The sequence below is a fragment of the Actinoplanes sp. M2I2 genome (assembly GCF_023544445.1).
Lineage (GTDB): Bacteria > Actinomycetota > Actinomycetes > Mycobacteriales > Micromonosporaceae > Actinoplanes.
The window spans coordinates 168,473-392,720 of sequence record NZ_JALPVJ010000002.1 but is presented as its reverse complement, the minus strand read 5'-3'; the positions used below and the strand labels follow the sequence as shown (position 1 = coordinate 392,720).

The 224,248-nt window shown below is 71.5% G+C and carries 223 protein-coding genes and 3 pseudogenes (2 of these 226 cut by a window edge); 102 read left to right on the top strand and 124 right to left on the bottom strand.

What is annotated here, in order from left to right; translation table 11 throughout:
• The 3 genes in view from HJC40_RS05645 to HJC40_RS05635 are tightly spaced (at most 9 nt apart) and all read right to left on the bottom strand, a layout consistent with a single transcriptional unit that may run on beyond the window.
• Positions 1-194, bottom strand: partial view of an LLM class F420-dependent oxidoreductase gene (locus HJC40_RS05645; protein ID WP_249998665.1) — the start only. Its footprint begins 589 nt before the window's first position; the window shows 194 of its 783 coding nt (coding positions 1-194); it begins with the start codon at positions 192-194; the stop codon falls past the left edge of the window.
• A gap of 9 nt (positions 195-203) precedes the next feature.
• Positions 204-815 (bottom strand): polysaccharide deacetylase family protein, encoded by a 612-nt coding sequence (locus tag HJC40_RS05640; RefSeq protein ID WP_249998662.1) that lies wholly within the window; start codon positions 813-815, stop codon positions 204-206.
• Positions 812-1,075: a hypothetical protein gene (locus HJC40_RS05635; RefSeq protein WP_249998659.1), complete on the bottom strand. Its 264-nt coding sequence runs from the start codon at positions 1,073-1,075 to the stop codon at positions 812-814. Before HJC40_RS05635 ends, HJC40_RS05640 begins: the two co-directional genes overlap by 4 nt.
• 33 nt (positions 1,076-1,108) lie before the next feature.
• Here HJC40_RS05635 and HJC40_RS05630 point away from each other — a divergent pair, with 33 nt between their 5' ends.
• From HJC40_RS05630 to HJC40_RS05615, 4 genes are all read left to right on the top strand, one after another.
• Positions 1,109-2,545 (top strand): YcaO-like family protein, encoded by a 1,437-nt coding sequence (locus HJC40_RS05630; protein WP_249998656.1) that lies wholly within the window; start codon positions 1,109-1,111, stop codon positions 2,543-2,545.
• A gap of 100 nt (positions 2,546-2,645) precedes the next feature.
• Complete coding sequence (locus tag HJC40_RS05625) at positions 2,646-3,968, top strand: sugar ABC transporter substrate-binding protein (RefSeq protein WP_249998655.1); 1,323 nt, start codon at positions 2,646-2,648, stop codon at positions 3,966-3,968.
• On the top strand, positions 3,968-4,861 hold the full coding sequence (locus HJC40_RS05620) for a carbohydrate ABC transporter permease (RefSeq protein ID WP_249998654.1): 894 nt from the start codon (positions 3,968-3,970) through the stop codon (positions 4,859-4,861). The genes HJC40_RS05625 and HJC40_RS05620 overlap by 1 nt, the downstream gene beginning before the upstream one ends.
• Positions 4,858-5,733, top strand: coding sequence for a carbohydrate ABC transporter permease (locus HJC40_RS05615; RefSeq protein WP_249998653.1), 876 nt, complete (start codon positions 4,858-4,860; stop codon positions 5,731-5,733). Before HJC40_RS05620 ends, HJC40_RS05615 begins: the two co-directional genes overlap by 4 nt.
• Positions 5,734-5,746: 13 nt before the next feature.
• Here HJC40_RS05615 and HJC40_RS05610 read toward each other — a convergent pair whose 3' ends face one another.
• A complete protein-coding gene (locus HJC40_RS05610) occupies positions 5,747-6,451 on the bottom strand; it encodes a GAF and ANTAR domain-containing protein (RefSeq protein WP_308200843.1) in 705 nt (234 codons plus the stop codon).
• Between the two features lie 575 nt (positions 6,452-7,026).
• On the opposite strand from HJC40_RS05610, the gene HJC40_RS05605 reads away from it, so the two are divergent.
• From HJC40_RS05605 to HJC40_RS05595, 3 genes are all read left to right on the top strand, one after another.
• Positions 7,027-7,758, top strand: coding sequence for a GAF and ANTAR domain-containing protein (locus HJC40_RS05605; RefSeq protein WP_249998651.1), 732 nt, complete (start codon positions 7,027-7,029; stop codon positions 7,756-7,758).
• 109 nt (positions 7,759-7,867) lie between these two features.
• Positions 7,868-8,266 carry an STAS domain-containing protein gene (locus tag HJC40_RS05600; protein ID WP_249998650.1) on the top strand — a complete coding sequence of 133 codons (399 nt, stop codon included), beginning with the start codon at positions 7,868-7,870 and terminating at the stop codon, positions 8,264-8,266.
• 55 nt (positions 8,267-8,321) lie between these two features.
• Positions 8,322-9,242 (top strand): AraC family transcriptional regulator, encoded by a 921-nt coding sequence (locus HJC40_RS05595; protein ID WP_249998649.1) that lies wholly within the window; start codon positions 8,322-8,324, stop codon positions 9,240-9,242.
• 13 nt (positions 9,243-9,255) lie between these two features.
• Here the strand turns inward: HJC40_RS05595 and HJC40_RS05590 are convergent, their stop codons facing one another.
• The 4 genes from HJC40_RS05590 to HJC40_RS05575 all read right to left on the bottom strand — a co-directional run bounded on the left by HJC40_RS05590 (position 9,256) and on the right by HJC40_RS05575 (position 12,485).
• On the bottom strand, positions 9,256-10,041 hold the full coding sequence (locus tag HJC40_RS05590; protein ID WP_249998648.1) for a hypothetical protein: 786 nt from the start codon (positions 10,039-10,041) through the stop codon (positions 9,256-9,258).
• Entirely contained in the window at positions 10,038-10,607 is a 570-nt protein-coding gene (locus tag HJC40_RS05585; protein WP_249998647.1) for an RNA polymerase sigma factor, read from the bottom strand. Before HJC40_RS05585 ends, HJC40_RS05590 begins: the two co-directional genes overlap by 4 nt.
• Positions 10,604-11,749, bottom strand: a complete 1,146-nt coding sequence (locus HJC40_RS05580; RefSeq protein ID WP_249998646.1) for an acyltransferase — start codon at positions 11,747-11,749, stop codon at positions 10,604-10,606. Before HJC40_RS05580 ends, HJC40_RS05585 begins: the two co-directional genes overlap by 4 nt.
• Positions 11,750-11,813: 64 nt before the next feature.
• Positions 11,814-12,485, bottom strand: coding sequence for a TetR/AcrR family transcriptional regulator (locus HJC40_RS05575; protein WP_249998645.1), 672 nt, complete (start codon positions 12,483-12,485; stop codon positions 11,814-11,816).
• Between the two features lie 72 nt (positions 12,486-12,557).
• On the opposite strand from HJC40_RS05575, the gene HJC40_RS05570 reads away from it, so the two are divergent.
• Positions 12,558-14,204: a TIGR03086 family metal-binding protein gene (locus HJC40_RS05570; protein ID WP_249998644.1), complete on the top strand. Its 1,647-nt coding sequence runs from the start codon at positions 12,558-12,560 to the stop codon at positions 14,202-14,204.
• A 33-nt stretch (positions 14,205-14,237) separates the two neighbouring features.
• Here HJC40_RS05570 and HJC40_RS05565 read toward each other — a convergent pair whose 3' ends face one another.
• A complete protein-coding gene (locus HJC40_RS05565) occupies positions 14,238-15,155 on the bottom strand; it encodes a LysR family transcriptional regulator (protein WP_249998643.1) in 918 nt (305 codons plus the stop codon).
• Between the two features lie 129 nt (positions 15,156-15,284).
• Between HJC40_RS05565 and HJC40_RS05560 the strand changes: the two genes are divergently transcribed.
• A complete protein-coding gene (locus HJC40_RS05560; RefSeq protein WP_249998642.1) occupies positions 15,285-16,433 on the top strand; it encodes an epoxide hydrolase family protein in 1,149 nt (382 codons plus the stop codon).
• An 18-nt stretch (positions 16,434-16,451) separates the two neighbouring features.
• Here HJC40_RS05560 and HJC40_RS05555 read toward each other — a convergent pair whose 3' ends face one another.
• Positions 16,452-16,811 (bottom strand): hypothetical protein, encoded by a 360-nt coding sequence (locus tag HJC40_RS05555; protein WP_249998641.1) that lies wholly within the window; start codon positions 16,809-16,811, stop codon positions 16,452-16,454.
• Positions 16,812-17,153: 342 nt separating this feature from the next.
• Here HJC40_RS05555 and HJC40_RS05550 point away from each other — a divergent pair, with 342 nt between their 5' ends.
• On the top strand, positions 17,154-18,461 hold the full coding sequence (locus HJC40_RS05550) for an amidohydrolase family protein (protein ID WP_249998640.1): 1,308 nt from the start codon (positions 17,154-17,156) through the stop codon (positions 18,459-18,461).
• 73 nt (positions 18,462-18,534) lie between these two features.
• Here HJC40_RS05550 and HJC40_RS05545 read toward each other — a convergent pair whose 3' ends face one another.
• The 6 genes and pseudogenes from HJC40_RS05545 to HJC40_RS05520 all read right to left on the bottom strand — a co-directional run bounded on the left by HJC40_RS05545 (position 18,535) and on the right by HJC40_RS05520 (position 22,749).
• Positions 18,535-19,599 carry a hypothetical protein gene (locus tag HJC40_RS05545; RefSeq protein WP_249998639.1) on the bottom strand — a complete coding sequence of 355 codons (1,065 nt, stop codon included), beginning with the start codon at positions 19,597-19,599 and terminating at the stop codon, positions 18,535-18,537.
• A 98-nt stretch (positions 19,600-19,697) separates the two neighbouring features.
• Positions 19,698-19,853, bottom strand: a complete 156-nt coding sequence (locus tag HJC40_RS05540) for a hypothetical protein (RefSeq protein ID WP_249998638.1) — start codon at positions 19,851-19,853, stop codon at positions 19,698-19,700.
• Positions 19,850-20,461, bottom strand: a complete 612-nt coding sequence (locus HJC40_RS05535) for a glycosyltransferase (RefSeq protein WP_308200857.1) — start codon at positions 20,459-20,461, stop codon at positions 19,850-19,852. Before HJC40_RS05535 ends, HJC40_RS05540 begins: the two co-directional genes overlap by 4 nt.
• A 155-nt stretch (positions 20,462-20,616) precedes the next feature.
• Positions 20,617-20,934, bottom strand: a pseudogene (locus HJC40_RS05530) (D-alanine--(R)-lactate ligase); the annotation flags it as partial.
• 12 nt (positions 20,935-20,946) lie between these two features.
• Positions 20,947-22,020 (bottom strand): magnesium and cobalt transport protein CorA, encoded by a 1,074-nt coding sequence (locus tag HJC40_RS05525; RefSeq protein ID WP_249998637.1) that lies wholly within the window; start codon positions 22,018-22,020, stop codon positions 20,947-20,949.
• A gap of 60 nt (positions 22,021-22,080) precedes the next feature.
• Complete coding sequence (locus HJC40_RS05520; protein ID WP_249998636.1) at positions 22,081-22,749, bottom strand: alcohol dehydrogenase catalytic domain-containing protein; 669 nt, start codon at positions 22,747-22,749, stop codon at positions 22,081-22,083.
• 101 nt (positions 22,750-22,850) lie between these two features.
• Between HJC40_RS05520 and HJC40_RS05515 the strand changes: the two genes are divergently transcribed.
• Positions 22,851-23,462, top strand: a complete 612-nt coding sequence (locus HJC40_RS05515) for a TetR/AcrR family transcriptional regulator (RefSeq protein WP_249998635.1) — start codon at positions 22,851-22,853, stop codon at positions 23,460-23,462.
• Between the two features lie 16 nt (positions 23,463-23,478).
• Here HJC40_RS05515 and HJC40_RS05510 read toward each other — a convergent pair whose 3' ends face one another.
• Positions 23,479-23,877: an Atu4866 domain-containing protein gene (locus HJC40_RS05510; protein ID WP_249998634.1), complete on the bottom strand. Its 399-nt coding sequence runs from the start codon at positions 23,875-23,877 to the stop codon at positions 23,479-23,481.
• Between the two features lie 195 nt (positions 23,878-24,072).
• Here HJC40_RS05510 and HJC40_RS05505 point away from each other — a divergent pair, with 195 nt between their 5' ends.
• Positions 24,073-24,924 carry a helix-turn-helix transcriptional regulator gene (locus HJC40_RS05505; protein ID WP_249998633.1) on the top strand — a complete coding sequence of 284 codons (852 nt, stop codon included), beginning with the start codon at positions 24,073-24,075 and terminating at the stop codon, positions 24,922-24,924.
• 28 nt (positions 24,925-24,952) lie between these two features.
• Here HJC40_RS05505 and HJC40_RS05500 read toward each other — a convergent pair whose 3' ends face one another.
• Entirely contained in the window at positions 24,953-25,351 is a 399-nt protein-coding gene (locus HJC40_RS05500) for a ChaB family protein (RefSeq protein ID WP_249998632.1), read from the bottom strand.
• A gap of 206 nt (positions 25,352-25,557) precedes the next feature.
• Here HJC40_RS05500 and HJC40_RS05495 point away from each other — a divergent pair, with 206 nt between their 5' ends.
• From HJC40_RS05495 to HJC40_RS05480, 4 genes are read left to right on the top strand one after another with little or no spacing between them, the layout of a single operon-like run.
• Positions 25,558-26,763 carry a zinc-dependent alcohol dehydrogenase gene (locus HJC40_RS05495; protein WP_249998631.1) on the top strand — a complete coding sequence of 402 codons (1,206 nt, stop codon included), beginning with the start codon at positions 25,558-25,560 and terminating at the stop codon, positions 26,761-26,763.
• Between the two features lie 27 nt (positions 26,764-26,790).
• The gene (locus HJC40_RS05490; protein WP_249998630.1) at positions 26,791-28,251 is read left to right on the top strand and encodes an aldehyde dehydrogenase family protein; all 1,461 of its coding nucleotides are present in this window, start codon (positions 26,791-26,793) and stop codon (positions 28,249-28,251) included.
• A gap of 12 nt (positions 28,252-28,263) precedes the next feature.
• On the top strand, positions 28,264-28,896 hold the full coding sequence (locus tag HJC40_RS05485) for an NADPH-dependent F420 reductase (RefSeq protein ID WP_249998629.1): 633 nt from the start codon (positions 28,264-28,266) through the stop codon (positions 28,894-28,896).
• Positions 28,897-28,922: 26 nt separating this feature from the next.
• Complete coding sequence (locus HJC40_RS05480) at positions 28,923-29,330, top strand: four-helix bundle copper-binding protein (protein ID WP_249998628.1); 408 nt, start codon at positions 28,923-28,925, stop codon at positions 29,328-29,330.
• A gap of 19 nt (positions 29,331-29,349) precedes the next feature.
• On the opposite strand, the gene HJC40_RS05475 is transcribed toward HJC40_RS05480, so the two are convergent.
• On the bottom strand, positions 29,350-30,402 hold the full coding sequence (locus tag HJC40_RS05475; RefSeq protein ID WP_249998627.1) for a glucose 1-dehydrogenase: 1,053 nt from the start codon (positions 30,400-30,402) through the stop codon (positions 29,350-29,352).
• A gap of 154 nt (positions 30,403-30,556) precedes the next feature.
• Between HJC40_RS05475 and HJC40_RS46555 the strand changes: the two genes are divergently transcribed.
• The 4 genes and pseudogenes from HJC40_RS46555 (at position 30,557) to HJC40_RS05460 (ending at position 33,746) form a co-directional block, all read left to right on the top strand.
• Complete coding sequence (locus tag HJC40_RS46555; RefSeq protein ID WP_374271082.1) at positions 30,557-30,724, top strand: hypothetical protein; 168 nt, start codon at positions 30,557-30,559, stop codon at positions 30,722-30,724.
• A pseudogene (locus HJC40_RS05470) lies at positions 30,643-31,689 on the top strand (aldehyde dehydrogenase family protein); the annotation flags it as partial. The gene HJC40_RS46555 and the pseudogene HJC40_RS05470, both read left to right, overlap by 82 nt.
• Before the next feature lie 49 nt (positions 31,690-31,738).
• Positions 31,739-32,221, top strand: a complete 483-nt coding sequence (locus HJC40_RS05465) for a nucleoside deaminase (RefSeq protein WP_249998626.1) — start codon at positions 31,739-31,741, stop codon at positions 32,219-32,221.
• Between the two features lie 52 nt (positions 32,222-32,273).
• Positions 32,274-33,746 carry a sulfatase gene (locus HJC40_RS05460; RefSeq protein WP_249998625.1) on the top strand — a complete coding sequence of 491 codons (1,473 nt, stop codon included), beginning with the start codon at positions 32,274-32,276 and terminating at the stop codon, positions 33,744-33,746.
• A 52-nt stretch (positions 33,747-33,798) separates the two neighbouring features.
• On the opposite strand, the gene HJC40_RS05455 is transcribed toward HJC40_RS05460, so the two are convergent.
• A complete protein-coding gene (locus tag HJC40_RS05455) occupies positions 33,799-34,551 on the bottom strand; it encodes a ZIP family metal transporter (protein WP_249998624.1) in 753 nt (250 codons plus the stop codon).
• A 247-nt stretch (positions 34,552-34,798) separates the two neighbouring features.
• Here HJC40_RS05455 and HJC40_RS05450 point away from each other — a divergent pair, with 247 nt between their 5' ends.
• From HJC40_RS05450 to HJC40_RS05440, 3 genes are all read left to right on the top strand, one after another.
• Positions 34,799-36,190 carry a glycoside hydrolase family 76 protein gene (locus HJC40_RS05450; protein ID WP_249998623.1) on the top strand — a complete coding sequence of 464 codons (1,392 nt, stop codon included), beginning with the start codon at positions 34,799-34,801 and terminating at the stop codon, positions 36,188-36,190.
• A gap of 63 nt (positions 36,191-36,253) precedes the next feature.
• Complete coding sequence (locus HJC40_RS05445; RefSeq protein ID WP_249998622.1) at positions 36,254-36,823, top strand: pyridoxamine 5'-phosphate oxidase family protein; 570 nt, start codon at positions 36,254-36,256, stop codon at positions 36,821-36,823.
• Positions 36,824-36,978: 155 nt separating this feature from the next.
• On the top strand, positions 36,979-37,497 hold the full coding sequence (locus HJC40_RS05440) for a hypothetical protein (protein WP_249998621.1): 519 nt from the start codon (positions 36,979-36,981) through the stop codon (positions 37,495-37,497).
• Between the two features lie 53 nt (positions 37,498-37,550).
• On the opposite strand, the gene HJC40_RS05435 is transcribed toward HJC40_RS05440, so the two are convergent.
• On the bottom strand, positions 37,551-37,937 hold the full coding sequence (locus HJC40_RS05435) for a helix-turn-helix domain-containing protein (protein WP_249998620.1): 387 nt from the start codon (positions 37,935-37,937) through the stop codon (positions 37,551-37,553).
• A 144-nt stretch (positions 37,938-38,081) separates the two neighbouring features.
• Here HJC40_RS05435 and HJC40_RS05430 point away from each other — a divergent pair, with 144 nt between their 5' ends.
• Entirely contained in the window at positions 38,082-38,558 is a 477-nt protein-coding gene (locus HJC40_RS05430; RefSeq protein WP_249998619.1) for a nuclear transport factor 2 family protein, read from the top strand.
• A 40-nt stretch (positions 38,559-38,598) separates the two neighbouring features.
• Here the strand turns inward: HJC40_RS05430 and HJC40_RS05425 are convergent, their stop codons facing one another.
• Both HJC40_RS05425 and HJC40_RS05420 read right to left on the bottom strand, forming a co-directional pair.
• A complete protein-coding gene (locus HJC40_RS05425; protein WP_249998618.1) occupies positions 38,599-38,769 on the bottom strand; it encodes a hypothetical protein in 171 nt (56 codons plus the stop codon).
• A gap of 98 nt (positions 38,770-38,867) precedes the next feature.
• On the bottom strand, positions 38,868-39,338 hold the full coding sequence (locus HJC40_RS05420) for a DUF6098 family protein (protein ID WP_249998617.1): 471 nt from the start codon (positions 39,336-39,338) through the stop codon (positions 38,868-38,870).
• A 163-nt stretch (positions 39,339-39,501) separates the two neighbouring features.
• Here HJC40_RS05420 and HJC40_RS05415 point away from each other — a divergent pair, with 163 nt between their 5' ends.
• A complete protein-coding gene (locus HJC40_RS05415) occupies positions 39,502-40,965 on the top strand; it encodes an aminotransferase class I/II-fold pyridoxal phosphate-dependent enzyme (protein WP_249998616.1) in 1,464 nt (487 codons plus the stop codon).
• A gap of 121 nt (positions 40,966-41,086) precedes the next feature.
• Complete coding sequence (locus tag HJC40_RS05410) at positions 41,087-42,226, top strand: glutamate--cysteine ligase (RefSeq protein WP_249998615.1); 1,140 nt, start codon at positions 41,087-41,089, stop codon at positions 42,224-42,226.
• 14 nt (positions 42,227-42,240) lie between these two features.
• On the opposite strand, the gene hflX is transcribed toward HJC40_RS05410, so the two are convergent.
• The 3 genes from hflX to HJC40_RS05395 all read right to left on the bottom strand — a co-directional run bounded on the left by hflX (position 42,241) and on the right by HJC40_RS05395 (position 44,894).
• A complete protein-coding gene (gene hflX, locus HJC40_RS05405; protein WP_249998614.1) occupies positions 42,241-43,422 on the bottom strand; it encodes a GTPase HflX in 1,182 nt (393 codons plus the stop codon).
• A gap of 53 nt (positions 43,423-43,475) precedes the next feature.
• Positions 43,476-44,435, bottom strand: coding sequence for a YhjD/YihY/BrkB family envelope integrity protein (locus HJC40_RS05400; protein ID WP_249998613.1), 960 nt, complete (start codon positions 44,433-44,435; stop codon positions 43,476-43,478).
• A gap of 75 nt (positions 44,436-44,510) precedes the next feature.
• A complete protein-coding gene (locus HJC40_RS05395; RefSeq protein ID WP_249998612.1) occupies positions 44,511-44,894 on the bottom strand; it encodes a PPOX class F420-dependent oxidoreductase in 384 nt (127 codons plus the stop codon).
• A gap of 102 nt (positions 44,895-44,996) precedes the next feature.
• Between HJC40_RS05395 and HJC40_RS05390 the strand changes: the two genes are divergently transcribed.
• Both HJC40_RS05390 and HJC40_RS05385 read left to right on the top strand, forming a co-directional pair.
• On the top strand, positions 44,997-45,449 hold the full coding sequence (locus HJC40_RS05390) for a helix-turn-helix domain-containing protein (protein WP_249998611.1): 453 nt from the start codon (positions 44,997-44,999) through the stop codon (positions 45,447-45,449).
• Between the two features lie 62 nt (positions 45,450-45,511).
• Positions 45,512-47,026, top strand: a complete 1,515-nt coding sequence (locus HJC40_RS05385; protein ID WP_284042709.1) for an FAD-dependent oxidoreductase — start codon at positions 45,512-45,514, stop codon at positions 47,024-47,026.
• A gap of 37 nt (positions 47,027-47,063) precedes the next feature.
• Here the strand turns inward: HJC40_RS05385 and HJC40_RS05380 are convergent, their stop codons facing one another.
• Positions 47,064-48,110, bottom strand: a complete 1,047-nt coding sequence (locus tag HJC40_RS05380; RefSeq protein WP_249998610.1) for an acyl-CoA dehydrogenase family protein — start codon at positions 48,108-48,110, stop codon at positions 47,064-47,066.
• A gap of 34 nt (positions 48,111-48,144) precedes the next feature.
• Here HJC40_RS05380 and HJC40_RS05375 point away from each other — a divergent pair, with 34 nt between their 5' ends.
• Together HJC40_RS05375 and HJC40_RS05370 are read left to right on the top strand one after the other, a co-directional pair.
• On the top strand, positions 48,145-49,122 hold the full coding sequence (locus tag HJC40_RS05375) for an AraC family transcriptional regulator (RefSeq protein ID WP_284042708.1): 978 nt from the start codon (positions 48,145-48,147) through the stop codon (positions 49,120-49,122).
• A gap of 21 nt (positions 49,123-49,143) precedes the next feature.
• Complete coding sequence (locus tag HJC40_RS05370) at positions 49,144-50,100, top strand: LysR family transcriptional regulator (RefSeq protein WP_249998608.1); 957 nt, start codon at positions 49,144-49,146, stop codon at positions 50,098-50,100.
• Here the strand turns inward: HJC40_RS05370 and HJC40_RS05365 are convergent.
• Both HJC40_RS05365 and HJC40_RS05360 read right to left on the bottom strand, forming a co-directional pair.
• Complete coding sequence (locus HJC40_RS05365) at positions 50,046-50,393, bottom strand: putative quinol monooxygenase (RefSeq protein WP_249998607.1); 348 nt, start codon at positions 50,391-50,393, stop codon at positions 50,046-50,048. The genes HJC40_RS05370 and HJC40_RS05365 overlap by 55 nt on opposite strands.
• A gap of 112 nt (positions 50,394-50,505) precedes the next feature.
• Complete coding sequence (locus HJC40_RS05360) at positions 50,506-51,321, bottom strand: SDR family NAD(P)-dependent oxidoreductase (RefSeq protein WP_249998606.1); 816 nt, start codon at positions 51,319-51,321, stop codon at positions 50,506-50,508.
• A gap of 62 nt (positions 51,322-51,383) precedes the next feature.
• Here HJC40_RS05360 and HJC40_RS05355 point away from each other — a divergent pair, with 62 nt between their 5' ends.
• The 3 genes from HJC40_RS05355 to HJC40_RS05345 all read left to right on the top strand — a co-directional run bounded on the left by HJC40_RS05355 (position 51,384) and on the right by HJC40_RS05345 (position 54,099).
• A complete protein-coding gene (locus HJC40_RS05355) occupies positions 51,384-52,163 on the top strand; it encodes a helix-turn-helix transcriptional regulator (RefSeq protein WP_249998605.1) in 780 nt (259 codons plus the stop codon).
• A 181-nt stretch (positions 52,164-52,344) separates the two neighbouring features.
• On the top strand, positions 52,345-53,223 hold the full coding sequence (locus tag HJC40_RS05350; protein ID WP_249998604.1) for an alpha/beta fold hydrolase: 879 nt from the start codon (positions 52,345-52,347) through the stop codon (positions 53,221-53,223).
• 54 nt (positions 53,224-53,277) lie between these two features.
• Positions 53,278-54,099, top strand: a complete 822-nt coding sequence (locus tag HJC40_RS05345) for a helix-turn-helix domain-containing protein (RefSeq protein WP_249998603.1) — start codon at positions 53,278-53,280, stop codon at positions 54,097-54,099.
• 1 nt (position 54,100) lies between these two features.
• On the opposite strand, the gene HJC40_RS05340 is transcribed toward HJC40_RS05345, so the two are convergent.
• Complete coding sequence (locus tag HJC40_RS05340) at positions 54,101-54,484, bottom strand: antibiotic biosynthesis monooxygenase (RefSeq protein ID WP_249998602.1); 384 nt, start codon at positions 54,482-54,484, stop codon at positions 54,101-54,103.
• 80 nt (positions 54,485-54,564) lie between these two features.
• Between HJC40_RS05340 and HJC40_RS05335 the strand changes: the two genes are divergently transcribed.
• Positions 54,565-55,449 (top strand): AraC family transcriptional regulator, encoded by an 885-nt coding sequence (locus tag HJC40_RS05335; protein ID WP_249998601.1) that lies wholly within the window; start codon positions 54,565-54,567, stop codon positions 55,447-55,449.
• A 66-nt stretch (positions 55,450-55,515) separates the two neighbouring features.
• A pseudogene (locus tag HJC40_RS05330) lies at positions 55,516-56,621 on the top strand (M20/M25/M40 family metallo-hydrolase).
• A 26-nt stretch (positions 56,622-56,647) separates the two neighbouring features.
• Here the strand turns inward: HJC40_RS05330 and HJC40_RS05325 are convergent.
• Positions 56,648-57,025: a DUF2795 domain-containing protein gene (locus HJC40_RS05325; RefSeq protein ID WP_249998600.1), complete on the bottom strand. Its 378-nt coding sequence runs from the start codon at positions 57,023-57,025 to the stop codon at positions 56,648-56,650.
• Positions 57,026-57,130: 105 nt separating this feature from the next.
• Between HJC40_RS05325 and HJC40_RS05320 the strand changes: the two genes are divergently transcribed.
• Positions 57,131-57,577 carry a hypothetical protein gene (locus HJC40_RS05320; RefSeq protein WP_249998599.1) on the top strand — a complete coding sequence of 149 codons (447 nt, stop codon included), beginning with the start codon at positions 57,131-57,133 and terminating at the stop codon, positions 57,575-57,577.
• 33 nt (positions 57,578-57,610) lie between these two features.
• Here HJC40_RS05320 and HJC40_RS05315 read toward each other — a convergent pair whose 3' ends face one another.
• The gene (locus tag HJC40_RS05315) at positions 57,611-58,111 is read right to left on the bottom strand and encodes a MarR family winged helix-turn-helix transcriptional regulator (RefSeq protein ID WP_249998598.1); all 501 of its coding nucleotides are present in this window, start codon (positions 58,109-58,111) and stop codon (positions 57,611-57,613) included.
• Positions 58,112-58,205: 94 nt separating this feature from the next.
• On the opposite strand from HJC40_RS05315, the gene HJC40_RS05310 reads away from it, so the two are divergent.
• Both HJC40_RS05310 and HJC40_RS05305 read left to right on the top strand, forming a co-directional pair.
• A complete protein-coding gene (locus HJC40_RS05310; RefSeq protein WP_249998597.1) occupies positions 58,206-58,619 on the top strand; it encodes a Rid family hydrolase in 414 nt (137 codons plus the stop codon).
• Between the two features lie 242 nt (positions 58,620-58,861).
• On the top strand, positions 58,862-59,728 hold the full coding sequence (locus tag HJC40_RS05305; protein ID WP_249998596.1) for an alpha/beta fold hydrolase: 867 nt from the start codon (positions 58,862-58,864) through the stop codon (positions 59,726-59,728).
• A gap of 16 nt (positions 59,729-59,744) precedes the next feature.
• On the opposite strand, the gene HJC40_RS05300 is transcribed toward HJC40_RS05305, so the two are convergent.
• From HJC40_RS05300 to HJC40_RS05275, 6 genes are all read right to left on the bottom strand, one after another.
• Entirely contained in the window at positions 59,745-60,614 is an 870-nt protein-coding gene (locus tag HJC40_RS05300) for a helix-turn-helix transcriptional regulator (protein WP_249998595.1), read from the bottom strand.
• A 219-nt stretch (positions 60,615-60,833) separates the two neighbouring features.
• Complete coding sequence (locus HJC40_RS05295; RefSeq protein ID WP_249998594.1) at positions 60,834-61,544, bottom strand: helix-turn-helix transcriptional regulator; 711 nt, start codon at positions 61,542-61,544, stop codon at positions 60,834-60,836.
• A 136-nt stretch (positions 61,545-61,680) separates the two neighbouring features.
• Positions 61,681-62,346: a response regulator transcription factor gene (locus tag HJC40_RS05290; protein WP_249998593.1), complete on the bottom strand. Its 666-nt coding sequence runs from the start codon at positions 62,344-62,346 to the stop codon at positions 61,681-61,683.
• Positions 62,333-63,838, bottom strand: coding sequence for a sensor histidine kinase (locus HJC40_RS05285; protein WP_249998592.1), 1,506 nt, complete (start codon positions 63,836-63,838; stop codon positions 62,333-62,335). Before HJC40_RS05285 ends, HJC40_RS05290 begins: the two co-directional genes overlap by 14 nt.
• Positions 63,839-63,843: 5 nt before the next feature.
• The gene (locus tag HJC40_RS05280) at positions 63,844-64,218 is read right to left on the bottom strand and encodes a hypothetical protein (RefSeq protein ID WP_249998591.1); all 375 of its coding nucleotides are present in this window, start codon (positions 64,216-64,218) and stop codon (positions 63,844-63,846) included.
• 123 nt (positions 64,219-64,341) lie between these two features.
• Positions 64,342-64,902 carry a hypothetical protein gene (locus tag HJC40_RS05275; RefSeq protein WP_249998590.1) on the bottom strand — a complete coding sequence of 187 codons (561 nt, stop codon included), beginning with the start codon at positions 64,900-64,902 and terminating at the stop codon, positions 64,342-64,344.
• A 102-nt stretch (positions 64,903-65,004) separates the two neighbouring features.
• Here HJC40_RS05275 and HJC40_RS05270 point away from each other — a divergent pair, with 102 nt between their 5' ends.
• From HJC40_RS05270 to HJC40_RS05245, 6 genes are all read left to right on the top strand, one after another.
• Positions 65,005-65,685, top strand: coding sequence for a response regulator transcription factor (locus HJC40_RS05270; protein ID WP_249998589.1), 681 nt, complete (start codon positions 65,005-65,007; stop codon positions 65,683-65,685).
• Positions 65,685-67,460, top strand: a complete 1,776-nt coding sequence (locus HJC40_RS05265; protein WP_249998588.1) for a cell wall metabolism sensor histidine kinase WalK — start codon at positions 65,685-65,687, stop codon at positions 67,458-67,460. Before HJC40_RS05270 ends, HJC40_RS05265 begins: the two co-directional genes overlap by 1 nt.
• Positions 67,461-67,898: 438 nt before the next feature.
• Positions 67,899-69,098 carry an efflux RND transporter periplasmic adaptor subunit gene (locus HJC40_RS05260; RefSeq protein WP_249998587.1) on the top strand — a complete coding sequence of 400 codons (1,200 nt, stop codon included), beginning with the start codon at positions 67,899-67,901 and terminating at the stop codon, positions 69,096-69,098.
• Positions 69,095-69,778 carry an ABC transporter ATP-binding protein gene (locus HJC40_RS05255; RefSeq protein WP_249998586.1) on the top strand — a complete coding sequence of 228 codons (684 nt, stop codon included), beginning with the start codon at positions 69,095-69,097 and terminating at the stop codon, positions 69,776-69,778. Before HJC40_RS05260 ends, HJC40_RS05255 begins: the two co-directional genes overlap by 4 nt.
• Positions 69,775-70,938, top strand: coding sequence for an ABC transporter permease (locus HJC40_RS05250; RefSeq protein WP_249998585.1), 1,164 nt, complete (start codon positions 69,775-69,777; stop codon positions 70,936-70,938). Before HJC40_RS05255 ends, HJC40_RS05250 begins: the two co-directional genes overlap by 4 nt.
• Positions 70,939-71,004: 66 nt before the next feature.
• Positions 71,005-71,553 (top strand): FxsA family protein, encoded by a 549-nt coding sequence (locus HJC40_RS05245; protein ID WP_249998584.1) that lies wholly within the window; start codon positions 71,005-71,007, stop codon positions 71,551-71,553.
• On the opposite strand, the gene HJC40_RS05240 is transcribed toward HJC40_RS05245, so the two are convergent.
• The 3 genes from HJC40_RS05240 to HJC40_RS05230 all read right to left on the bottom strand — a co-directional run bounded on the left by HJC40_RS05240 (position 71,531) and on the right by HJC40_RS05230 (position 73,352).
• Positions 71,531-72,103, bottom strand: coding sequence for a hypothetical protein (locus tag HJC40_RS05240; RefSeq protein ID WP_249998583.1), 573 nt, complete (start codon positions 72,101-72,103; stop codon positions 71,531-71,533). The two genes, HJC40_RS05245 and HJC40_RS05240, sit on opposite strands and share 23 nt — an antisense overlap.
• Positions 72,094-72,624, bottom strand: a complete 531-nt coding sequence (locus tag HJC40_RS05235) for a hypothetical protein (protein ID WP_249998582.1) — start codon at positions 72,622-72,624, stop codon at positions 72,094-72,096. The genes HJC40_RS05240 and HJC40_RS05235 overlap by 10 nt, the downstream gene beginning before the upstream one ends.
• Positions 72,625-72,728: 104 nt before the next feature.
• On the bottom strand, positions 72,729-73,352 hold the full coding sequence (locus HJC40_RS05230; RefSeq protein WP_249998581.1) for a response regulator transcription factor: 624 nt from the start codon (positions 73,350-73,352) through the stop codon (positions 72,729-72,731).
• Positions 73,353-73,819: 467 nt separating this feature from the next.
• On the opposite strand from HJC40_RS05230, the gene HJC40_RS05225 reads away from it, so the two are divergent.
• Both HJC40_RS05225 and HJC40_RS05220 read left to right on the top strand, forming a co-directional pair.
• Complete coding sequence (locus tag HJC40_RS05225) at positions 73,820-74,554, top strand: SDR family oxidoreductase (RefSeq protein ID WP_249998580.1); 735 nt, start codon at positions 73,820-73,822, stop codon at positions 74,552-74,554.
• Positions 74,554-75,444 carry an SDR family oxidoreductase gene (locus tag HJC40_RS05220; protein ID WP_249998579.1) on the top strand — a complete coding sequence of 297 codons (891 nt, stop codon included), beginning with the start codon at positions 74,554-74,556 and terminating at the stop codon, positions 75,442-75,444. Before HJC40_RS05225 ends, HJC40_RS05220 begins: the two co-directional genes overlap by 1 nt.
• On the opposite strand, the gene HJC40_RS05215 is transcribed toward HJC40_RS05220, so the two are convergent.
• Together HJC40_RS05215 and HJC40_RS05210 are read right to left on the bottom strand one after the other, a co-directional pair.
• Positions 75,414-76,358, bottom strand: coding sequence for a serine hydrolase (locus tag HJC40_RS05215; RefSeq protein ID WP_249998578.1), 945 nt, complete (start codon positions 76,356-76,358; stop codon positions 75,414-75,416). The two genes, HJC40_RS05220 and HJC40_RS05215, sit on opposite strands and share 31 nt — an antisense overlap.
• Positions 76,355-77,242: a LysR family transcriptional regulator gene (locus HJC40_RS05210; protein ID WP_249998577.1), complete on the bottom strand. Its 888-nt coding sequence runs from the start codon at positions 77,240-77,242 to the stop codon at positions 76,355-76,357. The genes HJC40_RS05215 and HJC40_RS05210 overlap by 4 nt, the downstream gene beginning before the upstream one ends.
• A 107-nt stretch (positions 77,243-77,349) precedes the next feature.
• On the opposite strand from HJC40_RS05210, the gene bla reads away from it, so the two are divergent.
• The 3 genes from bla (at position 77,350) to HJC40_RS05195 (ending at position 81,182) form a co-directional block, all read left to right on the top strand.
• Positions 77,350-78,264: a class A beta-lactamase gene (bla, locus tag HJC40_RS05205; RefSeq protein WP_249998576.1), complete on the top strand. Its 915-nt coding sequence runs from the start codon at positions 77,350-77,352 to the stop codon at positions 78,262-78,264.
• A gap of 77 nt (positions 78,265-78,341) precedes the next feature.
• Positions 78,342-80,327 (top strand): transglycosylase domain-containing protein, encoded by a 1,986-nt coding sequence (locus HJC40_RS05200; RefSeq protein WP_284042780.1) that lies wholly within the window; start codon positions 78,342-78,344, stop codon positions 80,325-80,327.
• A 192-nt stretch (positions 80,328-80,519) separates the two neighbouring features.
• Positions 80,520-81,182 carry an ester cyclase gene (locus HJC40_RS05195; RefSeq protein ID WP_249998574.1) on the top strand — a complete coding sequence of 221 codons (663 nt, stop codon included), beginning with the start codon at positions 80,520-80,522 and terminating at the stop codon, positions 81,180-81,182.
• 10 nt (positions 81,183-81,192) lie between these two features.
• Here the strand turns inward: HJC40_RS05195 and HJC40_RS05190 are convergent, their stop codons facing one another.
• A complete protein-coding gene (locus tag HJC40_RS05190) occupies positions 81,193-81,603 on the bottom strand; it encodes a nuclear transport factor 2 family protein (RefSeq protein WP_249998573.1) in 411 nt (136 codons plus the stop codon).
• A 422-nt stretch (positions 81,604-82,025) separates the two neighbouring features.
• Between HJC40_RS05190 and HJC40_RS05185 the strand changes: the two genes are divergently transcribed.
• Positions 82,026-83,894, top strand: coding sequence for a BTAD domain-containing putative transcriptional regulator (locus HJC40_RS05185; protein WP_249998572.1), 1,869 nt, complete (start codon positions 82,026-82,028; stop codon positions 83,892-83,894).
• Between the two features lie 25 nt (positions 83,895-83,919).
• Here the strand turns inward: HJC40_RS05185 and HJC40_RS05180 are convergent, their stop codons facing one another.
• The gene (locus tag HJC40_RS05180) at positions 83,920-85,341 is read right to left on the bottom strand and encodes an FAD-binding oxidoreductase (protein ID WP_249998571.1); all 1,422 of its coding nucleotides are present in this window, start codon (positions 85,339-85,341) and stop codon (positions 83,920-83,922) included.
• Between the two features lie 107 nt (positions 85,342-85,448).
• Here HJC40_RS05180 and HJC40_RS05175 point away from each other — a divergent pair, with 107 nt between their 5' ends.
• Positions 85,449-85,805, top strand: coding sequence for a helix-turn-helix transcriptional regulator (locus HJC40_RS05175; protein ID WP_249998570.1), 357 nt, complete (start codon positions 85,449-85,451; stop codon positions 85,803-85,805).
• Positions 85,802-86,692 (top strand): AraC family transcriptional regulator, encoded by an 891-nt coding sequence (locus tag HJC40_RS46050; RefSeq protein ID WP_249998569.1) that lies wholly within the window; start codon positions 85,802-85,804, stop codon positions 86,690-86,692. Before HJC40_RS05175 ends, HJC40_RS46050 begins: the two co-directional genes overlap by 4 nt.
• Positions 86,693-86,718: 26 nt before the next feature.
• Here the strand turns inward: HJC40_RS46050 and HJC40_RS05165 are convergent, their stop codons facing one another.
• The 6 genes from HJC40_RS05165 to HJC40_RS05140 form a co-directional block, all read right to left on the bottom strand.
• Positions 86,719-87,255: a GNAT family N-acetyltransferase gene (locus HJC40_RS05165; RefSeq protein WP_249998568.1), complete on the bottom strand. Its 537-nt coding sequence runs from the start codon at positions 87,253-87,255 to the stop codon at positions 86,719-86,721.
• Positions 87,256-87,282: 27 nt separating this feature from the next.
• Complete coding sequence (locus tag HJC40_RS05160; protein WP_249998567.1) at positions 87,283-88,209, bottom strand: LysR family transcriptional regulator; 927 nt, start codon at positions 88,207-88,209, stop codon at positions 87,283-87,285.
• 25 nt (positions 88,210-88,234) lie between these two features.
• Positions 88,235-89,068, bottom strand: coding sequence for an SDR family oxidoreductase (locus tag HJC40_RS05155; protein WP_249998566.1), 834 nt, complete (start codon positions 89,066-89,068; stop codon positions 88,235-88,237).
• A gap of 26 nt (positions 89,069-89,094) precedes the next feature.
• Entirely contained in the window at positions 89,095-89,847 is a 753-nt protein-coding gene (locus HJC40_RS05150; protein ID WP_249998565.1) for an SDR family oxidoreductase, read from the bottom strand.
• The gene (locus tag HJC40_RS05145; protein WP_249998564.1) at positions 89,844-90,185 is read right to left on the bottom strand and encodes a putative quinol monooxygenase; all 342 of its coding nucleotides are present in this window, start codon (positions 90,183-90,185) and stop codon (positions 89,844-89,846) included. The genes HJC40_RS05150 and HJC40_RS05145 overlap by 4 nt, the downstream gene beginning before the upstream one ends.
• A gap of 111 nt (positions 90,186-90,296) precedes the next feature.
• Positions 90,297-91,640 carry an FAD-dependent monooxygenase gene (locus tag HJC40_RS05140; protein WP_249998563.1) on the bottom strand — a complete coding sequence of 448 codons (1,344 nt, stop codon included), beginning with the start codon at positions 91,638-91,640 and terminating at the stop codon, positions 90,297-90,299.
• Between the two features lie 602 nt (positions 91,641-92,242).
• Here HJC40_RS05140 and HJC40_RS05135 point away from each other — a divergent pair.
• Complete coding sequence (locus HJC40_RS05135; protein WP_249998562.1) at positions 92,243-93,814, top strand: GMC family oxidoreductase; 1,572 nt, start codon at positions 92,243-92,245, stop codon at positions 93,812-93,814.
• A gap of 71 nt (positions 93,815-93,885) precedes the next feature.
• Here HJC40_RS05135 and HJC40_RS05130 read toward each other — a convergent pair whose 3' ends face one another.
• The 4 genes from HJC40_RS05130 to HJC40_RS05115 form a co-directional block, all read right to left on the bottom strand.
• A complete protein-coding gene (locus tag HJC40_RS05130; RefSeq protein ID WP_249998561.1) occupies positions 93,886-94,593 on the bottom strand; it encodes a trimeric intracellular cation channel family protein in 708 nt (235 codons plus the stop codon).
• 170 nt (positions 94,594-94,763) lie between these two features.
• Positions 94,764-95,849 (bottom strand): hypothetical protein, encoded by a 1,086-nt coding sequence (locus HJC40_RS05125; protein ID WP_249998560.1) that lies wholly within the window; start codon positions 95,847-95,849, stop codon positions 94,764-94,766.
• Positions 95,842-96,345, bottom strand: a complete 504-nt coding sequence (locus tag HJC40_RS05120) for a SigE family RNA polymerase sigma factor (protein WP_249998559.1) — start codon at positions 96,343-96,345, stop codon at positions 95,842-95,844. Before HJC40_RS05120 ends, HJC40_RS05125 begins: the two co-directional genes overlap by 8 nt.
• A 49-nt stretch (positions 96,346-96,394) precedes the next feature.
• Complete coding sequence (locus HJC40_RS05115; RefSeq protein ID WP_249998558.1) at positions 96,395-97,432, bottom strand: endo alpha-1,4 polygalactosaminidase; 1,038 nt, start codon at positions 97,430-97,432, stop codon at positions 96,395-96,397.
• Positions 97,433-97,616: 184 nt separating this feature from the next.
• Between HJC40_RS05115 and HJC40_RS05110 the strand changes: the two genes are divergently transcribed.
• Positions 97,617-98,375, top strand: coding sequence for an IclR family transcriptional regulator (locus HJC40_RS05110; RefSeq protein ID WP_249998557.1), 759 nt, complete (start codon positions 97,617-97,619; stop codon positions 98,373-98,375).
• Here HJC40_RS05110 and HJC40_RS05105 read toward each other — a convergent pair.
• From HJC40_RS05105 to HJC40_RS05080, 6 genes are read right to left on the bottom strand one after another with little or no spacing between them, the layout of a single operon-like run.
• Positions 98,359-99,240, bottom strand: a complete 882-nt coding sequence (locus HJC40_RS05105; protein WP_249998556.1) for an SMP-30/gluconolactonase/LRE family protein — start codon at positions 99,238-99,240, stop codon at positions 98,359-98,361. The two genes, HJC40_RS05110 and HJC40_RS05105, sit on opposite strands and share 17 nt — an antisense overlap.
• Positions 99,237-100,217: a zinc-binding dehydrogenase gene (locus HJC40_RS05100; RefSeq protein ID WP_249998555.1), complete on the bottom strand. Its 981-nt coding sequence runs from the start codon at positions 100,215-100,217 to the stop codon at positions 99,237-99,239. Before HJC40_RS05100 ends, HJC40_RS05105 begins: the two co-directional genes overlap by 4 nt.
• The gene (locus HJC40_RS05095) at positions 100,214-101,206 is read right to left on the bottom strand and encodes a zinc-binding dehydrogenase (protein WP_249998554.1); all 993 of its coding nucleotides are present in this window, start codon (positions 101,204-101,206) and stop codon (positions 100,214-100,216) included. The genes HJC40_RS05100 and HJC40_RS05095 overlap by 4 nt, the downstream gene beginning before the upstream one ends.
• A complete protein-coding gene (locus HJC40_RS05090) occupies positions 101,203-102,165 on the bottom strand; it encodes a C-terminal binding protein (protein ID WP_249998553.1) in 963 nt (320 codons plus the stop codon). The genes HJC40_RS05095 and HJC40_RS05090 overlap by 4 nt, the downstream gene beginning before the upstream one ends.
• Complete coding sequence (locus tag HJC40_RS05085; RefSeq protein ID WP_249998552.1) at positions 102,162-103,820, bottom strand: dihydroxy-acid dehydratase; 1,659 nt, start codon at positions 103,818-103,820, stop codon at positions 102,162-102,164. The genes HJC40_RS05090 and HJC40_RS05085 overlap by 4 nt, the downstream gene beginning before the upstream one ends.
• A complete protein-coding gene (locus tag HJC40_RS05080; RefSeq protein ID WP_284042775.1) occupies positions 103,817-104,833 on the bottom strand; it encodes a Gfo/Idh/MocA family protein in 1,017 nt (338 codons plus the stop codon). The genes HJC40_RS05085 and HJC40_RS05080 overlap by 4 nt, the downstream gene beginning before the upstream one ends.
• 88 nt (positions 104,834-104,921) lie before the next feature.
• Between HJC40_RS05080 and HJC40_RS05075 the strand changes: the two genes are divergently transcribed.
• Genes HJC40_RS05075 through HJC40_RS05055 form a run of 5 tightly spaced genes read left to right on the top strand, consistent with a single transcriptional unit; the run spans position 104,922 to position 112,936 of the window.
• Positions 104,922-106,052, top strand: coding sequence for a substrate-binding domain-containing protein (locus HJC40_RS05075; protein ID WP_249998550.1), 1,131 nt, complete (start codon positions 104,922-104,924; stop codon positions 106,050-106,052).
• Positions 106,049-107,557: a sugar ABC transporter ATP-binding protein gene (locus HJC40_RS05070; protein WP_249998549.1), complete on the top strand. Its 1,509-nt coding sequence runs from the start codon at positions 106,049-106,051 to the stop codon at positions 107,555-107,557. The genes HJC40_RS05075 and HJC40_RS05070 overlap by 4 nt, the downstream gene beginning before the upstream one ends.
• Positions 107,554-108,588 carry an ABC transporter permease gene (locus tag HJC40_RS05065; RefSeq protein ID WP_249998548.1) on the top strand — a complete coding sequence of 345 codons (1,035 nt, stop codon included), beginning with the start codon at positions 107,554-107,556 and terminating at the stop codon, positions 108,586-108,588. Before HJC40_RS05070 ends, HJC40_RS05065 begins: the two co-directional genes overlap by 4 nt.
• A complete protein-coding gene (locus HJC40_RS05060; RefSeq protein WP_249998547.1) occupies positions 108,585-111,392 on the top strand; it encodes an RICIN domain-containing protein in 2,808 nt (935 codons plus the stop codon). Before HJC40_RS05065 ends, HJC40_RS05060 begins: the two co-directional genes overlap by 4 nt.
• Positions 111,393-111,403: 11 nt before the next feature.
• A complete protein-coding gene (locus HJC40_RS05055; RefSeq protein WP_249998546.1) occupies positions 111,404-112,936 on the top strand; it encodes a hypothetical protein in 1,533 nt (510 codons plus the stop codon).
• 53 nt (positions 112,937-112,989) lie between these two features.
• Here HJC40_RS05055 and HJC40_RS05050 read toward each other — a convergent pair whose 3' ends face one another.
• Positions 112,990-113,946: a sugar kinase gene (locus HJC40_RS05050; RefSeq protein ID WP_249998545.1), complete on the bottom strand. Its 957-nt coding sequence runs from the start codon at positions 113,944-113,946 to the stop codon at positions 112,990-112,992.
• A 104-nt stretch (positions 113,947-114,050) separates the two neighbouring features.
• Here HJC40_RS05050 and HJC40_RS05045 point away from each other — a divergent pair, with 104 nt between their 5' ends.
• Positions 114,051-114,716, top strand: a complete 666-nt coding sequence (locus HJC40_RS05045; protein ID WP_249998544.1) for a bifunctional 4-hydroxy-2-oxoglutarate aldolase/2-dehydro-3-deoxy-phosphogluconate aldolase — start codon at positions 114,051-114,053, stop codon at positions 114,714-114,716.
• Positions 114,717-114,735: 19 nt separating this feature from the next.
• Positions 114,736-115,194 (top strand): Lrp/AsnC family transcriptional regulator, encoded by a 459-nt coding sequence (locus tag HJC40_RS05040; protein ID WP_249998543.1) that lies wholly within the window; start codon positions 114,736-114,738, stop codon positions 115,192-115,194.
• On the opposite strand, the gene HJC40_RS05035 is transcribed toward HJC40_RS05040, so the two are convergent.
• The 3 genes from HJC40_RS05035 to HJC40_RS05025 form a co-directional block, all read right to left on the bottom strand.
• Positions 115,172-116,488 (bottom strand): amino acid permease, encoded by a 1,317-nt coding sequence (locus tag HJC40_RS05035; RefSeq protein WP_249998542.1) that lies wholly within the window; start codon positions 116,486-116,488, stop codon positions 115,172-115,174. The two genes, HJC40_RS05040 and HJC40_RS05035, sit on opposite strands and share 23 nt — an antisense overlap.
• The gene (locus HJC40_RS05030) at positions 116,485-116,916 is read right to left on the bottom strand and encodes a DUF2000 domain-containing protein (RefSeq protein ID WP_249998541.1); all 432 of its coding nucleotides are present in this window, start codon (positions 116,914-116,916) and stop codon (positions 116,485-116,487) included. The genes HJC40_RS05035 and HJC40_RS05030 overlap by 4 nt, the downstream gene beginning before the upstream one ends.
• Positions 116,917-117,054: 138 nt before the next feature.
• Positions 117,055-118,308 carry a nucleotide disphospho-sugar-binding domain-containing protein gene (locus HJC40_RS05025; RefSeq protein ID WP_249998540.1) on the bottom strand — a complete coding sequence of 418 codons (1,254 nt, stop codon included), beginning with the start codon at positions 118,306-118,308 and terminating at the stop codon, positions 117,055-117,057.
• A 251-nt stretch (positions 118,309-118,559) separates the two neighbouring features.
• On the opposite strand from HJC40_RS05025, the gene HJC40_RS05020 reads away from it, so the two are divergent.
• On the top strand, positions 118,560-118,883 hold the full coding sequence (locus HJC40_RS05020; protein WP_249998539.1) for a nuclear transport factor 2 family protein: 324 nt from the start codon (positions 118,560-118,562) through the stop codon (positions 118,881-118,883).
• 55 nt (positions 118,884-118,938) lie between these two features.
• On the opposite strand, the gene HJC40_RS05015 is transcribed toward HJC40_RS05020, so the two are convergent.
• Positions 118,939-119,625 (bottom strand): SDR family NAD(P)-dependent oxidoreductase, encoded by a 687-nt coding sequence (locus tag HJC40_RS05015; RefSeq protein ID WP_249998538.1) that lies wholly within the window; start codon positions 119,623-119,625, stop codon positions 118,939-118,941.
• An 86-nt stretch (positions 119,626-119,711) separates the two neighbouring features.
• Here HJC40_RS05015 and HJC40_RS05010 point away from each other — a divergent pair, with 86 nt between their 5' ends.
• A complete protein-coding gene (locus HJC40_RS05010; protein WP_249998537.1) occupies positions 119,712-120,605 on the top strand; it encodes a helix-turn-helix transcriptional regulator in 894 nt (297 codons plus the stop codon).
• Positions 120,606-120,714: 109 nt separating this feature from the next.
• Here HJC40_RS05010 and HJC40_RS05005 read toward each other — a convergent pair whose 3' ends face one another.
• The 4 genes from HJC40_RS05005 to HJC40_RS04990 form a co-directional block, all read right to left on the bottom strand.
• Positions 120,715-120,996 carry a hypothetical protein gene (locus HJC40_RS05005; protein ID WP_249998536.1) on the bottom strand — a complete coding sequence of 94 codons (282 nt, stop codon included), beginning with the start codon at positions 120,994-120,996 and terminating at the stop codon, positions 120,715-120,717.
• 1 nt (position 120,997) lies between these two features.
• On the bottom strand, positions 120,998-121,813 hold the full coding sequence (locus HJC40_RS05000; protein WP_249998535.1) for a GNAT family N-acetyltransferase: 816 nt from the start codon (positions 121,811-121,813) through the stop codon (positions 120,998-121,000).
• Between the two features lie 126 nt (positions 121,814-121,939).
• On the bottom strand, positions 121,940-122,368 hold the full coding sequence (locus HJC40_RS04995) for a nuclear transport factor 2 family protein (RefSeq protein WP_249998534.1): 429 nt from the start codon (positions 122,366-122,368) through the stop codon (positions 121,940-121,942).
• A gap of 55 nt (positions 122,369-122,423) precedes the next feature.
• Complete coding sequence (locus HJC40_RS04990) at positions 122,424-123,440, bottom strand: NADP-dependent oxidoreductase (RefSeq protein ID WP_249998533.1); 1,017 nt, start codon at positions 123,438-123,440, stop codon at positions 122,424-122,426.
• A gap of 122 nt (positions 123,441-123,562) precedes the next feature.
• Here HJC40_RS04990 and HJC40_RS04985 point away from each other — a divergent pair, with 122 nt between their 5' ends.
• The 6 genes from HJC40_RS04985 to HJC40_RS04960 all read left to right on the top strand — a co-directional run bounded on the left by HJC40_RS04985 (position 123,563) and on the right by HJC40_RS04960 (position 131,933).
• Entirely contained in the window at positions 123,563-124,135 is a 573-nt protein-coding gene (locus tag HJC40_RS04985) for a TetR/AcrR family transcriptional regulator (RefSeq protein WP_249998531.1), read from the top strand.
• Positions 124,136-124,458: 323 nt separating this feature from the next.
• Positions 124,459-124,884 (top strand): (2Fe-2S)-binding protein, encoded by a 426-nt coding sequence (locus tag HJC40_RS04980; protein WP_374271060.1) that lies wholly within the window; start codon positions 124,459-124,461, stop codon positions 124,882-124,884.
• Positions 124,881-125,876: a xanthine dehydrogenase family protein subunit M gene (locus HJC40_RS04975; RefSeq protein WP_249998529.1), complete on the top strand. Its 996-nt coding sequence runs from the start codon at positions 124,881-124,883 to the stop codon at positions 125,874-125,876. Before HJC40_RS04980 ends, HJC40_RS04975 begins: the two co-directional genes overlap by 4 nt.
• Positions 125,873-128,128 (top strand): xanthine dehydrogenase family protein molybdopterin-binding subunit, encoded by a 2,256-nt coding sequence (locus tag HJC40_RS04970; RefSeq protein WP_249998527.1) that lies wholly within the window; start codon positions 125,873-125,875, stop codon positions 128,126-128,128. The genes HJC40_RS04975 and HJC40_RS04970 overlap by 4 nt, the downstream gene beginning before the upstream one ends.
• A 639-nt stretch (positions 128,129-128,767) precedes the next feature.
• Positions 128,768-130,336: an alpha/beta hydrolase gene (locus HJC40_RS04965; RefSeq protein ID WP_249998525.1), complete on the top strand. Its 1,569-nt coding sequence runs from the start codon at positions 128,768-128,770 to the stop codon at positions 130,334-130,336.
• Between the two features lie 139 nt (positions 130,337-130,475).
• Positions 130,476-131,933, top strand: a complete 1,458-nt coding sequence (locus HJC40_RS04960) for a GGDEF domain-containing protein (protein ID WP_249998523.1) — start codon at positions 130,476-130,478, stop codon at positions 131,931-131,933.
• A 64-nt stretch (positions 131,934-131,997) separates the two neighbouring features.
• On the opposite strand, the gene HJC40_RS04955 is transcribed toward HJC40_RS04960, so the two are convergent.
• The gene (locus HJC40_RS04955) at positions 131,998-133,410 is read right to left on the bottom strand and encodes an MFS transporter (RefSeq protein ID WP_249998522.1); all 1,413 of its coding nucleotides are present in this window, start codon (positions 133,408-133,410) and stop codon (positions 131,998-132,000) included.
• Between the two features lie 101 nt (positions 133,411-133,511).
• Between HJC40_RS04955 and HJC40_RS04950 the strand changes: the two genes are divergently transcribed.
• Positions 133,512-133,907: a MarR family winged helix-turn-helix transcriptional regulator gene (locus tag HJC40_RS04950; protein ID WP_249998520.1), complete on the top strand. Its 396-nt coding sequence runs from the start codon at positions 133,512-133,514 to the stop codon at positions 133,905-133,907.
• Positions 133,908-133,957: 50 nt separating this feature from the next.
• Here the strand turns inward: HJC40_RS04950 and HJC40_RS04945 are convergent, their stop codons facing one another.
• From HJC40_RS04945 to HJC40_RS04905, 9 genes are all read right to left on the bottom strand, one after another.
• Positions 133,958-134,842: an AfsR/SARP family transcriptional regulator gene (locus HJC40_RS04945; RefSeq protein ID WP_249998518.1), complete on the bottom strand. Its 885-nt coding sequence runs from the start codon at positions 134,840-134,842 to the stop codon at positions 133,958-133,960.
• On the bottom strand, positions 134,773-135,075 hold the full coding sequence (locus HJC40_RS04940) for a winged helix-turn-helix domain-containing protein (RefSeq protein WP_249998517.1): 303 nt from the start codon (positions 135,073-135,075) through the stop codon (positions 134,773-134,775). Before HJC40_RS04940 ends, HJC40_RS04945 begins: the two co-directional genes overlap by 70 nt.
• A 40-nt stretch (positions 135,076-135,115) precedes the next feature.
• Positions 135,116-135,754 carry a DJ-1/PfpI family protein gene (locus HJC40_RS04935; RefSeq protein ID WP_249998515.1) on the bottom strand — a complete coding sequence of 213 codons (639 nt, stop codon included), beginning with the start codon at positions 135,752-135,754 and terminating at the stop codon, positions 135,116-135,118.
• Between the two features lie 50 nt (positions 135,755-135,804).
• Positions 135,805-137,328, bottom strand: a complete 1,524-nt coding sequence (locus HJC40_RS04930) for an amidohydrolase family protein (RefSeq protein WP_249998514.1) — start codon at positions 137,326-137,328, stop codon at positions 135,805-135,807.
• Positions 137,329-137,392: 64 nt separating this feature from the next.
• A complete protein-coding gene (locus HJC40_RS04925; RefSeq protein ID WP_249998513.1) occupies positions 137,393-138,343 on the bottom strand; it encodes an alpha/beta hydrolase in 951 nt (316 codons plus the stop codon).
• 104 nt (positions 138,344-138,447) lie between these two features.
• Positions 138,448-139,467: an ABC transporter permease gene (locus tag HJC40_RS04920; protein WP_249998512.1), complete on the bottom strand. Its 1,020-nt coding sequence runs from the start codon at positions 139,465-139,467 to the stop codon at positions 138,448-138,450.
• Positions 139,464-140,231, bottom strand: a complete 768-nt coding sequence (locus HJC40_RS04915) for an ATP-binding cassette domain-containing protein (RefSeq protein WP_249998510.1) — start codon at positions 140,229-140,231, stop codon at positions 139,464-139,466. Before HJC40_RS04915 ends, HJC40_RS04920 begins: the two co-directional genes overlap by 4 nt.
• Positions 140,231-141,229: a substrate-binding domain-containing protein gene (locus HJC40_RS04910; RefSeq protein ID WP_249998509.1), complete on the bottom strand. Its 999-nt coding sequence runs from the start codon at positions 141,227-141,229 to the stop codon at positions 140,231-140,233. The genes HJC40_RS04915 and HJC40_RS04910 overlap by 1 nt, the downstream gene beginning before the upstream one ends.
• Positions 141,230-141,438: 209 nt before the next feature.
• Positions 141,439-143,058 carry a CdaR family transcriptional regulator gene (locus HJC40_RS04905; RefSeq protein ID WP_249998508.1) on the bottom strand — a complete coding sequence of 540 codons (1,620 nt, stop codon included), beginning with the start codon at positions 143,056-143,058 and terminating at the stop codon, positions 141,439-141,441.
• A 300-nt stretch (positions 143,059-143,358) separates the two neighbouring features.
• Between HJC40_RS04905 and HJC40_RS04900 the strand changes: the two genes are divergently transcribed.
• Positions 143,359-144,621, top strand: coding sequence for an FAD-dependent oxidoreductase (locus HJC40_RS04900; protein WP_308200853.1), 1,263 nt, complete (start codon positions 143,359-143,361; stop codon positions 144,619-144,621).
• Between the two features lie 47 nt (positions 144,622-144,668).
• Here the strand turns inward: HJC40_RS04900 and HJC40_RS04895 are convergent, their stop codons facing one another.
• Both HJC40_RS04895 and HJC40_RS04890 read right to left on the bottom strand, forming a co-directional pair.
• Positions 144,669-145,502, bottom strand: coding sequence for a ThuA domain-containing protein (locus HJC40_RS04895; protein ID WP_308200841.1), 834 nt, complete (start codon positions 145,500-145,502; stop codon positions 144,669-144,671).
• 93 nt (positions 145,503-145,595) lie between these two features.
• Positions 145,596-146,294 (bottom strand): HAD family phosphatase, encoded by a 699-nt coding sequence (locus HJC40_RS04890; RefSeq protein WP_249998506.1) that lies wholly within the window; start codon positions 146,292-146,294, stop codon positions 145,596-145,598.
• A gap of 131 nt (positions 146,295-146,425) precedes the next feature.
• On the opposite strand from HJC40_RS04890, the gene HJC40_RS04885 reads away from it, so the two are divergent.
• Both HJC40_RS04885 and HJC40_RS04880 read left to right on the top strand, forming a co-directional pair.
• Positions 146,426-146,935 carry a SigE family RNA polymerase sigma factor gene (locus HJC40_RS04885; RefSeq protein ID WP_249998505.1) on the top strand — a complete coding sequence of 170 codons (510 nt, stop codon included), beginning with the start codon at positions 146,426-146,428 and terminating at the stop codon, positions 146,933-146,935.
• Complete coding sequence (locus HJC40_RS04880; protein ID WP_249998503.1) at positions 146,932-148,125, top strand: hypothetical protein; 1,194 nt, start codon at positions 146,932-146,934, stop codon at positions 148,123-148,125. The genes HJC40_RS04885 and HJC40_RS04880 overlap by 4 nt, the downstream gene beginning before the upstream one ends.
• Before the next feature lie 81 nt (positions 148,126-148,206).
• On the opposite strand, the gene HJC40_RS04875 is transcribed toward HJC40_RS04880, so the two are convergent.
• Positions 148,207-148,518, bottom strand: coding sequence for a hypothetical protein (locus HJC40_RS04875; RefSeq protein WP_249998501.1), 312 nt, complete (start codon positions 148,516-148,518; stop codon positions 148,207-148,209).
• Between the two features lie 561 nt (positions 148,519-149,079).
• On the opposite strand from HJC40_RS04875, the gene HJC40_RS04870 reads away from it, so the two are divergent.
• Both HJC40_RS04870 and HJC40_RS04865 read left to right on the top strand, forming a co-directional pair.
• Positions 149,080-149,283, top strand: a complete 204-nt coding sequence (locus HJC40_RS04870; RefSeq protein WP_249998500.1) for a cold-shock protein — start codon at positions 149,080-149,082, stop codon at positions 149,281-149,283.
• Between the two features lie 156 nt (positions 149,284-149,439).
• The gene (locus HJC40_RS04865; RefSeq protein WP_249998499.1) at positions 149,440-149,682 is read left to right on the top strand and encodes a hypothetical protein; all 243 of its coding nucleotides are present in this window, start codon (positions 149,440-149,442) and stop codon (positions 149,680-149,682) included.
• A 79-nt stretch (positions 149,683-149,761) separates the two neighbouring features.
• Here the strand turns inward: HJC40_RS04865 and HJC40_RS04860 are convergent, their stop codons facing one another.
• The 6 genes from HJC40_RS04860 to HJC40_RS04835 form a co-directional block, all read right to left on the bottom strand.
• Positions 149,762-150,424: a hypothetical protein gene (locus HJC40_RS04860; protein WP_249998498.1), complete on the bottom strand. Its 663-nt coding sequence runs from the start codon at positions 150,422-150,424 to the stop codon at positions 149,762-149,764.
• 70 nt (positions 150,425-150,494) lie between these two features.
• The gene (locus HJC40_RS46045; protein ID WP_249998496.1) at positions 150,495-151,289 is read right to left on the bottom strand and encodes a helix-turn-helix domain-containing protein; all 795 of its coding nucleotides are present in this window, start codon (positions 151,287-151,289) and stop codon (positions 150,495-150,497) included.
• Between the two features lie 7 nt (positions 151,290-151,296).
• Positions 151,297-151,938, bottom strand: coding sequence for a TetR/AcrR family transcriptional regulator (locus HJC40_RS04850; RefSeq protein ID WP_249998494.1), 642 nt, complete (start codon positions 151,936-151,938; stop codon positions 151,297-151,299).
• A 98-nt stretch (positions 151,939-152,036) separates the two neighbouring features.
• Positions 152,037-152,654, bottom strand: coding sequence for a DUF3455 domain-containing protein (locus HJC40_RS04845; protein ID WP_249998492.1), 618 nt, complete (start codon positions 152,652-152,654; stop codon positions 152,037-152,039).
• Positions 152,655-152,910: 256 nt separating this feature from the next.
• Positions 152,911-153,576: a response regulator transcription factor gene (locus tag HJC40_RS04840; protein WP_249998490.1), complete on the bottom strand. Its 666-nt coding sequence runs from the start codon at positions 153,574-153,576 to the stop codon at positions 152,911-152,913.
• Positions 153,564-154,754, bottom strand: a complete 1,191-nt coding sequence (locus HJC40_RS04835) for a sensor histidine kinase (RefSeq protein ID WP_249998488.1) — start codon at positions 154,752-154,754, stop codon at positions 153,564-153,566. Before HJC40_RS04835 ends, HJC40_RS04840 begins: the two co-directional genes overlap by 13 nt.
• Positions 154,755-154,862: 108 nt before the next feature.
• Here HJC40_RS04835 and HJC40_RS04830 point away from each other — a divergent pair, with 108 nt between their 5' ends.
• Entirely contained in the window at positions 154,863-155,600 is a 738-nt protein-coding gene (locus HJC40_RS04830; RefSeq protein ID WP_249998486.1) for a DUF4386 domain-containing protein, read from the top strand.
• Here the strand turns inward: HJC40_RS04830 and HJC40_RS04825 are convergent.
• From HJC40_RS04825 to HJC40_RS46040, 5 genes are all read right to left on the bottom strand, one after another.
• A complete protein-coding gene (locus tag HJC40_RS04825; RefSeq protein WP_249998485.1) occupies positions 155,587-157,869 on the bottom strand; it encodes an MMPL family transporter in 2,283 nt (760 codons plus the stop codon). The genes HJC40_RS04830 and HJC40_RS04825 overlap by 14 nt on opposite strands.
• 183 nt (positions 157,870-158,052) lie before the next feature.
• Positions 158,053-158,433, bottom strand: coding sequence for a nuclear transport factor 2 family protein (locus HJC40_RS04820; protein ID WP_249998483.1), 381 nt, complete (start codon positions 158,431-158,433; stop codon positions 158,053-158,055).
• Between the two features lie 81 nt (positions 158,434-158,514).
• On the bottom strand, positions 158,515-159,939 hold the full coding sequence (locus tag HJC40_RS04815) for a GGDEF domain-containing protein (RefSeq protein WP_249998482.1): 1,425 nt from the start codon (positions 159,937-159,939) through the stop codon (positions 158,515-158,517).
• A 54-nt stretch (positions 159,940-159,993) separates the two neighbouring features.
• Positions 159,994-160,677 (bottom strand): response regulator transcription factor, encoded by a 684-nt coding sequence (locus HJC40_RS04810; protein WP_249998481.1) that lies wholly within the window; start codon positions 160,675-160,677, stop codon positions 159,994-159,996.
• Positions 160,674-161,990, bottom strand: coding sequence for a histidine kinase (locus HJC40_RS46040; protein ID WP_249998480.1), 1,317 nt, complete (start codon positions 161,988-161,990; stop codon positions 160,674-160,676). The genes HJC40_RS04810 and HJC40_RS46040 overlap by 4 nt, the downstream gene beginning before the upstream one ends.
• A 132-nt stretch (positions 161,991-162,122) precedes the next feature.
• On the opposite strand from HJC40_RS46040, the gene HJC40_RS04800 reads away from it, so the two are divergent.
• Complete coding sequence (locus HJC40_RS04800) at positions 162,123-163,022, top strand: DedA family protein (RefSeq protein WP_249998477.1); 900 nt, start codon at positions 162,123-162,125, stop codon at positions 163,020-163,022.
• A 3-nt stretch (positions 163,023-163,025) separates the two neighbouring features.
• Positions 163,026-164,612 carry an acetolactate synthase large subunit gene (locus tag HJC40_RS04795; protein WP_249998476.1) on the top strand — a complete coding sequence of 529 codons (1,587 nt, stop codon included), beginning with the start codon at positions 163,026-163,028 and terminating at the stop codon, positions 164,610-164,612.
• A 24-nt stretch (positions 164,613-164,636) separates the two neighbouring features.
• Here the strand turns inward: HJC40_RS04795 and HJC40_RS04790 are convergent, their stop codons facing one another.
• Together HJC40_RS04790 and HJC40_RS04785 are read right to left on the bottom strand one after the other, a co-directional pair.
• Positions 164,637-165,437 carry an NAD(P)H-dependent oxidoreductase gene (locus tag HJC40_RS04790; RefSeq protein WP_249998474.1) on the bottom strand — a complete coding sequence of 267 codons (801 nt, stop codon included), beginning with the start codon at positions 165,435-165,437 and terminating at the stop codon, positions 164,637-164,639.
• Positions 165,434-166,051, bottom strand: coding sequence for a TetR/AcrR family transcriptional regulator (locus HJC40_RS04785; RefSeq protein WP_249998473.1), 618 nt, complete (start codon positions 166,049-166,051; stop codon positions 165,434-165,436). Before HJC40_RS04785 ends, HJC40_RS04790 begins: the two co-directional genes overlap by 4 nt.
• Before the next feature lie 124 nt (positions 166,052-166,175).
• On the opposite strand from HJC40_RS04785, the gene HJC40_RS04780 reads away from it, so the two are divergent.
• Positions 166,176-167,141, top strand: a complete 966-nt coding sequence (locus tag HJC40_RS04780; RefSeq protein ID WP_249998472.1) for a hypothetical protein — start codon at positions 166,176-166,178, stop codon at positions 167,139-167,141.
• 29 nt (positions 167,142-167,170) lie between these two features.
• On the opposite strand, the gene HJC40_RS04775 is transcribed toward HJC40_RS04780, so the two are convergent.
• On the bottom strand, positions 167,171-167,596 hold the full coding sequence (locus HJC40_RS04775; RefSeq protein ID WP_249998470.1) for a VOC family protein: 426 nt from the start codon (positions 167,594-167,596) through the stop codon (positions 167,171-167,173).
• A gap of 103 nt (positions 167,597-167,699) precedes the next feature.
• Here HJC40_RS04775 and HJC40_RS04770 point away from each other — a divergent pair, with 103 nt between their 5' ends.
• Both HJC40_RS04770 and HJC40_RS04765 read left to right on the top strand, forming a co-directional pair.
• Complete coding sequence (locus HJC40_RS04770) at positions 167,700-168,668, top strand: WYL domain-containing protein (protein ID WP_308200839.1); 969 nt, start codon at positions 167,700-167,702, stop codon at positions 168,666-168,668.
• 38 nt (positions 168,669-168,706) lie between these two features.
• A complete protein-coding gene (locus HJC40_RS04765) occupies positions 168,707-169,963 on the top strand; it encodes a right-handed parallel beta-helix repeat-containing protein (protein WP_249998465.1) in 1,257 nt (418 codons plus the stop codon).
• A gap of 28 nt (positions 169,964-169,991) precedes the next feature.
• On the opposite strand, the gene HJC40_RS04760 is transcribed toward HJC40_RS04765, so the two are convergent.
• From HJC40_RS04760 to HJC40_RS04745, 4 genes are all read right to left on the bottom strand, one after another.
• Positions 169,992-170,741 (bottom strand): hypothetical protein, encoded by a 750-nt coding sequence (locus HJC40_RS04760; RefSeq protein WP_249998464.1) that lies wholly within the window; start codon positions 170,739-170,741, stop codon positions 169,992-169,994.
• The gene (locus HJC40_RS04755) at positions 170,738-171,271 is read right to left on the bottom strand and encodes an RNA polymerase sigma factor (protein WP_249998463.1); all 534 of its coding nucleotides are present in this window, start codon (positions 171,269-171,271) and stop codon (positions 170,738-170,740) included. The genes HJC40_RS04760 and HJC40_RS04755 overlap by 4 nt, the downstream gene beginning before the upstream one ends.
• A 293-nt stretch (positions 171,272-171,564) precedes the next feature.
• Complete coding sequence (locus HJC40_RS04750; RefSeq protein ID WP_249998462.1) at positions 171,565-171,711, bottom strand: hypothetical protein; 147 nt, start codon at positions 171,709-171,711, stop codon at positions 171,565-171,567.
• A gap of 316 nt (positions 171,712-172,027) precedes the next feature.
• A complete protein-coding gene (locus HJC40_RS04745; RefSeq protein ID WP_249998460.1) occupies positions 172,028-174,088 on the bottom strand; it encodes a carbohydrate binding domain-containing protein in 2,061 nt (686 codons plus the stop codon).
• Positions 174,089-174,286: 198 nt separating this feature from the next.
• Between HJC40_RS04745 and HJC40_RS04740 the strand changes: the two genes are divergently transcribed.
• Entirely contained in the window at positions 174,287-175,468 is a 1,182-nt protein-coding gene (locus tag HJC40_RS04740; RefSeq protein ID WP_249998459.1) for a CynX/NimT family MFS transporter, read from the top strand.
• A gap of 9 nt (positions 175,469-175,477) precedes the next feature.
• The gene (locus tag HJC40_RS46035) at positions 175,478-176,155 is read left to right on the top strand and encodes an FCD domain-containing protein (protein ID WP_249998457.1); all 678 of its coding nucleotides are present in this window, start codon (positions 175,478-175,480) and stop codon (positions 176,153-176,155) included.
• Positions 176,156-176,167: 12 nt separating this feature from the next.
• Here the strand turns inward: HJC40_RS46035 and HJC40_RS04730 are convergent, their stop codons facing one another.
• Positions 176,168-176,422, bottom strand: a complete 255-nt coding sequence (locus tag HJC40_RS04730; RefSeq protein ID WP_249998455.1) for a hypothetical protein — start codon at positions 176,420-176,422, stop codon at positions 176,168-176,170.
• 108 nt (positions 176,423-176,530) lie between these two features.
• Between HJC40_RS04730 and HJC40_RS04725 the strand changes: the two genes are divergently transcribed.
• Positions 176,531-177,151, top strand: a complete 621-nt coding sequence (locus tag HJC40_RS04725; protein WP_249998454.1) for a hypothetical protein — start codon at positions 176,531-176,533, stop codon at positions 177,149-177,151.
• Positions 177,152-177,370: 219 nt separating this feature from the next.
• Here the strand turns inward: HJC40_RS04725 and HJC40_RS04720 are convergent, their stop codons facing one another.
• A complete protein-coding gene (locus HJC40_RS04720) occupies positions 177,371-178,174 on the bottom strand; it encodes an Fpg/Nei family DNA glycosylase (protein ID WP_249998452.1) in 804 nt (267 codons plus the stop codon).
• A gap of 100 nt (positions 178,175-178,274) precedes the next feature.
• Here HJC40_RS04720 and HJC40_RS04715 point away from each other — a divergent pair, with 100 nt between their 5' ends.
• The 3 genes from HJC40_RS04715 (at position 178,275) to HJC40_RS04705 (ending at position 181,767) form a co-directional block, all read left to right on the top strand.
• A complete protein-coding gene (locus HJC40_RS04715; RefSeq protein WP_249998450.1) occupies positions 178,275-179,894 on the top strand; it encodes a serine/threonine-protein kinase in 1,620 nt (539 codons plus the stop codon).
• A complete protein-coding gene (locus HJC40_RS04710; protein ID WP_249998449.1) occupies positions 179,891-180,478 on the top strand; it encodes a hypothetical protein in 588 nt (195 codons plus the stop codon). Before HJC40_RS04715 ends, HJC40_RS04710 begins: the two co-directional genes overlap by 4 nt.
• Positions 180,479-180,597: 119 nt before the next feature.
• Positions 180,598-181,767: a serine hydrolase gene (locus HJC40_RS04705; RefSeq protein WP_249998447.1), complete on the top strand. Its 1,170-nt coding sequence runs from the start codon at positions 180,598-180,600 to the stop codon at positions 181,765-181,767.
• 19 nt (positions 181,768-181,786) lie between these two features.
• Here HJC40_RS04705 and HJC40_RS04700 read toward each other — a convergent pair whose 3' ends face one another.
• The 3 genes from HJC40_RS04700 to HJC40_RS04690 are packed head-to-tail and all read right to left on the bottom strand — an operon-like array spanning position 181,787 to position 184,970.
• Complete coding sequence (locus HJC40_RS04700; protein WP_249998446.1) at positions 181,787-182,641, bottom strand: carbohydrate ABC transporter permease; 855 nt, start codon at positions 182,639-182,641, stop codon at positions 181,787-181,789.
• A gap of 3 nt (positions 182,642-182,644) precedes the next feature.
• Positions 182,645-183,661 carry a carbohydrate ABC transporter permease gene (locus HJC40_RS04695; RefSeq protein ID WP_249998445.1) on the bottom strand — a complete coding sequence of 339 codons (1,017 nt, stop codon included), beginning with the start codon at positions 183,659-183,661 and terminating at the stop codon, positions 182,645-182,647.
• Positions 183,662-183,674: 13 nt separating this feature from the next.
• Positions 183,675-184,970 carry an ABC transporter substrate-binding protein gene (locus tag HJC40_RS04690; protein ID WP_249998443.1) on the bottom strand — a complete coding sequence of 432 codons (1,296 nt, stop codon included), beginning with the start codon at positions 184,968-184,970 and terminating at the stop codon, positions 183,675-183,677.
• A gap of 284 nt (positions 184,971-185,254) precedes the next feature.
• Between HJC40_RS04690 and HJC40_RS04685 the strand changes: the two genes are divergently transcribed.
• From HJC40_RS04685 to HJC40_RS04665, 5 genes are all read left to right on the top strand, one after another.
• Positions 185,255-186,523, top strand: coding sequence for an endo-1,4-beta-xylanase (locus HJC40_RS04685; protein ID WP_249998442.1), 1,269 nt, complete (start codon positions 185,255-185,257; stop codon positions 186,521-186,523).
• A 164-nt stretch (positions 186,524-186,687) separates the two neighbouring features.
• Positions 186,688-188,040: an extracellular solute-binding protein gene (locus HJC40_RS04680; RefSeq protein WP_249998439.1), complete on the top strand. Its 1,353-nt coding sequence runs from the start codon at positions 186,688-186,690 to the stop codon at positions 188,038-188,040.
• A 36-nt stretch (positions 188,041-188,076) separates the two neighbouring features.
• Entirely contained in the window at positions 188,077-189,015 is a 939-nt protein-coding gene (locus tag HJC40_RS04675; protein ID WP_249998438.1) for a carbohydrate ABC transporter permease, read from the top strand.
• A gap of 2 nt (positions 189,016-189,017) precedes the next feature.
• A complete protein-coding gene (locus HJC40_RS04670; RefSeq protein WP_249998436.1) occupies positions 189,018-189,911 on the top strand; it encodes a carbohydrate ABC transporter permease in 894 nt (297 codons plus the stop codon).
• Positions 189,912-189,916: 5 nt separating this feature from the next.
• Positions 189,917-191,419, top strand: a complete 1,503-nt coding sequence (locus HJC40_RS04665; protein WP_249998435.1) for an alpha-N-arabinofuranosidase — start codon at positions 189,917-189,919, stop codon at positions 191,417-191,419.
• 231 nt (positions 191,420-191,650) lie between these two features.
• On the opposite strand, the gene HJC40_RS04660 is transcribed toward HJC40_RS04665, so the two are convergent.
• Positions 191,651-192,601, bottom strand: coding sequence for a LysR family transcriptional regulator (locus HJC40_RS04660; RefSeq protein WP_249998433.1), 951 nt, complete (start codon positions 192,599-192,601; stop codon positions 191,651-191,653).
• Between the two features lie 357 nt (positions 192,602-192,958).
• Here HJC40_RS04660 and HJC40_RS04655 point away from each other — a divergent pair, with 357 nt between their 5' ends.
• On the top strand, positions 192,959-195,283 hold the full coding sequence (locus tag HJC40_RS04655; RefSeq protein WP_249998432.1) for a beta-L-arabinofuranosidase domain-containing protein: 2,325 nt from the start codon (positions 192,959-192,961) through the stop codon (positions 195,281-195,283).
• Positions 195,284-195,647: 364 nt separating this feature from the next.
• Here the strand turns inward: HJC40_RS04655 and HJC40_RS04650 are convergent, their stop codons facing one another.
• Together HJC40_RS04650 and HJC40_RS04645 are read right to left on the bottom strand one after the other, a co-directional pair.
• Positions 195,648-195,794 carry a hypothetical protein gene (locus tag HJC40_RS04650; protein WP_249998430.1) on the bottom strand — a complete coding sequence of 49 codons (147 nt, stop codon included), beginning with the start codon at positions 195,792-195,794 and terminating at the stop codon, positions 195,648-195,650.
• A 296-nt stretch (positions 195,795-196,090) separates the two neighbouring features.
• A complete protein-coding gene (locus HJC40_RS04645) occupies positions 196,091-197,584 on the bottom strand; it encodes a serine/threonine protein kinase (RefSeq protein ID WP_249998429.1) in 1,494 nt (497 codons plus the stop codon).
• A gap of 235 nt (positions 197,585-197,819) precedes the next feature.
• Here HJC40_RS04645 and HJC40_RS04640 point away from each other — a divergent pair, with 235 nt between their 5' ends.
• Complete coding sequence (locus HJC40_RS04640; protein ID WP_249998428.1) at positions 197,820-198,689, top strand: hypothetical protein; 870 nt, start codon at positions 197,820-197,822, stop codon at positions 198,687-198,689.
• Between the two features lie 92 nt (positions 198,690-198,781).
• On the opposite strand, the gene HJC40_RS04635 is transcribed toward HJC40_RS04640, so the two are convergent.
• Entirely contained in the window at positions 198,782-200,068 is a 1,287-nt protein-coding gene (locus HJC40_RS04635) for a cellulose binding domain-containing protein (RefSeq protein ID WP_249998426.1), read from the bottom strand.
• Between the two features lie 666 nt (positions 200,069-200,734).
• Between HJC40_RS04635 and HJC40_RS04630 the strand changes: the two genes are divergently transcribed.
• Both HJC40_RS04630 and HJC40_RS04625 read left to right on the top strand, forming a co-directional pair.
• Positions 200,735-201,754: a glycoside hydrolase family 11 protein gene (locus HJC40_RS04630; RefSeq protein ID WP_249998425.1), complete on the top strand. Its 1,020-nt coding sequence runs from the start codon at positions 200,735-200,737 to the stop codon at positions 201,752-201,754.
• 55 nt (positions 201,755-201,809) lie between these two features.
• Positions 201,810-203,480 carry a glycoside hydrolase family 43 protein gene (locus HJC40_RS04625; RefSeq protein ID WP_249998423.1) on the top strand — a complete coding sequence of 557 codons (1,671 nt, stop codon included), beginning with the start codon at positions 201,810-201,812 and terminating at the stop codon, positions 203,478-203,480.
• 94 nt (positions 203,481-203,574) lie between these two features.
• Here HJC40_RS04625 and HJC40_RS04620 read toward each other — a convergent pair whose 3' ends face one another.
• Positions 203,575-204,495 (bottom strand): helix-turn-helix transcriptional regulator, encoded by a 921-nt coding sequence (locus tag HJC40_RS04620; protein ID WP_249998422.1) that lies wholly within the window; start codon positions 204,493-204,495, stop codon positions 203,575-203,577.
• A 168-nt stretch (positions 204,496-204,663) separates the two neighbouring features.
• Here HJC40_RS04620 and HJC40_RS04615 point away from each other — a divergent pair, with 168 nt between their 5' ends.
• Positions 204,664-205,524 (top strand): SDR family NAD(P)-dependent oxidoreductase, encoded by an 861-nt coding sequence (locus tag HJC40_RS04615; protein ID WP_249998419.1) that lies wholly within the window; start codon positions 204,664-204,666, stop codon positions 205,522-205,524.
• Between the two features lie 13 nt (positions 205,525-205,537).
• Here HJC40_RS04615 and HJC40_RS04610 read toward each other — a convergent pair whose 3' ends face one another.
• The 5 genes from HJC40_RS04610 to HJC40_RS04590 form a co-directional block, all read right to left on the bottom strand.
• The gene (locus HJC40_RS04610; protein ID WP_249998418.1) at positions 205,538-207,310 is read right to left on the bottom strand and encodes a BTAD domain-containing putative transcriptional regulator; all 1,773 of its coding nucleotides are present in this window, start codon (positions 207,308-207,310) and stop codon (positions 205,538-205,540) included.
• 26 nt (positions 207,311-207,336) lie between these two features.
• Positions 207,337-207,588: a DUF4242 domain-containing protein gene (locus tag HJC40_RS04605; protein ID WP_249998417.1), complete on the bottom strand. Its 252-nt coding sequence runs from the start codon at positions 207,586-207,588 to the stop codon at positions 207,337-207,339.
• Between the two features lie 148 nt (positions 207,589-207,736).
• Entirely contained in the window at positions 207,737-210,046 is a 2,310-nt protein-coding gene (gene lon / locus HJC40_RS04600) for an endopeptidase La (protein ID WP_249998416.1), read from the bottom strand.
• A gap of 144 nt (positions 210,047-210,190) precedes the next feature.
• Positions 210,191-210,490 (bottom strand): hypothetical protein, encoded by a 300-nt coding sequence (locus tag HJC40_RS04595; RefSeq protein WP_249998415.1) that lies wholly within the window; start codon positions 210,488-210,490, stop codon positions 210,191-210,193.
• A 118-nt stretch (positions 210,491-210,608) separates the two neighbouring features.
• Positions 210,609-211,148: a hypothetical protein gene (locus HJC40_RS04590; protein ID WP_249998413.1), complete on the bottom strand. Its 540-nt coding sequence runs from the start codon at positions 211,146-211,148 to the stop codon at positions 210,609-210,611.
• A gap of 126 nt (positions 211,149-211,274) precedes the next feature.
• On the opposite strand from HJC40_RS04590, the gene HJC40_RS04585 reads away from it, so the two are divergent.
• On the top strand, positions 211,275-211,949 hold the full coding sequence (locus HJC40_RS04585; RefSeq protein ID WP_249998411.1) for a LysE family translocator: 675 nt from the start codon (positions 211,275-211,277) through the stop codon (positions 211,947-211,949).
• Between the two features lie 45 nt (positions 211,950-211,994).
• Here the strand turns inward: HJC40_RS04585 and HJC40_RS04580 are convergent, their stop codons facing one another.
• Both HJC40_RS04580 and HJC40_RS04575 read right to left on the bottom strand, forming a co-directional pair.
• Positions 211,995-212,192 (bottom strand): hypothetical protein, encoded by a 198-nt coding sequence (locus HJC40_RS04580; protein WP_249998410.1) that lies wholly within the window; start codon positions 212,190-212,192, stop codon positions 211,995-211,997.
• A gap of 48 nt (positions 212,193-212,240) precedes the next feature.
• Complete coding sequence (locus HJC40_RS04575) at positions 212,241-213,041, bottom strand: alpha/beta fold hydrolase (protein WP_249998408.1); 801 nt, start codon at positions 213,039-213,041, stop codon at positions 212,241-212,243.
• Between the two features lie 100 nt (positions 213,042-213,141).
• Between HJC40_RS04575 and HJC40_RS04570 the strand changes: the two genes are divergently transcribed.
• On the top strand, positions 213,142-213,552 hold the full coding sequence (locus HJC40_RS04570) for a MarR family winged helix-turn-helix transcriptional regulator (protein WP_249998407.1): 411 nt from the start codon (positions 213,142-213,144) through the stop codon (positions 213,550-213,552).
• 25 nt (positions 213,553-213,577) lie between these two features.
• On the opposite strand, the gene HJC40_RS04565 is transcribed toward HJC40_RS04570, so the two are convergent.
• The 4 genes from HJC40_RS04565 to HJC40_RS04550 form a co-directional block, all read right to left on the bottom strand.
• Positions 213,578-214,096: a hypothetical protein gene (locus tag HJC40_RS04565; RefSeq protein WP_249998404.1), complete on the bottom strand. Its 519-nt coding sequence runs from the start codon at positions 214,094-214,096 to the stop codon at positions 213,578-213,580.
• Positions 214,097-214,285: 189 nt separating this feature from the next.
• The gene (locus HJC40_RS04560; RefSeq protein WP_249998403.1) at positions 214,286-215,710 is read right to left on the bottom strand and encodes an MFS transporter; all 1,425 of its coding nucleotides are present in this window, start codon (positions 215,708-215,710) and stop codon (positions 214,286-214,288) included.
• A 25-nt stretch (positions 215,711-215,735) separates the two neighbouring features.
• Positions 215,736-217,226, bottom strand: a complete 1,491-nt coding sequence (locus HJC40_RS04555; RefSeq protein ID WP_249998402.1) for an aldehyde dehydrogenase — start codon at positions 217,224-217,226, stop codon at positions 215,736-215,738.
• Between the two features lie 197 nt (positions 217,227-217,423).
• The gene (locus HJC40_RS04550; RefSeq protein WP_249998399.1) at positions 217,424-218,428 is read right to left on the bottom strand and encodes a magnesium and cobalt transport protein CorA; all 1,005 of its coding nucleotides are present in this window, start codon (positions 218,426-218,428) and stop codon (positions 217,424-217,426) included.
• Positions 218,429-218,650: 222 nt separating this feature from the next.
• Between HJC40_RS04550 and HJC40_RS04545 the strand changes: the two genes are divergently transcribed.
• Positions 218,651-219,670 carry an aldo/keto reductase gene (locus tag HJC40_RS04545; protein ID WP_249998398.1) on the top strand — a complete coding sequence of 340 codons (1,020 nt, stop codon included), beginning with the start codon at positions 218,651-218,653 and terminating at the stop codon, positions 219,668-219,670.
• A 101-nt stretch (positions 219,671-219,771) separates the two neighbouring features.
• Positions 219,772-221,604: an FG-GAP-like repeat-containing protein gene (locus HJC40_RS04540; RefSeq protein ID WP_249998396.1), complete on the top strand. Its 1,833-nt coding sequence runs from the start codon at positions 219,772-219,774 to the stop codon at positions 221,602-221,604.
• Between the two features lie 29 nt (positions 221,605-221,633).
• On the opposite strand, the gene HJC40_RS04535 is transcribed toward HJC40_RS04540, so the two are convergent.
• Together HJC40_RS04535 and HJC40_RS04530 are read right to left on the bottom strand one after the other, a co-directional pair.
• Complete coding sequence (locus HJC40_RS04535; protein ID WP_249998395.1) at positions 221,634-222,314, bottom strand: response regulator transcription factor; 681 nt, start codon at positions 222,312-222,314, stop codon at positions 221,634-221,636.
• Positions 222,311-223,738 (bottom strand): sensor histidine kinase, encoded by a 1,428-nt coding sequence (locus HJC40_RS04530; protein WP_249998394.1) that lies wholly within the window; start codon positions 223,736-223,738, stop codon positions 222,311-222,313. Before HJC40_RS04530 ends, HJC40_RS04535 begins: the two co-directional genes overlap by 4 nt.
• Before the next feature lie 172 nt (positions 223,739-223,910).
• Here HJC40_RS04530 and HJC40_RS04525 point away from each other — a divergent pair, with 172 nt between their 5' ends.
• Positions 223,911-224,248, top strand: partial view of an MMPL family transporter gene (locus HJC40_RS04525; protein WP_249998393.1) — the 5' portion only. The gene runs 1,861 nt beyond the window's last position; 338 of the gene's 2,199 nt are visible here — the first part of the coding sequence; it begins with the start codon at positions 223,911-223,913; the stop codon falls past the right edge of the window.

Here is a 224,248-nt window from a genome sequence, read left to right as displayed (position 1 = left end):
GCCCAGGCGGCCAGCATCGTCCAGCACTCGAAGTGCAGGCCGTCGGGCTCGCCGTGCAGCGGGTAGAAGTGGTCCCAGTTGAACAGGATGTCGACGCCGAGCTCTTCGGCCTCGGCGGCGACGCGGCGGATCGTCCGGTAGTCGGCGTGCTGGGGCTGGAGCTGAAAACCGATCCGCACAGGCCTCGAAGTCATGAGCTCAGCCTAGTCAGAACCCTCCGCACCCTGCTTGGTAACGACGGGCGGGATTCGCTCGATCGACCAGTTCGAGACCAGGTGACGGAGGCCGTACTCGCGGACGGTCCGGTCGCCCAGCAGGCTCGGGTCGAATCGGGACCCGCCCTTCCAGGCGCCGATCCGGGGCCGGTGGCCGGTGAGCGCCTCGATGCGGGTGATCGGCCCGATCACCTCGCGCTGCACGGTCACCGGCGTGACCTCGGCGACGGTCGCGTGGCCGGCGGTGTGGAAGCCGATCTCGTGGACGGCGGCGATCTGGCGCCACTCGTCGTCGGTCACGTTGGCCAGGTGCGGGTCGTAGTGCTCGAACAGCGGGAAGAAGTACGCCTTCAGCCCCAGGTTGGCGCATTCCTCGGCCCCGAACAGGGCGGCCTCGCGCATGCCGTCGTAGAAGGCCACGAACACCCGGGGCCCGTCCGGCGCCGGCTCGTCCGGGTCGTACCGCGGGCCGAGATCGGCCACCCGGCGCAGGCTCTCGAGCACCGACGCGCGGTTCTCGGCGGCGATCTCGTGGAAGTTCAGCGCCACGATCGGCGACCGGGCCAGCGCGGCGCTGTGACCGCTGGTCCAACGACTCAACGGACCGGCTCCTCTCCGAGGGTGGACTGCAGGCGGTACGCGTCGACGGAGAACAGGCGCAGCTCGTCCAGATCGACGCCCAGGCCGGCCGCGACCCGGGTCACGACCTCGGGCGGACCGGCGTCGGGATTCGCCTCCCCGGCGGCCAGGGTGTCGCTGCTGAACAGCATCATCGGGATCGCCGTCCCCTCCACCGACTGGCCGAGGATCAGGCGTCTGAGCGTGGTCGAGTTGGTCTCCGGATTGGGTTCGCTCGGCACGGACGGGTCTCCAGCCGTGAGTAGGGTGATCGGGTGTCTCTCACCGATGTGATCAGCCACTACCGTACGGTCCTGGCCCGCTTCGGTCAGATCGTCGACTTCGACATCTCCGGGCTCGACCGGCTCGGGATCCCGGTGACCAGCTGCTCGCTGGCCTCGGAGGGCCGGTTCCGCCATCACGGCAACGGTTACGGCGCGACCGGTGAGGCGGCCGAGGTCAGCGGGCTCGGCGAGCTGGCCGAGGGCGTGGTGGCCGCGGCCGGGCTGACCGAGCGGCACGCCGCCGGCCGCACCGGGTCGTACGCCGGCCTGGTGGCCGCCGAGGGTCGCGACCGGGTCGCCGACCCGCGCACGCTCGGGTTGCCCGCGGGCTCCCCGTACGACGACGCCCGGCCCCTGGTCTGGCTGCCGGTGACCCGCCTGGGGACGGGCGAGACCGTGTGGCTGCCCGAGGACTTCGTGGCCAGCGAGCCCGCCGAGGCCCGCGGCCCGGAGAGACTGATCACGCCGATCACCAACGGGCTCGGCGCCGGGCTCGACGACGATCGCGCGATCACCCACGGCCTGCTCGAGCTGCTGCAGCGGCACACCAACGGGTTGCGTTTCCGGGCGCTCGACCGGCGGTCCCCGGTGATCGCGCCGGAGACCCTGCCGGAGCCGGTCCGGGCGCTGGTGGACAGGCTGGCCGCGCACGGTCTGCGGCCGGTGCTCAAGCACGCGGCGACGGCCTTCGGCGTGACCTCGACGTACGCGATGGGGGTCGACCCCGCTCCGGGCGCCGGCATCCGGGTGACCGCCGGTGGCGAGGCGGCCCACCCGTCGGCCGAGGTCAGCCTGACCAAGGCACTGCTCGAGTACGCCAACTCGCGGTCGCGCAAGGCCTTCTGCTTCGGTGACCGGGCGGCCGCGCGGTCGATCGCCCCGGCGGCGTACTGGCAGAACCTGGGCGAGCCCGGGCGGGGCGAGCCCCGGGCGCACGCGGCGATGACGGCCTGGGCCGACCTGGGGCACGAGGATCTGCGGACCCTCACCGCTCCCGACGAAGCCCATAGCGTGACCTACGCCGACATCTCTGGCACGGCGGTCCCCGAGGGGGCGGCGCTCCGGGAGCACCTGCTGGCCACGCTGGCCGGCGGTGAGATCGGCCACGACGTGCTGGTGGCCCGCACAGCGGTCGACGGGGTCGTCGCGGCCAAGGTCGTCGTGACCGGCCTCGAGGTGGAGACGCTCTCGTACGGGCGGATCGGCGAGCTCGGGGTCCGCGACGCCCTAGCCGGCGACCTGGACCTGGTCCGGGTGCAGTCGCGCCCCTCGAGCACGCATCCGGCCCGGATCGCGCTGACCCCCGAGGCCGAGGAGCGGCTGGGCGGACCGGCCTGGTACTCGTACGCCGTGGCCGACCGGATCGTCGGCCCGCTCTACCCGCTCTACCGCGAACCGCCGCGCCATTCGGTGGCGGTTCCCGGCTGAATCGACGCACGCCACGAGTTGCGTCGTTTACTGCGTCGTTCCATGGTTATGGACAAGGACCGCGGCGCTACGCCGCGTCCGGGACAGCGGAGGTGGCAGCATGTCAGAGCTCAGACGGCGAACATTGCTCAAGGCGGTCGGCGCGGCGGGCGCGGCCGGATGGCTCGCGGCCTGCTCGTCCGGCGGCGACGACGACGCGAAGGGTGGCGCGGCCACCAGCGGCCCGCTGACCGGCAGCGCGCGGTTCACCACCTGGGCGAGCGACCAGGAGGCGGCGGCGTTCAAGAAGCTCGCGGCCGACTTCCAGGCCGCCCGCGGCGCCGAGATCAAGATCGAGATCCTGCCGTACGACCAGATCCGTACGGTCGTCGACCGGCAGTTGCAGGCGAATCAGGCACCCGACCTGTTCCGCGTCTCCTACACCGATGTCGGCAGCTATGCCCAGAACGGTGTGCTCGCCGACCTCAGCGACTACCTCGACGACTCGTTCGGCGACGTGTTCCTGCCGGCGCTGTGGTCGGCCGTGCAGTCCGACGGCAAGCCCTTCGGCGTCCCGCACCACACCGACACCTCCGCCCTGGTCTACAACAAGGCCCACTTCGCCAAGGCCGGGATCACCTCGGTGCCGGCCTCGCTGGATCAGGCGTGGACGTGGGAGCAGTTCACCGACGTGCTGCGCAAGCTCAAGGCGGCCAACCCGGGCGTCGCGCCGTTCGCCTTCAACTACCAGCTCTACGGCGCGTACCGCTGGTTCAACACCGTGTACCAGGCCGGCGGCGCCCTGCTCGACGACTCCCTGACCAAGCCGGCTCTGGACTCGGCGCAGACCCGCCGGGCCCTCGAGTTCACCCGCAGCCTGTACACCGAGGGGCTGCACGAGCGCAGCATCCTGGTCAAACGCCCGACCTACCCGGACAACATCTTCCCGACCCAGAAGATCTCCATGATCCAGGCCGGCGACTTCCTGATCCCGTCGATCGACGCCGCGGTCAAGGACAAGTTCGAGTGGGGCGTCACCTACCTGATGCGGGACGCCGGCGCGGCCACCGATCTGGGCGGCAACGCGGTCGTCGTGACCGACCAGGCCAAGAACCCGGACGTGGCCGCCGAGTTCGCCAAGTTCCTGGTGACCAAGGAGAACATGCAGACGTTCTGCGAGCAGACGACGGTGCTGCCGGTCCGCAAGGATCTGGCCGACGCCAAGCTGGCGTACGCCTCCCGGCCCGACCTGATGCCGGTCTTCCAGCAGCAGGCCACCACCATGCCCGAGGGCCTGGTCAAGGCGTCGACCTCGCCGGCCTTCGCGGGCATCAACCAGACCCTGGTCGACACCATGGACCAGTACCTGTCGAACCCCTCGGCCAACACCGACGATGTGGTGCGGCAGCTCACGGCCGGCGTCCAGAAGGCCCTGCAGGCCTGATGGCGGTCTCCACGGCGCGCCGCGCCGGGCGCCGGGCGGAGGCCTGGGCCGGCGTCGTGCTCACCAGCCCGGCGCTGCTGGTGTTCACCGTCTTCATGTTCGTCCCGATCGCCCTGACGTTCTGGTACAGCCTGCACCGGTACAGCGGTTTCGGCCGGATGCGCTGGCTGGGCCTGGACAACTACCGCACGATCGCCGACGATCCGACGTTCTGGATCGCGTTGCGCAACACCGTCGCCTTCACCGTCGTCTCCGTGCCGCTGAGCATCGCCCTCGGCCTGGGCGCGGCCATGCTGCTCAACCGGTGGATGCCGGCCCGGGGGCTGTTCCGCGCGCTGGTCTATCTGCCCGTGGTCATCTCCGGCGTGGCCGCCGGCGTCATCTTCCTGCGGCTGTTCGACCCGGTCACCGGCATCCTCAACCAGCTGCTGACGCAGATCGGTCTGCCCGCGGTGAACTGGCAGGGCGACGGGGTGGCCGCCATGGCGTCGGTCATCGCGGTGACCACCTGGCAGGGCATCGGCTTCGGCATGGTCGTCTATCTGGCCGGGCTGCAGTCGATACCGCGGGAGATCTACGAGGCCGCCGCCGTGGACGGGGCCGCCGGCTGGCGCCGGTTCCGCCGCATCACCTGGCCGCTGCTCGCGCCGACGACGTTCTTCCTCGTCGTCTACTCGATCATCACCAGCTTCCAGGTCTTCGACGTGGTCTACGTCCTGACCCGGGGCGGTCCGGGCACGTCGACGACCTTCCTGGTCCAGTACGCCTACGACCAGGGCTTCAACCAGCGGCGCCAGGGCTACGCCGCGGCCATCGGGGTGATCCTGTACGTCATCGTCCTGGCCCTCACCGTCGTCCAGTGGCGGCTGCAACGACGAAGGGACGAGGCATGACCACCGTCACCACCCCGCCGGCCCGGGTGGCCGACCAGGAGCAGGCCGAGCAGCGGCCGCCGTCCCGCAGTCGCCGCCTGCGGGTGGTCGTGGCCGTCGTGGGCGTCCTGATCCTGATGTTCCCGATCTACTGGATGCTGCGCGTGTCGGTGGCCGGCACCGACGAGCTCAGTTCGCTGCCGGTCTCGTTGTGGCCGAGCGACTGGCGCCTCGGCAACTACGTCGAGCCGTGGGCGCAGTACCCGTTCCTGCGCTGGCTGGGCAACTCGGTCGTCATCGCCGTGGTGTCCGTCGTGGCGACCGTCTTCATCAACCTGTGTGCCGGGTACGCCTTCGCCAAGCTGCGCTTCCCCGGCCGCGACCTGCTGTTCCTGCTCATCATCAGCACGCTCATGGTGCCCATCCAGGTCATCATGGTGCCGCAGTTCCAGCTGGTCATCGACCTCAACCTGGTCAACAGCCTGGGCGGGGTCATCCTGCCGCGCCTGGCCGAGGCGTTCGGTCTGTTCATGGCCCGCCAGTTCTTCCTGTCGATCCCCGACGAACTGCTCGAGGCGGCCCGGTGCGACGGCGCGGGACACCTGCGGACCTTCCGGTCGGTCGTACTGCCGTTGTCCGGCCCGCTCGTCGCGGTGCTGGTCATCTTCACGTTCATGTGGCGATGGAACGAATTCGTGTGGCCGCTGATCGTGCTGACCGACAGCGACTCGTACACCTTGCCGGTGGGCCTGCAGTTCCTGATCCAGCAGTTCAGCAACGACTTCGGGCCGCTGCTGGCCATGTCCTTCCTCTCGATCCTGCCGATGCTGGCGGTCTTCGCGATCTTCCAGCGCTACTTCGTCGAAGGGATCGCCCGCACCGGCATCCGCTGACCGCCGTTTCTCGTCAGGGCGCGGTTCCCTCCTCAGGGGACTGCGTCCGGGCGACGAGCGCGGTCGCGACGTCGCGCAGCTTGCGGTTCGAGTCCTGCGAGATCTTGGTGAGGAACGCGAACGCGTCGTCGGCGCCGCACCGGCGCTCGGCCATGACGATGCCCTTGGCCTGCTCGATGACGGCCCGGTTCTCCATGGCGTCACGCATCTGCCGGGCCAGCCTGACCGTCCGGTCGTACAGATGGGCGTTGGCCAGGAACACGGTGGCGTGGCCGGCGAAGGTCTGGGCGGCCTGGACCGCGTCGTCGTCGAACGCGCCGGATGGGCGGCCATAGATGTTGAGCGCGCCGCTGACGTCGCCGAGGATCGGCATCGGGACGGACAGGACACTGCCGGCGCCCGCCCTCGCCGCGTGCAGCGGCCACCGGTTCCACCGCGTGTCCTCGGCGGTGTCCGGGACCAGGACGGTCGACCGCTCGGCGGCGGCCTGCAGACACGGCCCGAGCTGCCCCTGGTATTGCAACTCGTCGAGACGCAACGCGGTCTCGTCGGTGTACGCCGCCGTGTACGGCCGGCGCCCGGTCATGACGGTCACCGACACGTAGTCGGCGCTGGGCAGACCCTCGTGGGCGAAGTCGCTGACGCGGCGAAAGACCGCCGGCAGCTCCGTCTCGTCGAATTTGATCAGCCCCAGCCGAGCCAGCAGACGGTCGGACACGGTGGGATGGTGCGACGGCATCGTCAATCTCCTGCAGCGGACCGCCACCGGTACGGCGGCCTGAGTGGACCGGATCGTGGCCCACCGGGCCGTGAACCCTTCGGGACCTGCGCCGCTGCTTGACGCCGACTGCCACCGGCCCGGAGACCGGCGGCAGATCCCGATGCTACCGGAGGGTTTCCGGCGGTTGTTCCCCGACACAACCGGTCGCGGCAGCGACGAAGCAACAGGTCTGCGGCTCCGGCCCGGCCGGGCACAAATGCGGACGGCGAATACCCAGGGTCACGCGTTCAAACCCCCGAGCCGGAGGACATTCACCCGCATCCCGGACGGTACTGAAGAAGCCGATGGGCACCTGACCTGTCTTCGTCCAATGGCGACCGGCCGTCGTCGCGCGACTCCGTCCCGACCACGTCATCACGGTGGTGTTCGGGTACCATGGGAACCTGTGGCGGGCGTCTTATGACGCCGGCGAGCCTGCGTGGATGACAGCGTGGACCCGAACCGCTGTACTGAGGGTTCTGCAGCAATCCGCGCATGGTCCGGCCGCCTCCCCGGCGCCGGCGGTGTGCCCTATGGCGAAGGACGACGTCGTGGCCGCCGGCAACCTGATGGACCCGGGTGACGCGTTCGCGCGACTGGGCCGGATCAAGCTCAGCGAGACAGATCTCCACGGTGTGCTCGACACGATCGCCGATCTGGCCAAGAACACCATTCCGGGCGCGAAAGAAGTCTCCGTGACCCTGATTCGCGGCGAGAACGCTTATACGGCCGCGTTCACCGGCGACCTGGCGCTCAAGCTCGACGAGTCACAGTACCGGGCAGGTCACGGACCCTGTCTCGACGCGGCCGCCGCAGCCGCGACGCTGTCGTTGCCGCGGATCGATCAGGAGAGCCGCTGGCCCGGCTGGACGCCCCAGGCGCTGGGCAGTGGGGTGCAGAGTTCCCTGTCGGTCGGGTTGCCGGTGCAGGAGGCCGTCACCGGCGCGATGAACATCTATGCCACCGAGCCGGAGGCGTTCGACGACGACGCGGTGGAACTGGCCGAGACCTTCGCCGGTTACGCCGCGGTCGTCCTGGCCAACGCCCACCTGTACGACGCCACCGCCACCCTGGCCGAGCAGATGCGCGCGGCGATGGCCAGCCGCGCCGTGATCGAGCAGGCCAAGGGCATCATCATGGCCGAGCGGCGCTGCACGGCCGACGAGGCTTTCCAAATCCTCACCCGCATGTCGCAGAACGCCAACCACAAGCTCCGCGACGTCGCCGTGATCCTGGTGGAGAAGGCAGAGAAGCGCCGGCCGTGATGCCCGACCGATAGTCCTCATCGCTGGCCGACGGGCCCGCCGAGGGATAGCCTGATCGACGAACCTTCAGCAGTGAGGGGCGGCTGAGTCCGCACAAGCTGGAGGACGCATGTCTACTGAACCGGTCAATTCGGCGGAAACCGCCAAGACCGTCACCCACCCCGATCGATTGTTGACCATCACTGTCGACTCCGACGACAACCGCGACGTCCAGTCGATGACCGCGGCGGGGGAAATCGACTCCCTCAACGCCACGCACCTTCGCGAAGCGGTGAACGACGTCGTACGCGGTCGTCGCCCCAGCCGGGTCGAGCTCGACCTGCACGGCGTGAGTTTCCTGGACTCCACCGGCATCCGGGTCCTGCTGGAGTGCCACGAGGACGCTCGCCTCATGAATTGCGGGTTCACGCTGGTCGACGCCCACCCCGTGGCCTACCGGGTGCTCCAGATCTCCGGACTGACCGATCACTTCGGGCTCTCCTCGGAGCAGACCTACGCGAACCGGTGACCGGCCCGCGGGCAGCGGCACCCCAGCGGCGGCCGGGCGCCCGACGGCCGGCTGCTTGACCGCGGGCACTCGCCGGACCCGGAGCGCCTTCGCCGATCTCGATCTGCGATTCGGAGCCGAGAACCCGGACGGCGCCGGCCTTCGATCCGCCGCCACCCGGCTGGGCGACACCGGCGTCCTGCGGCTGCACTACTCCGGCCGGACCCAGTTGCGGACGACGCCCAGCGGAGACGTCTACATCAGTCACCTGACCGCCGGTGAGATCACGCTGGCCAGCGGCAAGGACGAATATCGGGCCGGAGCCGGTGAGGTGCTGCTGGTTCTGCCGGATGACAGCCAGGACGTGGACTGGCAGGTGATGGGAGCATTCGCCGTACGGCTGCCCCGGGCGCTGCTCGAGGAGGCCGCCCAAGCCCGGACCGGCCTCGACGGCGGCGACCTCCGCTTCACCGGCTCCCGGCCGCTCTCCCCCGAGCTGGGCCGGCACTGGACCCAGACCATCAACTACCTCGGCGCCGGCGTGCTGGCCGACCCGGCGCTGGCCGCCAACCCGCTGATCGCCGGCAACGCCCAGCACCTCCTGGCCGCGACTGCTCTGGCCGTGTTCCCCACCAGCCTGCCGGGGGCTCCGCGGTCCGCCGGCACGGCGACCTCGCAGGTGGTACGCCGCGCGATGGCCTACATCGACGACAACGCCGACCGGGCGGTCACGATCACCGAGATGGCTGCGGCGGCCGGTGTTCAGCCCCGGGCGTTGCAACTGGCGTTCCGCCGCCACCGCGACACCACGCCGACCCGGTACGCCCGCACCGTCCGCCTCGAGCGGGCCCACCGCGACCTGCGGGCCGCCGATCCGACCACCGGGATCACCATCGCCACGATCGCGACCCGATGGGGCTTCACCCATCTCGGCCGGTTCAGCACCGATTACCGGGCCGCGTACGGGGTCAGCCCCAGCCACACGCTGCGCACCTGAATCCCGGAGGCGATCAGTCGAGCTTCGGCTGCTCGTAGAGCCGGCTCGCCGACAGATCGGGCACCACGCTGCCGTCCGCGAGCCGCAGGGTCAGGGTGGTGGTGTTGCTGCTCGACTCGTCGAGGCCTTCGGGATACCAGGCGCCGAAGTAGCCGTCCCGGACGGTCGCCCGGACGATGCGGGACGAGGCGCCGTCCGCGGTCCGCAGGGTGATGTCCACGCCGGTCACCTGGGAGCCGACGTGCCCGGCCATGAGCCGGACGTAGCCTTCGTCGGTGTGCAGCTGGCCCCAGCCGTACAACTCGGCACCCCGGGCGCCGAGCCGCTCGGTGCTGGTCAGCACGGCGAGGATGCTCGTCTCGCGCACAGCCCCGTCGTGGTCCCGGAAGCACGTCCGGCTCCCGGCGGGCGACACCGCGTTCACGTAGGCGTAGTCGCCGCGCTTCTCGCCGATCACCACCCGGGCGGTCGCCACTTCCTGTGCCGGTAGGCACCGGGCGACGATGTCGCGCCCCTCGACGGCGGAGATCGGGCCGGGCTCGGCCGTCCACGACGCGTACGCGGGACCGGTGCCGACCAGGGTCAGCGCGAAGGCGCCGACGGCGGCGAGCGTCGCGGCCACGCCGGCGATCGCCAGGCGGGGCCGGCGGCGGCGCGCGGGCGCCGGGACGCGGGTGGGTCGCCGGTCGGTGGCGACGATCCGCTCGAGCAGTTCGCGCGCGGGTTCCTGCCCTACTCGGGGCGGCACGGGGGTCGCGGCGGATCGGATCGCCCGGGCGAGGTCGTCGTCGGGGGTCATACGGAGCCTCCATGGGGCGAGCGGCCGGCGGGTGCGGGGCTGGTGGTGGGCTCGGGTCCGGGCTGTCGGCGCAGGTGCTCGCGCAGGCGGCGGCGGGCGCGCAGCAGCCGCAGACTGAACGCCGGTCGCGCGATGCCGAGGACGGCGGCGGCCTGCGGCCCGGTGAGGTCCTCGATCGCGGTCAGCGTCAGGATTTCCTGGTCGGCCGGGGACAGGTGCAGCCAGGCCCGGGCCAGGTCGACCCGGGTGGCCACCGCATCGTCCTCGGCGCCGCTCGCGGCATCCGGTTCCCGCAGGATGCGCAGCGCCAGGCTCTGCTGGCGCTGATCGCTGCGCTGCCGGTTGCGCAGGATGTTGCGGGCGACGGTGAACAACCAGGCGCGGGCGTCGTCCAGCGATGCCGGCACCTCGTCCCAGCGGCGCCACGCGGTCAGGAACGTCTCGGCGACGACGTCGTCGGCCACGGCCAGGTGCGTGCGCCGCTCGACGAAGAGCAGCAGGTCGTCGTACGCCGCTTCGAACAGCGCCCGGAAAGCGGAGTCGTCGTCCGCGGTCTCTCGATTCATACGTCCCTCTTGTTCGGCGCCAGCCCGGCCCGTTTCCGGCGCCGCCGGCCCAGCACACCATCGCGGATCAAGGGAGCGAGCGGCCGTTCGACGAAGCGATGAACGAGCCAGGCGGCGACCAGCAGCATGAGGACGGCTCCGCCGATCAGGATCGGCGCGGGCAGTCCGGTGTTCTCGTGGGCGGTGCGGATCAGGCTGTATCCGATCCGCGGGTGCAGGAGATAGAAGGGATAGGTGAGCGCGCCCGCGGTGGCCAGCCGGCGCAGGCGGACCCGATCGGTCCAGCCGAGCGCGATGACCAGCACGGCCACGTACGCCAGGGTGAGCAGGACCGGCGCCGGCCAGACGGCCACCTCGAAGCCGGGGTGCAGGTCCAGGGCCCGCACGTGGACGCGCTGCAGGCTGACCAGCCACGCGGCCAGCAACAGTACCCACAGCCACCGGTCGGCCCGGTTGCGGCGGAGCAGGAACATGGTCATCCCGGCGACGAAGTACGGCGCGAAGTCCGACATCACGACCTCGTCCAGCGCGGCGCCCGGGAACGCGGGCAGCACCACGGCCGCGGCCAGCCAGCCGGCGCCGAACAGCTTCGCGCGCCGGTCGGTCAGCCCGGCCGCCAGCAGGCACGCCGCGATCAGATAGAACCGGAACTCCGTCCAGAGGGTCCAGTACACGGTGTCGACCAGCGGCGTGTTGAGCGGCTCGGCCAGCATGGTCAGGTTGACCAGCACGTCCCCCGCGCCGGGCTGCTGCGTGAACGGCAGCCCGCCGCTGATCGGGAGCACCGCGGTCACCACGGTCGTGATCACGACGGCCGCCCAGAAGGCGGGGTAGAGCCGGGCGGCCCGGGAGGCGGCGAACTCGCGAACGGTCCGCCCCCAGCCGCTCATCAGGATCACGAACCCGCTGATCAGGAAGAAGGTCTCGACACCGAGGAAGCCATAGATCAGCACCGGCGCCGCGTCGGGCAGGAAGTAGGCGGGCGGGTGCACCCCGTCCAGCCGCCACGAGTCGCCGAAGTGGTATCCGGCCACGGCCAGGGCGCAGATCAACCGCAACCCGTCCAGCACGTAGAGCCGGGGCGCCCGCTGGACATCGCGGACAGGCGGCGTGGGAGCGCGGTCGAGCGTGGCGGTCGCCATGAAGTGCTCCTGTCCCGGACGGCTGACTGCGTCCGGACAGACATGTGCGGCACGGCCTCACCTGCTACAGGTGATCACCATCACGCCGCGCCCGGGCGTTCGGCCGGCCGGGCTGCCCGGCCGCCGCCGTTTGCGTGAGCGTCCCGCACAGGGCGTGGAGCAGCGCCTCGTTCAACCAGGCTTCGGAGTCGTCCAGCGACCACCCGAGATCGTCGGTGCGGATGAAATAGGCGGCGTTGCACAGGTGGATCCACAACAGGTCGGCCGCGCGGGCCTCGTCCACGTCGGGCCGGAGCGCGCCCAGGGCCGCCAGTCGCCGGCCGGCCAGACGGAACCCGCCTCGCATGCTCTGGTGGGCGATCTCCTGGGCTTCCCGGACGGAGGGCTCCTGGGGTGCGGCCGCGGCGACCTGGCGCATGAGGCCCGACCAGTGTTCGAACAGCACCCGCGTGGCGTGCACGAGGTAGCTGATCAACTCGCGGGGGTCCGGGATGGTGGCGAGGTCGTCCAGCACGACCGGGATGGCATCGTCCCGGGTGCCCTCCTCGATGAGCGTGCGGAGCAGACCACTCTTGCCCCGGCCGACCGCGTGCACGGTGGCCGTGGCGACCCGCGCCTCCCGGGCGATGTCCTCGACCTTCGTGCCGAAGTAGCCGCGCTCGACGAACAGCGTCCGGGCCGCGTCGAGGATGGCCTGTCGGGTCGCCTGGGCGTACTCGGCCCGTCGGCTTGTCATCTCGCTCACCTCCGGATCGTAGACGATCCACTCATCAGACCGCAGTCTGACGACTAGGCTACAGTCTGATCAATGCGCATCCTCTTCTCCTCGGTTCCCGCCTACGGTCATCTGCTCGCCCTGCTGCCGCTGGCCCGCGCGGCCGTCCGGGCCGGACACGAGGTGGCCCTGCTGACCCACCCCTCGATGGGGGCCGCCGCGCCCTCGCTCACCCTGCTGGCCGCCGGGCCGAGTCAGGCCGAGACCCTGGACGGCACCGCGGCCGAGGTCCTGGATCCGATCGAGTTCTTCGTGGAGCGCCGCATTCGCCCGGGGGCCGCCGACGCCGTCACGGCGGCCCGCCGCTTCGGACCCGACCTGGTCGTCGCCGACCACGTCGACTACCTCGGTCAGTACGCCGCCGCCGTGCTCGGTGTCCCCTGGGCCGCCCACGGTTCGACGCTGCCTCTGGTGGAACCGCTGGCCGCGGTGTTCGCCGAGCGGGCGGGCGCGAGCTTCCGCGAGCTCGGCGTCGAGCCGGCCCGGCCCGTCGCGTACCTGGACCCCTGGCCCGACAGCCTGCTGCGGTCCACCGACAGCTACCCGGCCGATCGGATCCCCGTACGCCCGGAGCCGCACACCGGTGACGGCCCGGCCTGGCTGCCACCCCGGTTCGACGCCGACCGGCCGCTCGTCCTGGTCAGCCTGGGCACCGTCGTCGACGATCCGGCGCTGCTCCGGACGGTCGTCGCGCAGATCGCCGCGTACGACGTGAACGTGCTGGTGGCGCCGCAGGCCGCCGGCGACCTGGACAGCGATCGGGTGCGGACGGCGGGCTTCGTGCCCATGCGCGACCTGCTCGCCGTCAGCGATCTGGTCGTCTCGGCCGGCGGAGCCGGAACGGTCCTGTCCACGCTGGGCGCGGGCCTGCCCTCGGTGCTGCTGCCGCTCGGCCTGGACAAGCCGGTCAACGCCGAGCGGGCGGCCGCGACCGGTGCGGCGTATGTCGTCTCCGGCCCCGACCAGATCGGCCCGGCCGTCGACAAGCTGCTGCGGGACGACGCCGCGCGCGCCGCGGCGCAGACCGTGGCGGCCGGGATCGCCGCGATGCCGTCGCCGGCCGACGCGCTGGAATCGTTGCTGCGCCGGGCCTTCGTCCCGGCCGCCGCGGCGGTCCTGGAGAGTGTGGCCGACCTCGTCGCGGGCACGACCGACGACCAGGCCGCGCTGGCCACGCCGTGCGACGGGATGGACGTCGGGGCCCTGCAGCGGCACCTGCTCGGCTGGCTCGCCATGTTCGGCGCGGCCTTCGCCGACCCGACCGGCCCGCAGCGGCCCGACCCGGCCGCGTATCCCGCCGGGCAGACGCCACGGGAGGCGGCCGCCGAGGTCCGCCGGATCGCTCGCACGGTCGCGACCGCCCTCACCGACGCACAAGAGGACCAGGACATCTCCTTGCCGGCGTTGGGCGGCACGTACCCGCTGCAGGCGGCCGTCGGCCTGCTTCTGGCCGAGGCCCTCGGGCACGGCTGGGATCTCGCCGTCGCCACCGGACGGCAGTGGCGGCCCGACCCGATGGCCGCCGAGCAGGCGCTGGCCGTGGCCCGAACGGTGGTGCAGCCGGCCTATCGGGGCGAGGGGATGCCGTTCGGCGCGGAAGTCGCGATCGACAGCGCGGCCCCGGCGCTCGACCGGCTGGTCGCCTTCCTGGGCCGCGATCCCGGCTCGGGCCGGCGGTAACGAGCTCGCACCGGCCACGGGCGAGTGGTCGGGTCAGAGGTTGCCGGTCAGCACACCCGGGCGTGGTGTCGGGAGCTCCTGCTCGGCGATCGTGAGGACCGCGCGCAGCGCCGCCGACGGGTTGTCGGTCCGCCACGCGAGCGCGGCCGGCAGCAGGACCGTACGGTCGGCCAGCGGGAGGTAGACCAGGCCGCCCTGGCAGATGTGCTCGACCGATTTGAGGGTCAAAGTCACGCCGACCCCGGCCGACACCAGAGCCAGGACGGTGTTCGAATCGGGAGCCTCCTGCACGACCTGGGGCGTGAAGCCGGCCTCCTCGCAGGTGCGGGTCATCGCGTCCCGCAGGGTCGACCCGGCGTTGGCCGGGAGGCCGACGAACGGCTCGTAGGCCAGGTCGCTCAGGTCGACCTCGTCCTTGCCGGCCAGCGGATGGTCGATCGGGAGCGCGCAGACCAGCTGGTCGTTCGCGATGACGCGGGCCCGCAGACCGGGCCGGTCGACCGGCATCCGGACGAAGCCCAGATCGACCGTGCCGTCGGCGACGCTCTCGAGCACCACGTTGGCGTACTTCTGCACCGTCATCACGAGCTCGAGCCCGGGGTGCGTGGCGCGGACCGCCCGGGCCAGCCGGGGCAGCGCCGCGTGGCTCGCCGCGCCGGCGAAACCGATGGTGACCCGCCCGTACTCGCCGGTGGCGGCGGTCGTCGCGGCGCGCTTGGCCACGTCGACGTCCTCGAGCACCCGGCGGGCCGGCTCCAGGAACGTCTCCCCCGCGCTGGTCAGCCGCACGCTGCGGGTGCTGCGCTCGAACAGCTGGACGCCGAGTTCCTTCTCCAGCTGCCGGATCAGCTGACTCAGGGGTGGCTGGGCCATCTGCAGGCGGCGGGCGGCCCGGCCGAAATGCAACTCCTCGGCGACAGCCACGAAGGCAGCCAGGTAACGCAATTCCATGATGATCCCCACTGACGTCGCCGGCGAGCGCCAAGCGTATCCCCGGGGTCCGAGATGCCCGCCGGCGCGCCGATTCCCCGGGCTCCACGCCGGGAAGCCGGTCGATCGGCACGGTCGTACGCTGTGATCATGCGCATCGAACCGTTCCGGGTGCGGGCGAGCCCGGCGGAGCTGGCGGACCTCCGCGCGCGGCTGCGCGCGACCCGCTGGCCGGACACCCCCGAGGACGCCGGTTGGTCGCTCGGCGCCGACCTGTCCTATCTGCGGGAGCTCGTCGGCTACTGGGCCGAGCACTTCGACTGGCCGGCGTACGAGGCCGAGCTCGCCCGGCTGCCCCGCTTCCGCACGGATCTCCGGGGTCTGGGCATCGCGTTCCTGCACGCCCCGGCGGTCACACCGGCCGCCCCCGCGCTTCCCCTGATCCTGTGTCACGGCTGGCCCGACTCGTCCTGGCGCTACGAGAAGGTGCTGCCGCTGCTCACCGACCCCGGGGCGCACGGCGCCGACCCGGCCGACGCCTTCGACGTGATCGTGCCGGACATGCCGGGATACGGGCACTCCGACCGCCCCACCGCGGCGCAGCCCGACTCCGTCGCGATCGCCGGCCTGTGGGCCGAGTTGATGACCGCGCTGAGCTACCCACGGTTCGGGGTGGCCGGCGGCGACATCGGCAGCTCGGTGAGCCGGTTCCTCGCCCTCGACCACGCCGAGCGGGTCGTCGCCGTCCACCGCATGGAGGCGAGCCTCCCCACTTTCACCCCCGACGACCCCGCGCCCGAGGAGCAGGACTGGCTCGACGCCGCGGCCGCCTGGAAGACAGCCGAGGGCGCGTACGCCGATCTGCACCGCACCAAGCCGCAGACGGCCGCCGTCGGCCTGACCGACTCACCGGCCGGGCTGGCCGCGTGGATCGTCGAGAAACTGCGGGCGTGGAGCGACTGCGCCGGTGACGTCGAGCGGAGCTTCACCCGGGACGAGATCTGCGGGCTGCTCACCCGCTACTGGCTGACCGGCACCATCGGCTCGTCGATGCGCCTGTACGCCGCCAACGCCGGCATTCCGGCCGGGCAGCACAAGCGCAGGGTGGAAGTGCCGTCCGGCTTCGCGCGGTTCCCCGGTGACACCCTGAAGCCGCCGCGGGCCTGGCTCGAGCGCACCGCGAACGTCGTCCGCGTCACCGACCCGCCGCGCGGCGGCCACTTCGCCCCCTTCGAAGAGCCCGAGCTGTACGCCCAGGAGCTCCGCGAGTTCTTCCGGCCCTACCGCCCGGCACCCTGAGTCCACACTGGATGACGGCTACGAGCTGTCGCGGACGTCACGCCGCTCTCCCAGGTCCTCGTCGCCGCCCGTCAGACCGGGGCGGGCCCGCCGCAGAGCCTCGATGTATTTCGGGATCTCCGTGGCCGCCCGTTCGAGCTGCCCGGGAGCCACCTGATCGGCGAACAGGACCTCGACCACCGACGGCGTGTCCTCCTCCGGCCATCCGCCGGCCGGCGGAACAGGATCCTGCCGCCAGGCCCGCAGGATCCGTAGCCGGGACTCGATCTCGACCAGGGTGCGCTCCAGTCCCGCTATCGCCTCGTCGGCCCGGGCCGCGTCGACGACCAATCGGCCCTCGTCGGCCAGACGCAGGAACAGCTCCCCGCGGAAGGTCATGTGTGCTCCTCGCCCCGGGGTCGTGTGCGCGCCCGGGCTTCGCCGACGGTCGGGGTCGAGTCCACCGGAGCGGACCGGGCCGGGGTAATCCCTGACCGGCCGGACTGCCCCCGCGACGGGTGATCTCTGCCCGGGCGGTCAGGCGCGACGGCTCGTGGCCGGAGACCACGGGACACGCCGGCCTCGGGTGGGCACCGGCCCGGAGCCGGGGTGTGGCGCACCCACGGGACAGTCCACCCTGGTTGGGGCCCCGCCTCGAGCCGACGATGGAGATCCACCACGGTTGCGCCGGTCACGACCGGCGATCGCGGTTCTTCACCGACCCTTCCCGGAGGCCTGACCATGCCCACGCTGTTCACCGGCGGCGCCGTCGTCACCATGGATCCCGAGCTGGGTGACCTGCCCCGCGGTGACGTCCTGATCTCGGGCGCCACCATCACCGCGGTCGGCCCGGACCTCCGGGACCACCCGGACGCCGCGGACGCCACCGTCGTCGACACGACCGGCCGGATCGTCGCCCCCGGCTTCGTCGACACCCACCGCCACGCCTGGCAGGCCCAGATGCGCCGGACCATCCCGGACGTCGGCGACCTGGGCGCCTACGTGTCGTCGACGCTCGGGCGGATCGCGCCGGCCTACACCGCGCACGACATGTACGTGGGCACGCGGCTGGCCGCCCTCACCGCTCTGGACGTCGGCATCACCACGATGCTCGACTTCTCGCACAATTCCCGCACCGCCGCACACTCCGACTCGGCGATCCGCGGTCTCGCCGAAACCGGCATCCGGGGGGTGCACGCCTCGATGGGGCCACACTTCGGAACCTGGGACCGCCAGTGGCCGGCCGACCTCGCCCGCCTGCGATCCGCCCTGCCCGGACTGGTCACGTTGCGTCTGGCCACCCTGGCCACCGCCGAGCTGGCCGGACCCGCACTGGCGTACGGACCGGACCTGGCGGCGGTGGCCCGCGACCTCGACATCGACGTCAGCGTCGACGCGGTCTTCGGCGAGGCCTCGTCGGCGGCGATCCTGGGATGGGAGCAGCGGGGTCTGCTCGGTCCCGGGCTGTCGCTGATCCACGCCACCGGGCTGACCCCGGACGCCTGGCGGGCGATCGGGGCCACCGGTACGGCGATCTCGCTGGCTCCGAGCTCCGACACCCAGATCGGACTCGAGACCGCGATCCCGGCGATCGACGAGGTCCTCGGCGCGGGGGTGCGCCCCGGGCTCAGCATCGACGTCGAGGTGGCGCTGGCCAGCGACATGTTCACCCAGATGCGGGTGCTGCTGGCGGTTCAGCGGATGCGCGCGGTCGGGTCGCCCACCTCCCGGATCACGACCCGCGACGTGCTCGGCTTCGCCACGCTGGACGGCGCCCGGTCGATCGGGCTGGGCTCGGTGACCGGCTCGCTGACGCCCGGCAAACAAGCCGACCTGCTGGTCGTCGAGGCGGAAGCGGTGAACACCATGCCGCTCAACGATCCGATCGGGACGCTCGTCCTGGGAGCCGACCCCCGCAACATCTCCACCGTGCTGGTCGCCGGCCGGACCCTGAAGTCGGACGGACACCTGAACGGCGTGGACCTCGACGAGCTGCGCCGCGAAGTGACGGCCTCGCGCGACGCGGTGCTGCGGGCCGCCGGCTCGTGACCGGCAGCCGGCGCCGCCGGCGGTCGTGCATCGCCGGCGTACGGCCGCTGTCGTGTCTCGGCCGCCCGGATGCTCAGGCGTTCGTGGTGGCGCGGAGGCGGCGCAGCCAGCCCTCAGCGGTGTGGCGGGGCACCTCGTAGTGCTTGGCGATGACGGAGGCGCTGTTGAGCCGCCGCGCGACCGCGGTGAAGTCGTCGGGCATGCGCCGGTAGACGCGCTCCTTCTGGCCGTCCTCCGGGGCGACGACAGCCTTGTCCCGCTTCGAGGACGCAGCGGTCTCCTTGCGGGCCGGGGCCGCGGCGGTCTCCTTGCGGGCCGGGGCCGCGGCGGTCTCCTTGCGGGCGGCGGTCTTCCGCGCGCGGGTCGTCGCCGGAGCCGCGGCCGTGTCGTCCTTCGGCGCCGGAGTCACCGTCGGCTCGACCGGCTGAGCCGGGACCGCGGCAGCCTGCTTGCGCGCCGCGGTCTTCCGCGAACGGGTCGCCGCCGGAGCCGCGGCCGTGTCGTCCTTCGGCGCCGGAGTCACCGTCGGCTCGACCGGCTGAGCCGGGACCGCAGCAGTCTGCTTGCGCGCCGCGGTCTTCCGCGAACGGGTCGCTGCCGGAGTCACGGCCGTGTCGTCCTTGGGCGCCGGGGTCTCGACCGGCTTGGCCGCGGACGCGGCGTCGTCGGAACGGTTGCGGCGGCGGGATTTCGGCGTCGCGGTCGTCGAAGGCTCGACAGCGGCGGGCTCCTGCGCGGCGCGCCGGCTCCGGCCGCGGGCGGCGGCGGGACGGCCGGCCTGCGTCTCGGCGACGGAGGTGGTGACGGACGCGGTGGCGGCCGGGGCCGAGTCGGTGGCCGTGACGGCGCTCTCGGCGTCGACGGTCGCGGGCTCAGCGGTTGTCGTGGGTGCGGCCGCCGGCGTTTCGGTGCGGGCCGGGACGACGGTGGTGGGACCCGCGGTCAGCTCGAGCTGCGGCGCGACGGCCTGCATCAGAAGGTTGACGTCGACGGCCGGAAGCTGGGTGCCGGTCAGTCCTGCGGACGCGTGCAGGTGCACGTCGGTGATGCGGACCGCGTCGGCACTCATGTCCACGATGATCGTGGTGGTGTTGCCGCTGTCGTCGGTCGGCGCGACGGTGATGGTGTAAGACGTCATCGAGATCCTCGATCTGTAGGGGGAATCGCCACACTCGCTTGTGGATGGTGTCGAGCATTGCCGGGGATGCCGACCGGCTATCCGGTCGTCACTGACGGCTATCTCGCGGCATGACGATATCCGCTGGCTGTGATCTCGGCGAATGCGGTGTCGGAATCACCATCCGCCACCGCGATTCCGGCTTCGCGTTCACGGCGTCGCACGATCATGAGTTGATGCTCGCCGAAGTACGTACCGGCGAGGGAAACGGTCATCCGCACACTGACGCGGTGATCGGCATACCGGGTCCGCCATCAGTGGTTACCGGAGTGACGATCCCCGGCCGTGAACGCCTTCGATCAATGGTTCCGGGCAGCGTCCAACAGCTCGCGGACGACGTGCCGGGCAGCGTCCGGGCGGCTGTATCGGCGGGCGTTCGCACCGAGCTGCCGACGGCGGCGTCGGCGCGCATCGCTTGCGGAATCGCGTCCTCGGCGGCGAGCATGCGCGCCGCGTCGTTCTCGGCGAGGTGCCAGGCGGTGTGGCGCTGCTCGTCGCCGCCGGTCGGAATGAGCGGCACGAGAATGCAGGCCTTGCCGAGCGCGGTCAGTTCGGCGCCGGCGCCGGCTCGAGCCACCATGACGTCGTCGACGGCATAGACGTCCGGCAGTCCGGCATTGAGGTATTCCACCGGGTGGTAGCGGGCCCGCAATTCCGGCGGCAGACCCGCGGCGGCCTCGGTGACCGCCGGCCGGTTCCTGGGGCCGCACTGGTGAATCACCTGGGCGTAAGGCAGAACGTCGCTGAGAACGGCGGCGATCGGATTGTTGACCTGCCGGGCGCCGAGCGCGCCACCGGAGCGGCGGAACTTTCCGGTGGTGATGGCCCGGAACGGGATCCCGTTCTCCTCGGCGATCCATGCCTACAGCCCGGTAGGGACGCCCACCCACAGAGCCGGGGTTCGGTGCCGTCGTTTGCCCGTGACGGTCCAGAAGTTGGTTGTGGCGGTCTCGGCGCTGCGCGCCACCCACGTAGGCGAGACTTGTCCATGCACACAGCCGAGCCCGGGCCGTCGCAGCCCACGTAGGGAACGCCGGACAGCTCCAGCAGGCCCTGCATCGCGCCGTCTTCGCCCAGCCGGCCGTGCAGGACGGACAGGATCACGTCGAGACTGATCGTCTCGTACCGTCCCTGCTCGGCGACCAGGAGCCCGTGCGCTTCCCGGTCCGGCGACAGAACGGCCGGACGGCAGTCGCCGTTCTCCCCATCCGCGCCCGGGCTGTCGCAGAGTTTCCAGGCCCCGGATTTCGTGATGCCGATGAAGAACGGCTCGTACTTCTCGGTGTCGAGGTTCCTGACGGGGCTCGCTCAGAGCCATCCGGCCCGGCGGAGCACCCGGTAGAGCACGGTCGCGCTGACCAGCAGGAGCAGCACGATGGTGGGATAGCCGTAACGCCATGTCAGCTCGGGCATGTGCGAGAAGTTCATGCCGTAGATGCCGGCCACCGCGGTCGGCAGCGCGGCGATGGCGGCCCAGGAGGCGATCTTGCGCATGTCGTTGTTCTGGTCGACGGTCAACTGGGCGAGACGGGCCTGCAGCAGAGCGTTGAGCACGTCGTCGAACGCCAGAACCTGTTCCACGGCGGCGTTGTGGTGGTCGGCGACGTCACCGAAATAGCGGCGGATCTCCTTGGGCAGATCGGCGAACTGCTTGCCGCCCAGCGCGGCCAGCGGGCGCTGCAGAGGCAGCACGGCCCCGCGGAACTTCATCAGCTGACGCTTGAGCTGGTAGATCTGCTCGATCGTGACCGGCGTCCCGGACGCGAACACAGCGGCCTCGGTCTGGTCGACGTCGGTCTGCACGGCGGTCGCGATGTCGACGTAGGCGTCGACGAGGCGGTCCAGGATCGCGTGCACCACCGACCAGGGGCCCTGAGCCAGCGTCGCCGGGTGGGAGCTCAGGTCGGCCCGCAGCGAGCTGAGCTCCATGACCGTGCCCTGCCGCACGGTGATGACGAAGTGCGGGCCGACGAACAGGCGGACGAAGCCGGTGCTGACGATCTCGCTGGTGGCGGTGACCCGCTCGTGCTCCACGTAGCGGGCGGCCCGGACGACGAGGAACACCACATCCTCGTACCGCTCGAGCTTCACCCGTTGCTCGCGGTGCAGAACGTCCTCGAGGGCGAGCGGGTGCAGACCGAACACCTCGGCGACCCGGCTGAGCGCGGCCTCGGTGGGCTCGTGCAACCCCAGCCAGACGAAGGCGCCGTCCTCGTTCCGGGCCTTCTCGTAGAGCTGGGCCAGATCGGCGGCCGGGCCCGGGCTTTCGACGGCGACCCCGTCGACGAACAGATCGCAGCCCACGATGGCGGTGTGGTCGGCGCGTCCCCGGCCCGCCGGCCGGGCCGGTTGCCAATCGCCTCGGACGTCCAAGACTCTCACCCCCGGTCGGAGCGTACTTGGCCACGACCGGGCGGCGGTCCCGGGCACGTCGGTGGGGCGTCAGCCGACCACCAGAACGAGCTTGGCTCGTACCCGGTTCTCGTCGACGGCCCGGTGCGCCGCGGCGACCTCGGCGAGCAGAAAGGTCCGTACGGCGGGGAGCGCGAAGCGCCCGGACTCGATCAGCGGGCCGATCTCGGTGAGAGCGTGGAGCGCCCGACCGGAATCACCCCGGCTGAACCGCACACCGTGCTTCTGCGCGCCCGGGAAATCCGCGACCGTCAGGACCCGCTCCGGGCCACCGGCGAGCGCGACGAGCTCCGGCAGGACGCCGCTGCCGGCGACGTCGAGCGCGAGATCCACGCCGCCGGGAGCGAGAGCCCGCACCCGCTCGACGAGACCGTCGCCGTACGGGATCGGCGCGTAGTGCGCCAGCACCGCACGTTCGGCCTGGGCCGCCCCGTCGGCGCAGAAGCCGAACACCCGATCGCCGACGGCCACGCCGGTGACTCCCTCACCCAGCTCGTCGACGACACCGGCCGCCTCGTAGCCCATGGTCTGCGGAAGCTCCTGGTCCATCAGACCCTGTCGTTTCTTCCCGTCACTCACACTGACACCGGCCGCGCGTACCGCGATCCGGACCTCGCCGGGGCCCGGATGCGGATCCGGAAGCTCCACGATCTCGAGGACCTCCGGGCCGCCGAAACGACTGAACCGAACTGCCTTCATCACGTTCCCCGCTCCGCCGGCGCGGCCCTGTCCAGCTGATCGTTGGAGCGTACTCGCAATGTGGTGTGCGCTCTAAGATTGTGGCCGGATAGACTGCGGTGATGGGGGAGATGGGGCTTCGCGACCTCAAGCGGGCGCGCACCCGCCGGCTCATCGCGGACACCGCGTCCCGGCTCTTCGCCGAGCGTGGCTACGAGCAGGTGACGGTCCGCGAGATCGCCCGGGCGGCCGAGGTGGCCGAACAGACCCTCTACAACTACTTTCCTACCAAGGAACAGCTCGTCACCGATCGTGAACAACAGATCCAGCAGCAGTTGGACGAGCTCATCCGCACCCGGCCGGCCGGCACGAGCCCGGCCGCCGCCATCCGGGACCTCGTCCTGCAGACCGTGTCGGCGAGCCGCGACCTGCCGCCGGAGAACGGCCTCGGCACGCTGGGCTCGCTCGCGGCGGTCAGCCCGGCGGTCCACCGGCTCGCCCTGGAGATGATCGACCGCCTGGCCACCACGCTCGCCGCGGCCATCGGCGGGACGACCCCGATCGCGCCCGAGGTCGCCCGCCTGCACGGGATAGCGCTGGCCGGCGTGTTCCACATCATCCTCGGCGAGTCCGGCCGCAGCCTCCGCGCGGGCCGCACCCCGGCCGAGACCGCCGACGCGCTCCTCCCCCGGATCGACGACGTCCTCGGCGAACTGGATCGCTGGCTGCGCTGAGGTCCGGCCCGGCGGGTCAGGACTGTGGCGAGCGGGCCCGCCGGTGGGCCTCGCTGTTCTCGCGATAGAACAGATAGCCGCCGTGGTGCAGCACATCGCCGTCGAACCGGCCGTCCGCTGTGAAGCCGCTGTCGTCCCAGTAATCGATGTGGTCGCCGCGTACTTCGTAACGGCCGGTGTAGGCGCTTCGCCGCTCCCCGCGGGCCTCGTCGTAGCGGCCGTCGGCCCGGAGCTCCTGCCGGATGTGGCCGTCCGCGGTCACCCACATCCCGACGTGCTGATGCGCTTCGGAAGGTGCGGACGACTGAGCCACCGGCCCGGCCACCTCGGGCGACGCCGACCGGCAGGCGGTCACCGTACCGGCGGAGAGAATCAGGGCGATGCCGGCCAGTGAGCGGCCCACGGACCTGCGCACCCCCGTCACTTCCCGTCCGGTTGCAGGACGTCGCGGTAGCAACGCCCGCCGGCCCATCGGGTTGCCACTGGTCAGGTCCATCGCTCCCCCTCAGGTCAGGTGGTGCCCTGTGGTCGAGCGTGACCGGCGATCCACGGGCCAACCAGGGTGTGGCACAACCTGGATGGCGGCCGGGGGCGCGCCTATCGTGGGCTCATGGACAGCGCCAATCAGCTGGGCGAATTCCTCCGGGCCCGGCGCGAGATGACCAGTCCGACGGCGATCGGGTTGCCGTCCGCGGGCCGGCGCCGGACCCCGGGCCTGCGGCGGGAGGAGCTGGCCGGGTCGGCCGGGGTGAGCACCGACTACTACGCCCGGCTCGAGCAGGGACGGGAACAGCGCCCGTCGGCTCAGGTGGTGGCCGCTCTCGCCCGTACCCTCGGGTTGAACGCGGAAGAGACGGCCCACCTGCATCACCTGGCGCAGACGGTCCCTCAACCGGCCCGGCGGGCGACCGCGACGGTCCGGCCGAGCCTGCTGCGTCTGATGGACGGCTGGCTGGACACCCCCGCGGTCATCATCGACCGGCGGCTGGACCTGCTCGCGGGCAACCGGCTCGGGCGCGCCCTGTTCGCCCCGATGCTGGACAAGGGCGAGATCAACCTCGTCCGCTTCGCGTTTCTGGACCCGGCCGCGCGCGAGTTCTACCCCGACTGGGAGCGCGTCGCGCGCAACACGCTCGGCACGCTGCGGGCCGGCAGCGGAGACCTGGTCGACGACTCACGGCTCACCGAGCTGGTCGGCGAGCTCTCCTTGAAAAGCCCGGACTTCCGCCGGCTGTGGGCCCGCCACGACGTACGAGGCAAGACCCACGAGGCCAAGCAGTTCCGCCACCATCAGGTCGGCGAGCTGACCCTCACCTACGACTCCCTCACCGTCGACGGCGCGACCGACCAGCAGCTTGTCGTCTACCAGGCCGAGCCGGGCAGCGTGTCCCGGCAGGCCCTCGCCCTGCTCGGCACGGTGGCCGCCGACCTGCCCGCCGCACCGGTGACCGCGGCCCGCTGAGGCCGGGCGGCAGCACAGACCGACGGCGTCACTTCCCGCGCGCCTTGCGGGTGCTCTTGGCGTTGGCCTTCTGGATCGCGTCGACCAGCTGATCCTTGGTCATCCGGCTGCGCCCGCTGATCTCGAGCTTCTTCGCCTGGTCCATCAGGTGCTGCTTGCTGGCGTTGGCGTCGACCCCACCGGCTGTCTTCGCCTTGGTCTTCCGGCCGCCGGCGGCCTTGGCGTCGCTCGGGCCCTTCTTCTCCTTGGGCTCCCAGTGGTCGCCGCTCTTCTCGAACGAGTGCTTCAGAGAGGCGAACGCCGTGCGGTGGGCCCGCTCCCCTTCGCCGTACTCCTCGACCGCGTGGTCGTGTGTCTTGGCGTACGTCTCCTGCGCCTTCTTGGGTGAGCGCTTGAGCGTGCTGGGCATGTCGTCCTCGGCCGGCATGGTGACCTCCTCGAAGTGTGTCCGACCGGCGATGCGTGCCCGTCCGGAGGCCGATCAAACAACACCGTGACGGCGCCGGGGTCAGGAGCGCGAGAAATCCTCCGATCTTTCGCGTACGAGGGAGGCAGCCGGGTAGGCAGCCGTCGCGAACCGTCCTGACGCGACATCCACCGAGGACGCCGCCAGGTCGCTGAAGGAGGACAAGCATGAAGGCAGTGGTGTGGCACGCGGTCGGTGACATCCAGCTCGAGGACGTGCCGGAACCGAAGATCCAGGCCCCGACCGACGCGATCGTGAAGATCACCACCAGTGCCATGTGCGGCACCGACCTGCACCTCATCCGCGGCACCATGCCGGGCATGAAGGACGGCACCATCATCGGCCACGAAGCCGTGGGTGAAGTCGTCGAGGCCGGCACCGGTGTGCGGAACTTCTCGACCGGCGACCGGGTCGTCATCCCGTCCACCATCTCCTGTGGTTACTGCTCCTACTGCCGGGCCGGCTACCAGGCGCAGTGCGACAACGCGAATCCCGGCGGCAAGCTGGCCGGCACGGCTTTCTTCGGTGGTCCGGAAGCCGCCGGCGCGTTCGACGGGCTGCAGGCCGAGTACGCCCGGGTGCCCTACGCCAGCACCAGCCTCGTGCCCATCCCGCCCGGGGTCTCCGACGCCCAGGCCATCATGGTCTCCGACATCTTCCCGACCGCGTGGTTCGGCGCCAAGCTCGCCGAGATCCGCACCGGCGACACCGTGGCGGTGTTCGGAGCCGGACCGGTGGGTCAGCTCGCCATCCTGTCGGCCTATCTGCAGGGGGCGGGCCGGGTCATCGCCGTCGACCACAACACCGACCGGCTCGCCCTGGCCCAGGCCCAGCACGCCGAGATCGTCGACTTCGACACCGAGGAACCCGTCGCCGCGATCCAGGACCTCACCGGCGGCATCGGCGTCGACCGGGTCATCGACGCGGTCGGCGTGGACGCCGAGCGACCCGCCACCGGCGTGCCGGCCGAGCAGGCTCAGCAGTTCGACACCGAACAGCAGCAGGCCGCACCCGAAGGCAACACCACCGGCGGCGGGCAGTGGGTGCCCGGCGACGCCCCCAGCCAGGTCTCGCAGTGGGCGGCCCAGGCCGTCGCCAAGGCCGGCAGCATCGGGATCATCGGCGTCTACCCGCAGACGATCAGCAGCTACCCGATCGGCGTGGTGATGAACAAGAACCTCACTGTCAAGGCCGGCAACTGCAACCACCGGCACTACATGCCCGGGCTGCTCCGGCTGATCGCCGAGGGCGGCGTCGACCCGGCCCTGCTGCTCACCGAGAACGAGCCGATGACCGACGTGATGGCCGCGTACCGCGAATTCGACCGCCGTGAACCCGGCTGGATCAAGGTCGCGCTCAACCCCGCGGCCTGAGGCCGCTCGATCAGATCGGAGGCAACCGTGGGACTTCTGGACGACCAGAGCCGGTGGCGCGGCAAGATCTTCACCGGCCGATGGACCTCGACCGGCGCCACGATGGAGGCGACGGAACCGGCCACCGGCGACGTGCTGGCCGAGGTCGGTACGGCGGACGCCGACACGCTCGGCCGCTGCGCGGGCCAGGCCGCCGAGGCGGGCCGGCGGTGGGCCGCCACCTCGTTCACCGAACGCGAAGCCGTGCTACGCCGTGCGGCCGAGCTCTTCGAGCAGCACCGCGACGAGATCACCACCTGGCTCGGGCGCGAGGCCGGCAAGGCCCGGACGGCCGCCGCCCTGGATTTCGACCTGGCCCTGACCGAGCTGCGGGCGGCCACCGCGCTCCCGGCCCAGCCGTGGGGAACCCTGCTGCCGACCACCCAGCCCGGCCGGATCAGCACCGCGCGGCGGATCCCGTACGGCGTGGTGGCGGTCATCGCCCCGTGGAACTTCCCTCTGATCCTGGCGATGCGCTCAGTGGCGCCGGCGCTGGCGACCGGGAACGCCGTCGTTCTCAAGCCCGCGAGTGAGGCGGTGGTCTGCTGCGGGGTGGTGATCGCCCGGCTGTTCGAGGAGGCCGGCCTGCCCCCAGGGGTCCTGCACATGCTGCCCGGCAAGGGCAGTGAGCTCGGCAACGCCGTCGCCGAGGACCCGAACATCGACCTGATCTCGTTCACCGGCTCCACCCCGGTCGGCCGGAACCTCTCCGAGGCGGCCGGGAAGCACTTCAAGAAGATGGTCTCCGAGCTCGGCGGCAACAACGCCTTCGTCGTCCTGGCCGATGCCGAGGTCGAGGCGGCCGCGGCCGCCGGGGCGTACGGCAGCTTCGCCCATCAGGGACAGGTCTGCATGGCCACCGGGCGGCACCTGGTCGCCGAGCCGATCGCGCCGCTGTACGAGAACGTCCTCGCCAAGATCGCCGACGGGCTGACCGTGGGCGACCCGCGCGGCGACGTCGATCTCGGCCCGATCATCAACCAGTCGCAGCTCGACCACATCACCGACATCGTGCGGCGGAGTGTCGACGCCGGCGCCCGGATCGTCACCGGCGGCACCGCCGACGGCCTGTTCCTGCGGCCGACCGTGCTCGCCGACGTCACTCCCGACATGCCGGCCTTCGCGGAGGAGATCTTCGGGCCGGTCGCCGTGATCACCACCTTCCGCGACGACGACGAAGCGGTCCGGCTGGCCAACGGCACACCGTACGGCCTGGTCGCCGGAGTCCACTCGGGCTCGGCGGCACACGCGCAGGCCATCGGCGACCGGCTGCGAGCCGGGATGATCCACATCAACGACCAGACCGTCAACGACGAGACGCCGGCGCCGTTCGGCGGCATGGGCGAATCCGGCGGCAGCAGCCGCTTCGGGTCGCTCACCAACCTCGACGAGTTCACCGTCTGGCAGTGGGTCACCGTCCGCGACACCCAGAGCCACCCCAGCCTGTAGGAGATACCCGGCATGCGCATCGGCATCATCGGCGCCGGCAAGATCGGCTCCACCCTGGCCCACCTGTTCGTCGACGCCGGCCACGACGTCGCCGTCGCCAATTCGCGCGGTCCCGACACCCTGCGCGACCTCGAGAGCGACCTGGGCGAGCACGGTCACGCGGCCACCGTCGAGGAGGCGGCCCGCTACGGCGAGATCGTGGTGGTCACCATTCCGTTCGGGCACTACCGCGACGTGCCCGCCGACGACCTGGCCGGCAAGACGGTGATCGACACCGCGAACTACTACCCCGAACTGGACGGTCACCTCGCGGAGCTCGACGAGGGCCGGACCACCTCGAGCGAGCTGATGCAGCAGCACCTGGGGGACGCGCACGTCGTCAAGGCGTTCAACGCCATGCGCTTCGACCACCTGCGCGAGTTCGGTCGCGAGGGCGGCGCCAACCACCGCTACGGCATTCCGGTCGCGGGTGACGACCCGGCCGCCAAGAGGCAGGTCTTCGACCTCGTCGAGCAGATCGGCTACGAGCCGGTCGACGCCGGGCGGCTGGCCGACGGGCGCAAGTTCCAGCCTCGCACCGCCGTCTACACCGCCGATCTGTGGGCCGGGGACCTGCGCGAACGGATCGGCATCGACGCCGCTTGATCAGACCCACCCGAGGGAGACGAGCCATGACGACCCCGACGATGCCGATGCTCGAGACGTACCCGAAGGCCATCAATCTCGACCGGGCCCGGCTGGCCGCGGCCATCGACGCGCTGAACGCCTGCGCCGAGGCGTGCACCGCCTGCGCCGACGCCTGCCTCAGCGAGGACTCGGTGGCCGACCTGACCAAGTGCATCCGGACCAACCTGGACTGCGCCGACATCTGCGCCACCACGGCGCGGGTGCTGTCGCGGCACACGGGCTATGACGCCAACGTCAGCCGCAGCCTCCTGGAAGCGTGCGTCACGGTGTGCAAGGCGTGTGGGGACGAGTGTGCCCGGCACCTGGGGATGCACGAGCACTGCCGCATCTGCGCCGAGGCCTGCCGGTCGTGCGAGCAGGCCTGCCGGGAGCTGCTCACCGCGATGAGCTGAGCGCCCTCACCGGGCGATGTCACTGGGGGATGTCGAGGACGACCTTGATGTCGTGCGGGCCCGCTTCGAGCGCCTCGGCGAAGCGGTCCAGCGGCAACCGCCGGGTGATCAGCCGGGACAGCCAGTCGTGGTCCGCCTCGGCCAGCGCGGCGGCCGCGGCGGCGTAGTGGCTCAGGTTCGCGTTGACCGAGCCCACGACGACGTCGTTCTCCAGCACCATGTCGCGGTTGGCCGCGCCGAGATCCACGGAGATCCGGCGGCCGGCCGCGGAGACCCCGGTGAGGCAGACGATCCCGTACGAGGCCGTGCCCGCCATCGCCTCGAAGACCAGGCTGGACACCCCGGTCGCCTCGACGATCACGTCGGGCTCGATCCGCGCCGTCACCTCGCGCATTCCGGACGAGTGGTATCGAGCGCCCAGCGCCTCGACAGCCTCCGGCTTCGGGCCCTCGGTGGCCAGATCGAGCACGTGCACCTCGAGGCCACGCTGCGCCCCGAGCAACGCGGCCAGCAGCCCGATCGGGCCGGCCCCGGTGACCAGCACCCGCTTCGGCTCGAACCAGGACCGGGCGCCCACCTTCTCGATCTGCTCCCAGGCCTTGGCGACCACGCTCATCGGCTCCATCAGCATGCCGACGTCGGCCAGCCGCGGGTCGAGCTTGACCGCGTACCCGGTCTCGACCGTCCACAGCTCGCTGCCGTAGCCGTCGATCTCCTTGATGCCGCGTTCGGTGTACCGGCCGTTGCGGCACATGTCGAACTCGCCGTGCGCGCACGCCCCGCAGGGCTCCGGGTCCGGGCGGCGCACCACCCCGACGACCAGGTCACCCGGCGCGAAGCTGCTGTCCGCCGGGGCTGTGCGCACACGGCCGAGCGACTCGTGACCCAGCACGAGCCGGTCCCGGCCGGGCGGCGCCCACCCGTACTCGCCGGCCGCGATCTCCCGGTCGGTGCCGCAGACCCCCAGGGCCAGCCCCTCCACCAGCATCTCGCCCGGACCGGCGACGGGGTCGGGCACGTCTTCGATCCGGGCCGTTCCGGGCTTGAGCGGTTCCACAGTCAGCGCACGCACCAGAGGCTCCTCACCGGGGCGTCGGCGCCCACCTGCACCGGCCAGTACCCGTGCGCCCGAAGCGGAAACAGCGCGCCGGCCGGACGGGGCCCTCGTGATTAGCGGCCACCGGAGCGGGTAGCGGCTGAGGCAGGCAGCCGAGAGGGAGGCAACGATGCCGATCGCCACGACCAACCCGGTTACGGGAGAAGTGCTCAAGACGTTCGAACCGCTGACCGACGAGCAGATCGACCAGGCGATCGGCCGATCGGCCGAGGGCTTCCGCGCGCTGCGGGACACTTCCCGCTGTGGCAGGCGATGCGCTTCGCCGCGCCGGCGCTGATGGCGGGCAACACCGGCCTGCTCAAGCACGCCTCCAACGTCCCGCAGACCGCGCTCTATCTGGGCGAGCTGTTCACCCGGGCCGGCTTCCCGGCCGGGGCGTTCCAGACACTGCTGGTCGGCTCGGACGCGGTCGAGACGATCCTCAGCGACCCCCGGGTACGCGCCGCGACGCTGACCGGAAGCGAGAATGCGGGCCGCTCGATCGCCGCGATCGCGGGCCGCGAACTGAAGAAGACCGTGCTGGAGCTGGGCGGGAGCGACCCGTTCGTGGTGCTGCCGACCGCCGACCTCGACCGCGCGGCCCAGGTGGCGGCCACCTCCCGCTGCCAGAACAACGGCCAGTCCTGCATCGCGGCGAAGCGCTTCATCGTGCACACCGACGTCTACGACCAGTTCGTCGACACGTTCGTCGCGCACATGTCGGCCCTGACGGTGGGCGACCCCATGATGGACACCACCGATGTCGGCCCGCTCGCCACCCGTCAGGGCCGCGAGGACGTCCAGGCGCAGGTCGCCGACGCGGCCGGCCGGGGCGCCACCGTCCGGTGCGGCGGGGAGGCGCCGGCCGGTGACGGCTGGTGGTATCCGCCGACCGTGATCACCGACCTCTCCCCCGGCATGCGGATGTTCACCGAGGAAGTGTTCGGGCCGGTCGCCGCGGTGTACCGCGCCGGGTCCCTCGATGAGGCCATCGATCTGGCCAACGCGACCTCGTACGGGCTGGGGGCGAACGCCTGGACCGCCGATGAGCAGGAACAACAGAGACTGGTCGACGAACTCGAGGCCGGCGCGGTCTTCGTCAACGGCATGGTCACCTCCTATCCGCAGTTGCCCTTCGGCGGCGTCAAGAACTCCGGCTACGGACGTGAGCTGTCGTCCGCCGGGATCCGTGAGTTCTGTAACCTCAAGGCCGTCTGGGTCGGCGACAGCGGCGAGGCCGACGTCGACTCGGCCACCGAGTGAGCCGGCGGACCTCCCGGGATCGCCGCTCGCCGGCCGATCGGAGGGCTGCGTGACAAGCGAACACCTGAGCCGGTGCGTCGAACTGGCGGCGGAGGCCCTGGCGGCCGGCGACCATCCCTTCGGGTCGGTGCTGGCCGGACCGGACGGCGCGGTGCTGGCCGAGGACCGCAACCGCGAGGTCACCGACGCCGACCCGACCGCGCATCCGGAGCTGGCGCTGGCCCGGTGGGCTGCCGCGAACCTGCCGGCCGACGTCCGCGCCGCGTGCACGGTCTACACCTCCGGGGAGCACTGCCCGATGTGCGCGGCCGCGCACGGCTGGGTCGGTCTGGGGCCGATCGTGTACGCCGGGTCGGCCGTCCAGCTGGCGGCCTGGCGCTCCGGATGGGGACAGCCGGCGTCGCCGGTGGCGGTGCTGCCGATCACGGCCGTGGTTCCCGGGCTGAGCGTCACCGGTCCGGTCGCGCCGTTCGACGAGCAGATGCGAGTGCTGCACGAGCAGGCGGCCCGCCGGGCGCCGGACTTTACGTGATCCGTACGGGCGGCTGACGTTCACCGATCCCGGCGCCTCTAGCGTCCGGGTCATGACTTCGCTCCGGCGTGCCACCGCAGTGCTTTCCGCCCTGACCGTCGTCGTCGGATCGTCCGCGTGCGATCCCAGCCCGTCCGGCCCCCGCTCCACCGGCTCCGGACCCGACCGGCCGAACGTGGTGTTCGTGCTGACCGACGACCTGTCGATGAACCTCGTGCCGTTCATGCCGCACGTCCAGGCACTGGCCAGGAAGGGCACCTCGTTCACCAACTACACAGTGACCGATTCGCTGTGCTGCCCGTCGCGGTCCTCCATCTTCACCGGCCGATACCCGCACAACACCGGGATCTTCACCAACGGCGGCAAGGACGGCGGGTTCACCACGTTCAAGGAACGCGGCGAGGAGAAGTCGACCTTCGCCACCTCGCTGCAGCAGGCCGGCTACCGGACGGCGATGATGGGCAAGTATCTCAACGAGTATCTGCCCAAGGACAAGTACGTGCCGCCCGGCTGGACCGAGTGGGACGTGGCCGGCAACGCCTACGGCCAGTACAACTACGACCTGCTGGAGAACGACCGGATCGAGCATTACGGCAAGGCGCCGGAGGACTACCTGACCACAGTCGTCGGCGGCAAGGCCTCGGCGTTCATCACAGACGCGGTGGCCGCCGAGAGCCCCTTCCTGATCGAGGTGGCCACGTTCACGCCGCACGGCCCGTTCACGCCGGCGCCGGTCGACAAGGACAAGTTCCCCGGGCTGACCGCACCCCGGGGGCCGGCCTTCGACAAGCTGCCCACCAACCCGCCGGCCTATCTGGCCGGACGCCAGCCGCTGACTGCGCAGGAGCAGAAGACGATCGACATGAACTTCCGCAAGCGGGCCCAGGCCGTGCAGTCGGTGGACCGGATGATCGGCTCGATCCAGGACACGCTCGAGAAGACCGGCGCCGCCGACGACACGGTCATCGTGTTCAGCTCGGACAACGGGTTCCACATGGGCGAATACCGGATGACTCCGGGTAAGCAGACGGCGTTCGACACCGACGTCAACGTGCCGCTCATCGTGGCCGGCCCCGGCGTCGGCGCCGGAAAGACGGTCACCGCGCCGGTCGAGAACGTCGATCTGCGGCCGACCTTCGAGGACCAGGCCGGCACGACGACGCCGTCCGAGGTGGACGGCCGCAGCCTGACGCCGCTGTTGCGCACCGGCTCCGGGGCGGGGTGGCGGACGACGTCGCTGATCGAGCACCACGGCCCCAACACCGATCGGAACGACCCCGATCGGCCGGGGAAGAACGGCGGCAATCCGGCGACCTACGAGGCGATCCGGACCGAGACGTACACCTACGTCGAATACGCGGACGGGACGAAGGAGTACTACAACCGGGCGGCCGACCCGGACATGCTGGACAGCGTCGCCGGAACGTTGTCGCCGGACACCCGTACGAAGCTGGCGTCGGTGGTGCGGGCCCTGAGTTCGTGCCAGGGCCAGGCCCAGTGCCGGACGGCGGCCGGCGGCCACTGACCACCTGCCCCCTTCCCGGTGGCCGAGCGCGGTGGCCGGGGCCGGGCTGTCGTCACTCGGCCTGCGAGAGGGCGAACGCGGTGAGGAAGCCGGCCACCGTGATCAGCCCGATGAGCAGGTGGGCGTTCTCGAACGCCTCCGGGATCATCGTGTCGGCGACCATGGCCAGGATCGCCCCGCCGGCCAGGGCCGTGATGCCGGCCAGGACGGCGGCCGGCACACCACCCAGCAGGGCGTATCCGGCCCAGGAGGCGATGCCGCTGAGCACGGCGATGCCGGTCCACAGGCCGAACACGTAAGCTTTGGACCGGCCCGCGTGGCGCATGCCGGCCGCGCTGGCCAGGCCCTCGGGCACGTTGCTGAGGAAGACGGCCGCCACGGTGACCACGCTGACCGTGCCGCCGCCGAGCAGGCTCGTGCCGATCACGATCGACTCGGGGACGCCGTCGAGCAGGGCGCCCAGCGCCAGCGCCAGCCCGGATCCCTGCTGCTCGCTCTCCGAGGGTTGCTGGTCGCCGGAGCGCTTGCGATGCCGGGCGCCGCGCCGGGCGAGCAGGACGTTGCAGCCGGTGTAGAGGGCGGCCCCGGCGACCGCGCCCAGGGCCGTCGGCCAGAGCCCGGCCTGGGCGTCGGCCTCGGCGAACAACTCGAAGGCGACCGCCGACAACAGCACCCCGGCGCCGAAGGCCATCACCGACGCGATCGCCTTGCCGGGGATCCGCGCGAGGTAGCCGAGCGCGGCCCCGACGAGCAACGCCGACCCGGCCAGCAGTCCCCAGCCACCCGCCTGCAGCCATCCCGCCATGGCGACGCGGTTGCCCCGGGCGCCGGACTCCAAACGGCCCGACGCTCCATCATCGACGGTGACGAGGGACGCGCGACCACCCCAGCAATTGATGGAAATAAATGGCTGACGCCTTCTCGGCCGACCCCGGAGGGCGCACAATCGCCTGACCGGCGGTGGGCCGGGTCAGCATTCTGGTGGGCGGGGGAAAGCCATGTCGGTTCGCCGGAGCGGCAGGGCGTTCGGTGCGGCCGGGACTGTCGCCGCGATGGCGGTCGCGATGCTGGTGCCGGCCGAGCCGGGTTCGGCCGCCGCCGCCGTGGTGTGCAACCGATACTGCGATGGGCGCGACGCCGGCCTGGCCGAGGGCGACCGCACGCCGGTCCGGAGCACGCTGTACGGGCGTACCTTCACGTTGCACGTCGACGACGCCGGCTCGATGGGCTGGGCCTCGGTCGCGGGCGGCCGGGCCGATGACGAGGTGTGGCTGGACAGGTCGTTCGACGGCGGGCGCACCTGGGCGGGCAGCCCGCTCGGCCGGACCGCCGTGCCGGCCGGCGCGAGCGACACCCGTACACCGATGGCCAACGTCGACGACTGGGCGAGCCGGGGCGTCGGCGCGCTGCGGGCGTGCGGCAAGGCCGGCGACCGGCCCGAGATCGCGTGCACGGCGTGGGCCCGCAGCACCTGGAACGCGGCGAGCCGGAGCACCGCGGCCGCCACCGCGCTGATGATGCGTTACGACCAGGGCACCGGACTGTTCGAGGGCGGCTGGTGGACCAGCGCCAACGCGCTCACCGCGCTGATCGACAATATCCGGGTCTCGAAGATGGCCAGCTACCAGTACGCGATCGCGAACACGTACGACAAGCAGATCGCCGGCCGGCAGGGGCAGTTCCGCAACGAATACCTGGACGACACCGGATGGTGGGGACTGGCCTGGGTCGCCGCCTACGACCTCACCGGCGACGCCCGCTATCTCGCCACCGCCCGGGCCGACGCCGAGCACATGCACGCCTACTGGGACAGCCGGTGCGGCGGCGGCATCTGGTGGAGGACCGACCGGCAGACCAAGGTGGCCATCGCCAACAGCCTCTACATCCAGCTGAACGCCGAGCTGGCCCGGCGCATCCCGGGGGACACCGTCCACCGCGACCGGGCCCGCGCCGGCTGGGCCTGGTTCGAGGGCACCGGCATGATCAGCGCAAGCGGCCTGGTGATCGACCGGATCGACCTGAACACCTGCCGCGGCGCCAGCGGACCGCTCACCTACAACTCCGGAGTCCTGATCAACGCGCTCGTCCAGCTGAACAGGGTCACCGGCGACACCGGGGCGCTCACCACGGCGCGGCGGATCGGTGACGCGTCGAGCACGCACTCCGCCCTGAACAGCGGCGGCATCCTGCGCGAGCCGGGCGAGGGCGAGAGCTGCCAGGGTGACCAGCCGTCGTGGAAGGGCGCCTACGCCCGCGGGCTGGGCGTGCTCAACAGCGTGGCCGGCGGGGCGTACGGCACGTACCTGAGACGCCAGGCCGACTCCGCGTACGCCGCCAACCGCAACAGCCTCGACGAGTACGGCATCCACTGGGCCGGGCCGTTCGTCGGCAGCGCCCACGCCTGTCAGCACGCCGCCCTGGACCTCCTGAACACCGTCGCCTGAGGCCGCGCCCGCGTGCTGGGAAACCGGTTTCCTGGCCTTGCGCCGGCCGGGCAGGATCGGGGCATGAAGCTGCATGAGCGGATCGACGGGCGGCTCCGGGACTTCATCGAGGCCCAGCCGATGTTCTTCGTGGCCACCGCGCCGAGCGGGCCGGACGGGCACGTGAACGTCTCGCCCAAGGGCATGGGCGGCACGTTCGCCGTCCTGGGCGAGCATCGGGTGGCCTACCTCGACTATCACGGCAGTGGGGCCGAGACGACGGCCCACCTGAGTGAGAACGGGCGGATCACCCTGATGTTCTGCGCCTTCCAGGGCCCGCCGAACATCGTCCGGTTGCACGGCCGGGGCCGGGCGGTGCCGGTCGACGCGCCCGAGCACGCCGAGCTGCGGCGCCTGTTCCCCACCCCGCCGGACACCCACGGCGTACGGTCGGTGATCGACGTCGCGGTCGAGCGGGTCAGCGACTCGTGCGGCTACGCGGTGCCGCTCATGTCCTACGAAGGAGATCGTGACCTGCTGATCCGGGCCCACGAGCGACGCAGCGACGCCGACCTGACGGAATACCGGCGGGTCAAGAACGGCGTCAGCATCGACGGCCGGCCGATCTTCGCCGACGCCGCGCCGGAGGGCTGACCTTCCACCCGTACGGGTGACAGGCGGCCCCACGGCCAGGCTCGTTACCGGTTCGTCGCGATCGCTCGGCTCCCACCAGCGGCGATCGGCCGGCGACCGATAGGATGGCCGGACCGTCCGAGACGAGACACATCGCACAGACCGGGGATGTCGCCATGAAGAAGTCCATCATCGCCTGGTCTGTCGCCATCGGTTTCTCGGCCATCACGGCGGCGGCCTCCGGTGGAGTGGCCTCGGCCGACGACCACGTGATCCCGGTGACGGCCCCGGCCGCAGCGCAGGCCCCGGCCCCCGTGAAGGCCCCGGCCGCTACCGCGATCGGCGCCCAGGACGCTCGGCTGAAGTACGAGCAGGCCGGGTCGGTCGTGACCATCACCCGGAACGCCGCGCCGGTGGCCACGGTCACGCTCACCTCGGCCGACTACTCCGCCCGGTCGGCCAAGGTCGTCCTGTCCGTCGCGGCCGCCCGCCCGTTCACCGTGGACCCCAGGATGTTCACCCTGTACGACGCCCAGGGCTGGGAGAACGACCCCGTGCAGGCCAAGCCCGTCCGGTTCGAGACCGGCAAGGGCACGCTCACCCTGACCTTCACCGGGACGCCCGCGCGCCCCGAGGCCCTGGGCTGGGTGCCCCTCGACGGCGAGGCCGCCGTCGCCGTCTGGGAACGCGCCTGACCGCAGCACAGAGCTCCTGACCCCGGTCCGCCGGGATCAGCCGGGCCGATCTCTCACCGGCCGGGTCGGCCGGCCTCGCCCAGGTGGTCCTGGGCCCAGCGCGTCAGCTCGGCCAGGGCCGGGCGGATGGCCGCGCCGCGCTCGGTCAGCTGGTAACGCACCCGGATGGGCCGGTCGTCGATCACCGTACGGGTGGCCAGACCGAGGTCGACCAGCTCGACGAGACGCTCGTTGAGGATCCGGTCGTTGATGCCGGGGATGCCGCGCTTGAGGTCGCTGAAATAGACCGGGCCCTGCATGAGCGTGCTCCACACCACCCCGGTCCAGCGCTTGCCGAGCAACGTCATGACCTGCGACAAGGGTTCGCTCAACGTCTCACACACGCCGTCGCCGGATTCCGGGCCGGGCTCGGCGAACAGTGACGGGGAAGCGCTTGACACGACGATCAACCCCACTTACTTTTTCTAAGTAGCAGACAGATTGTTTGCTACTGACGTTCGCTCACCATGATGCCACACCGGGCCGCCTCCGCCGCGCCACCCGGTGATGTCGTCGTGGGCGGACCACCCCGGAAGGCATCAACCATGAGCACCGACAGCCTTGCAGCCCGCATCCAGCGAATCGAGGACCGCAACGCCATCATCGACCTCGTCATCGCCTACGCCGTGGCCATCGACCAGGCCGATTGGCCGGCCTTCGCCTCGACCATGACCGACCCGGTCCACATCGACTTCTCCGAGGCCGGTCTGCCGGCGGCCGACTTCCCGCGCGACCAGTTCGTCGGGTTCGCGTCGGGCGCGCTGGAGACCTGGACCGCGCGACAGCACATCAGCCCGAACCATCGGGTGGTCTTCGACGAGACCGACCCGGACAAGGCGACCTGCTACTCGTACATGTACGCCCAGCACTACAAGAAAGACGCCCCGGGCGGCGACTTCTATCTGATGCGCGGCTCGTACGACCACCAGCTGGCGCGCACCGCGGACGGCTGGAAGATCACCAGCCTCACGCAGCACATCAGCTGGCTCGAGGGCAATCCGAACGCGTCGGTCCCGGCGTGAAGCAGTCCGGCGGCCCGGGGGAACCCGGGCCGCCGGCTCCTCAGGACTTGCCGCCCCTCGGCGTGTCCTCCTTGCTGCGCTCCTTGTGCGTGTGGTGATCGATCTGCTTGGAGGCCCCGGTCGACACCCCCGCCTCACTGGCGCTCTGTCCGTGCCGCTTGGCGTCGCGCACCGCGGCCCGGGCCTCGTCCTGGTTCACGTTCTTCGACATGGCGTCCTTCCTCGGCCGACCGGCGGCCCAGCGCCACCGGAGCATCTGCGCGTACCCACGGAAGCGCTCCTCATCCACCCGAAGGGAGACCGCGCGGGTCAGCGGTTGTTGAGATGGCGGGCCCGGTCGAGCGGGCCCCAGGCGTCGCCGTTCTGCTCCCGGACGAGCGCCTCGGCCATGACCGCGTCGGCGACCCACGCGACCGGCCGCCGGCACCGCACCAGCGGCTCGTTGTCCGGGCCGCGACCGCAGCTCTCCCCCACCAGCACCCAGGGACGGGCGCCGTTCTCGTACAGGTGGCGGTAGTCGTACAGACGACGGGCGGCCCAGAGCCGGCGCGACCGGTCACCCCACCAGCCCTCGACCGCCAGCGGGTTGGCCGACAAGCCGGGCAGCCGGATCCCGGTCAGCGTGTCCCGGCTCGAACCGCCGGGGTCCTGGGCCAGATCCACCGCCGGCCCCAGCGACCAGCGCAGGAACAGCTCGCCGTCGGCGGGCCGTTCGTCCACCAGACGGGTCAGCTCGGACAGGTCGGTGATCGTGGGAGGCGTGTCGGGCTGATCGGACATGACTGGGCGTGTTCCCACCGTCCGGGCTCTCATTCGCGGACCCGATGACCGGCACCGAAGGGGACGAAGCCCCGTCGGGACATGACGTGCCGGCCGCGGGGTACGCGGCCCGGCACGGGACCAAGGGGAATCGCGATCGGTGGCCGATCGGAAAGGACGACCGATGATGGACCACTCTCGGGCACCTGTGCTGGAGGCCTTGCAGGAGTTCCGGCGCCGCGGCGACGTCGTCTACGGCCCGCCCGGGCACAAACAGGGCCGCGGCGCCGACCCCCGGGTGGTCGACGTCGTCGGCGCGGGGGTGTTCGCCTCGGACGTGCTGTCGCTCAACGGCCTCGACGACCGGCGCCAGTCCCAGGGCGTGCTGGAGCAGGCACAGGAGCTGATGGCTGACGCGGTCAACGCGGATACGACGTTCTTCTCGACCTGTGGGAGCTCCCTTTCGGTCAAGACCGCGATGATCTCGGTGGCTGGGCCGGGCGAGAAGCTGCTGGTCTCGCGCAACGCCCACAAGTCGGTCGTCGCCGGACTGATCATCAGTGGTATCCGGCCGGTCTGGGTCCATCCGCACTTCGATCCGGACTGGCAGCTGGCACACCCGCCCGAGCCCGTTGACGTCGAGCAGGCCCTGCGCGCGAACCCGGACGCCAAGGGGATGCTGTTGATCAGTCCGACCGACTGGGGTTCCTGCGCCGACATCGCCGGCGTCGCCGAGGTCTGTCACCGCTACGACGTACCGCTGATCGTCGACGAGGCGTGGGGCGCGCATCTGCCCTTCCACTCCGGCCTGCCGGCCTGGGGCATGAACGCCGGGGCCGACCTGGTCGTCACCAGCGTGCACAAGATGGGTGGCGCGATCGAGCAGTCGTCGGTGTTCCACCTGCGCGGTGATCGGGTCGACCCGGCGGTGCTCAAGGACCGGGAGGACCTGCTCGGCACCACCAGCTCGTCGTCGCTGATCTACGCCACCCTGGACGGGTGGCGCCGGCACATGGTCGAGCGGGGTGAAGAGCTGCTGGGCGCGGCGCTGGCCCGGGCGGGACGGATCCGTACCGCCCTCGCCGAGGTGCCGGGCCTCAGGCTCATGGACGCGGACGTCATCGGCCCCGGCGGCGCCGCCGAGCTCGACCCGCTGCACCTGACCGTCGACGTGCGCGGCCTGGGCATCAGCGGTTATCAGGCCGCCGAGTGGCTGCGGGCCACGTGTCAGGTCGACATCGGCTCGGCCGACAGCTGTCACCTCGGCGCACAGCTCACCCACGCCGACGACGACGCCACCGAGAAGCGGCTGGTCGACGCCCTTCGCCGCCTGGTCGACGAGCACGACAGCATCGAACGGCCACCGCCCGTGGAGCTGCCCGAGCCGCGCGCGCTGGAGCTGGAGACCGCGATGCTGCCTCGTGACGCGTTCTTCGGCCGTACCGAGCAGGTGCCCGCCGAGCAGGCCGCCGGACGCATCGCCGCGGAGATGGCCAGCCCGTACCCGCCCGGCGTCCCGGTGTTCACGCCGGGCGAGGTCATCACCGCGGACACGATCGACTATCTGACCTCGGGAGTGCGGGCGGGGATGCTCGTGCCCGACGTCGCCGATCCGTCCCTGAAGACGATCCGCGTGGTCGCCACCTGAGACGGCTCGGGACGAGGAGGCAGTTAGCCCCGATTGCGAGGTTTTCGGGGTGGGTGCCGGGGTAAGCGTCGCCGTTTTGCCGGGACCGGCCCGCTGTCCCGCACGCAGAAGGAGACGCCCGATGACATCCGCGATTCTCGGCGCCGGCACCCCGATCGGCGCCGGCCCGGGCGCCCTGACGATCGGGGTCGAGGAGGAGTTCCTGCTGCTCGACCCCGACACCGGCGCCAACCGGCCCGTCGCCGGCGAGGTCGTGGCCGCGCTCCCGGACGGGATGCGGGCGCAGGGCCGGCTGGAGGTCCGGCGCAGCATGGTCGAGATGGTCACCGGAGTCTGCACCGAGCTTCCCGACCTGCGGAGTCAGCTGGTCAGCCTGCGCCGGGCCGCCGCCGGGGCCGCGGACGACCTCGGCGTACGGCTGGTCGCGCTCGGAGCCACCCCGGTCGGCGAAAGCGATCCCTCGGTGCCGGATCAGCCCCGGTACCGGGCCATCGCCGACCGGTTCGGGCCCGTCGCCGGCGACCCCGCCGTGTGCGGCCTGCATGTCCACGTCGGTATCCCCGACCGCGAGCTCGCCGTGCAGGTCAGCAACCACCTGCAGGTGTGGCTGCCGGTCATCCGGGCGCTCACCGGCAACTCACCGCTGTTCAACGGGGCCGACACGGGTCACGCCAGCTGGCGGTCGGTGCAACTGTTGCGCTGGCCCGGAGTCGCACCCACCCCGTGGTTCGACTCCGCCGCCGACTACGACCGCACGGTCGCCGATCTCGTCGTCTCCGGCGTGCTGCTCGATCCGGCGATGGTCTATTGGTACGCCCGGCTGTCACCCACCTATCCCACCGTCGAGATCCGGGTCAACGACGTCTGCACCGACGTCGACGACACCGTCCTGGCCGCCGCGCTGGTCCGCGCGGCCGTGGCCACCGCGCTCACCGACATCGCGGCCGGCCGCCCGGCCGCCCGGGTCCGCGACTGCGTGCTCGCCGGCGCCCACTGGCGCGCCGCCCGCGACGGTCTCACCCACACCCTGATCGACCTGCGCCTCGGCCAGGCCCGGCCCGCCTGGGACCTGGTCAACGAGTTCTTCGCCACGGTCAGCCCGGCCCTGCTGCACACCGGCGACCTCGACCTGGTCGTGAACGGGCTCGCCCGGCTCCGCGAACGCGGCGACGGCGCCACCCGGCAACGCGAGACCTACCGCCGCACCGGGCACCTGCGGGCCGTACTGGACGATGTGGCCGCCCGGACCACGCAGGGCTGATCGTCCGGGCCGGCTCACGACGCGTTGAGCTCGGCCCTCCCGGCGACCGCCCGCAGGTGGCCGGCCAAAGCCTCCCGCAGATCGCTGATCCCGGCGCCGGTCAGAGCCGAGACCTGCAACGCGTCCGGGTACGACCGCCGCAGCGCGGCCACCGTCTCGGGCGACGCCACATCGATCTTGTTCAGGACCAGCACCTCGGGCACCTGCTCCGCGCCGATCTCCCGCAGCACGCCGCGGACGGTGGTGATCTGGTCGAGCGCATCGGCCGCCGACGCGTCGACGACATGCAGCGCCAGGTCGGCCCGGGTGACCTCGTCCAGGGTCGCCCGGAACGCCTCGATGAGCTGGTGCGGCAGGTTGCGGACGAAGCCCACCGTGTCGGTGAGCGTGAAGGTCAGCCCGTCGACGGTCACCTTCCGGACGGTCGGGTCGAGCGTGGCGAACAGGACGTCCTCGGTCAGCACGCCGGCCCCGGAGAGCCGGTTCAGCAAGGCCGACTTGCCGGCGTTGGTGTAGCCGGTGATCGCCACCGAGGGAACCTGGTTGCGGGTACGACGACGCTGGGTGCGTTCGCGCCGCCGGCCCAGCTCGGCGGCCCGCTCGCGCAGCCCGGCCGCCCGCCGGCGCAACCGGCGGCGCTGAACCTCCAGGCGCATCTCACCGGGACCACGGACGCCCATGCCGGCCCCGCCGACCACCCGGCCACCACCGACCCGGGACATGGTGCGCCCGGCGCCCTGCAACCGCGGCAACTGGTACGCGATCTGGGCCAGCTCCACCTGCAGCCGACCCTCGCTGGTCCGGGCGTGCTCGGCGAAGATGTCGAGGATCAGCGCCGTACGGTCGACCACCGGCACCCCGACCTCGTCGCGCAGGTTCCGCGCCTGTCCCGGGCTGAGCTCGCCGTCGGCGATCACCACGTCGGCGTCGCACCGCTCGACCGTGGCGGCCAGTTCCCCGACCTTGCCCGAGCCGACGTAGGTGGCCGGGTCGGGCCGGTCACGGCCCTGCACCAGGGTGCCGGCCACGGTCAGTCCGTCCGTGTCGGCCAGCCGCTCCAGCTCCCGCAGCGAGGTCGGCGTACCGGGGGCGCCGTCGTCGGTGCGGTCGTCCTGGACGACGGCGAGCAACACCGCGCGCGGCGGTGCGTCCCGGGTGTGCCGGTCTTCCGATCCCAGCAGCCACGAGCCGGCCATGACGTCCTCCGTTCGTCGTCGTGTGCGCGCCCGCCTACCCCCGCCGGACGGGCCTATGCCGGATCGTTGCGGCTGTCATCGCCGGCCGCCGCGTGGAAGTGCTGATCGGGGCCGGCTGGGGTCACGTCCTTGCCGCCTTCGCCGGTGAGGTCGGCCGGACGGCCTGCGGTGCTCGTCGCGGTCAGGGCGGCGGCGAAGAGCACCAGCTGATTGATCGCGTTGAGGAACACCAGCAGCCCGGCCGACCCGGCGACCAGCTGGTAGGTGGGGTTGGCCTCGGTCGCGTGCACGTACCAGCGGCCGAGGGTCTTGAGCAGCTCCAGGCCGACACCGACCAGCAACGCCGGCGCCACGACCCGGCGCGCCGGCATCCGCAACCGGGGCAGGCCGGTCAGCATGCCGGCGGCCAGCACCGCGTTCACCCCGATGCCGAGCAGGAGCCCGACGGCCGACAGCAGCCACCGCGACGGGGTGGCGCCGGGGTGCGCGGCGTCGACGACCCGGTTGGCGATCTCGGTCGTGGCGTAGGCCACGGCCAGCGAGGCGGCCAGCACGGCCCCGAGCCCGGCCAGCACGAGCAGGTCGACCAGCACGCGCACGACGAGGCGGCCGGGGTATTCCGGCACCTCCCAGATCTTGCGGATCGAGGAGCGCACCGCGTCGATCCAGAACCACCCGGCGATCGGCAGGCCGAGGAAGGCGACGATGCCCGCGGTGTTCCGGGCGGTGCGCAGCGTCTGCACGTCGACGTTGGGCACGTTGTCCGCCGTGTAGCGCTGCACCGAACCCAGCACCGCCGGATTGTCCAGGACGGGGCCGAAGACGGCGAAGGCCAGCAGACCGACCGAGAAGGTGGCGAAGAACGCGTAGTACGTCACGGCGGCGGCGAGCCGGCCACCGTCGGCCTGGTCGTACCGCAGAGCCGCCCGGACAAGGTGGTCGAGCCAGCCGACCCGCTGCCGGAGCCGCCGCCAGGCGTCCGCCCACGACCGTACGAAACCCCGACCCGTCACGCCGGCGGAGTTACCCACCTCCGGGGCTCGCTACGCAGCCGACCGGTCATCGACGGCGATCGGGACGGGGTGGCTTCATCCCACGCCGACGGTCTGCCGTCCGGGCTCCACGACCGCGACGACGCGCTCCTCCCCGCGGGGATACGGCCGGCCGGTGTACTTGACCGCGATCCGGTCGATGATCGGCCACGCGGCGTCCCCTTCGAGCCACTCGACGACCCGGCCGCGGACGACGATCGGCTCGTACGGGTTGTCCTCGGCCACCAGAGAGAGCGCCACTCGCGGGTCCTGCCGCAGGTTGCGCGCCTTGCGCGATTGCGGACCGGTGAGGAAGACGATGTGCTCGTCCTGCGTGCCGATCCAGAGCGGGACGGTGTGCGGTGAACCGTCCGGACGGACGGTGGCGAGGTGGGCCAGCGCGGTGCTGTCGAGCACGCGGCGTACGTCGGGACGGATCATCGGTGGCTCCTCGAACGTCGGTCGGGTCCGGTGTCGCGCTTCTCGCCGGAACCGTAACAGCGTGAGTTCCCTGAGGGAACCCTGATTGGGTAGTCTTCCCCCATGCAACGCACTCAGTTCGGCGACATGGCGTGCTCGATCGCGCGCACGCTCGACGTCTTCGGCGAGCCGTGGACTCCCCTGGTCCTGCGCGACGTCTGGGCCGGGCTCACCCGGTTCGACCAGATCCAGGCCGACCTGGGCATCTCCCGCAAAGTCCTGACCGAGCGCCTGAACCACCTGGTCGGCCAGGGAGTGCTGGAGCGCCGGCCCTACGACCGGCGGCCGCGCTACGAGTACGTGCTGACCGGCAAGGGGACCGAACTCGCCGAGGTGCTGATGGTGATGGCCGCCTGGGGCGACAAGTGGCTGGCCGGCGAGGCGGGGCCGCCCGTCCTGCACCGCCACCACGCCTGCGGCCACGTCAGCCGGGCCGAGCTGCGGTGCGCCCACTGCGGCGAGGCGATGGGCCCCGGCGACATCGACCTGCTGACCGGCCCGGGAGCCGCGGCCTGACCTCGGAGAGCGCGGGGCGGGGGCGAAAGGATTGGATCTTCGGCGGGCGGGAAGATGAGGGCATGAACGCTTCTCGCCGAGCCGGCGCCACCAGCCGCCATGCCCACCGCCTGGTGCGCGTCGACCGATCGCTGCCGCCCACGGTCGACCAGCCCGTGCGGACGGTGGTGATCGGCGGTGGCATCGCCGGGATGTCGGCGGCGCTGCTGCTGGCCGAGCGGGGCGTCAAGGTGACCCTGCTGGAACGTGACGAGCGGCTGGGCGGCCGGCTCTCGGCCTGGCCCAAGAAACTGGCCGACGGGTCGACCCAGATGGTCGACCACGGCTTCCACGCCTTCTTCCGGCAGTACTACAACTGGCGCAACATCCTGCGCCGGGTCGACCCGTCGCTGGCCTTCCTGCGCCCCGCCCCGCACTATCCGGTGGTGTCGCGGGAGTGGCCGGACGAGGACTTCGGCGGTCTGCCCGGCGTCCCGCCGTGGAGCCTGCTCGCGCTGATGGCCCGCTCCCCCAGCCTGCGGACGCGCGAGATGCGCGACGTCGACGGGCCGACGTCGCTGGCCCTGCTGCGGTATTCGCGGGCCGAGACGTACCGGGAGTTCGACTCGATGCCGGCGGCGGAGTTCCTCGACCGGCTGGCCATGCCGGACAGGGCCCGGACGGTGATGTTCGACGTGTTCGCCCACTCGTTCTTCAACCGCGCGACCGAGATGTCGGCGGCTGAAATGATCATGCAGTTCCACTTCTACTTCCTGCGCAACCGCGAGGGCCTGGACTTCGACATACCCGATGACGACTACCAGTCGGCGATCTGGGCGCCGCTGAGCGAGCGTCTGCGGGCGCTCGGCGGCCAGATCCGGACCAGCGCCGGGGTCGACCACATCGAACCGGGCTGGACCGTCGCCCTCACCGGGGGCGAGCAGGTCCCGGCCGAGCACGTCGTCCTCGCGACCGACCCGGCGTCCGCGCGCGCCATCGTCGCCGCCTCCCCGAGCCTGCCGGCCCGGCTGAGGACGGAGATGGACACGGTCGGGACCACCGCGCCGTACGCGGTGAGCCGGGTCTGGACCGACCGGGACGTCGCCGCGGAACGCGCGGTCTTCAGCGGGGTGGCCCGGGAGCCGCTGCTCGACTCGGTGAGCCTGTTCCACCGCATCGAGCGCGGCTCGGCGCAATGGGCCCGGCGCACCGGCGGCGCCGTGGTGGAACTGCACGCGTACGCCGCCGACTCGGACATCGAGGCCGGACCGGCCGCCCGCGACATGTGGTCGGCGATCGCCGGGATCTGGCCCGAGATCCCCACGTTGCGGGCCGTCGACAGCGACAGCCGGATCGGCCGCGACGCCCCGGCGTTCCACGTGGGCAGCGACGCCACCCGCCCGCGCGTGGTCACCGAGGCCGACGGGTTGTTCCTGGCCGGCGACTGGGTCCGCATGCCGTTCCCGTGCGCGCTGATGGAACGCTCGGCCGCCTCGGGCGCCATGGCCGTCAACGCCATCCTGGGCCGGTACGGCGTACGCCCGGTCCAGGTGTATTCGATCCCGCCGCGCGGCCTGCTGGCCGGTCGCCGCCGGTGACACCGGGCCGGCCCGGCAACCGGACGCCTGAGCCGGCCTACTCCACGCCGGAGACCACGCGACCGTAGCCCTCCATCGCCAGGTAGCCGTTGAGGTGGGCGTGCCGGCTGCCCACCGCGACGTCCCGCCAGAAACGCTGCAGCGGGTTGCTCGTGCCGAAGCCGCTCGAGCCGTGCAGGTCGAGCAGGCGTTCCATTGCGGAGCGGCAGTCCCGGGCCGCCTCGGCCAGGTCGAGGTGGAGCCGGCTGTTGTCGGCGGCGGTGAGCTCGGCCCCCGAGTCGGCCTCCGCGGCCACCGCCAGCATCGTGCGTTCGGCCCGCCGGGCCAGCATGGTGGCCTCGGCCAGCCAGTGCCGGGCGCCGGGCGACTCGTTCATCCGGTTGTACGCGGTCATGAACGGCTTGCGGTCCGACGCGAACATCGTGTGGACGACATCCAGCGCCCCGAACGTCGCTCCGACCATCGGGGCCAGCACGCTCAGCCCGAAGAGCTGCATGATCGCACCGGGCGGGAACTGGAACGCGCCCACATTTCCGGCCGGAACCAGGACGTCCTCGGCCACCACGGTGTGACTGCCGGTGCCCCGCATGCCGGCCACCGACCACGTCTGCTCGATCCGCAGGCTGCCCGTGGGGATCTGCACCAGGGAGAAGTCGCCGTCCACCATCGCGGCGAGGCCGGCCCACTCCGCGTCCTCGCAACCCGACACGGTGGCCCAGCGACCGGACACGCGAACTCCGTCGCCCTCCCGCACGCCGGTGCCTCCCGGCTTGCCCGACCCGCAGAAGAGGGCGTCCGGATCGCCGAAGAACTCGGCCCGGGCAGTCTCGTCGAAGTCGACGACAACGGCGGAGAGAACCTTCGCGGTCAGACAGGTGCCCGCTATCCAGGACGTCGACGGACAGGCCCGGCCCATGTCGGTGAGCAGCCGCGAGACCTCCGTGGCACTCGCTCCGGCGCCCCCGTACTCCCGGGGCGTGCCGAGAGCGAACGCGCCCGCCTCACGCGCGGCTCGCAAGCTTTCGGTCGTGGGCCGGCTCTGGTGTTCGGTTCGGTCCGCGTTCGCGGTCAGGGTCTCGATCACGGCCCAACCGAAGCACGACCCCGGACCGGCGCCCATGTCCGGACGACCCGAGCACATACGCGTGCGTGCTAGCTTCGCCCCGGTGGACATGATCTCGGCGATGATCGACAGCCTTCGGGTCGGCCGGGCCAACGGACGCCGGGTCACCGAGACGGGGCCGCGCGGCCTGCGTTTCCCGGCGATGAGCCGGATGGGCTTTCACGTGCTGCTGACCGGTGACGGCTGGCTCCTCACCCACGACGCCGAGCCGGTCGCGCTGCGACCCGGTGATGTGGTGTTCACCGCCGCGGGCGCCGAGCACGGCATCTCCCGCTCCCCCGGCCGGCTCGCCGATCTGCCCGAGGTGGTGATGGCCGACCTGCCGCCCTCGCCCGTACCGGTCGACTTCGAGTTCCTCTGCGCCACCTATCCGATCGACCGCGGCGTGCCGGCCGCCCTGCGGCAGCTGCCCGACGTCGTGGCGTTCACGCCGGACTACCAGCGTCATCCTCAGCTGCCGGGGGTGGTGGAGATGCTGCGCCGGGACTACACCGATCCGGGCGCCGGCTCGGCGGCCCAGCAGGCCGGGCTGATCGACGTGGTGCTGGTCACCATCATGCGGCACCTGCAGGAGAGATACGACGCGTCCGACCGGCCGGTGACCACCGATCCGGGCGTCGCCGAGGCGTTGCGGGCGATGCACGACCGGCCGGACAGGTCGTGGACCGTGGAACAGCTGGGCGGTCTGGCCGGGATGTCCCGGACGACGTTCACCCGCCGGTTCACCGCGGCGACGGGCACGCCTCCGATGGCTTACCTGACCGACTGGCGGCTGCGGTCCGGCGCCCGCCTGCTGCGGCAGCCCGACACCACGGTGGCCTCCGTCGCGCGGCGGGTCGGGTACGCGAACGCCTTCGCTTTCGCGGCCGCTTTCCGCCGCCGGTTCGGCGTCCCGCCCGGCCGTTACCGCGCGGCGAACTCCCCGGCGCCGGCCGGTGGTGCGACGTCGATCACCCGGGCCGGAGGCCGGTGACCCCGTGGCAGACTTGATCGCATGCCGGACGTGGAGCTACGGCACCTGCGCTATTTCCTGGCCGTCGCCGACGAGCGTGGCTTCGGCGCGGCCGCGCAACGGCTGACCGTCACCCAGTCCGCGCTGTCGCGGGCCGTCGCCGGCCTGGGACGCGCCGTCGGGGTCACGCTGCTCGACCGCACACCACGCGGCGTCGCGCCGACCGCGGCGGGCAAGGTGCTGGCCGATCAGGCACGGGACATCCTCCGGCACGTCGAGACCGCTGTCGCCGAGACGCGGCGGGCCGAGCTCGACGAGCCGCCGCTGGCGATCAGTTGCCGCGGCTGCGATCTGGTGACCCTGCATCAGCTGATCCGGGCCCACCAGGCTCAGCACCCCGGCGACCACGCCGAAGCCGTCGAGACGGACTGGTTCCGCCAGCTGGACGATCTGCGCGCCGGGCGTACGCAGATCGCCCTGCTCAGTGGTGAGCTCGAGCACGACGGTCTCGAGTCCGAAGTGCTCGGCGCCTACGAACGTGTGGCGCTGGTGTCCCGCTCGCATCCGCTCGCCGCGCGGCAGGTCGTCGACCGGGCCGAGCTCCTGCCGTACCCGGTCGTGACCTGGGCCGGCAACAGCCCGACCGAACGGGCGTACTGGCTGGGCGCCGAAGGCGTCAGCGACCAGGTCGTCGCCGGGCCGGAGGTCAACGACGGGCAGAAACTGTTAGGTCAGGTCCGCCTGGGCACGGCGACAGCGTTCCTGCCCCGGCCGTACGTGGAACACAACGGGATCCCGTCGGATGTCGCCGTGCTCAGCGTCCGAGGGCTGGCTCCGGCCAGGGTGCGGCTCGTCTGGCGGGCGGACGAGACCTCGCTCGCGGTGGCCCGTTTCGTTGGCAGTGCGGCCACCACGCAGGCCGCCGCTCAGCTGTCCGCGGTGTCTCAGGACGAGACGTCGACCGGCCGCAGCAGTTCCACGACCCGCGGCACGGCGTAGGCGTCCTCGCTGATCTTCAGGTATTTCTGGAAGTAATCCTTGGCCAGGATCTCGTCGCGATACTCCACGAGGTCGCGCCAGCCCTCGGAGAGGATGAAGACGTTGGGGTCGCGGGTCAGCTCGCCGACCTCGAGATAGCTGCACCCGGCCTCGGCCCGGGCGTGCGGGAGGACGTCCCGCAGGGCGGCGACGAACTCGTCCCGGCGTTCCGGCCGGATCGTCAGCGTGTTGTTCATGTACAGCGGAATGCCGCGTTCCTGAATCGTCCAGAGTTCACTGGGGTCGGTAATCATGGATCAACCGTGCCGCCGGCAGAATCGCGCGACGAGTCGATTCGGTCATGGCCGCCATGCAGCGAACTCATGGGCCGGGCCCGGTCCCCGATGAGACGCCGGGCTGCCGGCCTCACGACTCCGCGGCCTGCTCGGCCAGCCAGCGCCACTCCGCCCAGGTGGCGAGCCGCTCGCGGTACAACTTCTCGGCGACCGGGTACGGATACGGGCCGACGAACAGGCGCAGCGGCGGGTTCCCGGCGTCCACCAGCTGGAGGATGACCGTGGCGGTGAGGGCGGGATCGGTCGGCGCGCGGACGGCGGCACCGGCCCGGCGCGCTTCGCGGACCGGCTCGTACGCCGCGATCGGCTCGGTGTGCCGCGCGGAGTCGCCGGACCAGTCGGTGCCGTAGGGGCCCGGCTCCACGATCGTCACCCGGGGCCCGAGCGGGGCGAGTTCCGCGGCCAGCGCCTCGCTCAACCCTTCCAGCGCCCACTTCGAGGCGTTGTACAACCCGAGCGTGGGGAAGGCGCCGATACCGCCGATGCTCGACACCTGGAGGAGGTGCCCGCTGCCCTGCCGGCGCAGGATCGGCAGGACGGCCTGGGTCACCCACAACGCGCCGAAGAAGTTCGTCTCCAGCTGCGCGCGGGCCTGCGCCTCGGTGGTCTCCTCGACCATGCCGAAAAGCCCGTACCCGGCGTTGTTGATCACGACGTCGAGCCGGCCGAACGTCTGCTCGGCCCGGGCCACCGCCGCGAACACGGCCGGGCGGTCGGTCACGTCGAGGACGAGCGGGAGAACCCGGTTCCCGTACGCCTCGGTCAGGTCTTCGAAGGTGTCGGGACGGCGCGCCGTCACGGCGACCCGGTCGCCCCGCTCGAGAGCGGCCTGAGCCCAGACGCGGCCGAAGCCGCGCGACGCACCGGTGATAAACCATGTCTTCATGACCCGACCGTCTCGCGCCGCGGGCCCGGCAACCAGCACCCTGCCAGGGCTACGCTGGCGCGGTGGGCGACAACCTGCTCGGTGACTTCCTCAAGGCCCGCCGGGCCCGGGTCCGGGCGGACGAGGCCGGGGTGACCTCGTACGGGCGACGCCGCGTGCCCGGTCTGCGCCGTGACGAGCTGGCCGGGCTGGCCGGGGTCAGCGTCCACTACCTGACCCGGCTCGAGCAGGGCATCGACCGGAACCCGTCCGGCCAGGTGGTGGCCGCGCTAGCCGCCGCGCTCCGGCTCGACCGGGACGAGACGGCTCACCTGCGCTCGCTGGCCTTCCCGGCCCCGTCCGGTGGCGGGCCGGGCGACGTCGGCGAGGATGTGCGGCAGCTCCTTGATTCGTGGAGCCATCCGGCGTACGTCCGGGACCGTCGTTTCGACGTGCTGGCGGCCAACAAGGCGGGCCAGATGTTGTCCGCCCTCTACCGGCCGGGCCAGAACCTGGTGCGCGGCATCTTCCGGACCGCCGAGGCCCGGACGCTCTTCCCGGACTGGGCCGACGTCGCCGGGCAGACCGCGTCCGCGCTGCGCGCCGAGGCCGACCAGCGCGACCCGGCGACCCGGGCGCTGATCGAGTCGATGCGGGCCGACAGCGGCTTCCGCGCCCTCTGGGACGACAACGACGTCCACCGGATGAGCAACGAGATCAAACACTTCGATCACCCGTCCGCCGGCCCGCTGTCGCTCCGCCGGCAGGCGCTGACCATCGCCGGCGCCGACGGCCTCGTGATCATCACCTATCAGGCCGAGCCCGGGTCCCCGTCCGCGCTCGCCCTCAGCCGTCTGGTGTGACGGACCGGACCGGACGGTGCCCTCCGGTCGGCTCCCGGGAAACCCGGGCATCACCGCCGGCTTGCAGGAGGTCGTCGTCGCCTACGCGAACGGTCCGGTGGTGCCGACCGGCGGCGCTGGCCGCCCGTCGTCACCGGCGCTGCTCATCGGATGCTCATCGGCGCTCGGCACAGTGGTCGTCATGAGCACAACGATCGACAATTTCCGGTACGAGTGGATCGAGGTCGCCGACGGCGTGCACCTCAACGTGGCCGTCGGCGGCACGGGCAGCCCCGTCGTCCTGCTGCACGGCTTCCCGGAGACCCACCTGATGTGGCGCCACGTCGCTGCCGCCCTGGCCGAGAACCACACCGTGATCTGCCCGGACCTGCGCGGCTACGGCGCCAGCTCCAAGCCGCCGGCGAGCGACGCGGCCACGTACGCGAAACGCACCATGGCCGACGACATCGTCGCGCTGGCCGCCCAGCTCGGCTTCGAACGCTTCGCCCTGGTGGGTCACGACCGGGGCGCGCTCGTGGCGTTCCGCGCCGGCCTCGACCACCCGGACGTGATCACCCACCTGGCCTGCCTGGACGTCGTTCCCACGCTGGACACCTGGAAGGTGCTCAACGGCGTCTCGGCCGCGGTCGCCTTCCACCTGTACCTGATGGCCCAGCCGCCGAACCTGCCCGAGACGATGATCAGCAACAGCGCGGACGCGTTCTTCGGCTACTTCCTGGACGCCTGGGGAACCGGCCCGGCCTCGATCCCGGCCGACGTGCGCGCGGAGTACCTGCGGGCCAGTGCCGCCGCCGTCCCCTCGATCGTGGCCGACTACCGCGCCTCGGCCGGTATCGACATCGACCATGACCAGGCCGACCTCGACGCCGGACGCCGGCTCACCATGCCGGTGACGGTCATCCAGCAGGACTGGGGCGCCCAGCTCGGCTACGACGCCTCGGCCGTCTGGCGTGCCTGGGCCCCCGACCTGGACCATCACCTGGTCACGGCCGGTCACTTCATGGCCGAGTCGGCGCCGAAGGAGATCACCGGCTTGCTGCGGGAGCTCCTCGCGCGCTGAGCCGCTCCGGTCGAGCCGGCCGTCCCCGTCCCGGGCCGTCGCTACCATCCACATATGGCCGACGATCTGCTCGCGGGATACCTCCGGGCCCGCCGGGCCCGGCTCCGCCCCGGCGACGTCGGACTGCCCGGGGGAGCCGGCCGGCGGCGGGTGACCGGGCTCCGGCGCGAGGAGGTCGCCCTGCTGGCCGGCATCAGCGCCGACTACTACCTGCGCCTGGAGCAGGGACGCGGCGGAACACCGTCGCACCAGGTCCTGCAGGCCCTGGCCCGGGCGCTGCGGCTGGACGACGCGGCCACCGCGTACCTGACCAGCCTGGCCGCCCCCGCGGCGAGCGAGGACACGGCGACGCCGGCGACCGGCGAACACGTGCCGCCCAGCGTCGAGAACCTGGTCCGGCTGCTGCCCCTGCCGGCCTTCGTGACCGGCCGGAACTTCGACGTCCTCACGGCCAACCGGGGCGCTTCGCTCATCTCGCCCGAGCTCAGCACCGGGAAGAACCGGCTGCGCTCGTTCTTCCTGGTCGGCTCCGAGAAGGACCTCTACCGTGACTGGCCGGCGACCGCCGCACGGTTCGTCGCGGTCGTGCGGGACACGGTCGGCCGGGGCGCGGCCCGCCCCGACTTCCTGGAGCTGGTCGCCGAGCTGTCGGAGCGCAGCGCGGTCTTCCGTCAGTTGTGGGACCGGCACGACGTCGTCACCCGGGACACCGAGCTGGCCCTGCTGCGGCATCCCGTCGCCGGGCCGCTGCGGTTGCACCTGGAACGGCTGACCATCGCCGGGATGCCCGAACAGGCCCTGGTGATCTATCACCCCACGGCCGGCTCGGACGACGCCCGGCGCCTCGCCGACCTCCTCGGCCCCGCGGGATCGTGACCTAGGTTCCGGCCGGTTCCGAGGCCGGGAAGGGCCGGGCGATCTCGCGGAAGCGGCGGTACCGGCTGACGACCGGACTGTCGTACGCGTCCCAGAACGCCTGGCTGAGCCGGCCGACCACCATGATGTCGAGCAGTTCGGTGGCCGCCGCCCAGTCCGCCTGGCCCTCCGCGGTGACGTGCAGGTGACGGTAGATGGCGTCCTCGTCGGCGTACCGTTCGTGCTGGAGAACGGTGCCGTCGGCCTGCATGTAGATGTGGTACTCGAGGACGTACGGCTCCTCCGCCTCGGTGACGCCGACCACCTTATCGAGGTATTGCTCGAAACGGTCCTGCTCGCCGTCCTTGATGCGGTACCGGAAAATGAGATCAACCTGCTGTGTCATTGCTGCACACCCTTCTGACGTGCTTGTTTCTCACGACGCTACGGCGGGACGACCTCACGATCATGGGGCAGACTGGTCGCATGATTGCCCGATCCGATCCCGCCGACGCGCTCGACGATCTGTGCGCCCTGGTCGAACGGCACGCGACCGGCTTCGGGACTCCGACCGGTGTGGCCCGGCAGGCGCTGGTGAGCGTGGACGACAACGCGGCGGCCCTGGACGTGCGCTACGTGCCGATGGTGTGTTTCGTCGCGCGCGGCGCCAAGAGCCTTCTGGCCGGTGACAAGGCCCTGAGCGTGCACCGGGGCGAGGTGTTCGTCGGTCTGGTCGACGCGCCGGTCTCGGCGGTGTTCGACGCCCCGTACCGGGCGGCCACGCTGGTGCTCGACGAGCAGATCGTGGCCGACCTGGTGCTGGAAGCGAGCGGTGGCCACCGACCGGCTCTGCCCGACCGCGGCGCGTTCACGACCGCGGTGATGGACCGGCGCCTCGTGGACGCCGTCTCGCGGTGGGTGGAGCTCAACGACGAGCCCGATCAGGCCGGCGTGCTGGCGCGACGGGCGGAGGAGGAGATCCTCTACCGGGTGCTCACCGGCCCGCTGGGCGGGTCGCTGGCGGCGGCGATGAGTTCCGGCAAGGTCGCCGCGGTACGCCGGGCGGCCGCCCACCTCGCCGGGAACCTGGCCGGGCCGGTCTCGCTGGCCGAGCTGGCCGCCGTCGCGCACTGCAGTCCGGTCACCCTGGGCAAGCACTTCCGGCGGGTCACCGGCACGAGCCCGATGCGCTTCCACAAACAGCTGAAGTTGCAGCGCGCCCGGCAACTGCTCGCCACCGGCAGCCACACGGCGGCTTCGGCCGCCGCCGCCGTCGGCTATGTGAGCGCCTCGCAGTTCAACCGGGACTACCACCGGCGGTACGGCGCTCCCCCGCTGCAGCACGCACGCATGCTCACGACCGCGGGCTGAAGATCGCCTTCAGGGTCCTGACCGTCCGCAGCAGTTGCCACCGTTCGATCGATCCGAGGGGACGCCATGAGGACGTGGTCCGACGACGAGCTGCGCGCGGCGGTCGAGCGGGAGATGCCCGGGGTCCGGGCCGACCTCGAACGCCTGATCCGGATCCCGGGAATTGCCTTCGACGGCTTCGACCACTCGCACGTCGAGCGGTCCGCCGCGGCCGTCGCCGGGCTGATGCGCGGCTGCGGGCTACAGACCACGGTCGTACGCTCCGGCGGTCAACCGGCCGTCCTCGGGCAGCGGGCGGCGCCGCCCGGCGCGCCCACCGTCCTGCTTTACGCGCACCACGACGTCCAGCCGGCCGGTGATCCGACGCTGTGGGACGGTGACCCGTTCGAGCCGGTCGAACGCGACGGGCGGCTCTACGGGCGGGGCGCGGCCGACGACAAGGCCGGCGTGCTCGCCCATGTCGCCGCGCTGCGGGCCCTGGGCGACGACGTCCCGGTCGGCATCGTCTGCTTCGTCGAGGGCGAGGAGGAGTACGGCTCGGCTTCCCTCGACCGGCTCCTGACCGAGCACGCCGACCGGCTGCGGGCCGACGTGATCGTCGTCGCCGACTCCGACAACTGGGACATCGGGCGACCCGCCCTGACGACGTCGCTACTCGGTCTGGTCAGCTGTTTCGTCGAGGTCCGCACGGTACGCGACGCCGCGCCCAGCCGCCTGCTCGGCCGCCCGGCGCCGGACGCGCTGACCGTGCTGGCCCGCCTGCTGAGCACCCTGCACGACGCCGGCGGCGAGGTCGCCGTGGACGGGCTCGCCGGCCGCGAGGACACCACGGTCGACTATCCGGAGGGCCCTGGGGAGCGCGCCTCGAGGTGACGCTGGAAAGCGCCGGCGCGCCATGCGTCCTGGACACGACGGGACCGGCGTACGACGCGGCCCGCGCCGCCTGCACCGCGGCCTGGGACGGCGTCGCCCCGGTCGAGGTCGGCATCGGCGGCTCGATACCGTGCGTCGCCACCTTCCAGCGGCGGTATCCCGAGGCGGCGATCCTGGTCACCGGCATCGAGGATCCGCACTGCGCCGCGCACGGACCGAACGAGAGCCTGCACCTCGGCGAGTTCACCCGAACCTGCCTCGCCGAGGCGCTGCTCCTGCGCAACCTGGCCGCGCGGTAGGCGTCACGCCTCGGCGGCGGCCGCGATCATCGGGGTGAACGCTCGGCCGAGCCCCGCCCGAGGGCGGCCCAGATCTCGGTGACGGTGTGGAAGACGACGCCGTCCGGCAGCCGATCCAGGTCGTCGAGCACGTCGTCCGGCGCCCCGAGGGTCTCGGCGCCCTGACGCAGGGCTTCGCGATCCCCGGGCATGCTGGACAGCCCGATGTACCGCCCGAACCGGCTGAGATCGTTGCGCTCGTCGACGTCCGGCACCCGGGTCACCTCGGGCTGATCCTCCCCGGCCGGCTCGGGTGTCTTCCAGTCCTCGACCCGGCTGCCGGCGATGCCCTGAACGTTGCCGCGCACCTCCTGCTTCATCTCTTCGTCGAGACGCGTGCCGTGTTTGCTGCTACCTCTCTCCATGCCCGCCGACTCCCCCCGCCGGGCCGGAATAAACCGGCCATGCCGGACAGCCTGGCCAGGAGGGGCGCCGGCGTGTAGCCGGGGAACCGCCGGGTACGCCGCGGCATGAACGAAACCCTGAAGGGCCTCGTGGCCGGCGCGGCCGGCGCGACCGCGCTCAACGCGGTCACCTACCTGGACATGGCGGTGCGGGCACGCCCGGCCAGCACGGCGGGCGAGGACAGCGTCGCCAAGCTCGCCGAACTGGCTCACGTGCCTCTGGGTGACGAGGATTCCGCCGGCAACCGCAAGAGCGGCCTGGGCCCGCTGCTGGGCTACGCGACCTCGACCGCCGCGGCCGTCGCCTACACCGTGGCGGGCGGGCACCGGCTCCCCACCGCGACCTCGACCGCCGCGCTGACCGTGCTGGGCATGCTGGCCTCGAGCGGGCCCATGACGGCCCTGCACGTCACCGACCCGCGCACCTGGAAGGCGGCGGACTGGGTCAGCGACCTGATCCCCCATCTGGCGTACGGCTGGGTCACCGCGGTCACCCTGCGGGCCCTGCGCTGATCGCCGGTTCAATCCTGGTCGACGGGCGCCGGTTCAATCCTGGTCGACGGGTCGTACCCGCAGCTTGGCCGCTATCCGGGCCAGCGCCCGCTGGTCGGTGACGCTGAGATGGTCGAGCACGACCTGCCGCACCGCGCGCACATGGGTCGGCGCGGCCGCGACGACCACGTCGTAGCCGGCGTCGGTGAGAGCGGCGAGAGTGCACCGGCCGTCGTCGGGGTCGGGTGAGCGCACCACCCAGCCGCGCTGCTCGAAGCGCCGGACGACGTTGGACAACCGGGAGAGCGAGCCGTTGGTCAGATAGGCCAGCTCGGTCATCCGCAGCCGGCGGCCGGGAGCGTCCGAGATGTGGCTGAGCGTCAGATACTCGTAGAGCGTGATGCCGGCCGCGTGCTGCAGCGGAGACTCCAGCCGCCCGGGCACGAGCAGGATCATCGAGATCAGCCCGGTCCAGGCTTCCTTTTCCGCGGGAGTCAGCCAGAGCGCCTCGCCAGGGTCGTCCACACCGTGGCCGGGGCTCTCGGTGGTCGTCATGACAATCACCATACTCGTCCCTCATTACTTCACGCGTGACGTATCCCGGTGTACGTTTCACTTCACACATGAAGCTTTGAGAGAGGGGATCGGGATGACCGAGCCGACGTTCCACGCCACTCCGGGGTACGGCGACACGCAACTGGCCAACCTGCACTACAACCAGGCGGTGCGGGTCGGCAACCGCGTCGAGACGTCCGGACAGGGTGGCTGGCACGACGACTTCACGTTCCCCGGCACCCTCGACGAGGAGATCACGCAGGCCTTCGACAATCTCGGGCGGACCCTGGCCCAGGCCGGCGCCACCTGGGGTGACGTCATCTCGGTGGACTCGTATCACGTTCTCGGCGCGGACGGCTTCGAAGCGCACAACCGCGTCATGGTGGAGCAGTTCCGCAAGCGCATGGGTGACCGCGCGCCGATCTGGACCGAGCTCGGCGTCGCGGCGCTCGGTCACCCGGCCATGCGGGTGGAGATCCGGGTCACCGCCATCGTCGACGCCGCCTGACCGCCGACGATCGTCAGGCTCCAGTGCCGCTCGCGCCGTCACGGCGACCAGTTTCCAACGCAGACGCATGAATCTCCTCTGAGGAACGTCGATTCACAGAGGTAGATGCGAGCCGCGATCCGTTTGTGGCCTCCGTAGCCGGGAAGACCGGCCTTCCGAGACGCGCGCGGCTCGCGGCGGCTCCTCAGCCTCGTACTGTTGATGCGTGGTTGGCGATCCGGCCGGGCTCTACGTTTCTGGCCATGACCGACCTCACTCCGATCGTCCTGGTTCACGGGTTGTGGCACGGAAGCTGGTGCTGGAGCCCGGTGACCGGGTCTCTGGCCGCTCGTGGCGTACCCTCTCTCGCTGTCGATCTCGAAGGGCACGGCCTGAACGGGCGTTCCCTCGCGGCCCGCTGGGCCCGGCCGTTCGACCCGGCGGCCTTCGCGACCGAGCCGTCGCCGTCGGCCGCTGTGACCGCCTCATCGGCCGCGGCCTTGCTGGTCGAGCAGATCCGCCAGGCCGGCGGTGGGCGGCCGTGTGTGGTCGTCGCGCACAGCATGGGCGGGATCGTCGCCACCGCGGCGGCCGAACTGGCCCCCGAACTCTTCGCCGAGCTCATCTATGTGACGGCCTATGTCCCGGTGGCCGGCCTGTCCACCGCGGAGTACTTCTCCACGCCGGAGGCGGCCGAGGGGCAGGTGGGCGGACTTCTGGCCGCCGACCCGGCTGCCGTCGGCGCCCTGCGTATCGACGTCGGCGACCGATCCCGGCACGCTGCGATGCGCGAAGTCTTCTATCACGACGTCGACGAGCAGGTCGCCGACGCGGCCATCGGCCTGCTGAGCCCCGACGCCCCGGCCGGCATCGCCGGCGAGACGCTCACCGTCACCGCTGAGCGGTACGGATCGGTGCCGCACACCTACGTGCTGTGCAGCGAGGATCGCGTCGTGCCGCGCGCGCTGCAGACCCGGTTCGTCCGCGAGATCGACGCGGTGTCGGCCCGGCCCACCACGGTGGTCGCCTTCGCCACCTCGCACTCGCCGTTGTTGTCGGCGCCGGACGCGCTGGCCGACGTGATCGGTGCGGCCTACCGTTCCCGCCGGCCGGAGCGTGCCTCCGCCTGAAAGATCGGTGGGACCCTCAGCGCCCGGCCGGGGTAAGGCCCAGCGAGGTCACGAGCCGCGCCAGCCGCTCCGCGGCCGGGGTGCCCGGCACCGGGTGCAGCAACAGCATCCGCTGCCGGGAGAGCGGGCTCAGCGTCACCGTGCAGTCCAGGTCGAGCCGCCCGACCTGCTCGTGCACGACGCGCTTGGTGGCGCAGTGCAGGACCGAGACCTGATGCTCGTCCCACAGCTCGGCGAACCGGCGGCTGACCGAGCGAAGCTCCGCCACCAGCGCGGCGGCCCGGGGTTCGGCGTCCCGGCGACCGGCGACGGCGCGCAGGTCGGCCACGTACGCCCGGCTGGTCTGGTCGTGCTGGTCCTCCGGATCGAGGGTGAGCCGCCACTCCGGCGAGGTGAACCACAGCCAGACGACGTTGCCCGCCCAGCCCGGCCGGGTCAGGAACTCGCCGAACAGGGCGACGTTCAGAGCGTTCTGCGCCACGACCGTGCCGAGCTCGTCGGCGATGAAGCCCGGCGCGGTGTACGCGGCCGCGTTGAGGACCGCGAAAAGCGAGGGATCGACGTACCCCGCGGGCTCGGGCGCCACCGGCGCGGTCTGCCCGGTCAGCCGGTACAGGTGGTCGCGCTCGTCGGTGCTGAGCCGCAACGCCTGGGCCAGACTGCTCAGCATGGTCGCCGACGGTTGCGGACCCCGGCCCTGCTCGAGGCGCTCGTAGTAGACCGCCGACATGTTGGCCAGCTCGGCGACCTCGTCCCGGCGCAGCCCCGGCGTCCGGCGCCGCCCACCCGGCGGCAACCCGACCTCGGCCGGCGCGATCGACTCCCGGCGGCGCCGGAGGAAGTCACCGAGTTCGTGCCGCCACGTGGCGTGAGTCGCGCTGGTCACCCGCGAACGTTACAACACCGGCGCGACAACTCGAGCTTGCGAGTTTCGAGGCAGACGGTTCCGGATCTGAGGCATTCGGGCACCGGCAGTAAGTCCGCTGATTCCTGCGATTCGGTCGTAGGACAGCGACACCCACGGGGAGAACCATGGAACTGCAGGGAAGCTCGGCGTGGCCAAGGCGGCACAGTGGAGCCTGTCTCACCGGGGTGACCGTCTGCCTCAATCGGGCTGCTCCTGCTCGGCCTGGGTGTGGGCGCGGATGTACTGCGTCGGGGTCTGGCCGTAGAGCTTGCGGCAGACCCGGATCAGGTGGCTGCTGTCGGAGAAACCCCATCGGGCGGCCACCTCGATGACGCTGGGTCGTGGCACTGTCCCGATCAGTTCGGCCAGCGCGCTTTCGATCCGCCTCCGCCGTACGTACGTCATCAGGGTCTCCCCCTCGGCGCGGAACGCCCGTTGCAACGTTCGCTCGGAGACGCTCAGTCTCCTGGCCACCCAGACGGACGACAGGTGCGGATCGGTGAGTGCGCTCTCTGCCACTTGTCGTGCCTCACCGGCCAGGCTGATCGCCGTCGACGCCTCGAACCCGGCCGCGTCCTCGGCCAGAACGCCCTTGACCAGCTCGACGGCGGCGTCCGAGGCGGCCAGCAGGGCGGCCGGCGGCAGGTCGATGAGGACCGCCGAAACGGTCTCCAGGTGGGCGACGAGCAGGCGATGCGCCGCCCGCGTCGTGCAGTCGGTCCGGGCTCCGGGCGGGTTCGGCGCCCGGTCGTCGGACAGGACGAATCGATCCGCCGGGCCCGTCGGAGCCGGACCGCGGCCGTCGTTGCGACGGAAGGAACGCCACCCTCGGACCTGGCACAGACGCTCCACCTCCGAGAGAAAACCGTTCACTTCCTGATCGCGTGCTCCGGGCTCTTTCGGCGGCATGGCCGGCTCCTCGCGTTGCTGAACGGAACTGATCCAGTCTCGCGAAACAGAGACTTCCGAACGACCGTCCATCGACGGATCCTGTCCGCCTGCTCGTGATACGAAAGTGCCATCGGCCCGGGCCGGGACGCCCCGGTCAGGCCAGCAGACCCAGACGGTGGGCCAGCAGCGCCGCCTGCACCCGGTTCTCGCATTCCAGCTTGAGCAGCACCCGGCTCACGTGCGTCTTCACCGTGCTCTCGGAGATGCTCAGGCGCTGGCTGATCACCGTGTTGGACAACCCCTGGGCGAGCAGCCGGAGCACGTCGAGCTCGCGCCCGCTGAGCTGGTCGAGCCGGGCCTGGACGCCCTCGCCGGGCGGCTCCGGGCGCAACTGTTCCAGCCGCCGCACGGTCTGCCGGGTGACCGGTGGGGACAGGAACATCTGACCCGCCGCGGCCGCGCGGATGGCCGGTTCCAGTTCCTCGGCGGCCGAGCTCTTCAGGACGAATCCGGCTGCCCCGCCGGCCAGCGCCTCGTCGATGTAGTCCTCCTCACCGAATGTGGTGAGCATGACGACCGGCACCGTGGTGGCCCGGCGGATCTCCCGCAGCGCGGCCAGCCCGCTCAGCACCGGCATCTTGATGTCCAGCAGCACGACGCTCGGGCGGTGGCGGATGGCCAGATCGCGGGCCTGCACACCGTCGGCCGCCTCGGCCACGACCTCGACACCGGGCAGGGCGGCCAGGATGAGGCGGATGCCGCCGCGGGTCAGATCGTCGTCGTCGGCGATCAGGATCCGCAGCGGTTCACTGTCCGGCATCGTCGATCGGCTCCTTCGAGACCAGCGCCCCGTCGCGGAAGCAGAAACGGTACCCGCTCGACGACCGATCGCTGGACAGGCCCAGCTCACCGTTGTAGGTGACACAGCCCGGAGCAGGATCGACAGTCACCTGCGCCCAGTCGGGGTCGGGCAGCTTCTCCCGTACGGCGGCCTCGCTGTCACCGACGCGCACGCTGTCATAGGTTTCCTGGTCGACGCTGATGTGCAGCCAGAACGTCATGGCTCCCCCGGCACACAGCACCCCTACGGCCACCACTCCGGCCACGATCCCGCCGATCCAGGCCCGCCGGCGACGGTCCGCGCGGCGCAGAGCCTCCCCGACATCGTCCACCACGGCCGGGGCGGCCACCGCCGGCCACGGTTCGCGCGTCGGTGGGGCCGAGGCAGTCAGCGGCAGGGTGGCGGCGATCCGGAAGCCGCCGTCCGGCTCCGGCCCGTGGTAAAGCACCCCACCGGCCAGGCGGACCCGTTCGGCCAGCCCGTACAACCCCTGACCACCGGTGGGCCCGTCGTGCGGACGACCCGGACCGTTGACGACCTCGGCGATCACCGTGCCGTCCTCGTACCGCAGGGCGAGCCGGATGCGGCCACCGCGCGCGTGCTTGAGCGCGTTGGTGACGCCTTCCTGCAGCGTGCGGTAGGCCGCGTGCTCGACCATCACGGGCAGCTCGACCGGTTCACCCTCGCGGGCCAGCTCGATGTCGGCCCCGGCCGAGCGGGCGTCGGCGACCAGGTCGTCGGTGTGCGCCAGGCCGGCCCGCTGCGGGTCGACCGGTGACTCGTCGCGCAGGACGTCGAGGATCAGCCGCAACTCGTCGATGGCCGACCGGGACGTGGTGTGCAACAGCCCGAGCGTCTCGCCGTCCGGCTTGCCCCCGGCTTCCAGCGCCCCGGCGTACAGGGTCAGGAGGGTCAGCCGGTGCCCGAGCGAGTCGTGCATCTCCCGGGCGATCCGGTGCGCCTCGCGGACCCGGGCCTGCTCGGCGATGACCCGCTGCTGACCGGCCAGGTGCACGGTCCGTTCGTGCAGCAGGACGAGGATCTCCTGACGCTGGGCCGACATCCGGGCGACGACGGCCGGCAGGATCGCGAAGACCACGAAGATCCCGGCCTGGAACGCGAGCCCGGTGATGCCTCCGGAGTTGTGCAGCCAGGAGCCGGTCACGTACAGGACCGCGGTGGCGGCGAGGACCGCGCTGAGCCGGCCCGGGCGCAACCGGTAGCCGGCCGACCAGCTCAGCACGACCAGGGCCAGTCCGTCCGGCCGGCCGGTGGCCAGCAGGACGGCGGCGAAGACGAGCAGCGCGGCGGCCGGGTACTTCCGCCGCGCTGCGACCAGCGCCAGGTCGAGGCCGGCGAGCGCGGCGACGGCAGCGGGCGGCAGACCGACCAGCAGACCGATGGCGGCGATGCTGCCGGCGACGAGCAGTGCCAGCGTCACCTCGTAGGCCTTGCGCGTCGTCGAACTCAACTCTCTCAGCCCTCGGCCATGATCTTCTTTTTCTCGGTGAGCTCGCCGCCGGTGAAGCAGAAACGGTACATCGGTCCGCCCTCGGCCTCGCTGAGCGAGCTCACCGGGTGGTAACTGCAGGCCGCGTCGGCCGGCCGGCCCTCCCGCGTGGTGTCTGTGCCGTAGAGATCCTTTTCCTCGACGTCGAGCGGCTTGGGCAGCGCGCGACGGACCTCATCCTCGGGCTGACCGATCCGCTGGGCCTCGAACTGCTCGGGGGTCACAGCGGAGCCGAGGTAGTCCTTCCCGGCGTCGACGGTCTGGTAGATGATCGCACCTCCGCCGCCGCACACCAACAGGGCAGCGATGCCGGTGACTGCAAGCACAGCCTTCTTGCTCATGACCAGTTCCTCCTCGCGTTGCTGAACCCAACACGTCCAGACTCGCGAAAACGAAGCCCCCGAACGACCGCCCATCGACGGATCTTCACAGCCCGCCACCGGTACGAAAGTGCCATCCCGGCCCTACTGCGCGAACGCCTCGCGCTCGCACGCCTTCCACTGGGGGGAACCCGCGTCACCGTTCGGGCCGATCGCGGTGAGGCCGAACTCGCCGGTCGTCGGGTCCGGATCAGTCAGCTTGTAACCCTCCCGCTTGGCACACTGGTAGAACTCACGCTGGTTGTCCTTGAACGCCGACAGGTCTGTGCGCTTGATGTTGTCCTGCAATGACTCGGGCATCTTGGACAGGCAGGCCTTGATGGCCGGATCGGTCTCGTCGGCGCCCTTGAAGAAGATCTGCCAGGTGCTCTCGTCCTTGAACCGGGAGCCGTCCTCCTTCCGCAGGCAGGCAACCCACGGTTGAGCCATCGCCTTGATGTCCTCGTCGGTGGCGTCGATCGGCACGATCGGACGCTCGCTCCTGGGTTTGGCGGGGGCCACGCTGGTCGGAGCGGCCGCGCTCTGCAGCGACGCCACCGCCGGAGCATCCGCCTCCTTCTCGGCGCCGGAACAACCGGCCAGCACGAACAGCAGACTCAAGGCCACAACACTTCCTCCGGTACGAAACATGCGGGGCACCATCACAGACGAATGTGAGGAGATGGTTAGCGGCCACCGCGGCCCCGCAATATGAGGAACCTGTTAGGTTTCGCGCCGGTACGGCGATCGGCTCCTATAGTCGTCGCCGTGGGCGCATATCTGCTGGTCGCCGAGGACGACTGGGGCCAGGCCGAGGTACTGCGCCGTTATCTGGTCGCCGAGGGTCACGAGACGGTGGTGGTGCACGACGGCCGCGCCGCGCTGGCCGAGGTCCGCCGGCGCGCCCCGGATCTGCTCGTGCTGGACGTGATGATGCCCGGTCTCGACGGCCTGAGCCTGTGCCGGATCCTGCGGCGGGAGTCCGACGTCCCGATCCTCATGCTCACCGCCCGATCGAGCGAGGACGACCTGCTGACCGGGCTGGACCTGGGGGCCGACGACTACCTCACCAAGCCGTACAGTCCCCGGGAGCTGCTGGCGCGCACCCGGGCGCTGCTGCGGCGCAGCCGGGGAGGCACCGGGTCGCTGACCGTCGGCCGGCTCACCGTCGACCCGGCCCGCCACGAGGTGACGGCCGACGGGAAGCCGGTGGACTGCACCCCCGGCGAGTTCGCCATCCTCGCGGCGATGGCGGCCCAGCCCGACCGGGTCTTCACCCGCGCCCAGCTGTTGCAGCACACCAACGGGGTGGAACGCGACTCGATCGAGCGCAGCATCGACGTGCACGTCCTCAACCTGCGGCGCAAGATCGAGCCGAACCCGCGCCGGCCGTCCCGGCTGGTCACCGTGTACGGCCTCGGCTACAAACTCACCGCCGCGACGGGCTGATGGACGGCGTCCCGCTGCACCGGAGCCTCATCTTCCGGCTGCTGATCGCCTCGCTGACCATCGCGGTGGTCGCGGTCGTGGCGACCTCGTGGATCGCCTCGCAGTCCACCTCCCGCAGCATCCAGCAGCAGCTCGGCCAGTCGTTGAGCGACGACAAGAGCGTCTACGACGAACTGCTCGGCTACGCCGCGACCCACCGCGACTGGTCCGGGGTGGGGCCGCTGGTCACCTCGCTGGCGACCAAGCTCAACCGCCGGATCACCCTGCTGACCGAGAGCCGGCAGATCATCGCCGACTCCCAGCCCGGGGCGGCGCTGCGGACCGCCCGGCCGGCCGCCACTGTCGATCCCCTCGCCGTCGACCTTTCGATCACCGGGGGCGCCGACCGCATCGATCCCCGCGTCGTCGGCCCGTACCGTCTGCCGGCGGCCGAACAGAAGAAGCTGCGCGACGGGCTGAACGAGTCTCTCGAATGCCTTCGCCGGACCGGATTCGAGCCGCAGGTCGTCATCGGGCCGCACAACCGCAACCGGCTGGTCGTCACCAGCGTCGGCAAGTCCACCTCTGTTTGCGGTCTCGTGCCGGCCCCCACCCCGTCCGAGGTCCGGCCGCTGACGGCGCTGCGCAAGCTGATCGCCTCGTGCGCCAAGGAGAAGGACGTCAACGAAGTGGTCCTTCAGCCGGACCTCAGGGTCGAAGTCCTGGAAATCAACTCGTACACGGGCCTGCCCGACCCGAAACGCAGCGCCCGGGCGGCGGCCTGCCTGGACAAGGCCCGCCGGGCACAACTCGAACCGTACGTCCCGCCGGCCGCCCTGCTGTTCGTCACCGACCCCGCCGATTCCACCGCACCGGACGTCCTGCCGTTCACCCGGGCGAACCTGATCCGGACCGGGGCTGCCACTGCCGTCGTGCTCATCCTCGCGGTCCTGGTCACCATCGTGGTCGGGCTCCGTCTCGTCCGGCCGCTGCGGGTTCTGACCGAGGCCGCCCGGCGGCCCTCCGGCAACCTTCGCGTCGCCATCACCGGCCGGGATGAGATCGGCTACCTGGCGACGGCCCTGAACGAGCTGTCCGAGCGGCGGGAGCAGGCCGAGTCGCAACGGCAGGCGATGGTCAGCGACGTGGCGCACGAGCTGCGCAACCCGCTGACCAACATCCGCAGCTGGCTGGAGGCTGTCCAGGACGGTCTGGCCACCGTGGACAGCCGGCTGCTGACCCTGTTGCACGACGAGACCATCCAGCTGCAGCACATCGTCGACGACCTGCGCGACCTCGCCGCGGCCGACGCCGGGACCCTCCGGATGCATCCGGAGCCGGTCTACGTCAACGACTCGGTCACGCAGGTCCTCGACGCCCACCGGCCGCACGCCGCGGCGGCCCAGGTGCGGCTCCGCGCCGAGCCGGCCGGCGATCCCGTCATCGGCGCGGATCCCCTGCGGCTGCGTCAGATGATCGGCAACCTGCTGTCCAACGCCATCCGGTACAGCCCGCCCGGCAGCTCGGTCACCGTCCGGACCGGGGTCACCGGCGACCGGCTCACCATCGCCGTCGCGGACACCGGCGTCGGCATCGCCCCGGATGATCTGGACCGGGTCTTCGACCGCTTCTGGCGGGCCGACAGCTCGCGTACCCGCGCCACCGGCGGCAGCGGCCTCGGTCTGCCCATCGCCCGCCAGATCGCCGAGGCCCACGGCGGCGACATCAGCGTCATCAGCACTCCCGGCGAGGGCACCACCTTCACCGTCACGCTGCCTACCGGACCACAGGTTTGAGGGGTGCGGCAGGCCCGCATCGCCTCGGCGACCTCGTTGTAGAGGCGGCGAGATCCGCCGTTCCGCCGGACCGGCCCCAGGAGTCGGTGGCGATGTTGAGACACGCGAGCGTCCCGGCCAGCTTGGCCCTGGGCCTGCAGCCGCCGCTTACCGGGATCGCGGACATCGCCGAGGTGCTGCTCGACGGGCTCGGTGAGGTCGAGGGGTGCGATGTCGACGCCCAACATGGCGGTCTACGGCGCGGCCAAGGCCTTCGTCCTCTCCTTCACCGAGGCGCTCTGGCAGGAGTCACTCGGCACCGGCGCCGCGTCGTCCTGATGCTGGGCGCCATGACGAAATCCAATCCGAGCGCGAAGGCGAACGCCAGGGCGAAGGCGAAGGCGAACTGACCGGACGGGTCTTAACAGGTTCCTGATCTCGACCCCTCATCATCGCCGCATGAAAAGCCGACGCCTTATCGTCTATGCCGCGGCGGTCCTGACGGTGGCCGGCGCGGCCGGTGCCGGGGCCTGGGCGTGGGGCCGTGACTCCGGCGGCGCCCCGGCCGCGCCGACGACGGCGACCGCAACCGCCGAGGTCGTTCGGCAGGACCTGTCGACCGGTGTGTCGCTGACCGGCAAGCTGGGTTACGGCACCGCCCGCCCGGTGAAGGGCAGCCGTCCGGGCATCGTCACCTGGCTCCCGTCCCCCGGCGCGACCGTGCGCCGGGGGGCCGCGCTCTACCGCGTCGACGACGAGCCGGTGCCGGTCTTCTACGGCAGCATCCCGCTCTTCCGGACGCTGGACCAGCCCAACACCGTCGGACGGGACGTCCGCGTGGTGGCCGACAACCTCAAGGCGATGGGCTACTCGGTGGGCCGCCGCTACCAGCCCGGCGACCGGGTCCGGCAGGTGTCGCCCGCGGCTGAGGAGGGCGCGCCGACTCCCGCGCCCACCGGCGATCAGGAAGCGGGCGCCACGCGGGCCCCGACCACGCCGGCCCCGACCGCGCCGGCCACGCGGACCACCTGGGTCGAGGTTCGCCGGGGCGACGACGTGCTCACTCCGGCGCTCGTCCGGGCGATCAAGCGGTGGCAGAAGGACGCCGGGCTGCCGGCCTCGGGGTCTCTCGGCATCGGCGAGGTCGCGGTGCTCGCGGGCGCGGTGCGGGTGGAGAGCACGGCCGTACAGGTGGGAGACAGCGCCGAGGCCGCGCTGCTGGCGGTCACCCCGACGACCAAGGTGATCACCGTCGAGGCCGAGCCGGCCGAGGCCGACGGTCTGCGGCGCGGGGACAAGGTCGAGGTCCGGCTGCCGGACGGGCAGACCGGGCCGGGGAAGGTCAGCGTGGTCTCGACCGCCGTGACCACCGACCCGAACGTTCCACCGAAACTCACCGTGACCGTCACCCTGGACGATGCCGCCAAGGCAGCCCGGCTGGACGCCGCGCCGGTCGAGGTGGTGTTCGCCGGCGACACCCGCAAGGACGTGCTGGCCGTACCGGTCGGGGCGCTGATCGCGCTGGCCGAGGGCGGTTATGCCGTCCAGATCGCCGGCGGCGGCCTGCTGGCGGTCGAGACCGGCCTGTTCGCCGGCGGGCTGGTCGAGGTCAGCGGCGAGGGCCTGGCCGAGGGCACCAGCGTGGTGACCACCTCATGACGATCGTCGGCGCCGTGCCGGTGCTGGCCGTACGGGACGTCAGCATGGTCTATCCGGGCGGCGTCACCGCCCTCGACCACGTCTCGCTGACCGTGCGCGAAGGCGACCTGCTGGGCATCGTCGGCCCGTCCGGATCTGGCAAGTCCACACTGCTCAACGTCATGGGCACCCTCGACCGCCCGACGTCGGGCACCGTGCTGGTCGGCGGGGACGACGTCGCCGCCCTCTCCGACCGGCAGCTGTCCGAGATGCGGGGCCGGCGGCTCGGCTTCGTGTTCCAGCAGTTCCACCTCAGCAACGCGCTGACCGCGGCCGAGAACGTCGCCACGGGCCTGCTCTACGCCGGTGTGCCGCGGCGGCAGCGACGGCCGATGGCGTTGGAGGCCCTGGCCCGGGTCGGTCTGGCCCACCGGGTCGACCACCGTCCCCAGCAGCTCTCGGGCGGTGAACGGCAACGCGTGGCGATCGCCCGCGCGGTCGTCAACGGCCCGGCGCTGGTGCTGGCCGACGAGCCCACCGGCGCGCTCGACACCCGTACCGGTCAGGCCGTTCTCGACCTTCTGCGCCGGTTGAACGCGGAGGGCGCCTCGATCGCGATCATCACCCACGACCGGGACATCGCCGCCGCCCTGCCGCGCCGGGTCGAGATCCGGGACGGGCGACTGGTGGCCGACCGATGAGACTCAAGCCGCTGGACCTGCTCGAACTGGGCCTGCTCGGCGTCCGCACCCGGCGCCTGCGGGCCGCCCTGTCGGCCCTGGGCATCGCGATCGGCATCGCCACGATGGTGGTGGTGACCGGCATCCCGGCGTCCAGCGGGGCCGCCCTGGAACGCGAGCTCGCGGCCCTCGGCGCCGACATGCTGCAGATCGTGCCCACCCAGCAGGACCCGCCGGCCGTCTTCCCGGCCGCGTCGGTGGGCATGGTCCGGCGGATCGGCCCGGTGACCGCGGTGAGCGCGGTGGCCGGCACCAGCGCCGTGGTGCGCCGCTCGGACCGGGTCGACGCGGCCGACGGCTCCGGCCTGACCGTACGGGCGACCCAGCCTGATCTGCTCGACGTGCTCAACGGCCGGGTCCGCCTCGGACACTGGCTCACCCCGGCCGAACAACACTTCCCGGCGGTGGTGCTGGGCTCGGTGGCCGCGACGCGGTTGGGCTTCGACGCCCCGGGCCAGCAGGTGATCATCGGCAAGCAGTGGTTCACGGTGGTCGGCATCCTGGACCCGATCCCGCTGTCCCCCGACATCGACCGGTCCGTGCTGATCGGCTGGGAAACGGCGCGGACGGTCCTGGGTTTCGCCGGCAACCCCACGATCATTTACGTACGGGTTCGCGAGTCCGCGGTGGAGGCGGTCCGCGAGGTGCTGCCGGCGACCGTCCACCCGGAACAGCCGAGCCAGGTCAGCGTCACCCGGCCCTCGGACGCCCTGGCCGCCAAGCGTGCCACCGAGTCGACCTTCTCCGTCCTCATGCTCGGCCTGGCCGCCGTGGCGCTGCTGGTCGGCGGGGTCGGCGTGGCCAACACCATGGTGATCTCGGTGCTCGAACGCCGTTCCGAGATAGGCCTGCGCCGGGCCCTGGGCAGCAGCCGCGGTCAGATCCGGGCCCAGTTCCTCACCGAGGCGATCGTCCTGTCGGCCCTGGGCGGGGCCGCCGGCACCGCGTTCGGGCTGGTCCTCACGGCCGCCTACGCCGCCCGTCAAGGGTGGCCGCTGGTCGTGCCGCTGCCGGCGTTGCTGGCCGGGCTGGCCGGATCGGTGGTCGTGGGCATCGTGGCCGGCGTCTATCCGTCGATTCACGCCTCCCGGCTGACGCCCACCGAGGCACTCGCATCGTGATCGGTACCGATACGGCGACGCGGCCGGCAGTAATCTGTCGGCCGGTACGGGACATCGGAGGTCGAGGTGCACGGTCGTGATGCGGCGTTGTTGCCCACGCTGCGGAGAAGAAGGTGGACACGACCGGCCGCGGTGACTCTGGCGGTGCTCACCGTGCTCGAGGTGGCGACCTTCATCGAGGTCGTCCGGACGATCGGCGCGGTCTGGGCGGTCCTGCTGCTGGTCTTGTGCAGCACGGCCGGGGCCTGGCTGCTACGCCGGGCGATCGCCCGCAACAGGGACCGGTTGCGCGCCCGGGCCGATCAGGATCAGCCTCTGGGCGCGGCGTTCAGTGACACCGTGGTGGGGCTGTTCGGCGCGGCGCTGCTGGCGCTGCCCGGCTTCTTCACCGCCGTGCTCGGCCTGGTGCTGCTGCTCCCGCCCAGCCGCCTGTTCATCCGGCGTCTGGTGGAACGCTCGGCCGAGCAGCAGGACGGGGAGCCGGCCGTCGACGACCTGTTCGGCCCGCGCCGCGTCCGGGTGCGCACCGGCAAGGCCGCCGACGTTCACTCGCCGCGCCGCGAGCTGGGCGATGCGGTCGAGGGCGAGGTCGTCAGCTCTTCGGGTACCGCTTGAGCCGGTCGGCGAACGCCTCGCGCAGGCACTCGTCCCGGTCGTCGATGGCGGCGGTCTCCTGACCCATGCTGGGGTAGGCGATGACAGCCGGGGTCTTCGACGTGTCCAGCCGCGCCTTGTGGCCCTTGCTCTTCAGACAGGTCACCGCGTCGCGCAGACGATCCGCGTACTCCGGGTTGGTCCGCGCCTCCCGATCGATCCAGAACTCCGGCTCCTTGATCGCGCAGGTCTTGTAGGCGGCCTGGTAACGCGGCTCCTTCCGCGCGGTCTTCGACTCTCCTATGGCCGTGTCGAGCGGCACGCCGTTGTCCCGGAGGCAATAGACCCAGGCCGTTTCCAGCCGGCCGATGGCATCCACGTTGTCGTCCACCGGGATGACCGGCCGCTCGGCCGCCGGCGTCGGCGCCGAACTGGGCGGTGCGGCCGCCGTCGACTGCAGGGTCGCCACGTCGGGCGCCCGGGTTGCCGGTTCCGGGGTGCTGCCGCAGGCTCCGAGCGCCAGGGTGCCGCAGATCGCCAGCACCGTACCGGTGTGAAGTGTCATTCGCATGCGGACACTATCGAGGGCGAATGTTTGTTCTGTTTTAGGACGACCGAGATCGACTCCATCACCCGGTGTAGACGGCACGACCGGTGAGCAGCGCGAGGATGTCGTGCTCCCGGGAGCCGGGCGACCAGGCCGGTCAGCGCGGCGTCGTGCGGGTGGCGCCCGACCTCGGTGCGGAGCACGGCCACGGCGTAGTCTGCGAAGCCGGGCCAGTCGGGCCAGAACCGCCGCGCCTCGGCTTCGCGCAGGAACGTGAAACGTGCGGAGTTGGGTGGCTCGGCCTGGTCGTCGAAGAGCGGGGAGTACAGAACACGGCCCAGCGGGTTCGCCGCGAGGATGTCCAGCCGGTTGTTGAAGACGTAGGCGGGCAGGTCGGTGAGGCCTTCGAGAAGGCGGTGGATCCCCGGGCGCACGGTGTCGTGCGAGGTCGGGGCCGGCTCCGCGCGGCGCCCGGGTTCCGTCGTCCGCACCAGCTGACGCAGGTGGGAGCGCTCGGCGTCGTCGAGACGCACGGCGGTGGCCACGGCGTCGAGGATGCCGGGCGAGACGCGTCCTATGTCACCGGGGTCGTCCTGCCGGTCGACGGCGGGATGAGCGCCTGAGCCACACCGACGCTGTCCGGCTGGGCTCAGATGATGCCCGTGCGGAGGGCGAACGCCACCGCATGAGCCCGGTTGCGCAGGTTGAGGCGCTTGGTCAAGCCGGCGACGACGCTCTTGACCGTCCGTTCCGAATAGGACAGCTTCCGGGCGATCTCGGCCGTGTCGAACCCGTCCGCCATCAGACGCAGCACGTCGATCTCGCGCGGGGTCAGGCCGGACGCGCTCAGCCCGTGCGGCCCGAGGACCTCCCGGTGCAGCCGGTCGACGTGCTTGACCAGGTCACCGATCAGGTTGGTGGGCATCATCCCACCGCCCTCGGCGGCGGCCTTGACGCTGTAGGCCAGCAGATCGGCGGTCACCGCCCGGCTGGGCAGGATGGCCACCACCCGGCACTCCACCGCGATGAGCATCCCGGCCTGGTCGATCTCGTCGACGACCAGGACGACCGGCACACCGAACGTGGTGGCCAGCTGACGCAGCCGGGCGGCGACGTCGACCCCGAGACGCTCGGCGCTCAGCACGATGACCTGCGCCTGTTCGAGACGCTTGCCGGACACGACCACGAAATCGGGCCGGCCCCGCAGGTAGCCGATCAGCCCGTCCTCGATCAGCGGCATGTGGCCGTGGACGACGACGTGAAGCGGTTCCACAGGCAACCCCTCCCAGTTTGCTCGGCCAGTGGCGGCAACGGAGCGGCTCGCCCCGCCGTCCGACGGAGTCACGCGGTCGTCGCTCGAGCCTTCATTGATGTGAAGGGGCGGGAACGGCTCGCCTCGCGGCGTTTGCCGGCACAGATATCCAGCAGTACCTCGAAAGGCTAGGGAGGCGTCGGAGGCAGGGCCTTGGACGCGAGCGCCGCATCACCGGGCAATTGGTGACGCTCTCGTCCAATTTGCCAGCTCATGGGCCATTTCAAACGGCACGGCGGCGGACGGCCGCGCAATTCCGGACCCGCTCGCCGCAATAACGGGCTCGGATGATTTCCCGGCGCGGGCAGATTTGATGCCGACGGCGGCACGATCTCGCCGATCAACCGACTTTCCCATCGCAGCTCCGCACCATCCCAGCCCCGCACCATCGCAGCCCCGCACCATCGCAGCCCCGCAAAGGAGAAGAAGTGTCTGACAACCCCCGGATCGCACTCGTCACCGGAGGTTCCGGTGGCATCGGTCGCGAGGTGGCGACCCGGCTCGCCGCGGACGGCATGAGCGTGGTCGTGCACTACGCCGGCAACCCGGTTCCGGCCCAGGAAACGGCCAAGAACATCATCGACGGCGGCGGCACCGCCGTGACCGTCCAGGCCGACATCGCCGAGCCGCAGCCGGTACAGGATCTGTTCGACGCGGTGGAACAGCAGTTCGGCGGCATCGACGTCGTGGTCAACACCGCCGGCATCATGCTGCTCAGCCCGCTGACCGAGCTGAGCATCGACGACTTCGACAAGATGCAGCGGATCAACGTGCGCGGCACCTTCCTCGTGAGCCAGCAGGCCGCCCGGCGGCTGCGCCCCGGCGGCGCGCTGATCAACTTCGCGACGACCGTCCGCAAGCTCGCCCTGCCGACCTACTCCGCGTACGCGGCCAGCAAGGCCGCGGTCGAGGCGCTGACCCCGATCCTGGCCAAGGAGCTGCGCGGCCGCGACGTGACGGTCAACGCGGTCGCTCCCGGGCCGACCGCCACGTCGTTCTTCCTCGAGGGCAAGCCCCAGCAGGTCATCGACCAGATGTCGAAGGCCGCGCCGCTGGAGCGGCTGGGCGAGCCGGGCGATGCCGTCGAAGTCGTCTCGTTCCTCGCCGGCCCGGCCCGCTGGGTCAACGGCCAGACCATCTTCGCCAACGGAGGCGTCATCTGATGAGCAGGACCATCATCGTCACGGGCGCGTCGAGCGGATTCGGCGCCATGATCACCCGGTCGCTGGCCGACGCGGGCAACGTCGTCTACGCCGGCATGCGTCACACGACCGACCGGAACGCCGAGGCCGTCGCCGACCTCGCCGGATACGCGAAAGAGCACGGCGTCCAGGCCCAGGCGATCGAGCTGGACGTCGCCGACCAGACGTCGGTCGACGCCGCTGTCGCTCAGATCGTCGGCGAGCGCGGCAGCATCGACGTCGTGGTGCACAACGCCGGGCACATGACCCTCGGCCCGGTCGAGGCGTTCACTGTCGAGCAGATCGCCAGCATCTACGACACCAATGTGCTGTCGACCCAGCGGGTCAACCGCGCTGTCCTGCCCCACATGCGCCGCCGGCGGGACGGCCTGCTCGTGTGGATCGGCTCGACCAGCGCCCGCGGCGGCACTCCCCCGTGGCTCGGCCCGTACTTCGCCGCCAAGGCGGCCGAGGACTCGCTCGCGGTGAGCATCGCGGCCGAGGTCTCCCGGTTCGGCATCGACTCGACGATCGTCGTGCCGGGCTCGTTCACCACCGGCACCAACCACTACGCCCACGCCGGGCACCCGGACGACGAAGTGGTCGCCAAGGAGTACGAGAACCTGTACGCGGGGGCCATGGACGACCTGCTGGCCAAGCAGGCCCAGCTGTCGCCGGCCGACGCCGACCCCGACGAGGTGGCCCGCCAGGTCGTCGCGCTGGTCGACCAGCCCAAGGGACAGCGGCCGTTCCGCGTGTTCATCGACCCGGCCCAGGACGGCGCCGAGGAGGTCTTCCGGGTCGGCGACCGCGTCCGCCGGGAGTTCTACCGCGAGGTCGGCTACGAGGACCTTCTCCGTCCGGCGACCTGATCGGCTTTTCCCGACGATCCCCGCAGCGAGTCCCGCAGGCTCCGCGCGACGCGACCCATCAGCGTCTCGGCAGCCGTCTGGGCCGCTGCGGGGATCTGCGATTCGGTCAGCGCCACCACGACGAAGGTCTGGCCGTCGGCGTGCTCGACCACGCCGGCCTCGTGGCGCAGGTTGAGCAGCGTGCCGGTCTTGGACGACCAGAGCGACGCGTCCGAGCTGAAGTCGGGCGCCAGCCGATGACGGACCACGGTGGCCGCCATCAACTCGCGGACGCGCGCGGCGGCCTCCGGGGTGATGGTGGAGGGCCGCCAGAGACCGGTGAGCAGATCGGCGTACGACCGGGCGGTGCCGGTGTTGGCCCGGCTCACGTCGAGCTGGGCGACGGCGTGCCCGCGCCCCGCCGTGCCCGCGCCGATGGCCAGCGAGTGCGCGAGGTGCAGGTCGGCCGGCCCGAAGCGCTCCGTGGGCGTGTCCATCAGATCGCGCAACCGGTGGCGTACGGCGATGTCCTCGAATCCCAGCCGGCGCAGCTCGGCCTCGATCGCGGCCGGCGGGGTGAGGTCGAAGAGCGCGTCCCCGGCGACGTTGTCGCTGATCGACACGGCCAGGTACAGCAGGTCGTCGATGGCCACCACGGCCGGGTGCCGGAACCGGCTCAGTCCGGTCGGGCCCGGGGTCCGGGTGCGCCCCGGCGCCACCTCGAGGCGGGTCGCGGGGTCGAGCTCGCCCCGGGCGACGCGCTCCAGCGTCCCGACGGCCAGGGGGATCTTGACCAGCGAGGCGACCGGGAACTCGACGTCGGCGTCCAGGTCGATCTCGTCACCGGTGTCCACGTCCCGCACCAGGAAGGACGCGCGCAGGCCGGCCTGGCGCAGGGCGTCTCGGGCCTCCCGGACGACGGCGGTCACGCTCATGGCTGGTCTCTCCCGTCACCGGTGGCGCCGACACAGGCGGCTATGGCGGCCGACAGGGTCGTCCGCAGCGTCCGGCCGTCGTCCTTGGAGGCCGACGCGACGGCATAGCCCCGGGCGAACGGCTCTTCCCCGATCGGCTGCCAGGACAGTCCGAACGCGGCGGCCTCACCCGGTGAGCACAAGACTAGATCACCGCCCTCGAGGGCCCGGGCGACCGCGCCGGGCACGGTGCGTGCGGTGGCGATCTGCGGGCGTTGCAGGCCGACCGCGTTGCCCAGGCGGACGAGCCGGTCCAGCACGTGCGGGACGTCGTCCTCGGGCTGCACCCAGACCCGGCGGGCCCGCTCGCCCAGCCGGTCCGTGCGCAGCTCCTCCAGGTAGATGGCGCGGCTCTCGCCGGGCCCACCGCCGGCCAGGCCGACCGGCACCCGCCAGGTGCCGTCGCCGGGCGGCACGGCCGTGAGGGCGGCGTGGACCTCGCGCGCCCGGACCAGGTCGGCGCGGGCGCCGGGTCCGGCCGGTACGACATCGAAGTACAGGCCGTGACGCCGGCCGGCGGCGATCAGGTGGGCCAGGGCCGGTGACGTGCTGGAGACCGGTACGGCGAGATCGAAGACGCGGCGGCGGGCCCGGTCGGCATCGTCGTTCATCGCGTCGGCCAGCTCGACCAGTCGCTGGGCCGCGGGGAGCATCTCCCGGCCGAACGCGGTCAGCGCCACCGTCCGTGACGAGCGCTCGAGCACCGGAGCGCCGAAGTGCTCCTCCAGGGCGGCGATGCGACGACTGGCCACCGGCTGGGGGATGCCCGCGGCGGCCGCGCCCTGGGTGAAGCTGCCGTGCCGGCTGACCGCGATGAACGCCACACAACTCCCGATGAGGTCCACCGGCCCAACCTATGCCGGATCTGCATCAATGGCCAACAAACTGTCTTGGACAGCATCGATCCTGCGTGTCAGCCTCGAAGCAACCCTGTCTCCCACGGAAGTGATCAATGATCAGCACCTTGAGCAAGGCCGCCGCCGTGACGACCCTCGTCTTCCTGGGCGCCTGCAGCACACCCGAGCCCGACGTCGTGGCGACGCCCTCCGCGGGCGTGACGGCCTCGTCCGGGGCCGCGACGGCCCCGGTGAACACGGGCAGCCGAGACTTCGCCGCGCTGGAGAAGGAGTTCGGTTCCCGGCTCGGCGTGTACGCGCTCGACGTGGTGTCCGGGCAGCGCGTCGAACACCGGGCGGACGAGCGGTTCGCGTACTGCTCCACCTTCAAGGCCCTCGCCGCCGGGGCCCTGCTGTCCCGGGACGCTCCGCTGGACAAGGTCGTCACGGTCGACCGGGCCGACCTCGTGCCGCACTCCCCCGTCACCGAGAAACACGTCGGCCGGGGCATCAGCCTGCGCGACGCGACCGAGGCCGCCGTGCGCACCAGCGACAACACCGCCGCCAACATCATGCTCGACGAGCTGGGTGGTCCGGCCGGCCTGGAGAAGTCGCTCCGGGAGCTCGGCGACGACGTGACCGAGTCGGCCCGCACCGAGCCGGCCCTCAACGAGGCGGTGCCCGGCGACGAACGCGACACCAGCACCCCGCGGGCCCTGGCCGGCAATCTCCAGGAGTACGTCCTGGGCGACGCCCTGCCGGCCGGCGACCGCGCCCAACTCGTCGAGTGGCTCAGCGGTAACGCGACGGGCGACAAACTGATCCGGGCGGGCGTCCCCCGCGGCTGGAAGGTCATCGACAAGAGCGGCGGCGGCGAGTACGGCACCCGCAACGACATCGGCGTGCTGTGGCCCGAACCGGATCGGCCCATCGTCCTCGCGGTGCTGTCCAGCCGCCCGAGCGCGGACGCCGAGTACGACGACGCCCTGGTGGCCCGGGCCGCGAAGGTGGCAGCGGAGGCGCTGCGGTGAGGCGCGTGGCCGTTCTGCTGCTCTACGGCCTGCTGGGCGGCGTTCTCATCGCGACCGCGTCGTTCCCGGCCGCCGCGATGTCGGGACTGGTGGCGAAGGCGGGCTCACAGGGCTTCGCCGGGTTGCCCAGCGAGCTCGAGCAGCAGCCCGCTCCCCAGATCAGCCGCATCTTCGCCGCGGACGGCCGGACGCAGATCGCGGTGATGTACGACGAGTTCCGCAGCGACGTGCCCCTGTCGCAGATCCCGGCGACCATGCGGAACGCGATCGTGGCGGCCGAGGACCACCAGTTCTACGAACACAACGGGGTGGACCTCAAGGGCGTCGCCCGCGCCTTCGTCAACAACCACAACGGTGGAGCCCGGCAGGGCGCGTCCACCCTGACGATGCAGTACGTCCGCATGGCGCTGGCGTACACCGCCCGGACACCGGGCGACGCGGTCGCCGCCACCGAGGACACCCCCGGACGCAAGCTGGCCGAGATGAAATACGCGATGCAGCTCGAGAAGGAACTGAGCAAAGAACAGATCCTCGAGCGCTACCTCAACATGGCCCCGTTCGGGAACGGCGCGTACGGCGTCTACGCCGCCTGTCAGGTGTACTTCAAGAAGCGGCCGAAGGACCTGACCGTCGCCGAGGCGGCGCTGCTGGCCGGCATGGTCAAGGCGCCGACCGCGTTCGACCCGACCACCGACGGCGGCCATCCACAGGCGACGGCCCGGCGCGACTACATCGTCGACAACATGCGCGACTTGGGATTCGTCACCGCGCAGCAGGCCACCGCGGCCAAGAAGACCGAAGTGAGCCGGGCTGTCACCCGGGCCGGCAGTGGCTGCCGGAGCTTCTTCTGCGACTACTTCTACCGCTGGTGGCTGTCCCAGCAGGCGTTCGGGGCCAACGCGTACGAGCGGGAACGGCGACTCAAGTCGGGCGGCTACCGGGTGGTGACGTCACTGGACGTGCGGACGCAGGCGTCGGCGCGAACGGAGATCACCAAGGTCACCAAGGACACCAACCGCAACGCGCTGATGCTGGCGGCGGTGCAGCCGGGCACCGGGCGGGTGCAGGCGCTCGCGGCGAACCGCAAGTACAGCCCGGACACGAGCCGGAACAAGCGCCATTCCGATCCGGAGCTGGCGGCGCGGGGCCAGAAGGGGACGTACCCCAGCACCGTGAACCCGATCATCACCGGAGGCGGCGACATCTCCGGGTACCAGGCCGGGTCGGTCTTCAAGATGTTCACCATGGTGGCCGCGCTGGAGAACGGTTACGACCTCGACCACAAGATCACCTCCGGCAGCACGTACCGGTCGAAGTATGTGATCGACCCTGGTTCCCCGACCGCTTGTCCGGGCACGCATTTCTACTGCCCGCACAACGCGTCGCCGAGCCTGAAGGGCACCTACGACATGTGGACAGGCTTCGGCCAGTCCGTCAACACGTACTTCGTGCCCCTGCAGGAGCAGGTCGGAGCGGCGAAGGTCATCGACGCGGCCCGGCGGTTCGGCGTACGGTTCCGGGCCGGGTCGGACGCCGCCATCGCCGGCGATCCGGCCGGCGCGAATCAGTGGGGCGCCTTCACCCTCGGAGTGTCGTCATCGACGCCGCTGGACATCGCCAGCGCGTACGCGACGCTCGCCGCCGACGGCCTGTACTGCACGCCCACACCTGTCCGGAGCATCACCTCCGCCGGCGGGGCCGAGCTCGCCGTCGGCCGGCCGGACTGCACGCGCGCGACGTCGGCGGGCGTGGCCCGGAAGGCCCTGGACGCGGCTCGTTGCCCGGTCGGCGACCGGGCCCGGCTGGGCACGTGCCGGGGAGCAACCGCGCCCCAGGTCCGTTCCGTGGTGGGGCACCCGGTGTTCGGCAAGACCGGGACGACCGACGGCGACAACACCGCGTCCATGGTCGTCGGCACGCGCGACGTGGTGGTGGCCGGCTATCTCGCCAACCCCGACTGGAGCGCCCACCGCGATCCCATGCGGCACGACATCGTCAACCCGGCCGTCTACCGCACCGTGGCCGATTACATGCACGACCGACCACGCCGGGAGTTCCCGTAGGAGCCGGACCTCGCGGAGCCATGCGCCCGAGGCATACCTGCGTGCCGAACTGTCGTGGCTGATCAGGCGGTGGGCTGCAAGGCTTCGAACATGTCCGGTCCGGGCTGAGAGCCCCTGTCCAGACCGCGTGACGCAGCCCGAACTCGACGCGAGGTCATCAATTCACCTCGCTCTTATCTGAGGACATCGACAATGACCACGCCTGCTCAGCCGCACTTCACTCGCCGGCGCACGCTGGCCGCCTTCACCGGTGTCCTGGCCACCGCGGCTCTCGCCGCGTGCGGCGGATCCTCCGACCCAGCGCCGGCCGCAGCAGCCACGGCCACGCCGTCCGGCGCACCATCACCCAGCGGAAGCGGGAACACGATGACTACCGAGAAGAACCTGTCGGCCGACGACCCCGCGCTGGACGCCCGGTCCCGGCAGCTCATCCGGATCGGCGAGGACGGCATCGCCCGCGAGAATCCGGCCCTGCTCGCCGCGTTCTTCGCCCCGGACTTCCGCTTCCACGGGCCGGACGGCGGGACGCTGAGCCGGGAAGAGCTCTGGGACTACTTCGCGGCCTGCCGGCGGGCGTTCGACGACTTCCAGGTCACCCGTCAGGCCATCTTCTCCGACGGCGGCGCCTTCGTCGGGGCCCGCACCACCTTCACCGGCATCTTCGCCCGCCGCTTCGACGCCTCCCCGATCGGCCCGCTCGAGCCCACCGGCGGCCGGATGATGTACCGGATCAACAACGTCTTCCGCTACAACGACCAGGGAACCCTGGCCGAGGAATGGGCCCAGTACGACAGCCGGCTCTTCCTGGAGACCCTGGGCGTCCGCCTGGTCCCGGCCGGGCCCCGGCCGTCCTGACCCGCCGCCCTCAGTCGTGGGCGCGCCACGACCGGCGCCCGGTCGCCTTCTCGAAGGCCGGCCGGACGTCGACCGTGTCGTAGATGAGGCTCAGTCGCACGATGCGGCCGTCCTCGTCCAGTTCCGCGACGTCGACCACCTCGAAGGGAGCCGGCGTCCCGTCCGGGAGCCGCCAGTCGAAATGAAACCAGAAACTGACGACCGCGGCCCCGTTCCGGTCGGCTCCGCGCATCACCGACCGCAGCGTCAACACAGCACTGCCGGTGTCCGCGAACAATCGCGGATAGAAGAGCTCGGCAGGCAAGGGACCGTACAACGGCGACTGGACGACGTTGTCGGGGGCGAACAGGCCGACGGCCAGCCCGACATCGCCGGTTTCGAGGGCGCGCAGGTACGTGTCGACCAGCTCAGCGGAATCCACGAATCCATGGATAGCACGCCGCGTCCGGAGGGCGACCCCCCGTCGTGGCGCGCCTTTTCCAGGTTTCGTGGCGCTTCCGTTCTATATGAGGCCTGGCGGGCTCTCTATCGTCGGGAAATGCCCTCGACCGGCCACGACACAGCACCGATCATCCCCGCGATACCGGGGAGAGCCCGGTATGCCGCCGGGTCCTCAGCGCCGGGACGTGGTCGGCCAACAGCAGGGCTCACCGAACGAACTGCGCCGCAATCCGCGTCGCCGCGGGATTTACCGTACGAAGTTCGCTTGCAGAGGTTCCATCATGACTGCGTAGTAGCGTCTGGCCACTGCCGGGCGACCGGAGACGGATCGCCGCCCGGTCGCGGAGGCCGGCCGGCGGGATCACGCAGGACGTGGACGGTACCGAGATCTCGAGGACAGATATGACAGCCAGGCTGCGGTTCGCCGCTTTCGGTCCGCTGCGCATGTGGCGTGACGCCGAGGAAGTCCCGGTCGGCTCGCCGCAGCAACAGGCCCTCCTGGCCGCGCTGGTGCTGGTCGAGGGCCGGCCGGTGACCGTCGGCGAGCTGATCCGGGTGGTGTGGCACGAGAACCCGCCGCGCGCCGCGCTCGGCACCATCAGGACGTACCTTTCCCGGCTGCGCCGCCTGCTGGACGGCACGGGAGCGGAGATTTCGGCCCTCGCCGACAGCTACCGGCTGTCCGGCGGACAGCTGAGCGCCGATGTCTGGGAGTTGGATGCCGCAGTCACTCACGCCCAGCAACTGCTGCGGGCAGCCGATCCGGCCGGTGCGGCCCGGGCCCTTGACGCCGTTCTCGCCGGCAGCACCGGCATCCCGCTCGCCGGCGTGCCCGGTTACTGGGCCGAGACGCAGCGCACCCGCCTCGCCGACCGGCGGGACATGGCCGCCGAGCTGCGCCTGACCGCCCGTCTGGAGAGCGCCGAACCCACGGCGGAGGATCTCGCCGATCTCGCCCGTCTGGTCGACACCCACCCGCTGCGCGAGGCGCCGCGTGCTCTGCTGATGCTGGCGCTCTACCGGCGTGGCCGGCAGGCCGAGGCGCTGGAGGTCTTCCGGCAGGGACACCAGTTGCTCCGGGACGAGCTCGCCGTCGAGCCCGGACCGGCTCTGCAGGCGACGCATCGGCGCATCCTGCGAGGCGATCCCAGTCTCATCGTGGTCGCGCCCGCCCCCGCCCCGCCCTCGACACCCGCGCCGGCGGTTTTCCTGCCCGCCGGGCTGACCCACTTCGTCGGTCGCGAGACCGAGCTCGGCCTGCTTCGTTCCGCCCTGTCCGGTCCGGGCCGGGTCGCCGTCATCACCGGCCTGAGCGGCTCCGGGCGGACGTCGCTGGCGCTGCGGGCCGCCCACGAGCTGGCCGGTTCGTTCCCGGACGGTCAGTTGTACACCGACCTTCGTGACGCCGGCGGCATCGGCGGTGTCCTGCAGGAGTGGTTGCGCATGCTGGGCGCCGGCCCGGACATCCCGGCGACCGACGGTGGCCGGGTGGCCATGTTCAGCAGCCTCATGGCCGGACGCCGTCTGCTGCTTGTCGTCGACAACGCGACCGACACCACGCAGGTGAGTCTGTTGCGCCGGGCCGCTCCGCGCGCCACTCTGCTCATCACGTCGGCCCGCCGCCTCACCTCGGTGCCCGAGGCGAACTGGATCCGGCTCGGGGGCTTCCGCCTCGACGACAGCCTCGGCCTGATCACCGCGGTCGCCGGCCGGGCCCGCGTGCTCGGCGAGCCGGCCGCCGCTGCCCGCCTGGCCGAGCTGTGTGGCGGACACCCCCTCGGCGTCCTGGTCGCCGCCCACCGCGTCCACGGACGTCCACGCTGGAGTATCGCGGCGATCGCGGATCAACTGGCCGAGCAGCTGTCCGACCCGTACGCCGCCTCCCACGACGACTGCGCGATCGTCTCGGCGGCGCTCTCCCGTTCCTACCAGATGCTGGCGCCTCTCCCGGCGCAGGTGCTGCGGGCCATCGGCGCGGTCCGACCGGAGCGGATCTCCGCCGCCGAGGTCGCCGAGCTGGTCGGCCTGCCGCTGCACCAGGCCTACTCGGCCCTCGACGCGCTCGACGACGTCTCCCTGATCGTCGACACCGAGGACGAGAACCACTATCGGCTGCCCAGCCATTTGGTCGGCTTCCTCGCCTTGCGGGCCGCCCACAGCATCGACGGCGACGACGCCGTCATGGCGATGCGGGCCCGCTGGGACGCCCTGACGGCCGCCCGTGACCGGACCCTGACGCCCCTACGGACAGACGCGCCCTGCTCGACCTGATGAGCGGGTCGCTCGACCGAGGTGTTCACACGCTCAGCGTGTGGTTGACCCGGAACAGGTCGAGCGGGTCGTACTGCCGCTTGGCGTCCAGCAACCGCTTGTAGGTGTCCGGCGAGTAAGCGGTCGCCACCCGGTCGGGGGCCGCGTCGGAGTCCTTCTGGAAATTGACCAGAGTGCCGCCGTGGTCCCAGGGCTTCATCGCCTGCAGGATCGCCTCGAGCGGCGCACCGAGCAGATCGCCCTCACCGGGGCCGCCGGCTGTCGCGACGAGCAGGCAAAACGGCGCGTCCCGGTGGCTGATCGCGCTGGACACGGCCGGCTCGTGGGCGAGCGCGCCGCCCAGCTGGCGGACCTCCACCATCAGCACCGGCGTGTCCACCCCGGCGCCGGCCGCCTCCACCAACGCCTCGGCCGCCTGCGCCGGGAAGGAGGAGAGGAGCGCGGTCCGCTCGTACGCGGGAATAGGGTCGACCGGGTCGTTGTGCACCGAGGCGAAGGCGGTGAACGGCATCTCAGCACAGGCGTCGACGAGAATCTCGCCGATCGACCTCAGACCGGCCACCAGGTCGGCGCCCTCCGCGGCCGCACCGAGGAAAGCGACGCGGACGTGCGCGGTGACCCGGCCCCGCAGCGGCTCGGGCACGAAAGGCAGCGGCGGCAGTCGCAGGAAGGCGAACGACACGGTCAGCCGTTCGTCGTCCAGCGCGACCAGCCGGCGGAACTCGGCGAGCACCGCCGGCGCCGCTTCGGCGGAGAAGTAGATTCCGCCGCCGTAGAAGCGCGTGACCGGCATCAGATCGAACGTCATGGACGTGACGACGCCGAAGTTCGACTTGCCGCCGCGGACGGCCCAGAACAGCCCGGGCTCCTCATCCGGAGCCGCCGTGCGCAGCACGCCGTCCGGAGTCACGATCTCCACAGAGCTGACGTGGTCGGACGCGTACCCGTACGAGCGGCCGAGCAGAGGACTGACACCGCCGCCGATCGTGTAGCCGACGACACCGACGTTCGGCGACGAACCGACCAGCGGCGCCAATCCCTCTCGCGCGGCCGCCTCGACGACGTCCTGCCATTCGGTGGCCGCGCCCACGGTCGCCGTCCGGAGCTGTCCGTCGATCACACAGCCGGTCAGCCGGCGTACGTTGATCAGGACGGCGCCGTCGGCCGCGCTCATCGGTCCGTGCCCGGTCGCGACCACGGCCACCGGCAGGCCCTGAGCGGCGGCGAAACGCACCGCGGCCCGCACGTCGGCGGCCGAGGTGGCGCCCACGGATACGGCCGGCGTCTGCAGGAACCCGAGATTCCACGTGAAGGTCTCCGCCGCGTACCCCTCGTCGCCGGGGGTCACCACGGGGCCGTCCACCTGTGCCACCAGGCCGGCCAGGACAACGGAATCGATGTCGTCGGTCATGCCGGCCAGCACACCAGGAAAGGATCCACGTTTCATCGACATCTGCATGACGCGCGGCCGGTTCACCGGACGGTGAGCCAGCGGCCGGTGGTCATGGAGGGAACGTCAATCGGTTGTTGATCGCAAGTCTGTGTGCTGTGACCATGCAGGAGAACTATGGCGCGTCCCCGGTGGTCGTCGCGGCACGACGGCTCGTGGAGCGAATGCTGGCCGACCAGGCGCTGGCACCGGACCTTCTGGTGCGCGAGCTGCACGTCTCGCGGCGGACTTTGAATCGGGCCTTCGCCGGTGAGGGTGAGTCTTTGATGGCGTACGTGCGTCGCCGGCGGCTGGAGAACGCCCTGGCCGACCTGACCGGATCGGAGTCCCGGCTCAGTGTGACGGAGGCGGCGGCCCGGTGGCGGTTCGCCGACAGCAGTCACCTGGTCCGGGCCTGCCGCAAGCGATACGGCCAGACCCCGACGCAGTACGTCAGAACCCGTTCCAGGAACGTGTCGTGACTCGCCCCCTGACCTCAGCTGTCCCGGCGCACGGACCGGGCACGCCGCTGATGTCCAGCGTCGGTCTGGGCTGGCGGGTGGCTCGCGTGGAGCTGTACAAGGACCCCCCACAGCTTCCGGACTTCGTCGCCCCGGCCTCCCCCGACCTGTCGCTCGTCATGGTGACGTGCGGCCGATACACGATCGAGAGCCGGCAGGAACGGACCTGGCGACGAGCGGAGTACGGTCCTGGCTCGGTGGGGGTGAACGCCCCGGGCCGCGGGAGTGTGTTCCGCTGGCGGTCGACCGATCAGCTGAAGCTCGAGTCGCTGCATCTGCGGTTCCAGGCCGCGGCGGTGCACCAGGCCCTGGACAGTTTCGGCCTCGCTCACCGGGACGCCGAAAGACTGGATGCCCTGTCCCTTGAGGACGTCTATGTGTCGACGTCGCTGTCGGCTCTTCGCCGAGCCCTCGAAGCGGGTGCGGCCGGTCTCTACGCCGACATGATCGCGGAGTCGCTACTGACCCATCTCGTCTACACGACCCTGGCCGACTCGGCCAAGCGGGAGCGGATCGAGGCGGACGCGAACCTGCTGGGTTGCAAGGAACTCGAGATCGTCTTCGACTACATGCGGGACCGGCTCGGTCACGAGGTCCGGCTGGACGAACTGGCCGCGCTGGTCAACATCAGCAAGTTCCACTTCCTGCGGACCTTCCGCAAGGCGACCGGGCTCACTCCGCACCGCTATCTCACCCGGCTCCGGCTCCAGCATGCGGCCGGTCTGCTGCGCAACAGCCGGCTGAGTGTGCAGCAGGTGGCGATGACGTGCGGCTACACCAGCGCCAGCCGTTTCGCGGCCGCGTTCCGCCAGGAGTACGGCGTGGCCCCGGCCAGCTATCGGCGGTAGTCCCCAACTCGGCGTGCGCCGGGCTCTCAGGCCCCAGCCGGGGACAACGCCTTGCGGTAGACGCGGACGTCGCAGTCGACAGCCAGCAGTGGCGCCAGGTGCGGGTGGAACCGGTCGAGCCCGGTCGTGGTGACCAGCCGGTAGCCGCGGCGTTCGTACCAGTCCATCAGGAAATCCTTGTACGGGTGCCGCCCGTTGCGCGGTGTCAGAATCTCGAGTTGCATGGTCGTCAGGTTCTCTCCGGCCGCCCAGGCCTCGGCGTGGTCGACCAGGGCGGTGCCGACACCGGCGCCCTTCCGTCGTGACCGGGACGCGAGCATGCCGAGGCCGGCCTGGCCGGGCCCGAGGCGGTGCAGACGCAGGGCGCCGACCACGGTGCCATGTGAACGGGCGACGACCAGCTCGCCGGCCTCGGCCAGCGCCCGCACCTCGGCCGGCGTGGTGCGGCCCACACCGTCCTTCCACAAGCCTTTCTCGCCGTCCCGGTACGCCTGGTTGACGAGCTCCGTCACCTCGGTGACCAGCACGGTCTCCGCCGTGGCGAAGCCGATGTCGAACGTCATGTCCACTCCCTGCCCGAGACCTACGGCTCAGTCGTGCCGGCGATCCGGCGGCCCGTACTTTCCCAGCTCGTCCCGGAGAGCCCGGACGACAACACTGGCGGCCGTCGACCGGGCTTGGGGCGTGACGATGAGGGTCGCCCGCCGTTGCACGAGGTCCGGGTCGGCGACAGGCAGCCATTTCACCCCGGCCGGAACGATGTCGGCGGCCAGCCCGGGTACGACCGTGACGCCTATCCCGGCCGCGACCATCCCGAGACGCGAAGGCCAGCCCTGAGCCCGGCCGGTGATCCGCGGATTCTCCAGCGAGGGCCAGGGCCCGAACTGTGGCTCACCCTCGGCGCCCACGCCGACGATCCACGCCTCGTCGATCAGGTCGGCCACCTCGATCTCGTCGCGGGCGGCGAGGGGATGGTCGAGGCCGACGGCCACCCCCAGCCCGCGCCGGATGGGGACGGCCTCGACGCGAAGCCCGTCCAGGTCGTAGTCGGGCAGACCGGTGCCCGAACCCATGACCGCGACGTCGACCCCGCCCGCCCGCAACCGCAACAGTTGCGCCGGGCTGCTCGCTTCCCACACCGCCACGGTCAGTGCCGGGTGTTGCTCCCGCAGGCGGCCGATGGCGCGGGGGACGACACTCGCGGCGGCTGTCGGGTAGGCGCTGACGGTGAGATGACCGGCCAGCTGATCGCGCAGACCGGCCATCTCCCGTTCGGCCGCTTCGAGCTGGGCGAGCACCCGCCGCGCGTGCCGCAGCAGCGCTTCGCCGGCGGCGGTGGGACGCACGCCCCGGGCCTGCCGTTCGAACATCGGGCTGCCGACGGCCGCCTCGACGGCGCTGATCTGGCGGGAGATCGCGGACTGGGTGTAGCCCAGCGCCTGGGCCGCGCCGGTGAACGAGCCCGACCGGGCCACCTCCACCACCACGCGCAATCCCAGCAGCGTCAGGTCCGCCATGGTGCCCGACGATAGACGAATCTCATCACCGATCGTTCGCCTTCGGGTATTCGGCGTCGGCGGCGTACGCCGTGTCGCGCCGGCTCTCCAGGTCGGCGAGCCGCTTCCGCAGGCCGGCGGTGACCGCCTCGTACGCATCGGAATTGATCAGCAGCCGCAAAGGCGGCTCGTCCGAGGTCGCGGCGGCGAGCACCGCGTGGGCGGTGCCGGACTGCGTGGCCACCATCTCCTCGATCGGCACCGGCGGCTGATCGGCCGGCCCGCCCCGGTAGGGCGCGCTCGGCGGGACCCGCTCGGCCGCGGCGTAGAACGAGGTCGGCACCAGACCGGGCTCGACCAGCATCGTTCTGATGCCGAACGGGGCGATCTCGGTGGCCATCGACTCGAAATAGCCCTCGACGCCCCACTTGGTCGCGTGATAGATCGCGAAGCCGGGAAACGTGATGTGACCGCCCTGGCTGGACAGCTGCACGAAGACGCCGCCGCCCTGCTCGCGCAGGTGCGGCACGACCCGCCGCGCGAACTGGATGGATCCGGTCAGGTTGGTCGCGATCATGTTCTCGACCTGCTGGTCCGTGATGTCCTCGGCGGCGCCGAACACGCCCAGCCCGGCGTTCGACACCACCACGTCGATCCGCTCATGGGCGGCGAACACGCGAGCCACGACGTCCTCGAGCTGCGCCAGATCGGTCACGTCCAGGGACGCCCGCCACAGCCGATCGCCGTACTCGGCGGCCAGGTCGTCCAGCTGTTCCGGGCGGCGCAGGGTGGCGGCAACCCGGTCGCCCTGGGCCAGGGCCTGCTCCACCATCTCCCGGCCGAGGCCGCGAGACGCTCCGGTGATGAACCAGGTAGTCATGAAATTCGTCCTTTCACTGTTGTGTTTCAGCCGCCCGTCGCGGCGTTCACGATGCGTACGGCCGCGTCGGACGACTGGCGAAGTGCCTGGTAGATGTCCTCGGAGCCACCGACGCGAAGTTCCAGCTCGTCGCGTTCGAGGCCGGCGAGGAGTTCAGCGACGGCCTCACCGAGCGGCATCTTCTGATCCGATCGCACGCCGGCCGAGAACGGCGAGTCGACCAGGGGGGCCATGAACTCGAAGACCCTGATGGGTGAGCCGTTGCGCTCGAGCTGCAGACGGACCGCCTGGGTCAGCGAATGCAGCGCGGCCTTGGTGGCGCTGTAAGTCGGATTGGTGATGTCGGGGGCGAAGGCCGCGCCGGAGGTTGTGACGATCAACGCGGGATCGTGCTGCCCCCCGATGATCGGTACGAGGCCGTCGATCAGTTGCACGGCGGACAGATAGTTCGTCCGCACCTCCTGCTCGGCGAAGGCGTACGCATCGTCCTCGCCGAACAACCGGTAGGTGTGGGTCACACCGGCGTTGAGCAGCACCGTGTCCAAGCTGGGGTGTTCGGTGGCGACGAAGTCGAGCAGCCGCCGCACGTCGCCGGTGTCGGAGAGGTCGCAGGGGAACGCCACCGCGTCGGGCAGCTGTGCCGCCTCGGCGCGCAGACGATCCTCGCGACGCGCGACCATGATGACGCGGCAACCATGGCTGCTGAAACGCTTGGCCGCCTCCAGCCCCATACCGGTCCCGGCGCCGGTGACCAGAATGTGTCGTCCGGACAGGTTCATCGGGGGTCACCGCCCTCGTGCTCAGCGGGGACGGGGGCCAGGGTCACCGTATTGATCGGCTCCGCGAGCAACGGGGCAACGCGGTCCACCGCACCGTTACTGACGACCAACTGCTCATGACGGCGAGCGTCGGCCTCGGTGGCCCATCTCTCGACCACGTACAGAGTTCGCGCGGTGGACAACTCGATCAGGAGCTCGTAGGCAACGTGCCCCGGCTCGTCGGTCACCGACGCCGCCGTCTTCCGCAGTTCATCGACGAGCGTGTGGAAGGCCGCCGCGTCGACAGCCTCGAACCGGCTGACGAGACAGATCGGCCATCGAGCGTTCGCGTCGCTCATTACTGTCCTCCTTTGTAGTTCACTTGATGGCTGGGCTCCCGCTGCGGGAGCGATCAAGCGATGGAACCGGCATACCGCCGCCGGCCGGTGCGGGTGGTCAGCCCGGCCTGCTCATCTGGTGAGCACCCGCAGCAGGAAGGCCGGGCGCGCCAGGGTCTTCGGGTGGGCGAGCAGCGACGAGACCCGGCTCACGTCGCGGTTCACCCGCTCGTCCTTCCGGGCGGCCGCCACGACGCGGTCGCTGAACCACTTCGTCATCCGATAGCCGCGCGGGTACGGACCGGTGACATGGGGCAGCGCCACATCGATCTGCGCGGCGCTCTGCCAGGCGGCGTCGACGACCAGATTCACGTCCGCGAAATACGACCGGGCCGGGCGGTCGAGATCCGGGTCCTCCCGCAGATACAACGACAGACATGAGGCGTGCAGCATGGCGGCGCTCATGCCCTGGCCGTACGTGGGATTGAACGACGCGACCGCGTCGCCGGCGACAAGCAGCCGGGCGGGAAGGCGCTCGAGCAGATGGAAGTCCCGGCGCCGGCTGTCGGCCTGGTGATAGGTGGCCACTTCGCCGATCTGATCCGGATCGGCGGCGACCGCCCGGAACTCCGGTGGCAGTTCGCCCATCCGCCGGAGGAACTGGGCCGGGTCGCGGCCGGGCTTGTCCTCGCCGTACCCGGCGACCAGGACACTCCAGCGGTCGTGCTCGATCGGGGTGAAGAAGCCGATCCGCGCCGAGCGTCCCGGTCCCGGCGTGACGACCGACGTCGCGATCCAGACGTCCGCGTCGGCCGGGCGCCGGACCCGGGCGGTGGCGTAGGTCAGCTTGATGCCGACGCGCCGCATCGGGGCGCGGGGAAAGCCGTGCGCCTCGACCCACGCGCCGAGGTGGCTCGATCGGCCGGTGCAATCCACGACGAGGTCGGCGTACGCCTCGAGGGCGGCGCCGCCGCCGGCGGGCTGGAAGCGGACGCCCGTCACGGTGTCGCCGAACATGGTCAGACCGTCGACCCGGCCGTGCCGGACCCGCACGTTGGGCCGGGCGAGCACCCGGTTGCGGATCAGCGCCTCCAGGAAGGCCCGGCTGGCGAACGTGCCCTCCGTGCCCGGTGCCGCCGGCAGGTGCGGGTTCAGCTGACCGTTGAGATACAGACGCACCGCGCGGGGCGGCGTGTCGACCGCGCCGGCGGCCCAGGCCTGTTCGGCGAAACCGGGGAACCACCGCTCCAACTGCATCTGCCCGGCCGGCAGCATGGCGTGCAGTTGCCCGCCCTGGGGCACCCCGGGACGGCTGCCGACCGCGTCCGGGTCGGCCGCCATCCGCTCGTCGGACACGTCGAGCGCGGCGAGGTCGTCCCGCTCGATGATCAGCACCTCCTCCGCGTGCTCGCTGAGCACGCGAGCGGCCATCAGCCCGGCGATGCTGCCGCCGAGAACCACGGCCCGTCCCAGCACCTTTCGCTGCCCGCTCGGAACGGTTGCCGTGGAGATCTCGGCAAACCGACCAGCCGGGGATTTCGTACGCTTACCAGACCTCAAAGGAACTCCCGGGCGGCGGTCGGACGGCATCTCCTGACGATAAGAAACGGGCTGGTCAGCTCCTTGAACGACAGCGCCAGGAATTTTGATCGACAGCGCCAGAAAGGGCGGTGCCGTCAGGCGAGAGACCGCAGGACCGCCTCGAGGTCGCGCTCGCCCTCGCGGGTCTGCTCCCCGGTCGCCGTCGAATACCGCATCACCGACCTGGGGCTCACGCTGAGAGGGCCGATGCAGGACATTCTGCAGTGGATCGTCCGGCACCTCCCGGACGTCGACGCGCACCGCCGGTCGTTCGACGGCGAACGAGCGTCCGACGGATAGGCCCGGCTCCGGCAGCGCGAGGCCGGCCCCGACGGCCGATGGGATCCGAGCGCCACCGTCATGGCGCTGTCGTCCAAGGCCGCACCGCCGGGGAGGGTCTACGGTTTTTCGACACCGCCCGGCCAAGGCCCGCCGCCTGACCTGACCCGAGGCGACGGCTCGAAGCCCTGGGCGATCCGCGCTACCGGAGGATCGCAATGAATGCGCAGCAGGAGCCCCGTCGAAGCGCCCCGGCGAGCGGCCGATCGGTCGGCGGCGAATTCGACGTCATCGTGTGCGGGGCGGGGTCGGCCGGATCCACGGTCGCCGGCCTGCTGGCAACCTATCCCTCCCTGCGGGTGCTGCTGCTGGAGGCCGGACCGGACGACGCGGACGAACGCGTCTCCGACCCCGATCGCTGGCCGGAGAACCTCGGCAGCGAACGCGACTGGGGATACCTCACCGAACCGAGCCGGCAGGTCGCCGATCGGCGACTGTTCTATTCCATGGGCAAGGGGCTGGGCGGTGGGTCGAGCATCAACGTCGGCGTCTGGTCCCGCGGGCACCGGACCGACTGGGACGACCTCGCCCGGATCAGCGCCGACGAGCGCTGGAACTACCGCTCCATCCTGGAGACCTATCGCCGGCTGGAGACCTGGCGCGGCAGCCCCGACCCCGACCGGCGGGGAATGAGGGGTCCGATCCACGTCCAGCCGGCCCAGCCGACGCATCCGTTCTTCTCCGCGATGCTCGCCGGGGCCGAGGCTGCCGGTCTCCGGCGCTTCGACAGCCCGAACGGTGAGCTGGCCGAGCAGGGCGCCGGCTGCGCCGTCCGGGACGAGATCGTCGAGGACGGTCAACGCCGGTCGCCGTACCAGACCCTGGTGGTCCCGCGTCTGCACCAGCCGAACCTGACGGTCCTGACCGGGACCCTGATCACGAGGGTTCTCTTCGAAGGCAGCACCGCCGTCGGCGTCGAAGTCGTGTCCGGGGGCCGCGTCGTCCGATACCGCGCCACCCGGGAGGTCGTCCTGAGCCTGGGAGCCGTGCAAACTCCCAAGATCCTGATGCAGTCCGGGCTGGGACCGGCCGCCCATCTCGAGGACAGGGGCATCACGGTCCGGGGCGACCTGCCCGGGGTCGGCGCCAATCTCGACGACCATCTCCTGTTCGGCTGCGTGTGGGGCGCGGGCGAGAGCGAGCTTCCCCCGCCGCCCCGGGCCCAGGCAGTGTGTTTTTGGGGCTCCGACGGCCGGCCGGAGTCGCCGCAGTTCGTGATGTACTCGGGCGCCTCGGCCTTCATGAGTCCCGAGGCGGAGACACGGTACGGACGACCTGATCCCGCTTTCACGTTCCTGCTCGGCATGCGCCTGCGGTCGCGGGGCTCGGTGCGACTGGGTGCCGACTCCTCGAGTCCTCCGGTCATCGAGACCGGCTTCTTCGAGGACCCCGACGACGTACGGGACGCGGTCGCCGCGTACCGCTTCGCCGCGGAGATCGGCCAGTCCCAGCCCATGGGTCCCTATCGCGGCAGTCGCGCCATCCCCGGACCGGTGTCCGACGCCGAGGTCGCGACCTACCTACGGCACGCGGCGAGCACCTTCTGGCACCAGTGCGGGACGGCCCGGATCGGCACGGACGAGCGCGCCGTGGTCGACTCCGAACTGCGGGTCCGCGGCTTCGACAACCTGCGTGTCGCCGACGCCTCGGTGCTCCCCCGGGTGACCTCCGGGAACACCATGGCCCCCTGCGTCGCGATCGGCGCCCGCGCGGCCGAACTGATCAAGTAGGCGGGACAGCTCGCTGTCGGACGCCGGTCACCTCCGCCCGGCGTCCGACCGGCCGGAGGCCATCGGGCCGCTCAGCGGCGAGCGGTGACGTTCCGCGCGTCGTCCGGGAGCCGGTCCCACCCGCCGACCACCGGCAGCACCACCGTCGTGCGGTTCCACCACGGGTCGTACGACGAAGGCCGGTCACCTCCTCGGGCCGGCACCCACAGGGTCCAGCCCCGGAGCAGGGTGATCAGCCGGATCGCCACCGCGGCCCCCACCAGCGCGAGCACCACCGCCGGCTCACCGAGATGGTCCCGCAGCAACCAGGCCAGCACCGCTGTCACCAGAGCGGGCACGGCGGCCAGGTCGCCGTGGAACAGGTCGGGCGGCCGACCGACCACCAGGTCACACAGAACGCCGCCACCGACCGCGGTGAGCGCTCCGCACAGCATCATCCCGCCCAGCCCGAAACCGTGTTCCGCGGCCCGCATCGCGCCGAACAACGCGAAGGCCCCCAGGCCGATCGCATCGAGCACGAGAAGCCCGCGCTCCATCAGGACGGAAAGGCGCAACGACAGGATCGCCGTGATCACTGCCAGGACGACGACCAGCACGTACCAATAGTCGACCAGGTAGATCGGGGTCCCCCGCAGGATGATCTCCCGGACGGTGCCGCCGCCCATCGCCACCAGACCGGCGCAGACGAAGACGAAGACGCCGAAGATGTTCATCCGGGCCTGCAGCGCCCGCGAAGCGCCGTAGGTGGCGAAGGCGAAGACCCCCACCAGGTCCAGCATCAGAGAAAGCACAGCTCAGCCTCACGAAGCGAACGTCACGGCCGACGGACGGACCCGCGCTCTCCAGCATGCAGGTTCCTCCGCCTTCAGCCGTATTTATGACGTTCAGTACGGTACTGGCCTTCGCGCCTCTCTCCTTGGACACGAGCGACAAACAACCCGTCAGCTGTCTACTCAGGATTCGAGCGGTTGAGGATGTGGATGCCCGCGGCGAACCGCAGCAGGTCGGCGTCGGTGATGACGAGACCGTTCCCGACACTCACCTCCAGCGTCGCGTTCCAGTCGGTGACGTCGATCGCCAGGGCCACCCGGCCGTCGCGGCGGGTGAGTGCCGCGTCGTACCCGTTGACCTTCCGGTTGATCCCGGTCAGCTGGCGCCGGGTGCGCAGCACCGTGCTGAACGCCTCGGTGCCCGGCGCCGCGCCGTTCGGCCGGAAGACCATCCGCGACTGGGTGACCGTGTCGATCACCAGCCCGGTGGGGGCGAGGTCGAGCCGGAAGGGCGGCGGCACCGCGATCGACGCCGGTGTCAATGACTCGGCCAGCGCCACGACCTGTTCCGGCGTGTACGTGTCGTCGGTGGCCAGTTGAAGCCAGCGCTTCGCCGATTCCCGCCAGTACAGCGTGAGCTGTCGCGCCGGTTGCACGTCGACCGTGCGCAGGGTGCCGGCATGCCCGCGCACCGGCGTCGGCTGCTCGGTCGCGGAGGTGGCGAACTGCGGCTTCCGGCCGGACACGGTGAGCACGATATCGGCGTGCCGGCGGAGGTCGGTCGCCTCGTAGTACGCCGTCAGGCGTCCGCCGACCAGCGAGACGACGGCCGGCCTCCGTCCCTCGACGATGGGCAACGCGTACGGGAAGGTGGGCGCGACCCACCCGTCGCCGAGCTTGACCGGGCTGCCCGACGTCACGCTCCGCGGCGGGGACGAGGACGGGCCACGGCTCGGTGACGTGCTCGGCGAGGTGACGGAGGGCTGCGGGGGCGGGGCGGACGGCTGCGGGACCTCGGCCGGTGGGGACTCGGCCGGCGCGGTGATCCCCGGCGGTACGACCGGGTCAGGACGGGTGGACCGGAGAGTGACGAACGGCACGCTGACAGCCACCACGACCGCGGCGGCGGCCACCCACGTGACCACCCGCCGCCGGTGATGCCGGCGGGACCGCCGGTGCACGGTGTCCAGCAGCCCGACATCCGAGGGAGCGCGGCCGGCGGCGTCGCGCATCGTTCCGGCCAGAAGCCGGTCCAGCTCATCCATCGTCGCCCACCCTCCTCTCCGCCAACGTGGTGCGCATCCGGGCCAGCGCCCGGGAAGCATGTGCCCGCACGGTCGATTCCGCACAGCCCAGTGTCCTGGCGATCTCGTCGTCCGGAAGGTCTTCATAGAACCGCAGCACCAGTACCGCTCGCTGGGCGCGCGGCAGCCCGGCCAGCAGCTGCCACATCTGGTCCCGGGCGAGCACCTGCTGCTGCGGTTCGTCGATGCCCGCCGGCTCGGGCACCTGGGCCAGGACGGCCTCCCGGGATGCCCGCCGCCGGCGCCAGGACAGGAACTGCCGCACGATCGAGGTCCGCACGTAGGCCTCGGGATTGTCCATCGCGGTGATCCTGTCCCAGCGCCGGTGCATCCGGGCCAGAACCTCCTGGACGATGTCCTCGGCGAGGTGCGCGTCGCTGGAGAGCACGTACGCGAACTTCAGCAGTGCCTGCCCGCGGCTGCGCACGAACTCGTCGAAGTCGTCATCGGTGGTCATGGTGGCCTGGTCGCCTCGCGAGATCTCCGGGGCGTAGCGAGAGGACAGCTCAGCAAGCCTTCCGGACGTAGGCTTTCGAACCCGGGGCGGTGACGTTGACGTCCCGCTGCACGATCGACAGTTTGCTGCCGAAGGCGTTGCACGCCTTGGTGAACCCGGCCGAAGTGTACTCGATGACGATCACCTTGTTGCCGTACGTGCGCGTGTACTCGCCGCACTCGTCCCACTGACCGCACTCCTCGGCGACCGCGAAGTCGAAGCCGACACCGCGGGACTGCGTGGTGGTCAGCTCGGCGGTGTTCTTCTGCCCCACGGCGAGACCCTTGCCGTGCGCGGCGGTGGTCAGAGACGTGGCGTACGCGACCGACTGGGCCTCGGACAGCAGACCCTTCGAACGGCCGAAGGAGTCCAGGTTGTCCAGCTCGACGGCCTGGTAGCCCTTGCTCGCGCACGCGCCCAGCCAGCCGCTCACCACGCCGGTCAGCGCGGCCCGCTTGGCCGCCGTCGAGTAGTCGAGCATCACCTCGTCCCAGTCCTCGTCGATGACCAGCTGTCCCCGGGCGTCGCGCAGCAACAGCTCCGGGTGGTTGGCCTGCCACCACGAGTCCGCCCCGGGCTGCACCTGGTGGGCGTTGACGTAACAGATGTTGTACATGCCGGCGCCCGTGGCCGGGCTCACGGTGTAGTCGCGGGTCACCACGGTGACGCCCGAGGGCGGCGGGTAAGGCGCCCCGATCTGATAATCGAAGTTCGCGTTGGCCGGGGGCGCCGCCCACGCGACGGTGGTCGCCTTGGGAGACGTCGACGGAGTGGGCGAGGTGGTCGCGCGCGGCGAGGTCGTCGCGCGGGTCGAGGTCGGCCGGGTCGAGGCGGTGGAGCGCGGGGAGGTGCTCGCGCGCGGGGTGGTCACCGTCGTGACCGGCGGTGCGCTCGGGGCGCGGCTGGCGGAGGCGATCGGCTTGGCCGGCCGGCTCCCCCACCAGTGATCACGGGTGCCCGCGCTCGCGGTGCCGACTCCGACGCCGAGCGCGACGACGGCGGCGGCCGTCACCGCCACGACCTTGATACGGCTGCGGCTGGATGCCATGGGGTGCGACTCCTCGGGAGTTCAAGGGAGACCAGGGGATGACTCCGATTGATCAACGCGGTGGACCCCATCGGCTGCTGCCGCCGATCCGGCAATTCTTTGTGTTGCCGGCTGCTCACCCGGTGACACGACCGGCGCTCCGCCGAAGAGACCGATATCGTTGCCCCACGTATAGTGTTCGCTTATGCGAACCGTGCGGACCGTGGAGCGTGCCCTCGCTCTGCTCCGGACCATCGCCGTCAGCCCCGATCCGATGACGTTCGGCGAGCTGCACCGGGTGTCCCAGCTGCCCAAGGCGAGCGCGCACAACCTGCTGGCCACCCTCGAGGAGTGCGGCTACGTCGTGCGCGACCAGAACGGCCGCTACCGGGTCGGGCTGACCGCGTTCGAGGTGGGGTCGGCCTATCCGGTCCGCACCGGGCTGCTGCGCCTGGCCGAGCCGATCCTGCGCGACCTGGTCCGGCGGCACAACGAGACGTGCCACCTGGCCATCCTCGACCACGGTGACGTGCTCTATCTGGAGCGGCTCGAGTCGTCCCAGCCGGTCCGCCTGACCACGGCGTCCGGCGTCCGGGTCACCGCGTACGCCACCGGCATCGGCAAGGCCCTGCTGTCCCTGCTGTCCGACCAGGAGGTCCGGGCGATGTACCCGGGCCGGTTGCGCACGCTGACCCCGGCCACGGTGAGCAGCATGCCGGCGCTGTTGCGCGATCTGGGCGAGACCCGGCGCCGCGGCTACTCAATCGACAACGAGGAGTCCACGGCCGGGGTGCGCTGCGCCGGGGCGGCGATCGACGCGCCGGGCTGGCCGGCCGCCGGGATCAGCCTGTCCGTGCCGTTGCAGCGGATGCCCGACGAGCGGCTGGCCGAGCTGGGCGCCGACGTCCAGGCGGCCGCTGCCGCCCTGGGCGAACGGCTGCGCGAGGTCAAGACCTCGATGTGAACGGCGTGGCCGCGGGGCCACCGACCGGCAGGTCGACGGCGAACAGCCGTCCGGCGTCCGGGTGCCGGGCCGAGTCGGCCGGCGTGTAGCCCTCCTGGGACGTGGTGATGAACAGCGTCCGCCCGCCGAAGGCACAGCTGGAGACCTGCGGCGCGGGCACCTCGACGGTGGCCAGCTTCTCGCCCGTGGGCGCGTACCGGCAGACCTGGTGGCCACCCCACAACGCCACCCACAGGCAGTCCTCGTCGTCGGCGCACATGCCGTCGGGCGCGCCGTCGGCCGGGTCGATCGCGAACGCGGGCCGCCGATCGACCGGCTCGCCGTCCCGGCCGACGGTGAACACGTCCACCCGCCCGGTCGGGGTGTCGATGTAATACATCAGGTCCCCCGCGGCCGACCAGGCCAGACCGTTGGAGATGGTGACGTCGCGCAGGATCGCGTGCACCTGGCCGTCGTACCGATAGAGCGATCCGGCGCCGGCCCGCTTGGACCAGGCCATGCTGCCCGCGTAGAAGCGCCCGCGCGGGTCGCACTTGCCGTCGTTCATCCGGTTCGTGTCGCGGACCGCGGCCTCGGGCTCGGCCACCACCTCGGTGCGGCCGTCCGCCGACAGCCGGAGGAACCCGGCGCCGGCGGCCAGCATCCAGCCGTCCGCACCCGAGATGGGCACCACCGCCCCGACCGGCCGGCCCACCTGGTACGTCCGGACGGGCCGCAGCTCGCCGCCGGTGTACCGGGCCCGGTGGACCAGGCCGGCGAACTGGTCCACCCACAGCAGCTCCTCGCGCCGCCCGTCCCAGGCCGGACCCTCGGCGTGCTCGGCCCGGACCTCGGTGACCGCCCGTGCGGTGTAGGTGACCGTCACGGCCGGACCAGCGCCTTGGTGACCCGGCGATCGGCCACGGCGGCGAAGGCCCGCTCCCAGTCGGCCAGGTCGAACACGGTGGTGAGCCGCTCGGCCGGCAGCGCGCCTCGGCGCATCAGGCTGAGCACGCCCCGCCAGTCCTCGTACGCGGAACTGAAGCTGAACTTCACGTCGACCGAGCGGAACAGCGCGTCCCGCCACGGCACGGCGAACGTCTCGTCACCGACGCCGACCGTCACCAGCCGTCCGGCGCGCCGCAGCGCCCCGATCCCGGCCGTCACCGCCGCGCTCGAGCCGGTCGTGTCGACCACGACGTCGACCTCGCCGACGAGGTCGGTGGCACACTCCACGCCCAGCTCCGCGGCCGTCCGCATCCGCGCCGAACCGGGGTCGCGCCCGATCAGGACGGTACGGTCGGCGCCCCGGGCGGCGGCCTGGAGCGCGGCCAGGATGCCGATGGGTCCCGGCCCGAGAACGGCCACCCGGTCACCCGGCACGATGCCCACCCGGTTGAGGGCCCGGGCGGCGACCGCGGCCGGCTCGCACACCGCGGCCCGCTCGTCCGGCACCTCGTCGGGCACCCGGTGCAGCAGCGCGGCCGGCACCGCGACGAACGGGGCGAACGCGCCGTCGATCCCCCACCCGGGCGCCCGCTTGGACGCGCACAGCCGGACCAGACCGCGCCGGCACTGCTCGCACCGGCCGCAGAACAGCGCGTGCGGCTCGCAGACCACCCGGTCACCGGCCGACCAGCCGGTCACCTCCGGCCCCACCGAGGCGACCACACCGACGAACTCGTGACCCAACACCACAGGCGGATAGTACGGATGCCGGTCGGCCTCGATGTGCAGATCGGTGCCGCAGATGCCGCCGTAGCGCACGGCGAGCACGACCCACCCGGGCTTGGCCTGCGGCTCGGGCACGTCGGCCAGTTCGAGGTGCCCGGGCCCGGCCGCGGTCTTCACCAGCGCCTTCATGCCGCCACCTCGATCAGCACCTTGATCTCGGACCCGGCCCGCAGCAGATCCAGGGCGGTGTCCGCGGCGGCCAGCGGCACCGTCCGGGTGAGCAGGGGCCGCGGGTCGACCGCGCCGCTGTCCAGCAGCCGGATCGCGGTCTCCAGGTCGTCCCGCCGGTAGACCCGCGTGCCGATCATCTCTATCTCGGCGAAGGTCACCCGTTGCAGGTCGACCGGGGCCGGCCGGGAGTACACGCCGACCAGGACGATCCGGCCGCCCGGGTCGATCCAGCCGGTCGTCGCGGCGGCCACCGCCGGCGCCGCGGCGGTGTCGAACAGCACCTGGCCGACCCCCTCGCCGGCCTCGCGCGCGGCGGTCAGCGTCGCGCCGTCGACCACGGTGAAGCCCAGCTCCCGGGCCCGTTCGCGGCGCATCTCGGCCGGCTCGACCACGAGCACCTCGGTCGCGCCGGCCAGCCGGGCGCACGTGGCCACGGCCAGCCCGATCGGACCGGCCCCGACGACGACGGCGACCTCACCGAGGCGCAACCGGCTGCGGCGCACCGCGTGCACGGCCACGGCGAGCGGTTCCACGAAGGCCCCGAACCGCAGGTCCATCGTCGCCGGCAACGGCAGGAGCAGCTCGGCCGGGACCGACACCTGCTCGGCCACCGCGCCGGGCTCGTCGATGCCGATCATCCGCAGCCGCTCGCAGACGTGCCGGGCGCCGCTCCGGCAGGCCGGGCAACGACCGCACCACAGCAGCGGCTCGACCGTCACCGGGGTACCGGCGGCCAGTCCCCCGGCCGGCTCGGCCAGCCGCCCGGCGAACTCGTGCCCGAGGATCAGCGACGGCTTGGCCCGCGGGTGATCGCCGTCGCGGATGTGCAGGTCGGTGCCGCAGATCCCGGCGAACGCGACGTCGATGAGCGCGCGGCCGGGCACCCGGTCGGGGGCCGGGACGTCCATGACGGCCACGTCGGCGCCCCGCCAGACCAGAGCCTTCATCGGCCGGCCGCCGCGCGCACGTCGTTCACCGGGTGGCGGGGCGGCCCGCCGTCGAGCACCCGCGCCACTTCTCGGGCGGCGTCGTCCTTCAACATGCGAAAGGCCTCCTCGGAATACCAGGCGCTGTGCGGGGTGACCACGACCCGCTCGTGGCCGACCAGGCCGGTCAGCGGTGGGGGTTCCTCGGCCAGCACGTCCAGCCCGGCCCCGGCGAGCCGGCCGTCGTCGAGCGCGGCGAGCAGCGCGTCCTGGTCGACCAGCGAGCCCCGGGCGGTGTTGACCAGGTAGGCGCCGGGACGCATGGCGGCGATCTCGGCCGGGCCGAGCAGCACGCCGCCGGCGCCGGCGGGCACGTGCACCGAGATGAGGTCGGCCGCGGCCAGCAGGTCGGGCAGGGCCACCGCCCGGGCCCCCGGCGTCAGCCCGGCCGCCGGCAACGGCCGGACGTCGGACACCAGCACGCGGGCGCCCAGCCCGGTGGCCATCCGGGCGTACGTCGCGCCGATCCGGCCGTACCCGATCACGCCCAGGGTCAGCTCGCTGATCCGGCGCAGCGGCCGGGCCGCCCGGTAGTCCCACTCCCCGGCCCGGACCCGCCGGGCCAGCCGGTCGACCCCGCGCAGCAGCGTCAGGCTCAAGGTCAGGGCGTGCGCGGCGACCTCCTCGACGCCGTAGTCGGGCACGTTGGCCACCCAGATCCCGCGCGCGGCGGCGGCCTCGGTGTCGATGTTGTCGTAGCCGACCCCGTAGCGAACCACCACGCGGCAGCGCGGCAGCCCGGCCAGCACGCGGTCGGTGACCGGCGCGTACTGGCAGATCACCGCGTCGGCGCCGGCCGCGACGGCCAGCACGTCGTCCTCGGTGCGGCAGTCGGCGACGGTCAGATCGAACCGCGGGGTGAGCAGGGCGCGCTCACGGTCCACGTCGCCGTGGTCGCAGTCGGTGATGACGACGTTCATCGGACCGTCACCGCGCCGGTCGACGCCGGCCCGACCATCGCAGCGTACTTGGCGAACACGCCGGGTTCCGGGACGCGCCCGCAGACCACGTGTTCTCGTGCGGCCAGATCCACGTCCAGCACCTCCAGGGTTCTCTCGTCGACATCGATACGGATGGTGTCGCCGTCGCGGAGCGCGGCCAGCGGCCCACCGGCGGCGGCTTCGGGACAGGCGTGCCCGATCATCAGGCCGCGGGTGGCCCCACTGAACCGCCCGTCGGTCACCAGAGCCACGTCGTACCCGTGGCCGGCGCCGACGATGGCCGCGGTGACCTGCAACATCTCCGGCATGCCGGGCGCGCCGCGCGGGCCCTCGCCGCGGATCACCACGACGTCGCCGGAGATGATCCGGCCGCCGGTCACGGCCGCGTAGGCGGCCGCCTCGTCGTCGAACACCCGGGCCGGTCCGGTGTGCCGGCGCGGCGTCGTCGCCGTCACCTTGACCACCGCGCCGTCCGGGGCGAGGTTGCCCCGCAGCACGACCAGGCCGCCCTCCCCCTGCACCGGGTCGGCCGCCGGGCGGACGATGTCGCGGTTGGCGGCCGGCGGGGCGACGGGCCCCACCGCCGCGTCCAGGTCCACGCCCTCCACCGTCGGCACGGTCCCGTCGAGCAGGCCGTCGTCGAGCATCCGGCGCAGCAGCAGCGGGATGCCCCCGGCCGCGTACAGGTCGGTGGCCAGATAGCGGCCGCCCGGCTTGAGGTCGGCCAGCAGGGGCGTACGCCGGCTGATCGCGTCGATGTCGTCCAGGTCGAGCGGCACCCCGGCCTCCCCGGCCAGCGCCAGCAGGTGCAGGACGGCGTTGGTGGAGCCGCCGGAGCCGGCCGCCACCGCCACCGCGTTCTCGAACGACGCGCGGGTGAGCAGCTTCCCGACGGTGGTGCCGTCCTCGAGCAGCCGCATGATCGTGGCGCCGGCGCGGACCGCGGCCGGTGTCTTGGTCTCGTCGGCCGCCGGGATCGAGTTGAAGCCGGACGGGGACAGGCCCATCGCGTCCAGCACGGTGGCCATCGTGTTGGCCGTGAACTGGCCGCCGCAGGCGCCGATGCCCGGGCAGGCCGCGCCTTCCAGGTCGCGCAGGTCGTCGTCGGTCAGCTCGCCGGTGGCGACCGCGCCCAGCGCCTCGTAGACGTCGGCCGAGGTGACCTGACGGCCGCGCCAGTGCCCGGGGGCCATCGCGCCGCCGTGCAGGATCAGCGCCGGACGGTCGAGCCGGGCCATGGCCAGCATGGCCGCCGGCGTCGTCTTGTCACAGGCGACCAGGCAGACGTACGCGTCGAAGCTGTGCGCCCGGCCCATCAGCTCGATCGAGTCGGCGATCACCTCCCGGCTGACCAGGGAGGCCCGCATGCCCGGGGTGCCCATGGTGATGCTGTCCGAGACGGCGATGGTGTTGAACTCCATCGGGGTCCCGCCGGCCGCCCGGATGCCGTCGGCCACCGCCACAGCCAGCTCCCGCAGCCCGGCGTTGCAGGGCATGGTGCCGGTCCAGGTGTTGGCGATGCCGATGATGGGACGGCGCAGATCGTCGTCGGTCAGGCCCATCGCCCGGTAGTTGGCCCGCGCGGGAGCACGGTCGCGGCCCCCGAGGACCGATCGGCTCGGTAGTTCGGTCATGCGGCCTCCTCCAGCCGGATCTCGCGGCCGCCCTCGGCCAGCGATCGGGCCGCGGCCAGCACCACGTCGAGGTCAGCCTGGGCGTCGGCCACGCCGACCACCGGTGCGCGCCCGTCCCGGATCACCGCGGCGAAGTCGGCCACCATCACGGCGTGGCTGTCGTAGTAGTTCTCCCCGGCAGTCAGCGTCTCCGGTGGGGCGTCCGGCGTGGTCAGCACAGCCCGGCCGTCCGCGGTGTCATAGGCGATGCCGATGTCGATGCGCCCGCTCGTGCCGTACGCGGTGGCCTCGGTCTCGACGACGGTCGCGGGCGTCTGCCAGGTGTAGAGGGACTGGCCGACGATCCCGGAGGCGAACCGCAGGGTGAGCCCGACGGTGTCGCCGGCCGACCGGCCGGGCGCCGCCGACACCGCGACGACGTCCCCGGCCAGCCGCCGCAGCAGGCTCGTGTGGTGGGTGCCCTGGTCGAGCAGGATGCCGGCCGCCGACCCGGCGCCGGTGCGCCAGCCGTCCCGGACCCAGACTCCCCCGATCCGGTACGCCCGGGTGGAGCGCACCGCGACCAGGTCGCCGATCCGGCCGGCGGCGATGGCCTCGGCGGCGGCCCGCACCGTCCGCAGGTGCGGGTAGTTCTCGGCCACCGCGACCACCCGGCCGCTGCGCCGGGCCGCCTCGGCCAGGGCCCGCGCGTCGTCCGCCGTGGTGGCCAGCGGCTTCTCCACCAGCACGTGCAACCCGGCGGCGAGCGCCTCGAGCACCGCCGCGGCGTGCAGGTCGTGCGGTAACCGCAGATCGGCCGCGTCCGGCTCGACGGCGGCCACGGCCTCGGCGAGGGAGGCGAAGCCGGGGACCCCGAGCAGCGACCCGACCGCGGCCGCCCGATCGGCGCGCACATCGACCGTGGCGACCACCTCGGCCGGCGCGTCCGGGGCGGCGTAGACGAGTTTCGCGGCCATCTCCCCCATCGCACCGCAACCGACGAGGACTGTCCGCGGTCTTCCGGAGCCGGGCATTGACATCGATGAAGCCATGGGTCGATAGTCACGTAACCGAACGGAAATGTAAACAGCGTTCGTATATACGAATCCATGAGGGGGCACCATGCGGGAAAGACTCCGCCGGACAGCCATCGCCCTGACGGTGGCGCTGGCCGTCGTCACCGCGGCCGGCTGCAGCAAGAGCGGCGACGACACCGGCGCGGCGGCGGACACCGCACCGCCGGCCGACCTGCCGGGCTCGATCACCTTCAACGACGACAACCTCGGCAAGATCACCGCCGAGATCAAGAAGCAGATGGCCGGCAAGAGCGTCGCCGACGTGAACGTCGCGATGGTCATCAACAACCCGTCGGCCTTCTGGCGCGAAGGCGAGGCCGGGCTGAACAACGCGGCCAAGGAGCTCGGCGTCAAGGCCGAGTTCCAGGCGCCCCAGGGCGGCGACCTGACGCGGCAGCTGTCCATCCTGGACACGTTGCGGGCCCAGAAGGTGTCCGGCTACACGCTGTCCGCGGTCGACCCGGCGGCGGTCAAGGGACCGGTCGACGCCGCCCTGGGCGCCGGGATCGACGTGGTCGCCATCGACTCGCCGCTGCCCGGCACCCGCGAGCCGGTGCTCTATCTGGGCACCCCGAACTTCGATGCCGGCGTGCAGGCCGGCGAGGCGATGAAGAAGCTCCTCAACGGCAAGGGTGAGGTGGCGATCCTGGCCGGCTCGCTCACCGCGGCCAACGCCACTCAGCGCATCGCCGGCTTCACCAAGGCGATCGAGGGCACCGACATCAAGATCGTGCAGACCCTCACCGACGACGCCGACCCGGCCAAGGCGCTGTCCAACGCGCAGACCGCGCTGCAGGCCAACCCCAACCTGGGCGGCATCTACGCGGTCTGGTCCTACGTCGGACCGGCTGTCGGCCAGGCCGTCCAGGCGGCCGGCAAGGCCGGCAAGGTGCAGGTGGTGGCCGACGACGCCGAGCCCAAGACCGTGCAGTTCGTCAAGGACGGCGTGATCCAGGCGATGATCCTGCAGCGCCCCTACCAGCAGGGTTATCTCGGCGTCTATCTGCTCACGGCGATGAAGGTGCTCGGCCCCGAGGCGACCGCCAAGATCGTCGAGCCGTACCTCACCGACGCCAGTGGGGTGCGCACCCTCAGCTCGGGCATCGGCCTGGTGACCCGGTCCAACCTCGAGCAGTTCCAGAGCGGCCTGGCCGAGCTGGGCGTGCCGGCGCAGTGACGACCGACGCGACCACCGTACGACTGACGGGCCTGCGCAAGTCGTACGGCACCACGACCGTGCTGGACGTGCCGCGCCTCGATCTGCACGGCGGCCAGATCGTCGCGCTGGTCGGCGAGAACGGCGCCGGCAAGTCGACCCTGACCGGGATCCTGTCCGGCATCGTCCGCCCGGACGAGGGCACCGTCGAGATCGGCGGGGTCGCGTTGCGCACCGGCGATCCGGGGCACGCCCAGCAGCTCGGGGCGGCCCACGTATCGCAGGAGTTCCCGCTGGTCGGCCAGTTGTCGGTGGCCGAGAACCTGCTTCTCGGCCACCCGCCGACCGGCACCCGCAGGGTGCTGGTGGACCGGGCCGCCCAGCGCCGCCAGGCCCGGGCCCTGCTCGACCGGATCGGCGCCACGATCGGCACCGACCGGCTGGTCGAGACGCTGACCGTGCCGCAGCAGCAGCTCATCGAGGTAGCCAAGGCGCTCGGCCGGAACCCCCGCGTCCTGGTGCTCGACGAGCCCACCTCGGCGCTCGGCCCGGTCGAGTCGGCCGCGGTGCTCGCGGCGGCCCGGGAGCTGGCCGACGCCGGCGCGGTGGTGGTGTTCATCGGCCACCGCCTCGACGAGGTCCGGGAGGTCGCCCAGCGGGTGCTGGTGCTGCGCAACGGCCGGCTGGTCGCCGACCTGACCCCCGGCGAGGCCACCGAGCAGCGACTGGTCCGGGCCATGGTCGGCGCGGAGCTGAGCGACCTGGTCGGCGAGCCCCGCACGGCCGCGCAGGACCGGAACGCCTTCACCGCCAGTGCCCTGACCGCGCCCGGCATCGGACCGATCGACCTGACCCTGCGGGCCGGTGAGATCCTCGGCGTCGCCGGGCTCATGGGTTCCGGCCGCAGCCGGCTGCTGCACACGGTGATGGGCGCGATCCCCCGCACCGGCGGGGTGATGACGCTCGACGACCGGCCGTACGACCCGGGCAGCCCGGCCGACGCGGCCGCGGCCGGTGTCGGGCTGGTGCCCGAGGACCGCAAGCATCAGGCGTTGCTGCTGGACGACCCGGTCCGGCGGAACGTCTCGCTGGCCGTGCTCCCGGCCCTCTCGGTCTCCCGGTTCTTCCTTTCGCCCCGGCGGGAACGCGCCTTCGCGGCCGAGGCGGCCCAGGCGGCCACCGTCAAGTGCACGTCCATCGAGCAGCCGGTCCGCGGGCTGTCCGGCGGCAACCAGCAGAAGTCCGTCTTCGGCCGGTGGTTCGCCGCCCGGCCCCGGCTGCTGCTGCTCGACGAACCGACCCGCGGCGTGGACGTGGGCGCCAAGGCCGGCATCTACCGGCTCATCGAGCAGGCCGCGGCCGACGGCATGGCGGTCCTGGTCGCCTCCTCCGAACTGGAGGAGCTGATGCAGCTGACCCACCGCATCGCCGTCATGTCGCACGGGCGACTCGTGCGCACCTTCGACCGCGACCAGTTCAGCAAGGAGGCAGTAATGACCGCCGCCACCATCGGGGCCGCACGATGACCGCCGCGCCCACGGAGACGCCGGCCGTCACGCCGCCCGAGCCCGCCCAGGAGCCGGCCGGCCGGCGGCTGGTCACCCGGCTGGCCGCCACCCCGGAGATCGGGGTGATCGCCACGGTGATCGTCCTGTTCCTCGCGTTCTCGGCGGCCAGCGACAACTTCGCCGGGGTGTCCAACCTGCAGACCATGGGCTTCGACCTGGCCCAGTACGGGATTCTCGCGCTGGGGGTCAGCTTCGTGATCCTGACCGGGGGCATCGACCTGTCACTGGGGTCGGTGGTGGCCCTGACCGCGGTGCTGTCGGCGTGGCTGAACGCGAGCGCGGGCCTCCCCACGCTGCCCTCGATCGGGCTGACGCTGCTGCTGGCGGCCGCGATCGGCGTCGTCCACGGCCTGTTCGTCACCCGGCTCGGCGTCCCGCCCTTCGTCACCACGCTGATCACGCTGGTGGCCGCCCGCGGGGCCGCGCTGGCCATCACCAAGGGCTTCCCGATCGACGGCGTCAGCGAGTCGTTCACCGACCTCAACGCGTACCGCCTGCTGCTCGTCCCGGTCCCCACGGTGATCTTCATCGTCTGTTGCGTGGTGGCCTGGGTCTTCCTGGAGCGCACCTACGCCGGCCGTCAGCTCTACGCCGTGGGCGGCAACCGCGAGGCCGCCCGGCTGGCCGGCATCCGCACCGAACGGCGGATCATGCTGGCCTACGTCGTCAGCGCGCTCTGCGCCGGCCTGGTCGGCGTGCTGATCACCAGCCGGCTGTCGGTCGGCCAGCCCGGTGTCGGGCAGGGCTGGGAGCTCACGGCGATCGCCGCGGCGGTGATCGGCGGGATCAGCCTGTCCGGGGGCGCGGGCCGGGTCGTCGGGGTCGCCTTCGGCGCGATCCTGCTCGTCGTCATCAACACCGGCCTGGTCATCCTGCACGTCTCGCCGTACTACCAGCAGATCGTGCTCGGCCTGGTGCTCGCCGTGGCCGTCACGACCGACCGCATCCGGTCCCGCCGGCTGGCCGGTGCGCGCAAGGCAAGCACATGAAACGGCCGGTGTCCGCCCTCGCCGCCCTCACCATCGGCATGTCGGGATTCTCGCCGGCCCAACCGGCGGCCGCCGGTTCACCATCGGCGGCCGCCGCCGAGGCGGGTGACTCCACCACCGTCTTTTACAAGATCGTCAGCCGGGCCGGTGGCGGTCTGCTGTCCGCGCTCGGCGGGGGCACCGCGGACGGGACGGCCGGCATCGTCCACCGCGACGTCGGCGCGTCCGACCAGCTGTGGACGATCGAACGGTCGGACCTCGGGTACGTCAAGCTGATCAACAAGCGCAGCGGCCGCGCCCTGTCGACCGTGAACGGCGCCACCGCCGACGGCACTCCCGCGCACCTGTGGAGATACCTGAGCACCGCACCCGACCAGGACTGGACCGTCACGGCGAGCGGGGCCGGTCACGTCCGCATCAGCAATCGCAAGCGGCCGTCCGCCGTCCTGTCCGTGGCCGGGTCGGGGGCCGACAACAGTCGCGTCCAGGTGCGGGCCGCGGCCGGCGCCGCCGGCCAGGACTGGCAGATCGTGCCCGTCCAGACCTTCGACCCAGACAAGCTCTACACGATCGTCAACCACAACAGCCGGACGGCGTTGTCGGTCCTGCGCGGGGCGACCGGCAACAACGCCGTCGCCGACCTGTACGAGCAGATCAACCAGCCCGACCAATTCTGGCGGATCGTCGACAACGGCGACGGCTGGTACCACGTCGTCAACCACAAGTCGGGCCGGCTGTTGTCGCTGCTCGGCGGGCAAACGACCAACGGCACCCGCGCGATGATCTACGACGACGTGGACGCCACCGATCAGGGCTGGGCCATCCGGGCCGGCGCCGACGGCCTCTACCGGCTGTCCAACCAGCGGCGCCCGTCGGGTGTCCTGTCGGTCGTGGGCGCGGCCACCGCCCGCGAGTCGCCGGCGCAGATCTGGGACGACATCGGCGCCCGCGACCAGACCTGGGAGATCGCCCCGGTCGGCAACACCATCGCGGTCAACGCCCTGAACGCCGAGGCCGCCCCGATCAGCCGCCGGATGACCGGCTCCGGCCTGGAGAACGTCAACCACGAGATCTACGGCGGCCTGTACAGCCAGCTGATCTACGGCGAGGTGTTCGGCGAGCCGGCCGTGGAGCCGGGGGTCAGCGGGCAGTGGCGGCGGACCGCCTCCGGCACCGCCACCGGGTCGCTGTCGCTGACCACCGACCGGCCGTTCCGCGGTGCGCAGAGCCAGCGGATCACCTACACCGCGGGCTCCGGGCGGTTCGGGGTGGACAACCGCGGGCTCAACCGCTGGGGCATCAACCTGATCGCCGGCCGGCCGTACGAAGGGTACGTCTACCTGCGGACCCCGGGGCCGGCCGTCACGGTGACCGTGTCGGGTGAGGGCGGCAGCTCCACCGTGACGGCCCGCGGCGACTGGGCCAAGTACCCGTTCACCTTCACCCCGGCCACGAGCAACCCCACCGGCGCCGTCTCCATCACGCTGAACTCCCCCGGCACAGCGGATCTCGGCTATGTCTTCGTCCAGCCCGGCTCCTGGGGCCGGTTCCGCGATCTGCCGGTCCGCAAGGACATCGCCGACGCGCTGGCCGACCAGCGCGTGAGCGTGCTGCGGTTCGGCGGCCTGGCCGTCAACGTGCCCGGGTACCGGTGGAAGAACATGATCGGGCCGCGGGAGAACCGGCCGATCCTGAACGGTTTCTGGAGCACGAAGGTCGACACCCACGGCTGGGGCATCATCGAGTTCCTCAACCTGTGTGAGGCGATGGGGATCTCGGGCATCCCGACGCTCAACATCGACGAGACACCGGCCGACCTGGCCGACTTCGTCGACTATCTCAAGGCCCCCGTCGATACGTACTGGGGCGCCCAGCGGGCGGCCGACGGGCACCCGGCGCCCTACCGGGTCGACCACCTCGAGCTGGGCAACGAGCAACGGGTGGACGACGCGTTCGCGGCCAAGTTCGTCGCCGGGGCCCGGGCGATCTGGGCCAAGGACCCGACCCTGACGCTGACCGTCGGCGACTTCAGCTACGAGGACGTGATCGCCGACCCCGAGCGTGTCACCGGCGCCCACTCGGGGCTGACCAGCCTGTCGGCGTATCGGTCGATCCTCGACGCCACCGCGGCCGCGGGCGGACGGCTGGCCATCGACCTGCACGTGTGGACCAGCGACCCGTACGCCGTGCCGCACCTGGTCGACGCGGTGGACAGCTTCGACACCTGGGTCCACCGCTACCGCCCGGACGTCGACTACCGGATCAACATCCTCGAGCTCAACGCCGACCAGCACGACGTCAGCCGGGCGCTGGCCAACGCCGTGGCGATCGGGGCGTTCGAGAGCCTGGGCAACCGGGTCAGCGTGGTGACCTCGGCCAACGCGCTGCAGCCGGACGGCCAGAACGACGACGGCTGGGACCAGGGCCTGGTCTTCTTCGACACCCGCCGGAGCTGGCTGCAGCCTCCCGGTCACGTCACCCGGATGATCGCCGAGAGCTATCTGCCCACCGCGGTCGCCGCGACGACCAGCAATCCGGCGCTCCACGTCACCGCCAAGACCGACGGCACGACGTTGCAGCTGCAAGTGGTCAACTCGGGCCCGGCCGCGCAGACGCCGGCGATCAGCCTCAACGGCTTCCGGCCGACCGCGCCGACCATGCGCGTCACCCAGCTCCAGGGCGCCCGCGGCGACCGCAACGACGCGGCGAACGTCACCCGCGTCGTCCCCGTCTCCTCCACCCCCGGCACCACGCTCGACTGGACCTTCCCGGCCAACTCCTTCACCGTCCTGCGTCTCCAGTGATCGGAGCCCCCATGCAAGCTGTGTCCGCCGTCGTCGCCCTCCTGGTCGGCTTCGTGCCGGCCCCGAAGGCCGCCCCCGTCTTCACCGATTCCTTCGGCAACATCCCCGGCTGGAACCGCCACGGCGTCGTGGTGGCCAAGTCGCTGCCGTGGGAGAGCACCCTGATGCAGGATCCGACTCTCGTGTACGCGACGGGAGGCGGCCCGAAGTTCAAGATGTGGTACGGCTCCCTGACCAACATCGGCTACGCCACCAGCGATGACGGCGAGCACTGGACGAAGAAGACCGATCCGGTGGTCAGCCAGACGTTGCCGACCGAGGGCGGCGCCCTCAACCAGCCGAGCGTGGTCTACCGCAACGGCACCTGGCACATGACGTACTTCGGGGTCGGCACCGACGGCGTCGGCCGGGTGCACTACGCCGAGGCCACCGACCCGGCCGGGCCGTGGCGCAAGTTCGGCGTGGTGCTGGACATCACCGAAGCCTGGGAAGACAACTGGATCTACAACTCGTCACTGCTGTACGACGCCCAGGAACGCGTCTGGAAGATGTGGTACACCGCCGGGAAGATCGCGTCGGCCGGCGGCGAGCCCGAGTTCATCTGCTACGCCACCGCCACCAACCCGCGCGGGCCGTGGACCAAGTCGCCGGCCAACCCGCTCATCCGGCCGATGAACGACGGCGGCTGGGCCAGCCTCGGCATCGGCGGGCCCAACGTGCGCAAGATGGCCGACGGCACGTACCAGATGGTCGTGGTCGGATGGCAGGACGACTACCCGTCCCGAGGGGGCCGGCTGACCTCCCCCGACGGCATCCGCTGGAACCTCGACCGGTCGACGATGACGCTCGACCTCGGCGTGGCCGGCGGGGTCGAGGACTCGATGATCTATCGGCAGTTCCCGGTCAACGTCAACGGCGCGGACTGGGTCTGGTACAACACCAAGAACCACCGGCCCGGCTGGAACGAGACCATCAACCTGGCCAAGTGGAGCCCCAGCGTGCCGATCATCGACCCGTCGAAGTGGGCCATGGCGCAGGGCCCCGACATCCCCAACGGGGCGTCGTTCGAGGTCCGCAACGGCAAGGCCCAGTCGCTCGGCAACGCGCCGGCCGGGCACCTGCAGACGTTGCAGGGCAACCGGTTGGTCAAGGCCCGCGACTACTCGGTCGCGGCCGAGGTCACCCCGATGGAGACCACCCCGGCCGAGCGCGACAACGTGCTGCTGGCCCGGTACACCGACCGGAGGAACTACTACTACGCCGGCATCGCCTCGTGGGGCAACAAATACGCGATCGGCAAGCTGGTCGACGGGGCCAACACCAAGCTGACCGGCGTGGGCTCGGACACCGAGACCAGCGCCGGGACCACGTACCGGCTGCGCCTGGAAGTGAAGGGCACGACCGTCTCGCTGTACGACAACGGCCGGCTGGTGGCGTCGGCGACCGACAGCTCCCTGCAGCCCGCGGCCAGTTACGTCGGCCTGCAGACCACGGCCTCGACCGGGCACGCCGCCTTCGACAACGTCTCGGTCACCACGCCGTGAGACGGCGCCGGGCGCACCCCCGGGACAGCGAGGGTGCGTCCGGCGGGTCCGGCTCAGCGCAGCACGTCCCCGTCGGCCCGGTCGAGCAGCCCGAGCTCGTCGAGCAGGGGCAGCCCCTCCCAGTCGCCGGACGACGCGACCGCGAACGCCCCCAGCCGCGAACCCCAGCGCAGCCGTTGCTCGAACGACTCACCGCGCAGCAGGGCGGCGAGATATCCGGCGGCGAACGCGTCACCCGCGCCGACCGGATCCAGCACCTCGATCGGGATCGCCGGCACTCGCGACACGGTGCCGTCGGCCAGCCCCAGGGCTCCCTGGGCGCCCAGCTTGACCACCACCTGGCCGGCGCCGAGCGAGGCGAAGGCGTGCAGGGTCTCCTCCGGGGTGGCCGCGAGCCCGAGGTCGGCGACCATGCGGGCCTCGTCGTCGCCGGCGAAGACCACATCGGCGTACGAGGTCAGATCGCGCAGCACCTCCCGGGCCTCCTCCGGCGGCCACAGCGCGGCCCGGTAGTTGTAGTCGAGCGAGACCAGGACCCCGTGCGCCTTGGCCAGGTCCATCCCGAGTCGCACGGCCTCCCGGCAGGAGTCGCTCAGCGCCGCCGTGATGCCGGTGACATGCAGGACCCGCGCCCCGACGACGAGGCTCTCCGGGACGTCGGCCGGGGCGAGCCGCGACCCCGCGCTGCCGGTGCGGTAATACCGGACCCGGCTCACCTTGGTGGTGCGGCGCTCCTTGACCATCAGCCCGGTGGCGGCTTCCGGGTCCACCCGCACGAATTCCACGTCGACGCCCTCCCCGCGCAGGCGCATGAGGACCGCGCGGCCGAGCTCGTCGTCGCCGACCCGGCCGAGGTAGGCGGCCGGAACCCCGAGGCGCCGGAGACCGATCGCCACGGTCGCCTCGGCGCCGGCCACCCCCAGCCGCAGGGTGGATTCATGGCGCAGCGGGCCCACCCCGGTGCCGGACATCACCGCCATGGTCTCGCCCATCGTCACAACATCCGTCATCGGCGCCGCCCCACCCGCATCACCTTCACTGAACACATGCGTCGATGGTGGCCGGTGCACCCCATAATGTAAACAGCATTCGCATATACGAATCGAGGCACCGCGTGTATCGCTGGGAAACGGTGGCTGCGCTGACCGCCCAACACATCATCGGCATCGTCCGCGGCACCGAGGTGACCGCCGCCCGGCAGACCGCCCAGGCGTTCCTGGACGCCGGGCTGCACACGTTGGAGGTCACGCTCACGACGCCGGGAGCGCTGGACATCATCGGGGACCTGGCCTCCACGGCGCCCGCCCACACAGTGATCGGCGCCGGCACCGTCCTGGACGCCGCGGCCGCCGGGGCCGCCGTCCGAGCCGGGGCCCGCTTCCTCGTGACGCCGAACGTGCGGTCCGACGTCATCCGGGCCGGGCACCGCCACGGCGTGCCGGTGATCCCCGGCGCCGGCACGGTCACCGAGGTGATGGAGGCGCTCGAGCTGGGCGCCGACGCCGTGAAGATCTTCCCGGCGGCGTCGCTGGGCCCGGACTGGGTGCGGGCGGTTCTGGCCGCCGTCCCGTACGCGCCGCTGGTGCCCACCGGTGGGGTCAGCCCCAGCTCCGCGCCGGAGTGGATCGAGGCCGGGGCGGTCGCGTGCGGAGTCGGCGCGGCACTGACCGAGGGAGGGCCCGAACAGGCGGCCGCCCGGGTCGCTGCCATGCTCCGCGCGGTCGGCAGATCAGATCATCCGATCGGTCATCGCGCTTCGATCCCGCCGGACGTTCGATGATTGCGTAGGATCACCGACCGTGGACGACATTGACGCGGCGATCGTCGCCAACCTGCAGACCCAGGCCCGCCAGACCAACCGGGAGCTGGCCCGGGCGGTCGGCATCGCCCCCTCGACCTGCCTGGAACGGGTCCGGTCGCTGCGCGATCGCGGCGTCATCACCGGATTCCACGCGGAGGTCGATCTCGCCGCCCTCAACCGCGGCGTCCAGGCGCTGCTGCACGTGCAGGTCCGGCCGTTGAGCCGCACCGTCATCGAGGGCTTCAAGGCGTACGCCATGGCCCTGCCCGAGGTGCTGTCGGTGTTCGTCGTGGCCGGCGGCGACGACTTCCTCGTCCACGTCGGAGTGCCCGATGTGGACAGTCTGCACGCCTTCCTCATGGACAAGTTCAGCGGACGCCGGGAGATCGCCGGCTTCCGGAGCTCCGTCATCTATCAGCACACCCGTAAAGCGGTCATCGAGCCCCTGGACCCGTGACCCTCTCGTCCTTGCGGCCCGGCCGGGACCGGACAGTGAGGTACGCGCCGACTCCCAGCACCGCCGGAACGACCAGGAGAACGCCGCAGAACGCCAGGATCAGCGCGGTGAACACCAGGCCGGCCGCCGCGCCATACCAGACGGCGGAGCGTTTCGGCAGCAGCCGCAGGGCGGCCGCCATCCCGGCGAAGGAGACGGCCGCGAGACAGGCCGAGGTGACCCGCAGGAGGGTGTCCAGCTCGACGGTGAACACGACCGTGACCACGACGACGATCGCGCACAGGGCCAGCTGGACGGTGAGGCTGCGCCGCGGCACGTCACCCGCGGCGCCGCCCTTGGCCAGCGCGCGCGGCAGTCCGCCGTCCCGCCCCAGCGCCGCCCCCAGCCGGGCCGCGCCGGCGAGGTAGGTGTTCACGGCGATGAAGCTGAGGAACACGGCCGCGACGGCGGTGGCAGCCCGCCCGGCCGGGCCGAACGCGGTCTCCAGCAACAGGCTCAGCGGCACCGCCGTGGTCCCGGCGGCGGGGCCGAGAACGCCGATGGTGGTGACGGCGAGCGCCAGGTAGAGCACCGTGACGAGCGCCAGCGTCAGCCCGGTGGCCCGCGGCAGGTGGCGGCGCGGATCGCGGAACTCGGCCGAGAGGTGGCTGGCCGCCTCCCAGCCCGAGAAGGCGAAGAAGAGCACGGTCGCGGCTGTTCCGACCGCCGCCCAGCCGTGCGGGGCGAACGGGGTGAAGTTGGCCGGACGGCTCGCCGGGGCCGCGGCGATGACCGTGACCAGCAGGAGAACGGCCAGCACCGAGACCATCACCACCTGGACCCGGCCGGTCAGGCGCAGCCCCACGTAGTTGGCGCCGAAGGCGGCCGCGAGGATCGCCACCCCGATCGCCAGGGCGGCGCCCCGGCCGGCGCCGAGCGCCGCCGCGACGTACTCGCCGCCCACCAGCACACCGGCCAGCACCCCGACCGGCACCAGGAAATAGAACCACCAGCCGACCGGGACGGCGAACCGCGGACCGAAGGCCCGGGTCACGAAGGTGGCGACCCCGCCGCCGTCGGGATGCCGGGCGCCCAGGGCCGCGAACGTGGCCGCCACCGGCACGCTGAACACCAGCAGCACGACCCAGGCCACGATCGACGCCGGACCGGCGGCCTTGGCGGCCATCGCCGGCAGCACCATCACCCCGGGCCCGAGGACAGCGCCGACGAAGAGCGCGGTGCCCGCGACGATCCCCAGCCGGTGCCGTTCGGTCACCGGCTCCGGCGTCTGCGGCGGTGCCAGATTCGTCGTCACAGCAGCGGGAACCGCTTCGTCAGCGCGGTGACCCGGTTGCGCGGACCGAACACGGCCACCCCGGCGTAGTCGATGTCCTCGGCCGGCGTCTCGGCCAGCGTCGCCAGGTAGTCCTCGTAGACGCGGGCCTGCCGGGCGACCTCGTTGAAGCCGACGACGAGCAGGTCCGGCCGCTCGGTGGACTTGCGGTGCAACTCGCGCAACTGCTCCCGGCCGGCCGTCACGACCGGCACGGGATGGGTGTTCAGGCCCAGGTGCACTCCGCCCGAGGCGTCCTTGCCGTCGGCGCCGAGGGACTCGGTGAGCCGGGCGCCGACAGCGAGCCCGAGGACGGTGGCGGCGTTGACCGCGGGACCGATGGCGAGGGTTTCGTCGACCACGACGACGAGCTTGGTCGCCGGCCGTTCGACTTCTGATTGGGTAGACACGGGAGCAAAAGCTAACCGCACGGCCGACTTCACCGATCACTTTCTGAACGTCATACGGAAAATTCGTCATTACGCCGGTCGTGGCCGAATCACGTTCGGCGTCCGGCCCGGCCCGGCGACCGGAGGGGCGGGCTCGGTTCAGCCGACAGCCAGGCGTTCGATCTCCTCGATCGGGTCGTGCTGGGCATAGACCTTGGCCAGCCGGGTGACGTTCTCGCGGATGTCCGGACTTCCCAGCACCTCGGTGACGGCCCGGGCGACGGCCTCCGGAGCCGGGTTCCCGGTCCGCAGGTCGACGCCCAGCTGGTGGTGAGCGACGCGGGTCGCGTTGGCCGGCTGGTCCTCGGTGTCGCCACCGACGATCACCGGTACGCCGGCCGCGAGAGCCTGCTGAATGCCGACGATGCCGCCGTCGGTGATCAGGACAGCCGTCCTGGGCAGCAGCGCCTCGAACGGGAGGTGGCTCGCCACCCGGGCGTTGGCCGGCAGCGGGATCGACAGCGATTCCGGGTCCGCGCCACCCAGCGCGGCCACGACCGTGACGTCCCGGTCGGCGAGGCCGAGGAGCGTGGGCTCGACCAGCTGCGAGGTGACCACCACCACCACCGGGCGCGAGCCGTCCAGGTCGGCCCACCAGGCGGGCGCATCCCAGCTTCTCGCCGGCAGCGGGGGCAGGGCGCCGACCAGATGGATGGTGCCGGGCAGATCACCGCGGTGGAATTCGAAGCCGGGCACGGTCAGCGCCGCCACGGCGTCCGGTGCGGTGTACAGGACGTCCGGCCACGCGACCGTGACCGGCTCGGCGGCGCCCAGGTCCAGCAGGAGTTCGCGTAGCCGCTCCCGCGTCGGCGTCGACACCTCGGCGAAGACGGCATTGGCCGCCCGGTTGGCCACCTTCACCGCGTTCTCGTCGCCGGCCAGCGGCACGGGACCGTAGAACGTCGCGTCCTCGCTGGTGATGGCCAGCCCGATCACGCTCACCCCGACCCAGCCCCGCGGTTGGCGCCCGGGCACCCCGTATCTGATCGGCAGAAGACCGAGGAACAGGACGCTGCTGATCAGGTACTGGTCGGGATCCTCTTCGAGCAGCGCCTGCAGGGCTCGATGTTCGTCCGGCATCGGATCGACGAGGGCGCGGATCCAGCCGTGGTTCAGTTCCTCGGCGTCCGGCGGGAGACCGTCCCCGCGTACGGCACTGATCTCCCGGACGTCGTAGTCGGCGTCCCCGCCCAGCGGCGCGAACGCGAGACCGGCGTCTTCCGTCTCGGCCCGGAACGACGGGCCGGACAGCACGGTGATGCGGTGTCCGCGATCGGCCAGCGCCCGGGCCACCTGCAGCAACGGTCCGACCTCGCCGGGGATCGGCGGTGCGGCCACGATGATCTTCGCCACGGGACTCCTGATCTGATCACGGGAAATCAGATGGGACCGTAGCTCGGGGTGGATCGGTGGTTATCCTGGCGAATCGGGTATCGGGTCTCGAATCTGCACTCAACGTCCGCAATCTCGGCGCCTTCGCGGGCAAGTTCGGCGCCGGCGCCTGGACAGCATCGCCCGAGTCCGGCCGAAGCCCGTCGCGGCATGACTGATCGTCATGGCTGAGCGCAGGCCGGCGCCGACGGACCCGGGTTATCTTCGTCGACATGGCCGTGATCTTGCCCGCCCCGGTTCAAGCCTTCTTCGACGCGACGAACGCCGGTGACACCGACGCGTTCCTCGCGGCCTTCGCCGACGACGCGGTCGTCGACGACTGGGGCCGCACGTTCCAGGGCCACGAGGCGATCAAGGGGTGGAGCGACGGCGAGAACATCGGCGTGCACGCCACCTTCGATGTCACCGAGGTGGTGGAGAAGGACGGCTCGTACGTCGTGACCGCGGTGGTCGGCGGCGGCGGTTTCAACGGACCGAGCCACTTCACGTTCCAGGTCGCCGACGGACACGTGACCCGCATGACCATCACCGCCTGACGCCCGCGCAAGGCCTTCAGCGACGGGCGAAATCCGCTGAAGGCCTTTGCCGTGGTCAGAACGCGATGTCGCCCGCGCGGTTGACGAGCCGCCCGGAACGGCTTCCCGGGCCCTCGGTGGCCAGGGCGACGACCGCGTCGGTGCCCTCGGTCACGGTCTGCGGGCCGGAGTGGCCGTTGAACTCCGTGGCGGTGTAGCCGGGGTCGGCCGCGTTGATGCGGATCTCCGGGTAGGCCTTGGCGTACTGGGTCGTCATCATGGTCAGCGCCGCCTTCGACGCCGTGTAAGCGGGCATGATCACGTGCGACTCGGCCCGATCGGGGTCATGTGTCGCCGCGAGCGAACCCATCTCGCTGGTCACGTTGACGATGACCGGGTCGTCCGAACGCTGCAGCAACGGCAGGAAGGCGATAGTCGTCCGCACCACGCCGACCACGTTGACGTCGAGGACCGCCTGGATGCCGGCGACGTCCGGGGGGCCGTAGGGGCCGGCGATGCCGGCGTTGTTGATCAGCACGTCGACCCGGCCCTCGTGCTGCTCGACGTCGGCGGCGGCCGCCGCGACCGACTCGTCGTCGGTGACGTCGATCTGAACGAAGCGGACGCCCAGCTTCTCCGCCGCGACGGTTCCCCGCTCGACGTCCCGAGCGCCCAGCACGACGGTGTGGCCGAGGTCGATCAGGCGGCGGGCGGTCTCGAAGCCGAGGCTCTTGTTGGCCCCGGTGATGAAGGTGATTGTCATGGGCCCATCGTGCGGCCGTCCGGGGCGGCCAACCAGGGAAGAGCTCTACCACCCTCGGCGCCCGGCGGCGAGCAACAATAGGGGGCATGACCTCCGAACTCGGCGCCACCCTGCGCGCCTGGCGTGACCGCCTCTCCCCGGCCGAGGTCGCGTTGCCCACCGGCTACGCGCGCCGGGCGGCCGGTCTGCGCCGGGAGGAGCTGGCCGAACTGGCCGGCATCTCGGTCGACTATCTCGTCCGCCTCGAGCAGGGCCGCTTCACCACCCCGTCCGCGCAGGTGGTCGCCGCGCTGGCCCGGGCCCTGCGGCTCACCGAGGCCGAGCGGGACCACCTGTACCGGCTGGCCGGCATCGCCCCGCCGGCGCACATCTCCGGCCACATCCCGCCCGGTCTGCAGCGGGTGATCGGGCGGCTCGGCGACACCGCCGGGGTCGCCGTCTTCGCGGCGGACTGGCAGCTGCTCCGGTGGAACCGCGGCTGGGCGGCGCTGCTCGGCGACCCGTCCCGGGTGCCGCCCGAGCTGCGCAACTTCGCCCGCGACAGCTTCCCGGTCGACGAGACCGGCCCGCGTCTGTCCCAGTGGCCGGTGACGTCGCTCTCCCGGGAAGCGACCGAGGCGGCCATCGTCTCGGACCTGCGCCGGGCCACCGGCCGTTTCCCGGACGACCGCCGCCTGAGCACCCTGATCCGTGACCTCACCGCGCACAACCGCCGCTTCGCCGACCTGTGGTCGGCCGGCACGGTCGGCGCCCACCGTGAGGACAGCAAGATCGTTCATCACCCCACCGTCGGGCCCGTGGCCGTCGACTGCGACGTCCTGACCGACGGCGACAACGAGTTGAAGGTCGTCCTGCTCACCGCGGCCGCCAACAGCGAGGACGAGACCAACCTCCGACTGGCCCTGCTCTCCGGTTCCTTCGACAACACCACCGATCAGGTCGGCGCCGAAGGCCCCGGAAGCAAAGGCAGGACGTCGTGACGGGGGGCCGGCAGAGGTTGTCCATCGAGCTTCCCGCCAAGTAACCGGAGGCCGGCCCGATCGGGATCGCCCGCCTGTCGCAGATGTCCCGAGCCGGCGTCACCGACGTTCAAGGGGCGGCCGGGTCGGCGCTGTAGTCGGCGATCATCCCGACCAGGGCGATCCGGGCGCCGGTGGTGATCCCGCCCAGGCCGTGGTTCAGGATCTCGCCGCCCGCGCCCTCCACGTCGGCGTCGATACCGTCGGGGGTGGCTTCGTCGAGCCGGTCGCGCCAGTGCGGGTCGTGCCGGTCGGCAGCGGCGGCGAAGCCCAGTTCCTCGACGACGTAACGGCACTTGTCCGGGCCGCCCACGATGCCGGCTGCCCCGACGACAAGTCCTCCCTCGATCACCTCAGGCGTGCCACAGGTAGTTGGTGCGGACATAGAGGCGGCGCAGTCCGGCGCGGAGCAGGTTGTTCAGCGACGGGTTGGACTCGCCGTCCGCGGGCTGACCGGCCTCGGTGACGACCCAGCGGCAGCCGAGTTCGCGCGCGCGAGCGACCCGGCCGGCCACGAGCATCGTCTGCCCGCCACGGTTGCGGTGGCTCGGCAGGATCGATCCGGTGTTCAGCGAAGCGATGTCGCCGTGGACGTAGAGGTTTCCGCCGCCGACGATCGTGTCTCCGTCCCACACAGCGTACGGATGGAACCGCGGGTGATCGACGACCGCCGCGAGCAGACCGAGCAACGGCCCGTGGGGGAAGCCGAAGCCGTCCAGAACCGTGGCCGCCCAGCGCTCCGCATCGTCCTTGGTCACCGGCGCGACACGCAGATCGCTCGATCCGGCCGGGACGACGGTTTCGATCGGGGCCGCGAGTTTGACGATGCCGCCGCCGGCCTCGAGCCCGCGCGTGCGGCAGATCTCGTCCCAGTCGGCCGGCAACGCCTCGGGCGCGATCTGCAGGGTGGCGACCTTGTTGTCCCGGGCCCGATACACATCGAGAACCCGGTCGACGAGCTCACCGGTGACCGGCTCGACGAACCCGAAACCCAGGGCCTTGCTCCAGTAACCGGTGGGGTCGTGCGGTGCGGACAGCACGACCCCGCCACCGGACCGGAGGACCGTGATCCCGAGCGCCTCCCGGTCCTCGGCGGGCGCCCCCGATTCGTACTGGTACATGAACTCGGCCTCGACGGCCTCTGCCTGGGCGGTGGTTATGGGTTGCACAGAGCCATCATCCTCGGCCGGGCCGCCAACTCCGTCGCGCCGGCTGTGGACCTCGTCACCCGAACTGCTCAGGACAGCAATGCAGGGCGGATTCCCCGCATCAATCGACCGTGGGCGTGGTCACCATCATTGTGCGTTGTCCATGTCGAGGAGCAACGTGGCGATACGCCACTCGCCTTCGACGTGGCGGAGGATCCATTCGTAGGCGCCGGTGGTGATGACGCTCGGGCCTCCTCCCGCGTTCGAGGTCAGCATCAGGTAGCCCCGCGCCACCGCGGTGGCCGCGTCACTGCGGCGGACGACCACATCGGTCAGGTTGTGCCGGCGTTGATCGGTCTGGGTCTCGGTCGCCCGGCGCACGAATTCGAGGATCGCCGGGCGACCCGCGACCGGGCCGATTCCCGCCCCGCCGGCGATGGTGAACGTCCAGGTGGCGTCCTCGGTCAGGGACCTCTCCAGACCCACCAGGTCGTGCTGGTCCAGGGCGAAGGCGTAACGAGCCAGCGTGTCCTGCACGGCGAATCGCTGAGCCGGGTCCAGATTCTCGTCGCTCATCGGCGTCTCCAGGTGGTTGTCGTCAGGTCGTACGCGGCCGCGCGGGAGGCCGGGGTCAGGAAGCATCGACCGTGAGGACGATCTTGCCGCGGAGGTGGCCCTCGGCGGCTCGTTCATGAGCCTTGCGCGCCTCGGCGAGCGGGAAGGTGCTGTCGATGGCGACCCGGACCCGTCCCGCACCGAGCAGGTCGGCCAGCTCGGCGAGTTGCCGGCCGCTCGAGCGGACCTGAATGGTGGAGACGGTCACGTCCCGCTTGGTGACTTCCCCGGGATCGAGCTCGGCCGGGAAGACCGGCAACAGCGTGCCGCCAGGCTTCAGAGTACGGAGAAGCCGGTTGCTGCCAGGGCCGCCGACAGTGTCGATGACGACGTCGACGTCGTGGGCGACGTCCTCGGGGCGGGTCGTCGTGTAGTCGATGATCTGGTCGGCGCCGAGCTTCCGGAGAAACGGCTCGTGGGCGCCCGAGGCCACCGCGATGACGCGCGCCCCGCGCCACTTCGCCAGCTGGACCGCAAAGTGGCCGACTCCGCCCGCGGCTCCGTTCACGAGCACCGTCTTTCCGGCGGCGAGGGCGACCGGGAGGTGCGGCTCCTCCTGGAACGGCGACGGATGGTCGTGTCCGACCTCGAGGAGGAACTGCCAGGCGGTGAGCGCGGCCATGGGCGCTCCCGCGGCGTGCACATGGTCGAGCCCGGCCGGCTTGCGAGCGAGGTCCGAGGCGGGCGCGGCGATGTACTCGGCGTAGGCGCCGCCGTGGAAGCTGGGGAACCGCACCATGCCGAACACCTCGTCGCCGACCGCGAACTGGTCCACATCGGCCGCCACGGCTTCGACGACGCCGGACACATCGGTCCCGGGAATCATGGGGAACGCGAACGACGGCGTCGTCTCCCCGGGCATGGTCGTCATGCCGCCCCGCACGTACCAGTCGGGCGGGTTGACGCCCACCGCGTGCACGCGGATCAGCACCTCACCCGGCTTGGGCTCGGGCACCGGGGCGTCCTCGTAGCGCAGCACCTCCGGACCACCGTGCTCGTGCAGCCGGATCGCCTTCATCGTGTTCGTCGGCATGACTTCTCCTCACCTGGTCGATGACGTACGCTAAGCGGGTCGATGCTCCAAATATACGGGTCACTGCTCCGGTTAGCAAGGGCTCCGGTAGCAAGAGCTCCGGAAAGACAAGAGGGGGTGCCATGCGAGCTGACGCCCGCAAGAACTACGACCAGCTGGTCGCCGTCGCCCGCGACGTCGTGACCCAGGAGGGCGCCGACGCCTCGCTGCGCGACATCGCCCGCCGCGCCGGGGTCGGGCTGGGCACGATGTACCGCCACTTCCCCACCCGGGAGACCCTGCTCGAGGCCCTGCTCCGGACGAGCTTCGACGAGCTCACCGACAAGGCGGCCGAGCTGCGGTCGGCCGACTCGGCCAGTGCCGCCCTCGTGTCGTGGCTGGGCGACTTCGTCGCGTGCGCCCACAACTACCGGGGCGTCATCGACTTGATGGTGGCGGCCATCGAAGATCCCGGCTCCGCGCTGCACACCTCGTGCGTCACCATGAAGGCCGCCGGCGCCGAGCTGCTCGCCCGCGCGCAGGCCGAGGGCACGGCCCGCACGGACATCGACGCCACCGACCTGTACGCCCTGGGCGGCGCGCTCGCCTGGGTCGGCGACCAGCCCGCGCTCGCCCCGCGCGTCGATCACCTCTTCGCCATCATCACCGGCGCGATCCTGACCACCCGGCAGTCCCCGGCCGACCTGACGGCCTGACTCCCCACAACCGAGGCTAGGCAGCGCGCGAACGACCACGATTGAACGGGACGGCCAGATGCGGCAAAGACAGGATGTCCACCGTGGCGAAACCGCGCCGAACCGACGGCGTCCTGAGTGGATGACAACGCGAATCTCGGCGGCGAAAAGCGAAGCGGACTCATGTGTTACGCGTCCGAGGGCCCTCCGACCAGCGGCGGAGCAATTCGCGGCGCTATTCGAGCAATCTGAAGGAGCAGGGCGACCGGGGATGAACTTACGTTCACCCGGTGAACTCGATCAAAGTATCCTTTCGCCTCAACAGGAAGACCGTTGACCTGGTAGTGGACTCGCGAGAGTCGCTGCTCGACGTACTCCGGGAACGGCTGGACACGACCGGGGCCAAGAAGGGTTGCGACCAGGGCCAGTGCGGCGCCTGCACCGTCCACATCGACGGTCGCCGGGTCGTTTCCTGTCTCACCCCCGCTGTCCAGGTCGCCGGTCGCGAAGTGACGACGATCGAGGGTGTCGCCGGCCCCGACGGTGAGCTGCATCCTCTGCAACAGGCCTTCATCGACAACGACGCCCTGCAGTGCGGGTACTGCACGCCCGGTCAGATCATGTCCGGGCTGGCCTGCATCAAAGAGGGCCACACGACCGACGACGCGGAGATCCGCGAGTACATGAGCGGCAACCTCTGCCGCTGCGGTTGCTACGTGGGCGTCGTCGCGGCCGTCCGTGAGACCGCCCGAAAGGAAGCCGGCCGATGAAACCGTTCGCATACACCCGGGCCGAATCGGTCGCCGGGGCCATCACGGCGCTGGGGTCCCCGGGAGCGCAGCTCCTGGCCGGCGGCACGACGATGTACGACCTGATGAAACTGCGCATCGAGACGCCCGAGACGCTGGTCGACATCCAGGGCCTCAAGGCCCTCAACTATGTCGACCACAGCCGTCCGGACATGCTCGTCCTCGGGGCCGGCGCGCGGATGTCCGACGTGGCGGACAACGCCTTCGTCAAGAAGAACTTCCCCGCGATCAGCGAGTCGCTGTGGCGGGCCGCGTCGCAGCAGCTGCGCAACATGGCGACGCTCGGCGGCAATCTGTTGCAGCGCACGCGATGCAGCTACTTCCGGGGCGGCGAGCCCTTCCCCTGCAACAAGCGTGAACCCGGCAGCGGGTGCGCCGCGCTCGAAGGCCTCGACCGCGGACACGCGTTGTTCGGGGGCAGCACCTCGTGCATCGCGACCTACCCCGGCGACCTGGCCATCTCGCTGCTGGCCTTCGACGCCGTGATCGAGGTGGCCGGACCCAAGGGCCGGCGCACGGTGCCGCTCGCGCAGCTGCACGTGGAGCCGGGCGACACACCGCAGATCGAGCACGTGCTGAGCGACGACGAGATCATCGTCGAGATCCGGGTCCCGCGCACGCCGTCCGGACGGGGTTCCACCTACCTGAAGATCCGCGACCGGGAGTCGTACGCCTTCGCGCTCGTGTCGGCCGCGACCGGTCTCACGCTGGCGCGCGACGGCAGCGTCGAGGACTGCCGGATCGCCCTCGGCGGCGTCGGCACCCGGCCGATCCGGGCCACGGCGGCCGAGCGTTCCCTGATCGGGAAGAAGGTCACCGCGGCGACCGCACGGGCCGCCGGTGAGATCGCGTTCGCCGGCGCCAAGCCCGGTCACCACAACGCTTTCCGCATCGAGCTCGGCATCCGCGCCGTCGCCGACGCGCTGCAGACCGCTAAGACGAGGGCATCATGAACGTATCCCGAAGGAAATTCCTGGCCGGCACCGCGGCGGTCACCACCGCGGCGACCGCCGCGGTGGTCGCCACCCCGCACGACGGCGACGCCGCATCGGGCCCACCGCCGTCCCGCCGCGTCGACGCCCGCGAAAAGGTCACCGGTGACCTCCGGTACGCCTCGGACCGGCTGCTGCCGGGCACCGCGCACGCCGTGTACGCGGTCGCCACCATCGGCAAGGGACGCCTGCTCGAGGTGAACACGAAGGCGGCCGAGGCCGCTCCGGGTGTTCGCCTGGTGCTGACCCGGGTGGACGTCAAGCCGCCGGGCTTCCTGCAGGGCGGCGGGCACGCTTTCCAGAGCCTGCAGCCGCTGACCTCGGACCGCATCGCCTATCGCGGTCAGCACATCGCCCTGGTCGTCGCCGACAGCCTGCACGCGGCGACCGAGGCGGCGGCGCTGATCACGGCCCGCTACGAGGCCGAGCCGATCGCTGTCGAGATCGACGCGCCCGGGGCCCAGAAGGTGCGGCAGTCCGATGTGCTGCCCACCGCTCACGACGTCGTCGCCGGCAACGCCCCGTCGGCCTTCGCGGCGGCCCCGGTCAAGATCGACCACGAGTACGAGTCGCCGCAGTCGCACCCGGTGCCGATGGAGCTCATCGCCAGTGTCGTGCAGTGGGACGGCGATGACCTGACCATCTACGAGGGCACCCAGAACGCCTCCGCCGTGCAGAACGGCCTCGCCCTCCAGCTGGGTATCTCGCCCGAGCGGATCGAGGTTCTCTCGCCGTCGGTGGGCGGCGCGTTCGGTCAGAAGAACTCGCTGCAGACCCACCTGGCCCCGGTGGCCGTGGCGGCCCGCAGGCTGGGCCGGCCGATCAAGGTGGTTGTCCCGCGTACGCAGACCTTCCACAACGCCAGCTTTCGGCCGGCCTCGCATCACCGCATCCGCCTGGGCGCCGACCGGTCCGGGCGCATGCTGGCCGCCATGCACGATGTCGACCAGCAGACGTCGCGGCACGACTACTTCCCCGCCGTGTACACCGAGCTGACGTCCCGGCTCTACGGCATCACCAACTACGGATCCCAGCAGAACCTCGTCCGGACCGACGTCCAGACGCCAGGCTTCATGCGGGCGCCGTACGAGTCCCCGGGTACCTTCGCCTTCGAGTCGGCCGTGGACGAGCTGTCCTACGCGCTGGGCAAGGACCCGGTGGCCCTGCGACTGGCCAACGACACCGCGGTGGACCCGATCAGCGGTCACCCGTTCTCGTCGCGCTATCTCGCCGACACCCTGCGCCGGGGCTCGCGCAAGTTCGGCTGGTCCGAGCGCAGCGCGGCGCCGGGCTCGATGCGGGGCCGGGACGGCTCGCTCATCGGGTGGGGTGTGGCCGCCGGGGCGTACAAGGCAGCGACCGCACCCGCGACCGCCCGCCTGCGCCTGATCCCCGCCGGCCGCACCTATCACGCCACCATCTGGGTCGACGGGCACGAGATGGGCCAGGGCATCCGCAGCGCGGTCGCCCGGCTCGTCGCCGAGGATCTCCAGTTGCGGCTCGAGCACATCGAGGTCGGGGTCGGCGACACCCGGGGCGTACCGCCGCAGCACCTCACCGCCGGGTCCTGGGGCACCGCGACCGCGCTGCCCGCGGTGTACGCGGCGCTCAAGGAGCTCCGCAAGAAGCTGGGTCTGGGAGCGAAGGGACCGGTCCCGTCGGGCCGGGGCGAGACCATCGTCCTGGCTCGGTCGCGGGCGCCGGGCCAGCCCGAGGCCATCCACGACCGGGCCGCCCAGGGCCTGCCGGCCGGCGCCGGCCCGGAGTACCCGGAGTTCACCGCCTTCAGCTTCGTCTCGCACTTCGTCGAGGTGCGGGTCGAACCGACGACCCGCCGGATCCGCGTGCCGCGCGTCGTCAGCACGGTCGACTGCGGCAAGGTGGCCAGTCCGCGCACCGCCGAAAGCCAGGTCCGCGGCGGTGTCATCTGGGGCATCGGCGCCGCTCTGCGCGAACGCAGCGAGGTCGACGAGCGTTTCGGCGGCTTCGCCAACCCCACGCTGGAGGAGTACGTGGTGCCGGTCAACGCCGACATCGGGCGCATCGACGTCGGCCTCATCGACAAGCCGGACTTCAACCTCAACCCGGTCGGCGTCAAGGGCCTCGGCGAGGTCGTCATGGTGGGCGTAGCGGCCGCGGTCGCCAACGCCGTGTTCCACGCCACCGGCCGCCGGGTCCGCCACCTGCCGATCAGGCTGGAAGACGTGCTCTGACGTCCGAAGCCGAAAGACGACGAGCCGCGGGGAGCCCCAACCCGCGGCTCGTTCTTTCTCCCCATGACCCGGCGACCCCACCGGTCTCAATCTCCCCAACGACTCCGGCAACCGGGTGAGCCTTCTACGCTTGGTCGTGGGCTTCATCGAGCTCGGACCGCCCGGGAACTGCTCGCGGATCGGGCCGCACACAGCCTCGACACATCCCCCTCCACGGCGCGATCGCGGCAGACGAACAGAGGCCGGGGCCTCTCCCCATCGCCCCGGATCGCGGGAGGTTTCCGGACCAGCATCGCGAGCTGGGCCGGCGCACCGACCCGGATCCGTTCTTCGCGTCATGGACGCCGTGGACCTTCAGTTGTTCTGACGGCCGCCGCGAGGTACGGCCTCCGAGATGTAGCTGAGCCGGAGCGCTGCCTCCAGTCGGTCTGCGTCCACCTCAGGGTGCGCCAGCCGAGGTTCGAGCCGGTCCGAACTTTGCCGATTCTGTCGAGCGATTGACTCGGTGGTCGCAACAGGGTGTCTCCTCGAAGGACGTCGGAGGAGACAGGGTCCCGCCGTTTCAGTCTCGTTCTCGGGCTGACGGCCGGTTGATCGACACACCCCGTACCCGACCGCGGCTGGGCAAAGGAGACGCGCATGCAATCACGTCCTCGACTTCCGAACAGCTCCCGACTCCGCAGTACCGTGCTGGCCACGGTCGTCCTGCTCCTGATCACCGGGTGCACGTCCGCGTCCCCTCCACCAGCCTCCGAAGCCGGTGCGGACCTCAGCGCCTACCTCGGGCAGAAGCTGGACTGGACCAAGTGCAAGGACACCGCAAGGAACGCGGCCGACGCCAAGCTGTTCGCGAACCCGGCGCTCGAGTGCGCCTCGGTCGAGGTTCCGCTCGACTACGACGAGCCGCGAGGCGAGAAGGCGCAGATCGCGCTCACGCGCCTCCCCGCCCCGGGCGAGGCCGAGGGCTCGGTGCTGGTCAACCCGGGCGGGCCCGGCGGGTCCGGCACCAGCTTCATCGCGACTCTGCTGGCACTGTGGCAGGCCGGCGCCGTCGGCAAGCGCTTGGACATCGTCGGCTTCGATCCTCGCGGGGTCGGGTCGTCGACCCCGGCTCTCGACTGCTACACCGACAAGGAGTACGACACCGGCGACGCGGTGCGATTCGGCACGGTGTACGAGGTCACGAGCGCCGACGAGGCCGCGAAGCTTGCCAAGCGCTGCGCGGACGGCTCCGGCGGCGTCGCGAACCTGGTGAACGCCGGGTCGGCGACCGTCGTGCGCGACATGGACATCATGCGAGAGGTGCTCGGTGACGACAAGCTGACGTATCTCGGTTACAGCTATGGCTCCGAACTCGGCGCCATGTACGCCGCGGCCCATCCCGACAAGGTCCGCGCGATCGTGCTCGACGGGGCCGTCTCGCCCGACCTGACGGCGAGCGAGTTCCGGCTCTCCCAGTTCGCCGGTCTGCAGGCACGGTTCGACGACCTCGCCGCACTCTGCGCGGCCTCGCCCGACTGCGTTCTCGGTCCCGGCCCCGCGTCCGCGAACGATCGCCTGCACAAGATCGTCCAGCCGTTGGCCGGGAAACCAGCGCCCACCAGCGCCGGCCGGGACGTGAGCGTCTGGGACGTCTATCTCGCCGTCAGCGGCGGACTGTACGCCGAGGCGAACTGGCCGACGATCATCTCCGCCCTGACCGCGCTCGAGGCCGGCGACGCCGACAAGATGCTCGCCCTGCGCGACACCTTCTACGGCCGCACCGCGGACGGCGCCTACAGCCTGGACGCTGACACGAACATCACTGTCCGGTGCATGGACAAGCCCCGTCTGACGCCGGCGGAGACCACTGCGCTCGCGCGCAAGGTGGGCGAGGTCGCGCCGATGTTCGATCTCGACGTCTTCACGGAGGGAAGCCTCCACAGTGAATGTGAGGCGTGGCCCGCGCCGCCTTCCCGCGGAGAGCCCTGGCTCGCCGAGGTCGAAGGCCTTCCCAAGACACTCGTCGTGTCGGTCACCGGCGATCCCGTGACGCCGCACGAGGGCGGCATCGTGATGGCGAAGGCTCTCGACGCAAGCCTGCTCACCGTCGAAGGCAAGCAGCACGGCGCCTACCTCCTCGGCGGCAGCAAGTGCGTCGACGACGTGGTGAGTGAGTATCTCCTCGACCTCAAGACGCCGCCCGCCGACACCCGGTGCAGCCTGTGACCCGCTCGACTCCCGCGAAGCTGAAAAGTTCTCCGGCATCTCAGCGGTAGCGGGGTGGAGCCGCCCGGGACAGCCACCGGGCGGCTCGTTCCTTTTTTCTCCCGCTAACGTCGGCCGCGGATCGGCCGAACAGCGGATCATGGGGCGGCGTACTTCGTGGTGGGCGGCATGGCTCGTCGGCGGAGTTGCCGCGACCGGACTGTATTTCGCCTTCCCGGTCGGTTCGGTGGGGTTGTTCCTGACCTACTCGGCGATCGCGTTCTCGTCCGTGGTGGCCACGCTCATCGGTGTCCGCCGGCATCGTCCCGCGCACCCGTCCGTGTGGTGGGTGCTGGCTCTCAGCCACGCGATCGCCGCCGTCGGCAACACCGTCTACGGCTGGTATCTGCTCCACGACGCCGTCGTCTTCCCCTCCCCCGCGGACGCGCTCTTCTTCCTCTCGTACGTTCCGCTCGCCGGCGCCGTGCTCGCGATGGCCCGGATCCGTACGGGCGGCCGCGACCGCGGCGCCCTGCTCGACTCAGCGATCATCGCCACCGGATTCGGGCTGCTGCTCTGGACGTTTCTCATCCGGCCGGCCGCGACCGCCACGACCGGCGACACGCTGGCCCGGCTGACCAACGCCGCCTATCCGGTCGTCGACCTGCTGGTGCTCGCGTTGCTGGCCAGGCTGACGATCAGCGCGGGGGCTCGTACCGTCAGCTTCCGGATGCTCTGCGCCGCGATGGCGCTGGGCCTGTTCTCCGACCTCTCGTTCGCGATCGCTTCGATGGTCGGCGCGACCGAGGTCGGTTATTTCACGGCCGGCTGGTTACTCAGCTACGTCCTGTACGGGGCGGCCGCGTTGCACCCGTCAGTGGGCTCGCTGACCGAGCCGGCCCAGGTCCGTTCCGCACCGCTGACCCGCCGCCGGCTGGTCCTGCTCACCGCGGTGTCGCTCCTGGCCCCGGCCGTTCTCGCGGTGCAAGGGCTGACCGGACCCGACCACATCGACTGGGCCGGTGTCACGATCGGCTCGGTAGTGTTGTTCCTCCTGGTGCTGAGTCGCATGTCGGGGCTGGTCGACCAGGTGCGGCAGCAGTCCGAGCGGCTCACCCTGCTCGCGCACAGCGACGGGCTCACCGGTGTACCGAACCGGCGAGCCTGGGATCTGCGGCTCGAAGCCATCCTCACCGAGCGCCAGGACCGGGCCGTCCACGTGGCGCTGCTCGACCTCGACCACTTCAAGAGGTTCAACGACACGTACGGGCATCAGGCCGGTGACCGGCTGCTCAAGGAGGCCGCGGCGGCCTGGACGTCCCGCCTGCGCGCGGGCGACCTGCTGGCCCGGTACGGCGGTGAGGAGTTCGGCCTGCTGGTCGTCGGGGCCGGCGACGAGCAGACGCTCGCCCTGGTGAACCGGCTCCGCGAGGCCACCCCGGGCGATCAGACGTTTTCCGCCGGGGTGGCCTGCCGCCGGCCGGGCGAGCAGCCGGCGTCGCTGGTCGCCCGGGCGGACGCGGCTCTGTACGAGGCCAAGCGCACCGGCCGCGACCGGGCGGTGCTGGCCGGCGACCCGCCACCCGATCGCCGGATGCCGGAGCCGGCCGACCACTGAACCGCCCGGCGAGCCACCGGGCCGGCTCGCCGCCCGTCGGGGTGCGCGCCGGCCCGGCGTCCGGTCAGGACCGGCGACCGGCCAGCGAGATCACGTTGAGCAGCAGCCCGGCGATCGCCACACCGGTGACCAGCCCGACCCCGGGGCGGAAGCCGCTGAAGTCGCCCGCCGCGAGGCCCGAGGCGACCAGGGCCGACACGACCGCGAGGATCAGCGCGGTGCCGATCTGCCCGCTGGACTGCACCAGACCGGAGGCGAGGCCCTGCTCGTCGTCGTGGACCCCGTCGGTCGCCTGGGCCATGATGGCGCTGAAGCCGAACCCGAAACCGCCACCGAGCAGCAGCATCGTGGGCAGGATGGTGGCCGGGTAGCGGGGGTCGCTGCCCGCGGTGACGAGGATCCACACGTAGCCGAGGCTCAACGAGACCATCGCCACGGTGATCAGGCGGGCGGTGCCGTAGCGGTCGATCAGCCGGCCGACCAGCGGGGAGCCGAACGCGACGACCAGACCGGCGGGCAGCAGGGCGAGCGCCATCTTCAGCGGCGACCAGTGCAGGACGTCCTGCAGGTAGAGGGTCATCATGAACTGGAAGCTGACGTACGACCCGAGCAGGGCGACCATGCTGAGGTTGGCCCGGACGATCGAGCCGACGCGCAGGATGCCCAGCCGGACGAGCGGGTGCCGTACCCGGTTCTCGATGAGCACGAAGGCGGTCAGCAGCGCCGCGGCGAGCACGAACTGCGCGATGCTCAGCGGCGCCAGCCAGCCGCGGGCGGGTGCGGTCACCACGGCGTACACCGTCAGCAGGGTCCCGGCCGTGAGCGTCACGGCGCCGCCCAGGTCGTGGCCGCCACCGGCGGCGGGCTTGTCCCGGGCGATCAGGAACAGGCCGCCGATCAGCGCGGCGAGGGCCAGCGGCACCGGGACCAGGAAGTTCCAGCGCCAGCCGAGGCTGGTGAGCACCCCACCGAGGATCAGCCCGGACGAGTAACCGCTGGCGCCGAACACCGTGAAGATGGACAGCGCCCGGTTGCGGGCCGGCCCCTCGGGGAACGTCGTGGTCAGGATCGACAGCGCGGTCGGGGCGGTGAACGCCGCGGCCAGGCCCTTGATGAAGCGGGTGGCGATCAGCAGGCCGCCGTCGTCGACCAGGCCGCCGACCAGCGACGCGACGGTGAAGACGCCGAGGGCGATGAGGAAGACCCGGCGGCGGCCGAGCAGGTCGGCGGTGCGGCCGCCGAGCAGCAGGAGGCCGCCGTAGCCGAGCACGTAGCCGTTGACCACCCATTGCAGCGAGGTGGTGGACAGGCCCAGCTCGGAGCCGATGGACGGCAGGGCCACACCGACCATGGAGACGTCGAGGCCGTCCAGGAAGAGGACGGCGCAGAGGACCGCGAGAACTCCCCAGAGCCGGCCGTTCCAGGTCTGGACGGCCGGCGTCGGTGAGGCGGCGGGGAGGGTTTCGGAGATGGTCACGGCCGGAACAGTAGATGCACGCGCATTCAATGCACAAGCATCAAGTTCGTTCGCAACTAATGCACGTGCATCCAATCAGTTTTCCGGCTAGGATGCCCGGCATGGAGACCGACCTCGCGCTGACAGATCAGTGGCGCGCGTTGTTGTCCAGCTACAACGTGATCGCCGCCCATCTCGAGCGCGCTCTCCAGGACGGACACGAGCTGACGCTCAGTGACTACGAGACTCTCGACCGTCTGACGAGCCGCGAGTGTGACAAGCGGCGCATGCAGGATCTGGCCTCGGAGATGTATCTGAGCCAGAGCGCCCTCTCCCGTACGGTCGCGCGCCTCGAAAGGGCCGGCCTGGTGCAGCGCACGCTCTGCCAGGACGACCGGCGCGGAGTTTTCGTCCAGCTCACCAGCCCCGGGCGACGCCGGCACGACGAGGCCAGGATGACCCACCTGGCCGTCCTGGCCGAGCACCTGCCCGCCCATGACGACACCGGCAGCGACTGAAGGTCCGGCGAACTCATCGCCCGGGAAATCCGCCGCTGTGGATCAGGAGCTCAGGCCGGTCCGGCCGGGGCAGCTGCGAACAGCTCGGAGCGTTCGCGGGTGCGGTAGCCACCCAGCCGTACCCACCTGGCCTCGGGCAGCGCGTCCAGGCGTCCGGCCGCCGTGACCAGCAGGGCCGCCTCCGGAACCACCCCGCGCACCATGCTCACCAGCGCGGTGTCGTCGGCATTGTCGACGACCAGCAGCAACCGGCGGCCCTCGGCCAGGGCGCCGAACGCCGCGACCCGGCCGGCGAGCGTCGCCGGAACGTCCGGGCCGGCGCCGAGCAGCCGCAACCACTCCCGCAGCACCCGGTCGAGCCCACCGGCCCCACCGGCGTCGCCGTACAGCTGACCGTCGGGGAACGCGGTGATCAGGCTCTGCGCCGTACGCACCGCCAGATACGTACGACCGGAGCCGACCGACCCGGTGATCCCGCCGACCTTCGAGCCGCTCGAGCACAACAGAGCGGACATCAGCACGCCCAGCTCCGCCTCCCGGCCGCTGAAGTCGAGCGGATCGGCCGGCAGCGAACTGACCGGCGCCGGACAGGACGGCACGGCGACGCTCAAACCGGGGTCGGCCCGCAGGATGCGTCGGTGCATCTCCTGCAGCGCCGGGCCGGGCTCCACACCGAGTTCGTCCCGCAGCAGGCGGCGGCCCTGCCGGAAGACCTCCAAGGCCTCGGCCTGCCGGCCACAGCGATACAACGCGAGCATGGACAGGACCCGGGGCGTCTCCCGGAACGGGTGGGCCTCGACGAAACGACCGAGCTCCGCGAGATCGTCGGCGGTGGGATCGGCGCCGTCCAGCCGCGCCGTGAGCCTCATCTCGCTGGCGATGGTGCGCTGGTCGACGAGGCGGATGCGCTGCGCCTGAGCCCATCGGCCGGGCACGCCGGCCAGCGGCGCAGCCGGGAGAGGTACGTCCGGACGGTGCTCAGCGCGGCCCGGGGCGGGTCGTCGTGCCAGAGCACCCGGATCAGCTCCTCCACCGGCAGCTGACGTCCCTGGACCAGCATCAGCGCGGCCAGCAGGGCCTGCTGCTGGGGCGAGCCGGCCGGGACCTCCCGGGAGTCACGCCACAGGCGCACCGGACCGTAAGCGCTGAACCGCAGTTCGACTGTCATGGATTCCCCCCGGAATCTGGACGTGACCGCGACGGCGGCGTCAGGACGGAAACCGCGACGACAGTTTTCTCATTGTGCGCTCGACGACCGCCGTCGGCGCGGTGCTGGGAGAGCCCGCGTCGTACGGCGGCTCCGGCGCGTACTCGATGATGAGCTGCACGGTCTGCGCCTCCTCGTCGCCGGCGATCTTGCCGGCCAGGGTCAGGGCCATGTCGATGCCGGCCGAGACACCCGCGGCGGTCGCGTAGTGGCCGTCGATGACCACCCGTTCCTTGACCGGCTTGGAGCCGAGCTCGGCGAGCTGTTCGAGCGCGTGCCAGTGCGTCGTCGCCCGGCGCCCGGTGAGCAGGCCGGCGCCGGCCAGGATCAGGGAACCGGTGCACGCCGCCGTCGTCCAGGCGGCCGTCCGGTCGACCGCCCGCAGCCATTCGTGCAGCTTTCCGTCGGCCATCTGCCCGGTCTGGCCGGGGCCCCCACCGATGAGGACCACGTCCGGCTCGGGCACGTCGTCGAGGGTCGCGTCGACGTTGATGGACAGGCTCTTGAGGTCGTTGAGAACCAGGCTCGGCTTCTCGGCGACGAAGACGACCTCGGTGTCCGGCAGGCGGCCCAGCACTTCGTAGGGCCCGATGACGTCCATGGACGTGAATCCGGGGTAGAGAACGATGGCGACCTGCATGGCGGTGCTCCTTCAGGTGTCACAGTGGTGGGACCGGCGCCCGGACGAGCTCACCGTCGCCCTCGTACGGGGCGGCCCGGGAAGGCGTGCTGCTGCAACCGGCCGTCACTGACGACCGGTTCGCCATTGACGATCACGTGGGCGAAGCCCGTCGAGGGACGGACGGAATGCTGGTACGTCGCGGTGTCGGTGACCCGCTCGGCGTCGAACACCACGACGTCGGCGTCGCAACCGGGCTGGATCCGGCCCTTACGCCGCATCGCCGGGGCCACGCCGGCCACGATGCGCGCCGGTTCCAGACTGCACTTGGCGATCGTCTCGGCCAGCGACAGGAGACCGGTCTCCCGCACCGCCATCCGCAGCGTGCGGCCATAGGTGCCGGCGCCGCGGGGATGGGTCCGGACGAACGCCGGAGGTGGCCACTGGAGAGGGTCGTACTCCCGGCCGTCCTCGACGACGAAGGGCACGGCGTCGGAGGCGATGACCGCCTGGGGAAAGGCGAACATCTGGGCGAGGCGAGCCACCGGCCGGTCGTCGGCGAACATGGTGATGAAGGCCAGGCCCGACGGGTCGGTAGCGCGCAGTTCGAGCAACCGGTCGACGGAGGCGACTGTCTCTCCGGTACGGGCGTAGACGACATCCTGCGGCGTTCCCGTCGCGCCCAGGATGTGCAGCCGGTCGGGACGGAAGTAGTCGGACCCGATCGAGCTCATCCCCGATCCGTACGGGTAGACCTCGCTGGTCACCCGGGCCCCCTCGGCCCGAACGGCTTCGACCAGCGACTGCACCCTGTCCAGATGCCGCGTCGACGTGGAATTGACGTGGCAGTAGTGCATGTGGACGCCGGTCTCGGCGGCCACCCGGGTCAGTTCGCCGGCGCCGTCGACGACCACCCCCGGGTCCTGCTCGACCAGCGGCCGGGCGTGCGTGAAGACCGGCACCCCGGCCTCCGCGGCCAGCCTCGCCACCTCGACGAACTCGGCCGGGTCGATCTCCGGCGCATACCCGAGCAGGACGCCGATCCCCAGGGCCCCGTCGGCCAGCTCACCCCGCAGCATGTCGAGCAGCACGGCGGTCCGGGCCGGCGAGGCGGCGGCTCGCCAGCCCGGCGAGCCGAGACCGTCGAGCGGGCCGTTCGTGCCTCCGAAGAGCGGCACGCCGCCGATCACGTGCATCCGCAGGGCCGACCAGGAGGCCGAGTAGCCGTAGTTGATGGGTCGTCCCTCCTCGGCCGCCCGGGTGTACGCGACCGACACCGGAGCGACGCCCGCCTCCAGCTCGAGAGCGGTGGTCACGCCGTCGAGCGCCTGCAGGCGGCACTCGCCGACGGCTTGCCCGTGGCTGTGCAGATCGATGAACCCGGGCGCGACCACGAGCCCGCGGGCGTCGATCCGCCGTCGTCCGGTCAGCCGCGACTGCGAGACGGCGGCGATCCGATCCGCGACGATGCCGACGTCACGGACGCCGTCGAGCCCGGTCTCGGGGTCGATCACCCGGCCCCCGGCGATGACGAGGTCGTACGTGACGGGGTCGACGAGGTCGCTCGCGCGGTCGGCGCTGGGGTGCCCGGCCATGACAGAAGGTCTCCTGACGACTGATGCCGACTCGCGTCCGCCGGACGCCATCTGACCGGGGTGGTCAGCTCCCGACGGCCACCCGGCCGACCAGGTCGTTGACGCTGCCGGTGAGCTCGCTGAAGGCCCGGTCGGCCGACGCGACCCGCGGCGCGAAGTCGATCCAGCCGTGCACGAGGCCGGGGTCGAGCTGCACCACCACCGGAACACCGTCGGCCCGCAGCCGCCGGGCGTAGTCCTCGTTCGAGGACCGCAACAGATCGTGACCGGCGACGACCACCACGGCGGGCGGCAGACCGGCCAGCGAGGTGGCCCGCCCCGGCAGGGCGTACGGCGAAGCGAGCGCCGCTGGCGTGCCGGCGTACTCCCGGAAATAGAACCGGAGGTCGTCGAGGCTGACCCGGGACGTGTCGCGGAAGGCCAGCATGCTGGGGGCCTCCAGGTCGTCGTCGATCCCGGGATACACCAGCACCTGACCGTCGATGCGGGGGCCGTCCTCGTCGCGGGCCCGCAACGCGACACAGGCGGCCAGGGTTCCGCCGGCGCTGTCCCCGGCGACCAGCAACGGCAGGTCCGGCCGGAGCGCAGCGGCCCACACGGTGGCGTCGTAGGCGTCGTCGAACGGGGCCGGGAAGGGGTGCTCGGGCAGCATCCGGTAGTCCACCGACACCACGACGGCTCCGGTGTCCCGGCTGAGCCGCCGCGTGACCAGGTCGTGGGTGTCGATGTCGCCGCTGTTCCACGCGCCGCCGTGCAGATAGACCAGCACCGAGGTCGGGGTCTCGGGGCTGTAGAGGCGCACGGGTATGTCTCCCCCGCCACCGGGCACCACAGCGTCCCGGACGTCGTACACCGCAACGGGTTCGGCATCGCGGACGAAGAGCGCGATCGCGTCGCGCATCCCCTGCCGGAGCTGATCGGCGGTCAGCTCCGCGGCGGGTACGGGGACGGCGCCCGGCGACACGAGCTCGTCGAGCAGCTCGACGACGTCGGGATCGATCGGAGTCTCGTTCATGCTTTTCCTCAGGGGTCGGAAGGGAGAGTTCCCGTGCGCTGCCAGGTATCGGCCGGCCTGGGCGTTCCTGCGTGTCCCGGCGGCCCGGCACCCGTCGTCCCCGGTCATCTCTTGCGATAGATCCGGGAGCGGCGCAGATGGTCGACCGCCACCGCGCAGACCAGGATCGCGCCGATCACGATGCTGTTGTACTGCGGCGGGATGCTGGTGAGGACCAGGGCGTTGTCGATGAGCGACAGCAGGACGGCGCCGACCGCGATGCCTTGGATGGTGCCCATGCCGCCCATCAGGCTGACCCCGCCGATGAGCACCGCGGTGATGGCGTTCAACGTCGTCGACGTACCGCCGGCGGTGACCTGCCCGGCGCCGACCCGGGCGGAGTAGATGATGCCGGCCAGGGCGGCCGTGGCCGCGGCGATCACGTACAGCGCCACGTCGAGCCGGACCACCCGCAGCCCGTTTCCCACCGCCGCCTGGCGGTTGCCGCCGAGAGCGCGGACATTGACCCCGAACCGGGTGCGCTCGAGCAGGAACCAGAACAGCAGGCCGACGGCGATGGCGATGAGCACGTCGTTGGACACACCGGCCACGTTGCCCTGGCCGATGCGCTGGAAGCTCTCCGGGAGCGGCAGGATGTCGGCGCCGCCGGTCACCAGGTTGTCGATGCCCGTGAGCATGTAGAACGTGCCCAGGGTGGCGATGATCGGGGGCACGTGCAGATAGGTGACCACCACGAAGTTGACCACCCCGATCACACAGCAGACCGCCAGCCCGGCCAGGATGGCCAGCGGCCAGGCGGCTCCTTCGACGAGCAGCTTGCAGGTCGACAGGGCGCCCAGGGTGAACACGGCGCCGGCCGAGAAGTCCATGCCGCCGCCGATGATGAGCAACCCGGCGCCGCAGGCCATCACGAAGTAGATGACGCTGCTGCGAAAGATCTCGGTCACGTTGTCCGGCGACAGGAACAGGCTCGAGCGGGACGCGGCGAAGGCCCCGATCACCAGCATGACGAGGATCAGCGTCGTCTCCTGCCGGACCAGGATCTTCGTCAGCACACTGTCCCGCTTGCTCTCCGGGCCCCGGCCCGGGTCCGGAACGGTCTTCGATGCCGCGGTCATGGTCATGACGCCACCTCGTGGTCGGGGGTCGGATCGGCCGGAACGGCGCCGGTGATCATGCCGACGACCTGCTCCCGGCCGGTGTCGGTGACCGCCCGGGTGCCGACGGTCCGGCCGAGCCGCAGGACCGTCACGCGGTCGGCGTGCGAGAAGACGAAGTCCAAGTCGTGGCTGACGATGATGACGGCTTTCCCGGACGCGCGGAGCCGGTCGATGATGTCGCCGACCTGGGCGGTCTCCTGCACCCCAAGAGCGGCGGTCGGCTCGTCGAGAAGCATGATCGGTCGGTCCGTCCGGACGGCGCGGGCGACCGCGACGACCTGTCGCTGGCCGCCGGACAGCAGTCCGACCGGAGTGCGGACGTTGCCCACCCGTACCTTGAGGTCCCGCAGCACCTCGGCGGCCTCGCGCTCCATCCGGCGGCGGTCGAGCACGATGCCGAACTTGCGCGGCAGGTTGCCGAGCGCCATGTTGTGCGCGATGTCGAGGCATTCGACCAGCGCGAGGTCCTGGTAGACGACGGCGATGCCGTGCTTGCGGGCTGTGGCGGCCGAGTTGACGTGCGCCAGTTCCTCGCCGTTGACCAGCACTTCGCCGTCGTCGGGCCGGTGGATACCAGCGATGATCTTGATCGTGGTGGATTTGCCGGCGCCGTTGTCTCCGACGATCGCGTGCACCTCACCGGCGTACGCGTCGAGGTTGACATTGCTCAGAGCCGATACCGAGCCGAAGTACTTGCTGACTCCCCGGAGCCGCAGAGCGGGCGCCATCAGACCCACCCCTCGTCGAGGTATTTCTGCATCCTGTCCTGGCCGACGACCTCGATGCCGACCGGGATGGGTGGCGTCGCCCGGCCCTCCTGCTTGGCGACGACGCGGTCGACCATGTCCTTGCCGAGGAGGCACACGTTCTGCATCAGCATCAGATTCCCGCTGCCCGACTTCAGGGCTTCGGTGCCGCCGTTGTCGTGACCGACGGCGAGCAGGAAAGCCTTGCCCTGCAACCCCCGGGCCTTGATGGCGGAGACCGCGCCCGGGGTCGTCGTGCCCATGTGCGTGAGGATCTGGGTGATGTCCGGGTGTGCGGTGAGAAGCCCGGTCACCTGCGGCAGCGCCTTCGCCGCGTCGTCCCCGGTGTACACCTCGCCCGCGATGGAGACGTTGCCGGTCTTGGCGACCGCGGCCTTGACGCCGTCCAGCCACGACTTGCCGAGTCCGGTGCCGGCCGCCGCGACGAGCCCGATGACGTGCTCACCGGGCAGCGCGGACACCGCCTCCACCAGTTGTGAGCCGATCACCCCGAAGTCCGGGGCCGCGTTGATGTCGGCGCCGCTGTCGGCGCCGCCCGGACCGTAGAACGTGCCGGTCACCACGCCCGAGGCCTGAGCCTGCTTGAGGACCTGGTTGAAGCCCTCACCGGCCGGGAAGGTGATGACCGCGTCCTTCTTGGTGGCCGTGGCCTGCTGCACCTGCTGGATCATGGCGCCCGCGTTGAGTCCCTGCCCGGTCGGACCGCTCATCGTGAAGTCGGCGCCGTTCTTCTCGGCCTCCTCCTTCATGCAGTCACCGATGAGCCGCCAGGTCGGATAGCTGGGCAACGGGTTGACGAACTGGATCGTCATGGCCGACGCGTCCCCGGACGCTCCCGCAGCGCCGGGCGTCGCTTCGTCGCTGACACAGCCGGCCACGCCGCCGAGGAGCACCGCGGACACCGCCAGAGCCGCGGGGAGGCGAACGCGGCCGGGCCGGGCGGCATTGATATTTATCATCCGGTGATTCCTCCTGGAGGTGAGGTGCGGCCCGCTCCGGAAACGCTCTGACCAGGGCGCTTAGCTGGAAGTAGTATCTCGTGTACTGATCTCGGAGGTGCTGGCCGATCGGCCGAAAAGCACCGGTGCTGTTTGGGTGGTTGACACAACGTCGCGGTGACAGCCGCCGATCGAGCCCGGTCCGCCCGCGCGGCAGCCGGCTTGCCGGGTCAGCTCTCGAGACGGAACTGCAGCATCAGTTCGAACCGCTTCTCGGAGTCGTTCAGATCGATCCCGGTGAGGTCGGCGATGCGCTTGAGCCGGTATCGCAGCGTGTTCTTGTGGACGAGCATCTGCTCCGACGTGGCGGCGATGTCGCCGAAGTTGTCGAGCCAGCAGCGAAGCGTCGGCACCAGGGTCGCCTCGTGCGACACGTCGTAGTCCCGCAGCACCTCCACCGGGCCGCGATGGCCGAGCGCGTCGCCGGCGATGAGATCGGAGAGACGCAGCAGGAGCGTCCGGGCGTACACGTCCTCGCGCGTAGCCACCCGGAGCTGGGTCGTCCCGCTGCTTTTCGCGGAACGGAGGACGCGAAGCACGAGGTCCGCGTCATCACGGGACCGGTGCAGGTTGGCCAGGTGGTCGACCGGGGCGCCGATCCCGATGACCAGGCGCTGCCAGTCGCGGCCGAGCCGCTGCACGAAGCCGGTGGCGAGCCGCCGGATTGCCGACAGGTCGACGGTCTCGCCGGCGAACGTGGGCACGACACCGTAGACGGTGTCCCCGAGCAGAGCGCAGACGGTGTCCGGCAACTCCGCGCGTACCAGCATCATCAGGGAACTGGCGATGGTGTCCAGACCGGCCGAGGTCCAGGCCGGCGACGGCTCGGCCCCGTCGTAGGGCAGGCCCGCGGCGACGACGTAGCCGCCGGTCACCGTCCGCGGGGAGCGCAGCCTCCGGGCCGCCTGAGCCGCCGGTGGCCCGCCCTCGAGCAGGGTCGCGACCGTCGCCAGACGAGCGCGGTGCACAGCGTCGGCGCCGACCCGGGAACGCAACATCGCGATGGCCGCGGTGTTGGCCGCCGCGACCATCGCCTCCTCGTGCACCGCTGACAGCGGCTCGTCGGTGATGACCCAGATGGAGCCGAGGAGCTCGTCACCGGCCGACACCCGGAACGCGACCCGCGGCTGCAGGTCGGGCACGAACTGTTCGACGAACAGCGGCCGGGCGGACGTGTAGACCTTGCGCATGATGCCGAGCTTCTCGAGCGGTGTCTGATAGGTCATCGGCACCTGCTGACCGAGCACGCTGGCTTTGCGGGGCTCGTCCGCGCGCTCCTGGTCCTTCGAGAAGGCGAGGATCCGCGAGTGGAGATCCTCGATCGTCACGGGCGCGTCGAGCAATGCCGACAGGCTGTTGGCCACCTTGAACAGGTCGAGCTCGGCGTCGGCCGTGCCGACCGCCGTCCAGCTGTCGTCCTCGCCGCTCAGGCGTGGTTGGAGCAGCGCCGCCAGATGCAACCACGACGCTCCCCCGACGAGGCTCAGCACGCAGATCGACGCGGCGGCGGCCCGGGCCTGGACCGCGTCGTCCACCTCGGCCGGGGCGCGGACGACCAGAGCGGTGGCGCCCGCGTCGCTGAGCCGGTCGAGCAGCCCGGCGACACCGGCGGACCCCTGAACGCCGACCCCGAGGACCAGCGCCCGGCTGGGGATCGGCGCGTCGTCGACCGGGTCGATGATGGTGACGTGCTCGAAGAGCTGACCGGGGCCGGCCGGGCCGGCCTCGTGCTGCAGCAGCGTGCTGCCCAGCCGCTCGAGCACGGCGTCGACGGAGTCTTCTTTGGACATCGGCCACCCCCGGGGCCGGTGTCGCACCGTGAGCGGAAAGGCTGCGGCGTGAGCACCCGGCGTCGTACGTCGTTGGGATGCTACGGCAGCAAAGTGTTAGCCGTTGGTCCCAAAGAAGTCACGACTGTTTCGGACGTCCGGCCAACTCTTCGCCCGGCGGACGGCGCTTAATCTTCTCCCACGGCCGGCCGGACGCATCGGTCACGCAGCCGGCGGACGGCGCCCGAGAGCGCCCGGCCACAGAGACGATCAGCAACCCGGACACGACCCTTCGGGGCCGGACCGTTTCACGCGCGAAGGATCCCAACTGTGACGAGCAAGCAGGTCATCGTCGTCGGAGCGGGCATGGCCGGGTTGTCCACCGCCTGGTTCCTGCAGCGGGCCGGAGCGGAGGTGACCGTCCTGGACCGCCGGGACGTCGCCGCCGGGTCCTCGTGGGGCAACGCGGGCTGGCTCTCCCCGGCCCTGACCCTCCCCCTGCCCGAACCGGCGATCCTCGCCCCGGGTCTGCGGGCCCTGCTGAGCGCCGGCTCGCCGGTCTACATCCCGCCGACCCTCGACCCACGGCTGCTGCGGTTCCTGGCCGGCTTCGTCCGCCACTGCACGCCACGGCAGTGGAACCGGGCGATGGCCGTCTTCGCCCAGGCCAACAAGCTGGCCCTCGACGCGTACGACCGGATGGGCGGCGCCACCGGCCGGGTCGAGGCCGAGGTACGGCCGGCCGACCCCCTGCTCGCGGTGTTCCGGTCGGCCACGGACCGGGCGGCCCTGGTGGAGGAGTTCGACCGGGTCGGCCGGGTCACCGAACCGCCCGAGTACCGGCTGGTCGACCGGGACGAGATCCAGGAACTCGAGCCGATCCTGTCGTCGTCGGCGCGATTCGGTGTCCGCCTCAGCGGCCAGAGATTCCTCAATCCGGGCGAGTTCGTGCACGCGCTGGCCGACTCGGTCAAGAACGGCGGCGGACAAATCCTCACCGGCCTCGACGTACGCGGGGTGACCGGCGGACGGCGTGCCGGTGTGCGCCTGGCCGACGGGTCGAGCCTGGCCGCCGACGCCGTGGTCGTGGCCGCCGGCGGATGGCTGTCCCGGCTGGTGCGGCCGCACGGTGTCCGCACCCCGGTCCAGGCCGGCCGCGGCTACAGCTTCACCGTCCGGCCCGGCGTCGCCGTACGGAACCCGATCTACCTGCCGGCGCAGCGGGTCGCCTGCACTCCCCTCGGCGGGCCGGCCGAGGGGGTACGCGTCGCCGGCATGATGGAGTTCCGGCGGCCGGACGCCGCGCTGGACCCGCGCCGGGTCCGGGCCATCGTCACCGCGGCCACGCCGCTGGTCGACGGGGTGGACTGGGAGGCGCGCACCGACGAGTGGGTCGGATCGCGGCCCTGCACCCCCGACGGGCTTCCGCTCGTCGGCCGCACCTCGTCGTCCCGCGTGTTCGTCGCCGGCGGGCACGGTATGTGGGGGATGGCCCTCGGACCGCTGACCGGGCGGCTGCTGGCCGACCAGATCATGGGCGAACGCGTCCATCCCCTGATGGACGCGTTCGACCCGTTGCGCTGACCGCCGGGCCCGGCCCGGCCGCCGGCTCAGTCTTCCCGGCCGCCGGCTCAGTCCTCCCGGCCGCAGGGGAACCGGGTGACGCCGGCCGCCATCCGGATGCCGCCGAGCAGGTGGGCCAGCAGCAGCCGGTCGGAGAAGTACTCGGCCTTGTGCCCCATCGCGGTGTAGAAGGCACGGCCGCCGTCGTACGGCTGGCACCACGAGACCGGGTGATGCACGCCCATACCGGGCGAGCCGCCGGGCACGCTGTAGCCGCGCGGGTCGTAGGTCCGCTCGTCCACTTCGGCCAGGACCCGTACGGTGTGCCGGGGGTTGGTGCGGAAGTTGTACCACTCCTCCTCGCGCACCCAGCGGCGTGGCAGCGGCCGGGTCGCCGCGGTGTCCCGGGTGAGGACCTTCACCGTGGCCTCCTGGAACTGAGGGTTCACCGCTCCCGGGTGATCACGGAAGTACGCCCCGACCAGACCGCCGTACCAGGCCCAGTCGTACTCGGTGTCGGAGGCGGCGTGGATGCCCGCATAGCCACCGCCGGCCCGGATGTACCGCTCGAAAGCACCCTGCTGCGCGTCGTTCAGCACATCGCCGGTGGTGCTCAGCCAGACCACGACGTCGTACCGGGCCAGATTCGCGTCGGTGAACGCCGCCGCGTCCTCGGTCGCGTCGACCTTGAAGTGGTTGCGCGCGCCGAGTTGCCGGATCGCGGCCACGCCGGCCGGGATCGAGTCGTGCCGGAAGGCCGCGGTCGCGGAGAAGACCAGGGCACTGAAACGGGGATGCCCGGACGACGCCGAGCCACTCGAAGCGACCGCGGCCGGGCCGGCCGAGCCGACCAGGCCCGCCGCCACCATCACCGCCACCATCAATCTGACCACGAGTTTCATGACCCTCCTCAGCGTTGGGGACGCGTACCGGGCACTCGATCGAAGCCTATGACTTCCCGAGAGGCCGGGGAAGGGGGTCGCCGCGCCGGGCGCTCAGCCGTTCGCGCGGATCGGGCGGCTCACCAGAGCGGGCAGGTCGGTCATCGCCGTGAAGATGTGGGTGGCGCCGGCGTCCAGCAGCGCCTTCGGCGGGTGGTGAGCCGGGCTGTCCGGTGGGCAGAATCCGAAGACGGTCGCGCCGGCGGCCACCCCCGCGGTCACGCCGGGGACCGTGTCCTCGATGACGGCGGCCCGGGCCGGGTCGATGCCCAGGAACGCGGCCGCGGCCAGATAGACGTCGGGCGCCGGCTTGCTGCGGGGCTGATCCATGCCGCTGAACATCTTGCCCGCGAAGACCTCGTCGAGCCCGACCTTGCGCAGTTGCAACCGCACCTTGCCGAGATCGGCGCCGCTGGCACAGGCGATCATCCCGCCCATCGCAGAATTGATCTCGCGGACCGCGGCCACGGCTCCCGGGACAGGCTCCAGGGAGGCGGCCAGGGCCTCGTTGCGGCGGCGGCGGAAATCGCTCAGCCAGTCGTCGGTCACCACGAACCCCGTGTGGGCGGTGACGACGGCGGTCTCGTCGCTCAGCGCCCGGCCGACGAACAGGCGGAAACAGTCCTCGGCGCTGATCAGCCAGCCCAGCTCGTGCAGCATCGACCGGAGCACGCCGTTCGTGATGCTTTCCGAGTCCACCAGGACCCCGTCGCAATCGAACAGGACAGCGTCGAACGAACCGGGGTCAGACATGACCGCGACCCTACAGCGAGGTCCGTACGTCCTGGTCACGCGCCCGGGCCAAGACAGCAGCGCCGGCCGTGCAACCCCGGCCACGGTTGTTCACGACAGTAAGGATGACGGCGACCGACGAGAGGAGCGGGATGCGGCCCGAGCTGAAACGGGAGTACGTGGACTACGTACAAGGACGGTTGCCGCGGTTGCATCGCGCGGCGTATCTGCTGTGCGGTGACGCGCACCGGGCGGACGACATCGTCCAGGCGGCCCTGACCGCGCTCTACGTGAACTGGAAGAAGGCCGCCGCGGCGGACAACATCGACGGGTACGTGCACCGCATTCTCGTGCGCCGCTACCTCGACGACCGCCGGCTGCCGTGGTCACGGGTACGGCTGGGACACGATCCGTCGGACGGCACCTCCATGCCGGCGTCCGACGACCGGGTCGAGAACCGCGACGCGGTGATGGCGGCGCTGCGGTCGCTGCCGAAGGGACAACGGGCCGTACTGGTACTGCGCTACCTCAGTGACCTGTCGGTCGAGGACACGGCGCAGGCCCTCGGCTGCTCGACGGGCAATGTCAAGAGTCAGAGCGCACGAGGACTGGCGGCCCTTCGTGAACGCCTCTCCGGTGCGGAAGCGAGGGATTGGGCATGACGGCGGAAGAGCAGGATCTGCTGGACCGGCTGGGCGAGGTGGACGTACCGGTCTCCCGGCTCACCGTGGCGTCGGTGACGGCGACCGCCACTCGGCGGGCCGCACGGCGGCGCGCCGCGCAGGCCGGCTGTGCGGCCGCGCTGGTGGTGGGCGCCCTCGTGGCGGTGCCGGCGTTGTGGCCCGGCCGGGGAGCACCGGCGGTGCTGCCGGGCGCGTCCGGCCTGCCGGAGCGGTGCGCGGCGGGCCGCCTGCCGGCGCCCGCCGGCAAGACGAACGTCTGGGCGGCGGCGGTGGATCCGACCGGCCGGCACATCGCCGGCTATGTCATCAACGGCGAATGGGGTACGGACCCGGTCAGCGGGAAACGCAGTGGCATCCCGGCCTCCGAGCCGGTGGTCTGGACCGACGGGCAGCCGAAGGCGCTGCCCAAGCCGGTCAAGGCCGTCCAGCCGACCGGGATCAACGCCGACGGCGTGATGGTCGCCGTCGCCGGCCAGGGAAAGATCTTCGACTCGGTGTTCCGCTACGTCGACGGTGTTCCGGCGAAGGCGGTCCTTCCGGCCGGCTCCTGGGAAGTGCACCCGTACGCGCGGATCAACGCGAAGGGTGACGTCCTCATCTCCGCCGTTCCGGCCGGTGCGCGGGACACCAAGGGCGTCGTCTTCCTCTGGAAGGCCGGCTCGGCCACGGCGACCCGGCTGCCCCTGCCCACCGGGGCCAACGCCAAAGTCCTCACCGACGACGGCGCCATCCTGTACGACGTGCTCTCGGCCGACGGCCAGACGTTCACCTCGTACGTCCGGGACGAGAGCGGCAAGGGCCGGGCCCTGCCGGGGCCGGCCGGTCAGAGCGGCTCGGTCAACACCGGGCGGGGCAACTGGGCGGCCGGCAACGCCTGGCCGTCCGGGACGGCGATCACCTGGAACCTGCGGACCGGAGAGGTGACCGATACCGGCCTGCACGCGCCGGCTCACGGCATCAACGGCAGCGGCTGGATCCTGATCGACGACACGCTGGTGCGCGACGGCCGGACCGTCAAGCTGGCGGTGGTCGAGGAGGGCACGGCCCGGTCGGCGCCCCGCGACGTGGCGGACAACGGAACTGTGGTCGGTGTGCTCGCGGGCAGTACCGACAGCAAGCCCGACCTGGCGAGTTCCGGCCCGCTCATCTGGCGGTGCGGCACGATCTGACCGTACGGCTCGCGGCGCCGCCCCGTCAGCCGGGTCGGCGCCGCACAGCCCGGGCCGCTACCCGGTCAGGAACTCAGCGTCCTACGAGGTGAATCGCGATCCGGCGCGGGTCGGGGGCGCGAGCTGGACGGTCCACGTGCGGGCCGTGCCGACGACCGCCATGGCCCGGCAGAGCAGATCGCAGCCCAGCTGCGGGCTGCCCTCGGCGAAACCGCGGTTGACGAGGGTGACCGCCCTCTCGTGGTCGCCCGAGGCGAGAGCCTCGTCGAGTGCGGTGACCAGGACCGCGGCGAGCGCGGCGTGGAAGCTGTGGGCACCTTTTTCCCGGAGGGTCCGGGCAGGTTCGCGCACCGTCTGGGCGGGGGCCGTGGGCGGGGTGGACATCAAGGTCACGCCGTTCTCCTGGGGTGTTCGGTGGTGCTCGGTCAGGACCCGTCCGGACCAGCGCCCACCCACCGGCACCGTGCCGCTACGGCCGCGTGGCAGCGGCGCGCCGGGCTGATGCGCTGAGGGCGGGCGGGAAGCGGTGGCCGGCGACCCGTACGGGATCGCTGACGAGCGCCACTGAGCCGTCGAGGTGGAGGCCGAGTTGGAAAGGTCGTCCGAGGGGGGACGCGGGTACGCCAACGATGCCGACAGAGCTGTCGATGCTGACGGAACTGCCAAAGCTGACGGAACTGCCGATGCTGACGGAACTGCCGGGGAACGCTGTTGACGAACTGAACCGCGTCCCACTGTACGCCCAAAACGCTCGGCGGCGCTGTGGCCGGTTCTGTGCTACGGTTCTCGGGTTGCAGTTTTGATTTCCGTAAGACGTTTTCGGCGCCTGATGGGTTATCTGAAACCCGTCCAGGCGCTTTTCGTTTTTTTCGTGTCGGTTCCGGCGCGGGTGATCAACGCGGCGGCGTGCGGGTCCGCACACAGCGGTCTCGAACAGCCTGCGAAGGAGCAGACATGACTACAGGCACCGTGAAGTGGTTCAACGGCGACAAGGGTTTCGGCTTCATCACCCAGGACGACGGCGGCCCGGACGTCTTCGCGCATTTCTCGGCGATCTCGGCGAGCGGCTTCCGTAACCTCGAGGAGAACCAGCGGGTGGAGTTCGACATCACCCAGGGCCCGAAGGGCCCCCAGGCCTCGGACATCCGCGTCATCTGATCCATCTTCGCCACGGCGGTCCGACTGGTTCAGCGGGCCGCCGTTCGGCGTACCATCCATTCATCCATGAGGTTCGTTCATCGATCCGGTGCTTCGCGGCCCGCGTCCTCTTTGCGACGTGCCTCGCCAGGAAGGCCCCGATTGACCGTGACAGCCATGTCACCGCACAACCGCGACACCAGCCCGGCGGCGATTCCCGGTGGGTTCAGCCCCGAACAGCCCTCGGCCGCCGGCGCGCCGCCCACCCGGTCCCCCGAGTGGGACGACGACACGTTGTTCGTCGCCCCACCGACCACGGACGAGAAGCAGTCCGCGTCGCACGTCTCCGACAGTGGCGAGGTCGCGATGGACAAGTTGCGCCATCCGTTCGACGTCACGGCGCCCCACCCGGAGAAGTAAGGCCGGGCTTGCGGCCGGACCTCGGGTGTCGATCACGCCGTGGCCGTCACCGGCGATCCGGACGCCACCAGCCGTGCGGTTACCGGGCGGCAGCGCAGGCGGAGCACGACGGCAGGGCGCCGCGGCGCTCGAACCGCCAGAAGTGCTGCGCCACCGTGGCGCCGTCGGTCACATAGACGTTGAAGGTGCCGCCGATGTTCGGGTTGTTGTGCGACGCGCTCAGGGACGGCTGGCTTCCGGACAGCCCCTGCACGAGCCGCCGGCCCGTGGTGGTCGCGGCGTCCCCGAGGTCCCACCGGTGGCTGCTCGAGGAACTGATCTCCGCCGTGTAGGCCTTTGTCCCGTTCTGGCTGAGCTCCCAGGTCCGGCCGCCGAAGGCCTGGTAGTTGACCAGGTACACGTCGTCCAGGCCGGTCGACGTGGCGCGTTGCAGGTTCCACCACTGCGCCGGCGTGCTGGACTTGCACACGGCGAGGTAGACCGCGTGCGTATTGGAGCCGATGTCGGTTCCGTTGGTGCTCAGGCAGTAGGTGTAGTCGTTGAAGCCGTCGTAGTAGTCGTTGACGATCATGTACCAGCCACTCGCCGGGTACACCGCCTGGGCCGGAGTGGCCGTCCCCAGAGTCGCCAGCGTGGCCACGGCGGCCAGGATCGCGGCGAGCGCGGCCCGCATTCGTCCGATGCGCATAGTCATCGTGATCTCCCCGTAGTAGGTCACGTACGTTGCTGCATCCACTCTCATCGATGGAGAATCCCTCGTGCAGCCCCGTTGGCCGACCGTCAGGTGAACAGCTGAGGACGTCCGGGAAACCCTAGCGGCGATCGGCGTCGGTGGGCCGGGTGAAGACGACGACCCGCAGATCGCCGGGCATCAGGGTGAGCACGTCCTTGTCGAGGTGGGCCAGTCCGCCCCGGCCGTCGCTGACACCTAAACGGTCGGCGGTGTCGGCCGGCTCCGACGGGTCGTCCCACAGCCGGGCGAACTCACCGCCGCGCGCGTAGAGGTCGCCGATCAGCGCGTGCAGCTCCGGGTCGCCGCGATAGCGGTGAGCCGCGGCGCGCAGCCCGGCGACCATCGACGCCCGGACGCCGGCGGCATGCTCCGGGGTGCGGAACACGTCGGTCGGGGCTTCGGTGAACATCCGCCAGGCCATGTTGCGTTCACGCCCCTGCGCCGAACCGGCCGGGCAGTCGTACTCGCGCCAGCGGCGGTTGCCGTCCAGCACCGTCCAGGTCGCGTCGCACACGCAGGCCGGCACGTCGGTCAGCCGATCGAGCATGCGCCGGGCCGCCGGGGTCACCTCGCGCGGCACCAGCCCGGCACGGTGGGCCGGCGCGGCGAAACCGGCCAGCGTACGCAGGTGCTCGTGCTGCTTCCCGCTGAGGCGCAGCGCCGTGGCGAGCGCGTCGACCACGCCCGGCGACGGCCGCCGCCGGCCCTGCTCGATGCGTTTCAGGTGTTCCTCGGAGACACCGGCCAGCTCGACCCGCCGCAGGCCGGGCGCACGACGCCGGCGAGGCAGTGACGGCGCGATGCCTGCGGCCTCGGGTGTGACCCTCTCGCGGAGGGCCCTCAGCGTCGTACCGAAGTCGTCTTCCTGCTGCACCTGACAATCATGCCAGCGGGGTCAGCCGGGCCAGGGCCGTGATGATCCGCTCCTCGATGTCCGGCGGCGTCGGCAGCCGGTGCGTGACGGCGCGCTGGTGCGCGAGACCGTGCAGACCGAGCCAGACCGCGACGGCGTCCCCGGGCGGATCGACACTGGCAGAGACCCCGGCGGCGACGCAGTCGGCCAGCAAGTCGGCCAACAGCCGCAGGCTTTCGTCGCCGATGGTGGTCAGGTCTTCGACGGTGATCGAGCTCTCCCCGGGCGTGGGCATCCACAGGCCACCGAACATGGTGCGGTATCGCTGCGGGCGGGACTGGGCGAAGGCCAGATAGGCCTGGCAGAGGGCCACCAGGCGGGCGCGCGGCGTGTCCTCGGCGCCGGCGATCGCGGCTCGCAACGCCTGGTTGAGCTCGCCGAAGGCGCCACGCACCACGGCCAGCATGATGGCCGGCTGGTCCGGGAAGTGGCGGTAGATCGACGGCGCCGCGATGCCGGCTTTCCGGGCGATCGACCGCAGCGTCAGGGCGCGTTCGTCGCCGGTCTCGTCCAGCAGCTCCACGGCGGCCTCGACGATCTCGTCGCGCAGACGCCCGCCCTCGCCCCGGCGGTTGCGGGCGCGGCCGGCTGTCACGTCTGCGGTCGTCATGCCGGAACCTTACACCTGCAAGCTCCTGCATGTTAGCTATCAGCTGTTAGGTCCCCGGTACCCGCCGTTCGCGCGACGGGCACCGGGGGGCGCGGAGCTCAGCTCTGCTTGGCGGCCCAGAAGACGTAGACCGCGCCGTACGGCACGGCCTTGGTCGCCCCGTCCTCGCACGCCCCGGCCGGCGCCACGCCGCCCGAGGTCTGCAGCCGGCTGATGTACGCGACGTTGCCGAGCAGGCCCCGGCCGCTGTGGGTGTCGACCGTGAGCAGGAGCTCGGCGATCGTCCCGGCCCGCGGGCTCTCGGCCGTCTTCTTCGCGGTGATGAGCGAGCCGTCGCGCTTGGACTGCCAGCTCGGGCCCCCGAAGTGGTGGATCCGTCCACCGGTGCCGACCAGCTGGGCCTCCGGCACCGAGGCGCCGGTGAAGACGCCACCCGTACAGGTGTAGGTCTGCGTGCCCTTGGCGACGACGTAGGCGCCGACCGGGCGGGACCCGGCCGGGGGCCTGATCGCCGCCGGGATCCGCGGCACGCCCACCCGGCGGGCGTCGGGGCCGACCGCCGCCGGGGCCGCGACCTCGGCCGGCGCCGCGACCGTGGCGGGCGCCTCGACCTCGGCAGCAGAGGCCTGATAGGTGACCGCGCCGAGCGCACCCACCACTCCGGCCATGCCGATGGCGGCGAACACCCGGTTGCGGGAACGTGAGGCCTTACGCATTGATGCCCTCCAGATGTCGCGCGCGTCCGCCCGCGATCACACCCTTGACGGCTCCCAGGGCCGCGGTGTTCACCCCATCCGCCCGACTTAAGCGAAACTTGAGGTTCGTCGTCACGGTCGAGGGCGCGGGCCGGGGCGGCGCGCTGGTCCTGACGGGCAAGGCCGGCATCGGCAATTTACGTTGCTGGCGCACGCGGCCGACGCGGACGCGGCCACGGCCTTCCAGGTCGTGCGCGCCTCGGGCCCCCGACACGCCTCAGGGCCCTTCGGCGTCGTGGACGTGACGGGCGACCTGGACCCGGTTGGTGACCTCGAGCTTGGCGAAGACGTTGCCGACGTGAGTCTTCACCGTGGCGACGCCCATGTGCAGCGCCTGGCTGATCTCGGTGTTGGTGAAGCCCTGGCTGACGGCGACGGCGACCTCGTGTTCGCGTTGCGTCAGGCGGGCGAGCAACGCTCGGGCGGCACGCCGGCGTGAGTCGCCGGACGGGCGGGTGACGGCGGTGATGAGTTTGGTGGTGATCCGCGGCGACAGCATCGGCTCGCCGAGGGCGGCGCGGCGGACGGCGGTCACGAGGTCGGCCGGCGCGGTGTCCTTGAGCAGGAATCCGGCTGCGCCGCAGCGCAGCGCCGCGACGACGAGCTCGTCGGTGTCGAACGTGGTGAGGATCAGGATGCGGGCCGGGGAGCCGCGTTCCTGCAACCGACGGGTGGCGGTCAGCCCGTCGGTGCGCGGCATCCGGATGTCCATGAGCACGACGTCGGGCACTTCCGCCATCACCACATCGACGGCTTGCTGCCCGTCGTCCGCCTCGGCGACGACGGTGATGCCGGAGGCGCCGCCGAGGATCATCCGCAGGCCGGCCCGCACCAGCGGATCGTCGTCGACGACGACCACGCGCAGCGGGCTCAGGCCGGCCACGGCAGCCTTGCTCGCACGACGAAGGTGCCGTCCGGCTGGGGCCCGGCATGCAGGGAGCCGCCGGCCAGCTCGGCCCGCTCGGCCAGCCCGACCAGGCCGACCCCGGGACCCGGGGAGCGTATCGGCTGCGCCGGCGCCGCGACCGGATTGCTGATCTGCACCTCCAGGTGCCCGTCGGGGTCCCCGCCGGTCGAGGAACCGGCGCGCGCCAGCCGGACCGTCACGAGTTCACCGGGTGCATGCCGGCGAGTGTTGGTCAGGGCCTCCTGCACGATCCGGAACGCGGTGCGGGACACCAACTGCGGCACCGTCTGCGTCGCCACCGTGCTGTCCAGCCGGACCTGCGAACCGGCTTCCCGGGTGTCGGCGAGCAGAGCCGGCAACTCGGCCAGGGTCGGCTGGGGCTGTTCCACAGCATCGTCGGCTTCGTCTCCGCCGCTGGTGCGCAGCACGCCGAGAACGTCGCGGAGTTCGGCGAGGGCGAGCTGAGCGTTGGCCTGGATGATGCCGGCGGTGCCGGCCGTCTCGCCGGGAGTGAGGTCGTCGCGATAGGTCAGGGCGCCGGCGTGCAACGCGACCAGGGAGATCCGGTGGGCCAGGACGTCATGCATCTCGCGAGCTATCCGGGTCCGCTCGGCCTCCCGGGCCGCGCCGGCGGCCAGCACCCGCTCGCGTTCGGCGGTCAGTGCCCGCTCGTGCAGCGCGGCGATCAGCTCCCGGCGAGTGCCGAGATACGTGCCCGTGGCCAGGCACGCCGCGACGAACAGGAGAATCAGGGCGATCCCACCGAGGGAGAAACCGGGGAACAGAACCTCGGCGGCGGTCGCGCTGACCACGGCGACGACGGCCACGGCGACCGCCCAGTCCCGCCGGCGGCGCGTCGCCATGGCACCGACCGCGAACGCCGCCGCGCCCACACTGGACGCCGAGAACGGCACGAGCGCCGCCGTCACGCACGCCACTGTCAAAGGATGCCGGGACCGCAGCGGCAGCAGGACCAGCGACGCCACGCCGACCAGGACGTCGAGGATCAGCAAGACGCCGGCCAGGTCCTCGGCGGCCGGGGTCATCGGTCCGGAAAGGCGATCGGCGGCAGCGGCGACCCAGCCCGCTGCCCCGGCGACGACCGCGATCGCGTACTGCCCGGCCCTGGCCCAGGTGGGCGGCGGAGGGAGCATACGGTCAGCGTAGTGACGCCCCGGGAACGGCGACTCCACCCCAGGGTGGAGTCGCCGGAGACCGCGGGTGGAGGCAGCGGTCGTCCCCATGGCGAAGTGTCGGTGGACATGACCGACACATCGACGACCGGCCCGCGGACTCTCGCCCGGCTGGCCGGACTGCTCTACCTGATCCTGGCCGTCCTCGGCGGATGGGCGCAGCTCGAGGCCCGCGGCAGCCTGCTCGTGGCCGGCGACGCCGCGCGGACCGCGGCGAACATCGTCGAGCACGAGACCCTTTTCCGGCTCGGACTCGTCGCCGACATCCTGATGGCAACCGTCTTCGTCCTGCTCGGACTGGTGCTGCACCGGCTCCTGCACCACGTCCACGAACGAGCGGCGACGGCGCTGCTGGTGTTCGTGTCCGTCGGCGCCGGCTCGATCCTGATCAACCTCACCTTCCACGTCGGCGCCCTGCTCACCGCGACCCGGCCCGGCTACTCCGCCGAGCAGGTGCTTCTGCTGTTGGACCTGCACCAGCAGGGCTACGTGCTCGGCGGCGTCTTCTTCGGCCTGTGGCTGTTGCCGATGGGGTATCTCGCCTGGCGATCGGAGCTGCTGCCGTCCTGGCTCGGGGTGCTCGTCATGGTGGCGGCCGTGGCCTGGGTCGCCGACCCGTTGCTCGCGTTCGGCCTCCCGGACGCGCCGGCCCTGATCCGCACGCTGGTGGAGGTCCCGACGTCGGTGGGCGAGTTCGGCCTCATGCTGTACCTGCTGATCCTCGGCGTCCGGCCGCAACGCGGGACCCGACAGTCTCAGCGCTCGCCCAGCGCCACGCCGGACCGCAACCCGGTCACCACGGCCTGACACCCCCGCCCGGGACACGCGGCCCCGGGCGGAGTTCGAGTTCAGGGAGTGGCGGTGTATTCCTGGGCCGGCACGGCACGGCCGGGCCGACCGGCCGGGCCGGCTCGTCGCCGTCGGACTCCTTGATGCCGTACCGGTCGTAGAAGCGGCGCAGCGGGCGCGGCGCCCACCAGCTCGCGTCGCCGAGCAGCCGCATGGTGGCCGGCACGAGCAGGAGCCGGACGACGGTCGCGTCGATGGCGATGGCGATCACCATCGCGACGCCGAGCATCTTGATGAACGTGATGCCCGAGAGCGAGAAGGCGCCGATCACGACCAGCAACAGCAGCGCCGCGCTGGTGATGATGCCGCCGGTGCGCTGCAGCCCGGTCGCCACCGCGGTGGTGTTGTCGCCGGTCAGGTCGTACTGCTCGCGGATGCGGGACATGAGGAAGACCTCGTAGTCCATGGACAGCCCGAAGACGATGGCCAGCGCCAGGATCGGCTGGGTGGCCTCGATCGTGCCGGTCGAGGTGAAGCCCAGGATCCCGGACAGGTTCCCGTCCTGGAAGATCCAGACCAGCGCGCCGAACGACGCGCCCAGCGACAGCATGTTCATGACGACGGCCTTGATCGGCATGATGACCGAGCCGAAAGCCAGGAACAGCAGCACGAATGTCATGGCGACGACGAGCAGGGCCATCCAGGGCAGGAGCGATCCCAGGCTGGATAGCAGATCGGCCAGCACGGCGGTGGCGCCGCCGACGAGGACCGAACCGCCGTCCGGGGCCGGCAGATCCCGGACGCCGGCCAGCACGTCCCGCGCGCCGGAGGACAGCGGATCCCCGTCGTAGCCGACGGCGACGCGGGCGGTCGAGCCGGCCGAGCCCACCACGGCGGCGTCGGCCACCCCGGGGACGGCGGACACCCGGTCGACGTACGCGTCGAGGGCCGCGGCACCGGCGGGCGAGGCCACGTCGCCGGGAAGGGTGACCACGGCCTCGATCGGCGGTGTCGGCGAAGCCGGGAAGCCGGCGCGGATCGCCTCGGCGACCACCCGGCTGCCGGCGCCCTCGGGCAGGGCGCGCTCGTCGATGCCACCGAACTGGATCTGCGTGAACGGCAGCGCCAGGGCCACCAGGGCGCCGACCACGACAACCGTGTAGACGACGGGACGCCGCATGACGCTGTGCGCTACGCGCGCCCACACACCCGAGCCGGCCGCAGCGGTCACCGCGGTCGCGGAACGCCGGCCGGTCAGCCGCCGCAGCAACGGGCGTACCGAGAGCGCGTCGACCTTGGCGCCCAGCATCGCCAGCAACGCCGGCAGCAGCGTGAGGGCGGCGAGCATCGCGATGAGGACCGCGCTCATGCCGCCGAAACCCATCGACCGCAGGAACACCTGCGGGAAGATCAGCAGACCGGCCAGCGACAGCGCCACGGTCACCCCGGACACGGCGACCGTCCGGCCGGCCGTGGCCATCGTGCGGGCGACCGCCTCCTCGACCGAGGGCTGCCGGCCGATCTCCTCGCGGAACCGGCTCACCATGAAAAGCCCGTAGTCGATGGCCAGGCCCAGGCCGAGGATCGTGACGACGTTGACCGCGAAGACCGACACGTCGGTGAACTGGGCGAAGCCACGCAACGCGGTGAACGCGCCGAGGATCGCCACGCCGCCGATGGCCAGGGGCAGTCCGGCGGCGGCCAGGCTGCCAAAGATGAGCAGCAGCAACACCGCCAGGACGGGCAGGGAGATGAGCTCGGCCCGGGCGATGTCGGCGGTGACCTGCTCGTTGATGTCCCGGTTGACGGTCTCACCGCCGCCGATCCGCGCCTGGAGACCCGGGGCGGCGAGCCGGTCCTCGATCCGTTCCAGATTCGCGGTGCGCTGGGCCACGTCACCGGCCAGGGTCAGGACCGCGTACGTGGACCGCCGATCGGCGCTGACCAGGGCCGGCGCGTCGGTCTCGAAGAACGTCACCGACCGGCTCACCGCGTCGGCCGGCAGGCCCGCCACGACGGTGGACACGGCCCGCTCGTACGCGGGGTCGTCGACCGTCATGGTGGGACTCGACCAGAGCACCACGACATCGGCGTCGTCCCGGCCGAGCTGCTGCTCCGCGACGACGGCGGCCCGTGAGCTCTCGCTGCCGGGGTCGTCGAACCCGCCGTCGGACATCGCGCCGAACACGCCGGTGCCCCAGATGCCGGCGAACACCATGAAGGCGACAAAGACCGCCACAACCCAGCGGCGGCGGCGGTACATCGCCCGGCCCAGACTCTCGAACATGATTTCTCCCCGGTAGAGCTACAGGTGTTAGCTTCGATTCGTTAGCTAACGGGCGTTACTCTGAGGGTGAGATCCTTCATTTGTCAAGTAAGAGCGCCCGGCTCCCCCTCCACGCCGAGCGACGGGAGGGGGAGCCGGGTGAGTCGTCCTTTGGTCGCCGCGGCGGCAGGCAGCGGTGTCCGATCAGCCCTCGACGCCGGGCATGGGGTTCGGCAGCACGGAGGCTTCGACCTCCTCCATGTAGAAGCGCGACTGGATGATCTCGTCACCGCGCACCTTGATGATGATCACGCCACGCATGTCCGCCGTGCCGGGCCGCACGTAGTGGAACTCACCCCAGAACTCGTCGCCGGACACGACGGAGTTGGTCACCGAGATCCGGATCTCCGGGAACTGGGTGAGGATGAACTCCCAGTTGCGGCGCACCTGTTCGGGGGTGTCGAACGAACGCGCCGGGTGGGCGGGCCAGAGGCTGCTGAAGTCCTCGGCGAAGGTTGCCGTGAGCGCGTCCAGGTCGTGGGCGTTGATGGCGTCGATGAGTCGTCGGACGACAGGGAATTCCATTCCGGCAACGCTAACGGCGACCGCGGCGGCCGGCCGGGGCCAACTTGTACCCCCCCATGCGCGATCGCGGACGGCCGGGGGTCAGCGGCTCGTTGCCGCGTGCCGTTCCGGGCTGAACAAAGCCACCCGGCCGCGGCCGTCCTCCTTCGCGCAGTACAGCGCCGCGTCGGCGTTGCGGATCAGGGCTTCCGCCTCCTGCGCCGACTCGTCCAGGGTGGCGATGCCGATGGAGACCCCGATGGTCACCGTACGGCCGTCCACCTCGTACGGCTCGGAAAGGTACTGCTGGATGCGGTCGGCCACGGCGAGCACGTCGTCGCCCTCGCGCAATTTGCGGCACAGCACCAGGAACTCGTCACCGCCGAAACGGCTGACGTAGTCGTCGGGCCGGGTCGCGTCGATCAGCCGGAGCGCGACCTGCTTGAGCAGAGCGTCGCCGGCCGCATGCCCGTACGTGTCGTTCACCGGCTTGAATCCGTCGAGATCCAGGAAGAGGGCGGCGACGGCACCCTCGCCGCCGGCTTGCCGTTTGCGGCGCCAGTCGGCGATGGCGGCCTCGGCGCGTTCCAGGAACAGCGCGCGGTTGGGCAGCCCGGTCAGGGTGTCGTGCAGGCGTTCCCGGGCCAGCCGGGCCGAGCCGCCCAGGGCCAGCAGGCCCATCGTGAGGATGACGATCATGGCCGCGGCGAACGCGGCGAACAGTTGCCAGGCGACGCGCCCGGTCTGCTGCACCGGGGCCAGCAGTTCCGATCGCGACGTGGTCAGGACAACGCGCCAGGTGGTGCCGGCGGCCTGGTGACTGGCGAAGTACCGGTCGCCGACGGCGCCGTTGGCCCGGGCGTCCAGTGCCGTTCTCAGCGCCGCGTCCGCGAGGGGCGAGCCCGCCGCCGACGCGTCGCGGGCGGCGACGACCCCGTCGGCCTGGTCGAGGAGATACCAGGCGCTGGTCGCGCCGAGAGCGCCGGTCGCGAGCGTGCTGATGTCGCCGGAACCGACCGGCATCACCAGCATGCGCGGACCGTCCGGCGCCTCGAAAGGCTGGAACGCCGGCACGTCCTTGGCGTTGTCGGCGATGAGCAGGTCCCCGAAAGACAGCTTTCCGGTACGCCGGGCGTCGACAAACCCGGCGCTGGAGGCCAACGACCGGACGAGGGGCTCGTACGACACCGGGTCGGCGACCAGCACGGCGCCGTCCCCGCTCAGGACCGCGTACCAGGGGGTGTCGAGGATCTTCCGGCCGTTCTGGCGGCCCAGCTGTGCCGGCGTCCCGGCGAAGAGACCCTGACCGGCTTCCCGGAGCTGGCGATCGCTGACGGCCAGCGTGCCGGAGATGACCCCGGCCGCGGACTCCGAGCGGGCTTGGAACTCGTGCAGGACCTCAGCCCGCGCCCCCGACGTGGTGTCGGCCAGGTAGAACCCCGCGCCGCCCACCATCAGCAGGCTCAGCAGCACCGCCAGCCCCACACTCCACCGGCGTACCGCCACGCCCGTGCCGATGACCCTCATGACCGTTCCATCGGCAGCGACGGGCGGCTCCTGACCGGTATCCCGCCCGGACAGCTATCCCGGACGGGCCGGGCCGCCGGGGGTGACCAGGCCGGTCTCGTAGCCGAAGACCACCGCCTGGACCCGGTCGCGCAGACCGAGCTTCTGCAGGATCCGGCTGACGTGGGTCTTGGTGGTGGGCTCGGAGATGAACAGCGAGGCGGCGATCTCGTTGTTCGAGAGGCCGAGCGCCATCAGCCGGAGCACCTCGCGCTCCCGCTCGGTCAGCGCGTTGAGCGCCGTGGCGCCGGCCGACCGGCGGGGCCGGGCCTCGACGAAACTCTCGATGAGCCGGCGGGTGATGCTGGGCGCCAGCAACGCCTCGCCACCGGCCACCACCCGGACGGCCCGGATCAGGTCGTCGGGCTCGCTGTCCTTGAGCAGGAAGCCGCTCGCGCCCGCCTGCAGCGCCGCGTTGATGTAGTCGTCGAGATCGAACGTCGTCAGCATGAGCACCCGCGGGGTGTGGCTCCCGGCCCGGTCGGGCCCGAGCAGCGCCCGGGTCGCGGCCAGCCCGTCCATCACCGGCATCCGGACGTCCATGAGGACCACGTCGGGTCGCAGACCACGGCTGCGGTCCACGCCGAGCTGCCCGTTCTCGGCCTCGCCGACGACCTCGATGTCGGGTTGCGCCTGCAGGATCGCGCGGATGCCCACCCGGATCATCGTCTGGTCGTCCACGATCAGCGTGCGGATCACCGCGGACCCCCGATCGGCAGGCGGGCCGTCACCCGGTAGCCGCCCTCGTCGCGCGGCCCGGCCTCCAGCGATCCGCCGGCCAGCCGGACCCGTTCGCGCATGCCGGCGAGCCCGTGGCCGGTCAGCCCGGGAGCCTCCATGAGCTCGACCGGCCGGGTCGCCCGGTCGTTCACGACGGACAGCACGAGATCACCGCCTTCCCGATCGAGAGCGATCACCGTACGGGCTCCGGGCGCGTGCCGGATGACGTTGCTCAGCGACTCCTGGACGATCCGGTAGGCCGCCAGCGCGACCGCCTCCGGGAGCACGGCTGCCCGTGCGGCGCCGGCCTCCCGCAGTTCCACCGGCACCCCCGCGCCCTCGGCCGACGCGATCAGCTCGGTCAGCCGGCTCAGATCGGGCACCGGGGTCAGACCGGCGCCCGTGTCCTCGGCCCGCAGCACGGACAGCAACTGCCGCATCTCGCGCATCGCCGACCGGGCTCCGGCGGCTATCCGCACGAACTCGGCCTCGGCCTCCGGGCTCAGGTTCTCGATCCGGTACGAGGCCGACGTGGCCTGCATGTGGATCACCGACATGCCGTGCGCGACGACGTCGTGCAGTTCCCGGGCTATCCGGGTGCGCTCCTCGGCGATCGTCCGCTGGCCCTGCTCCACCTCGACGTCGCGGCGCGCGTCGGCGAGCTCCTGCCGGACCTGGCGCCAGCGGCGCGTCATCAGCACGGCGCCGAGGACGACGGCCGACAGCACCGGATAGAGAACCATGATGAGCAGCCCGTCCGCGACGGACCGTCCCCGCGGATCGAGCAGCACCAGGGCGGGGACGAGCAGCGCGCTCGCCCACCAGGTGATCAGCGCCGTCCGCGGGCTCCGGCGGGCGGCGACCAGCCCGACCTGGGCGAGCAGGGTGAGGAGCCCGGGCACGGTGAGCGGCCACGTCGAGCCCGCGCCGGGCGGGACGGCCACCGACACCACGGCGACGGCCAGGAACTGCAGGGCGACCGCCTCGCGGGGCCGGACGAGCACCAGGACCAGCGCGGCGCTCTGCGCGATGCCGGCGAGAACCGCGATCACCGGGTGCACCCCGAAGTACACGGCGCCCAGGGTCGCGTTGAGAGGCAGCGCGATCAGCCCGAGCACGCCGGCGACCAGCCACCACACCAGCCACGACATCGCCGGCCGTCGGGACCGGCTGGTGGTCCTCGGCCGAGCGCGGGTCGCGAGCGCGGTGCGCACCGCCCGGGCCAGCGCTTCCCGGGGCGGGAACCCGGCGCGCGGGCCGGTTCCCTGGTCCGGCTCCGGGGAGGTTGTCACGGGCCAACCCTATCGAGGTGATCTCCGGGCGTCGTCCGACCGGCGATGGACACCACCCCCTACCCCGGGATGACGCGTGACGGCACCGCGGGACGATGCCCCGGCCGGTGCCCCGCGCCCACGCTTCACCGCATGGATCTGATGAGTCTGGTCGACCCGGTGATGACCTCGCCGCTGCTCTACCCGCTTCTGGCGGTTCTCAGCAGCGCGGACGGCGTCGTGCCGATCATCCCGTCCGAGGCGGTGGTCCTGGCGGCCGGGGTGTTCGCCGGCACCGGCCCCGGCCTGCCCCTGGTCGTCCTGGCCACCGCGGCCGGGGTGTTCGCCGGCGACCACCTCGCCTACTACCTGAGCCGCACCGCCCTGGGTCCGCGGCTGCTCGGCCGCTCCCCGCGCGTGGAACGCGCCGTCGCCACGGCGGGCCGCCGGCTTCAGGGCCGGGCCGGCCTGCTGATCGTGACATCGCGTTTCCTGCCCGGCGGCCGGGTCACGATGAACGTCGCCGCCGGCACGACCCGGCTGCCCCTGTCCCGGTTCAGCCCGGCCTCGGCCATCGCCGCCCTGGCCTGGGCCACGTACGTCGCGGGACTGGGGGTGCTGGGCGGCGCCGCCTTCGTGGCCAATCCGCTGCTCGGCATCGCCGTCGGCCTCGGGGTGTCCTTCCTGGTGGCGGGCCTCGTCGAGCTGATCAGCCGCCGACGCGGCCACCGTGCCGCCCAGCCGACCGCCGCCCAGCCGACCGCCGCCCGGCCGACCGCCGCCCGGCCGACCACCGCCTGGAAGCGCCGGCTGGGGGCGCTGGCCTCCGCGACGACGGCCGCTCTGGTGCTGGCCGCGCCGGGCGCAGCAGCGTCGACGGCCCGCGAGAACGGCCCCACGCCCCAGAGACGGCCGGCCACGGGCACGGTGGAGGTCTCGGAGTCAGACCCCGAACGAGGCCGCCCCGGCCTGCACACCTCGTCGGCGCTTCAAGCCACTCCCCTCGTCGGCCCGGCCCTGGGGAAGGCCTCGGAAGAAGCCGATGTTCACTGAAGCATGGTCAACGACGAGATCAACGGCGCCGAGGCGATCCTTCGGACGCTGAGCGACAACGGGGTACGGACGGTGTTCGGCAACCCCGGCACGTCGGAGATGCACTTTGTGGCGGCGCTGGACGACCACCCGGAGATACGCGGCGTGCTGTGCCTGTTCGAGGGCGTCGCCACGGGCGCGGCCGATGGGTACGCCCGGATGACCGGCCGGCCGGCGGCGACCCTCCTGCACCTCGGCCCGGGGCTCGGCAACGGCCTGGCCAATCTGCACAACGCGCGGCGGGCCGGCTCGGCCGTGCTGAACATCGTCGGTGACCACGCGATCGACCACAAACCGTTGGACGCCCTGCTCGAGTCCGACATCGACGCGGTCGCCGCCTCGGTCTCGGCGTGGGTGCACCGGCCGGCTCGGCCGTCCACGGTGGGCCGGGACGTCGCCGCCGCGATCGCCGCCACCCTCGACGGCCCGGACGAGGAGCACGCGACCGGCACGTCCGGGCGGATCGCGACGCTGATCGTGCCGGCCGACGTGTCCTGGTCCCCCGGCGGCGCCGCCGCGCCCGCCCGGCCGCCCCGCGCCGTACCGGACCGACCGGCGGCCGTCGACACAGTGACGAAGCTGCTGGCCGGCGACGAACCGGTCGCCCTGCTGCTGGACGGCGACGCGCTCACCGACGACGGGTTGCGCGCCGCCGACCGCATCGCCCAGGTCACCGGGGCACGGTTGTTCTGCCCGACCTGGCCGGCCCGGTTGCGGCGGGGCGCCGGCATGCCCGGGGTGACGCCGCTGGCTTACCGCAGCGAGGACGTCCGCACCCAGTTCGCCGGGGTGCGGCACGTCGTCCTGGCCGGCGCCCGCACGCCCGTCGCGTCCTTCGCCTACCCGGGACGGGACGGCATCCTGATCCCGGCCGAGGTCACGGCCCACGTGCTCGCGCCGGAACTCGTACCGGTGGCGGACGCGCTGCGCGAGATCGCCGACGACCTCGCACCCGGGACGGTTGCGCGGGGATCCGCAGCCGGCGTCCCGGTTGTGCCGGAGGGCGACCTCGACGCGGCGAACTGGGCGCCCGCCATCGCGAGTCTGCTGCCGGAGAACGCCATCGTCTGTGACGAATCGATCACCGCGGGCATGGCGACGGTGCCGGCCGCGTTCGCCGGCGCGCCCGCGCACGACGTGCTCGGGCTGACCGGCCTCGCCGTCGGTCAGGGTCTGCCGCTGGCCGCGGGAGCCGCGCTCGCCTGCCCGCGACGGCCGGTGATCTGCCTGGAGGCGGACGGCAGCGCCATATACACCATCTCGGCCCTGTGGACCTACGCCCGGGAGAACCTGGACATCACCGTCGTCGTCCTCAACAACCGCTCGTACGCGATCCTCCGCTCGGAGCTCGACCGGGTCGGCGCGAACCAGGATGCCGGCGCGGCCCGGCGCATGCTCGACCTGACCCGGCCCGACCTCGATTTCGTCGCGCTCAGCACCGGCCTGGGAGTCCCGGCCAGCCGGGCCCGCACAGTCCGCGAACTACGGGAACAGTTCGCCGCCGCCGTCGCCGACCCGGGTCCTCACCTGATCGAGGCGGTCATCGTCTGACCCGGGCCGGCCCGGATCGGCGTCTCAGCCGCCGGGGGTGAGGTGGATGCCGAGGTCGGTGCGGCCGGGCAGGAGATCCGCGCGCAGGGCCCGGGTCTCGCGGTAGTCGCCGTCGCGCAGGCGCCGGAACGGTTGAGCCGGCTCGGCGTCGACGGTGCGCACCCTCTCGCGCAGACGCCGCACCTCGCGCTCCACGCCGGCCGCGTCCAAGGCGTCGGCGTCATGGACCACATGCAGGTCCAGCGTCTCGATACCCACGTACCAGAAGACGCCGTGGGTGAGCGGGAACAGCAGGGACTCCAGGTCGCCGCTCACGCCGCGCGGGCCGATCGAGTTGGCGTCCTCCCCCGCGGTCACGACGACGAGCGCCCGCCGCCCGACCAGGCCACCGTCGCCGTACCGCCGCGGCAGTCCGAGCTCGGGGTCGAGATCGCCGTAGGCGAAGCCACTCGTGAGGACCCGGTCGATCCACCCCTTCAGGATGGCCGGCGGCCCGTACCACCACAGGGGGAACTGCACGACGAGCAGCTCGGCGGCGGCCAGCTTGGCCTGTTCCTCGCGCACGTCGTCGGGCGCCTGTCCCCGGGCGTACGCCTCACCGGCCAGCTCGGCGACGTTGCCGGGCTTGTCGGCCAGGTCGCCGAGATCGCGCTCGCTCAGGACGGGGTCGAAGCCCTGAGCGTGCAGGTCGGAGGTGGCAACGTCGTAGCGTGCCGACAGCGCCTCGGTTCCCTCCCGGAAGAGCCGGTCGTTCAGGGACCCGCGGCGGGGGTGGGCGTAGACCCACAGGGCGCTGCCCGCTTTCGGGGGATGGCTGATCGTCATGATGCCTCCGGTGTCGTGTCGGGCCCGTCGTCGGTGGCGACGGCGATGATGACGCGGGCCAGCGCGCCCCGGGCCCGTCCGGCGCTGATCCGTCCGGCCAGCGCGCTGCGGGCCAGCGCGTCGCCGGCGCCGACGATCGCGTGCATCCCGGCCATGTCGAGCGGGCCGGCGAAGGGTTCCAGGGCCGCCCGGCACATGACGAGGTAGGCGTCCTCGGCCTCCTGGCGGACCCGGCTCAGGGTGGCCGAGCCCTCGAGCGCGGCGACGACGTCGGCCAGCTCCCGCCCCTCCGCGAGGCAGCAGTCGATGTACGCCCCGGCGACCAGATCGGCCACCGCCGGCAGGTCGGGCTCCGCGTCGTCGAGCGCGATCCCGAGCATCTCCCGCTGACGGGCCTCGAACTCGCGGTACAACTCGGCGAGGACCCCGGCCCGGTCGCCGAAGTGGTCGTACACCAAGGGTTTGGTGACTCCGGCGCGCTCGGCCAGCCGGCCCAGGGTGAGCTCGTCGGTGCCCGCGTCCCGGATGAGCTCGCGAGCCACGTGCAGGAGCTGGGCGTGACGCTCCTGTTTCGACAGTCGCCGGCGCGGGGCCGCGCCGGAGAGGTCCCTCACGTTGACTCCTCGTGATTACCATGAGTAAGTTACGACCAGTAACTTACCACAAGTAACCTACTGCTGAGGGGCCGAGATGCGTACTACGAGGTCAGCACCCGTACTTTTCGCCGGCGGATCAGGATTGGTAGGACAGGCCGCCGTCGGCTGGTTCCGCGAGCGGCATCCCGACGTCCCGGCGGTCGTCGGTGGCCGCGATCCCCGGCGAGCGCAGGAAGCAGCCCGCGCGACCGGTGCCGCGGGAGCGGTCACCATCGATCTCGACCGCGCCGGACTCGGCCTCGACGGCGACTTCTCCGCGGTGATCGCCACCGCCCCCGACCACGCCCTCCACGGATTGCGCTTCGCCCAGGACCGGGGCATCCCGTACGTGAGCGTCAGCACCTGGCTGGCCGAGGCCGGCGCCGAACTGGCTCTGTTCGCCCACCGCCCGACGGTTCCCGTGGTGCTCGCCGCCCATTGGTGGACCGGCGCCGCGATGTTCCTCGCCCTGCACGGCGCGCAGAGGTTCGACACGCTGCACACCATCCGGATCGGGGCCCTCTTCGACGACCAGGACTCCAGCGGTCCGGCCGCGATCGAGGACATGCGGCGGAGCGAGGGCTCGGCCACCGCCTTCGCGTTCGAGAACGGCCGGCGCGGGTGGCTGACCGGCGACGCCGCCCGGGGCCGGCTGCGGACGATCGACGGCCGGGTGCTCGACGCCGACGCCTACGGCCCCTTGGACATCGTCAGCCTGTACGCGGCCACCGGCGCCGCCGACATCCGCTTCGACCTGGCCGTCGGCGCCTCCTCGAGCCGCCGGCGCGGCGGGCCGGTCACCGCCGAAGCCGTCGTCGAACTCGAGGGCGAGGCCGAGGGCGAGCGCCGGACGTGGCGCTCCACCCTCGAGTTCCCCGGCGGCCAGGCCTCGCTCACCGGCCTGGGTCTCGCGCTCACCCTGCCCGCCGTCCTCGGCCTGGACGGGCACACCCCCGTACCGCCGGGAATCCACCTGCCCGAACTGCTGATCGACCCCGACCTGTTCCTCAGTCGGCTCACCGAGGCCGGCGCGAAAATCGACGAGACCCCGGTCCAAGCTCGCCTCTAGGGCGCGTTCGGCGTCGGCCGGCCCGTGTGTCAGGCGGCCGAGTGGTCGACGGCCACGTCGAGGACCCAGGTGATGCCGTACGGGTCGGTGAGCATGCCGTACAGCGGCGCCCAGCCGGCCGGGGCGAGGTCGACCACGACGCTCGAGGTCGCGGCCAGCTTCTTCCAGTAACCGCTGATCTCGTCGGCGTCCCGGCCGCGCACCGAGACGAAGAACGGGGCGTCGCCCTGGCTCCACGGGCGCGACGACGGGACGTCGTACGCCATGATCGCGAAGCCGTCGGGCGAGGTGACCTGGCCCCACATGATCTGGTCGGCCTCGTCCGGGTTCTGCGCGCTGTGCGCGTCGGCGTAGGTCACCGCGGTGAGGTCGCCGCCGAAGACGGAGCGGTAGAACTCGAGCGCCTCCCGCGCGTTGCCCCGGAGGTTGACGTGCGTGACGGTGGTGATGGCCATGTGCTGTCTCCCGCGTTCGATGCCGGCTGTCTGCCGGGTACGAGAGAACGATCGCAGCGGTAGAGGACAGGGAGTGGCCGCTACCTCGGGCAGGATGATTCCCATGCCCAAGACGTCGGCCCGGCTCCTGTCCCTGCTGTCGCTGCTGCAGGCCCGCCGCGACTGGCCCGGCCGTCTGCTGGCCGAGCGACTGGAGATCAGCCCCCGCACGGTGCGCCGGGACGTCGACCGGCTGCGCGAGCTCGGCTACCCGATCCGCACGTTCAAGGGGCCCGACGGCGGCTACCGGCTCGACGCCGGTGCGCAGCTGCCCCCGCTGCTGTTCGACGACGACCAGGCCGTGGCCCTCACGGTCGCCCTGCAGCTCGCCGCCGTCTCCGGCGCGGCCGTCCAGGAGGGGGCGGCGCGGGCGCTGACCACCATCCGCCAGGTCCTGCCGAGCCGGCTGCGGCACCGCGTCGACGCCCTGCGCGTCACCGCCGTCACGGCGCCGGCCACGCGGCCGGACCAGCCGGTAGATGTCGCGGTGCTGACCGCCGTCGGCGCCGCGGCGCACGCCCGCGAGATCCTGCGCTTCGACTACGCGTCCCCCGGGGAGCCGGCGGACCGGCCGCCTCGCCGGGTCGAGCCGCACCACCTGGTCACCTGGAACGCCCGCTGGTATCTGGTCGCCTGGGATCTCGACCGGGACGACTGGCGGACCTACCGGGTCGACCGGATCAGCCCGCGTACGCCGAACGGACCCGGCTTCGCCGAGCGCGACCTGCCCGCGCCGGATCTGGCCACGTTCGTGGCGGCCCGGTTCCGCGGCAACGAGGCCTCCTCGGCCTGGCCGTGCGTCGGCGAGGTCCTCCTGCGGCTTCCCGCCCGGGTCGTGGCCACCTACACCACGGACGGTCTGGTCGAGGAGCTCGGCGCCGATCGCTGCCGGCTCGTCCAGGGCTCGTGGTCGTGGACGAGCCTGGCCGCCTCGCTCGGCCGGTTCGGCGCCGATCTCGAGGTCGTCGGGCCCCCGGAGCTGAAGGCCGCGTGCGCCGAGCTCGGCCGGCGATATCTGCGGGCCGCCGCCTGATCAGGCCGACAACCGCGCACGTCAGCTAGGGTGGCGCGATGCCGAGCTCACGCCTTCGCCGTACGCTCGCGGTCGGGCTGGCCGCCGTGGCGATCCCGCTGGGCGGCGCGCTGGCCGTCACCACCTTCTCCCCCACCGAGACCGTGGCCGTCAGCACACCCGTGACACCGGGGAGCACGCCGGCGACCACGTCACCCGCGCCGCCCACGGTCAGTCCCCGGCTGGGCCCGGCCGAGTCCGTCACCTCGCCCCCGCCGAAGCCGTCGGCCACCCCCGACAACGGCATCCACGTCGACTGCGAGAAGGGCGACGACGGCAACAAGGGAACGCTCGCCCGGCCCCTGCGCAGCATCCGGGCCGCCACCTCACGCGCCCTCGACCCCGGCGCGGTGATCGAGCTGGCCCGGGGGTGCACCTGGCAGACCACGGTCCAGCTCCGCGGCGACGGCACCCGGGACAAACCCATCAGGCTCACCGCGTACGGCGCGGGCGCGCAACCGGTCGTCGACGGCGGATCGGCCGGCGCTGAAAGCGTGGTGCTGCTGTCCGGGGCGTACCAGATCGTCGAAAACATCCGGGTCACCGACGCCGAGACCAACGGCGTCGAGATCCGGGGCGCGAACAGCAGCGTCCGGTCGAGCACCGTCGACCACACCGGGGTCGGCGTGCTGCTCAAGGCCCGCGGCGCCTCGGCCGAGCGGGTGACCGTCCGCGATCTGCACATGGTCCGGGACACTCCCGGCGGCGACGACGACTACGGCGCGATCGGCTTCTCGGTCGAGGCGAGCGACGTCGAGGTCAGCCACAGCAGCTGCACCAACTGCCGGGACACGAGCCACGACTACGGGTACGACGGCGGCTTCGTCGAAGTGTGGAACTACGCCGACAACCTCGACGTGCACGACAACACCGGGTCGAACACCCAGGGCATCCTCGAGATCGGCGGCGACCGCCCCGACTCGTCGGCCCGCGGCATCAAGCTGCGGGACAACACGTTCCGCGACACGCACGGCGGCCTGGTGCTGCACACCGACGGCAATTTCGCCATCGGCAGCGCGCGGATCGCTATCACCGGCAACACCATCACCAGCGCCGGCGCGCAGGACCCCCCGATCCTCGACGGCGACCTGAGCAACGTGACCTTCGAGGGCAACACGGTCAGCACGGCGAGCTTCGTGAGCCATTCGGCGCCGTCACGCCACCGCTGCAACAGCATCACCCTGCGCGGCGACGCCGAGGTCGGATACCAGCGCGACAGCACCGAGACGCTGAACGGCCGAGCCACCTGTTCCTGAGCCCGTCACCGCGTCCCGCTCCCTGGGGTCAGCGGAGCTGGGACGGGCGCAGGTTGGTCGTGCCCTGGGCGGTGTGGACGACGACGGTGAACGCGTCGCCGCCCTCGCCGCCCTCGGGGCCGGGCCACCAGGCGCCCCACCAGCCGCCCCTGACGCTGGCGTGCACGGTCGCGCCGTCGTCCAGGCGCAGGTCCACCGCGGTGATGCCGGGACCGGCCAGGCCCACGATGTTCGACCACATGTCGTCGTCGCCGGTGCTGCTGCGCGTCTCCAGGGTGAGCGTGCCGGACGGCGGCGGCACCACGTCCTTCTCGTCGATCAGGGTCATCGAGGCGAACCGGTCGTCCCCGACGCTGAGGCACTCGACGACCATGCCGCCGGTCTTGCGCATGATGAGCATCGTCATGTCGCCGCGCTGCTCGGCCAGAATCACGTCCGACGGCTTCACCGTGGCCGAGCTGCCACCGACGTCGCCGGCGCCGCACATCTCGGCCTGCGGCAACACCTGCTCGCCCGTACGGGCCGTGGGGGTGGCAGTCCACGAGGCGATGGCCGACCCGGGCGCCAGCACCGGAACGGCGACGAAGGCGATGAGACTGGCCACGGCTGCGGAGGCGCCGGCCACGGTCCAGCGCCGGCGCGCCGGAGAGGTGTGCCGTCCGGCCATGCCGCGTTCGACGGCCGCCTCGGAACGGGCCCACTGCAGGGCCGTCGGCTCGAGGCCACGGGCGGGGTCGAGCACGGCGAGGCGGTCGAGGTCATCTCGGTTCTCGATCACTGTTGCTCCTGAAGGGCGTCGATTCGGGAGGAGGAGGGGGTGGGCTCCAGAGCGTCCTGCAGCCGCCGTCGCGCCCGGCTCAGACGCATGGCGAAGGCCGAGCGGCGGCAGCCCAGCACACCGGCCGCCTGCTCCGAGGTCAGACCGTCGAACGCCACCAGGGCGAGAACCTCACGGTCGGCGGCGCTGAGACCTTGCCAGGCCCGCTGCAGGTCGAGCCGCGTGGCGGCGCCGGCCGAGTCGTCGTACGCCTCGGCCGGCTCGACCGCCGTCAACCGGACGTCGAGAGCCCGGCGCCGCAGCCAGCCGCGGGTCTGATTCGCCATGGTCCGGCGGGCCACCCCGAACAGCCAGGGGCGGGCGTCCTCGGGCACTTCGGCGAAGCGCCGCGAGGCGGTGAGGTACACCGTCGAAACGATGTCCTCGGCCTCGTCGGGCGGCACCCGGCGGGAGACGAAGCGGAGAAGGTCGGGGAACGTGCTCCGGTGCAGAGCACGGAACCGATCCTCGGCTGTTGCTTGCTGGTCCATGACCCCTACCTGTCCGCGTACGGGTTGACTGCCACACCCGGGGCGGGTCCACGCCGCCTTCACCATCGAGAAGGTGTCATCCCAGCTGTCGTGGGGCTCGGAGATGGCCGAGTTTTCCCGCGAGCGGGTCAGGCAGACGGCGCGATCGCTGATCAGGTGTGCCGGGGAACAGGCGCGGAGGTCGGCGAAGCCGCGAGCCCGGACACCGCCCTTCACGTCCTGTCCGGTGGCCAGCCGATTGATCACACCTTTGGTGGTCCGGGTGTCCGGCGGGTGACGAGCCACCTGCACCACTAGATCCCGTGCTCCATGACGACCAGCGGCAACCGCTTGCCCCTGGTGTCGAGCGGCCGATGCACCACTCCCCGCAATTCCACTGCCGAGGTCACACCGGGCAGGCGCGCGGCGGCGTCACCGAAGTCGTACTCCTGAGCCGTCACCGCGAACGGCGCTGACGCGGATCCGGCAGTGCGCCGGAGCCGGCCGCTTCCGCGTGCCCCCGCGCTCCGGTAGCCAGGACCGCGACGGCGGTCAGCACCAACACCATCACCGCGAGGGAGAACCGCCTCGCGATCGGAAAGCTGCTTGTCATGACCGGCACCTGTCCGGCCGGCCACCACTTGTCACACGCCGAACCGAATCTTTCTGAGGCCGAACGGCTTCGACCTCAGAAAGATTCGGGGGATCCGGTCGGGGTCGGGTGACCCGGACCGGATGCCCCGGCTGAGTGGCGGAGCCTCAGCGCGGCCGGGCCGGCTACTGCACGGTGACGTGGTCGGCGTAGGCGGTGCCGGTGGACGCGGCCTTGGAGTACAGCAGCACGGTGACCTGGGTGGTGCCGGCCGGTGCGACGGCGGCCACCCGCAGCCACTGCCACGTGTTGACGGGGCCGGCGAAGTCGGTGGCCGTGCTGGTGATCAGGGCGCCCGAGGCGTTGTAGAAACGCAGGTAGACCGACGGCGTCCCGGACGCGACGAAGACCCGGGCCAGGCCGCTGTAGCGGACGCCGGCGGCGGCCGGCAGCCGAACGCTCTCCAGGCCGGTGGCCGTCGTGGTGCTGGTGTCCACCAGCTTGGCCGCGGTGGTGCCGGTCCAGGCACGGTCGGTCGAGGCGGTGTTGCCGCCGGCGCCCCACTGCGTCCAGCCGGCGAGCCCGTTCTCGAAGCCGTGGTCGGGCACCGCGACGTCAGCCGTCCGGGCCACTCCGACCTGGTCGAAGTACGCGGTGCCGAGGCCGGGCTGGGTGTAGTAGAGCAGCGCGGTCACCCTGGTCGTTCCGGCCGGGGCGGTCAGGGTGGTGGCCATCGGGGACCATTCGCGGGCGGTCCCGGCGAAGCTGGTGGCGGCGCTGGACACGACGTCACCGGCGGCGTCGAGGAAGCGCACGTACAGCGACGGCTGGCCGGCGGTCACGTAGACGCGGGCCGAGGCCGTGTAGGACACCCCGGCGACGGCGGGCTGGCCGGCGCTCTCCAGGCCGTTGGCGGCGGTGGCGCTGCTGTCCGTGAGACGGGCTGACGTCACACCTTCGTACGCCTGGTCGCCCGAAGCGGTGTTTCCGCCCGTTCCGTACTGGGTCCAGCCGGACAGGCCGCTCTCGAAGCCGCCGTTGGTCAGCGGGATGCCGGCCGCCCGGGTCAGTTCCGTCTGGTCGAAGTACGACGTGCCGGTCCGGGCCTGAGCCGAGTAGAGCAGCAGGCTGACCTGCTCGGTGCCGGCCGGGGCGGTCCCGGTGAGCTGCAGCCTCGTCCACTGGCCGGTGGTGCCCGAGTACGGCGTGGAGACGGCCCCGATCTGGTCGCCGGCCCCGTCGAGGAAGCGGATGTAGAGGTCGGGGATCCCGCTCGCGACGTTGACCCAGGCCGAGGCGGTGTAACGGATGCCCGGCGCGGCCGGCATGCGGGCGCTCTCGACACCGTCGGCGGTGGTCGTGCTGCTGTCCACGATCTTCACCGAGGTGGTCCCGGCGTAGGCGCGCTCGGTCGAGGCGACATTGCCGCCCCCGCCGTACTGCGCCCACCCGGACAGCCCGCTCTCGAAGCCGGTGTTGGGCGGGCTGACCACACCCGGGTACGGGTCGGTGGTGTTCCGCGTGATCCAGTCGGCCAGGGTGTCCAGCCGGGTGCCGGTGCCGCCCTGGCGGGTCTCGCTCTCGCCCAGGCAGCCACCCTGCCAGGAGGCGGCGTTGAGGGCGACCACCTGGGGCGTGGCCCCGGCCCGGAACAGCGGACCGCCCGCGTCACCCTTGCAGGTCGCGGCCGGGGAGCCGGCGGCCGGGGCGATGGCGATCGCGGCGTCGTCGACCGTGTCCGCGGCGAAGTCGGCCGTGCTGAGCCGCATCGGCACCCAGGTGGTGGCCGTCCGGCCGTAGCCGGCACTGCGCAGGGTCTCGCCGGTCGCAGGCGGCGCGGTGGCAATCGCTACCGGCGCGATGTCGGTCACCGCCGTGTCGAGACGGGCCAGCACGACCGCACCCGCGGGGTGACGGACCAGGCTGGTGACCGTGCGCACCCGGCCGGTGGCCCCCGCGGTCAGCGCGCTGCGCCCGATGGTGACGGTGGTGGGCTGATCGGGCCGGACCCCGGTGCCGGCGCCGAAGCAGCCGGCCGTGGTGATCACCCAGGACGGCGCGACCAGCGCTCCGGAACAGGCGTACCGGTCACCCACGGCGACCTGGGCCACGAACGGATAGGCGCCGGTCGCGGCTTCGGTGCCGCCGGCGATGCCGTACGCCGGAGCGGCGATCAGGCCGGTGGACGCGGCGGTCATCGCGATCAGGCCGGCCAGCCGTCTTCTCAGTCGGGTTGGTCTACGCACAACGTTCTCCCCCATGTGTCGGCACGGCCGCTCGGGCGGCCGCGCGCGGCATCCATCGATGACGGACCACGCCCGGGAAGATTAGATGTTCATCAATGCCCCGGGTCACAACAACCGGGTGAACGGTGGGCGAACGGTCCATGATCACCGCGGCTACACCCCTGGATTCATCCCATCATCCCATGATTGGATGTCGGGGTGTCCACGACTGCGCTCGCCCCCGCCCGGTTGCGCCGCGGCATCCTGCTCGCCGTTGCCCTGACCGCCCTCAACCTGCGCACCGCGGTGACCGGATTCAGCGTCCTGACCGGGGAGGCCGCCGACGACCTGCACTTCGGGCCGGTCGTGGCGGGAGCCATCGGCACGATCGTGACGGCCTGCTTCGCGGTGGCCGCGTTCGCCGCCCCGCCGCCGGCCCGCCGGTTCGGCCTGGAACGGACGGCCGCGCTGGCCGTGACCGCCACGACGGCCGGCATTCTGCTGCGGGCCGTCGCCTGGTCGCCGACCGTCATGATCGTGGCCACGGTGATCGCGTTCGCCGGCGTCGGCGCGTCCAACGTCATCCTGATCCCGATCGTGAAGCAGCACTTCCCCGAGCGGCTGCACGCGGTCAGCACCATGTACATGGTGCTGCTCCAGGTCGGTCAGCTGGCCGCGCCGTTGCTCGCGCTGCCGCTGGCCCACGCCTACGGCTGGCGGACCGCGGCGGGCGCCTGGGCCGCGGTGACCGCCGCGGCGGCGGTGCTCTGGTTCGTCGCGGTGCCCCGGTCGGGCGCCCGCACCGCGCCGGCCCCGGCGCCGCCGCGCGTCTCCTGGCGTACCCCGCTGGTCCTGGGTCTGATCGGCCTGATGGCGATGACCACGCTGCACGTCTACACGCTGGTGACCTGGTTCCCGGCCATGCTCGAGGACGCCGGGCTGAGCTCGACGCAAAGCGCCCTGCTGCTGTCCTGGTTCGCCGGGCTCGGGCTGATCGCCGCCTTCGTGGTGCCACCGCTGACCACGCGGCTGCGCAACGCCTATCCGATCGTCGTGGTGTGCGTGGCGCTCATGGGGATCGGCTATGCCGGCATGCTCACCGCGCCGGCGGCCGGCGCCCTGGTCTGGGCGACCGCGTTCGGCCTCGGCGTGAGCACCTTCCCGTTGTGCCTGACCCTGATCGGCGCCCGGGCGGCCAATCCGCAGAGCGCCTCCCGGCTGTCCGGTCTGGTCCAGGGCGTCGGTTACGGCATCGGCTGCGTGGGCCCGCTCGCGCTCGGTGCGGTCAACCAGCTCACCGATGGCTGGAACGTGCCGTACGTGTTGCTGGCGGTCACCCTGCTGATCACTCTCGGCGCGGGCTGGGCCGCGTGCCGGCCGGTTCCCGCGACCGCCGGTTAGGCTGCACCCGTGCCTGGCCCGAACCTTGACCGCGCCGCCCTCGGCACCCGCGTGACCGACCTCTTCCGGTCGCAGGTCACCGAGGGCGCCTGGCCGCTGGGCAGCAAGATCCCGACCGAGCCCGAGCTGGTCGAGTGGAGCGGCGCCGGGCGCAACACGGTACGCGAGGCGATCGGCTCGCTGGTCCAGGCCGGCATCCTGCGGCGCGAGCAGGGCCGCGGGACCTTCGTGGTGTCGACGTCGGACCTGCGCTCGTCGGTGTCCCGCCGGGTCGCGGCCACCTCCCGCCGCGACAGCCTCGAGCTGCGGCTGGCGCTCGACGCCGCGTCGGCCCGGATAGCCGCGGTCCGCCGCACCGAGGCCGACGCGGAACGCCTGGCCACCCTCCTGGACGCGCGACGCGACGCCTGGACCGGCGGTGACGCGCACGAGCGGGTGCGCGCCGATTCGGCCCTGCACCGGGCCGTGGTCGGCGCCACCCACAACGCGTTGCTGCAGGAGGTCTACGAAGGACTGCTCGGCGTGTTCGAAGAGGTGCAGCTGCACGACGTGACCGGCGAGACCGACGACCTGGCGCAGCTGCACGCCGACCTGGTCGAGGCGATCGTCGACGGCGACCCCGACCGGGCCGCGGCCACCATGTCGACGCTGCTCCAGCCGATCATCAACCGGGCCGCACCGGCCTGAGAGGTGGTACCCCTACCCAGTTTTGATGCGGCGTAGTTCGAGCACGCCTTCGCGTTGGATGAAGACACTCCGATAGTCCATGACGTCCTCTCCCGCCGCCGCAGCCAGAACTACGTAGTCCCCCTCTTCGACGTCGAGCTCGACCACGTCGCTGGTGAGCCAGTCCTGCCGCACCCGGACTGCGTGGTGACCGACAGAAACCTCGAATTCCACCTCTCGGCCTCGCCTGACCTTGGCCACCGTGACACCGTCGAGCTCTCCTTTCATCGACCTCAAGAGTCCGCCGAGGTCGAGCTCTCCGGACAGCAATGGTCGGCATCGTCATCACCCTCCTTCTAGGTCCAGAGACCAGCCGCGTCTCCGGCGGAGCGACCGGTGACGCACCCGGGCGGATCCGGCGTTGCTGATGATCACGCGATTGCCAACGGTGACGACGTCCCTTACGTTGATCTTCGACGTCCACTTCGGATGGACCTGATGACGTCACACCCTCAAGAGGAGATGGACTTGTCTGTCGTTCATGTACCGTCGCGCCGGAAGAACGTCCTGGTGAGCGCCGGGTTGTCCGTGGTGCTCACGCTCGCCGGCATCCTCGGCTTCGCCGCACCCGCAGCCGCGGACATCACAGTGACCAAGTACACAGGGATCTGCGAAATCGACGGCTGGCCGGTCAGGGTCAGCATGTGGGTCAAGGTGAACACGAACAACATTGGCGTCAGGTACTCGATCGACCGGCTTACCTGGACGACTAACGATTCGGGCCGCGTCTTCACCCCGTCCCGCCTGGCGGTGGGATGGAAGTCCGCCGATGGCACGACACCGTTGGTGCGGGCCTGGGGCGGCAGCGCCGCCACTCTCCACGACGTGGCCGCCACGGGTGACACCGGACCCAACTGGCAACAGGACTACGCTCCTCAGCTCTTGTTCCAAGGCTTCTTCGCGACGATCTATCTCAACGGCAACGGAAAGCAGTGCCCCACACCCACGATGGGCTGACCGCGTAGGTACTCAGCAGGCTGCGTCCTGACGCTGGCGTCCGCTGCCCTGGTACCGGGCGCCAGCGCGAGGTCCTGCAGTCGCTCGACGCAGTCCTCGTAGTACTGCAGCGGTTGCGGTCGAGGGAAGTTCGGGTGCGACGTCCAGTCCGGCACTGAATGCGAGACATCGTAGAAGCCCTCGGCCAGCCACCGCGGTAGATCATCCCCTACCAGGGTCTCAGACTGCCTGCTCCACGCTGCACCACCAACTCGTACGCCCACCGACCGCGCTCCTCGCCATGGGCGCGCCGTCGCGGGGGCAGCGGGCGCCCGCGAGCCGGAACCCGTTCAGGCCGAGCGTGTGTACCCCGCCGTCGGCGAGGGCCGAGCGCACCGCACGCCGGGTGGCCCGCAGCAGGCGATCGACGTCGTCGCCGGTGAGCCGGTCCACGCGGCGCCCCGGGTTGATCCGGGCCGACCACAGGATCTGATCGGCCAGCAGGTTCCCGATGCCGGCGACCGCCTCCTGGTCGAGCAGCCGCGCCTTGACCGGGGCCGTTCCGGATGCGAGCGCCGCCCGGAACTCGGCCGGCGTCATCGTGGCCGCGTCCGGGCCCAGCGACGCGACCGGCGGATCCAGGCGGACGCGGCCCAGCCGGCGCGGGTCGACCAGCATCAGGCGGCCGCCGTCGGCGAAGGTCAGGGCGAACCGGCACCACCGGTAGTCCCCGGGCCGCCGCCGGCCCTCCCAGTAGTCGCCGCCGTCGGCCTCCGTGCCGTCCGGGCCGGCGATCACGATCTTGCCCGACATGCCCAGGTGGATACCCAGCTCGGGACCGTCCCAGGTGGTGTCGCACCACATGCTCTTGCCGCGGCGGTGCGCCGCCCCGAGAGCCCGCCCGACCAGCGCGTCCCGGATCTGGCCGGGCCGGTGCGGCCGGCAGACGTACGTGTCGGAGTCGTCCACGCCGGCGATCTCGCGGCCCAGGCCGGCTCGTTCGATCACCGCGCGCGCCGACTCGACTTCCGGCAGCTCCGGCATGGTTCCTCCCCGATCGTTCCCGGTACATCCACCACAGTCGCAGGTTGATCACCAGGCCGCCGGGCCGATGCCTCACGACTCTCGATGTATCGTCTCGCCCGTGACTGATCCACTCCGTCCCGGGGACCCGGCCGAGCTGGGCGGCTACCGGCTGCTCGGGCGACTCGGCCAGGGCGGCATGGGCGCCGTCTATCTCGGGCGCGGCGCCGACGGCCGGTTGGTCGCGGTCAAGATGATCCGGCCCGAGTACGCGCACGACACCGAGTTCCGGGCCCGGTTTCGCAGCGAGGTCAACCGGGCCAGGCAGGTGCCGCCGTTCTGCACGGCCGAGGTGCTCGACGCCGACCCCGACCATCCCACGCCCTACCTGGTGGTCGAGTACGTGGACGGGCCGAGCCTGGCCGACGTGATCGCCGAGCACGGCCCGCTCGGCGGGGGCAGCCTGCACAGCGTGGCGGTCGGGGTGGCGACGGCGCTGGCCGCGATCCACGGCGCCTCGGTGATCCACCGGGATCTGAAACCGAGCAACGTGCTGCTCGCGCCGGGCACACCCAAGGTCATCGACTTCGGCATCGCCCGGGCGTTCGAGGCGACCAGCCAGCACACGCGGACCGATCAGATGGTCGGCACGGTCGCCTACATGGCGCCGGAGCGCTTCGACACCGAGCACTACGGCGAGGTCGGCCCGGCCGCCGACGTGTTCGCCTGGGGCGCGGTCATCACGTACGCCGGCACCGGCCGCACCCCCTTCCGGGCCGACTCCCCCACGGCGACCGCGGCCCGGATCCTGACCCAGCCCCCGGACCTGTCCGGGTTGCCGGATCCGCTGCAGAGCGTGGTCGCCCGCACGCTGGCCAAGGACCCGGCGGAGCGGCCCACCGCGCACGAGCTGCTCGCCCTGCTGCTCGACCTGGACGCCGGCCGGCCCACCGAGCTGATCCGCCCGGACCTGCTCCGGGCGGCCACGGCGGCGCAGCGGGCCCCGGTGGCCCACCGGGGCGCCCGGGCGGGCCGCGTGCGCCGGGCCGGCGTGGCCGTGCTGGCGCTGGGCGTCGCCGGTCTGCTCACCGCGCAGGCCCTGCCCCGCCTGGGCGCGGCCTCGAACGCTCAGACCGGGGCCGCCCCGAGCGCGGGCCGGGCCGGGCCACCGGCCTCGCCGATGGTCTCGTGGCAGCGCGCCCCCGGCGGCCTGGCGATCATCGACCGCCTGGACCGGCCCGGCCAGTGGCAGGACACCCGCAACGACGCCGAGGGCCGGTGCGTCTTCGAGGACGAGCGGCTCGAGGCCCGGACCGGGATGGCGTCGGTGTATCGCTGTCACGGACCGCGGGACTCCTTCGCGAAGGATCAGGCGATCAGCGTCGGGGCGGCGATCCTGACCCCGGGCGCGTGCGCGGCGATCTGGTTCCGGGCGACCGGTCCGAGCGCCTACCTGGTCTCGTTCTGCGAGAAGGAGGTCCGCCTGGGCGTGGACACCGCGGAGGGCGTCACGGACGAGGTGCGGGCGGCCGTCGACACCGGGCTCGGTCTCGCCCGCCGGATCGACGTGGTCGTCCGGGGCGAGCGGGCGACCGTCACGGTCGACGGGTCCGAGCTGCTCACCGCCCGGCTCGGCCGGCCGTCCCTGGCCGCGGGGCAGGTGACGTTCGGCGTCCTCGACGACATCATCAGTGGCGACGCGCGAGCCGCGTTCGCCCGTGCGGAGGTCGTGAAACTGTGAAGCGCCGCTTCCTCGCCGCCGTGGTGCCGGCTCTGACGCTGGCGGCCGGCGGATGCGCCACCGGCGGGCCGGACACCTCGGCCGCCACTGCACCTTCACCGCCAACGAGCGCGACGGCCCGGTCGGCGGCGGGCAACGCTCCGAGCCGGACCGCGTCGGCCCAGGCGGCTCCGAGGCCCCGTTTCGCCGATCTGACCCAGGGCAGCACGACGTCGGTGGTGAGGCTCCACGGCTACGACCCGCGGAACGCGTCCGCCGTCGCCGAGCCGATGATCTTCATGACCGGCGACGCGTACTGCCGGACCTTCAAGATCAAGCGCACGGACGGCCGATGCACCCACCTGGCCTACGTGACCGAGGAGAGCCACACCAGGGTCACCGTCCCGATCGCCCCGACGGTGAAGTACTACACGTGGGAGGACCCCCAGGGCGACGTGTGCATCGACGCGCCCGAGAAGGGCGGCACCTGTCCCATGACGGCCGAGCAGTTCGCCGAGTGGTACGAGCTCAACAAGAAGGCGATGGTCGCGGTGGCCACCCAGGACGGCGCCATCACCCGCATGGCCATCGTCTACACCCCCTGACCCCGGGTCCGAGGTAGGGCAGGCTATACCTCCGGACGGCAGGCAGCGGTATCGATCGAAGCACTCCCGTACGGCAGGCTCAGGAGCGTCGAAATTGCACCGCTTCGCAGGGAGTAACGATGCCCGAGACCCGTACGATCACCCGGACGACCACCCGCCGCCGAGTCCTGACCTCTCTGGTCGCGATCGGAGCTCTCACCGCCGGCGGCGCCGTCGCGACACCGCCGGCCCAGGCCACGCGTCCCGCCGACGCCGTTCAGCAGAGCCTGAACAACCTGGTGAAGGTCGACAAGTTCCCCGGGGCGACGGCCTCGATCCGGCAGGCCGACGGCCGGGTCCGCAACTACTCCGCCGGGGTCGGCAACCTCGAGACCGGGACGAAGATGCCGGTCGACGGGCGGGTCCGGATCGCCAGCAACACCAAGATGTTCACCGCCACGGTGGTGCTCCAGCTCGTCGGCGAGGGCAAGGTCAAGCTCGACGAGCCGATCGAGACCTACCTGCCGGGCCTGGTGCGCGGAGCCGGCGGCATCGACGGCCGGCAGATCACCGTACGGCAGCTGCTGCAGCAGACCAGCGGGCTCCAGGACTACGACGACGAGGTGTTCGCCGACTTCCTCAACTCGCTGCACACCTACTACGAGCCGCACGACCTGCTCCGGGTGGCCTTCGCCCGCGCGCCGGAGTCGCGGCCGGGCGAGAAATTCGTCTACGCCAACACCAACTACATCCTGGCCGGCCTGCTCGTGCAGAAGGTCACCGGCCGCCCGGTCGGCGAGCAGATCACCAAGCGCATCATCGCGCCGCTGGGGCTGCGGCACACCTACTGGCCGGCCGAGGGCGAGACGACGATCCGGGGCACCCACCCGCGCGGCTACTTCCCGGCGACCGACACCGCGCCTCCCGTCGACATAACCGAGTCCGAGCCGTCCGGCGGGTGGGCCGCGGGCGCGCTCGTCGGCACCCCGAGCGACATCAACCGTTTCCTGACCGGCCTGCTCGGTGGCAAGCTGCTCAAGCCGACCCAGCTGGCCGAGATGAAGAAGACGGTCGACGCGCCCGGCTTCGACACGGTCGGCGGCTCCCGCTACGGCCTCGGCATCGCCACCTTCAAGCTCAGCTGTGGCGGCTTCGCCTGGACGCACGGCGGCATCGCCCCCGGCTACGTCACCTACGTCGGCGTGACGTCGTCCGGCAAGGCGGCGTCGATCGCGGTCAACTCGATGGTCGCCCAGATCTCGGCGGCCGAGCACCTGGATCAGGCGCTGGACACCGCGCTCTGCCGCTGACCGGGCGGAGCTCCCGTGGTCACCCCTTGACCGCCCCGGTCAGCCCGCCGACGATGCGACGTTCGAACAGGCTGAAGAAGACCAGCGCCGGGATCATCGACAGCGACGTGAACGCGAGCACCTTCGCCGTGTCGACCGAGTACTGGGAGGCGAAGGCCTGCACTCCCAGCGGCAGGGTGAAGGTGTCCTGGTTGTTGAGGATGAACAACGGCAGCAGGTAACTGTTCCAGCTGCCGATGAACGCGAGGATCCCGGTGGTGATCAGTCCCGGCACCGAGAGCGGCAGCACCATCCGCCAGAAGAAGCCGAGCCGGCTGCAGCGGTCGATGGCCGCGGCCTCCTCGATCTCTTTGGGGATGGCCCGCAGGAACGGGACCAGGATGATGACCGTCGTGGGCAGCCCGAAGGCGATCTGCGGGAGGATCACCCCGGGCAGGGTGTTCACCAGGCCCAGGTTCTTGATCAGGATGTACAGCGGCGTGATGGCCACGGTGGCCGGGAACATCAGGCCGGCGGCGAACAACGCGTACATAGCTCCGCGGCCGCGGAACCGGTAGCGGGCCAGGACGTAGCTCGCCATGACCCCCAGACCGACGACCCCGATGGTCGTGACGAGGGCGACGATCGTCGAGTTGCCGACCTGGCGCCAGAACGTGCCGCTGGCCAGGACGTCGGTGTAGTTGCCGAACTCCCACGGGTCGGGCAGCCCGGCCGGGTCGGTGGTGATCTGCGAGTTGGTCCGGAACCCGCCGATGATGATGTAGAGCACGGGTCCGAGCATCAGGCCGACCAGCAGCAGGGCGGCGACGTAGACGGTCGGGTTGCTCCAGCCGCTGTCTCTCGGCCGGCGCCCGGCCGGAGCCGTTCTGGCCATGTCCTACCGTCCTTCGGTGAGCGCGCCCTCGGTGTCCCGGCGCAGAACGAAGCGCTGATACAGCAGCGCGATGAACAGGGAGATGACGAACAGCACCACCGCGACCGCGTTGCCGTAGCCGTAGTTGCCCGCGTTGCGGCCCTCGGTGACCATGTACGTCGCCATCGTCGAGGTGCCGGCGGTCGACGCGACGTACTGGCCCCAGATGATGTAGACGAGGTCGAACAACTGCAGCGCGCCGATGATCGACAGGAACGCCCAGATCCGGATCGTGGGCGCGAGCAACGGCAGGGTGATCCGCCGCTGGGTCTGCCAGTAGGAGGCGCCGTCCACGGCGGCCGCCTCGGACAGCTCCTCGGGGATGTTCTGCATGCCGGCCAGGAACAGGATCACCGCGAACCCGATGTACTTCCAGGTCAGGATCAGCATCAGGGTCCAGATGGCCAGCTTCGGGTTGGCCAGCCAGTCCTCGGCCACCCAGCCCAGACCGATCGACCGCAGGACGTCGTTGACGGCGCCGTTGGTTTGGAGAATGAGGCTCCACGCCGTCCCGACGATGACCTCGGAGATCACGTACGGGACGAAGATGAGCACCCGGATGACCGACTGCCCGCGCATTCTCTTGTTGAGCAGCAAAGCGAGGCCGAGCGCGATCGGGCCCTGCAGGACGAGCGACAGCACGACGATCACGCCGTTGTGCCACAACGCCTCGAGGAACGCGCTGTCCTGCAGGATGGTGACGTAGTTGTCGAGGCCGACGAAATTGGTCGGTACCCCGAAGCCCTTCCACCGGTAGAAGCCGTAGTACGCGGCCATCAGGACCGGGAAGATCACGAAGCCGAGGAACATGAGGATCGCCGGGCCGGACAGCGCCGCGATCTCCAGCCGCTGAGCCCAACCGATTCCGCGCCGGCGGGGACGCAACGGGGGCGACGCGGACACGCCACTCCCGTTGCGCACCCGGGTGCCGGGCGCTTCCTCAGTGACCGCGGAGCTGGTGCCACCGAAGTTGCCGCTCATCGTCTGGCTACCTTCAGCCCTTCTTGGCTGCGTCGTTCACGGCCTTGACGATCCCGGCGACGTCGCCCTTGCCGGCGAGCAGGTTGACCACACCGACGTTCAGCGCGTTGCCCACGTTCTGGCCGTACACGGTGTCGAGCCACTGGGAGACGTACGGGGCCTTGTTGTAGGCGTCGAGAACGGCCTTGAGGTAGTCCTCGGTGACGGCTCCCTGCGCCTGCTTGCTGACCGGCAGCGAGTTGAACGCCTTGTAGTAGGCCTCCTGCACGTCCTTGGTCAACAGGTAGTTGAGGAAGTCGGCGCACTCCTTGGGCGCGTCGGCCGCGCACGAGTAGCCGTCCGCGCCGCCCATGATCGCGGCGGCGTCGCCCTGCCCGCCCGGCACCGCCGGGAACGGGAAGAAGCCGAGGTCGGGCAGCGGCTTGGTGTCCTTGGTCAGCGAGGCGATCACGCCCGGGTCCCAGGCGCCCATGAGCTCCATGCTCGCCTTGCGGTTGGCCAGTAGGCCGGCCGAGCTTCCGGCGCCCTGCTGGGCCGAGGTGGTCAGGAAGCCGTCGTTGAACGGCTTGGTGTCGGCGAAGGTCTTGAGGTCCTGCCCGGCCTTGGTCCAGCACGGGTCGGTGAAGGTCTTGTCCTTGGCCGCGGCGTCGAGGGCGGCCGGGCTGCAGGACCGCAGCGCGAAGAAGTAGTACCAGTGGGCGGCCGGCCACGCGTCCTTGGCGCCGAGCGCGATCGGCGTCCCGTTGGCCTTGAGCTTGGCCGCCGCGCTGGTGAGCTCGTCGATGGTCGTCGGCGTCGCCGTGACACTGGCCTTCTCGAACGAGTCCTTGCTGTACCAGAAACCGCCGGGAAGGATCGAGACCGGTACGGCGTACGACTTGCCGTCGACCTGCGCGGTCTGCAGCGCGGCGTCGCCCACCGCCTGCTTGGTCTCGGCGGTGATGTCGGCGGTGATGTCCTTGAGCTGGCCGGCCTCGACCATCGCGGCCATCTTGCCGCCGCCTCGCTGCAGGAAGATGTCGGGCGCCGAGCCCGAGTTCAGGGCGGTCTGCAGCTTGCCGTCCATATCCTCGTTCTGGATCGACTGAATCTTGATCTTGACGGTCGGGTTGGCCGTCTGGAAGTCGGCGACCGCCTTCTCCCAGAACGCCTTGCCGGGACCGGTCGTGGCGTTCTGCCACAGCTCCATCGAGACGTTGCCGCCCGAGCTGTCACCGCTGCCGCCGTCGTCATCGCCGCTGCAGGCGGCCACGCTCATCGTGCTCAACGCCATCACGGCAGCCACTGCGAAGGTTTTTTTCAAGGCCATGAAGTGCACTCCTCGGACTGAAAGTTTCGGAGTGTTTCCGGAATATGACGCTCAAGCTAGGAAGAGATGCATGTGCATGTCAAGATTTCTCTTCGAACGAGGCAGTGACTGGAGGTAACAGTTTCATACCGGCCCGTGCGACAGTGTCCGGAATCCCGGGCCACGAACGGGACGAATCTCGACGACGATCATCCGCCCGACGCGACGGTTCGAGGCGCGCGTGAGACCGAAACTCACGGCAACAGCCGGAAGTTGCGTTGGCCGTAGACGACAGGAGAGCCGCCGTGACCACCGTCCAACCAGGTCATCGCCGGGGCGAAGTCCTCATCACCGCGCTCGACGCCGACGGACAGCCGCTGGCCGGCCGGCCCGTCACGGTGGAACAGCGCGCCCACGCCTTCGGGTTCGGCTGCATCGGTTTCGACTTCATCGCGGTGGCCGACGAGGAGACCGGCCCGCCGCCCAGCGCGTCCGGCGGCGCCTCCCCCACCGGCGCCGCACAGCTCGCCGAGCTGTTCTTCGACGTCTTCAACACCGCGACGCTGCCGTTCTACTGGGGACCCTTCGAGCCCCGCCGCGGCCGGCCCGACACCGGGCGGCTGCACCGGGCGGCGACGTGGTTCGCCGACCGCGGCTGCCGGGTGAAGGGGCACCCGCTGGTCTGGCACACCCTCGCCCCCGACTGGCTGCGCGACCTCCCGACGGAGGAGGTCGAGGCGGCGGTCCGGGCCCGGATCCGGCGTGAGGTAACCGATTTCGCCGATGTCATCGATGCCTGGGACGCGATCAACGAGGCCGTCATCATGCCGGTCTTCAGCAACGAGCAGCAGCGCAACGCGATCACCCGGCTGGCCGCCGAACGGGGCCGGGTCGCGACCGTCCGGCTCGCGTTCTCCGAGGCCCGCGCGACCGACCCGTCGGCGACCCTGGTGCTCAACGACTTCGACATGTCCGCGGCCTACGAGTCCCTCATCGAGAGCGTCCTCGAGGCCGGCGTCCAGGTCGACGCGCTCGGCCTGCAGAGCCATATGCACCAGGGCTATTGGGGCGAGGAGAAGACGCTGGCGACCCTCGAGCGGTTCGCCCGCTTCGGGCTCCCGCTGCACTTGACGGAAACCACCCTGGTGTCCGGCCGCCTCATGCCGCCGGAGATCGAGGATCTCAACGACTATCAGCCCGCGACGTGGCCCTCCACCCCGGCCGGCGAGCAACGACAGGCCGACGAGATCGCACGGCACTACCGGACGCTGCTCTCGCACCCCGCGGTCCAGGCGGTCACCTACTGGGGACTGACCGACGACGGCGCGTGGCTCGGCGCCCCCTCCGGCCTGGTCCGCGCCGACGGCACGCCCAAACCCGCGTACGACGCGCTCCGGGATCTGGTGAAGCGGGAGTGGTGGCTTCCGCCGACCACGATGCGGACGGACGACGCCGGACGGGTCATGGTGAGCGGGTTCCTCGGCGACTACCAGCTGCACAGCGGCGGCCAGACGAAGTCCTTCGCCATCACCGCATCCGGCCCGGCCCGGGCGACTCTGCAGCTCGGCGCATAGCGGACGGAGACTTTTCGCATTCCGCGACAGGTTCATCTGACTTTGCGAAAGCCGAGGCATTGCCCGGCGTCCCGGCTCGGCGACAGGCTGAACCCGGCCCACCGAAAAGCCTTCCTGCGGCGCGGATGTCGTACGCCGTCAGGCTGCGCACCGTCAGGAGGGACATGGACATGGACGTGCCCAGCACCCGGCGCACCGGGTTGAGCCGCCGTGGCGTCCTGCGCGGGCTCGCCGCCGCGGTCGGCGCCGGCGCCCTGGCCGGGTGTTCCAGCGACGTGCTGAGTGGTCTGACCACCTCGCGGGAGACGGCCGGCTCGCTGGACTACTGGAATCTGTTCGGCGGCGGCGACGGCACCCGGATGCAGCAGATGCTCGACACCTATCGGCGCGACCACCCCGAGGTCGCGCTGAGCGCCACCACCCTCGCCTGGGGCAACCCCTACTACACCAAGCTGTCGCTGGCGACGGTCGGCGACAAGCCCCCGGACGTGGCGATCGCGCATCTCACCCGCATGAAGAACATGGTCGAGGCCGGCCTGCTGCAGGAGCTCGACCCGGCCGCGCTGGCCCGGCACGGCCTCGGGACCGACCAGTTCACCCCGCGGACGTGGGAGGCCGGGCTCGTCGACGGCCGCGCCTACAGCATCCCGCTGGACACCCACCCGTTCGTCATGTTCTACAACACCGACGTCTGCGAAAAAGCGGGCCTGCTCGGCGACGACGGCAACCTGACCCCGCTGGACAGCCCGGAGGCCTTCACCGACGCGATGCGCCGGGCCAAGCAGGTCACCGGGGCGTACGGCGGGGTGGTGGCCTCGATCAGCGAGACCTCGACCCCCTGGCGGATGTTCCAGTCGCTCTACTCCCAGCTCGGCGGGCAGGTGATCGCCGACCAGGGCCGCGAGGTCGTCCTCGACGACGCCAAGGCGACCGAGGTGCTCACGTTCCTGCGCAGCCTGACCGCCGACGGCCTGTTCCCCGCGACGGCCGACTACCAGGGCTCGATCGCGCAGTTCGCCGAGGGACAGGCCGGGTTCTACTTCCAGGGTGAGTGGGAGATCTCGACGTTCCAGACGGCCAAGATGCCGTTCTCCATGACCCTCTTCCCGCACCTCTACCGCGAGGGCCCGTACGCCGTGCAGGCCGACTCGCACACGTTCGTGCTGCCGCGGCACCCGGACGACAGCCCGGAACGCCTCGACCGGGCGCTCGAGTTCGTGGCCTCGATGCTGAACCAGAGCAAGACCTGGGCCGAAGGCGGCCATGTGCCGAGCTACCGGCCGTTCCTCGAGACCCCCGAGTTCCGTGACCTGAAGCCGCAGTCCAACTACGCCGCCGCGGCCGAGGCGGCCGCCTACGACGCCGAGGGCTGGTACTCCGGCTCCGGGTCGAGCTTCGAGATCGTCACCGGGTCGAGCATCGGCGCGGTCATCACCGGTCAGTCCACCCCGGCCGCGGCCCTGGCCCGGATGCGATCGGCGCTGAGTGATCTGGCTCGTACGCCGTCACCGATCTGAACACGCCATCACCGATCTGAGTCGAGGAGGCCGCCGGTGTCCACCGAGACCGTCACCCCACCCGCCCGGCCGGCGCCGCCGCCGAGCACCCCCACACCCCCGGCGCCCGGGCAGGGGCGCCCGGCGGCCGCCTTCCTGCTGCCGTTCGCCATCCTCTACCTCGCCTTCATCGCCGGGCCGGCCGTCTACGGCCTGATCATGAGCTTCTTCGACGCCAGCCTGGTGCGGCCCGGGCTGGGCAGCTTCGCCGGTTTCGGCAACTACGCCGAGGCCCTGCAGGACCCGGACTTCTGGTCGTCGCTGTGGCACACCTTGTGGTTCACGATCCTGACCACGCCGCCGCTGATCGTGCTGGCCTTCGTCTTCGCGCTGCTGGCCGACCGGGTGGGGCGTGGCCGGTGGTTCTTCCGGCTGGCCTTCTTCGCCCCGTTCATCCTGCCGTCGGCCGTGATCGCGCTGATCTGGATCTTCATGTACACCCCCGAGCTCGGCCTGATCGAGGCCGGGCTGAACACGGTCGGCCTCAGCTCGCCGGCCTGGCTGGGCGACCCGGCCTGGGCCATGCCGTCGCTGGCGATCACCACGATCTGGTGGACGCTCGGCTTCAACTTCATCCTCTATCTGGCCGGTCTGCAGGAGATCCCCCGGGAGCTGTACGAGGCGTCGGCGATCGACGGCGCCGGCCCCTGGCAGCAGATCCGGCGCATCACCATCCCGATGCTCGGCCGCACCACGACGCTGGTGGCCGTTCTGCAGGTGATCGCGTCGCTCAAGGTCTTCGACCAGATGTACCTGATCACCAACGGCGGTCCCGACTTCGCCACCCGCTCGGTCCTGCAATACGTCTACGACCAGGGCTTCACCAACTTCCGGCTCGGTTACGCCGCGGCCATCTCGATGCTGTTCTTCCTCGTCGTGCTCGCGGTCTCGGCTGTGTGGTTCTCGATCGTCCGACGCCAGGAGAAGGAGGTCTGACCATGGCCAGCTCGATTCTCGCCCCGCCGGACGCGGACACCGCCCGGACCGACCGCGGCGTCACCCAGGCCAAGATCGACCAGAGGCACCGGCTGTTCAACCGGATCTGCTTCGGCGTGCTGATCGCCTTCGCCCTGCTGTGGCTGGTGCCGCTGGCCTGGGCCGTGGACACCGCGCTCAAGCCGAACGCCGAGACGACCCGGGCCAGCTGGCTGATCGACGACCCGACCTTCGCCGCGTTCGGGCGGGTGCTGTCGGACATGCCGATCCTCAACTGGTTCGGCGCCAGCCTGATCACCTCCACGCTGACCGCGGTGGGCACCGTCATCACGGCCAGCCTGGCCGCCTTCGCCCTGTCCCGCATGCGGTTCCGCTACCGCAACGTCGTCTTCTGGGCCATCCTGGCCGGCATCATGATCCCCGGACAGGTGCTGATCGTGCCCCAGTTCCGCGAGATGGACGCGCTGGGGCTGCTCAACACGTACTGGGCGGTGAGCCTGCCGCAGATCCCGACCGCCGTGGCGATCTTCATCTTCAAGCAGTTCTTCGACGGGTTGCCCCGCGATCTCGAGGAGGCCGCGCGCATCGACGGGGCCGGCTGGTTCCGCATCTACCGCCGGGTGGTGATGCCGCTGGCCCGGCCGGCCGTGGCCGCGGTGGCCATCTTCACGTTCGTCACCTCGTGGAACGAGTTGCTGTGGCCGCTGCTCGTGCTGACCAACCCCGACCTGATGACCATGCCAGTCGGGCTGGCCACCGTGCAGGGAGCCTTCGGCATCCGGTACGCCGACACCATGGCCTCGGCCGTGCTGGGCGCCATCCCGCTCGTCGCCGTGTTCCTGTTGTTCCAGCGTCACATCGTCGAAGGCATCGCCGGCACCGGACTGAAAGGCTGAACTCCGTGCATTCCGCATCACTGATCGTCGACCCCGCGTTCCGCATCGGCGCCGTGGATCCACGGCTGTACGGCTCCTTCGTGGAACACCTCGGCCGCTGCGTCTACACCGGCATCTACGAGCCGGGACACCCGACGGCCGACGCGGACGGCTTCCGGCAGGACGTGGTCGAGCTGGTCCGCGGCATCGACGTGCCGATCGTGCGGTATCCGGGTGGCAACTTCGTCTCCGCGTACAACTGGGAGGACGGCATCGGCCCGGCCGCCGACCGGCCGACCCGCATCGACCTGGCCTGGCGCTCGATCGAGGCCAACCAGGTCGGGGTGGACGAGTTCCAGCGGTGGGCCGGCCAGGTCGGCGCCGAGACCATGATGGCGGTCAACCTGGGCACCCGGGGCATCGACGAGGCGCGGGCCTTCGTGGAGTACTGCAACCACCCGTCGGGCACGGCCTGGTCAGACCGGCGGCGGGCCAACGGGGCGACCGACCCGTACGGGATCAAGGTGTGGTGTCTGGGCAATGAGATGGACGGGCCGTGGCAGATCGGCCACAAGACCGCCTTCGACTACGGCCGGCTCGCCGCCGAGGCCGGCAAGGCCATGCGGCTGGTCGACCCCGGCATCGAACTGGTGATCTCGGGCAGTTCGGGCAGCAAGATGCCGACCTTCGGCACCTGGGAACGGATCGCGCTCACCGAGGCGTACGACACGGTCGACCACATCTCCATGCACAGCTACTACCAGCAGCACGGCGACGACCGGGACAGCTTCCTGGCCTCGGCGGTCGACACCGACCAGTTCATCGAGGCGGTCGTGGCCACGGCCGACCACGTCCGGGCGGTCGGCCGGCACAGCAAACGGCTGACCATCGCGTACGACGAGTGGAACGTCTGGTATCAGAGCCGGTTCGCCGGCGAGGAGAACCTGCCGATCAGCGAGGCGCCGGCGCTCATCGAGGACGTCTACTCGGTCACCGACGCGGTCGTCGTCGGCAACCTGCTGATCAGCCTGTTGCGGCACGCCGACCGGGTGAAAATCGGCTGCCAGGCCCAGCTGGTCAACGTGATCGCGCCGATCATGACGGCCAAGGGCGGTCCGGCCTGGCGGCAGACCATCTATCACCCGTACGCCCTGACGTCGCGCTACGGCCGGGGCACCGTGCTGCGGCTCGAGACGCAGTCGCCCTCGCACGAGACGGCGGCGCACGGCGAGGTGCCGCTGCTGGACGCGGTGGCTGTGCTGCAGGACGACGACCAGGGGCTGGCGCTGTTCGCGGTCAACCGTGACCAGCACGAGCAGATGGCCGTCGACGTGGACGTGCGCTCGCTCCCCCACCTCACCACCGGCGAACACCTCGCCCTGGCCGACGACGACCCGGAGGCGGTCAACGACCGGGACAACCCGGACCGCGTGACCCCGCGCCGGCTCGCCGACCCCAAGCTCGACGGCGGCCGCCTGCAGGTGGTGCTGCCGCCGCTGTCCTGGAACCTGATCCGCCTGACGAGTTAGCCGGCCGGCCGCGGCGGCTGAGCCGGGCATGGCTGCCCAGGCGGCTCAGCCGGCCGCGCCTGTTCCCCCGGCCGCGCCTGTTCCCCCGGCCGCGCCTGTTCCGCCGGCCGCGTCAGGTCCACCGGCTGCGTCAGGTCCACCGGCTCCGTCTGTTCCACCGGCCGCGCCTGTTCCGCCGGCCGCGCCTGTTCCGCCGGCCGCGCCTGTTCCGCCGGCCGCGTCAGTGCCGGCTCAGCTGGCCAGGCCGGTCTCGGCCGTGATCCAGCCTTGGCGGCGGCTCAGCCGGCGGGCGGCGTCGACGAGGACGCCGACGGGGGCCGGGGCGTCGCGGGCCGGCCACAGCAACGACCACGGGTAGCGCGGGGTGGGCTGCGCCAGCGGACGCCAGCGCAGGCCGGCCACCGGCATCACCGATTCCGGCGTCACCATCACGCACCGGCCGTCGGCCACGAGGTCGGCGCCCGCGTGCAGCCCCTGCACGCTGCCGCGGAAGCGGTCGGGAAAGAAGCCCGAGGAACGGCACAGCTCGGTCAGGAAACGCCGGAACTCGGGCGCCTGCGTCTCGTCGGGCAGCAGCAGGCACTCGGCGGCGAGCTGGGCCACCGGCACGGCGGCGAGGCGGCCGAGCCGGTGTCCCTCCGGCACGAGGACACCCAGGGCGTCGAGCCGGAACACCTCGGTGGTGATCTCCGGCGGCACGTCCGAGGCCCGGCCGACGCCGATGTCCAGGCGGCCGTCGATCAGGGCCCGGCGCTGTTCCGGCAACCCGGCGTGGATGACGTGCACCTCCACGTCGGGGTGGTGGGCCACGACGTCCTGCAGCACCGGGCGCACGGCGGCGTAGCCCTCGTCGAGCACGCCGATCCGCAGGACCGGGCCGGTGTCGGCGGCGCCCTGGGCGGCGGCCGCCGCGCGTTCGACGTGGGCCAGGATCTGCCGGGCCTCGGCCAGGAACCGGACGCCGGCCGGGGTGAGCTCGACGCGGCGGGTGTTGCGCGAGACCAGCGGCACGCCCAGCGTGCGCTCGAGACGCTGCACCTGCTGGCTCAGCGCCGACTGCACGATGTGCTCACGGGCGGCGGCCCGCCCGAAGTGCAGCTCCTCGGCCAGCGTCACGAAATAGCGCAGCTGCCGCAGCTCGACCCGGGAGAGGCCGGTCAGGTCCAGGGACTGCGGCGTCACGACATCCACCCCTCATGTGAGCGCTAACATGACGTTTCGTGGATGTTACCGCCCTGCCCAGTGAAGTCAAGGAGTCGTCGTCGGCACCGCCTTGGCCGGAGACCGCTGGTGAACGTTCACGAAGATCATCGCGACAGGAAACCCGAGCGGCGCACCCTTCACCGTCGGCCGTCCCGAAAAGTGTTACGGCGTAGGCGCGTTTTTGGCCGCTGCTAGCGCAGGACAACGCGTCTTGAAGGCAGCGAAATACTCTGGCAACATTCCCGGCATCCCCCGTTCGCCGCCTCCACTCAATCGTTTTCGTCTATGTTAACGATCACAGCGTCGAGCCGTCCCCACCCCCGGGAGTTGTCCGATATGTCTTCCTCGCCCCTGAGCCGTCGTCGTCTGCTGCAGGCCGGCAGCGCCGCGGTCCTGGTCACCGCGACCGGCGCCACCGTCCTCGACCAGCGCCCGGCCGCCGCCGCCATCGTGCCACCGGTCCGCCCGGACGCCGGCGCGGCGGCGTTCTCGTTCGACTTCGGCCAGGTGCGGCTGACCGCCGGCCGGTTCCTGGACAACCAGACGCGGACTCTGAACTATCTGCGCTTCGTCGACGTCGACCGCCTGCTCCTCGTCTTCCGGGCCAATCACCGGCTCTCGACCAACGGCGCCGCCGCCAACGGCGGCTGGGACGCCCCCACGTTCCCGTTCCGCTCCCACATGCAGGGCCACTTCCTCACCGCGTGGGCCCAGGCCTACGCCGTGCTGGGCGACACGACCTGCCGGGCCAAGGCCGACCAGATGGTCGCCGAGCTGGCCAAGTGCCAGGCCAACAACGCGGCCGCCGGGTTCGCCGCGGGCTACCTGTCGGGATTCCCGGAGTCGGACTTCACCGCGCTCGAGGCCCGCACCCTGTCGAACGGCAACGTGCCGTACTACTGCATCCACAAGACCCTGGCCGGCCTGCTCGACGTGTGGCGCTACACCGGCAACACCCAGGCCCGCACCGTGCTGCTGGCGCTGGCCGGCTGGGTCGACACCCGTACGGCCCGGCTGAGCACGAGCCAGATGCAGGCCCTGCTGGGGACCGAGTTCGGCGGCATGAACGAGGTGCTCGCCGACATCTACCAGCAGACCGGCGACACCCGATGGCTGACCGTGGCGCAACGGTTCGACCACGCCGCCGTGTTCGGGCCGCTGGCCGCCAACTCCGACCAGCTCAACGGGTCGCACGCCAACACGCAGGTGCCCAAGTGGATCGGCGCCGCCCGGGAGTACAAGGCGACCGGCACCACCCGGTATCGCGACATCGCCACCAACGCCTGGGCCATCACCACCCGGGCCCACACGTACGCGATCGGCGGCAACAGCCAGGCCGAGCACTTCCGCGCCCCGAACGCCATCGCCGGCTACCTGAGCAACGACACGTGCGAGCACTGCAACTCGTACAACATGCTGAAGTTGACCCGGGAACTGTGGCTGCTCGATCCGAACAACGCGGGCTACTTCGACTTCTACGAACGCGCTTTGCTCAACCATCTGATCGGCGCGCAGAACCCGGCCGACAGCCACGGCGGCGTCACCTACTTCACCCCGTTGCGGCCCGGCGGGCGCCGCGGGGTCGGCCCGGCCTGGGGCGGCGGGACCTACTCGACCGACTACAACTCGTTCTGGTGCTGCCAGGGCACCGGCATCGAGACGAACACCAAGCTGATGGACTCGATCTACTTCTTCGCGGGCACGACGCTGACCGTGAACCTGTTCGTGCCGTCGACGCTCAACTGGTCGCAGCGCGGCATCACCGTCACGCAGTCCACCACCTACCCGGTCAGCGACACCACCACCCTGACCCTGTCCGGGGCCATGAGCGGTTCCTGGAGCATCCGGGTACGCATCCCCGCGTGGACGCAGAACCCGGTGATCAGCGTCAACGGCGCGGTCCAGAACGTCACGGCGACGCCGGGCAGCTACGCGACCGTCACCCGCACCTGGGCTCCCGGCGACACGCTGACGGTGAAACTGCCGATGCGGGTGGTCATGCTGGCGGCCAACGACAACGCGAACGTGCAGGCCATCACCTACGGGCCGGCCGTGCTGTGCGGCAACTACGGCAACAGCAGCCTGGCCGGGCTCCCATCGCTGACCGTCTCGTCGATCACCCGGACCAGCTCGTCGAACCTGGCCTTCACCGCCACCGCCAACGGCACAACCGTGAACATCGGGCCGTTCCACGACGCGCACGGCTTCAACTACACCGTCTACTGGGCCACCGGCGGCAGCGGCACCGGCGGCACGGTGAAGCTGGTCAACGTCGGCACCGGACTCGTCCTGGGCATCAAGGACATGGCCACCGGCGACGGAGGTCTGGCCGTGGTCTGGGGCGACACCGGAACAGCCGACCACAACTGGGTACGCGTCACCGACGGCGCCGCGGTCCGGTTCCGCAATGCCAACAGCGGCAAGGTGCTCGGCGTGGAGAACATGTCGACGGCCGACAACGCCCGGGTCCTGCAGTGGTCCGACACCGGCACCGCCGACCACCGGTGGACGCTGGTCGACAACGGCAACGGCACCTACCGGATCCGGAACGTCAACAGCGGCAAGGTCCTGGCCGTCCTCAACGGTTCCAGCACGTGGGGCACCCAGGTGGTCCAGGAGCCCGACAACGGCAGCGCCGACAACAACTGGCGCCTCCAGTGAGGTGACCGCCCGGCCGGCCTCCGGCGCCTGACCGCACACCCCGGGCGGCACGAGTCACCCGATGCGCCGGCCCGGGGTGCGGCAAGCCGGAGCTCGCTTCGTCGAGACCAGGACGAGGCAACCCGTCGATCGCGGACGCGGCCGGCACAGGCGGACCCCGCCGGGCAGAACCGCCACGAATCGGAAAGGCCGGGCCGTGGCGGAGACCGGCGGGGTTGGCGCTGCGGGAGCACACGCCCGGCACCGCCCACAGGACCGACTCGCGTAAGACCGGCAGAGCCGGTGGCCGACCGGACCGGACGCGAGTGTTGGCAGCAGACGAGCTAGCTGCTGAGTGCGTCCGCTCTTCGAACGGAGAGCATCACTACGCCGGTGGGCGTGCGGAGACCAGGTAATGCCGGACGCCGCCGGTCCAGGGCGGGAACCCGGCGGCGAGCACCGAGGCGACGCCGGCGCCGGCGCCGGCGATCACGAGGCCGGCGTCGAGGGCGCCACGGGCGGCGTCGGCCATGGCGTGAGGCTCGGGGCCGGCGTCCAGGAGTGTCTGGATGAACGACTTGGCGTCGCCGACGTGAGCACTACGCCCGCAGTCGGTGCAGGTGTGCGGTCAGGTCGTCGGGGCAGGCAGCGAGCCCGTCGTAGTGCCGCCGGTTGAGCATGGTGGCGGTGCGACCGGGATCGTCCAGGGTGATCGTGACTACGCCGTGTGAACCGACGCGGGCTCACATCGGCTGGGACTTGATGTGGGCGCGCACGGACCGCGGCCGTCCGCCGAAGCGGCGGCCTGGCGCCGGCCGCGACCGAACCTCAGGCGTCGGGCTCGCCGTCGCCCGGGGTCTCGGGGTCGGTGGTGACCGGCGGATCGGTCTCCGGGGGTGCGGTCGTCTCCGGGTCCGTCGGCTCGACGGTCGGCTCGACCGGGGGTGCGGTCTCGTCCGGGGTGGGCGTCGGCGTCGGCTCTGCCGGGGGTGAGGACGTCGCCGGCGGGCTGCTCGGGACGGCCGGCGGGGTCGTCGGCCTCCGCGTGGGCGGCGTGGTCGTGGGCGTGCCGGCCGGGCTCGTGCGCGCCTTGGCCTTTTTCCGGACGGACACGGTCGTCGTCTCGTTGGTCTGCTGCACTCGTACGGTGGTCGGCGAGGACGACGGGGCCGGACTGCTGGGACGCGGCGGGGTGGTCGTCGGCTGGACGCCCTCCACAGCCGCCTCGGCCTCGCGGCCGCCCGGCGTGACCGTGCCGTTGGCCAGTTGCAGGCCGACGATGCTGGCGAGCACCGCGGCGACCGCGAGCGACCCCATCACCGTGGCCCGCCGACGGGACCGGCGCGGCGAGGCCGGCCGGGTCGGCGACACCGCGTGCGGCGCCGGGCTCACGCCTGACGCGACCGCCGGCGCGGGGCTCACGCCTGGCGCGACCGCCGACGTCGGCGCGACCGGCCGGGCGGGGCGGGACCGGGCGGACCGGGCCGGCCGGGTGAGCGGCGCCGGGCCGGTGGGCCCGGTGAGCGGCGCCGGGCCGGCGACGCGCCGGAGGGTTTCGGCCACGGCGGCCGCCGACGGGCGGGCCTCGGGGTCCTCGGCCGTGCAGGCCTCATAGAGATGGACGATCTCGCGGGGAAGGCCGGAGACGCGGGGCAGGCGGGGCGCCGGGCGACCGTGACGGGTGCCCAGGATCTCGCCCAGGCCCGTGCCCGGCCAGGCCCGCGAACCGGTGAGGCATTCGAACAGCAGCAGGCCGAGCGCGTAGACGTCGGCGGCCGGGAAGCTCGGCTCGCCGCGGAGCTGCTCGGGCGCCAGGTGGGCCGGGCTGCCCCAGAGCCCGCCGTCCGTGTCGGCCCGGTGCTGCCCGGCGACGGCGGCGATCCCGAAGTCGAGGACCTTCACGCCGTCCGGGGTGAGCATGATGTTGCGCGGGTTGACGTCGCGGTGGACCAGGTCCTGCGCGTGCGCGGCGGCCAGCGCGGACGCGGTCTCGGCGCCGATCCCGGCAGCCTGACGCCACCGGAGGGCGCCGGTGCGGGCGAGCCGGTCGGCCAGGGTCTCCCCGCCGACGAACTCCATGACCAGGTAGGGAGTGCGGTCCCGGCCGTCGACGACCTCGCCGTAGTCGTAGACCTGGGCGATGTTCGGATGGTTGAGCCCGGCTGCCGTCCGGGCCTCGAGCAGGACGCCGGTCGCCGAGACGTCGAACATCTTGATCGCGACCGGTCGTTTCAGGGTGCTGTCGAAGCCGTAATGCACCACCGCACTGCCGCCTTGGCCGAGGACCTCCCCCACCCGATAGCGCCCCGCGAGCCTTTGCACTGCGACCTCCCCCGTTGCCATCCGCGCCGATGAAGCCGGCGCCACAGCGACCATCCACAGTGGTGGGCCGCCGTTCTGGCGAGTGCAGCATACCCGGACCGGCCGACGAAAAACCGTGTCGGTCGCCTCTCTCCGGACCACCGCCTACGGGCCATCACGCCTGGTAGCGACGGCGTTTCGCAGTGATCATCAACCCGGAGCAACCGTCGGCGCATTGGCTCACCCAGAGGTGACCATGCTTGACGCCATACGTTTCCCGGCCGGCAATCCGCGCTTCACCCGACGGCGCACCTCGAGCCCGAAAGTCACGATCGATGCCCAACGGAATAGCAAGCTGCGCGGCCCCATGCTGATTTGCGGAAAAAGGGCGGAGGCAGCGGTGGCCCTCTTCCTGGTACGCGGTATCCCCGAGAAAGGCGACGCGATGCCGAAGACCTTCGCCCTGGCCTGCGCCGCGTTACTGCTGGCCGGCTGCGCAACCTCGGAGCCACCCGGTTCCGCCGTCGGCGACGATCTGCCCCCGTACATGCTCGGAGACGACACGGTCCAGGTCTCCGAGGTCAACAGCACGTCAGCCGCCTTTTCCGAGGTCGAGGACCTTCTCGCCATCGCCGGAACGGTGATCGTCGGAACGGTGATCGCCACCGATGACGTGGCCGTGGAAGCACCTGTCGATCGCAACGCCGAGGGCGTCGCCGAAGGCGAAGGGCCGGACATCTACGGGCGCATCACGTTTCGAGTACGGGAGGTCATCAAGGGTGACGCCGGCCTGACCCGAGTTCAGATCTATTACGAGAGCGGCAAACGCGACGGCGAGGACAAGACGAAGAGAATCGCATACACGTATGAGGGGCTGCGCTTTCTCCAGCGTTCCGACGCGACATTGAAGGCGCCGACGGAGGTTGACGGCCAGCAATTCCTGGTTCTGGCCCAGTCGAACCGGAAAACGGCGGTTGGCGGCTTCCAGCTCATCGGCTCGATGGGCCTCGCGCAGGTCGCCGCGGACGGCACTCTGTCCTGGCCGGGACCTCCCGGCTCCTCTCCGGTGACGAGAAACGGCAGCCCCGTCCCCTTGAAACTCGCCGACATCCGGGCCGCCGGGTAGCTCCCACCGAGGGAAGGAGCAGCCACCGCCGGTTTCACAAGCCGGCGGTGACTGCTCGTTGAACACTCATCGTGACCGCGAGGTCCACGCCCTCACGCAGCGGTGCAGGCGGAACCGTTGAGTGTGTACGCCGTCGGCGATCCGCTGTCGCCGGTGTGGGTGGCCTGGTAGCCGAAGCTGACCGAGGCGCCCGGCGCCAGCGCCGCGTTGTAGCCCGCGTCGGTCGCGGCGACCTGACCGGACCGGGGTGAGTAGGTCGCGTTCCACCCGCCGGTGATGGCCTGGCCGGCCCGCAGGCTGAAGGCCACAGTCCACCCGTTGACGGCCGAGCTGCCCGTGTTGGTGACGGTGAGGTTGACGGTCAGGCCGTTGTTCCAGGCGTTCACGGTACTGGCGACGCGGCACCCGGCCGGCCCCGGCGACGGCCCGGGCGAGGACGGCCCCGGCGAAGAAGGCCCCGGGGTAGGGCTGGACGGCGGCACCGTGCTGCCGAACTGGGTGAAGAACTGCCACACCTCACTGCCGATCCAGGACGTCGACGCGTTGCGGTCCACCGGCAGCGGCACGTGGTCACCGTCGAACGCCGCCCACTGCACGGGATAGCCGGCCCGGCAGCCCGAGTACGCGGTGGTGATGTGCCCGCCGCTGCCCTGCGCCGGTTCGGGCGGGTTCTGTGCCGTGCAGCCGTTGGCCCGGACGAAGCTGTCCCGGATCGACCGCCCCATCGAGATGTTCAGGACACTGTCCCGGATGCCGTGGATGCCGAAGTAGGCGACCGGCTGGGACGCCGAGGAGCACCCGCTCAGGTTGGCCCCGGCGATCGGCGCGACCGCCCGGAAGACGGTCGGCCGGGCGCAGGCCAGGGCGTAGCTCATGGCGCCGCCGTAGCTGAAGCCGAGGGCGAACCGCTGGGACGGGTCGACGCACAGGTCGTTCTCGACCACCCGCAGGATGTCGTCGACCAGCGTGACGTCCCGGCCGCCGGTGTTGGCCCAGCCGGCGTCGAGTCCCTGGGGGGCCACGAAGATCGCGCTGTCGGCGGATCTCTGCCGCAGACCGTAGAAGTCGTTGCCGACGACGTCGTTCGCGCTGCCGTTGAGCCAGTGCAGGCCGACCACGAGCCGATAGGCCCGGCTGCTGGAGTAGGTGCCGGGCAGCCGGAGTTGATAGGTGCGAGCCTGGCCGCCGCTCTGAATCGTGTAGGTGCCGTCGCGCAGGGTCGGGGCCTTCCCGCACCCGGCCGTGGCGGCCAGGGCACTGTTCTGACCGGCCGAGGCCGTCCCGCCGGTCAGCACCGCCGTCCCGGCGATCACCAGCGACGCCACGACGGCGATCGCCGGGCCGAGAATCCCGCGTCTGCGTGCTCTTCGATCTGCCATCGGAAGGCTCCTCATCGCCCCGTCGGTGGGTCGGGATGGTGCCGGGCGGTCCGTGCGTCGAGCCGACCGCGCAGACAGGCGCTCGATCACCCTGGTGCATTCACAGCCGCCAATGCCGAAGGGCTCCGGCCGTGTTGGCGAGGATCGTACGGGAGCGCTCCCAAAATTCTCAAGAAGGACATTGACACCGCCTGCGCCGGCCGGCTCTGAAAGGGCAGCTCAAGACCCGTGACGCCTCGCCGTAACAGGTTTTCAGCGACAACCTTTGGCGAATGAAGAAAACACCCAGACACCCTCGAAGCGCTTCGATCGATCTCGTAAGTTTCGGAGATGCCCACCGTGACTAGGTTTTGCCAATGTCAATCGGCGATCTCAGCGGCTCACGATCATGCCGTCTCAGGCGGTCCAGGCTGCGGTTACGGACACCCGAGAGCCGCGATGATCGAGCTCGGTATTTCCGTAAGGTTTCCGTAAGTTGTTGACAGGCCGACGCCCGGCGGGCCACCATCTCGCAATGACGGGCCTCGATGGCCGTCCACCCCCGCCCCGACGGATGACACCGCTTCACGGTGACGCTCGTCTTTGTCATCGGCATCCCTCCGATGTGGTTTGCCGGGGCCGTGGGGCTGTTCCCCGTCAGCCCCTTCATGAGGAGGACCCACTCACATGACCGCAGATCTCGACCACCCGAAACGCCACCGACGTGGCCGCATCCGCCTGCTCGCCGGGGCCGCCTGCGCTCTGGCGATGACAGTCTCCGGGCTGGCGGTGGCCGGCGTCGCCCACGCCGAGGCCGACCGGACCCTCACCTCGAACCTCACCGGCACCCACAACGGGTACTACTTCTCGTTCTGGAAGGACAGCGGTGACGCCAGCATGACGCTGCGCGCCGACGGCCGGTACTCCAGCAACTGGGGCCGCAGCACCAACAACTGGGTCGGCGGCAAGGGCTGGGCCACCGGCAACCGGCGCACGATCAGCTATTCGGGCAGCTACAACCCGAACGGCAACAGCTACCTCGCCCTGTACGGGTGGACCCGCAGCCCGCTGATCGAGTACTACGTCGTGGAGAACTTCGGGACCTACAACCCGAGCAGCGGCGCGACCCGGATGGGCTCGGTGACCACCGACGGCAGCACCTACGACATCTACCGCAGCCAGCGGGTCAACCAGCCGTCGATCGACGGCAACGCCACGTTCTACCAGTTCTGGAGCGTACGCCAGCAGAAGCGCAGCTCCGGCACGATCACCACGGCCAACCACTTCGACGCCTGGGCCCGCGCCGGGCTGAACCTCGGCACCAACCACAGCTACCAGATCATGGCCACCGAGGGCTACCAGAGCAGCGGCAGCTCCGACATCACCGTCCGCGAGGGCACCGGCGGGGGCACCAACCCGACCACCCCGCCGCCGGGGAACGGCAGCAACTGCAACGCCACGCTGTCGGCCGGCGAGCAGTTCGGCGACCGCTACAACCTCAACGTCGCGGTCAGCAACGCCAGCAACTGGACGGTCTCGCTCAATCTCAACGGTGGCCAGAGCGTGCAGAACAGCTGGAACGCCGCCGTCACCGGCTCGACCGGGACCGTCACGGCCCGGCCGAACGGCAACGGCAACAGCTTCGGCGTGACGATCATGGCCAACGGCAACTGGACCTGGCCGACCGTCACCTGCCGGACCAGCTGACCCTCGTGGCGCGGCGGGCCCGTCCCGCCGCGCCACCCTCGGCGGAAGGTTGTTCATGACGATCGCCCGGCCCGGCCTCGCCCCTCTCGGCGACAGCGGCACCGGCAACGCGATGATCCGGAACCCGGTGCTGCCCGGCTTCCACCCGGATCCCTCGATCCTGCGGGTCGGCTCCGACTACTACATCGCCACGTCGACCTTCGAGTGGTACCCCGGTGTGCGGGTGCACCACTCGACCGATCTGGTGCATTGGCAGCCGCTCGGCGGCGTGCTGACCGAGCGGCGGCTGCTCGACCTCACCGGAACAGCCGACTCGTGCGGTGTCTGGGCGCCCAATCTCACGTACGCCGACGGCCTGTTCCACCTGCTGTACACCGACGTGGCGACCTTCGCGGGCGGCTACTGGGATCCGCAGAACTACCTGGTCACCGCGCCGAGCCTGGCCGGTCCGTGGTCCGGCCCGGTGGTCCTGCACGGCCGCGGCTTCGACGCGTCGCTGTTCCACGACGAGGACGGCGCCACCTGGATGCTGTCCATGAGCGCCGATTGGCGACCCGGCCGCGATCGCTTCGCCGGCATCGAGATCCAGCGGTACGACCGTCGCGCCGGCCACCTGACCGGCCCGGCCCACCGGATCTTCGAAGGCACCGGCGCCGGCCTGACCGAGGCGCCCAACGTCTACCGCAAGGACGGCTGGTACTACCTGGTCACCGCCGAGGGCGGCACCAGCTGGACGCATCAGGTCACCGTCGCCCGGTCCCGGCACCTGCTCGGGCCGTACGAGGTGGATCCGGCCGGGCCGCTGCTGACCTCGGCCGGGCACCCGGAGCTGACCCTGCAGAAGGCCGGTCACGGAAGCCTCGTCCGGACGCCGGCCGGCGAGTGGTATCTGGCCCACCTGGTCGCCCGCCCGTACTCGCCGTCCGGCCGCTGTGTCCTCGGCCGCGAGGCTGCCCTGCAGCCGGTGGACTGGCCGGAGGGCGGATGGCCCCGCATCCCCGGCGGTGTGCCGGCCGAGCAGGTCCGGGCCCCCGCCGGCGTCGCCGCGACGATCCGGCCGCCGTCCACCGAGCAGCTCGAGGACGACCACTTCGACGCGCCGGTGCTCGGGGCCAACTGGTCGACCCTGCGCCGCCCGGCCACCCCGGACTGGATCGATCTGTCCGCCCGCCGCTCGCATCTGCGGATCCGGGGCGGCCAGTCGCCGATGGCCCGGCACCGCCCCAGCCTGGTCGCCCGCCGGGTGACGGCACCGCGATGCACCTTCGACGCGATCTGCGATTTCGCGCCGGCCGGCTTCCGCCAACTGGCCGGAATCACCGCGTACTACAACTCCCGCAACTGGTACTACCTGCACGTGACCGCCAACGACGACGGCACACCGGTGCTCGACGTGCTGTATTGCGACAGCGGGCGGGTGACCGCGGCGCCGGGTCTGCGCACGACCCTGGCGGCCGGGCCACGGGTGGGACTGCGTCTCCGCCTCGACGGCCCGGCCCTGACCTTCGCCTACACGACCGGGCCGGACGACGCCCGGCCCGTCTGGCACGACCTCGGCCACCGGTTCGACGCGACCACCCTGTCCGACGAGTACGCCGCGACGATGGTCCCCGGCGAACCCGAGGCCTGGGGTTTCACCGGCGCCTTCGTCGGCCTCTGGGTCCAGGATCTGGGGGCCGAGGGCGGCTACGCCGACTTCGACCGGGCCTTCTTCCGTACGGACTGACGGCGCGCGATCAGGCGCTCCCACGGAAGCGCCCGGGATCGGTCGACCAGCGTGAACGCCGTACACACGCGCTGCTTCAACGGCGGCTGACCGGTCAGGCCGAGCCGGTCCGGGGATCGCCCGGGACGGCCTCTTCCCGCGCCGGGAGGCCGCCGCGGGCGGTGGGGTCAGCCGGCTGGTGCGCGGCCCACAGAGCCAGCAGGCGCAGGTTGTCGTGGGAGGCGCTGCCCGGGGCGGTGGTGTAGACGAACAGCGTCTGGTCCTCGTCGCCCGGCAGGGCCAGCGCCTCGTACTGGAGGGTGATCGGCCCGACGGCGGGGTGGGTCATGTGTTTGGTGCCGTGCGTGCGCTCGTGCACCCGGTGCGCGTTCCACCACGTACGGAACTCGGGGCTCTTGATCGTCAGTTCGCCGACCAGCTCGGTGAGCAGCGGGTCGTCGAGGTGACGGCCGGCGTAGAGGCGCAGGGTCCCGACCACCTCGGCCGCCACGGTCGGCCAGTTGAGGAACGCCGCGCGGGCAGACGGGTCCAGAAAGACCCACCGGGTGTAGTTGCGGTGCCGCGCGGGCAGCCGGGTCCAATCGGTGAGCAGCGCCTTGGCCAGCGTGTTGGACGCGAGGACGTCGGTGCGGCGGCCGACGATGAACGCGGGGTGGTCGACCATCGAGGCGATCATCTGCTGCATCGCCGGCCGGACCCGCTGGACCGGCACCTGCCCGGAGCGGCGCCGGACCGGCCGGGCCAGATCGGCCAGATGGGCCCGGGCGGCCACGTCGAGCTGGAAGACCCGGGCCAGGGCGTCCAGGACCGCTTCGGACGGGCTGGCATGCCGGCCCTGCTCGAGGCGGGTGTAGTAGTCGACGCTCACGCCGGCCAGCTGCGACACCTCCTCGCGGCGCAACCCGGTCACCCGCCGGCCGCTCTCACCGGCCCAGCCGTCCAGGCCGACCGCCTCGGGCGCCGTGCCGGCCCGGCACTTGCGCAAGAAGTCGCCCAGTTCTGTGCGTCCCGCCATGACTCCATGATTGCCGCCCGGACGGTCCGGCGCCCAGCCGTTGGGTGGGCATGGCATTCCCAGGCAGCGCTGGGCCGGGCAGACCGTGTGACCGGGCCCGGCGCCGAAGCAGCATTCAAGGCGTGCCCCGGACCTCGGGGAACTCAGCCGCTCGTCAAGGAGACACCCATGCCGTACCCCACCGACGCATCCGCGACCTGGTTCGTCACCGGCGCCTCACGCGGCCTCGGCCTCGAACTGGTCAAGCAGCTGCTGCAGCGCGGTGACAACGTGGCCGCGACCACCCGGTCGGCCGAGAGGCTGACCACGGCCCTGGCCGGCGCCGACGTCTCCCGCCTGCTGATCCTGCCGGTGGACCTCGCCGACGAGAAGGCCGTGACCGCCGCCGTGCGGGAGACCACCGACCGGTTCGGCGCCCTCGACGTCGTCGTCAACAACGCCGGGTACGGCATGCTGGCCGCGGTCGAGGAGGTCAGCGACGCCGAGGCGCGAGAGCTGTTCGACGTCCAGGTCTTCGGGACGTGGAACGTGCTGCGGGCCGTCCTGCCCGGCCTGCGCGCCCGCCGCAGCGGCCACATCGTCAACGTCTCGTCCATCCTGGGGCTGACGACCTTCCCCGGGTGGGGCGCCTACTGCGCGGCCAAGTACGCCCTGGAGGGTCTGACCGGTTCCCTCGCCGCGGAGATGGCCGGCTTCGGGATCCGGGTCACCCTGGTCGAGCCCGGCTACATGCGGACCGACTTCCTGCGTACGTCGAGCCTGCGCCTGCCGGAGCGGACCACCGACGGGTACGGTGCCATCCGCGAGATGACCGACGCCCACCTGGCCATGCCCGGATCCCAGCTCGGCGACCCGGCCAAGGCGGCCACCGCGATCATCACCGTGGCCGAGGGCAGCGCCGCGCCGCTGCACCAGATCCTCGGCTCCGACTCCTACGGGCTGGCCAAGGCTCAGCTGGACGCCCTCACCGCCGACCTCGAAGCCGCCCGGCCGCTCGCCACCAGCACCGACATCCCCGCCGACGCCTGAGCGGCCACCAGGCTTACCGAATCCGGAGCAGAGGATTGTCGATCTCGCAGGCCAGCACCGCGGCGGCGGCGTGGTCGCCGGGACCGTCGCTGTGCCGCAGGGCCCGGACGGTCATCTCGCGCATGCCGGTGCGCGAGGCCAGCCGGCCCAGCGCGTCGGCCCAGACCCGTACGTCGGGGTGCCCGTGCCGGCGGCCGAGCTCGCACTGGGCGTCCAGGATGTGCGCGTCGAGCCAGACGTACGGATCGGCCAGCCGGTTGGACCGCGTGCGGGCGTCGGCGAGCAGGTCGAACGCCCGCCCGGGGTCCCCGGCCGCCTCGGCCACGAGAGCGAGCGACCGGGCGGCCATTCCCTCCCAGCACGGGTCGCCGATCTGGCAGGCCCGGGCGAAGGCCTGCCGCAGGATGCGCGCCGCGGCGGCGGGGTCGGCCGAAGCCAGGTGGACCTCGCCCCGCAGGGCCTGCGGCCAGGGCAGGAAGGCCAGCCAGTGGTCGCGCTCGGCGATCCGGATGGCGTCGTCGAGCCGCGCGGCGGCCGGCTGGAGCTCACCGGTGAGCAGATGGGCCCGGCCGAGCATGGACGACGCGTACGCCTCGGTGCGCGCGTCGCCGGCCTCGCGGGCCAGCCGGATCGCCCGGTCCAGGTGCGTCGTCGCCCGGGGGTAGGCGGCGCGGTCGCTCGCCACGGAGCCGAGATAAGTGGTCACGCGGGCGGTGATCGCGGGCGAGCCGCCGGCCAGGTCGAGGGCGTCGCCGAGCCACCGATCGGCGCGGTCGTAACGGGCCCGCAGGAAGTCGACGTACCCGATCTCGGCCCGGGCCCGCGCCGCGGCCGCCCGGTCCCCGGCGGCCCGGGCGATCCGGTCGGCCTCGTGCAGGGTGGCCAGGCCCTCCTCGTCCATCCCGCGCAGCGAATGGATCAGCGCCTCGGCCAGCCGGAGCCGGGCCGCGAGCCGCCACCGGGCCGACGTCGCGCGGTCGGCCAGCCGGACCGCGGTCCGCAGCGACCGTACGCCGGTCTCGACCGAACCCGCGGCCACCGCGGCCGCGCCCGACTCGACGATCGCCTCGAGGGAGGCGTCGTCGGCGACGGTGTCCCGTTGCCGGCGGGGCTCGCGCAACGCCGCCTCGACCGCGATGCCCGGCGCGACACCGAGCTCCTTCTCGAACAGCTCGGTGACCGCCGCGTACTGCTCGCGGGCGGCCCGGTTGTCGCCGGCCAGCCGGTACAGCCGGATGACCAGGGCCTGATGGTTCTCGTCGAGCGGGTTCATCGCCGCCGCCCGCACCGCGAGCCCGCGGGCGGTCACGAGGTCGCCCGCGGCCAGCCGGCCCAGCGCGGCCTCGTGCAGGATCGCCTCGGCGGCCGCGGCGATCCGCCGGCGTTCGGAGAGCAGCCACGACTCGAACGCGGGCGCGCCCCGGACGGCGAGGCCGTCGAGCAGCTCCGCGCCGAGGCCGGGCAGGTCGACGGCCGTGGCCCACGAGCCGTGGCGGAGCACGTCGACGTCGACGACCGCGCCGGGCGGCAGCCGCAGCCGAACCGGGTCTCCGTCCACGTCCACGCCCAGGCAGCGGCGGATCTCGGCCAGGCCCCACCGCAGGGCCCGCAGCGGGTCGTCGGCCTCCGCGTAGAGGAGTCCGGCCAGCCCGCCGCGGGTCGGCGGCCGCTCGCTGAGCACGAGACAGGCCAGCAGGGCCCAGCTCTTGCGACTGCGGACCTGGTACGCCACCCCGTCGGACCGGTCGACGCGGGGAGAGCCGAGCAGGTGCACCGTCAGACCCATCGCCGGCCCTCCCCCCGCTGTGCTGGTCAGCCCTGGGCGCTGATCGGATAGATCTCGTCGGCGACGAGGCCGTGGGCCCGGCGGTGCACGGTGTTGGCCGCCTCCGCGTCGGGCGCCTCGACCAGGCAGAAGACCTTTCCGGCCTCCTCGTCCACCCAGTACTTCAGATAGTTGACCCCATGCGGGCCCTGGGTGGCCAGATCGGCCTCGTGCGCGGCGGCGACGTCGCTCGCCGTCACGCCACCCTCGACATGGTGGATGTCCATGAAAACGGGCATGGTCTGCTCCTGACTGCACAGTCCCGAGCTTGTTCCCGGGTTCTGGCGCCATCCGACCGGACGCCCGTTTGACACACCGTTTGACACCACAAAGAGCCGCCCGGGGATTGTCCCCGGGCGGCTCTCGCCGGTCTTCCAGCTTCGCCGATCAGGCCGCCGCAACCAGTCCGGCCGACACCGGCTCCAGGGCCGTGCCCAGGATCTCCCGTACGTCGGAGACGATGTGCACGGTCAGGGCGGCCAGCACGTCGGCCGGGACCTCGTCGAGGTCGGGCTCGTTGCGCTGCGGCAGATAGACCTCGGTCAGGCCGGACCGCTGGGCGGCGAGCAGCTTCTGCTTCACCCCGCCGATCGGCAGGACCCGGCCGGTCAGCGAGACCTCGCCGGTCATGCCGACCTCGGCGCGCACGTTGCGGCCGAGCAGCAGCGAGACCAGCGCGGTCGTCATCGTCACGCCGGCCGACGGCCCGTCCTTGGGCACCGCGCCCGCGGGCACGTGCAGGTGGATCGGGTGGTCGAGCTGCTCGGGCGAGATGCCGAGCTCCTCGGCGTGGGCCCGCACGTAGGACAGCGCGATCTGGGCCGACTCCTTCATCACGTCACCGAGCTGACCGGTGACCGACAGCCCACCCTTGTCGCCCGGCAGCAGCGACGCCTCGATGTAGAGCACGTCACCGCCCATCCCGGTCACGGCCAGACCGGTGGCCACGCCGGGAACCGCGGTGCGCTCGGACGACTCCGGCAGGAACCGCGGCCGCCCGATGAGGTCCTTGAGGTCGGCCGGACCGACGGTGACCGGCAGCTCGCGCAGGGCGGCCTTGCGGAACGCCTTGGCCAGCAACCGTTCCAGGGACCGGACGCCGGCCTCCCGGGTGTAGTTGGCGGCGATCTCGCGCAGCGCGTCCTCGGTGACGGTCACCTCGCCGGCCGACAGGGCGGCCCGCTCCAGCTGCCGGGGCACCAAGAAGTCGCGGGCGATGGCGACCTTGTCGCTCTCGGTGTAGCCGTCGATCGAGATGAGCTCCATCCGGTCGAACAGCGCCTGCGGGATCGTGTCGAGCACGTTGGCGGTCGCGATGAACACCACGTCGGACAGGTCCAGATCGAGGTCCAGGTAGTGATCGCGGAACGTGTGGTTCTGCGCCGGGTCCAGCACCTCGAGCAGCGCGGCCGCGGGGTCGCCGCGGTAGTCGCTGCCGACCTTGTCGACCTCGTCGAGCAGGACGACCGGGTTCATCGAGCCGGACTCGCGGATAGCGCGCACGATCCGTCCGGGCAGGGCCCCGACATACGTACGGCGGTGGCCGCGGATCTCCGCCTCGTCGCGCACGCCACCGAGGGCGACCCGGACGAACTTGCGGCCGAGCGTGCGCGCGACCGACTCCCCCAGCGACGTCTTGCCGACTCCGGGCGGCCCGGCCAGCAGGATCACCGCGCCCGAGCCACGGCCGCCGACGAGCTCGAGGCCCCGCGACTCGCGGCGGGCGCGCACGCCGAGGTACTCGACGATGCGTTCCTTGACCTCGTCGAGCCCGTGGTGGTCGGCGTCGAGCACCGCCCGGGCCGCGGCCAGGTCGGTGTTGTCGGTGGTGCGGACGTTCCACGGCAGGTCGAGAACGGTGTCGAGCCAGGTGCGGATCCACCCCGCCTCGGGGTTCTGGTCGCCGGCCCGCTCGAGCTTGCCCACCTCGAGCAGCGCCGCCTCACGAACCGCGTCGGGCAGGCCGGCCGCCTCGACCCGGGCGCGGTAGTCGTCGTTGCCGTCGGCCTCGCCCTCGCCGAGCTCCTTGCGGATGGCCTTGAGCTGCTCGCGCAGCAGGTACTCGCGGTTGCGCTTCTCGACCGATTCGCGGACGTCGCCCTCGATCTTGTCGCTGACCTCGGACTCGGCCAGGAAGTCGCCGGTCCACTCGATCAGCAGCCGGAGGCGGGCTTCCACATCGGCCGTCTCGAGCAGCTCGCGCTTGCGGTCGTTGGACAGATAGGGGGCCCAGCCGGCGGTGTCGGCCAGGTCACCGGGATCGTCGATCGCGCTGACCGAGTCGATGACCTGCCACGCCTCGCGGCGCTCCAACACCGAGACCACCAACTGCTTGTACTCGGCGGCGAGCTCACGGGCCCGGTCGGTCGGCACGCCGGCCTCGACCGGTTCGACCTCGACCCACAGCGCGGCGCCGGGGCCGGTCACGCCGCCGCCGATGCGGGCCCGGACACCCGTACGCAGAACGGCCGCCGGGGTCCCGCCGCGGGACTTGCCGACCTGCTTGACCCCGGCCACGACGCCGTGGGACGCGTAGCGGTCCTCGAGCCGCGGGGCGATGAGCAGCTCGGAGCCGGCCGAGGTGCGGGCCGCGTCGACGGCCGCCTGGGCCGCCTCGTCCAGCTCGACCGGAACGACCATGCCGGGCAGCAGGACGATGTCGTCGAGGAACAACACGGGGAGACGCTTGCTGGTCATCCAGCACCTCCGAATAGGTTGAGTATGTGCCGCTCAACCTCCCGGGTGCCGATCCTCTTCCGGCGTTCACTCCTGGCGGAACCGAAGCCCCGTCCCCGCTTGGCGAACGCGGCCCGACGGCCATCGGTGCCCGCGTACTCCTGGTCAGACGGGATCGGTGAACGAGACCGGCTTGCCGGCGGCCCGGGCGTAGGCGATCTCCCTGCTCGTGGACTCGCCGACATACCCACCGGGGTTGACGACCAGCACCCGGTCAGCCAGGTCGATCTTGCTCAGGTGAAGCGCGTCCAGCGCCGCCTTCTGCTCGCCGGTGACCGGCTCCTCCGCCTCACCCGGCGCGACGACGATGACCCCGGCGAAGGTCAGGTCACGGTTCGCCGTACGCATCTCGTCCCTGAAGCGCACAGAGCCACAGATGCAGACGATCTCCGGTCGGTCGGTCACGGCTCAGCCCTCCGGTCGTTCACGAAACCGTCAGTGTGCACGTCGACATCTCAAACAGACGCCCGGTCATGACCAAGACAACGCGCTCATCCGAGTACCCGGTTCGGACCTCTGTCCGTCACAGCTTCGCCACTGCCGCCTCGACCTTCTTGGCCAGTGACGGTTTGACATTGCCGCTGACCCGCACAAGCCCGGTTCCGTCGCCGGTGCGGTAGTGCCACTCGGTGCCCAGGATCGGGCTTTCCGCCTGCAGGCTCTTGATGTAATCGCTACGCCGCTGCGCCAGGTCGGCGTTGTCGAAGACCTCGACGACCAAGCCCCGATCAACCGAGTACTTCTCACCTCCCTTGTCGCCACCGGGCAGGTCAGCCGAAGCACGTGAGGCATAGCCGTTCGGCCGGCCCAGGAGGTTGTTCGGGTCGTTGTCCTCCGTCTGAGCCGCACCACGGGCGAGCCCCAGCTCCGCCGCCTGCAGCTTCTTGAGAATCACGGCGGCAGTCAGCGGCTCCTTCTCGACAGCAGGCGCCGCTGCGGGCTCGGCCGCCTGTTGCTGCGTCACCGGCGCCGACACCGATGGCGCAACGGTCGAACCGCCACCACAACCACCCATCGAGGCAAGCAGGGTTGCAGCAACGACAAGAACAACGGGTTTACGCATTCGCGCAGGTTAGCGGCCGTTATCGACGCCGATCACCCGAGCATTGGTCGGCCGGTCAGACGATGGCGGCAAAACATAGAGCCGAGGAGAGAGAGTGACCGCACGAGCGATAGGAAGCCAAGCGTGATGTCCGTTTCCCGCCAGCTCTGTGGCGCGATCCCAGCTAGCTTGATGCGGATGAGCTGGACGGCGTACGCGACCTATCTGAGCTTTGCCATCGTGGTCGTTCTGATACCGGGTCCGGACTTCGCCGTCGTGGTGGGCAACACCGTGTCGGGCGGGAGGACTCGCGGGAGGTGGTGTGCCGCCGGGGTGGCTTCGTCGAACGCCGTGCAGGGCACTGCGGCGGTGGTGGGGCTCGGGGCGCTCGTGGTCGCGGCCCAGCCGGTGTTTCAAGCGATCAAATGGCTGGGTGCGGCCTATCTGGGCTACCTCGGCGTGCGGTTGTTGTGGTCGGCCCTGCGCGGGCGGTACGAATCGTCCGGCCCGGTCGTCGACCAGCACGCCGCCCGGCGTGGGTGGCGGCAGGGTTTCGTCTCGAACATCACCAACCCGAAGGTTCTGGTGTTCTACGTGGCGGTTCTGCCGCAGTTCATGACCCCGGGCGCGGGCGGGCCGACGCTGCTGGTGTTCGCTCTCAGCCACGCCTTGCTGTCTTTGGCCTACCTGCTCACGCTGACAGCCGTGATCGACCGCGCCCGGGGGCTGCTCACGCGCCGGCCGGTGCGCCGATGCCTGGACGCGGTGACGGGTGTCGCGATGCTCGGGTTCGGTGCCCGGCTGGCCTTCGCATCACGATGACGGTGCACCGGCCCGGCTCATCGCGGACGGGGCTCGGCCCAGGGTTCACCTCGGCCAGCGGGCCCGGCCCGGGCGCTTGAAGACGAAGACGGCGCCGGCGGTGAGAACGACGCCGATGACGCCCCAGAGCAGATCGCGGCGCAGCACGGCCGAGATGATCATGAGGATGCCCATGACCACCGCCAGCCCGGCGAGGAGTTCCAGGCCGTAGCCGAAGATCGACCTAGCTTTGATGTCCACCATGGACGCGTCCGTACCCGGCGCCATGGAAGGGCAAACCGGTGGAGCGCCTCAAGGCCTGGCGGTGGCGTGGGCGTCGGCGAACGCCCACACGACCTCGATCAGCTCGTCGGGGCTTTCGATCTGCGGCAGGTGGCCGGTCCCGGGCAGCAGGCTGAACGTCGCGCCGGGGATGGCGGCGGCGAACGCCCGGCCGTAGTCGGGATCGGCGATCCGGTCGGCTTCGCCCCAGACGACGAGGGCCGGCGTCCGCACCTCACCGAGCCGGCCGGCCAGCGCGGGGTCGGTCATCGCGCGACCGGCGTACACCTCGAGGACCGCGCGGTTGCCGGCCATCGCCTCCCGGGCCGGCGGGGGCAGCGTGGACGGGTCGATCCCGTACGTCGCGGGGTCGTGATAACTGCGCTGGGCCAGTTCGGCCGGGGTGAGCGCGAAGAAGTCGGCGACCGGGTGGCCGGGAACCTCGATGCCCACGGCGTCGACCAGGACGTAACTGCTGACCCGGGGCGAATGCAGCAGGGCCATCTCGGCGGCGACCCAGCCCCCGATCGAGTTGCCGACCACGGTCACGTCCTGAAGGTCCAGGGCTTCGAGCAGGGCGGCGTACGTGGCGGCGAGCCCGGCGATCGACCCGAGCGAGGCCGGACGAGGGGTGGCGTTGAAGCCCGGGTGAACAGGGGTGAACACGTGCGCGTGCGCGTGCTCGGCGGCGGCGAACCGGTCGGCCCACGGCTCGACGGTCCGGGGTCCGCCACCGCCATGGAGCAGCAGCACAGGATGACCCTGCCCCCGCTCGGTGACGGTGAGGTCGAAGGCGCCGAGGCCGGGGACGGTGATCGAGTGGATGGTCATGGGGCTCCTTGGACGGCGGCAGGCCCGTGGCGGCCCGGCACTATATAAGGAACCTTAGATCAGGTTCCTTATATACGCAACCTTGCCCTAGACTCGAACCGTGAGCACCTCGTTGCAGCAGGTCGGGCTGGCCGTCAAGCGCCTCCAGTGGCGGCACCACCGCGAGATGAACCGCCGGCTGGGCCCGCTCGGCCTGTCGCTGGTGCAGTGGGACACCCTGCGCCACCTGCACGACGACCCCGGCGCCTCGCTGCACCGGCTGGCCGAGCTCACCTTTCAGACCGACCAGTCCATGGGCGAGCTGGCCCGGCGGATGGTCGACCGCGGGCTCATCGAGCGCCTCGAAGGGCCGGGGCGCAGGGTCCGGCACCGGATCTCCCCCACCGGCGACGAGCTGCGGCGGGCCGGCGGCGAGGTGGCCGACGGCGTCCTGGCCGAGTCTCTCGGGCAGCTCAGCGCGGCCGAGCGGGAGACCCTCCATGAGTTGCTGCTCAAGGCCTCGCGCCAGTGACCGACGGCGGAACCCTCGTCGACGGTCAGCCCTTGACGATGTGGTCGTAGCGCATCGGCCGGTAGCCATCGCTGCGGGCGGATCGCACGTTCACCCTGTGGCGCCGCATGTCCGAAGCGGCGTCGCGAAGCTCGTAGACCCAGAAATCCGCCTTCGTCCCCTCGTCGACCCAGGCATCGAAGAGACAGACGTGCAAGCCCTCATTGAGCAGCGCGTCACCGGGCAGCAGATCGTTCCAGTCGATCTCGTGTGAGTAGCCGCCCAGAGTACGAGTCGTGGCGCTGGTCGTCAGCTTCCACGTCATGGAGACGAATCCCGAGGAGTCCTGACGATACTGGCGGCCCCGATTGATGTCCCAGGCGAAGGCGCCGACGTCGTACGGCACGTGGCGGTCGAGCCAGTTCTCGGCCCGGTTGATGACGATGCTCCGCTTGACGTCGCCGCCGTAGGCGGGCGCGGCGGCGGCCGGCACCTGGAGTACCGCCACCGACGCGGTCACGCCCACGACGACCGCAACGACAAGATTCCTGAAAATGGCTCGCATGGACGAGACTATTCCTAAGTAGACAGCTCACCGCAACCACGCTCCAGGCCTCGAGCTCCTGCATGTCGAGGACGAAGCGGTAGCGCACGTCGTTGCGCTTCAGGCGGGCCAGCGCCTCGTCGACGTCGTGAGCGGCCAGGACCTCGACGTCGGTCCCAGCGCGCCGAGCGAGCACAGCGTGCCATCCCTTCAGGTGAGGTTCGTACGGGATCGGGGCAGGGCCACGGCGGCGAGGAACGCGATGGTCGCGGAGACCGCCCCGGCGAGGTAGAGCGTGGTGTAGCCGTCGCCGGCCGGCGCGGTGGCTCCGGCCAGGAGGCCGAACCCGGCGCTGCCCAGCGCGCTCCCCAGGTTGCGGGCCAGGGCGTTCACGCCGCTCGCGGCGGCCGCCTGAGGTGCGGGGGTGGCGGCGAGGATGAGCGCGGGCATGGCCGAGTAGGCGACCGCCACGCCGCCCGAGACGATGACGGTGCTCAGCACGAGCTGCCACAGCCCTTCGCGCGGGAAGAGCTGCGGGGCGAACCCGAGCACGACGGCCAGGGCGGCGACACGCAGGGCGGCCCGGCCCCCGTGGCGCGAGACGAGGCGAGCCCCCAGCGGCGCCGAGACGGCCATCGCCACCCCGCCCGGCAGCATCAGCAGCCCCGCCTCGATGACCGGGCGACCGAATCCGCCGGCTTCGTCGGCCGGTAACTGCAGCAGGGTCATCGCGGCCAGGAAGCTGATGAAGAAGCCGGCGCCCAGGGCCAGACCGGCCACGTTGGTGAGGAGGACCGGGGGCAGCATCGCCAGCCGCAGATCCACGATGGGATGCCGCCTCCGCAGCTCGAACACGCTGAAGGACAGGAGAACCAGAACGGCCGCGGTGAAGAGACCGATCGTCGCCGGCGATCCCCACCCCCACCGCGCGGCCTGACTGATCGGTATCAGCAACGTCGTGAGGCCGGCCGTGAGGAGCAAGGCGCCGAACCAGTCGACGTCGTGCGCACCCCCGGCCGGCCGCGCGTCCGGCGGCACGAGCAGAGCGGTTGCGACCAGGACCGCCGCCCCGACGACGGCGGAGGTCCAGAACACACCGGCCAGTCCCCAGCCGGCGGCCAGGACGCCCGCAAGGGGCAGCCCGGCCGCCCCGCCCACTCCCAGCATGGCGCTGACGAGGGCGATGCCGGAGGGACGACGGGACGGCGGGACGATACCGGCGATGACTCCTATGCCCAGCGGGATCGACGCCGTCGAGAGCCCCTGAATCGCCCGGCCGGCCAGCAGCACGCCGAAGTCGGTGGTGACGGCACAGACCACCGAACCGACTACGAACGCGGCGATGGCGACGAGGAGCAACCTCCTGCGGCCGAGCTGATCACCCAGGCGGCCCAGGAGAGGGTTCGCCACCGCGCCGACGATGACGGTGACCGTGATCAGCCAGCCGGCGGTCGCGGCCGGGACGTTCAACTCGCGGGGCAGTGCGGGCAGCACCGGGACCACGAGAGCCTGCGTGAGAGACGTGATGAACGCGGCGCCGGCGATGACGACCACGGCGAACCGGAAACGTCCGGCCGGCCGCGAGTCCGGGGCCGGGCGGAGGGCAGGGGCCCGCCGGCGTACGAAGGAAGTCATGGGAGAGCCGCCTCGCACAGTCGCGTCAGAGGTTGACGACCACGGTCTTGGTCTCGGTGAAGGCGTCGATGACGTCGGTGCCGTGGTCGCGACCGATCCCGGACTGCTTGACGCCGCCGAACGGCAGGATGCCGGCGCTCATCTGCCCGGTCGTGTTGATGAAGACGCTGCCGGATTCGAGGCGGGCCGCGACGGTGTGGGCCCGCGAGAGGTCCCGGGTCCAGACGTAGGCCGCGAGACCGTAGACGCTGTCGTTGCTCATCCGTACGACCTCGTCGACGTCCGAGAACGGCAGGAGCACCGCCACCGGACCGAAGATCTCCTCCTGCGCGACCCGCATGTCGTTGGTGACGTTCTCGATCAGGGTCGGAGCGACGAACAGCCCGTCGTCCCCGTCGTTGGTCCCTCCGGTGGTGATGACAGCGCCGGCCTCACGGGCGATCGTGAAATAGGAGAGGACCTTGTTGTAGTGGTCGCGTGATGCCATCGGCCCCATGACGGTGTCCGGGTGAAACGGGTCGCCGGGCACGTAGGTGGCCATTTCGTCGGCCAGCAGGGCCGAGAACTCCTTGCGTACCGACTCCTCGACGAAGATGCGGGTGCCGGCGACGCAGCTCTGGCCCGATCCGGCCAGGAAGTCGGCGGCGGCGGCCCGGGCCGCGGCGGGCAGGTCCGCGTCGGCGAACACGATCGTCGGTGACTTGCCGCCCAGCTCGAGCGTGACCCGCTTGAGGTTGCCGGCCGACGCCTCCAGCAGGTGCTTGCCGACGGCCGTCGACCCGGTGAACGTCACCTTGTTGACGTCGAGGTGCTGGATGAGGGCTTCGCCGGTGATCCCGCCGGTTCCCGTGACGACGTTCACGACGCCGCGCGGCAGGCCGGTCTCGGCTAGCAGTTCGGCGAAACGCAGGGTGCTCAAGGACGTCTGCTGAGCCGGCTTGACCACGACGGTGTTCCCGGTGGCCAGGGCGGGGGCCACCTTCCAGGTCATCTGCAGGAAGGGCCCGTTCCAGGGCGTGATGGCGGCGACCACGCCCAGCGGCTGCTTGAGGACATAGTTCAACTGCCCCGGGGACGACGGCGCCGTCTGGCCGTAGATCTTGGTGGGCCAGCCCGCGTAGTGGCGGAACACCTCGACCGAGTGGTCGACCATCCACCGGGTCAGCGCGAGCGGGCCACCCATCTCCAGCGTGTCGAGCGTGGCCAGCTCGTCGGCGTGAGCCTCGATGACGTCGGCGATCTCCAGAAGCAGAGACCCCCGGCGGTACGGCGAGAGAGCGGACCACTCGTCACTTCGGAAGGCGCGGCGGGCCGCTCGCACGGCGAGGTCGACGTCGTCCGCGTCGGCGGCGGCGATCGAGGTGATCACCTGCTCGGTCATGGGGTCGAGCGTCTCGAGCGTCCGGCCCGAGGCGGCCGGACGCCAGACCCCGTCGATGAACAGCTCCTTGGGCGCGCCTTGCACGAAGGGCGGCCGGGGCCGCGTCACCGGGTCGGCAGTGCGGGGGGCATTCATGGCGTCTCCTCTGAAACAAACTAGTTGGTTTACGTAAGCACCACCGTAACCCGATCCGGCCGCCCTTGCAACCAACCAGTTTGTTTTCATGGATCCGTGTGAACAGGAGGGAAGCTCGAACACCCGGGCTGGTCCGGCTGGCCGCCCCACGCCGAAACAGGCCGACCCGCCTGGACGTGCCCCCGGACGCCTCGGGCTCAGATCCAGTTCTGTTTTCGGAACAGGACGTACAGCCCGATACCGACCAGCAGCATAAGGGCGATGGCGAACGGGTAGCCCAGGTCCCAGTCCAGCTCCGGCATGATGCGGAAGTTCATGCCGTAGATGGTGCCGATGGACGTCGGAGCGAACAGGATCGCCGCCCACGCGGAGATCTTCTTGACGACCTCGTTCTGATCGTTCGACATCTCGGTGAGAGCGTTGGACATCTCGGCCAGGCTCTTCGTCTCCAGCGTGAGATTGACACTGAGGATGTTCTGCAGCAATTGCCGGAAGGCGTCCGCCTGCTCGACGAGGTGGGCGGATCGGTCGTGCACGTCCCTCAGATGGCGCCGCTCCTCCTGATCGAACAACGACTCGTCCATGAGACGCGCGATCATGAGCGGCAGCGGCTTGGTCGCGCGATGGAGGGCGATGACCGCCCGGGAGAGCCGGTACACCCGCCGGGGAGCACCGGCGCTGCCGTTGAAGACCTCGTCCTCGATCTCATCGATGTCGGTTTCGACTCCTTCGACGACCGGCACGTAGTCGTCCATGACCTGATCCAGGACGGCACGCAGGACCGCCACCGGGCCCCGCCGCAAGCGTTCCGGCCTGGATTCGAGGGCTTGGCGCACCGCCGTCATGTCGGGCGTGACGCCGTGGCGGACAGTCACGACGAAGCCGGAGCTCAGGAAGACGTGCACCTCGCCGAACTCGACCGTCTCGGACTCGTCGACGTAGCGGGCCGTACGGAGCACGCAGAACAGGGTGGCGCCATAGCTTTCCAGCCGGGGCCGCTGGTGCAGATGAAGAGTGTGCTCGACCGCGGCCCGATGAAGGCCGAACTGGTCGGCCACCGTGGTGAACTCCTGCTCGGTCGGCCGGTCGAGCGCGACCCAGGTCCAGGCCACGCCGGCCTGGCCGGTCTCACCAGGGCCGGCCGGGTCGGCTTGCCCGGCCGTACGCCGCCCGTCCCGGTAGACCACACGATCGACGATCATCGGGACACGACCTGACTCTTCTCGACGGCGGCCGAACCTATCACGGCGCGCGGAGATGATCGCCCGGCGGCTGAGCTCACCTCGACGCTCACGGCGGCCGGACGCGCGGCCGGCGTTTGAGTTGGTCCCGGGACGGTATTGGTTCGGTGTCGACAAACCGGCGCGGCAACGGGAATCGGTGGTCCGCCGGGCCGGGTTCACGCAGATCGTTAGGTTGAAGCCATGGAATACCGCACACTCGGGCGCAGCGGATGCGCCGTCTCCTCGCTCTGTCTGGGCACGATGACCTTCGGCGACGAATCCGACGAGAAGGTGTCGCACGCTCAGCTCGACCGGTTCGTCGAGGTGGGTGGCACGTTCATCGACACTGCGGACGTGTACTCGGCCGGTGAGTCGGAGCGGATCATCGGCCGCTGGCTGGCGTCGCGGCCGGCCGACGTCACCGAGGCGGTCGTGCTCGCGACCAAGGGCCGGTTCCCGATGGCGGACGATCCGAACGGCGCGGGCCTGTCCGCACGGCACCTCACCCGCGCGCTGGACGCCTCGCTGAGCCGGCTCGGCGTCGACGCGGTGGACCTCTACCAGGCCCACGCCTGGGACGCGTTCACCCCGCTCGAGGAGACCCTGCGCACCTTCGACGGGTTCGTCCGGGCCGGCAAGATCCGCTACTACGGGTTCTCCAACTTCACCGGCTGGCAGCTCACCAAGGCGGTGGCGCTGGCCCGCTCGCTCGGCCTGACCGGGCCGGTCAGCCTGCAGCCGCAATACAACCTTCTGGTACGCGAGATCGAGTACGAGATCGTCCCGGCCTCGGTCGACGCCGGGCTCGGCCTGCTCCCGTGGAGCCCGCTCGGCGGCGGCTGGCTGACCGGGAAGTACCGGCGCGACCAGCGGCCCACCGGCGCGACCCGGCTCGGCGACAACCCGGAGCGCGGCATGGAGGCGTACGACCGGCGCAACAGCGCGCGTACGTGGGATGTGGTCGAGGCCGTGCAGCGCATCGCCGAGGCCCGCGGGGTGTCGATGGCCGAGGTGGCGCTGGCCTGGGTGACCGACCGGCCCGGCGTGACGTCGACCATCCTGGGCGCCCGCACCCTTGAGCAGCTGGAGGCCAACCTCGGGGCGGCCGGGCTGCACCTGACCGACGAGGAGACCGGCGCCCTCGACGAGGCGAGCGACCCGCGGCCGAACGACTACCCGTACGGCCCGCTCGGCATCAAGCAGCGCAGCCGCACCATCTGATCCCAGCCGGCGCCCCGGTCCCTCACGCGGAGGGACCGGGGCGCTTTGCTGTCGGTGTTAGGTTCAGCGATCGCAGTCAACTCCATTGAGGAGCGAGCACGATGAACCCGAGCATCGCAGCCGTGGCCGAGCGGCCGCACCGGACCCGGCGGCGGGTGGTGACTGCCGTGACGACGCTGATCGTCACCGCCGCCGGATGGGCGGCGCCGGCTCAAGCCGCCACCACGACCGTCGGCACGAGGGACGAGCTCCTGACCGCCCTCGCCGCCGCGCAGGCCGGTGACACCGTGTTCGTCGACGGCTCGGCGGAGATCGACCTGACCGGCTTGCGGCGCATCCCGATCCCGGCCGGGGTCACCCTGGCCGGCGACCGCGGCCACGACGGCTCGCCGGGAGCCCTGCTCTACAACACCGAGCTGGGCACCGTGAAGGAGACGTGGGCGCAGTTCACCACCACCGGCAGCGGCACCCGGGTCACCGGGCTGCGGCTGAGAGGTCCCGACCGGGAGATCCGCGAGGGCGCCTATCAATACACCAACACCGACGGGATCAAGGCGATCGACGCCTCCGATCCGCTGATCGACAACAACGAGCTCTCCGGCTGGTCCCACGCCGCCGTGTCGCTGGCCGACACCGCCGAGGGCCGGGTGCGGGGCAACCACATCCACCACAACCGGCGGACCGGTCTGGGCTACGGCGTCGTGCTCGAGGGTGACACCAGCTCGGTGATCGAGGACAACCTGTTCGAGCACAACCGCCACACGATCGCCGGGTCCGGTCTGCGGACCCAGCGGTACGACGCGAGGTTCAACGTCGTGGCGAGCAACCCGACCGGGCACAGCTTCGACATGCACGGCGAGAACGAGGCACTGGGCAACAATCAGCCGTACGCAGGGGATGTCCTCCACATCGACGACAACAGCTTCGGTGAACCGGCGCAGAAGGCTGTGGTGATCCGCGGCCGGCCCGCCACGGTGGCCACGGTGACCGGGAACTGCTTCGCCCGCGCCACCCAGGCGCTCTCGGTGGAGCAGAAGCGGACCTACGCGGACGCGCCGCTGGGCAATCTGGTCATCGCGTCGAACACCTACAGCACCACCCCGGCGGCCTGTGCCCGGGACGACCGTCGCGTCCGGTGGCAGTTGTCGGCCGGCGGCGCCTCGTCGTGGACGGCGCTCGCGCCGTACACGTTCGACGCCTCCGAGGTCGGCTTCGGCGATTTCGACGGCGACGGCAGGACCGACGTCTTCCGGGCCGGCGGGCACCGCTGGTTCTACTCCCCCGGTGGCGCCGGGCCTCTCGTGCGCGGCGCCCGGGCCGACGAGCAGTTGGCGCAGCTACGGTTCGGCGATTTCGACGGCGACGGCACCACCGACGTCTTCAAGACCGACGGCGCCCAGTGGTTCTTCGCCTCCGCGTCCACCGCCGGCTGGCGGCCGCTGGCCCGGTCCACGACACCTCTGACAGCCCTGGGCTTCGGCGACTTCGACGGTGACGGCCGGACCGATGCCTTCCGGACCGACGGCACCCGCTGGTTCTTCTCTCCCGGCGCCGCCGGCAACTGGAAGCCGCTGGCCACGTCGACGGCACCGCTGAGCTCGCTCCGCTTCGGCGACTTCGACGGCGACGGCCGGACCGACGTCTTCACCACGTCCAACGGCCAGTGGCGGTACTCCTCCGGCGGCGCGACCACCTACGTGAACCTGGCGTACGCCTCGGAGCCGCTGACCGCCCTGCGCTTCGGCGACTTCGACGGCGACGGCCGGACCGACGTCTTCTCGTCGGCCAACGGCCAGTGGCGGTACTCCTCCGGCGGGCAGGCGGCCTGGCAGCCTCTGGCCGCCTCCGGGTGTCCGCTGTCGAGCCTCCACGTGGCCGACGACTTCACCGGCGACGGCCGCGCCGACGTCTTCGGCGGCCGGTGCGGCGGCTGACCGTGCCCCGGCCCGGTGGGCGGGCCGGGTCAGTTCTCCGGCAGGGCGTCGCCCGGCCGGACCACACCGCATCGGTACGCGATGACCACGAGCTGGGCCCGGTCGCGGACGCCCAGCTTGGTCATCGCCCGGTTGACGTGGGTCTTCGCGGTCAGCGGCGACATGTGCAGCCGGACCGCGATCTCGGTGTTGCTCAAGCCGTGGGCGACCAGGATGAGAACTTCCCGTTCCCGCTCGGTGAGGTCGTCCAGCGCGGGCGCCGGCGGGGTCTCCGGCCGCAGGTGGTCGAGGAACCGGCCGACCAGCGCCCGGGTGGCCCGCGGGGACAGCAGGGCCTCGCCCCCGGCGACCACCCGGATGGCGTGCAGCAGATCCTCCGGCGGCACGCTCTTGCCGAGGAACCCGCTCGCGCCGGCCTGCAGCGCCAGGACCACGTTGTCGTCGTTCTCGAACGTCGTCAGCACGAGCACGCGGACGCCGGCGAGGTCGTCGTCCGCGCCGATCCGCCGGGTCGCCTCCAGGCCGTCCATGTGTGGCATCCGGATGTCCATCAGGATCACATCGGCCCGGGTCGTGCGGGCCAGGCTCAGCGCCTCACGGCCGTCGGCGGCCTCGGCGACCACCTCGAAGCCCGGCTCCGAGTCGATGATCAGGCGGAACCCGGCCCGGATCAGCGCCTGGTCGTCGGCGAGCAGCACCCGGATGGTCACGCCGGCCGGCCCAGGTCGGGTGCCGGGCCGGCGCCGGGCGCGTCGGTGCCGGTCGGTTCGTCGGCGCACCGGAGCAGCCGCACCACGGACTGGATCTCGGTGCGCACGCTCTCCGAGGTCTCCCGCAGGTTGGTCAGCGACGGCGTCACCAGCCCGGGACTCAGCGCCGCGCGGGCCTGCTCGCCGACCAGGGCCAGATGCCCGGTCATGATGTCGTGCAGCGCGCGGGCCGGCTCGGGCGTCCGGGGAACGAGCGCCGGCGCCGGCGCGCCGGTGGGCAGCACCGCCCGTACCCGGAAATCGCCTCCGACCGGGCCGGCGCTGAGCGTGCCGCCCGCGGCGGTGGCGCGCTCGCGCATGCCGAGCAGCCCGTACCCCGAACCGGGTGTGGGCGCGGCCGCGGGCGCCAGGTTGACCACTTCGATGTCGACCGCCTCGGGGGTGTGCCGCACGGTGAGCCGGGCCGCGCCGTCGCCGTGCTTGTACGCGTTCGTCAGCGCCTCCTGCGCGATCCGGTAGGCCGCCAGCTCGGCCACCACCGGCAGCTCACCGGCCTCGCCGACCTCCCGGAACTCCACGGCGAAGCCGGCCGCGGCCAGCCCGGCCAGCAGCTCGGGCAGCCGGCCCAGGCCGGGCGCCGGCTCGGTGTCGGCCGGCTCGTCCGCGCTGCGCAGCACGCCGACCACGGACTGGATCTCGGCCAGCACGCTCCTCGACGCCTCCCGGATGTGGGCCAGCGCGGGCGCCACCTGGTCGGGCCGGCGGTCGAGGATGTGCGTGGCCGCGCCGGCCTGCACGTTGATCACCGCGATATGATGGGCCACCACGTCGTGCAGCTCCCGGGCGATGCGCAGCCGCTCCTCGGTGACCCGGCGGCGGGCCTCCTCCTCGCGGCTCTGCTCGGCGCGGCGGGCCCGTTCCTCCACTTCCCGGACGTAGGCCCGGTGCGACCGGGCCGCGTCCCCCACGGCCGCGGCCAGGAAGACCCACGCGAACACCCCGAGCACGTCGGCCCGCAGCCAGGCGTCGCGGTTGAGGACCACCACGGTCAGATAGACGACCGACGACGCGGCCAGGGCGCAGGTCCAGCCGTGGCGCCGGTCGGTGTGCGCGGCGATCGAGTAGGTGATGACGCCCAGCGCCACGATCAGGCCGGGGTTACGGACCTCCTGCACCACGGCGGCGGCGGTGGCCGCGGTGGCGATCGCGAGCGCGACCATCGGCCGGCGGCGGCGGCCCAGAACGGCCACGAACGCCACCAGCGCGATCAGCACGTCCCAGCCGGTCGGCCGGTGGGTCGACTCGGGCAGCGCCGCCTTGAACACCGCGGCCGCCAGCACCAGGGCAAGCAGGAAGTCCAGGAGCAGGGGACGCTCGGCGACCACCCGCCAGCGCCCGATCAGGTGCCCCTCCGTCGTGTCCATCACCGCCGACCCTACGCGCGGCGCGGGCCGATGGCGTCCTCTGGTTGTGGTAGCGGCCGCGGCGCCGGATACCGCGATTGTCGTACGCGGCCGCCTCTGCCTGGACGACGACTTCCGGCCCGGGTTTCGCGACGGTGGAGCAGTCCTTCACACCGGCTGCTCGGGAGACCTGATGGCAACCTTTCTGTACCGGCTGGGCCGGCTCAGCTTCCACCGGCGCAAGCTGGTCCTCGCGATCTGGCTCGCCGTCCTGGGGATGCTCGGCGTGGGCGCCGCCACCCTGTCCGGGCCGACCTCCGACGATTTCACCATTCCCGGTACCGAGGCGCAACAGGCCCAGGACCTGCTGGGCGCGCGCTTCGGCGAGTCGGGCGCGGGCGGCGCCGAGGCCCGGGTCGTGTTCGCCGCCCCGCCCGGCGAGAAGCTCACCGACCCGCAGAACCGGGCCGTGGTCGGCCGTACCGTCGCCGCTCTGCGCAGCGGGCCGCAGGTGGCCGAGGTGAGCGATCC

Coding starts and splice junctions, on each gene's coding strand:
- HJC40_RS05625 (WP_249998655.1), top strand. CDS start 2,646: ATGTCAGAGCTCAGACGGCGAACATTGCTCAAGGCGGTCGGCGCGGCG.
- HJC40_RS05620 (WP_249998654.1), top strand. CDS start 3,968: ATGGCGGTCTCCACGGCGCGCCGCGCCGGGCGCCGGGCGGAGGCCTGG.
- HJC40_RS05615 (WP_249998653.1), top strand. CDS start 4,858: ATGACCACCGTCACCACCCCGCCGGCCCGGGTGGCCGACCAGGAGCAG.
- HJC40_RS05605 (WP_249998651.1), top strand. CDS start 7,027: ATGGCGAAGGACGACGTCGTGGCCGCCGGCAACCTGATGGACCCGGGT.
- HJC40_RS05600 (WP_249998650.1), top strand. CDS start 7,868: ATGTCTACTGAACCGGTCAATTCGGCGGAAACCGCCAAGACCGTCACC.
- HJC40_RS05590 (WP_249998648.1), bottom strand. CDS start 10,041: ATGACCCCCGACGACGACCTCGCCCGGGCGATCCGATCCGCCGCGACC.
- HJC40_RS05585 (WP_249998647.1), bottom strand. CDS start 10,607: ATGAATCGAGAGACCGCGGACGACGACTCCGCTTTCCGGGCGCTGTTC.
- HJC40_RS05580 (WP_249998646.1), bottom strand. CDS start 11,749: ATGGCGACCGCCACGCTCGACCGCGCTCCCACGCCGCCTGTCCGCGAT.
- HJC40_RS05575 (WP_249998645.1), bottom strand. CDS start 12,485: ATGACAAGCCGACGGGCCGAGTACGCCCAGGCGACCCGACAGGCCATC.
- HJC40_RS05570 (WP_249998644.1), top strand. CDS start 12,558: ATGCGCATCCTCTTCTCCTCGGTTCCCGCCTACGGTCATCTGCTCGCC.
- HJC40_RS05565 (WP_249998643.1), bottom strand. CDS start 15,155: ATGGAATTGCGTTACCTGGCTGCCTTCGTGGCTGTCGCCGAGGAGTTG.
- HJC40_RS05560 (WP_249998642.1), top strand. CDS start 15,285: ATGCGCATCGAACCGTTCCGGGTGCGGGCGAGCCCGGCGGAGCTGGCG.
- HJC40_RS05555 (WP_249998641.1), bottom strand. CDS start 16,811: ATGACCTTCCGCGGGGAGCTGTTCCTGCGTCTGGCCGACGAGGGCCGA.
- HJC40_RS05550 (WP_249998640.1), top strand. CDS start 17,154: ATGCCCACGCTGTTCACCGGCGGCGCCGTCGTCACCATGGATCCCGAG.
- HJC40_RS05545 (WP_249998639.1), bottom strand. CDS start 19,599: ATGACGTCTTACACCATCACCGTCGCGCCGACCGACGACAGCGGCAAC.
- HJC40_RS05540 (WP_249998638.1), bottom strand. CDS start 19,853: ATGACCGTTTCCCTCGCCGGTACGTACTTCGGCGAGCATCAACTCATG.
- HJC40_RS05520 (WP_249998636.1), bottom strand. CDS start 22,749: ATGAAGGCAGTTCGGTTCAGTCGTTTCGGCGGCCCGGAGGTCCTCGAG.
- HJC40_RS05515 (WP_249998635.1), top strand. CDS start 22,851: ATGGGGGAGATGGGGCTTCGCGACCTCAAGCGGGCGCGCACCCGCCGG.
- HJC40_RS05505 (WP_249998633.1), top strand. CDS start 24,073: ATGGACAGCGCCAATCAGCTGGGCGAATTCCTCCGGGCCCGGCGCGAG.
- HJC40_RS05500 (WP_249998632.1), bottom strand. CDS start 25,351: ATGCCGGCCGAGGACGACATGCCCAGCACGCTCAAGCGCTCACCCAAG.
- HJC40_RS05495 (WP_249998631.1), top strand. CDS start 25,558: ATGAAGGCAGTGGTGTGGCACGCGGTCGGTGACATCCAGCTCGAGGAC.
- HJC40_RS05485 (WP_249998629.1), top strand. CDS start 28,264: ATGCGCATCGGCATCATCGGCGCCGGCAAGATCGGCTCCACCCTGGCC.
- HJC40_RS05480 (WP_249998628.1), top strand. CDS start 28,923: ATGACGACCCCGACGATGCCGATGCTCGAGACGTACCCGAAGGCCATC.
- HJC40_RS46555 (WP_374271082.1), top strand. CDS start 30,557: ATGCCGATCGCCACGACCAACCCGGTTACGGGAGAAGTGCTCAAGACG.
- HJC40_RS05460 (WP_249998625.1), top strand. CDS start 32,274: ATGACTTCGCTCCGGCGTGCCACCGCAGTGCTTTCCGCCCTGACCGTC.
- HJC40_RS05455 (WP_249998624.1), bottom strand. CDS start 34,551: ATGGCGGGATGGCTGCAGGCGGGTGGCTGGGGACTGCTGGCCGGGTCG.
- HJC40_RS05450 (WP_249998623.1), top strand. CDS start 34,799: ATGGCGGTCGCGATGCTGGTGCCGGCCGAGCCGGGTTCGGCCGCCGCC.
- HJC40_RS05445 (WP_249998622.1), top strand. CDS start 36,254: ATGAAGCTGCATGAGCGGATCGACGGGCGGCTCCGGGACTTCATCGAG.
- HJC40_RS05440 (WP_249998621.1), top strand. CDS start 36,979: ATGAAGAAGTCCATCATCGCCTGGTCTGTCGCCATCGGTTTCTCGGCC.
- HJC40_RS05430 (WP_249998619.1), top strand. CDS start 38,082: ATGAGCACCGACAGCCTTGCAGCCCGCATCCAGCGAATCGAGGACCGC.
- HJC40_RS05425 (WP_249998618.1), bottom strand. CDS start 38,769: ATGTCGAAGAACGTGAACCAGGACGAGGCCCGGGCCGCGGTGCGCGAC.
- HJC40_RS05420 (WP_249998617.1), bottom strand. CDS start 39,338: ATGTCCGATCAGCCCGACACGCCTCCCACGATCACCGACCTGTCCGAG.
- HJC40_RS05415 (WP_249998616.1), top strand. CDS start 39,502: ATGATGGACCACTCTCGGGCACCTGTGCTGGAGGCCTTGCAGGAGTTC.
- HJC40_RS05410 (WP_249998615.1), top strand. CDS start 41,087: ATGACATCCGCGATTCTCGGCGCCGGCACCCCGATCGGCGCCGGCCCG.
- hflX (WP_249998614.1), bottom strand. CDS start 43,422: ATGGCCGGCTCGTGGCTGCTGGGATCGGAAGACCGGCACACCCGGGAC.
- HJC40_RS05395 (WP_249998612.1), bottom strand. CDS start 44,894: ATGATCCGTCCCGACGTACGCCGCGTGCTCGACAGCACCGCGCTGGCC.
- HJC40_RS05390 (WP_249998611.1), top strand. CDS start 44,997: ATGCAACGCACTCAGTTCGGCGACATGGCGTGCTCGATCGCGCGCACG.
- HJC40_RS05385 (WP_284042709.1), top strand. CDS start 45,512: ATGAACGCTTCTCGCCGAGCCGGCGCCACCAGCCGCCATGCCCACCGC.
- HJC40_RS05375 (WP_284042708.1), top strand. CDS start 48,145: ATGTCCGGACGACCCGAGCACATACGCGTGCGTGCTAGCTTCGCCCCG.
- HJC40_RS05370 (WP_249998608.1), top strand. CDS start 49,144: ATGCCGGACGTGGAGCTACGGCACCTGCGCTATTTCCTGGCCGTCGCC.
- HJC40_RS05365 (WP_249998607.1), bottom strand. CDS start 50,393: ATGATTACCGACCCCAGTGAACTCTGGACGATTCAGGAACGCGGCATT.
- HJC40_RS05360 (WP_249998606.1), bottom strand. CDS start 51,321: ATGAAGACATGGTTTATCACCGGTGCGTCGCGCGGCTTCGGCCGCGTC.
- HJC40_RS05350 (WP_249998604.1), top strand. CDS start 52,345: ATGAGCACAACGATCGACAATTTCCGGTACGAGTGGATCGAGGTCGCC.
- HJC40_RS05345 (WP_249998603.1), top strand. CDS start 53,278: ATGGCCGACGATCTGCTCGCGGGATACCTCCGGGCCCGCCGGGCCCGG.
- HJC40_RS05340 (WP_249998602.1), bottom strand. CDS start 54,484: ATGACACAGCAGGTTGATCTCATTTTCCGGTACCGCATCAAGGACGGC.
- HJC40_RS05335 (WP_249998601.1), top strand. CDS start 54,565: ATGATTGCCCGATCCGATCCCGCCGACGCGCTCGACGATCTGTGCGCC.
- HJC40_RS05325 (WP_249998600.1), bottom strand. CDS start 57,025: ATGGAGAGAGGTAGCAGCAAACACGGCACGCGTCTCGACGAAGAGATG.
- HJC40_RS05320 (WP_249998599.1), top strand. CDS start 57,131: ATGAACGAAACCCTGAAGGGCCTCGTGGCCGGCGCGGCCGGCGCGACC.
- HJC40_RS05315 (WP_249998598.1), bottom strand. CDS start 58,111: ATGACGACCACCGAGAGCCCCGGCCACGGTGTGGACGACCCTGGCGAG.
- HJC40_RS05310 (WP_249998597.1), top strand. CDS start 58,206: ATGACCGAGCCGACGTTCCACGCCACTCCGGGGTACGGCGACACGCAA.
- HJC40_RS05305 (WP_249998596.1), top strand. CDS start 58,862: ATGACCGACCTCACTCCGATCGTCCTGGTTCACGGGTTGTGGCACGGA.
- HJC40_RS05295 (WP_249998594.1), bottom strand. CDS start 61,544: ATGCCGCCGAAAGAGCCCGGAGCACGCGATCAGGAAGTGAACGGTTTT.
- HJC40_RS05290 (WP_249998593.1), bottom strand. CDS start 62,346: ATGCCGGACAGTGAACCGCTGCGGATCCTGATCGCCGACGACGACGAT.
- HJC40_RS05280 (WP_249998591.1), bottom strand. CDS start 64,218: ATGAGCAAGAAGGCTGTGCTTGCAGTCACCGGCATCGCTGCCCTGTTG.
- HJC40_RS05265 (WP_249998588.1), top strand. CDS start 65,685: ATGGACGGCGTCCCGCTGCACCGGAGCCTCATCTTCCGGCTGCTGATC.
- HJC40_RS05260 (WP_249998587.1), top strand. CDS start 67,899: ATGAAAAGCCGACGCCTTATCGTCTATGCCGCGGCGGTCCTGACGGTG.
- HJC40_RS05255 (WP_249998586.1), top strand. CDS start 69,095: ATGACGATCGTCGGCGCCGTGCCGGTGCTGGCCGTACGGGACGTCAGC.
- HJC40_RS05250 (WP_249998585.1), top strand. CDS start 69,775: ATGAGACTCAAGCCGCTGGACCTGCTCGAACTGGGCCTGCTCGGCGTC.
- HJC40_RS05240 (WP_249998583.1), bottom strand. CDS start 72,103: ATGCGAATGACACTTCACACCGGTACGGTGCTGGCGATCTGCGGCACC.
- HJC40_RS05220 (WP_249998579.1), top strand. CDS start 74,554: ATGAGCAGGACCATCATCGTCACGGGCGCGTCGAGCGGATTCGGCGCC.
- HJC40_RS05215 (WP_249998578.1), bottom strand. CDS start 76,358: ATGAGCGTGACCGCCGTCGTCCGGGAGGCCCGAGACGCCCTGCGCCAG.
- bla (WP_249998576.1), top strand. CDS start 77,350: ATGATCAGCACCTTGAGCAAGGCCGCCGCCGTGACGACCCTCGTCTTC.
- HJC40_RS05200 (WP_284042780.1), top strand. CDS start 78,342: ATGTCGGGACTGGTGGCGAAGGCGGGCTCACAGGGCTTCGCCGGGTTG.
- HJC40_RS05195 (WP_249998574.1), top strand. CDS start 80,520: ATGACCACGCCTGCTCAGCCGCACTTCACTCGCCGGCGCACGCTGGCC.
- HJC40_RS05185 (WP_249998572.1), top strand. CDS start 82,026: ATGACAGCCAGGCTGCGGTTCGCCGCTTTCGGTCCGCTGCGCATGTGG.
- HJC40_RS05180 (WP_249998571.1), bottom strand. CDS start 85,341: ATGAAACGTGGATCCTTTCCTGGTGTGCTGGCCGGCATGACCGACGAC.
- HJC40_RS05175 (WP_249998570.1), top strand. CDS start 85,449: ATGCAGGAGAACTATGGCGCGTCCCCGGTGGTCGTCGCGGCACGACGG.
- HJC40_RS05165 (WP_249998568.1), bottom strand. CDS start 87,255: ATGACGTTCGACATCGGCTTCGCCACGGCGGAGACCGTGCTGGTCACC.
- HJC40_RS05160 (WP_249998567.1), bottom strand. CDS start 88,209: ATGGCGGACCTGACGCTGCTGGGATTGCGCGTGGTGGTGGAGGTGGCC.
- HJC40_RS05155 (WP_249998566.1), bottom strand. CDS start 89,068: ATGACTACCTGGTTCATCACCGGAGCGTCTCGCGGCCTCGGCCGGGAG.
- HJC40_RS05150 (WP_249998565.1), bottom strand. CDS start 89,847: ATGAACCTGTCCGGACGACACATTCTGGTCACCGGCGCCGGGACCGGT.
- HJC40_RS05145 (WP_249998564.1), bottom strand. CDS start 90,185: ATGAGCGACGCGAACGCTCGATGGCCGATCTGTCTCGTCAGCCGGTTC.
- HJC40_RS05135 (WP_249998562.1), top strand. CDS start 92,243: ATGAATGCGCAGCAGGAGCCCCGTCGAAGCGCCCCGGCGAGCGGCCGA.
- HJC40_RS05130 (WP_249998561.1), bottom strand. CDS start 94,593: ATGCTGGACCTGGTGGGGGTCTTCGCCTTCGCCACCTACGGCGCTTCG.
- HJC40_RS05125 (WP_249998560.1), bottom strand. CDS start 95,849: ATGGATGAGCTGGACCGGCTTCTGGCCGGAACGATGCGCGACGCCGCC.
- HJC40_RS05120 (WP_249998559.1), bottom strand. CDS start 96,345: ATGACCACCGATGACGACTTCGACGAGTTCGTGCGCAGCCGCGGGCAG.
- HJC40_RS05115 (WP_249998558.1), bottom strand. CDS start 97,432: ATGGCATCCAGCCGCAGCCGTATCAAGGTCGTGGCGGTGACGGCCGCC.
- HJC40_RS05110 (WP_249998557.1), top strand. CDS start 97,617: ATGCGAACCGTGCGGACCGTGGAGCGTGCCCTCGCTCTGCTCCGGACC.
- HJC40_RS05100 (WP_249998555.1), bottom strand. CDS start 100,217: ATGAAGGCGCTGGTGAAGACCGCGGCCGGGCCCGGGCACCTCGAACTG.
- HJC40_RS05095 (WP_249998554.1), bottom strand. CDS start 101,206: ATGAAGGCTCTGGTCTGGCGGGGCGCCGACGTGGCCGTCATGGACGTC.
- HJC40_RS05090 (WP_249998553.1), bottom strand. CDS start 102,165: ATGAACGTCGTCATCACCGACTGCGACCACGGCGACGTGGACCGTGAG.
- HJC40_RS05085 (WP_249998552.1), bottom strand. CDS start 103,820: ATGACCGAACTACCGAGCCGATCGGTCCTCGGGGGCCGCGACCGTGCT.
- HJC40_RS05080 (WP_284042775.1), bottom strand. CDS start 104,833: ATGCCCGGCTCCGGAAGACCGCGGACAGTCCTCGTCGGTTGCGGTGCG.
- HJC40_RS05075 (WP_249998550.1), top strand. CDS start 104,922: ATGCGGGAAAGACTCCGCCGGACAGCCATCGCCCTGACGGTGGCGCTG.
- HJC40_RS05065 (WP_249998548.1), top strand. CDS start 107,554: ATGACCGCCGCGCCCACGGAGACGCCGGCCGTCACGCCGCCCGAGCCC.
- HJC40_RS05060 (WP_249998547.1), top strand. CDS start 108,585: ATGAAACGGCCGGTGTCCGCCCTCGCCGCCCTCACCATCGGCATGTCG.
- HJC40_RS05055 (WP_249998546.1), top strand. CDS start 111,404: ATGCAAGCTGTGTCCGCCGTCGTCGCCCTCCTGGTCGGCTTCGTGCCG.
- HJC40_RS05050 (WP_249998545.1), bottom strand. CDS start 113,946: ATGACGGATGTTGTGACGATGGGCGAGACCATGGCGGTGATGTCCGGC.
- HJC40_RS05020 (WP_249998539.1), top strand. CDS start 118,560: ATGGCCGTGATCTTGCCCGCCCCGGTTCAAGCCTTCTTCGACGCGACG.
- HJC40_RS05015 (WP_249998538.1), bottom strand. CDS start 119,625: ATGACAATCACCTTCATCACCGGGGCCAACAAGAGCCTCGGCTTCGAG.
- HJC40_RS05010 (WP_249998537.1), top strand. CDS start 119,712: ATGACCTCCGAACTCGGCGCCACCCTGCGCGCCTGGCGTGACCGCCTC.
- HJC40_RS04995 (WP_249998534.1), bottom strand. CDS start 122,368: ATGAGCGACGAGAATCTGGACCCGGCTCAGCGATTCGCCGTGCAGGAC.
- HJC40_RS04990 (WP_249998533.1), bottom strand. CDS start 123,440: ATGCCGACGAACACGATGAAGGCGATCCGGCTGCACGAGCACGGTGGT.
- HJC40_RS04985 (WP_249998531.1), top strand. CDS start 123,563: ATGCGAGCTGACGCCCGCAAGAACTACGACCAGCTGGTCGCCGTCGCC.
- HJC40_RS04975 (WP_249998529.1), top strand. CDS start 124,881: ATGAAACCGTTCGCATACACCCGGGCCGAATCGGTCGCCGGGGCCATC.
- HJC40_RS04970 (WP_249998527.1), top strand. CDS start 125,873: ATGAACGTATCCCGAAGGAAATTCCTGGCCGGCACCGCGGCGGTCACC.
- HJC40_RS04965 (WP_249998525.1), top strand. CDS start 128,768: ATGCAATCACGTCCTCGACTTCCGAACAGCTCCCGACTCCGCAGTACC.
- HJC40_RS04960 (WP_249998523.1), top strand. CDS start 130,476: ATGGGGCGGCGTACTTCGTGGTGGGCGGCATGGCTCGTCGGCGGAGTT.
- HJC40_RS04950 (WP_249998520.1), top strand. CDS start 133,512: ATGGAGACCGACCTCGCGCTGACAGATCAGTGGCGCGCGTTGTTGTCC.
- HJC40_RS04940 (WP_249998517.1), bottom strand. CDS start 135,075: ATGACAGTCGAACTGCGGTTCAGCGCTTACGGTCCGGTGCGCCTGTGG.
- HJC40_RS04935 (WP_249998515.1), bottom strand. CDS start 135,754: ATGCAGGTCGCCATCGTTCTCTACCCCGGATTCACGTCCATGGACGTC.
- HJC40_RS04930 (WP_249998514.1), bottom strand. CDS start 137,328: ATGGCCGGGCACCCCAGCGCCGACCGCGCGAGCGACCTCGTCGACCCC.
- HJC40_RS04925 (WP_249998513.1), bottom strand. CDS start 138,343: ATGAACGAGACTCCGATCGATCCCGACGTCGTCGAGCTGCTCGACGAG.
- HJC40_RS04920 (WP_249998512.1), bottom strand. CDS start 139,467: ATGACCATGACCGCGGCATCGAAGACCGTTCCGGACCCGGGCCGGGGC.
- HJC40_RS04915 (WP_249998510.1), bottom strand. CDS start 140,231: ATGGCGCCCGCTCTGCGGCTCCGGGGAGTCAGCAAGTACTTCGGCTCG.
- HJC40_RS04910 (WP_249998509.1), bottom strand. CDS start 141,229: ATGATAAATATCAATGCCGCCCGGCCCGGCCGCGTTCGCCTCCCCGCG.
- HJC40_RS04905 (WP_249998508.1), bottom strand. CDS start 143,058: ATGTCCAAAGAAGACTCCGTCGACGCCGTGCTCGAGCGGCTGGGCAGC.
- HJC40_RS04895 (WP_308200841.1), bottom strand. CDS start 145,502: ATGAAACTCGTGGTCAGATTGATGGTGGCGGTGATGGTGGCGGCGGGC.
- HJC40_RS04890 (WP_249998506.1), bottom strand. CDS start 146,294: ATGTCTGACCCCGGTTCGTTCGACGCTGTCCTGTTCGATTGCGACGGG.
- HJC40_RS04885 (WP_249998505.1), top strand. CDS start 146,426: ATGCGGCCCGAGCTGAAACGGGAGTACGTGGACTACGTACAAGGACGG.
- HJC40_RS04880 (WP_249998503.1), top strand. CDS start 146,932: ATGACGGCGGAAGAGCAGGATCTGCTGGACCGGCTGGGCGAGGTGGAC.
- HJC40_RS04870 (WP_249998500.1), top strand. CDS start 149,080: ATGACTACAGGCACCGTGAAGTGGTTCAACGGCGACAAGGGTTTCGGC.
- HJC40_RS04865 (WP_249998499.1), top strand. CDS start 149,440: ATGTCACCGCACAACCGCGACACCAGCCCGGCGGCGATTCCCGGTGGG.
- HJC40_RS04860 (WP_249998498.1), bottom strand. CDS start 150,424: ATGAGAGTGGATGCAGCAACGTACGTGACCTACTACGGGGAGATCACG.
- HJC40_RS04850 (WP_249998494.1), bottom strand. CDS start 151,938: ATGACGACCGCAGACGTGACAGCCGGCCGCGCCCGCAACCGCCGGGGC.
- HJC40_RS04845 (WP_249998492.1), bottom strand. CDS start 152,654: ATGCGTAAGGCCTCACGTTCCCGCAACCGGGTGTTCGCCGCCATCGGC.
- HJC40_RS04835 (WP_249998488.1), bottom strand. CDS start 154,754: ATGCTCCCTCCGCCGCCCACCTGGGCCAGGGCCGGGCAGTACGCGATC.
- HJC40_RS04830 (WP_249998486.1), top strand. CDS start 154,863: ATGACCGACACATCGACGACCGGCCCGCGGACTCTCGCCCGGCTGGCC.
- HJC40_RS04825 (WP_249998485.1), bottom strand. CDS start 157,869: ATGTTCGAGAGTCTGGGCCGGGCGATGTACCGCCGCCGCCGCTGGGTT.
- HJC40_RS04820 (WP_249998483.1), bottom strand. CDS start 158,433: ATGGAATTCCCTGTCGTCCGACGACTCATCGACGCCATCAACGCCCAC.
- HJC40_RS04815 (WP_249998482.1), bottom strand. CDS start 159,939: ATGAGGGTCATCGGCACGGGCGTGGCGGTACGCCGGTGGAGTGTGGGG.
- HJC40_RS04800 (WP_249998477.1), top strand. CDS start 162,123: ATGGATCTGATGAGTCTGGTCGACCCGGTGATGACCTCGCCGCTGCTC.
- HJC40_RS04795 (WP_249998476.1), top strand. CDS start 163,026: ATGGTCAACGACGAGATCAACGGCGCCGAGGCGATCCTTCGGACGCTG.
- HJC40_RS04790 (WP_249998474.1), bottom strand. CDS start 165,437: ATGACGATCAGCCATCCCCCGAAAGCGGGCAGCGCCCTGTGGGTCTAC.
- HJC40_RS04775 (WP_249998470.1), bottom strand. CDS start 167,596: ATGGCCATCACCACCGTCACGCACGTCAACCTCCGGGGCAACGCGCGG.
- HJC40_RS04770 (WP_308200839.1), top strand. CDS start 167,700: ATGCCCAAGACGTCGGCCCGGCTCCTGTCCCTGCTGTCGCTGCTGCAG.
- HJC40_RS04765 (WP_249998465.1), top strand. CDS start 168,707: ATGCCGAGCTCACGCCTTCGCCGTACGCTCGCGGTCGGGCTGGCCGCC.
- HJC40_RS04755 (WP_249998463.1), bottom strand. CDS start 171,271: ATGGACCAGCAAGCAACAGCCGAGGATCGGTTCCGTGCTCTGCACCGG.
- HJC40_RS04730 (WP_249998455.1), bottom strand. CDS start 176,422: ATGAAAGGAGAGCTCGACGGTGTCACGGTGGCCAAGGTCAGGCGAGGC.
- HJC40_RS04720 (WP_249998452.1), bottom strand. CDS start 178,174: ATGCCGGAGCTGCCGGAAGTCGAGTCGGCGCGCGCGGTGATCGAACGA.
- HJC40_RS04705 (WP_249998447.1), top strand. CDS start 180,598: ATGCCCGAGACCCGTACGATCACCCGGACGACCACCCGCCGCCGAGTC.
- HJC40_RS04700 (WP_249998446.1), bottom strand. CDS start 182,641: ATGGCCAGAACGGCTCCGGCCGGGCGCCGGCCGAGAGACAGCGGCTGG.
- HJC40_RS04695 (WP_249998445.1), bottom strand. CDS start 183,661: ATGAGCGGCAACTTCGGTGGCACCAGCTCCGCGGTCACTGAGGAAGCG.
- HJC40_RS04690 (WP_249998443.1), bottom strand. CDS start 184,970: ATGGCCTTGAAAAAAACCTTCGCAGTGGCTGCCGTGATGGCGTTGAGC.
- HJC40_RS04680 (WP_249998439.1), top strand. CDS start 186,688: ATGGACATGGACGTGCCCAGCACCCGGCGCACCGGGTTGAGCCGCCGT.
- HJC40_RS04670 (WP_249998436.1), top strand. CDS start 189,018: ATGGCCAGCTCGATTCTCGCCCCGCCGGACGCGGACACCGCCCGGACC.
- HJC40_RS04655 (WP_249998432.1), top strand. CDS start 192,959: ATGTCTTCCTCGCCCCTGAGCCGTCGTCGTCTGCTGCAGGCCGGCAGC.
- HJC40_RS04650 (WP_249998430.1), bottom strand. CDS start 195,794: ATGGCCGACGCCGCCCGTGGCGCCCTCGACGCCGGCCTCGTGATCGCC.
- HJC40_RS04640 (WP_249998428.1), top strand. CDS start 197,820: ATGCTTGACGCCATACGTTTCCCGGCCGGCAATCCGCGCTTCACCCGA.
- HJC40_RS04635 (WP_249998426.1), bottom strand. CDS start 200,068: ATGGCAGATCGAAGAGCACGCAGACGCGGGATTCTCGGCCCGGCGATC.
- HJC40_RS04630 (WP_249998425.1), top strand. CDS start 200,735: ATGACCGCAGATCTCGACCACCCGAAACGCCACCGACGTGGCCGCATC.
- HJC40_RS04625 (WP_249998423.1), top strand. CDS start 201,810: ATGACGATCGCCCGGCCCGGCCTCGCCCCTCTCGGCGACAGCGGCACC.
- HJC40_RS04620 (WP_249998422.1), bottom strand. CDS start 204,495: ATGGCGGGACGCACAGAACTGGGCGACTTCTTGCGCAAGTGCCGGGCC.
- HJC40_RS04615 (WP_249998419.1), top strand. CDS start 204,664: ATGCCGTACCCCACCGACGCATCCGCGACCTGGTTCGTCACCGGCGCC.
- HJC40_RS04610 (WP_249998418.1), bottom strand. CDS start 207,310: ATGGGTCTGACGGTGCACCTGCTCGGCTCTCCCCGCGTCGACCGGTCC.
- HJC40_RS04605 (WP_249998417.1), bottom strand. CDS start 207,588: ATGCCCGTTTTCATGGACATCCACCATGTCGAGGGTGGCGTGACGGCG.
- lon (WP_249998416.1), bottom strand. CDS start 210,046: ATGACCAGCAAGCGTCTCCCCGTGTTGTTCCTCGACGACATCGTCCTG.
- HJC40_RS04590 (WP_249998413.1), bottom strand. CDS start 211,148: ATGCGTAAACCCGTTGTTCTTGTCGTTGCTGCAACCCTGCTTGCCTCG.
- HJC40_RS04585 (WP_249998411.1), top strand. CDS start 211,275: ATGTCCGTTTCCCGCCAGCTCTGTGGCGCGATCCCAGCTAGCTTGATG.
- HJC40_RS04580 (WP_249998410.1), bottom strand. CDS start 212,192: ATGGTGGACATCAAAGCTAGGTCGATCTTCGGCTACGGCCTGGAACTC.
- HJC40_RS04575 (WP_249998408.1), bottom strand. CDS start 213,041: ATGACCATCCACTCGATCACCGTCCCCGGCCTCGGCGCCTTCGACCTC.
- HJC40_RS04565 (WP_249998404.1), bottom strand. CDS start 214,096: ATGCGAGCCATTTTCAGGAATCTTGTCGTTGCGGTCGTCGTGGGCGTG.
- HJC40_RS04560 (WP_249998403.1), bottom strand. CDS start 215,710: ATGACTTCCTTCGTACGCCGGCGGGCCCCTGCCCTCCGCCCGGCCCCG.
- HJC40_RS04555 (WP_249998402.1), bottom strand. CDS start 217,226: ATGAATGCCCCCCGCACTGCCGACCCGGTGACGCGGCCCCGGCCGCCC.
- HJC40_RS04550 (WP_249998399.1), bottom strand. CDS start 218,428: ATGATCGTCGATCGTGTGGTCTACCGGGACGGGCGGCGTACGGCCGGG.
- HJC40_RS04545 (WP_249998398.1), top strand. CDS start 218,651: ATGGAATACCGCACACTCGGGCGCAGCGGATGCGCCGTCTCCTCGCTC.
- HJC40_RS04540 (WP_249998396.1), top strand. CDS start 219,772: ATGAACCCGAGCATCGCAGCCGTGGCCGAGCGGCCGCACCGGACCCGG.
- HJC40_RS04530 (WP_249998394.1), bottom strand. CDS start 223,738: ATGGACACGACGGAGGGGCACCTGATCGGGCGCTGGCGGGTGGTCGCC.